At 44.1% G+C, this 230,686-nt stretch carries 236 protein-coding genes, 2 tRNA genes, 1 other RNA gene, 2 pseudogenes and 1 riboswitch (2 of these 242 cut by a window edge); of the genes and pseudogenes, 91 read left to right on the top strand and 150 right to left on the bottom strand.

What is annotated here, in order from left to right:
- The 3 genes in view from argH to FD974_RS02425 are tightly spaced (at most 5 nt apart) and all read left to right on the top strand, a layout consistent with a single transcriptional unit that may run on beyond the window.
- On the top strand, positions 1 to 1,257 hold the 3' portion of the coding sequence (gene argH, locus FD974_RS02435) for an argininosuccinate lyase (RefSeq protein ID WP_215365465.1). The gene continues 162 nt to the left of window position 1, outside the view; the window shows 1,257 of its 1,419 coding nt (coding positions 163-1,419); its start codon lies beyond the left edge, outside the window; the stop codon is at positions 1,255 to 1,257.
- 5 nt (positions 1,258 to 1,262) lie between these two features.
- Positions 1,263 to 1,814: a TRAP transporter small permease subunit gene (locus tag FD974_RS02430; protein WP_215365463.1), complete on the top strand. Its 552-nt coding sequence runs from the start codon at positions 1,263 to 1,265 to the stop codon at positions 1,812 to 1,814.
- Positions 1,811 to 3,343: a TRAP transporter large permease subunit gene (locus FD974_RS02425; protein ID WP_215365461.1), complete on the top strand. Its 1,533-nt coding sequence runs from the start codon at positions 1,811 to 1,813 to the stop codon at positions 3,341 to 3,343. The genes FD974_RS02430 and FD974_RS02425 overlap by 4 nt, the downstream gene beginning before the upstream one ends.
- 46 nt (positions 3,344 to 3,389) lie before the next feature.
- Here FD974_RS02425 and FD974_RS02420 read toward each other — a convergent pair whose 3' ends face one another.
- From FD974_RS02420 to FD974_RS02410, 3 genes are all read right to left on the bottom strand, one after another.
- Complete coding sequence (locus FD974_RS02420) at positions 3,390 to 5,654, bottom strand: arginine/lysine/ornithine decarboxylase (protein ID WP_215365459.1); 2,265 nt, start codon at positions 5,652 to 5,654, stop codon at positions 3,390 to 3,392.
- Positions 5,655 to 5,715: 61 nt separating this feature from the next.
- A complete protein-coding gene (gene dcd, locus FD974_RS02415) occupies positions 5,716 to 6,282 on the bottom strand; it encodes a dCTP deaminase (RefSeq protein ID WP_062309580.1) in 567 nt (188 codons plus the stop codon).
- Positions 6,283 to 6,323: 41 nt separating this feature from the next.
- Positions 6,324 to 7,172, bottom strand: a complete 849-nt coding sequence (locus FD974_RS02410; RefSeq protein WP_215365458.1) for a formate dehydrogenase accessory sulfurtransferase FdhD — start codon at positions 7,170 to 7,172, stop codon at positions 6,324 to 6,326.
- 136 nt (positions 7,173 to 7,308) lie between these two features.
- Here FD974_RS02410 and metG point away from each other — a divergent pair, with 136 nt between their 5' ends.
- The 4 genes from metG (at position 7,309) to panC (ending at position 11,022) form a co-directional block, all read left to right on the top strand.
- Complete coding sequence (gene metG, locus FD974_RS02405) at positions 7,309 to 8,979, top strand: methionine--tRNA ligase (protein WP_215365456.1); 1,671 nt, start codon at positions 7,309 to 7,311, stop codon at positions 8,977 to 8,979.
- Positions 8,980 to 9,129: 150 nt separating this feature from the next.
- A complete protein-coding gene (locus FD974_RS02400; protein ID WP_215365454.1) occupies positions 9,130 to 9,318 on the top strand; it encodes a DUF3460 family protein in 189 nt (62 codons plus the stop codon).
- Complete coding sequence (locus tag FD974_RS02395; RefSeq protein WP_215365452.1) at positions 9,311 to 10,174, top strand: ScpA family protein; 864 nt, start codon at positions 9,311 to 9,313, stop codon at positions 10,172 to 10,174. Before FD974_RS02400 ends, FD974_RS02395 begins: the two co-directional genes overlap by 8 nt.
- A complete protein-coding gene (gene panC / locus FD974_RS02390) occupies positions 10,171 to 11,022 on the top strand; it encodes a pantoate--beta-alanine ligase (RefSeq protein WP_215365450.1) in 852 nt (283 codons plus the stop codon). The genes FD974_RS02395 and panC overlap by 4 nt, the downstream gene beginning before the upstream one ends.
- A 21-nt stretch (positions 11,023 to 11,043) precedes the next feature.
- Here panC and FD974_RS02385 read toward each other — a convergent pair whose 3' ends face one another.
- The 6 genes from FD974_RS02385 to FD974_RS02360 form a co-directional block, all read right to left on the bottom strand.
- A complete protein-coding gene (locus FD974_RS02385) occupies positions 11,044 to 11,976 on the bottom strand; it encodes a methionyl-tRNA formyltransferase (protein ID WP_215365448.1) in 933 nt (310 codons plus the stop codon).
- Positions 11,976 to 13,223 (bottom strand): formyl-CoA transferase, encoded by a 1,248-nt coding sequence (gene frc / locus FD974_RS02380; protein ID WP_215365446.1) that lies wholly within the window; start codon positions 13,221 to 13,223, stop codon positions 11,976 to 11,978. Before frc (FD974_RS02380) ends, FD974_RS02385 begins: the two co-directional genes overlap by 1 nt.
- Before the next feature lie 137 nt (positions 13,224 to 13,360).
- A complete protein-coding gene (locus tag FD974_RS02375) occupies positions 13,361 to 13,789 on the bottom strand; it encodes a PAS domain-containing protein (protein WP_215365444.1) in 429 nt (142 codons plus the stop codon).
- Between the two features lie 97 nt (positions 13,790 to 13,886).
- Positions 13,887 to 15,137, bottom strand: a complete 1,251-nt coding sequence (gene frc, locus FD974_RS02370; protein ID WP_215365442.1) for a formyl-CoA transferase — start codon at positions 15,135 to 15,137, stop codon at positions 13,887 to 13,889.
- A 59-nt stretch (positions 15,138 to 15,196) separates the two neighbouring features.
- Entirely contained in the window at positions 15,197 to 16,906 is a 1,710-nt protein-coding gene (oxc, locus tag FD974_RS02365) for an oxalyl-CoA decarboxylase (RefSeq protein WP_215365440.1), read from the bottom strand.
- A gap of 208 nt (positions 16,907 to 17,114) precedes the next feature.
- The gene (locus tag FD974_RS02360) at positions 17,115 to 17,732 is read right to left on the bottom strand and encodes a Crp/Fnr family transcriptional regulator (RefSeq protein WP_215365438.1); all 618 of its coding nucleotides are present in this window, start codon (positions 17,730 to 17,732) and stop codon (positions 17,115 to 17,117) included.
- A gap of 70 nt (positions 17,733 to 17,802) precedes the next feature.
- Positions 17,803 to 18,018: riboswitch (cobalamin riboswitch) on the top strand.
- 145 nt (positions 18,019 to 18,163) lie between these two features.
- Between FD974_RS02360 and FD974_RS02355 the strand changes: the two genes are divergently transcribed.
- The 8 genes and pseudogenes from FD974_RS02355 (at position 18,164) to FD974_RS02320 (ending at position 24,481) form a co-directional block, all read left to right on the top strand.
- Positions 18,164 to 20,155 (top strand): TonB-dependent receptor, encoded by a 1,992-nt coding sequence (locus FD974_RS02355; protein ID WP_215365435.1) that lies wholly within the window; start codon positions 18,164 to 18,166, stop codon positions 20,153 to 20,155.
- Positions 20,156 to 20,174: 19 nt separating this feature from the next.
- Positions 20,175 to 21,068, top strand: coding sequence for an ABC transporter substrate-binding protein (locus FD974_RS02350; protein ID WP_215365432.1), 894 nt, complete (start codon positions 20,175 to 20,177; stop codon positions 21,066 to 21,068).
- Complete coding sequence (locus FD974_RS02345) at positions 21,068 to 22,045, top strand: iron ABC transporter permease (protein ID WP_215365430.1); 978 nt, start codon at positions 21,068 to 21,070, stop codon at positions 22,043 to 22,045. Before FD974_RS02350 ends, FD974_RS02345 begins: the two co-directional genes overlap by 1 nt.
- Positions 22,042 to 22,803, top strand: a complete 762-nt coding sequence (locus FD974_RS02340; RefSeq protein ID WP_215365428.1) for an ABC transporter ATP-binding protein — start codon at positions 22,042 to 22,044, stop codon at positions 22,801 to 22,803. Before FD974_RS02345 ends, FD974_RS02340 begins: the two co-directional genes overlap by 4 nt.
- A 51-nt stretch (positions 22,804 to 22,854) precedes the next feature.
- Positions 22,855 to 23,139 (top strand): hypothetical protein, encoded by a 285-nt coding sequence (locus FD974_RS02335; protein WP_215365427.1) that lies wholly within the window; start codon positions 22,855 to 22,857, stop codon positions 23,137 to 23,139.
- Positions 23,114 to 23,362 (top strand): annotated as a pseudogene (locus FD974_RS09800) (cell division protein ZapA); the annotation flags it as partial. The gene FD974_RS02335 and the pseudogene FD974_RS09800, both read left to right, overlap by 26 nt.
- An 81-nt stretch (positions 23,363 to 23,443) precedes the next feature.
- Positions 23,444 to 23,662, top strand: a non-coding RNA gene (gene ssrS, locus FD974_RS02325) — 6S RNA.
- Positions 23,663 to 24,481 carry a sulfite exporter TauE/SafE family protein gene (locus FD974_RS02320; protein ID WP_215365425.1) on the top strand — a complete coding sequence of 273 codons (819 nt, stop codon included), beginning with the start codon at positions 23,663 to 23,665 and terminating at the stop codon, positions 24,479 to 24,481. It begins immediately after the preceding RNA gene.
- Positions 24,482 to 24,499: 18 nt separating this feature from the next.
- Here FD974_RS02320 and FD974_RS02315 read toward each other — a convergent pair whose 3' ends face one another.
- The 7 genes from FD974_RS02315 to FD974_RS02285 form a co-directional block, all read right to left on the bottom strand.
- Positions 24,500 to 26,023, bottom strand: a complete 1,524-nt coding sequence (locus FD974_RS02315; RefSeq protein ID WP_215365423.1) for a malonyl-CoA synthase — start codon at positions 26,021 to 26,023, stop codon at positions 24,500 to 24,502.
- A gap of 40 nt (positions 26,024 to 26,063) precedes the next feature.
- Complete coding sequence (locus FD974_RS02310) at positions 26,064 to 27,026, bottom strand: Bug family tripartite tricarboxylate transporter substrate binding protein (protein WP_371817131.1); 963 nt, start codon at positions 27,024 to 27,026, stop codon at positions 26,064 to 26,066.
- 146 nt (positions 27,027 to 27,172) lie between these two features.
- The gene (locus tag FD974_RS02305; RefSeq protein WP_215365420.1) at positions 27,173 to 28,477 is read right to left on the bottom strand and encodes a malonyl-CoA decarboxylase; all 1,305 of its coding nucleotides are present in this window, start codon (positions 28,475 to 28,477) and stop codon (positions 27,173 to 27,175) included.
- 135 nt (positions 28,478 to 28,612) lie between these two features.
- Positions 28,613 to 29,521, bottom strand: coding sequence for a LysR substrate-binding domain-containing protein (locus tag FD974_RS02300; protein ID WP_215365418.1), 909 nt, complete (start codon positions 29,519 to 29,521; stop codon positions 28,613 to 28,615).
- A gap of 26 nt (positions 29,522 to 29,547) precedes the next feature.
- Positions 29,548 to 30,336, bottom strand: coding sequence for a prolipoprotein diacylglyceryl transferase (lgt, locus tag FD974_RS02295; RefSeq protein WP_215365416.1), 789 nt, complete (start codon positions 30,334 to 30,336; stop codon positions 29,548 to 29,550).
- A gap of 14 nt (positions 30,337 to 30,350) precedes the next feature.
- Positions 30,351 to 30,848 (bottom strand): DNA polymerase III subunit chi, encoded by a 498-nt coding sequence (locus tag FD974_RS02290; RefSeq protein WP_371817120.1) that lies wholly within the window; start codon positions 30,846 to 30,848, stop codon positions 30,351 to 30,353.
- The gene (locus FD974_RS02285; RefSeq protein WP_371817119.1) at positions 30,835 to 32,430 is read right to left on the bottom strand and encodes a leucyl aminopeptidase; all 1,596 of its coding nucleotides are present in this window, start codon (positions 32,428 to 32,430) and stop codon (positions 30,835 to 30,837) included. The genes FD974_RS02290 and FD974_RS02285 overlap by 14 nt, the downstream gene beginning before the upstream one ends.
- Before the next feature lie 125 nt (positions 32,431 to 32,555).
- Here FD974_RS02285 and lptF point away from each other — a divergent pair, with 125 nt between their 5' ends.
- The 4 genes from lptF (at position 32,556) to FD974_RS02265 (ending at position 37,581) form a co-directional block, all read left to right on the top strand.
- Positions 32,556 to 33,671 carry an LPS export ABC transporter permease LptF gene (lptF, locus tag FD974_RS02280; protein WP_215365414.1) on the top strand — a complete coding sequence of 372 codons (1,116 nt, stop codon included), beginning with the start codon at positions 32,556 to 32,558 and terminating at the stop codon, positions 33,669 to 33,671.
- On the top strand, positions 33,668 to 34,822 hold the full coding sequence (lptG, locus tag FD974_RS02275; RefSeq protein ID WP_215365412.1) for an LPS export ABC transporter permease LptG: 1,155 nt from the start codon (positions 33,668 to 33,670) through the stop codon (positions 34,820 to 34,822). Before lptF ends, lptG begins: the two co-directional genes overlap by 4 nt.
- Before the next feature lie 62 nt (positions 34,823 to 34,884).
- On the top strand, positions 34,885 to 35,826 hold the full coding sequence (locus FD974_RS02270) for a CysB family HTH-type transcriptional regulator (protein ID WP_215365410.1): 942 nt from the start codon (positions 34,885 to 34,887) through the stop codon (positions 35,824 to 35,826).
- 96 nt (positions 35,827 to 35,922) lie between these two features.
- Complete coding sequence (locus tag FD974_RS02265; protein ID WP_215365408.1) at positions 35,923 to 37,581, top strand: tetratricopeptide repeat protein; 1,659 nt, start codon at positions 35,923 to 35,925, stop codon at positions 37,579 to 37,581.
- A gap of 189 nt (positions 37,582 to 37,770) precedes the next feature.
- On the opposite strand, the gene FD974_RS02260 is transcribed toward FD974_RS02265, so the two are convergent.
- Positions 37,771 to 37,855 (bottom strand) — tRNA-Leu (locus FD974_RS02260).
- Between the two features lie 141 nt (positions 37,856 to 37,996).
- On the opposite strand from FD974_RS02260, the gene FD974_RS02255 reads away from it, so the two are divergent.
- The 8 genes and pseudogenes from FD974_RS02255 to rng all read left to right on the top strand — a co-directional run bounded on the left by FD974_RS02255 (position 37,997) and on the right by rng (position 44,717).
- Positions 37,997 to 38,716, top strand: a complete 720-nt coding sequence (locus FD974_RS02255) for a YebC/PmpR family DNA-binding transcriptional regulator (protein WP_215365406.1) — start codon at positions 37,997 to 37,999, stop codon at positions 38,714 to 38,716.
- Positions 38,717 to 38,765: 49 nt separating this feature from the next.
- Positions 38,766 to 40,043, top strand: a complete 1,278-nt coding sequence (purD, locus tag FD974_RS02250) for a phosphoribosylamine--glycine ligase (protein ID WP_215365404.1) — start codon at positions 38,766 to 38,768, stop codon at positions 40,041 to 40,043.
- A gap of 65 nt (positions 40,044 to 40,108) precedes the next feature.
- Positions 40,109 to 41,020 (top strand): oxygen-dependent coproporphyrinogen oxidase, encoded by a 912-nt coding sequence (gene hemF, locus FD974_RS02245; protein ID WP_215366583.1) that lies wholly within the window; start codon positions 40,109 to 40,111, stop codon positions 41,018 to 41,020.
- Between the two features lie 11 nt (positions 41,021 to 41,031).
- Entirely contained in the window at positions 41,032 to 41,724 is a 693-nt protein-coding gene (gene nadD, locus FD974_RS02240) for a nicotinate (nicotinamide) nucleotide adenylyltransferase (protein WP_251374644.1), read from the top strand.
- Positions 41,725 to 41,780: 56 nt separating this feature from the next.
- Positions 41,781 to 42,170: pseudogene (rsfS, locus tag FD974_RS02235) on the top strand (ribosome silencing factor); the annotation flags it as partial.
- A gap of 12 nt (positions 42,171 to 42,182) precedes the next feature.
- Positions 42,183 to 42,626, top strand: coding sequence for a 23S rRNA (pseudouridine(1915)-N(3))-methyltransferase RlmH (gene rlmH, locus FD974_RS02230; protein WP_215365398.1), 444 nt, complete (start codon positions 42,183 to 42,185; stop codon positions 42,624 to 42,626).
- Positions 42,627 to 42,633: 7 nt separating this feature from the next.
- On the top strand, positions 42,634 to 43,257 hold the full coding sequence (locus FD974_RS02225) for a nucleoside triphosphate pyrophosphatase (protein WP_215365396.1): 624 nt from the start codon (positions 42,634 to 42,636) through the stop codon (positions 43,255 to 43,257).
- Complete coding sequence (rng, locus tag FD974_RS02220; protein ID WP_215365394.1) at positions 43,254 to 44,717, top strand: ribonuclease G; 1,464 nt, start codon at positions 43,254 to 43,256, stop codon at positions 44,715 to 44,717. The genes FD974_RS02225 and rng overlap by 4 nt, the downstream gene beginning before the upstream one ends.
- A gap of 15 nt (positions 44,718 to 44,732) precedes the next feature.
- On the opposite strand, the gene msbA is transcribed toward rng, so the two are convergent.
- A complete protein-coding gene (gene msbA / locus FD974_RS02215; protein WP_215365392.1) occupies positions 44,733 to 46,496 on the bottom strand; it encodes a lipid A export permease/ATP-binding protein MsbA in 1,764 nt (587 codons plus the stop codon).
- Between the two features lie 10 nt (positions 46,497 to 46,506).
- On the opposite strand from msbA, the gene FD974_RS02210 reads away from it, so the two are divergent.
- From FD974_RS02210 to FD974_RS02200, 3 genes are read left to right on the top strand one after another with little or no spacing between them, the layout of a single operon-like run.
- Positions 46,507 to 47,289 (top strand): glycosyltransferase family 2 protein, encoded by a 783-nt coding sequence (locus tag FD974_RS02210; protein WP_215365390.1) that lies wholly within the window; start codon positions 46,507 to 46,509, stop codon positions 47,287 to 47,289.
- Positions 47,286 to 48,068 carry a glycosyltransferase family 2 protein gene (locus FD974_RS02205; protein WP_215365387.1) on the top strand — a complete coding sequence of 261 codons (783 nt, stop codon included), beginning with the start codon at positions 47,286 to 47,288 and terminating at the stop codon, positions 48,066 to 48,068. Before FD974_RS02210 ends, FD974_RS02205 begins: the two co-directional genes overlap by 4 nt.
- A 22-nt stretch (positions 48,069 to 48,090) precedes the next feature.
- The gene (locus tag FD974_RS02200; protein ID WP_215365384.1) at positions 48,091 to 49,248 is read left to right on the top strand and encodes a glycosyltransferase family 9 protein; all 1,158 of its coding nucleotides are present in this window, start codon (positions 48,091 to 48,093) and stop codon (positions 49,246 to 49,248) included.
- 10 nt (positions 49,249 to 49,258) lie between these two features.
- On the opposite strand, the gene dnaE is transcribed toward FD974_RS02200, so the two are convergent.
- Positions 49,259 to 52,876, bottom strand: a complete 3,618-nt coding sequence (dnaE, locus tag FD974_RS02195) for a DNA polymerase III subunit alpha (RefSeq protein ID WP_215365381.1) — start codon at positions 52,874 to 52,876, stop codon at positions 49,259 to 49,261.
- 15 nt (positions 52,877 to 52,891) lie between these two features.
- Here dnaE and gluQRS point away from each other — a divergent pair, with 15 nt between their 5' ends.
- Positions 52,892 to 53,845 carry a tRNA glutamyl-Q(34) synthetase GluQRS gene (gene gluQRS, locus FD974_RS02190; RefSeq protein ID WP_251374643.1) on the top strand — a complete coding sequence of 318 codons (954 nt, stop codon included), beginning with the start codon at positions 52,892 to 52,894 and terminating at the stop codon, positions 53,843 to 53,845.
- Here the strand turns inward: gluQRS and FD974_RS02185 are convergent.
- The 3 genes from FD974_RS02185 to FD974_RS02175 form a co-directional block, all read right to left on the bottom strand.
- Positions 53,832 to 55,226 (bottom strand): DEAD/DEAH box helicase, encoded by a 1,395-nt coding sequence (locus tag FD974_RS02185; RefSeq protein ID WP_215365379.1) that lies wholly within the window; start codon positions 55,224 to 55,226, stop codon positions 53,832 to 53,834. The genes gluQRS and FD974_RS02185 overlap by 14 nt on opposite strands.
- A gap of 6 nt (positions 55,227 to 55,232) precedes the next feature.
- Complete coding sequence (locus FD974_RS02180) at positions 55,233 to 55,637, bottom strand: heme-binding protein (RefSeq protein WP_215366577.1); 405 nt, start codon at positions 55,635 to 55,637, stop codon at positions 55,233 to 55,235.
- Positions 55,638 to 55,771: 134 nt separating this feature from the next.
- Positions 55,772 to 56,956 carry an alanine--glyoxylate aminotransferase family protein gene (locus FD974_RS02175; RefSeq protein WP_215365377.1) on the bottom strand — a complete coding sequence of 395 codons (1,185 nt, stop codon included), beginning with the start codon at positions 56,954 to 56,956 and terminating at the stop codon, positions 55,772 to 55,774.
- Positions 56,957 to 57,135: 179 nt separating this feature from the next.
- On the opposite strand from FD974_RS02175, the gene FD974_RS02170 reads away from it, so the two are divergent.
- Together FD974_RS02170 and FD974_RS02165 are read left to right on the top strand one after the other, a co-directional pair.
- Entirely contained in the window at positions 57,136 to 57,807 is a 672-nt protein-coding gene (locus tag FD974_RS02170) for a GntR family transcriptional regulator (protein WP_251374642.1), read from the top strand.
- Between the two features lie 9 nt (positions 57,808 to 57,816).
- Positions 57,817 to 60,894 (top strand): FAD-binding and (Fe-S)-binding domain-containing protein, encoded by a 3,078-nt coding sequence (locus tag FD974_RS02165; RefSeq protein ID WP_215365375.1) that lies wholly within the window; start codon positions 57,817 to 57,819, stop codon positions 60,892 to 60,894.
- A gap of 12 nt (positions 60,895 to 60,906) precedes the next feature.
- Here the strand turns inward: FD974_RS02165 and FD974_RS02160 are convergent, their stop codons facing one another.
- From FD974_RS02160 to queG, 3 genes are read right to left on the bottom strand one after another with little or no spacing between them, the layout of a single operon-like run.
- The gene (locus FD974_RS02160; protein WP_215365373.1) at positions 60,907 to 61,251 is read right to left on the bottom strand and encodes an AzlD domain-containing protein; all 345 of its coding nucleotides are present in this window, start codon (positions 61,249 to 61,251) and stop codon (positions 60,907 to 60,909) included.
- Positions 61,248 to 62,033 (bottom strand): AzlC family ABC transporter permease, encoded by a 786-nt coding sequence (locus FD974_RS02155; RefSeq protein WP_215365371.1) that lies wholly within the window; start codon positions 62,031 to 62,033, stop codon positions 61,248 to 61,250. The genes FD974_RS02160 and FD974_RS02155 overlap by 4 nt, the downstream gene beginning before the upstream one ends.
- A 48-nt stretch (positions 62,034 to 62,081) precedes the next feature.
- Positions 62,082 to 63,167, bottom strand: a complete 1,086-nt coding sequence (gene queG, locus FD974_RS02150; protein ID WP_215365369.1) for a tRNA epoxyqueuosine(34) reductase QueG — start codon at positions 63,165 to 63,167, stop codon at positions 62,082 to 62,084.
- 43 nt (positions 63,168 to 63,210) lie between these two features.
- Here queG and tsaE point away from each other — a divergent pair, with 43 nt between their 5' ends.
- From tsaE to FD974_RS02130, 4 genes are all read left to right on the top strand, one after another.
- Complete coding sequence (tsaE, locus tag FD974_RS02145) at positions 63,211 to 63,750, top strand: tRNA (adenosine(37)-N6)-threonylcarbamoyltransferase complex ATPase subunit type 1 TsaE (RefSeq protein WP_215365367.1); 540 nt, start codon at positions 63,211 to 63,213, stop codon at positions 63,748 to 63,750.
- Complete coding sequence (locus FD974_RS02140; RefSeq protein WP_215365365.1) at positions 63,743 to 65,068, top strand: N-acetylmuramoyl-L-alanine amidase; 1,326 nt, start codon at positions 63,743 to 63,745, stop codon at positions 65,066 to 65,068. Before tsaE ends, FD974_RS02140 begins: the two co-directional genes overlap by 8 nt.
- Positions 65,069 to 65,156: 88 nt before the next feature.
- A tRNA-Lys gene (locus tag FD974_RS02135) sits at positions 65,157 to 65,232 on the top strand.
- An 82-nt stretch (positions 65,233 to 65,314) separates the two neighbouring features.
- Positions 65,315 to 66,274, top strand: coding sequence for an alpha/beta hydrolase (locus tag FD974_RS02130; RefSeq protein WP_215365363.1), 960 nt, complete (start codon positions 65,315 to 65,317; stop codon positions 66,272 to 66,274).
- Positions 66,275 to 66,693: 419 nt separating this feature from the next.
- On the opposite strand, the gene FD974_RS02125 is transcribed toward FD974_RS02130, so the two are convergent.
- The gene (locus FD974_RS02125) at positions 66,694 to 66,936 is read right to left on the bottom strand and encodes a hypothetical protein (RefSeq protein WP_215365361.1); all 243 of its coding nucleotides are present in this window, start codon (positions 66,934 to 66,936) and stop codon (positions 66,694 to 66,696) included.
- Positions 66,937 to 67,102: 166 nt separating this feature from the next.
- Between FD974_RS02125 and FD974_RS02120 the strand changes: the two genes are divergently transcribed.
- The gene (locus FD974_RS02120) at positions 67,103 to 68,509 is read left to right on the top strand and encodes a DUF2252 domain-containing protein (RefSeq protein ID WP_215365359.1); all 1,407 of its coding nucleotides are present in this window, start codon (positions 67,103 to 67,105) and stop codon (positions 68,507 to 68,509) included.
- A gap of 83 nt (positions 68,510 to 68,592) precedes the next feature.
- On the opposite strand, the gene FD974_RS02115 is transcribed toward FD974_RS02120, so the two are convergent.
- Together FD974_RS02115 and FD974_RS02110 are read right to left on the bottom strand one after the other, a co-directional pair.
- A complete protein-coding gene (locus FD974_RS02115) occupies positions 68,593 to 69,924 on the bottom strand; it encodes a ClC family H(+)/Cl(-) exchange transporter (RefSeq protein WP_215365357.1) in 1,332 nt (443 codons plus the stop codon).
- An 81-nt stretch (positions 69,925 to 70,005) separates the two neighbouring features.
- Complete coding sequence (locus FD974_RS02110) at positions 70,006 to 70,905, bottom strand: alpha/beta fold hydrolase (protein ID WP_215365355.1); 900 nt, start codon at positions 70,903 to 70,905, stop codon at positions 70,006 to 70,008.
- A 145-nt stretch (positions 70,906 to 71,050) separates the two neighbouring features.
- On the opposite strand from FD974_RS02110, the gene FD974_RS02105 reads away from it, so the two are divergent.
- The 3 genes from FD974_RS02105 to FD974_RS02095 all read left to right on the top strand — a co-directional run bounded on the left by FD974_RS02105 (position 71,051) and on the right by FD974_RS02095 (position 73,446).
- The gene (locus FD974_RS02105) at positions 71,051 to 71,797 is read left to right on the top strand and encodes an SDR family oxidoreductase (protein WP_215365353.1); all 747 of its coding nucleotides are present in this window, start codon (positions 71,051 to 71,053) and stop codon (positions 71,795 to 71,797) included.
- Between the two features lie 62 nt (positions 71,798 to 71,859).
- Positions 71,860 to 72,507, top strand: a complete 648-nt coding sequence (locus FD974_RS02100) for a DsbA family oxidoreductase (RefSeq protein ID WP_215365351.1) — start codon at positions 71,860 to 71,862, stop codon at positions 72,505 to 72,507.
- A 12-nt stretch (positions 72,508 to 72,519) separates the two neighbouring features.
- Positions 72,520 to 73,446, top strand: a complete 927-nt coding sequence (locus tag FD974_RS02095; protein WP_215365349.1) for a LysR substrate-binding domain-containing protein — start codon at positions 72,520 to 72,522, stop codon at positions 73,444 to 73,446.
- A 15-nt stretch (positions 73,447 to 73,461) separates the two neighbouring features.
- Here FD974_RS02095 and FD974_RS02090 read toward each other — a convergent pair whose 3' ends face one another.
- Both FD974_RS02090 and FD974_RS02085 read right to left on the bottom strand, forming a co-directional pair.
- A complete protein-coding gene (locus FD974_RS02090; RefSeq protein ID WP_215365347.1) occupies positions 73,462 to 74,046 on the bottom strand; it encodes a DUF3501 family protein in 585 nt (194 codons plus the stop codon).
- Positions 74,047 to 74,073: 27 nt separating this feature from the next.
- Positions 74,074 to 75,411: a heterodisulfide reductase-related iron-sulfur binding cluster gene (locus FD974_RS02085; protein ID WP_215365345.1), complete on the bottom strand. Its 1,338-nt coding sequence runs from the start codon at positions 75,409 to 75,411 to the stop codon at positions 74,074 to 74,076.
- A 436-nt stretch (positions 75,412 to 75,847) separates the two neighbouring features.
- On the opposite strand from FD974_RS02085, the gene FD974_RS02080 reads away from it, so the two are divergent.
- A complete protein-coding gene (locus FD974_RS02080; RefSeq protein ID WP_114652135.1) occupies positions 75,848 to 76,285 on the top strand; it encodes a rubrerythrin family protein in 438 nt (145 codons plus the stop codon).
- Positions 76,286 to 76,412: 127 nt separating this feature from the next.
- Here FD974_RS02080 and FD974_RS02075 read toward each other — a convergent pair whose 3' ends face one another.
- Positions 76,413 to 76,961: an Rrf2 family transcriptional regulator gene (locus FD974_RS02075; RefSeq protein WP_215365343.1), complete on the bottom strand. Its 549-nt coding sequence runs from the start codon at positions 76,959 to 76,961 to the stop codon at positions 76,413 to 76,415.
- Positions 76,962 to 77,142: 181 nt separating this feature from the next.
- On the opposite strand from FD974_RS02075, the gene ahpC reads away from it, so the two are divergent.
- Positions 77,143 to 77,706 (top strand): alkyl hydroperoxide reductase subunit C, encoded by a 564-nt coding sequence (ahpC, locus tag FD974_RS02070; RefSeq protein ID WP_215365341.1) that lies wholly within the window; start codon positions 77,143 to 77,145, stop codon positions 77,704 to 77,706.
- A gap of 113 nt (positions 77,707 to 77,819) precedes the next feature.
- Entirely contained in the window at positions 77,820 to 79,364 is a 1,545-nt protein-coding gene (gene ahpF / locus FD974_RS02065; RefSeq protein WP_215365339.1) for an alkyl hydroperoxide reductase subunit F, read from the top strand.
- Positions 79,365 to 79,439: 75 nt separating this feature from the next.
- On the opposite strand, the gene FD974_RS02060 is transcribed toward ahpF, so the two are convergent.
- Positions 79,440 to 82,346, bottom strand: a complete 2,907-nt coding sequence (locus FD974_RS02060; protein WP_215365337.1) for an FAD-binding and (Fe-S)-binding domain-containing protein — start codon at positions 82,344 to 82,346, stop codon at positions 79,440 to 79,442.
- A 142-nt stretch (positions 82,347 to 82,488) separates the two neighbouring features.
- On the opposite strand from FD974_RS02060, the gene FD974_RS02055 reads away from it, so the two are divergent.
- The gene (locus FD974_RS02055) at positions 82,489 to 83,190 is read left to right on the top strand and encodes a haloacid dehalogenase type II (RefSeq protein ID WP_251374641.1); all 702 of its coding nucleotides are present in this window, start codon (positions 82,489 to 82,491) and stop codon (positions 83,188 to 83,190) included.
- Positions 83,191 to 83,201: 11 nt separating this feature from the next.
- Here the strand turns inward: FD974_RS02055 and FD974_RS02050 are convergent, their stop codons facing one another.
- The 7 genes from FD974_RS02050 to FD974_RS02020 form a co-directional block, all read right to left on the bottom strand.
- Positions 83,202 to 83,600 (bottom strand): VOC family protein, encoded by a 399-nt coding sequence (locus FD974_RS02050; protein WP_215365333.1) that lies wholly within the window; start codon positions 83,598 to 83,600, stop codon positions 83,202 to 83,204.
- A gap of 29 nt (positions 83,601 to 83,629) precedes the next feature.
- Positions 83,630 to 83,953 (bottom strand): P-II family nitrogen regulator, encoded by a 324-nt coding sequence (locus tag FD974_RS02045; RefSeq protein ID WP_215365331.1) that lies wholly within the window; start codon positions 83,951 to 83,953, stop codon positions 83,630 to 83,632.
- Complete coding sequence (locus tag FD974_RS02040) at positions 83,950 to 87,045, bottom strand: efflux RND transporter permease subunit (RefSeq protein ID WP_215365329.1); 3,096 nt, start codon at positions 87,043 to 87,045, stop codon at positions 83,950 to 83,952. Before FD974_RS02040 ends, FD974_RS02045 begins: the two co-directional genes overlap by 4 nt.
- A gap of 5 nt (positions 87,046 to 87,050) precedes the next feature.
- A complete protein-coding gene (locus FD974_RS02035; RefSeq protein WP_215365327.1) occupies positions 87,051 to 88,427 on the bottom strand; it encodes an efflux RND transporter periplasmic adaptor subunit in 1,377 nt (458 codons plus the stop codon).
- Positions 88,394 to 89,791, bottom strand: a complete 1,398-nt coding sequence (locus FD974_RS02030) for a TolC family protein (RefSeq protein WP_215365325.1) — start codon at positions 89,789 to 89,791, stop codon at positions 88,394 to 88,396. The genes FD974_RS02035 and FD974_RS02030 overlap by 34 nt, the downstream gene beginning before the upstream one ends.
- A 161-nt stretch (positions 89,792 to 89,952) precedes the next feature.
- Positions 89,953 to 90,285, bottom strand: a complete 333-nt coding sequence (locus FD974_RS02025) for a hypothetical protein (protein ID WP_215365324.1) — start codon at positions 90,283 to 90,285, stop codon at positions 89,953 to 89,955.
- A gap of 172 nt (positions 90,286 to 90,457) precedes the next feature.
- Entirely contained in the window at positions 90,458 to 91,153 is a 696-nt protein-coding gene (locus FD974_RS02020; RefSeq protein WP_215365322.1) for a TerC family protein, read from the bottom strand.
- Positions 91,154 to 91,291: 138 nt separating this feature from the next.
- Between FD974_RS02020 and FD974_RS02015 the strand changes: the two genes are divergently transcribed.
- The gene (locus FD974_RS02015; RefSeq protein WP_371817118.1) at positions 91,292 to 92,164 is read left to right on the top strand and encodes a LysR family transcriptional regulator; all 873 of its coding nucleotides are present in this window, start codon (positions 91,292 to 91,294) and stop codon (positions 92,162 to 92,164) included.
- On the opposite strand, the gene FD974_RS02010 is transcribed toward FD974_RS02015, so the two are convergent.
- The 5 genes from FD974_RS02010 to FD974_RS01990 all read right to left on the bottom strand — a co-directional run bounded on the left by FD974_RS02010 (position 92,161) and on the right by FD974_RS01990 (position 96,190).
- Positions 92,161 to 92,736, bottom strand: coding sequence for a phasin family protein (locus FD974_RS02010; protein WP_215365320.1), 576 nt, complete (start codon positions 92,734 to 92,736; stop codon positions 92,161 to 92,163). The two genes, FD974_RS02015 and FD974_RS02010, sit on opposite strands and share 4 nt — an antisense overlap.
- A gap of 127 nt (positions 92,737 to 92,863) precedes the next feature.
- Positions 92,864 to 93,682, bottom strand: a complete 819-nt coding sequence (locus FD974_RS02005; RefSeq protein WP_215365318.1) for a peptidylprolyl isomerase — start codon at positions 93,680 to 93,682, stop codon at positions 92,864 to 92,866.
- A 13-nt stretch (positions 93,683 to 93,695) separates the two neighbouring features.
- Positions 93,696 to 94,016, bottom strand: coding sequence for a hypothetical protein (locus FD974_RS02000; protein ID WP_251374640.1), 321 nt, complete (start codon positions 94,014 to 94,016; stop codon positions 93,696 to 93,698).
- Positions 94,017 to 94,026: 10 nt separating this feature from the next.
- Positions 94,027 to 94,800 carry a sulfite exporter TauE/SafE family protein gene (locus FD974_RS01995; RefSeq protein WP_215365316.1) on the bottom strand — a complete coding sequence of 258 codons (774 nt, stop codon included), beginning with the start codon at positions 94,798 to 94,800 and terminating at the stop codon, positions 94,027 to 94,029.
- Positions 94,801 to 94,810: 10 nt separating this feature from the next.
- Positions 94,811 to 96,190 carry an APC family permease gene (locus tag FD974_RS01990; RefSeq protein WP_251374639.1) on the bottom strand — a complete coding sequence of 460 codons (1,380 nt, stop codon included), beginning with the start codon at positions 96,188 to 96,190 and terminating at the stop codon, positions 94,811 to 94,813.
- 49 nt (positions 96,191 to 96,239) lie between these two features.
- Between FD974_RS01990 and FD974_RS01985 the strand changes: the two genes are divergently transcribed.
- The 3 genes from FD974_RS01985 to FD974_RS01975 are packed head-to-tail and all read left to right on the top strand — an operon-like array spanning position 96,240 to position 97,580.
- The gene (locus tag FD974_RS01985; RefSeq protein ID WP_215365314.1) at positions 96,240 to 96,755 is read left to right on the top strand and encodes a GNAT family N-acetyltransferase; all 516 of its coding nucleotides are present in this window, start codon (positions 96,240 to 96,242) and stop codon (positions 96,753 to 96,755) included.
- Between the two features lie 11 nt (positions 96,756 to 96,766).
- Positions 96,767 to 97,309 carry an isochorismatase family protein gene (locus FD974_RS01980; protein ID WP_215365312.1) on the top strand — a complete coding sequence of 181 codons (543 nt, stop codon included), beginning with the start codon at positions 96,767 to 96,769 and terminating at the stop codon, positions 97,307 to 97,309.
- 58 nt (positions 97,310 to 97,367) lie between these two features.
- The gene (locus tag FD974_RS01975; RefSeq protein WP_215365310.1) at positions 97,368 to 97,580 is read left to right on the top strand and encodes a hypothetical protein; all 213 of its coding nucleotides are present in this window, start codon (positions 97,368 to 97,370) and stop codon (positions 97,578 to 97,580) included.
- A 4-nt stretch (positions 97,581 to 97,584) separates the two neighbouring features.
- Here FD974_RS01975 and FD974_RS01970 read toward each other — a convergent pair whose 3' ends face one another.
- Both FD974_RS01970 and FD974_RS01965 read right to left on the bottom strand, forming a co-directional pair.
- On the bottom strand, positions 97,585 to 97,893 hold the full coding sequence (locus FD974_RS01970; protein WP_251374638.1) for a 4a-hydroxytetrahydrobiopterin dehydratase: 309 nt from the start codon (positions 97,891 to 97,893) through the stop codon (positions 97,585 to 97,587).
- Positions 97,886 to 98,620, bottom strand: coding sequence for a pseudouridine synthase (locus FD974_RS01965; protein WP_215365307.1), 735 nt, complete (start codon positions 98,618 to 98,620; stop codon positions 97,886 to 97,888). The genes FD974_RS01970 and FD974_RS01965 overlap by 8 nt, the downstream gene beginning before the upstream one ends.
- Before the next feature lie 130 nt (positions 98,621 to 98,750).
- On the opposite strand from FD974_RS01965, the gene FD974_RS01960 reads away from it, so the two are divergent.
- The gene (locus FD974_RS01960; protein WP_215365305.1) at positions 98,751 to 99,284 is read left to right on the top strand and encodes a DUF2889 domain-containing protein; all 534 of its coding nucleotides are present in this window, start codon (positions 98,751 to 98,753) and stop codon (positions 99,282 to 99,284) included.
- Between the two features lie 11 nt (positions 99,285 to 99,295).
- Here FD974_RS01960 and FD974_RS01955 read toward each other — a convergent pair whose 3' ends face one another.
- On the bottom strand, positions 99,296 to 100,069 hold the full coding sequence (locus tag FD974_RS01955; RefSeq protein WP_215366561.1) for an SDR family NAD(P)-dependent oxidoreductase: 774 nt from the start codon (positions 100,067 to 100,069) through the stop codon (positions 99,296 to 99,298).
- A 64-nt stretch (positions 100,070 to 100,133) separates the two neighbouring features.
- Between FD974_RS01955 and FD974_RS01950 the strand changes: the two genes are divergently transcribed.
- Complete coding sequence (locus tag FD974_RS01950) at positions 100,134 to 100,979, top strand: hypothetical protein (RefSeq protein ID WP_251374637.1); 846 nt, start codon at positions 100,134 to 100,136, stop codon at positions 100,977 to 100,979.
- Positions 100,980 to 100,990: 11 nt separating this feature from the next.
- On the opposite strand, the gene FD974_RS01945 is transcribed toward FD974_RS01950, so the two are convergent.
- From FD974_RS01945 to msrP, 4 genes are read right to left on the bottom strand one after another with little or no spacing between them, the layout of a single operon-like run.
- The gene (locus FD974_RS01945; protein ID WP_215365303.1) at positions 100,991 to 101,929 is read right to left on the bottom strand and encodes an MBL fold metallo-hydrolase; all 939 of its coding nucleotides are present in this window, start codon (positions 101,927 to 101,929) and stop codon (positions 100,991 to 100,993) included.
- A 1-nt stretch (position 101,930) separates the two neighbouring features.
- Positions 101,931 to 102,509: a lipocalin family protein gene (locus FD974_RS01940; protein ID WP_215365301.1), complete on the bottom strand. Its 579-nt coding sequence runs from the start codon at positions 102,507 to 102,509 to the stop codon at positions 101,931 to 101,933.
- Between the two features lie 15 nt (positions 102,510 to 102,524).
- A complete protein-coding gene (gene msrQ / locus FD974_RS01935) occupies positions 102,525 to 103,127 on the bottom strand; it encodes a protein-methionine-sulfoxide reductase heme-binding subunit MsrQ (RefSeq protein WP_215365299.1) in 603 nt (200 codons plus the stop codon).
- A gap of 9 nt (positions 103,128 to 103,136) precedes the next feature.
- Positions 103,137 to 104,105: a protein-methionine-sulfoxide reductase catalytic subunit MsrP gene (gene msrP, locus FD974_RS01930; protein WP_215365298.1), complete on the bottom strand. Its 969-nt coding sequence runs from the start codon at positions 104,103 to 104,105 to the stop codon at positions 103,137 to 103,139.
- 161 nt (positions 104,106 to 104,266) lie between these two features.
- Here msrP and FD974_RS01925 point away from each other — a divergent pair, with 161 nt between their 5' ends.
- The gene (locus FD974_RS01925; protein WP_215365296.1) at positions 104,267 to 104,914 is read left to right on the top strand and encodes an energy-coupling factor ABC transporter permease; all 648 of its coding nucleotides are present in this window, start codon (positions 104,267 to 104,269) and stop codon (positions 104,912 to 104,914) included.
- A gap of 115 nt (positions 104,915 to 105,029) precedes the next feature.
- Here FD974_RS01925 and FD974_RS01920 read toward each other — a convergent pair whose 3' ends face one another.
- Positions 105,030 to 107,267: an NADP-dependent isocitrate dehydrogenase gene (locus FD974_RS01920; protein ID WP_215365293.1), complete on the bottom strand. Its 2,238-nt coding sequence runs from the start codon at positions 107,265 to 107,267 to the stop codon at positions 105,030 to 105,032.
- Between the two features lie 248 nt (positions 107,268 to 107,515).
- Between FD974_RS01920 and FD974_RS01915 the strand changes: the two genes are divergently transcribed.
- A complete protein-coding gene (locus FD974_RS01915) occupies positions 107,516 to 108,706 on the top strand; it encodes an MFS transporter (protein WP_215365291.1) in 1,191 nt (396 codons plus the stop codon).
- A gap of 6 nt (positions 108,707 to 108,712) precedes the next feature.
- Here FD974_RS01915 and FD974_RS01910 read toward each other — a convergent pair whose 3' ends face one another.
- Positions 108,713 to 109,729 carry a DUF6352 family protein gene (locus FD974_RS01910; protein ID WP_215365290.1) on the bottom strand — a complete coding sequence of 339 codons (1,017 nt, stop codon included), beginning with the start codon at positions 109,727 to 109,729 and terminating at the stop codon, positions 108,713 to 108,715.
- A gap of 72 nt (positions 109,730 to 109,801) precedes the next feature.
- Here FD974_RS01910 and FD974_RS01905 point away from each other — a divergent pair, with 72 nt between their 5' ends.
- Positions 109,802 to 110,149 (top strand): FKBP-type peptidyl-prolyl cis-trans isomerase, encoded by a 348-nt coding sequence (locus FD974_RS01905; protein WP_215365288.1) that lies wholly within the window; start codon positions 109,802 to 109,804, stop codon positions 110,147 to 110,149.
- Positions 110,150 to 110,220: 71 nt separating this feature from the next.
- On the opposite strand, the gene FD974_RS01900 is transcribed toward FD974_RS01905, so the two are convergent.
- Complete coding sequence (locus FD974_RS01900) at positions 110,221 to 111,087, bottom strand: lytic transglycosylase domain-containing protein (RefSeq protein WP_251374636.1); 867 nt, start codon at positions 111,085 to 111,087, stop codon at positions 110,221 to 110,223.
- Between the two features lie 582 nt (positions 111,088 to 111,669).
- Here FD974_RS01900 and FD974_RS01895 point away from each other — a divergent pair.
- Positions 111,670 to 112,686, top strand: coding sequence for a DNA/RNA non-specific endonuclease (locus FD974_RS01895; RefSeq protein WP_215365284.1), 1,017 nt, complete (start codon positions 111,670 to 111,672; stop codon positions 112,684 to 112,686).
- A gap of 2 nt (positions 112,687 to 112,688) precedes the next feature.
- On the opposite strand, the gene FD974_RS01890 is transcribed toward FD974_RS01895, so the two are convergent.
- Positions 112,689 to 112,928 carry a DUF3820 family protein gene (locus FD974_RS01890; protein WP_215365283.1) on the bottom strand — a complete coding sequence of 80 codons (240 nt, stop codon included), beginning with the start codon at positions 112,926 to 112,928 and terminating at the stop codon, positions 112,689 to 112,691.
- A gap of 178 nt (positions 112,929 to 113,106) precedes the next feature.
- Between FD974_RS01890 and FD974_RS01885 the strand changes: the two genes are divergently transcribed.
- The 5 genes from FD974_RS01885 to FD974_RS01865 are packed head-to-tail and all read left to right on the top strand — an operon-like array spanning position 113,107 to position 116,054.
- Positions 113,107 to 114,021: a DUF6662 family protein gene (locus tag FD974_RS01885; RefSeq protein ID WP_215365281.1), complete on the top strand. Its 915-nt coding sequence runs from the start codon at positions 113,107 to 113,109 to the stop codon at positions 114,019 to 114,021.
- An 11-nt stretch (positions 114,022 to 114,032) separates the two neighbouring features.
- Entirely contained in the window at positions 114,033 to 114,212 is a 180-nt protein-coding gene (locus tag FD974_RS01880) for a hypothetical protein (RefSeq protein WP_215365279.1), read from the top strand.
- A gap of 29 nt (positions 114,213 to 114,241) precedes the next feature.
- The gene (locus FD974_RS01875; protein WP_215365278.1) at positions 114,242 to 114,796 is read left to right on the top strand and encodes an FMN-binding protein; all 555 of its coding nucleotides are present in this window, start codon (positions 114,242 to 114,244) and stop codon (positions 114,794 to 114,796) included.
- Positions 114,793 to 115,611, top strand: coding sequence for an FAD:protein FMN transferase (locus FD974_RS01870; RefSeq protein WP_215365276.1), 819 nt, complete (start codon positions 114,793 to 114,795; stop codon positions 115,609 to 115,611). The genes FD974_RS01875 and FD974_RS01870 overlap by 4 nt, the downstream gene beginning before the upstream one ends.
- On the top strand, positions 115,608 to 116,054 hold the full coding sequence (locus FD974_RS01865; RefSeq protein ID WP_215365274.1) for a hypothetical protein: 447 nt from the start codon (positions 115,608 to 115,610) through the stop codon (positions 116,052 to 116,054). The genes FD974_RS01870 and FD974_RS01865 overlap by 4 nt, the downstream gene beginning before the upstream one ends.
- A gap of 38 nt (positions 116,055 to 116,092) precedes the next feature.
- On the opposite strand, the gene FD974_RS01860 is transcribed toward FD974_RS01865, so the two are convergent.
- Together FD974_RS01860 and FD974_RS01855 are read right to left on the bottom strand one after the other, a co-directional pair.
- Complete coding sequence (locus FD974_RS01860; protein ID WP_251374635.1) at positions 116,093 to 116,410, bottom strand: metalloregulator ArsR/SmtB family transcription factor; 318 nt, start codon at positions 116,408 to 116,410, stop codon at positions 116,093 to 116,095.
- A gap of 14 nt (positions 116,411 to 116,424) precedes the next feature.
- Positions 116,425 to 117,297, bottom strand: a complete 873-nt coding sequence (locus tag FD974_RS01855) for an MBL fold metallo-hydrolase (protein WP_251374634.1) — start codon at positions 117,295 to 117,297, stop codon at positions 116,425 to 116,427.
- A 73-nt stretch (positions 117,298 to 117,370) separates the two neighbouring features.
- Between FD974_RS01855 and FD974_RS01850 the strand changes: the two genes are divergently transcribed.
- Complete coding sequence (locus tag FD974_RS01850; RefSeq protein WP_215365272.1) at positions 117,371 to 118,231, top strand: sulfite exporter TauE/SafE family protein; 861 nt, start codon at positions 117,371 to 117,373, stop codon at positions 118,229 to 118,231.
- Positions 118,232 to 118,296: 65 nt separating this feature from the next.
- Positions 118,297 to 118,797: a hypothetical protein gene (locus FD974_RS01845; protein WP_215365271.1), complete on the top strand. Its 501-nt coding sequence runs from the start codon at positions 118,297 to 118,299 to the stop codon at positions 118,795 to 118,797.
- Positions 118,798 to 118,870: 73 nt separating this feature from the next.
- Here the strand turns inward: FD974_RS01845 and FD974_RS01840 are convergent, their stop codons facing one another.
- The 9 genes from FD974_RS01840 to FD974_RS01800 form a co-directional block, all read right to left on the bottom strand.
- Positions 118,871 to 119,041: a hypothetical protein gene (locus tag FD974_RS01840; RefSeq protein WP_215365269.1), complete on the bottom strand. Its 171-nt coding sequence runs from the start codon at positions 119,039 to 119,041 to the stop codon at positions 118,871 to 118,873.
- Positions 119,042 to 119,056: 15 nt separating this feature from the next.
- Positions 119,057 to 120,403 carry an amidase gene (locus FD974_RS01835; protein WP_215365267.1) on the bottom strand — a complete coding sequence of 449 codons (1,347 nt, stop codon included), beginning with the start codon at positions 120,401 to 120,403 and terminating at the stop codon, positions 119,057 to 119,059.
- 6 nt (positions 120,404 to 120,409) lie between these two features.
- On the bottom strand, positions 120,410 to 121,822 hold the full coding sequence (locus FD974_RS01830; protein ID WP_251374633.1) for a TRAP transporter large permease subunit: 1,413 nt from the start codon (positions 121,820 to 121,822) through the stop codon (positions 120,410 to 120,412).
- Positions 121,822 to 122,400: a TRAP transporter small permease subunit gene (locus FD974_RS01825; RefSeq protein WP_215365265.1), complete on the bottom strand. Its 579-nt coding sequence runs from the start codon at positions 122,398 to 122,400 to the stop codon at positions 121,822 to 121,824. Before FD974_RS01825 ends, FD974_RS01830 begins: the two co-directional genes overlap by 1 nt.
- 133 nt (positions 122,401 to 122,533) lie before the next feature.
- Complete coding sequence (locus FD974_RS01820) at positions 122,534 to 123,703, bottom strand: TRAP transporter substrate-binding protein (RefSeq protein WP_215365263.1); 1,170 nt, start codon at positions 123,701 to 123,703, stop codon at positions 122,534 to 122,536.
- Between the two features lie 272 nt (positions 123,704 to 123,975).
- Positions 123,976 to 124,863 carry an AEC family transporter gene (locus tag FD974_RS01815; protein ID WP_215365262.1) on the bottom strand — a complete coding sequence of 296 codons (888 nt, stop codon included), beginning with the start codon at positions 124,861 to 124,863 and terminating at the stop codon, positions 123,976 to 123,978.
- A gap of 23 nt (positions 124,864 to 124,886) precedes the next feature.
- Positions 124,887 to 125,804 (bottom strand): ketopantoate reductase family protein, encoded by a 918-nt coding sequence (locus FD974_RS01810; RefSeq protein WP_215365260.1) that lies wholly within the window; start codon positions 125,802 to 125,804, stop codon positions 124,887 to 124,889.
- Positions 125,801 to 126,730 carry an EamA family transporter gene (locus FD974_RS01805; RefSeq protein ID WP_251374632.1) on the bottom strand — a complete coding sequence of 310 codons (930 nt, stop codon included), beginning with the start codon at positions 126,728 to 126,730 and terminating at the stop codon, positions 125,801 to 125,803. The genes FD974_RS01810 and FD974_RS01805 overlap by 4 nt, the downstream gene beginning before the upstream one ends.
- On the bottom strand, positions 126,723 to 128,366 hold the full coding sequence (locus FD974_RS01800; protein WP_215365258.1) for a GMC family oxidoreductase: 1,644 nt from the start codon (positions 128,364 to 128,366) through the stop codon (positions 126,723 to 126,725). Before FD974_RS01800 ends, FD974_RS01805 begins: the two co-directional genes overlap by 8 nt.
- Before the next feature lie 148 nt (positions 128,367 to 128,514).
- On the opposite strand from FD974_RS01800, the gene FD974_RS01795 reads away from it, so the two are divergent.
- Together FD974_RS01795 and yjgA are read left to right on the top strand one after the other, a co-directional pair.
- A complete protein-coding gene (locus tag FD974_RS01795; RefSeq protein WP_215365256.1) occupies positions 128,515 to 128,832 on the top strand; it encodes a helix-turn-helix domain-containing protein in 318 nt (105 codons plus the stop codon).
- 31 nt (positions 128,833 to 128,863) lie between these two features.
- Positions 128,864 to 129,391 carry a ribosome biogenesis factor YjgA gene (gene yjgA, locus FD974_RS01790; RefSeq protein WP_215365254.1) on the top strand — a complete coding sequence of 176 codons (528 nt, stop codon included), beginning with the start codon at positions 128,864 to 128,866 and terminating at the stop codon, positions 129,389 to 129,391.
- Positions 129,392 to 129,398: 7 nt separating this feature from the next.
- Here the strand turns inward: yjgA and FD974_RS01785 are convergent, their stop codons facing one another.
- The 4 genes from FD974_RS01785 to FD974_RS01770 are packed head-to-tail and all read right to left on the bottom strand — an operon-like array spanning position 129,399 to position 132,168.
- Positions 129,399 to 130,208, bottom strand: a complete 810-nt coding sequence (locus tag FD974_RS01785) for an NYN domain-containing protein (RefSeq protein ID WP_215365252.1) — start codon at positions 130,206 to 130,208, stop codon at positions 129,399 to 129,401.
- A 24-nt stretch (positions 130,209 to 130,232) separates the two neighbouring features.
- The gene (locus FD974_RS01780; RefSeq protein WP_251374631.1) at positions 130,233 to 131,318 is read right to left on the bottom strand and encodes an acyltransferase; all 1,086 of its coding nucleotides are present in this window, start codon (positions 131,316 to 131,318) and stop codon (positions 130,233 to 130,235) included.
- A 58-nt stretch (positions 131,319 to 131,376) separates the two neighbouring features.
- On the bottom strand, positions 131,377 to 131,556 hold the full coding sequence (locus tag FD974_RS01775) for a hypothetical protein (protein ID WP_215365250.1): 180 nt from the start codon (positions 131,554 to 131,556) through the stop codon (positions 131,377 to 131,379).
- A gap of 33 nt (positions 131,557 to 131,589) precedes the next feature.
- Positions 131,590 to 132,168 (bottom strand): HdeD family acid-resistance protein, encoded by a 579-nt coding sequence (locus FD974_RS01770; protein WP_215365248.1) that lies wholly within the window; start codon positions 132,166 to 132,168, stop codon positions 131,590 to 131,592.
- A gap of 98 nt (positions 132,169 to 132,266) precedes the next feature.
- On the opposite strand from FD974_RS01770, the gene FD974_RS01765 reads away from it, so the two are divergent.
- Together FD974_RS01765 and FD974_RS01760 are read left to right on the top strand one after the other, a co-directional pair.
- A complete protein-coding gene (locus tag FD974_RS01765; protein ID WP_215365246.1) occupies positions 132,267 to 132,500 on the top strand; it encodes a hypothetical protein in 234 nt (77 codons plus the stop codon).
- A gap of 97 nt (positions 132,501 to 132,597) precedes the next feature.
- Positions 132,598 to 133,626, top strand: coding sequence for a calcium:proton antiporter (locus FD974_RS01760; RefSeq protein ID WP_215365244.1), 1,029 nt, complete (start codon positions 132,598 to 132,600; stop codon positions 133,624 to 133,626).
- A 21-nt stretch (positions 133,627 to 133,647) separates the two neighbouring features.
- Here FD974_RS01760 and FD974_RS01755 read toward each other — a convergent pair whose 3' ends face one another.
- Complete coding sequence (locus tag FD974_RS01755) at positions 133,648 to 133,884, bottom strand: hypothetical protein (protein WP_215365242.1); 237 nt, start codon at positions 133,882 to 133,884, stop codon at positions 133,648 to 133,650.
- Between the two features lie 254 nt (positions 133,885 to 134,138).
- Here FD974_RS01755 and FD974_RS01750 point away from each other — a divergent pair, with 254 nt between their 5' ends.
- Positions 134,139 to 135,218, top strand: coding sequence for a glycosyltransferase (locus FD974_RS01750; protein ID WP_215365241.1), 1,080 nt, complete (start codon positions 134,139 to 134,141; stop codon positions 135,216 to 135,218).
- Positions 135,219 to 135,380: 162 nt separating this feature from the next.
- Here FD974_RS01750 and FD974_RS01745 read toward each other — a convergent pair whose 3' ends face one another.
- Complete coding sequence (locus tag FD974_RS01745) at positions 135,381 to 136,262, bottom strand: hypothetical protein (protein WP_215365239.1); 882 nt, start codon at positions 136,260 to 136,262, stop codon at positions 135,381 to 135,383.
- 3 nt (positions 136,263 to 136,265) lie between these two features.
- Positions 136,266 to 136,505, bottom strand: a complete 240-nt coding sequence (locus tag FD974_RS01740) for a helix-turn-helix transcriptional regulator (RefSeq protein WP_215365237.1) — start codon at positions 136,503 to 136,505, stop codon at positions 136,266 to 136,268.
- 81 nt (positions 136,506 to 136,586) lie between these two features.
- Between FD974_RS01740 and FD974_RS01735 the strand changes: the two genes are divergently transcribed.
- The gene (locus FD974_RS01735) at positions 136,587 to 137,627 is read left to right on the top strand and encodes a site-specific integrase (RefSeq protein ID WP_215365235.1); all 1,041 of its coding nucleotides are present in this window, start codon (positions 136,587 to 136,589) and stop codon (positions 137,625 to 137,627) included.
- Positions 137,628 to 137,649: 22 nt separating this feature from the next.
- Here FD974_RS01735 and FD974_RS01730 read toward each other — a convergent pair whose 3' ends face one another.
- From FD974_RS01730 to FD974_RS01535, 40 genes are all read right to left on the bottom strand, one after another.
- A complete protein-coding gene (locus FD974_RS01730; RefSeq protein ID WP_215365233.1) occupies positions 137,650 to 138,651 on the bottom strand; it encodes an NAD(P)-dependent oxidoreductase in 1,002 nt (333 codons plus the stop codon).
- 89 nt (positions 138,652 to 138,740) lie between these two features.
- On the bottom strand, positions 138,741 to 139,886 hold the full coding sequence (locus FD974_RS01725; protein ID WP_215365231.1) for a glycosyltransferase family 9 protein: 1,146 nt from the start codon (positions 139,884 to 139,886) through the stop codon (positions 138,741 to 138,743).
- Positions 139,858 to 140,802, bottom strand: coding sequence for a hypothetical protein (locus FD974_RS01720; RefSeq protein ID WP_215365229.1), 945 nt, complete (start codon positions 140,800 to 140,802; stop codon positions 139,858 to 139,860). The genes FD974_RS01725 and FD974_RS01720 overlap by 29 nt, the downstream gene beginning before the upstream one ends.
- 350 nt (positions 140,803 to 141,152) lie before the next feature.
- Positions 141,153 to 142,148, bottom strand: a complete 996-nt coding sequence (locus FD974_RS01715) for a hypothetical protein (RefSeq protein WP_215365227.1) — start codon at positions 142,146 to 142,148, stop codon at positions 141,153 to 141,155.
- 8 nt (positions 142,149 to 142,156) lie between these two features.
- Complete coding sequence (locus FD974_RS01710; protein ID WP_215365225.1) at positions 142,157 to 142,819, bottom strand: FkbM family methyltransferase; 663 nt, start codon at positions 142,817 to 142,819, stop codon at positions 142,157 to 142,159.
- 58 nt (positions 142,820 to 142,877) lie between these two features.
- Entirely contained in the window at positions 142,878 to 143,951 is a 1,074-nt protein-coding gene (locus tag FD974_RS01705) for a glycosyltransferase family 1 protein (protein WP_215365223.1), read from the bottom strand.
- A 23-nt stretch (positions 143,952 to 143,974) separates the two neighbouring features.
- Complete coding sequence (locus tag FD974_RS01700; protein WP_215365221.1) at positions 143,975 to 144,988, bottom strand: glycosyltransferase family 2 protein; 1,014 nt, start codon at positions 144,986 to 144,988, stop codon at positions 143,975 to 143,977.
- Complete coding sequence (locus tag FD974_RS01695) at positions 144,985 to 146,313, bottom strand: hypothetical protein (protein ID WP_215365220.1); 1,329 nt, start codon at positions 146,311 to 146,313, stop codon at positions 144,985 to 144,987. The genes FD974_RS01700 and FD974_RS01695 overlap by 4 nt, the downstream gene beginning before the upstream one ends.
- A gap of 93 nt (positions 146,314 to 146,406) precedes the next feature.
- Positions 146,407 to 147,333, bottom strand: a complete 927-nt coding sequence (locus FD974_RS01690) for a transketolase family protein (RefSeq protein WP_215365218.1) — start codon at positions 147,331 to 147,333, stop codon at positions 146,407 to 146,409.
- The gene (locus tag FD974_RS01685) at positions 147,281 to 148,096 is read right to left on the bottom strand and encodes a transketolase (protein ID WP_215365216.1); all 816 of its coding nucleotides are present in this window, start codon (positions 148,094 to 148,096) and stop codon (positions 147,281 to 147,283) included. The genes FD974_RS01690 and FD974_RS01685 overlap by 53 nt, the downstream gene beginning before the upstream one ends.
- A complete protein-coding gene (locus FD974_RS01680; RefSeq protein WP_215365214.1) occupies positions 148,093 to 149,013 on the bottom strand; it encodes an NAD(P)-dependent oxidoreductase in 921 nt (306 codons plus the stop codon). Before FD974_RS01680 ends, FD974_RS01685 begins: the two co-directional genes overlap by 4 nt.
- Before the next feature lie 3 nt (positions 149,014 to 149,016).
- Positions 149,017 to 150,249 (bottom strand): methyltransferase domain-containing protein, encoded by a 1,233-nt coding sequence (locus FD974_RS01675; RefSeq protein ID WP_215365212.1) that lies wholly within the window; start codon positions 150,247 to 150,249, stop codon positions 149,017 to 149,019.
- A complete protein-coding gene (gene rfbG, locus FD974_RS01670) occupies positions 150,246 to 151,325 on the bottom strand; it encodes a CDP-glucose 4,6-dehydratase (protein ID WP_215365210.1) in 1,080 nt (359 codons plus the stop codon). Before rfbG ends, FD974_RS01675 begins: the two co-directional genes overlap by 4 nt.
- Complete coding sequence (rfbF, locus tag FD974_RS01665) at positions 151,325 to 152,098, bottom strand: glucose-1-phosphate cytidylyltransferase (RefSeq protein ID WP_215365208.1); 774 nt, start codon at positions 152,096 to 152,098, stop codon at positions 151,325 to 151,327. The genes rfbG and rfbF overlap by 1 nt, the downstream gene beginning before the upstream one ends.
- A gap of 18 nt (positions 152,099 to 152,116) precedes the next feature.
- Positions 152,117 to 152,917, bottom strand: coding sequence for a TylF/MycF family methyltransferase (locus FD974_RS01660; RefSeq protein ID WP_215365206.1), 801 nt, complete (start codon positions 152,915 to 152,917; stop codon positions 152,117 to 152,119).
- Positions 152,914 to 153,684 (bottom strand): phytanoyl-CoA dioxygenase family protein, encoded by a 771-nt coding sequence (locus tag FD974_RS01655; RefSeq protein WP_215365204.1) that lies wholly within the window; start codon positions 153,682 to 153,684, stop codon positions 152,914 to 152,916. The genes FD974_RS01660 and FD974_RS01655 overlap by 4 nt, the downstream gene beginning before the upstream one ends.
- Before the next feature lie 6 nt (positions 153,685 to 153,690).
- Positions 153,691 to 154,455, bottom strand: coding sequence for a TylF/MycF/NovP-related O-methyltransferase (locus FD974_RS01650; protein ID WP_215365202.1), 765 nt, complete (start codon positions 154,453 to 154,455; stop codon positions 153,691 to 153,693).
- Between the two features lie 82 nt (positions 154,456 to 154,537).
- The gene (locus FD974_RS01645; RefSeq protein ID WP_215365200.1) at positions 154,538 to 155,701 is read right to left on the bottom strand and encodes a hypothetical protein; all 1,164 of its coding nucleotides are present in this window, start codon (positions 155,699 to 155,701) and stop codon (positions 154,538 to 154,540) included.
- Positions 155,702 to 155,780: 79 nt separating this feature from the next.
- On the bottom strand, positions 155,781 to 156,803 hold the full coding sequence (locus FD974_RS01640; protein ID WP_215365198.1) for a hypothetical protein: 1,023 nt from the start codon (positions 156,801 to 156,803) through the stop codon (positions 155,781 to 155,783).
- 419 nt (positions 156,804 to 157,222) lie between these two features.
- Entirely contained in the window at positions 157,223 to 158,647 is a 1,425-nt protein-coding gene (locus tag FD974_RS01635) for a glycosyltransferase (protein WP_215365197.1), read from the bottom strand.
- 7 nt (positions 158,648 to 158,654) lie between these two features.
- Positions 158,655 to 160,334: a hypothetical protein gene (locus FD974_RS01630; protein ID WP_215365195.1), complete on the bottom strand. Its 1,680-nt coding sequence runs from the start codon at positions 160,332 to 160,334 to the stop codon at positions 158,655 to 158,657.
- Positions 160,335 to 160,716: 382 nt separating this feature from the next.
- On the bottom strand, positions 160,717 to 161,187 hold the full coding sequence (locus FD974_RS01625) for a hypothetical protein (protein ID WP_215365193.1): 471 nt from the start codon (positions 161,185 to 161,187) through the stop codon (positions 160,717 to 160,719).
- Between the two features lie 23 nt (positions 161,188 to 161,210).
- The gene (locus FD974_RS01620; protein ID WP_215365191.1) at positions 161,211 to 161,381 is read right to left on the bottom strand and encodes a hypothetical protein; all 171 of its coding nucleotides are present in this window, start codon (positions 161,379 to 161,381) and stop codon (positions 161,211 to 161,213) included.
- Positions 161,382 to 161,794: 413 nt separating this feature from the next.
- On the bottom strand, positions 161,795 to 163,459 hold the full coding sequence (locus FD974_RS01615; RefSeq protein ID WP_215365189.1) for a hypothetical protein: 1,665 nt from the start codon (positions 163,457 to 163,459) through the stop codon (positions 161,795 to 161,797).
- A gap of 85 nt (positions 163,460 to 163,544) precedes the next feature.
- On the bottom strand, positions 163,545 to 164,117 hold the full coding sequence (locus tag FD974_RS01610; RefSeq protein ID WP_215365187.1) for a hypothetical protein: 573 nt from the start codon (positions 164,115 to 164,117) through the stop codon (positions 163,545 to 163,547).
- Between the two features lie 196 nt (positions 164,118 to 164,313).
- Positions 164,314 to 165,120 (bottom strand): DUF268 domain-containing protein, encoded by an 807-nt coding sequence (locus tag FD974_RS01605; protein ID WP_215365185.1) that lies wholly within the window; start codon positions 165,118 to 165,120, stop codon positions 164,314 to 164,316.
- Complete coding sequence (locus FD974_RS01600; protein ID WP_215365183.1) at positions 165,117 to 165,860, bottom strand: SDR family NAD(P)-dependent oxidoreductase; 744 nt, start codon at positions 165,858 to 165,860, stop codon at positions 165,117 to 165,119. Before FD974_RS01600 ends, FD974_RS01605 begins: the two co-directional genes overlap by 4 nt.
- The gene (locus tag FD974_RS01595; protein WP_251374630.1) at positions 165,860 to 167,155 is read right to left on the bottom strand and encodes an FAD-binding oxidoreductase; all 1,296 of its coding nucleotides are present in this window, start codon (positions 167,153 to 167,155) and stop codon (positions 165,860 to 165,862) included. Before FD974_RS01595 ends, FD974_RS01600 begins: the two co-directional genes overlap by 1 nt.
- A gap of 54 nt (positions 167,156 to 167,209) precedes the next feature.
- Positions 167,210 to 168,643: a UbiA family prenyltransferase gene (locus tag FD974_RS01590; RefSeq protein ID WP_215365181.1), complete on the bottom strand. Its 1,434-nt coding sequence runs from the start codon at positions 168,641 to 168,643 to the stop codon at positions 167,210 to 167,212.
- An 8-nt stretch (positions 168,644 to 168,651) separates the two neighbouring features.
- Positions 168,652 to 170,232, bottom strand: a complete 1,581-nt coding sequence (locus tag FD974_RS01585) for a hypothetical protein (RefSeq protein ID WP_215365179.1) — start codon at positions 170,230 to 170,232, stop codon at positions 168,652 to 168,654.
- 12 nt (positions 170,233 to 170,244) lie between these two features.
- On the bottom strand, positions 170,245 to 171,303 hold the full coding sequence (locus tag FD974_RS01580) for a glycosyltransferase family 2 protein (protein ID WP_251374674.1): 1,059 nt from the start codon (positions 171,301 to 171,303) through the stop codon (positions 170,245 to 170,247).
- Positions 171,304 to 171,308: 5 nt separating this feature from the next.
- Complete coding sequence (gene rffA, locus FD974_RS01575; RefSeq protein WP_215365174.1) at positions 171,309 to 172,457, bottom strand: dTDP-4-amino-4,6-dideoxygalactose transaminase; 1,149 nt, start codon at positions 172,455 to 172,457, stop codon at positions 171,309 to 171,311.
- Entirely contained in the window at positions 172,454 to 173,134 is a 681-nt protein-coding gene (locus FD974_RS01570; RefSeq protein WP_215365172.1) for a GNAT family N-acetyltransferase, read from the bottom strand. Before FD974_RS01570 ends, rffA begins: the two co-directional genes overlap by 4 nt.
- Entirely contained in the window at positions 173,131 to 174,192 is a 1,062-nt protein-coding gene (locus FD974_RS01565; protein WP_215365170.1) for a UDP-N-acetylglucosamine 2-epimerase, read from the bottom strand. Before FD974_RS01565 ends, FD974_RS01570 begins: the two co-directional genes overlap by 4 nt.
- Before the next feature lie 70 nt (positions 174,193 to 174,262).
- On the bottom strand, positions 174,263 to 175,537 hold the full coding sequence (locus tag FD974_RS01560; RefSeq protein WP_215365168.1) for an oligosaccharide flippase family protein: 1,275 nt from the start codon (positions 175,535 to 175,537) through the stop codon (positions 174,263 to 174,265).
- A 23-nt stretch (positions 175,538 to 175,560) separates the two neighbouring features.
- Positions 175,561 to 176,508 carry a glycosyltransferase family 2 protein gene (locus FD974_RS01555; protein ID WP_215365166.1) on the bottom strand — a complete coding sequence of 316 codons (948 nt, stop codon included), beginning with the start codon at positions 176,506 to 176,508 and terminating at the stop codon, positions 175,561 to 175,563.
- Positions 176,501 to 177,481 (bottom strand): GDP-L-fucose synthase, encoded by a 981-nt coding sequence (locus tag FD974_RS01550; protein WP_215365165.1) that lies wholly within the window; start codon positions 177,479 to 177,481, stop codon positions 176,501 to 176,503. Before FD974_RS01550 ends, FD974_RS01555 begins: the two co-directional genes overlap by 8 nt.
- A 29-nt stretch (positions 177,482 to 177,510) precedes the next feature.
- Entirely contained in the window at positions 177,511 to 178,644 is a 1,134-nt protein-coding gene (gmd, locus tag FD974_RS01545; protein ID WP_215366537.1) for a GDP-mannose 4,6-dehydratase, read from the bottom strand.
- An 18-nt stretch (positions 178,645 to 178,662) separates the two neighbouring features.
- Entirely contained in the window at positions 178,663 to 179,637 is a 975-nt protein-coding gene (locus FD974_RS01540) for a GDP-mannose 4,6-dehydratase (protein ID WP_215365163.1), read from the bottom strand.
- Positions 179,634 to 181,115, bottom strand: a complete 1,482-nt coding sequence (locus FD974_RS01535; RefSeq protein WP_215365161.1) for a mannose-1-phosphate guanylyltransferase/mannose-6-phosphate isomerase — start codon at positions 181,113 to 181,115, stop codon at positions 179,634 to 179,636. The genes FD974_RS01540 and FD974_RS01535 overlap by 4 nt, the downstream gene beginning before the upstream one ends.
- A 108-nt stretch (positions 181,116 to 181,223) precedes the next feature.
- Here FD974_RS01535 and FD974_RS01530 point away from each other — a divergent pair, with 108 nt between their 5' ends.
- On the top strand, positions 181,224 to 181,454 hold the full coding sequence (locus FD974_RS01530; RefSeq protein WP_215365159.1) for a hypothetical protein: 231 nt from the start codon (positions 181,224 to 181,226) through the stop codon (positions 181,452 to 181,454).
- Positions 181,455 to 181,509: 55 nt separating this feature from the next.
- Here the strand turns inward: FD974_RS01530 and FD974_RS01525 are convergent, their stop codons facing one another.
- The 8 genes from FD974_RS01525 to FD974_RS01490 form a co-directional block, all read right to left on the bottom strand.
- Entirely contained in the window at positions 181,510 to 182,049 is a 540-nt protein-coding gene (locus tag FD974_RS01525; RefSeq protein WP_215365157.1) for an HPP family protein, read from the bottom strand.
- Positions 182,050 to 182,147: 98 nt separating this feature from the next.
- Entirely contained in the window at positions 182,148 to 182,456 is a 309-nt protein-coding gene (locus FD974_RS01520) for a high-potential iron-sulfur protein (RefSeq protein ID WP_215365156.1), read from the bottom strand.
- 169 nt (positions 182,457 to 182,625) lie between these two features.
- Positions 182,626 to 182,856, bottom strand: coding sequence for a hypothetical protein (locus FD974_RS01515; RefSeq protein ID WP_215365154.1), 231 nt, complete (start codon positions 182,854 to 182,856; stop codon positions 182,626 to 182,628).
- Between the two features lie 16 nt (positions 182,857 to 182,872).
- A complete protein-coding gene (gene folE, locus FD974_RS01510; protein ID WP_215366535.1) occupies positions 182,873 to 183,631 on the bottom strand; it encodes a GTP cyclohydrolase I in 759 nt (252 codons plus the stop codon).
- A gap of 128 nt (positions 183,632 to 183,759) precedes the next feature.
- Positions 183,760 to 184,131 (bottom strand): MAPEG family protein, encoded by a 372-nt coding sequence (locus FD974_RS01505; RefSeq protein ID WP_215365153.1) that lies wholly within the window; start codon positions 184,129 to 184,131, stop codon positions 183,760 to 183,762.
- A complete protein-coding gene (gene plsY / locus FD974_RS01500; protein WP_215365150.1) occupies positions 184,128 to 184,763 on the bottom strand; it encodes a glycerol-3-phosphate 1-O-acyltransferase PlsY in 636 nt (211 codons plus the stop codon). Before plsY ends, FD974_RS01505 begins: the two co-directional genes overlap by 4 nt.
- Before the next feature lie 79 nt (positions 184,764 to 184,842).
- Entirely contained in the window at positions 184,843 to 185,781 is a 939-nt protein-coding gene (gene xerD, locus FD974_RS01495) for a site-specific tyrosine recombinase XerD (protein WP_215365149.1), read from the bottom strand.
- Positions 185,774 to 186,259: a YajQ family cyclic di-GMP-binding protein gene (locus FD974_RS01490; RefSeq protein ID WP_215365147.1), complete on the bottom strand. Its 486-nt coding sequence runs from the start codon at positions 186,257 to 186,259 to the stop codon at positions 185,774 to 185,776. Before FD974_RS01490 ends, xerD begins: the two co-directional genes overlap by 8 nt.
- Positions 186,260 to 186,375: 116 nt before the next feature.
- On the opposite strand from FD974_RS01490, the gene murB reads away from it, so the two are divergent.
- A complete protein-coding gene (murB, locus tag FD974_RS01485; RefSeq protein ID WP_215365145.1) occupies positions 186,376 to 187,416 on the top strand; it encodes a UDP-N-acetylmuramate dehydrogenase in 1,041 nt (346 codons plus the stop codon).
- Between the two features lie 5 nt (positions 187,417 to 187,421).
- Here murB and xseA read toward each other — a convergent pair whose 3' ends face one another.
- Entirely contained in the window at positions 187,422 to 188,627 is a 1,206-nt protein-coding gene (gene xseA, locus FD974_RS01480) for an exodeoxyribonuclease VII large subunit (RefSeq protein ID WP_215365143.1), read from the bottom strand.
- Positions 188,628 to 188,941: 314 nt separating this feature from the next.
- Here xseA and FD974_RS01475 point away from each other — a divergent pair, with 314 nt between their 5' ends.
- From FD974_RS01475 to adk, 6 genes are all read left to right on the top strand, one after another.
- Positions 188,942 to 189,592: a MotA/TolQ/ExbB proton channel family protein gene (locus tag FD974_RS01475; protein ID WP_215365141.1), complete on the top strand. Its 651-nt coding sequence runs from the start codon at positions 188,942 to 188,944 to the stop codon at positions 189,590 to 189,592.
- The gene (locus tag FD974_RS01470; protein ID WP_215365139.1) at positions 189,589 to 190,038 is read left to right on the top strand and encodes a biopolymer transporter ExbD; all 450 of its coding nucleotides are present in this window, start codon (positions 189,589 to 189,591) and stop codon (positions 190,036 to 190,038) included. Before FD974_RS01475 ends, FD974_RS01470 begins: the two co-directional genes overlap by 4 nt.
- 17 nt (positions 190,039 to 190,055) lie before the next feature.
- The gene (gene lpxK / locus FD974_RS01465) at positions 190,056 to 191,156 is read left to right on the top strand and encodes a tetraacyldisaccharide 4'-kinase (RefSeq protein ID WP_215365137.1); all 1,101 of its coding nucleotides are present in this window, start codon (positions 190,056 to 190,058) and stop codon (positions 191,154 to 191,156) included.
- Between the two features lie 17 nt (positions 191,157 to 191,173).
- The gene (locus tag FD974_RS01460; RefSeq protein WP_215365136.1) at positions 191,174 to 191,353 is read left to right on the top strand and encodes a Trm112 family protein; all 180 of its coding nucleotides are present in this window, start codon (positions 191,174 to 191,176) and stop codon (positions 191,351 to 191,353) included.
- Positions 191,340 to 192,122 carry a 3-deoxy-manno-octulosonate cytidylyltransferase gene (gene kdsB / locus FD974_RS01455; RefSeq protein WP_251374629.1) on the top strand — a complete coding sequence of 261 codons (783 nt, stop codon included), beginning with the start codon at positions 191,340 to 191,342 and terminating at the stop codon, positions 192,120 to 192,122. The genes FD974_RS01460 and kdsB overlap by 14 nt, the downstream gene beginning before the upstream one ends.
- Positions 192,123 to 192,226: 104 nt before the next feature.
- The gene (gene adk, locus FD974_RS01450; RefSeq protein ID WP_215365134.1) at positions 192,227 to 192,892 is read left to right on the top strand and encodes an adenylate kinase; all 666 of its coding nucleotides are present in this window, start codon (positions 192,227 to 192,229) and stop codon (positions 192,890 to 192,892) included.
- An 86-nt stretch (positions 192,893 to 192,978) separates the two neighbouring features.
- Here adk and nrdR read toward each other — a convergent pair whose 3' ends face one another.
- Both nrdR and glyA read right to left on the bottom strand, forming a co-directional pair.
- Positions 192,979 to 193,425: a transcriptional regulator NrdR gene (gene nrdR / locus FD974_RS01445; RefSeq protein WP_215365132.1), complete on the bottom strand. Its 447-nt coding sequence runs from the start codon at positions 193,423 to 193,425 to the stop codon at positions 192,979 to 192,981.
- An 11-nt stretch (positions 193,426 to 193,436) separates the two neighbouring features.
- Positions 193,437 to 194,681: a serine hydroxymethyltransferase gene (gene glyA / locus FD974_RS01440; RefSeq protein WP_215365129.1), complete on the bottom strand. Its 1,245-nt coding sequence runs from the start codon at positions 194,679 to 194,681 to the stop codon at positions 193,437 to 193,439.
- A gap of 66 nt (positions 194,682 to 194,747) precedes the next feature.
- On the opposite strand from glyA, the gene tolQ reads away from it, so the two are divergent.
- The 7 genes from tolQ to queC all read left to right on the top strand — a co-directional run bounded on the left by tolQ (position 194,748) and on the right by queC (position 200,095).
- Positions 194,748 to 195,404, top strand: a complete 657-nt coding sequence (gene tolQ, locus FD974_RS01435) for a protein TolQ (protein WP_215365127.1) — start codon at positions 194,748 to 194,750, stop codon at positions 195,402 to 195,404.
- A 2-nt stretch (positions 195,405 to 195,406) separates the two neighbouring features.
- Positions 195,407 to 195,826: a protein TolR gene (gene tolR, locus FD974_RS01430; protein WP_215365125.1), complete on the top strand. Its 420-nt coding sequence runs from the start codon at positions 195,407 to 195,409 to the stop codon at positions 195,824 to 195,826.
- Between the two features lie 19 nt (positions 195,827 to 195,845).
- The gene (locus tag FD974_RS01425) at positions 195,846 to 196,652 is read left to right on the top strand and encodes an energy transducer TonB (protein WP_215365123.1); all 807 of its coding nucleotides are present in this window, start codon (positions 195,846 to 195,848) and stop codon (positions 196,650 to 196,652) included.
- Between the two features lie 3 nt (positions 196,653 to 196,655).
- Positions 196,656 to 197,963: a Tol-Pal system beta propeller repeat protein TolB gene (gene tolB / locus FD974_RS01420; protein WP_215365121.1), complete on the top strand. Its 1,308-nt coding sequence runs from the start codon at positions 196,656 to 196,658 to the stop codon at positions 197,961 to 197,963.
- A gap of 133 nt (positions 197,964 to 198,096) precedes the next feature.
- On the top strand, positions 198,097 to 198,597 hold the full coding sequence (pal, locus tag FD974_RS01415) for a peptidoglycan-associated lipoprotein Pal (RefSeq protein WP_215365119.1): 501 nt from the start codon (positions 198,097 to 198,099) through the stop codon (positions 198,595 to 198,597).
- Between the two features lie 8 nt (positions 198,598 to 198,605).
- A complete protein-coding gene (gene ybgF, locus FD974_RS01410) occupies positions 198,606 to 199,337 on the top strand; it encodes a tol-pal system protein YbgF (protein WP_215365118.1) in 732 nt (243 codons plus the stop codon).
- 17 nt (positions 199,338 to 199,354) lie between these two features.
- Positions 199,355 to 200,095 carry a 7-cyano-7-deazaguanine synthase QueC gene (queC, locus tag FD974_RS01405; RefSeq protein ID WP_215365116.1) on the top strand — a complete coding sequence of 247 codons (741 nt, stop codon included), beginning with the start codon at positions 199,355 to 199,357 and terminating at the stop codon, positions 200,093 to 200,095.
- A gap of 6 nt (positions 200,096 to 200,101) precedes the next feature.
- Here queC and FD974_RS01400 read toward each other — a convergent pair whose 3' ends face one another.
- From FD974_RS01400 to FD974_RS01375, 6 genes are read right to left on the bottom strand one after another with little or no spacing between them, the layout of a single operon-like run.
- On the bottom strand, positions 200,102 to 200,719 hold the full coding sequence (locus tag FD974_RS01400) for a riboflavin synthase (RefSeq protein ID WP_215365114.1): 618 nt from the start codon (positions 200,717 to 200,719) through the stop codon (positions 200,102 to 200,104).
- Positions 200,720 to 200,767: 48 nt separating this feature from the next.
- On the bottom strand, positions 200,768 to 201,898 hold the full coding sequence (gene ribD / locus FD974_RS01395; protein ID WP_215365112.1) for a bifunctional diaminohydroxyphosphoribosylaminopyrimidine deaminase/5-amino-6-(5-phosphoribosylamino)uracil reductase RibD: 1,131 nt from the start codon (positions 201,896 to 201,898) through the stop codon (positions 200,768 to 200,770).
- A 58-nt stretch (positions 201,899 to 201,956) separates the two neighbouring features.
- A complete protein-coding gene (locus FD974_RS01390) occupies positions 201,957 to 202,523 on the bottom strand; it encodes a GspH/FimT family pseudopilin (protein WP_251374628.1) in 567 nt (188 codons plus the stop codon).
- The gene (locus tag FD974_RS01385; RefSeq protein ID WP_215365111.1) at positions 202,516 to 202,845 is read right to left on the bottom strand and encodes a hypothetical protein; all 330 of its coding nucleotides are present in this window, start codon (positions 202,843 to 202,845) and stop codon (positions 202,516 to 202,518) included. The genes FD974_RS01390 and FD974_RS01385 overlap by 8 nt, the downstream gene beginning before the upstream one ends.
- Complete coding sequence (locus FD974_RS01380; RefSeq protein ID WP_215365109.1) at positions 202,842 to 203,483, bottom strand: hypothetical protein; 642 nt, start codon at positions 203,481 to 203,483, stop codon at positions 202,842 to 202,844. Before FD974_RS01380 ends, FD974_RS01385 begins: the two co-directional genes overlap by 4 nt.
- The gene (locus FD974_RS01375) at positions 203,480 to 203,728 is read right to left on the bottom strand and encodes a hypothetical protein (RefSeq protein WP_215365107.1); all 249 of its coding nucleotides are present in this window, start codon (positions 203,726 to 203,728) and stop codon (positions 203,480 to 203,482) included. Before FD974_RS01375 ends, FD974_RS01380 begins: the two co-directional genes overlap by 4 nt.
- A gap of 132 nt (positions 203,729 to 203,860) precedes the next feature.
- On the opposite strand from FD974_RS01375, the gene ribBA reads away from it, so the two are divergent.
- The 4 genes from ribBA to FD974_RS01355 all read left to right on the top strand — a co-directional run bounded on the left by ribBA (position 203,861) and on the right by FD974_RS01355 (position 207,709).
- On the top strand, positions 203,861 to 205,000 hold the full coding sequence (gene ribBA, locus FD974_RS01370; RefSeq protein ID WP_215365105.1) for a bifunctional 3,4-dihydroxy-2-butanone-4-phosphate synthase/GTP cyclohydrolase II: 1,140 nt from the start codon (positions 203,861 to 203,863) through the stop codon (positions 204,998 to 205,000).
- A gap of 18 nt (positions 205,001 to 205,018) precedes the next feature.
- Positions 205,019 to 205,534 carry a 6,7-dimethyl-8-ribityllumazine synthase gene (gene ribH, locus FD974_RS01365; RefSeq protein ID WP_215365104.1) on the top strand — a complete coding sequence of 172 codons (516 nt, stop codon included), beginning with the start codon at positions 205,019 to 205,021 and terminating at the stop codon, positions 205,532 to 205,534.
- A 15-nt stretch (positions 205,535 to 205,549) separates the two neighbouring features.
- The gene (gene nusB / locus FD974_RS01360) at positions 205,550 to 206,056 is read left to right on the top strand and encodes a transcription antitermination factor NusB (RefSeq protein WP_215365102.1); all 507 of its coding nucleotides are present in this window, start codon (positions 205,550 to 205,552) and stop codon (positions 206,054 to 206,056) included.
- Positions 206,057 to 206,230: 174 nt separating this feature from the next.
- Entirely contained in the window at positions 206,231 to 207,709 is a 1,479-nt protein-coding gene (locus tag FD974_RS01355; RefSeq protein ID WP_215365101.1) for an NAD-dependent succinate-semialdehyde dehydrogenase, read from the top strand.
- Between the two features lie 82 nt (positions 207,710 to 207,791).
- On the opposite strand, the gene trmB is transcribed toward FD974_RS01355, so the two are convergent.
- From trmB to FD974_RS01335, 4 genes are read right to left on the bottom strand one after another with little or no spacing between them, the layout of a single operon-like run.
- Complete coding sequence (gene trmB, locus FD974_RS01350) at positions 207,792 to 208,589, bottom strand: tRNA (guanosine(46)-N7)-methyltransferase TrmB (protein WP_251374627.1); 798 nt, start codon at positions 208,587 to 208,589, stop codon at positions 207,792 to 207,794.
- Between the two features lies 1 nt (position 208,590).
- Positions 208,591 to 209,526: a UDP-glucuronic acid decarboxylase family protein gene (locus tag FD974_RS01345; protein WP_215365098.1), complete on the bottom strand. Its 936-nt coding sequence runs from the start codon at positions 209,524 to 209,526 to the stop codon at positions 208,591 to 208,593.
- 22 nt (positions 209,527 to 209,548) lie between these two features.
- Positions 209,549 to 210,010 carry a DUF2721 domain-containing protein gene (locus tag FD974_RS01340; RefSeq protein ID WP_251374626.1) on the bottom strand — a complete coding sequence of 154 codons (462 nt, stop codon included), beginning with the start codon at positions 210,008 to 210,010 and terminating at the stop codon, positions 209,549 to 209,551.
- Between the two features lie 16 nt (positions 210,011 to 210,026).
- The gene (locus tag FD974_RS01335) at positions 210,027 to 210,869 is read right to left on the bottom strand and encodes an undecaprenyl-diphosphate phosphatase (protein WP_215365096.1); all 843 of its coding nucleotides are present in this window, start codon (positions 210,867 to 210,869) and stop codon (positions 210,027 to 210,029) included.
- A gap of 119 nt (positions 210,870 to 210,988) precedes the next feature.
- Between FD974_RS01335 and FD974_RS01330 the strand changes: the two genes are divergently transcribed.
- A complete protein-coding gene (locus FD974_RS01330; RefSeq protein ID WP_215365095.1) occupies positions 210,989 to 212,602 on the top strand; it encodes a TolC family protein in 1,614 nt (537 codons plus the stop codon).
- Between the two features lie 21 nt (positions 212,603 to 212,623).
- Here the strand turns inward: FD974_RS01330 and waaC are convergent, their stop codons facing one another.
- Genes waaC through FD974_RS01295 form a run of 7 tightly spaced genes read right to left on the bottom strand, consistent with a single transcriptional unit; the run spans position 212,624 to position 219,282 of the window.
- On the bottom strand, positions 212,624 to 213,673 hold the full coding sequence (gene waaC, locus FD974_RS01325; RefSeq protein WP_215365093.1) for a lipopolysaccharide heptosyltransferase I: 1,050 nt from the start codon (positions 213,671 to 213,673) through the stop codon (positions 212,624 to 212,626).
- Between the two features lie 41 nt (positions 213,674 to 213,714).
- The gene (gene rfbC, locus FD974_RS01320) at positions 213,715 to 214,281 is read right to left on the bottom strand and encodes a dTDP-4-dehydrorhamnose 3,5-epimerase (RefSeq protein ID WP_215365091.1); all 567 of its coding nucleotides are present in this window, start codon (positions 214,279 to 214,281) and stop codon (positions 213,715 to 213,717) included.
- Positions 214,282 to 214,289: 8 nt separating this feature from the next.
- On the bottom strand, positions 214,290 to 215,225 hold the full coding sequence (gene rfbA / locus FD974_RS01315; RefSeq protein ID WP_215365089.1) for a glucose-1-phosphate thymidylyltransferase RfbA: 936 nt from the start codon (positions 215,223 to 215,225) through the stop codon (positions 214,290 to 214,292).
- A gap of 11 nt (positions 215,226 to 215,236) precedes the next feature.
- Complete coding sequence (gene rfbD / locus FD974_RS01310; protein WP_215365087.1) at positions 215,237 to 216,223, bottom strand: dTDP-4-dehydrorhamnose reductase; 987 nt, start codon at positions 216,221 to 216,223, stop codon at positions 215,237 to 215,239.
- 13 nt (positions 216,224 to 216,236) lie between these two features.
- A complete protein-coding gene (gene rfbB / locus FD974_RS01305) occupies positions 216,237 to 217,295 on the bottom strand; it encodes a dTDP-glucose 4,6-dehydratase (protein WP_215365086.1) in 1,059 nt (352 codons plus the stop codon).
- Positions 217,296 to 217,317: 22 nt separating this feature from the next.
- A complete protein-coding gene (locus FD974_RS01300; RefSeq protein ID WP_215365084.1) occupies positions 217,318 to 218,259 on the bottom strand; it encodes a glycosyltransferase family 2 protein in 942 nt (313 codons plus the stop codon).
- Between the two features lie 39 nt (positions 218,260 to 218,298).
- Entirely contained in the window at positions 218,299 to 219,282 is a 984-nt protein-coding gene (locus FD974_RS01295) for a glycosyltransferase family 10 domain-containing protein (protein WP_215365082.1), read from the bottom strand.
- A 169-nt stretch (positions 219,283 to 219,451) separates the two neighbouring features.
- Between FD974_RS01295 and FD974_RS01290 the strand changes: the two genes are divergently transcribed.
- Positions 219,452 to 220,333 (top strand): alpha-1,2-fucosyltransferase, encoded by an 882-nt coding sequence (locus tag FD974_RS01290; protein WP_215365080.1) that lies wholly within the window; start codon positions 219,452 to 219,454, stop codon positions 220,331 to 220,333.
- A gap of 15 nt (positions 220,334 to 220,348) precedes the next feature.
- Here the strand turns inward: FD974_RS01290 and FD974_RS01285 are convergent, their stop codons facing one another.
- The 8 genes from FD974_RS01285 to FD974_RS01250 form a co-directional block, all read right to left on the bottom strand.
- A complete protein-coding gene (locus FD974_RS01285; protein ID WP_215365078.1) occupies positions 220,349 to 221,263 on the bottom strand; it encodes a glycosyltransferase family 2 protein in 915 nt (304 codons plus the stop codon).
- Entirely contained in the window at positions 221,263 to 222,162 is a 900-nt protein-coding gene (locus tag FD974_RS01280; protein ID WP_215365076.1) for a DUF6492 family protein, read from the bottom strand. Before FD974_RS01280 ends, FD974_RS01285 begins: the two co-directional genes overlap by 1 nt.
- A 15-nt stretch (positions 222,163 to 222,177) precedes the next feature.
- Entirely contained in the window at positions 222,178 to 223,581 is a 1,404-nt protein-coding gene (locus FD974_RS01275; RefSeq protein WP_251374625.1) for a hypothetical protein, read from the bottom strand.
- Complete coding sequence (locus FD974_RS01270) at positions 223,565 to 224,545, bottom strand: aspartate carbamoyltransferase catalytic subunit (RefSeq protein WP_215365075.1); 981 nt, start codon at positions 224,543 to 224,545, stop codon at positions 223,565 to 223,567. Before FD974_RS01270 ends, FD974_RS01275 begins: the two co-directional genes overlap by 17 nt.
- Entirely contained in the window at positions 224,542 to 225,048 is a 507-nt protein-coding gene (gene pyrR / locus FD974_RS01265) for a bifunctional pyr operon transcriptional regulator/uracil phosphoribosyltransferase PyrR (RefSeq protein WP_215365073.1), read from the bottom strand. Before pyrR ends, FD974_RS01270 begins: the two co-directional genes overlap by 4 nt.
- A 1-nt stretch (position 225,049) precedes the next feature.
- On the bottom strand, positions 225,050 to 225,472 hold the full coding sequence (gene ruvX, locus FD974_RS01260) for a Holliday junction resolvase RuvX (RefSeq protein WP_215365071.1): 423 nt from the start codon (positions 225,470 to 225,472) through the stop codon (positions 225,050 to 225,052).
- On the bottom strand, positions 225,465 to 226,049 hold the full coding sequence (locus FD974_RS01255) for a YqgE/AlgH family protein (protein ID WP_215366521.1): 585 nt from the start codon (positions 226,047 to 226,049) through the stop codon (positions 225,465 to 225,467). The genes ruvX and FD974_RS01255 overlap by 8 nt, the downstream gene beginning before the upstream one ends.
- Before the next feature lie 137 nt (positions 226,050 to 226,186).
- Positions 226,187 to 226,861 (bottom strand): YdcF family protein, encoded by a 675-nt coding sequence (locus FD974_RS01250; RefSeq protein ID WP_251374624.1) that lies wholly within the window; start codon positions 226,859 to 226,861, stop codon positions 226,187 to 226,189.
- 203 nt (positions 226,862 to 227,064) lie between these two features.
- Between FD974_RS01250 and FD974_RS01245 the strand changes: the two genes are divergently transcribed.
- Both FD974_RS01245 and FD974_RS01240 read left to right on the top strand, forming a co-directional pair.
- Positions 227,065 to 228,555 carry a deoxyribodipyrimidine photo-lyase gene (locus FD974_RS01245; protein ID WP_215365070.1) on the top strand — a complete coding sequence of 497 codons (1,491 nt, stop codon included), beginning with the start codon at positions 227,065 to 227,067 and terminating at the stop codon, positions 228,553 to 228,555.
- Between the two features lie 37 nt (positions 228,556 to 228,592).
- Entirely contained in the window at positions 228,593 to 229,432 is an 840-nt protein-coding gene (locus FD974_RS01240) for a symmetrical bis(5'-nucleosyl)-tetraphosphatase (protein WP_215365068.1), read from the top strand.
- 34 nt (positions 229,433 to 229,466) lie between these two features.
- Here the strand turns inward: FD974_RS01240 and hemL are convergent, their stop codons facing one another.
- Positions 229,467 to 230,686, bottom strand: partial view of a glutamate-1-semialdehyde 2,1-aminomutase gene (gene hemL / locus FD974_RS01235; RefSeq protein WP_215365066.1) — the 3' portion only. Its footprint extends 73 nt past the window's final position; the window shows 1,220 of its 1,293 coding nt (coding positions 74-1,293); its start codon lies off the right edge, out of view; the stop codon is at positions 229,467 to 229,469.

Below are 230,686 nucleotides of genomic sequence, written 5' to 3'. Positions count from 1 at the left end.
CTGGCGAGTCAAAAAATTATTAGTGCTCAGGATTTAGCGGATATTCAAAGAGGAATGGCGCAAATTCAAAGTGAAATTGAGGCTGGTGAATTTAACTGGCAGCTCGCCCTTGAAGATGTACATCTCAATATTGAGGCTCGCCTCACTGAACTCGTAGGTGATGCTGGAAAACGCCTCCACACTGGTCGTTCACGGAATGACCAAGTGGCAACCGACTTGCGCCTCTGGTTGCGTGCTAACGTTGATCAAATTGCAGATACGCTAAAAACATTACGTGTGGCTTTATTAGATCTTGCTGAAAAACATTCAGCAACCATCATGCCAGGTCACACCCATTTGCAAGTGGCCCAGCCTATTACATTTGGTCATCACTTGATGGCCTATTACGAAATGTTTAGTCGCGATGCCAGTCGCCTAGCTGACCTTCGTGCGCGCTTTAATCGCCTTCCACTAGGCGCTGCTGCACTGGCAGGCACAACCTACCCTATTGATCGTGAACAAGTAGCTAAAATTTTAGGATTTGATGGGATCTGCAACAACTCCTTAGATGCCGTATCTGATCGTGACTTTGCTATTGAGTTTTGTGCCTTTGCTTCAATCTTGATGATGCATGTTTCACGCCTATCAGAAGAGCTGGTGTTATGGCTCAGCCCCCGTTTTGGCTTTATTGATTTACCAGATCGCTTCTGTACAGGCAGCTCGATCATGCCGCAAAAGAAAAATCCAGACGTACCAGAATTAGCTCGCGGTAAAACGGGTCGTGTATATGGTGATTTAATCGCCCTCTTAACTCTCATGAAGAGTCAGCCTTTGGCGTACAACAAAGATAATCAAGAGGATAAAGAGCCGCTATTTGACGCAGTAGACACCGTGCAAGATACCTTACGTATTTTTGCGGATATGGTTCCCCATATTGAAGTAAAGGCTGATGTGATGAAAGCGGCTGCTGAAGAAGGTTTTGCAACCGCCACCGACCTTGCTGACTACCTCGTTAAAAAGGGCCTAGCATTCCGTGATGCCCACGAAGCAGTCGCACATGCTGTTAAGGCCTGCGTAGGTCGCAACTGCATGCTTACTGACCTCAGTCTTTCTGAGCTACGCTTTGCTTGTGGATTGGACAATCGACCAGAGCTCATGGGTGATGATGTTTTTGCTCTGCTAACAGTTGATGGCTCAGTGAATTCACGACAACACGCTGGTGGAACTGCGCCCACACAAGTTCTAGCAGCAATTAAACGGGCTCGTGCAGACCTTTAAATCAAATGGGCTTTTGGGGAGCACTTTCCACTGGAATTGATCGACTAAACCAAGTGCTCGGCAAGATAGCTGGCTGGATGATTTTGCTATCGTGCATCGTTTCTGCTGTTAATGCTTTACTCCGCTATGGCTTGGATATCAGTAACAACTGGCCGCTAGAGTTGCAGTGGTATTTATTTGCTGCAGCAGTGATGCTTGCTGCCCCCTACACCCTCAAGCGCAATGAGCACGTCAGAGTAGATCTAATTTATTCCCAGCTATCAGACCGTGGCCGCATTTATATCGATCTTTTCGGTCTGATCCTATTTTTAATGCCTGCCTGCATATTATTTGCTTGGCTATCTTGGACTACTTTGTTTTATCCCTCATGGATCGTCTCAGAGCACTCCCTTAATGCAGGAGGTCTGCTTCGTTATCCCATTAAGTTTGTGGTGCCGTTTGGCTTTTTTATGTTGAGCCTACAAGGTATCTCTGAAATCATTAAGCGCATTGGCATACTCAAAGGTAAAGATACCCTTCCGCTTGCTGATCTCGATTACGAAAAGCCCATGCAATGATTCCGCTTGAATGGATGCCGCCCTTAATGTTTGGCGGGCTAATCATTTTTATGTTGATTGGTTTTCCAGTAGCCTTTTCCTTAATGGCTGCAGGGCTCTTTTTTGCCGGAATTGCTATTAGTGAAAACTTTTTTGGCATGCCCTTTTTACAAGCGATTCCACAACGGATTTTTGGCAGTGTTCTGGCTAATGACTTGCTGCTGGCCATTCCCTTCTTCACTTTTATGGGGTCGATCCTAGAGCGCTGCGGTCTCGCTGAAGAAATGCTCGATTCCATGGGACAGCTTTTTGGACGTATCCGTGGTGGACTTGGTTACTCAGTGATCATTGTCGGATTTATCTTGGGCGCCATTACCGGGACAGTAGCGGCTCAGGTGATCGCCATGGCTATGATTTCTTTACCGGTGATGATGCGCTATGGTTACAACATGCGTTACGCCACGGGCGTTCTGGCGGCTTCTGGCACCATCACGCAGCTTGTACCCCCATCTCTTGTTCTGATTGTTTTAGCCGATCAACTTAAAACCCAAAGTGGCAGCGCAGATGTCGGCAGCATGTATTTAGGCGCCTGGGGACCATCGCTCTTACAGATTGGCTTATTTGCCCTATACACATTCTTCTTGTCGCGCTTTAAACCAGATTACTTACCTCCCGTACCTGAGAGTGAACTAACCCTTAAAGGTTGGGAGCTTTGGAAAAAATGCTTGCTGGGTATTATTCCCTCAGCCGTCCTGATCTTCTTGGTGCTGGGCACCATCATGACGGGTATTGCCACCCCAACAGAATCAGGCGCCATGGGAGCAATGGGTGCCTTACTTTTAGCGTGGCTCAGACGAGCAAAGATTCCGAATCTCAAAGGGCTCATTCAAGAGGCCTATCAAAACACCGCTCGCATAACGGCAATGGTGGTCTTTATTCTGATTGGCTCTACTTGCTTTTCAGTAGTATTCCAAGGAGTGGATGGAGGCCATTGGGTTGAAGAATTATTCTCCAACCTACCCGGTGGCTGGGTTGGCTTTCTGATTGTTGTTAATCTCTTTGTCTTTTTCTTGGCATTCTTTTTAGACTTCTTTGAAATTGCTTTCATCATCGTCCCGCTTCTGGCACCAGTGGCTGTAAAACTATTGGCACCTGTATTACTCGCGTCCATGAATGGCAACCCACAGGCTGCTGCCAGCGCTGCACTGGTATGGTTTGGCGTCATGCTCTGCGTCAATATGCAAACCTCATTTATGCACCCTCCTTTCGGTTTTGCGCTTTTCTATTTACGAGGCGTAGCACCTAAAGAAGTTAAGAGTAGCGACATCTACTGGGGTGCATTACCCTGGGTTGGCCTGCAACTGATCATGGTGCTATTGGTTATTGCATTTCCCGCTCTAGTGACTAGCTTTCTAGATAAGCCGGCAGCGGTAGTACAAAGTCAGGATTACAACTTCACTACTAGTGAAGAAAGGGCGTTAGATCCATCCCAGAGCAAGGTGGATGAGGATGCGCCCGTCATCTTTCAATTAGACAAGCCACTTAAATAGCAACAAAAAAGCCACTCTAAAGTGGCTTTGTCGGTCAATCGCATTACTACTTAGTATCGTGTTCCTGCCTTACGCAATCTACGTAATATTGACTTCGACCATCAATCTCTGTCTTTACCAAACCGTGGATATCCGTTTCAAACCCAGGGAATCGCTCATTGAAATCGCGAGCAAAGTAAAGGTAGTCAATGATGCGTTTATTAAATCGTTCGCCAGGAATCAGGAGTGGAATACCTGGAGGATAAGGTGTCACTAACATCGCAGTAATTCGATTCTCGAGTTGATCCAACGGAACACGGTCAACTTCTTTATGCGCCATCTTTGCCCATGCTTCTGAAGGCATGATAGCTGGCACCATATCCGAGGTATACATCTCTGTAGTCATGCGGGCAACATCTCGGCTCTTATAAAACTCATGAATCTGTTGACAGATATCTTTCAAGCCAATGCGCTCGTAACGCGGGTGTTTTGCGACGAACTCTGGAAGCACCTTCCATAAAGGCGCATTCTTATCAAAGTGATCTTTGAACTGTTGCAACTCAGTCACCAAGGTATTCCAACGACCTTTGGTAATACCGATGGTGAACATAATAAAGAAAGAATAGAGTCCACATTTCTCAACAATGACTCCATGCTCAGCTAAGTATTTAGTAACAATACTTGCCGGGATTCCCATGGAGCCAAAATTACCATCAATATCAAGACCGGGGGTCACTACTGTGGCCTTGATGGGGTCGAGCATATTGAAATCTTTGGTGACATTGCCAAAATCATGCCAGCTAGCATTGGGCTCCAGAATCCAGTCAGACCGCTCACCAATACCCTCGTCAGCCAAATGATCTGGCCCCCAAACCTTGAACCACCAATCCCCATCAAACTTATCATCGACTTCACGCATTGCGCGACGGAAGTCCATCGCTTCAGCGATAGACTCTTCAACTAAAGTGGTGCCGCCAGGAGCCTCCATCATGGCCGCAGAGACATCACAAGAGGCAATAATCGCGTACTGAGGGCTAGTTGAGGTATGCATCAAATAGGCCTCATTAAAGCAATCACGATCGAGCTTCTGCTCTTCAGCATCTTGCACCAATACCTGCGAAGCTTGTGAAAGACCTGCTAATAACTTATGGGTTGACTGGGTAGCAAACATCAAACTCTTTTTGGTGCGCTTACGGTCAGTACCAATGGCATGCATATCTTTATAGAAAGGATGGAATGCTGCATGTGGCAACCAAGCTTCATCAAAATGCAAAGAATCAACCTTGCCATCAAGCATCTCTTTAATCATTTCAACGTTGTACACAATGCCATCATAGGTACTTTGTGTGAGGGTCATCACACGAGGAACAACGTTCTTATCTTTAATGAATGGATTGGCATCAATTTTCTTCTTAATGTTCTTCCACTCAAACTCTTCTTTGGGTATCGGCCCAATAATACCCAGGTGATTGCGAGTAGGCATCAAAAAGATGGGGATCGCCCCCATCATGGTGATCGAGTGAATTACTGACTTGTGGCAATTACGATCCACCAAGACTACGTCACCAGGAGCAACCGTTGAATGCCAAACAATCTTGTTGGAAGTGGAGGTGCCGTTGGTGACAAAAAACAAATGGTCTGCGTTAAAGATACGGGCTGCATTGTGCTCACTCTGCAAAACAGGTCCAGTGTGATCTAAGAGTTGCCCCAATTCTTCAACGGCATTACAAACGTCAGCACGGAGCATATTCTCACCAAAAAATTGGTGGAACATACGCCCTACTGGGCTCTTCAAAAATGCCACGCCACCAGAGTGTCCTGGGCAATGCCAAGAATAGGAACCCTCAGAGGCGTAATTGGTTAAAGCGCGGAAAAATGGTGGTGCCAGGGAATCTAGATAGACTTTAGCCTCCCGAATAATATGGCGTGCCACAAACTCTGGCGTATCTTCATTCATATGAATGAAGCCATGCAGTTCGCGCAAGATATCGTTGGGAATATGACGTGAGGTACGTGTCTCGCCATACAAGAAAATTGGAATATTCTCATTACGCTTGCGCACTTCCGTAATAAATGCACGCAAATTGTTTAACGCTGGTAAATCGTGATCTTCTGAGTCTGAGATAAATTCTTCATCATCGATCGATACGATGAAAGTTGAGGCTCGAGATGCTTGCTGCGCAAAAGATGTCAGATCGCCATAACTCGTCAAGCCAATTACCTCAATTCCCTCCGCCTCGATAGCTTCCGCTAAATCGCGGATACCAGATCCTGAAATATTTTCAGAGCGGAAGTCCTCATCAATAATGATGATTGGGAAACGAAATTTCATGAGTACCCTTTTAATTCGCTAAACAGGCGATTAATGAGATTAAGAAATAAATATGGATGCGTTAGGTCTTGGGGAGAGTAACGCCAACTTGGCCTTGGTACTTACCGCCACGATCTTTATAAGATGTACCACAGACTTCATCGCTTTCAAAGAACAAAACCTGTGCACATCCCTCGCCCGCATAAATCTTGGCAGGTAATGGCGTCGTGTTTGAAAACTCTAAAGTGACGTAGCCCTCCCACTCAGGCTCAAATGGCGTCACGTTCACAATAATTCCACAGCGCGCATATGTACTCTTACCGACGCAAACAGTTAACACGCTGCGTGGAATTTTGAAGTACTCGACAGTTCTAGCTAGAGCGAAAGAGTTTGGGGGAATAATGCAGACTGGGCCCTTAAAGTCGACAAAAGACTGCTCATCAAAATTCTTAGGATCAACAATGGTGCTATTGATGTTCGTGAAAATCTTAAACTCATCGGCACAACGAATGTCATAGCCATAGCTTGAGGTGCCATAACTCACAATTTTTTGTCCGGCAGCATCTTGGCGAACTTGACCAGCCTCAAATGGGGTGATCATGCCTTGCTCGCCCATACGGCGAATCCAGTGGTCTGATTTAATAGTCATGGGCGAATTGTAAAACCATCGCGGGCCCTATGCCCATGAATTTACGCTGTAGAGGCTGGACTGGTAAAAACGACCCGCTCTGGAGCGTTATAAATCTCAAAATGCTTCCCCGAACACCGAGATAACAGGGTGAGATTGGTTTTACGAGCCAACTCCAGCCCCATCAAGGTCACGCCGGAACGCGTTAAGAGAAAAGGGATCCCCATCTGAGCGCCCTTGATCACCATCTCAGAAGTCAGACGGCCGGTGGTAAAGAAAATCAGATCTTTTCCCTCTTTATCCGCCAACCACATCAGACCCGATATGGAGTCAACAGCATTATGGCGCCCAACATCCTCAATAAAATGCAGCAGTCGGATACCACTCTCGCCCTGGCGCTCAAATACAGCGCAGGCATGAACCGAACCCGACTTCTTATAAATCGTGTCATGGGTGCGAATATCGTCAATCAAGGCAACGATAGCTTCTTGAGATAGATTGGGTCCATCTGGCAGTCTAATCTCGGACATTTCCTCTATGAGGCCGCCAAACATGGTGCCTTGGCCACAGCCAGTAGTCACCACCCGCTTGCTTGTAAGTGCATCGATATCTACCGTACTGCGATGGGTTTTGACTGCCGCTGAATCCGTCTCCCAATCCACCTGAATACTGGCGATATCCTCTGGGGATTCCACAAGGCGCTGATTACGCAAATAACCTAATACCAGGGCCTCAGGGGCGCTCCCTAGGGTCATTAAGGTCACGACCTCGCGCTTATCCAAGTAAATTGTCAGGGGGCGCTCCCCAGGGATATGAGTCGTCTTCAGACGCCCTGCCTCATCCATGATTTGCACCTCATGGACTAGAGGCACAGAAGCATTGGACATCTCGATATTGTGGGAGGAAGCCATAAAACGTCTCTTAATTTATTTTCTTATCGGTATTTACTTTAACCGCAGACTAAAATTAATGCTCAAATCCATTTCAAGCCCCATAATCTTGAATTGCCCTTTTTGTTGAATTTGTTTCTTTTTAAGACCGTTTTTCATGAGCAATCCCCAGCGTCGCCTATTAGTTACCTCTGCCTTGCCATATGCCAATGGCCAGATTCATATTGGGCATTTGGTTGAATATGTTCAAACGGATATTTGGGTACGTTTCCAGAGAATGCGTGGTCATGAAGTGCACTATGTTGGAGCTGACGATACTCATGGCACACCCATCATGCTACGTGCTGAAAAAGAAGGTTTGACCCCCAAAGAGCTCATCGCCAAGGTTTGGAAAGAACATAAACGTGACTTTGATAATTTCCTCATCTCATTTGATAACTACTACACTACCGATAGCCCTGAAAATGAGCAGTTGTCTCAAAGCATTTATCTCAAACTACGAGACGCTGGTCTCATTGAAATGCGCTCCATCGAGCAAGCCTACGATCCCGTCAAAGAAATGTTTTTGCCAGATCGTTTTATTAAAGGCGAATGTCCTAAGTGCGGTGCCAAAGATCAGTATGGCGATTCCTGCGAAAAATGTGGAGCAACCTATTCTCCAACCGATTTAAAAAATCCGTTCTCTGTAGTCAGTGGCGCCACACCGATCAAAAAAGTTTCTGACCACTACTTCTTCAAACTCTCCGACCCTCGCTGCGAAACTTTTTTGCGTGAATGGACACAGGTAAACACTCCCCTACAACCGGAAGCTCGCAACAAAATGAAGGAATGGGTTGGACAGCCTGGCGATAGTAAGCTGGGGGACTGGGATATCTCTCGAGATGCGCCCTACTTTGGCTTTGAAATTCCGGATGCCCCCAGTAAGTATTTTTATGTATGGCTTGATGCTCCTATTGGCTATTACGCAAGCTTCTTAAATTACTGCCAAAGCAAGGGCCTCAATTTTGAAGAGTGGGTTAAGCCCGATACAAGCACTGAGCAATATCACTTTATTGGCAAAGATATCTTGTACTTCCACACCTTGTTTTGGCCCGCTACATTGCACTTTGCCGGCTATCGCACGCCAACCAATGTGTTTGCCCATGGCTTTCTTACCGTCGATGGCGAGAAGATGAGTAAGTCGCGTGGCACGCTCATCTCAGCCAATAGCGTTATTGAAACTGGCTTTAATCCAGAGTGGTTCCGTTATTACTTTGCAACCAAACTTAATGACAGCATGGAGGACTTGGATCTCAATCTCCAAGACTTTGTAGCCAGGGTCAATAGCGATCTTTTGGGTAAGTACGTCAATATTGCAAGCCGCAGTGCTGGCTTCTTGGTAAAGCGTTTTGGTGGCATTGTTTCTGATGAAGCCATGAGCAATCCCCTACTCACCGAAATTGCCTCTGCTAGTGAAAAAATTGCTCAGTTATATGAAGCCCGTGAATATGCAAAAGCCTTACGGACCATTATGGAGCTAGCTGATCAGGTCAATGCATTTGTCGACGAAAATAAACCCTGGGAAATCGCCAAAGATCCGGAACGAGAAGCCGAACTACAAAAGGTCTGTAGCGTGACTTTGGAGGCGTTCCGTTTGCTGACGCTTTACCTCAAGCCGGTATTGCCAACGGTGGCAGCAGGTGTCGAGGACTTCCTTTCCATCCCGCCAATGGGCTGGAATGACGTCAAAACGACCCTCTCAAGCGCGAACCCGATCAAGCCCTACAAACACCTCATGACGCGGGTAGAAGCCCCTCAAATCGAGGCCTTATTAGCAGCAAATCTGTAATTAAAGGCTGCCTGGCAAGCCTTTTTAGAGGAATAAGCCAAAATTCAGCGGGTTTGCAGGAAAAATCGTTAATAATGATGGGCTAGGGACGACTTTGTCTCTCATAAAATTTTGTAAGTTATTGAATTAATTAAGATTTTAGGAAATGTGATGGCAAGATATCAATCCGAATTCACTCAGTTCTTAAATGAGCTCAAGTCTGAGAAGCCGCATCTCGAGGCTGGCCAGCAAGCTGGTCGCGCCCTCTTGTGGGACAAAGAACCATTAACCTCGGAAGATCAGCGTCGCGCTAAGGCAGCAAAATTAAAGCAGCGCGCTTACGTTTATTCGAATGATTGATCCGAGTACACAGCCGATATCAGATTTACTCGATAGCACTCCGTCAGTAACGGACGGAATGTCTTCGGCTTTTGCAAAGCTGTATGGTGAGCCCTTATTTAAGCTCCCTACAGATCTGTATATTCCTCCTGATGCATTAGAGGTTTTTCTAGAAGCTTTTGAGGGTCCACTTGACCTCTTGCTCTATCTCATCCGCAAGCAAAACTTCAATGTACTTGATATCCCAATGGCGCAGGTCACTCAACAGTACCTGAGCTACATCGATCAAATTCGCCATCACAATCTGGAGCTCGCTGCCGAGTATTTACTCATGGCGGCCATGTTGATTGAAATTAAATCTCGCATGCTGCTGCCAATGAAAAAAGCAGATAGCGATGAGGAAGTAGAAGATCCTCGCGCTGAATTAGTACGCCGCCTGTTGGAATATGAGCGCATGAAGCTAGCGGCTCAGGAGCTTGATCAAATTCCACAACAAGGTCGTGATTTCCAAATTGCACACGGCTATGTGGATACGACAGTGGCAGTTACTTGGCCGGAAGTAAATCTAGACGATTTGCAAATGGCTTGGCGTGATGTTTTGCACCGTGCGAAACTCAATCAGCACCACACTATTACACGTGAAGAGCTATCAGTTCGTGACTTTATGACACGTATTTTGCGTCGCCTACAAAATACCCGCTTTGTAGAGTTTGGTGAATTATTTGAAGATGCCATCAAATCCGGAAAAGGCGTTCCCGTGGTGATTGTGAATTTCATTGCTATGCTCGAGCTTTCTCGTGAAGCATTAGTAGAGATTACCCAGGCTGAGCCCTATGCACCAATCTACGTTCGCCTCGCCTACACACCTGTTGCATGAAAATTATTAGCGATATACAAGAGTTGCGTGACCACCTCCGTGGGCAGAACCGCGCCTCTTTTGTCCCAACTATGGGCAACTTGCATGAAGGGCACCTATCCCTCATGCGCCTTGCAAGACAACATGGTGACCCAGTAGTTGCGAGCATTTTTGTGAACCGTTTGCAGTTTGGTCCTAACGAGGATTTTGATAGCTATCCTCGTACTATGCAAGCTGACATCGATAAGCTAGAAAAAGAAGGTGTCTACATCTTATTTGCGCCAACAGAGCGCGATTTATACCCACAACCTCAAGAGTATCGCGTGGATCCGCCGCAGCAATTGGGAGATATTTTAGAAGGTGAATTTCGTCCTGGATTCTTTAAAGGAGTCTGCACAGTTGTTCTCAAGCTTCTGTCTTGCGTACAGCCCAAGGTAGCTGTATTTGGTAAAAAAGATTACCAACAACTGATGATTATTCGTCAAATGGCCAAGCAGTTTGCACTCCCGGTCGATATTATTCCAGGGGAAACCATTCGAGCGAAAGATGGTCTGGCCCTCTCCTCGCGCAATGGCTACCTCTCGTCGAGTGAGCGCGCAGAGGCGCCACAACTGCAAAAGTTACTTCAGGAAGTACGCGAGCAAGTGCTCAATTTAAATACCCGTGATGTAGATGCACTGAACGCTATCGAAAAGAATGCAATTGCAAGACTGACTGAACGCGGTTGGCAACCTGATTACATTGCTATCCGTCAACAATCAGACTTGGCACCATCAAGCAACGCTAGTTTAAGAGCTGGGGAGCCGCTGGTGATTCTGACTGCAGCCAAGTTAGGTAAAACACGGTTGATTGATAACCTAGAGGTTTAAACATCCGATCTCTAAAAATACCTAGAGATTAAAGAATTGCCCAATTTCCAAATTAAGTTCTTTAGCCAATTCAGCGCCAGTCACTTTTCCAGCAGCACCCTTAGCCTTCAAAACTTCAATCTGACCGCCGTTACAAGCCACAAAGAATGAATCTAAAGTGATCTGCGTGATTTCACCCGGCTTGCCTTTGACTGAGGCAAAAGTTGGAGCTACATGTTTATGGGCATCATAAATCTGGACCTTTTGCTCACCAAATTTTGTCCATGCACCCGGCGCCGGGTTACAAGCCCGGATTAAGTTATAAATTTGAGTAATGTGTGTTGCCCAATGAATTTGTGCGGCATCAGCACCAAACCAACCTTCATAGTTTGCCTGAGACTCATCTTGAACAATCTCTTGATGCCGATTGGCAACCACCAAATCTGCAGCCTCCAGTAGCGCCTGAACACCCAGTGGGAATAAGTGATCAAAGTAGATCTTACCCAGAGTGTCATCAGGGCCAATAGCGACCTCTTTTTGCAATATGACTTCGCCCTCATCAAGTCCATCTGAGGGACGGAAAATCGTTAAACCCGTCTTTTCCTCGCCCAAAGCAATCGCCCAGTTGATGGCACTAGGGCCACGATATTTAGGCAGCAAGGAGGGGTGATACTGAATAGTGCCGTGCTTAGGGATCTTGCAGAGCTCTTGCGGCACAAACTGAAGGACATAGGCCATTACGCAAATATCAGCCTTACTGTCAATCATGGCTTGCGCAGCCTCAGCACTCTTTAAGGAAGCAAATTGCAAGGGGACTAGGCCCCTCGCAATCGCAGCTTCTTTAAGCACTTCAGGCTTGGAAGATTTTGGATTATCGGGCGGACAAAAAACAGCAACTACTTCATCACCACGATCTAAAAAAGCCTCTAATGCCGCTTTACCAAAATCTGCACTGCCAATTAGCGCAATCCGCATTAGATAACCTTATCGTGACGTAAGGAAATCAGTTCATCCGTGGAGTAGCCCAACTCATTCAGAATCTCATCGGTGTGCTCGCCTAATAAAGGTGAACGTGTTACTTCAGTTGGGCTATCAGACATCTTGATTGGATTACCAACAGTCAGATACTTGCCACGAATTGGATGATCAACCTCAACCACAGTTCCTGTAGCACGCAATGCTGGCTCTTCAGCAATTTCTTTCATTGAAAGAATAGGGCCGCATGGAATATCGTACTTATTCAAAATATCCATGACTTCAAACTTCGTTTTAGTCATAGTCCATTTTTCAATTTCACCAAAAATTTCCATCAAGTGTGGCAAGCGGGCCATTGGTGAAGCAAAACGTACATCAGTAATCCAGTCCTCGCGACCAATCACTTTACATACAGCCTCCCATACTGGACCTTGCACAATGACATACATGTATGCGTTAGGGTCTGTTTCCCAGCCTTTGCATTTCACAATCCAGCCAGGCTGACCACCGCCAGAAGCATTGCCAGCGCGGGGAACAGAGTCGCCAAACTCACCATTTGGAAACTGTGGATATTCTTGCATGAGGCCATTGCGCTCTAAGCGCTGTTGGTCACGCAACTTCACGCGGCAAAGATTCAAGACCGCATCTTGCATTGCCGCCAATACTTTCTGACCACGTCCAGAATGGGTACGTTGATAGAGTGCTGTCACGATACCCAACGCTAAATGAAGACCTGTTCCACTATCACCAATTTGTGCGCCAGTCACCATGGGAGGGCCGTCATCAAAACCAGTAGTAGATGCTGAGCCGCCGGCACATTGCGCAACGTTCTCATAAACCTTGCAGTCTTCGTAAGGTCCAGGACCAAAACCTTTGACCGATGCCATGATCATCATGGGATTGAGTTCTTGAATACGCTCCCAAGAAAATCCCATACGATCTAGCGCACCTGGTGCAAAGTTTTCTACCAAGACATCACACTCCTTAATTAGGCGCTCAAGAATTTCTTTGCCTTTAGGAGTTTTAGTGTTCACAGTAATGGAACGCTTGTTGTGATTGAGCATCGTGAAATACAAGCTATCAGCATCAGGGATGTCGCGTAACTGACCACGTGTTGCATCGCCCTCACCTGATTTTTCTACCTTGATAACATCTGCGCCAAACCAAGCGAGTAACTGAGTACAAGTAGGTCCAGATTGAACGTGTGTGAAGTCAAGAATTTTGACCCCTTCTAGTGCTTTTGCCATGATTAAAGTCCTAATAAGATTGAAATTTTGAATTAACGCGATTTTACCAGCGAGAAAATGCGGTAAAAGATGTGTTGTGGAATATGGCTTATTCCAGCCAAAATATGGGGTAAACCCTATATATTTTCTATATTGGGCTAAGAAGCGCCACTTTCAAGATCAGCAATACGTTTTTTTAGCATTCGTTCCTCAGCAAAACGTGAGGTCTCATCCCGAATAACTGCAGCAACTCCACAGGCTTTGTGGCTTTCATCAAACAACATGCCAACAGTAAAAGCGATGGATAAGATGCTTCCATCTTTATGTTTTGCTGGGACCTTGAGCAAAGATGTGCCATAACGAGTAATGCCGGATTCCATAGACTTGCTGTAACCCTCGTTATGCCTTTGACGTTGACGCTCAGGAACAATGAGATCTAAAGCGCTACCAAGCGCCTCCTCTTCAGAGTATCCAAAAATACGGCTTGCGGCTGCATTCCACAAGACAATTTTTTCTTGTGCGTCAGCAACAATAACGGCATCACCAATAGCGTCTAAGAGCTGCGTCAAATCTACAGAGGTTTTCATCATCCCAGTCTAACGTCTATCCCAGAATTTCAGGAATAAAAAAGGCGCCCACTAGGAGCGCCCTCAAAGTTAATACAGATTTTTATCGTTATTAAACTTAAACTGCTTTTGCTGCATGCAACTTAGCAATGTCATCAGCGTTGTAACCGAGGTCTGACAACACTTCATCAGTGTGCTCACCCAATACAGGCGAAGGCTTCACTTCGATTTCCAAATCTGAGAACTTGATTGGACTACCGATAGTTAAATATTTGCCACGTACCTTGTGGTCAACTTCAACGATAGAACCACTCTTACGCAAGTCTGGTGAAGCAGCCAACTCTTTCATCGAGAGAACTGGAGCGCATGGGATATCAAACTTGCGGAGGATATCAACAGCCTCATACTTAGTCTTATCTTTGAGCCAGTCTTCAATAGTTGCGAAGATGTCAAAAATCTTATCTTGACGAGCTTCGGCAGTCATATACGCTGGATCAGTTGCCCACTCTGGTTTACCTAGAGCCTTAGTAATTGGCTCCCAAGCATGGCCTTGAATAGTGAAGTAAATGTAGGCGTTTGGATCTGTTTCCCAACCCTTACACTTCAATACCCAACCTGGCTGACCGCCACCACCAGCGTTACCGCCACGTGGCACTACGTCAGTGAATGAACCATGTGGATACTGTGGATACTCTTCCAAATAGCCAACTTTGTCCAAACGCTGTTGATCACGTAACTTCACACGACATAAGTTCAATACAGCGTCTTGCATTGAGCAAGAAACTTTTTGACCCTTGCCAGTTTTTTGACGCTGCATCAATGCAGTCAAAATACCAATCGCCAAGTGCATACCAGTATTGGAATCACCTAAGGCTGCAGCAGAAACTGTAGGAGGGCCATCCCAGAAACCAGTAGTTGAAGCAGCACCACCAGCACACTGAGCGACGTTCTCATAGACCTTTAAGTCCTCATATGAGTGGCCATCACTAAAGCCTTTTACAGAAGCCAAGATCATTTTTGGATTAAGTTCTTGGATACGCTTCCAAGAGAAACCCATGCGATCCAATGCGCCAGGACCAAAGTTCTCAACCATGACGTCAGAAACTTTGATCATTTTTTCCAACACTTCTTTACCTTCTGGGGTCTTAGTATCCAGAGTTAAAGAGCGCTTGTTACCATTCAACATAGTGAAGTACAAAGCATCTGCACCAGGAACGTCGCGCAACTGGCTGCGAGTGACATCGCCAGAACCGGGACGCTCAACCTTAATCACATCAGCGCCATAAAAACCCAACAATTGAGTACATGCAGGACCTGCTTGTACGTGTGTGAAATCGATAATGCGGATGCCGTCTAATGGTTTAGTCATGTTTGTTTCTCCTTAAAGTATTACTTAGTTTTTACTAAATGTTTTTTATAAATTGCTAATTAATGCTTGCCTGCAGCAGTCGATGGGTTCAAGTTTGTTAAACGTCCACTTTCTGTTCCGGCTGTTTCATCGATTACCGCATTAATCAAGGCCGGCTTACCTTCAGCAATCGCCTTAGTTAATGCAGCTTCCAATTCTGCTGGGGTAGTGACGTAGTAACCAACACCACCAAATGCCTCAATCATCTTGTCGTAACGTGCGTCTTTCACAAATACCGTAGGCGCGACATCCGCACCACCAGTTGGATTTATGTCGGTACCGCGATACACGCCATTGTTGTTAAACACCACTGTAGTGATTGGCAAGTTGTAGCGGCAGATGGTTTCTAATTCCATACCGCTAAAGCCAAAGGCGCTATCGCCCTCAACGGCAACAGTTGGCAAGCCACTGGTAACAGCAGCGCCAATAGCGTAGCCCATACCAATACCCATGATGCCCCAGGTACCTGAGTCAAAACGCTTACGAGGCTTGTACATATCCACAATTGCGCGGCAGTAGTCAAGCGTATTTGCACCTTCGTTTACCAAGTTCACATCTGGATTCTTCTTGATCACATCACGGATAGCACGCAATGCGCCATGGAAGTTCATTGGTGAGGCTTCTTTTGCAAGAGTCTCAGCCATCTTCGCCATGTTCTTATCTTTTTTCTCGTTGATGGCATTAATCCAATCAGAGGCTGGCTTTGGAACTGAACCAATCCCCTTCAAGAGCTCACCAACTACTGAGCCGATATCACCAATCAATGGCGCATCGATTTGTACGTTGCTATCGACTTCGTTTGCTTGAATATCGATCTGAATAAATTTCTTAGGATCTTTGCCCCATGTCTTACCTTTGCCGTGAGCAAGCAACCAATTCAGGCGTGCACCAACCAACATCACAGCATCAGCCTCAGCCAATACAAATGAGCGCGCTGCAGAAGCAGACTGTGGATGGTTATCTGGCAACAAGCCTTTAGCCATCGACATTGGCAAGTAAGGGATGCCCGATTTTTCAATCAAGTCTCGAATTTCTTTATCAGCCTGTGCATAAGCTGCACCTTTGCCCAAGAGAATCAATGGACGCTTTGCACCCTTTAGTACATTTAACGCACGTTCAACTGCATCAGCAGCTGGAATTTGACGTGGAATAGGATCAATTACTTTGAAGATAGACTTCTTGGCTTCTTCAACAGGCATTGTTTGGGAAAGCAACTGCGCTGGCAAATCCAAGTACACGCCACCAGGCCGGCCAGATACCGCAGCACGAATTGCACGAGCAAAACCAATGCCAATATCCTCAATATGATTAATACGATAAGCCGCTTTGCAATATGGCTTAGCTGCATTGAGCTGATCCATCTCTTCGTAGTCACCTTGTTGCAAGTCAACGATTTCACGCTCACTTGAACCGGAGATCAAAATCATCGGGAAGCAATTCACTGTAGCGTTAGCCAGTGCAGTCAAACCATTCAAGAAACCAGGTGCTGAAACAGTCATACAGATACCAGGCTTTTGCGTCATGTAACCAGCAATTGCAGCAGCGTTACCTGCATGCTGCTCGTGGCGGAAACCAATAAAACGCATACCTTCTGCTTGAGCCAAACGGCACAAGTCGGTAATTGGAATTCCAACTAAACCAAAAATGGTGTCAAGGTCATTTGCTTTTAAAGCATCAATGACGAGATGAAAGCCATCAGTTACTTGTGTATTTTGATTGTCTGTTGTCATAGAAATTTTTTAGTTAATTACATTGCCTGAACGTAAATCATGTTCAATGCAACTTAGCTTTCGCTAACTGTCTCCAATTAAGTTATTAGTAATGCCACGGGTGACTCTTAAGACCCCGATGAGGCTGAGATGAATCTTAGGCTTGAGGGTGGGGATCATCATTGACTTCGGTCAATTTCCCCTGAAATCTAGAAACAACTTTTTTGCGCTAGACAAAAAGCTCTTTGTGCTTAGTTTTTAGGCGACTTAATGTCTCTGGGGATAAATTGAGGTATGCGGCGAGCTCTTTTTTAGGTAGAAGCTCAAATAAGTCCTCATATTTACGTAAAAAACGCTCTACTCGGCCAGGAGCATCGAGCATATGTAAGGTAATCGTATGGGCCATGATTTCACTCATCAGGCGCATTACCTCAAATTCAAAGCTTTCTTTTAATGGCTTATGGGCATCCAAGAATTCTGCCCATTTCTTTAGTGGCATGCGGGCTACACGAGCCTTGGTAACACAAGCAATACTGTAAGGAGCTGAGGTCTTAAGGCGCCATGCGGCGTAACTTGTCTCAATGTCTTTCTCAATCGCGAAACGCAAGATCATTTCTTTGGCATCTGCGCTAGAGACAATCCGCTTCAAAATGCCATCCAGAACAAAGTACTGCTCCATCTGATGATCACCTTGGTGCAATAAAATTTCTGATTTTTTAAGATCTGAGATCTCTAAATGGCGCTCTAACTCAGCCATTGCTGCCGGATCCAAGCTTTTAAGTACTGAGTTTTGACTCAGTTGAAGACGAATCAGGTTTTTTTCGGGGTGCTTGTCTAATGCAGTCATGAATCCTTAATCCTAGTGCCTATATTGTAGGCTTTTTTGGGATTTAAGCATTTCCAGAGGGTCTACTGAGATAGAATATGCCTGTCGTGGTGCTTTGTTGCAATGCAATAAAGTTAAACGGGAAACACTAAACGTGTGCTGCCCCCGCAACGGTAAGTAAATGCGCCCTAACTTTTAAGTCAGTGCGTCAGGAATTTGAATGAGCCACTGTGCGTGTCAATTGCATGGGAAGGCCAAATTCTGAGATTTACTAGCCCGGATACCGGCCAAGACAGGTGGAATTTTGCGGACGGGGACCTTCGCGCGCCGATGAAGCATCCCCTGCCTCCTGGCAAGGTGCCCAATTGACGCCTGAGCTCTCATGAAGTGAAGTTCTGTTCGACCCAGCTTACGGGGAAGTGAGCTAGGTGAATCGCAGGCAGAAAGTTCACATGAAACAGCAGTTCAGTAGTAAAGCACTCGCCACCCTATTTTGTGGCGCGGCAATCACATTTAGCGCAGCCGCTCAAAATTCTCCATCGACAGTCATCGTTTCGGGATCTCGCTTTGAGGAAAACCTCAATGAAGTTCCGGCAAACGTCAAAGTCATCACTCGCGATGAAATTGCAAACTCCACTTCAAATAATATTCCCGAAGTGTTATCTCAAATTGGAGGAGTAAATGTAAAAAGTACGAGCGGCAATCCCCTTAATTTAGATGCCTCAGTTGATATGGGCGGTTATGGAGCAACAGCAAATAGCAACACATTAATACTGGTTGATGGGCAAAGATTAAATCCCATTGATTCTGGGACCATCAATTGGGAATCCATTCCAATTGACTCCATTGAGAGAATAGAGCTGCTTCAAGGTGGCGCCAGTGTTCAGTATGGCAATGGCGCTGTTGGCGGTGTAATTAATATCATCACCAATGGAGGAGCAAAAAATCTTAATCAAGCTGCAATTACCTATGGAAGTTACAACACGGTCATTGGCAATGCAATATTGAGAAATACGGTTAATGACACAACTATTCAACTCACTGCAAACTCGTCTAATACAGATGGTTGGAGAGAAAATTCGGCAGCGAACGCATACTCGTTTGATGGCAAAGTAACCCAATCATTAGGTGGAATAGATAAGGTCTACGCCGATATATTCTTTAATCACTCAAATTCTCAAACTCCTGGAGCTGTGCTCGGTCAGGCAGGCCAGGGTGACTCCCAATCAGCCAGATCAACATTCATAGGGTCAACGATCACTACCGATAATTCTGGAGTCAGGGCTGGCTTTATTAAAGCAATTGATGATCGGCTAACGTTTGACATTGATGGTACATACTCAAATAAAAATACCAGCTCCAATATCCCCGCATATCCTTACTACGTTCTATACCCCAACTGGCAACTTGCAATTGCACCGAAGATCAAAGCTAATTTTGGCGAATGGGGATCAACAGTAATAGGCTATGACTTTAATCAAGCCTCCCAAAGCAGCTCTTCTGGGTTAACTTTTGGTAATACCAGTCTTCAACAAAACGTAAGTATCCTCAATCAATCCATGTATCTCGTATCACGAATTCCACTGAAGGCGATTAATGGATTGGAGGCAAGCGGGGGCTTCAGACATCAAGCACAGAATGCATCTGCAAATGATTTCTCTAGCGGATCAACCATTAGTGCAAATCAAAAGTACTCTGCTAACGCTGGAGATATAGCCTTTAATTACAACTATCAAGCGGGACAAAAAGTATTTATCAAATGGGATCAGTCTTATCGATTCCCTAATACTGACGAATTCTGGGGCTTTAATCCAGACACTTACACCCCAGTTTTCAATGGCATCTTAAAGCCGCAAATCTCACAAACGTATTCAGTCGGGGGAGATTGGAAACTTCGTCAAACCCATCTTTCAGCTCTCGTATTTCAATCAATTACACAAAATGAAATTCGTTATGACCCTTCCAGTGGAAGCAATATTAATACTGCTGGCAACATTAATCGCACAGGCTTTCTTTTTGACTCCTCAAGCAATATCACCAAAAACTTAACGCTTGCTGGTGGCGGAAAGATTCAAAGATCAACTTTCACTACTGGTGAAATTGCTGGTGTTGGAGTAGGTCTATCGCCAGATCTTCTGTTAAATGCTCGGGCGCAGTATATGTTTAATACAAGCTGGAGTGCAGGGGCTGTTGTGAATTATGTCAGCAACCAAAACTATGAATCGGATCCAGCAATTACCAATTCACTAGCTAAGATTCCATCCTATGTTGCTGCAGATATTTATATCAACTACAGAATTCATTCATGGGAAACCAAATTCATGATCAAAAACATTGGCGGAAATTCTTATGCCACCACTGGTGGTTACAACTCTTCACGTGGTTACTACTACTACCCCACTACACCAACAACCTATTTTGTCAATGCAAAATATAATTTCTAACTGAGAAAAAATTCAAGGCATGCAACCCACAACCCCATCCAAATACTTGCTTATTGGGATTGCATTATTTTTTATTGCATTCTCTTTAGCAGTATTTTCCAAGCCTGTTTCGGTAGCCGATGATCGAGGCGTTGTCCTTACTTTTGATGCCCCACCACAACGGATTATTAGCCTATTACCATCGCTGACAGAGTCTATTTGTGCATTGGGTAAGTGCGCCAATCTAGTGGGAATTGATCGTTTCTCAAATTGGCCCAAGTCTATTCAAGATTTGCCTAAGCTCGGTGGTATGGCCGATATTAATCTTGAGCGAATTGTCCAGCTTAAGCCCGATGTGGTGTTGCTAGAAAAAGCCTCTCCCGTAATCACCCGTTTAAATGACTTAGGAATCAAAACATTTGCATTAGATGTGAAGTCGATGGAGGATGAAGAGCGCGCCCTAAAAAAATTGGATCTCGTTTTAGGCACCTCAGAGAGTGCTCGCGTATGGAATCAGATTCAACAAGAAATAACACGTGCAAATAAACAGCTAAATTTAGATGGTAAAACGTTGCGGGTCTACTTTGAAGTTAATCCTGCACCTTTTGCCGCTGGGAGATCTTCTTTTATTGGCGAAATTTTGACCCGCCTTGGCCTGACTAATATCATCCCCGAATCCCTTGGACCCTTTCCTAAAATTAATCCTGAATTTGTTGTTCAGAGTAAACCAGACCTGATTCTCTTGAGCGAATCAACTGCTACTGATATTCAAAAGCGCCCTGGCTGGAATACCATCCCAGCAGTCTCAAAGAATCGTATCTGCACCTTTAACGCCCAGCAAAATGATGTCTTAGTGCGTCCCGGTCCTCGCATGGGAGAAGCGGCATTCATTATTTCTCAATGTATTCAAGAGAAGATGTCATCATCTCGATAATGCATAACCACCACTTCCTAGGTAAATTATTATTCCTATTGCTCATTAGCGTCATGTTGCTAGCCCTAGGAACGATGCTGGGTAGCACTGGGATAAGTTGGAGTTTTTCTCAAACTGAGGAAGCTGTCTTGTGGGATATTCGAATCCCAAGATCCTTGGGGGCCTATATTGCTGGCGCTTTATTAGGACTATCTGGCGGCATAGCCCAAAGCTTATTTCGCAATCCCCTAGCAGATCCCTATCTACTGGGTAGTGCATCTGGTGCATTACTGGGAGTCGCTAGCGTACTTTCATTTGCTTATCTAGGACATTCTTGGCTAGAGCTAATTGGCCTAAATGGGGGTGCCTTTATTGGCGCCCTGTTTGGTGTACTGGCCTCCCTCATGTTGGCTGGTGGGTATCACAGCTCACTGCGACTTTTATTATCTGGTGTAGTGATTAGTGTCATTCTTGGCGCTGCTAACTCACTCTTCACCTTCATTCGCCCAGACCTCTTTCAAAGTATTCAAGCATTCATGCTCGGCAATACAACACTGTTAAGTTGGTCAGCGGTTCAGGTGATGGGTATTGTTTTTATTATCTGCTTGCTACCTACACTGTTATTTAGCCCAGTATTAGATGCCCTATCGCTTGGCGAGAATACTGCCCGTACGCTAGGTCTGCCATTGGATCGGTTGCGCTTAATTTTGATTGGAATTCTTGCGCTAGCAACGGGTTGTGCTGTTGCCCAAACTGGATTAGTTGCCTTTGTAGGTTTGGCTGCACCGCACTTGGTAAGGCGACTCTCTGGAGGTCATCAACGTTTACAACTGTTATTTTCCAGCATCGGTGGCGGCATCTTGTTGCTTAGCTCCGATCTTCTAGCGCGGACTCTGTTTGCCCCCATTGAAATCCCCGTGGGAATTGTGACGGCGGTATTGGGCGGTATCTATCTTTTGATACTTCTAAAACGAACCTCCTTGGGGGCTCGATCATGAAAACCGAGCAACTCACTATTTACCGAGATACAGCTCTAGTTCTGAGCGATATCAATATCGATATTCCTGAGGGTAAATGGACGAGTATTATTGGGCCTAATGGTGCTGGTAAGTCCTCCTTACTTCAGGCGATGAGCGGCTTACTAAAATACGCAGGCTCGATATCAATCAATGGGTCGCTATTACGAGACCTACCTCGTAAAGAGCTCGCTAAGAAGATTGCTTGGCTGGCGCAAGATGTAGCAACGCCAGATGAATTAAATGGGGGCCTGAGTGTTTACGATACCGTCATGCTTGGCCGTCTACCACATCAAGATTGGCTTCATCTGCCGTCTTCTGCGGATCACATCATAGTAGAAGGTGTTCTAAAACAAACTGGGGTTTGGGAATTACGTTTGCGCCCTCTGCAGCATCTATCGGGTGGTGAGCGTCAACGGGTTTTACTAGCTAGACTTCTGGCTGTTGACTCTGAAATCCTCCTGATGGATGAACCATTGGCAAACTTAGACCCCCCTCACCAGGCTGAATTTCTGGACTGGCAAAAAATACTGCTCTCCCAAGGTAAAACTTTAGTTACCGTGCTTCATGAGATCCATTTTGCCCTTAGAGCCGACCACTTAGTTATGCTGAAAAAGGGGAAACTGCATTTTTCTGGACCCTCACAGGACCCTGAAACCCATCAGGCCTTAATCGAATTATTCGATGGACGAATTTATCTTGAAAAGCTCAGCAATGGCTGGATTGCCCTTCCTCGCTAAACTTTGCTCATGGAGTGCCCAAAAGGATTTTCCTGAGGCTACAATGCCTATATGAATGAGCACAATTCTCATACCTCAAACGAATTAGCGCAAACCGATTCTCTCGAGCTATCGATTCAAAGGCTGTCTGAAAAGATACGCTTGATTAGCGATGCAGTTAAATCACTCCATCAAGATCGTGCGCAATTAGAGTCCAAAATTGAAGATGCTCAAAAACGTATTCAGCACATATTAAGTCGACTACCCGAGCAAAGTGATGGTCGCCAAATGAACCTACTAGGTGAGCCTGTAGCACCCAACAACCCTGAGGATGACAATGAGCCAACAACGCATTGAAGTAAGCCTCGCTGGGCAAAAGATTACCCTGGCAACCAGTACAGAACATGAGCCGCTTCTGCGTGCTGCCTGCACTTTGGTTGACGAACAAATTCAGCTGGCAATCAATGGGGGTAATCGCAGCATTGAGCGCGCCAGTATGATGGCAGCAATCAAAATTGCTGGCGACCTCATTGCCTTACAAACCGCATCCCAACACACATCAGCACAAAGCAATTCTGCCAACATGGATTCCGAAGAGATGATCCGTCTCCAGCAGGAGATTCATGCTTTAGAGAATCAAGTAGATGCTTTGATGCAAACCCTTTCCCTGCCTGGTTCGCCAAGGCCAATAGTTCCTTGAACCGATGCGCAAGCATCCGGAACGATCTTTACCTTGTGGGCGTGAGCGTTTCGATCCCTCACAGTGGCAGCTTCGCGCTGTTCACTCCCTGAGACTCTTAATGCACCCGAAGCAGAGTAGCCGTTCCACCTTGAACCTTAGGGTTCAGGATGACGGCCTAGCGGCTAAGGCGGGGAATTCATGTCAATAATTGATATTTCAATGCTAATGCTGTGCGGTGGTATTGCAGGATTTTTAGCGGGCTTACTGGGCATTGGCGGCGGCATGATCTTAGTGCCCTTCATGATCATCGTCTTCAATCACCTTGGATTTAGTCAAGAGGTGATTGTGCACATGGCTATTGCCACCGGAATGGCTACGATCTTATTTACAACCACGTCAGCAATTTGGGCGCATCACAAACATGGTTCTATTGATTGGAGGCTTGTAGCCACCCTTAGCCCAGGACTAGTGGTTGGAAGCTTGATTGGTGGAAGCGAAATATTTGAAGCGATTAATACTTCATGGCTTTCCCTATTCTTTGCGATCTTTATCGTCTATACCTCCATACAAATGATTATTAATAAAAAGCCTACCGCTGGAAGAGAGCTTCCAGGAACCGTAGGTCTTTTTTCATTTGGAGCATTTACTGGTGTGATTGCCAGTTTGCTTGGTGCGGGCGGGGCATTTATTACAGTACCCTTCATGCTTTGGTGTAATGTAAAGCCACATACCGCTATGGCGAGCTCTTCTGGCCTAGGCTTTCCTATCGCGGCGGCTGCCACCATAGGCTACATGTACGGCAGTTGGGGAAATCCTAATCTTCCAGCTGGATCGCTTGGTTTTGTTTACCTACCAGCAGTGCTCTGCATTGTTGCAGTCAGCATCTTTACTGCACCATTGGGCGCCAAAATGGCCAGAAAGCTCAATATTGCACAACTCAAACGCATCTTCGGCGTAATGCTCTTCATGCTTGCAGCCTTCATGTTTAATGAAAGCCGCATCGCATTTGGGTACTAAGTATTTGGAATTAAATTCTTAATTGGTATATTGCTGACGCAAAATATTCTTTTGCACTTTACCCATCGCATTGCGTGGCAAATCACTCACAATCTCTAAGCGCTTTGGAATTTTAAAATTCGCAATTTGAGATTTCAAAGACGTGATCATTGCCTGAGAATCTAGCTTAGCACCAGGCTTAGGTACTACTACCGCCATTACCGCCTCACCAAAATCAGGGTGCGGAATACCAATCACAGCGCTCTCATCAACACCTTCCATATCGTCAATGAAGCTCTCAATCTCTTTTGGATAGACGTTGTATCCACCAGAAATAATTAAATCTTTGCTGCGACCAACGATGCATAAATAGTCATTAGGCGCTTTACCGCCATTGGCAGAGCCACCCCAGCGACCTACGTCGCCCGTTTTAAACCAGCCATCTTTTGTAAACTCTTCAGCAGTTTTTTCTGGCATGCGCCAGTAGCCCTTAAATATATTAGGGCCTTTGACTTGAATGCTACCGATTTCATTCACGCCACAAGGCTTGTTATTTTCATCAACGACGCGCACTTTTACGCCTGGCAATGGCAGACCAACGGATCCGCCTACACGATTGCCTTTGTATGGATTGGAGACGAGCATCACTGTCTCACTCATGCCATAACGCTCGAGAATCGGCTGACCAATAGTCTCTTTAAACGTATTAAAGGTTTCAGTTAGCAGGGGCGCAGAACCAGAAACAAATAAACGCATATTGCGTGCAACTTGCTTATTGAAATCCTTATCCGCTAGCAAGCGAACATAAAACGTTGGCACACCCATCATGACAGTTGACTTGGGCATATGAGCAATGAGCTGTGCCGTATCGAGACGAGGCAACCAAATCATCTTACTGCCATTGATGAGAGCGCCATGTGCGGCAACAAATAAACCATGCACATGGAAGATGGGTAAGGCATGCAACAAGACATCGCCTTTTTTCCATCCCCAGAATTTTTGCAGTACTTGGGCATTGCTTCCCAAGTTCTTATGGGTCAGCATCGCACCCTTACTTCTACCAGTAGTACCGGAGGTATACAAAATAGCAGCCAAGTCATCATCCTTAACAGCAACAGTCTTAAAGCGATCGCTTTGACCAGCGGCACGCTCAAGCAAAGTGCCAGTGCGGTTCTCATCAAGGGTAAAGACGTGTTTAGTACCCGCCTTAAACGCTACCTTAGACACCCAGGAAAAATTCTTGCTGCTACAAACTACAACTGCCGGCTCAGCATTTTCCAAGAAATACTGAACCTCAGCTGCCTGATAGGCCGTATTGAGCGGCAAATAAACATAGCCAGCCCTAACAGTAGCCAAATACAGAAATAATGCTTCGGGGGATTTTTCAACCTGAACTGCTATGCGGGAACCAGCTGGCAGTTTGAGGCTCTTCAGAAAATTCGCTATCTTGGCAGTTGCACACTCCAAATCACTCCAGGAGTAATACAGTCCATCATGTGTTTCTAGTGCGCAAGCTTGCTTGTCTTTTGGAAAACCTTTTTCCAAGAGCGAATATAAATTCATTAGAGCCTCAAAACCAATCAATCAAACAAACAATTACAAATTAATCCAACTGTGCGCCAGATTTCTTAACAACAGTAGACCAACGTGCAACGTCCGCACTGACCTGCTTACCAAAAGCTTCGCCGGTTAAGTTTGGAGTTTCTGAACCTTGCTTCTCCCAGATAGCCTTTAGCTTAGGAGTATTTAAGGCCTTTTGCACTTCAACAATCATTTTGTCAACGATTGGCTTTGGAGTGCCAGCAGGAGCAAACATCGAATACCAAGTTGAAACAACATAGTCAGGTAAACCTGCTTCTTGGAAGGTTGGTACATTCGGAATAGCTGTCGAACGCTTGTTTGAAGCAACAGCAATCGCCACCAACTTACCAGCATTAATTTGTGGAGCTGAAGTTGCAAGACCATCAAACTCTAAATCCACTTGACCCGCTAAAAGGTCATTCATAGCAGGGCCTGCACCACGATATGGGATGTGAGTAATAAAGGTACCAGTTTGGATTTTGTAGAGCTCACCAGCTAAATGGTGAACAGTTCCGCTACCCGCACTTGCAAAGTTGTACTTACCAGGGTTCTTCTTCATTAGCTCGAGGAACTCTTTGGCGTTACGTGCGCTAACACGTTGTGGATTGACCACCAATACTTGTGGCACGTTTGCCAACATTGCTACAGGAATGAAACTCTTCTCGATGTCGTAATCTAAGTTCTTATACATGGATGGCGCAATGGTGTGATGCGTTGCACCGATGAACCAGGTATAACCATCTGGAGCAGCCTTTGCAGCCATAGATGCACCAACAGTTCCGCCTGCACCACCACGGTTGTCGATCACAAATTGCTTACCGAGCTGCTCAGTCAATTGTGCAGCTAAAGGCCTTGCAAAAGCATCGGTACCACCACCAGCAGGGAACGGGTTTAAAAAGGTCACTGGCTTATTTGGCCACTCTTGTGCAGCCACAGCCAATGGAGCAGCACAAACAAGGAACAGAGCCTTTTTTAATGTGCTCATTGTGAAAACAGAAAACTTACTCTTTTGATTAAACATCTTTGTCTCCTTTAATCAGTCAACGTAATAATTAACTTCGTTTTTTATAAATGCTCAACTATTCTAAGGGTACTTCTGGTTTGCTGCAAAACTCCTACCAAGGGAAAACACTAAGGCGCCATCAATTTTCCAACTGCTCTGGAATACACGATTTCACCATTAGCAAAACGCTCATGATTATCTTCAACGCTACCTAGGTCATACAAATAATTCACCATTAAACCTGCTGACTGCCGTAAACCTTTGCGGGATAAATCCCCTGCCCAGTTCACAAGATGCAACTTGGCGCCATTTCCTAAGTGAAATTTAGCCACTGGGTTACCATCTCGACCAGTTGAAGCCAGCCCCAAATAGATACTTGCTAAGCAAAGTAATGCATTTTTTTCAGCGTCAGAGGCAATATCAGGATGCCATCCGCTTGCAATACGTTCAGCCCAAGATTGAGCCTGCAAGTTCAGCGTTACTAAAGCAGCGTCACGCGCCGCTTTGATATTAGACTTTAAGCGCTCCGCAGGAACACCCTCTCCTAAATGCGCACCTGAAGCCACCCAATCCATAAAGCCGGGTATTGGTGAAAGCGTAACGAAGGTTTTTATCCCAGGAAACTCAGCGTGCAATTGCTCTGCTACACGCTTAATTAAAAAGTTACCCATTGATACACCCCGTAAGCCAGGCTCACAGTTACTAATCGAGTAAAAAACAGCAACCTTGTATTGAGAAACCTGTTCAACAGTTTCTGCTTTTTTATCAACCAAAGGTGTAATCACCGTCGGAATTTCTGGCAACAGCGCTACCTCAACAAAGATAAGGGGCTCACTGGGCAACTGCGGGTGAAAAAAAGCAAAGCAGCGACGATCTGGCTGAAGACGACGCCGTAAGTCATCCCAGCCATCAATGGCATGCACTGCTTCGTGCTGGATCAACTTTTCCAATACTTCTGCAGGGGACTTCCAGTCCACGCGATGCATCTTTAAAAAGCCAGGATTAAACCAGGAAGAAAGTAAATGGCGCATATCAAAATCGACTGCAGCAAGCTCTGGCTTTTTATCTAGTAATTGCAATAAATCCCGACGCATCTGAACTACTGCAGCGGTGCCTTGGCTAGCGCGATTTAGGCGACGGAAAAATTCTTGGCGGGGCGATTCTGAGACTTTTTGTAACTTGATGTAATTACGAGCACTAGAATCCGCAACAAAATTTTGTGCCGCCTTCAAAACAGCATCAGCTTGCGGGTTGAGCTTTTCAAATAAGAAGGTGAAAAAAGAGACATGTTGATCTTTGGCTAATTTGCGGTAGTTGTTCACCACATCATCTGCCATGCTCAGCGCATTGGATTCGCCGCGCTCAGAAATCAAGCGTTTGATTGCATTATTGGCTTTAGATAAGTTGCGAGCCTTGGTGAGTTTTTCAAGCATGTCTTTTGCCTAGGAAGGGCTACTCATCATTAATGGGATAAATTCAATGTAAAGCTGCGATGACACTTAATCAATTAAGCAAAAGCAAGTATCATTAACTTTAAGTTAAATAATATAATACGACTTTAAAAGCAATTAGATATTATTGCAATGCAGCATGCGGGCTTCAGCCGCTAAGGCCAAAATATTCGGATTAAATTCATTAGCCTGAAGGTACATTAAAGCAATGTGCTGCGTGAGTCGATATTTAGACTTCAGAGGCGTGAAGACGATCGCATCACCCATTAGGGCCTTCACTCTGCCGGGCAAAAGTGCTTTTCCAAGATCACCTGAAACCATATTCATCAAACTAAAAATATCCCCAACCTTCATCACTACATTTGGGGTGATGCCGGCCAATTTAAAGGCATCATAAAAACCCGTAGTCGTTGCAAACCCATCTTGTAAGGTTAAAAATTTTTCATCTTGATACTCTGATAAATCAATTTCACCCTGCTGCGGTTTGTAATTTTTAGAAGATGCAAAGAATAATTGATCATCAAACAAAGGAACCACCTGAACGCTATCAGCCAATTTGTCAGTAGGGATTGCTAATACAACAGCGTCTACAGCACCTTCGAACAATTTTTTCATTAACTCTTGATTAGATCCCAGATGCAAATCGATATCCAAATTGGGTCTTCGAATCTTAGTCCCCATAATGATTCGGGGAATGATATTGGCAGTTAATGAATACATTGAGCCCAGCCTGATTTGACCACTCTCTATGCCGGCCTTGGCTTTGACTTTTTTGAACATGCGTTCCATGTCTTCTAATACATCAATGCTCATCTCGGCTAAATACAGCGCCGCAGGAAGCGGCTTTAATTGGCGCCCCTCTTTAACAAATAAGGGGCATCCAAGACCGCTCTGAAGAGAGTGCAATGCCTTATGAATGCTGACTGAGCTCAGCTGTAATTCTTCACCAGTCTTTGCCAGACTGCCAGTTCTCACAAATGAGCAGAGAATTTCTAACTTTCGTAGAGTAACTTCTTCATTCAACATGAGGCTAGCTCGAATATTTCAAGAAGTTAAGCAGACTTTGATTTAAAGCCTACTAGCAAATAAATGCCAAAAATAATCATTGGCACAGAAAGCCATTGACCCATCGAGAGACCTAATCCCAAGAGGCCTAAGAAGGCATCCGGCTCACGGGCAAACTCAGCCAGGAATCGGCAGACACCATAACCCAATAAGAACAGTCCAGAAACCTGACCAACCCTGTGGGGTTTACTAGAGTAGATCCACAGCACAATCCCAAGGCACAGCCCCTCACCAAACAACTGATACAACTGTGATGGATGTCGTGGGATGGAGTCAACCAATGGAAAAACCATGGCCCATGGTAAGTCTGTAGGTCTCCCCCATAACTCACCATTAATAAAATTGCCTAAGCGTCCAAATGCCAAGCCAAAAGGCACCAGAGGCGCAACTAAATCACTCACAACAAAAAACGATACTTTCCGACGATGCGCAAACCAAAGCAATGCGAGCAGGACGCCCAGAAGGCCACCATGGAAAGACATGCCACCTTCCCAGATTTTAAAAATACTTAAGGGATGAGAAAGGTAGTAGCCAGGCATATAAAACAAGGTATAGCCAATGCGACCACCCAATACAACACCCAACACTCCAGCAAACAATAAGTCCTCTAAATCTTTGTATGTCCACCCCAGAGATTGGTAGCGTGGCGCACGAATGCGCAGTCGCCCTAGCAATAAAAATTGAACAAAGGCTAAGAGATACATCAACCCATACCAATGAATGGCAAATGAGCCAATACGGAGAACTTCAGGATCAAACTGGGGATGAATAAACATAAAAGATGAAAGCCCTATCCAGCCTTAGATTGATCAAAGTTATGTAGTTCATGCCCCAAATCACGATAGGCTTTATATCGCTCACGACCTGCTAAACGCTCAGCTTCATTGATTGTCACAACCTCAACAATTCTCGGGAAACGGTTTGCTAGAGCCGCTACATCACTTGGCATACGCATGCCCAAGTGAATCAATACATCAGCATGGGGCAAGTTTGACAGAGCGGGTGCAAAAAAATCCTCGCTCAATAAAATTGGAGACTCTATTGCCGCCTCATCATCAATAAAAGCATGGGGCAAAAAATCGATGGCACTAAATGTCCAAAGCAGCTCATCTAACTTTTGAAGATCTGATCGCTCACCCACCATCACAATATGACGCACAGGCTGACCAGCAGGAGTAGCACTCCAAATCTTGCGTGTTAAACGGCAAGCATATTGCAGTTTGTCACTTACATTACTATGAAAATCAATGCGCGCCATGAGCTGTTCTTTACGCTTATTTTTGCTCAAGCAAGTAATTAACTAAAAGCGGTACTGGACGTCCTGTTGCTCCTTTTGCAGCCCCACTCTTCCATGCAGTACCGGCAATATCTAAATGCGCCCATTTGTATTTCTCAGTAAAGCGAGATAGGAAGCATGCGGCTGTGACGCTACCTGCAGGGCGACCGCCGATATTAGCAACATCCGCAAAATTAGATTTCAACTGCTCATGATATGCAGCGTCCAAAGGTAAGCGCCACACAGTATCAAGCGAAGCGTGACCGGCCTTAGTCAGGGCGCCGACCAAAGCTTCGTCATCAGAAAATAATCCACTATGCACATGCCCGAGAGCAATGACACAAGCCCCCGTTAAGGTGGCTACATCAATCACTGCCTTTGGCTTAAAGCGCTCAACGTACGTTAAAGCATCACAGAGAATTAAGCGGCCTTCCGCATCGGTATTGAGAATCTCGATGGTTTGACCTGACATACTTTTAACGATATCGCCAGGGCGGGTAGCGTTACCAGATGGCATATTTTCACAAGTGGGCACAACGCCGATCACATTCTTTTTCAACTTCATTAAAGCTGTTGCATACATCGTGCCAATGACCGATGCCGCACCACACATGTCGTACTTCATCTCATCCATAGCTTCACCCGGTTTGAGTGATATTCCGCCAGTATCAAAAGTAATTCCTTTACCAACTAAAACAATCGGGGCTTCACCGACCTTGCCACCTTGGTGACGCATCACAATAAATTGCGGTGGAGTGTTAGATCCTTGAGCAACCGATAGGAATGATCCCATGCCCAAGGCTTCAATTTGCTTACGCCCCATTACTTCTACTTTGAGAGCAGTTTTCTTAGATAAACCTTGTGCCGCCTTACCTAAATAAGTAGGCGTGCAAATGTTGGGCGGCAAATTACCGAGATCCTTAGCCAGATTCATACCCTCAACCATCGCAACGCCCTCTGCTACGGCAGCTTTTAACTCCTTAGCACAGGCATCATTTCCAGCAAATATGAGATGGTTAAATGCATCCGCCTTATCCTTCGCTTTAAATTTCATGGCGGGTTGTCGCACCCCAAATCGATATGCTTGATCGCCAGCGTATTGAATGGTTAAACGCACTTCTTCCGCAATAAATTCTGCGCGATGACCAAGAGCAAAACTTGGAATAAACCACACGGCATTTTGAATCGAGCCACCGCTTAAATGCTTGAGCGCTGAACGAGCAATCTTAGAAAAGGCATTTAAGCTTCTCGCCTCAGCGAAATTGACATCACCCAAGCATGCCAAAAGAACACGCTTTGTTTTTACCCCCGCAGCCGCCCAAGACTTTTCTGCACGTAAACTGCACACTGAAGCCTGCTGAGTATCGAGATCGCCCACCAAGTTTGCATGGGTTACTGAACCCCCAAGTATGCGATCCAACTCCGCCAATACACCACTCTTTGCCTTTGAGCCCCTTAAGGCGTCTACGTCAGCCTTGGTATAGGCCAAAACCAAGCAATCAGAGGGATAGGCTAACAAGGCTAAAAGACTCGCTTTTAGCTGCTTTGGGCTGTTGATATCAGCTTGGGAGAAAATCTTTGTACTAAATTGCATGGTCATCATCTCTTGCGGTGTTTATAGGGAAATTCAACGGGGTAAAACAGGTATTTATCCATTATCCTCCGAGATATGGGCTCACGCCTTGAGCGGGTCGCTCTGAGCACCTTTATTATCTACATATGATTTTTCACCAAGCCCTTCGCCGCGAACTCAGTTTTACCACTGGCGGGGTATTTTTGGTCCTAGTGACCATCATGATTACCACTCTAGTCATTCGAATCTTGGGGTTTGCAGCCAATGGGGCTGTCAACCCAGAAGACGCCTTGGTTTTAATTGCCCTAGCCACCCTCGGCTATATGGCGGTTTTGCTCACCGTATCCCTCTTCGTAGCAGTCTTAATTGTGCTCGTTCGCTGGTACAAAGACTCCGAGATGATTGTCTGGTTTGCTAGTGGATTGAGCATTGCTAGCTTAATCCGCCCTATTTTGCGTTTTGCTCTACCTCTAGTCATCATCATCGCCTTGTTAGCCTTATTTGTTTGGCCCTGGGCAAATCGTGAGTCCACTTTGATTAGTCAGCGCTTTCAACAGCGCAGTGATGTATCCATGGTTGCTGCCGGTCAATTTAAGGAGTCTGCCAAAGCGGAGAGAGTCTTCTTTATTGAAGAGCTGGATATTGATAAAGGAGAAGTCAAAAATATTTTTGCTGCCGAAAATAAAAATGGTCGCTTAAGCGTTGCAGTTGCGGCAACCGGGTTTATTGAGAATGCCCCCGGAGGAGAAAAGTCGATCGTCCTGAATAATGGTCGGCGTTACGAAGGTCTACCCACACAACCGGATTTCCGCATTCTGGAGTTTGGGGAATACACTACCAAAATTCAAAATAAGAGTGCACTCGATCCTGCGCCACGAGATCGAGAAAAGTCCGTTTCAGAGTTACTCAACGACCCCGACCCCAATACGATGAATCCCAATCGAGCAGAGTTGCTTTGGCGCATTGGCTTACCCTTCATGGCGCTAGGGCTTGTTTTAATTGCCATACCACTTGCTTATGTGAACCCTAGACTCGGAAACTACACCGCGATGTTCTATGCGGTTCTCATCTATTTAATTTATAGCAACTTACTAAATTTAACGCAAAACTTTGTAGCTCAAGGCAAGGTAAATGTTTTTATGGCTGCATGGCCGATACACCTTTTTGCTTTTGGCATGGCCTACATACTGATTCGCAATCGTATCAATCCCTCCTTGAAATGGTGGCGTCGTCAGTTGCCAGCCTTCTTAGGCAATAGATGAAATTCCTGTTTCCTTACATCTTCGAACGGTATTTGGCTAAGCAGATATATGCAGCATTTGGCTTTATCTTGTTTGCCTTAGTTGCGCTATTTTTATTCTTTGACATCCTAAGTGAGCTCGGTTCGGTTAAGGGCCAATACACACTTCCATTGGCATTGCTGCATGTTGTCCTGAAGGCGCCAAGTCGAATTTCTGAAATCATTCCTATTGCGGGATTGATAGGCAGTATTTATGTCTTTGCAATGCTTGCGAGCCAATCAGAATTCACCATCTTACGAATCGCCGGTCTTGATGTTAATCGTGGCTTAAAGACCCTCGCAAAAATCTCCCTCCCCCTCATCGTTCTGACGCTCATCATGAGTGAATGGCTTGGGCCTTATACAGAAAGCCTATCTGATCAGATTCGCATGAAAGCCTTGGGCTCGTCTTATAGCTCTCAATTTAAAACTGGCGTTTGGGTCAAGGATCGCTTGAGAAATGAGGACGGTGGCGGTCCAGTCAGACCAGGTGTGCGCTATGTGAACGTGGGCAAAATTGAGCAAGACAACGAAATTAAAAACATACGCATGTATGAGTTTGATGATGCCTATCGATTACTATCTATTCGCAGTGCAGCATCAGGACGCTTTGACGAACTCGGCACTTGGTTGCTCGATGATGTTACGGAAACTCGCTTTAAAGAGACAAAGCAATCAGATCCCTTAAACCCCGTATATTCTGCACAAACAAGCACTTATCCTATCGTGAGCCTCAATTCAGAGGTAACACCACAAATTCTCAGCGTATTACTTGTTAGCCCTGAAAAAATGTCTATTTTCAGCTTAGGGCGTTTCATATCCCATCTCAGAGATAACAAGCAAGATGCGCACCGACACTCCATCGCCTTTTGGAAGAAAGTCATTTATCCCTTTACGATTTTTGTCATGCTGACCCTAGCCCTGCCATTTGCTTATCTCAAGGTTCGCGCCGGTAGCGTGGGCATTAAAGTATTTGGCGGCATCATGCTCGGAATGAGCTTCCAGTTATTTAATTCGCTGTTCTCAAATGTGGGTTTATTGGGCTCATGGCCCGCCCTGCTGACAGCGATCACTCCGCCTCTGGTTTACTTTATTTTGGCGATTATTGGTTTACGCTGGGTCTCTAGAGCTTAATACTCAAAAATCATATAGAATTTCTTTCATATATCTTTGTTGATATAAAGATTGGAATTCATATGAATCTGCACCAATTTCGCTTTGTTCGCGAAGCTGTAAGACAAAACTTCAACCTCACTTCGGCTGCTAAGGCACTCTTTACCTCGCAGCCTGGTGTTTCTAAAGCAATCATCGAATTGGAAGACGAGCTAGGAGTGGAGATTTTCCGTCGTCACGGAAAAAGGATTCGCTCATTAACAGAGCCTGGCAAACGCATTTTGACCTCAATTGAACGCATCCTAGATGAAGCGGAAACCTTAAAACGGGTTGGTAAAGATTTTGCAAGCCAAGATCAAGGCAGTTTTGTTATCGCCACCACACATACCCAAGCGCGTTACGCATTACCTAAGGTACTCACTGAATTTACCAAACGCTTTCCCAAGGTACGTGTGAGCATTCAACAAGGAAACCCCGCTCAAATTGCCGAACTCTTAGCCCATGATCGTGCCGATATTGCCATTGCTACAGAAGGGATTGCCAATACTCCTGGGATTCTTGCGTTACCAGGATATCAATGGCAACACGTTGTCATGGTGCCATTAAGTCACCCCCTTCTCAATCAAGCCAACATCACTCTTGAGGAAATCGCCAAATACCCATTGATTACCTATGACCGAGCATTTGCTGGTCGGAGCAAGATTGATGCCGCATTTGCACAACGCAATCTGAGTCCCGATATTATTTTGGAAGCAATAGATGCCGACGTGATCAAAACCTATGTTGAAACAGGTATGGGAATAGGTATCGTCGCTGGATTGGCATATGACCTAGATCGTGACAGAAATCTTCGTGTAATTCCTGTTGGTCATTTATTTGGCAACAATGTCACCCACCTCGGAGTTAAACAAGGCGCCTACTTGCGCTCTTTTGTCTATACATTCATAGAATTATTTTCGCCAACACTAACGCGCAAGATTGTTGAACAAGCAATGAATAATGAATCAGAGATTTACGATATTTAAGAAAAAATTTTCTAAATAAATTTAAAACGATTGATCGCCCGATTGTTTAAGTTGCAATGGAGTTGACGAGTCAATGTCTAAAATAGGTTTTAATTTATGCAAAACGATAATCAGCTTGTTGAGCTAGGAAAATACTATTTAAGTATCAATCAAATAGATCTGGCCTGGAATATCCTGAAGGAGGTAGCTGCTTCATCGCCCAATAACTCGCTTGCATATGAATTACTGGCTCAAATTGCTTTTTTAAAAGGTGATGAGATGATGGCCTATAAACTTCTTTCGCAAGCGTGCAACACTGAAGGTTGTTCTTCAGAAGCCTTATATTGCCTCGGACAGAATTACCTTGCCTCAAAAAAATTTAGCGATGCTATAGAGATTTTTGAAAGGTCTATAGCGAAAAATGGAGAATATTTTGAGGTATTGCATGATCTTGGAACATGCTACGCCAATCAAGGTATTCTTATTAAGGCAATTGAGTTTTATAACAAAGCTTTAGAAATAAAAAATGATGTTCCGGAACTATTTTTCAATCTTGGAAGAATGGAGGATGAACTAAAAAATTATTCTGAGGCAATAAACCATTATGGTAAAGCTATTAGCCTTAAAGCAGACTATGCTGAAGCTTGGTCTCATAAAGGATTGGCCTTTCATGAGCTAGAAAGATATGAAGAAGCGTTAAGTGCATTTGACGCCGCATTAAATTTAACTCCAAACTACTCTGAAGCTCTCAACTTTAAAGCAGTGACACTTTCCGAAATGAGGCGCTACACAGAAGCCCTAACATGCCTTGACAAAGCTATTATTGCCAATCCAAGCTTTAGCGATGCTCTTTGGAATAAGGCAACGACGCAATTAGTTCTTGGAAATTTTGAAGAAGGCTGGAAGAACTACGAATTTAGATGGGCAAAGTCAAAGTCTCAGCCTTATAAATACCCCGAAATTCCCCAATTACCTACCAATGAAACTCAGAGAGGGAGAAGGATACTGGTATGGGCCGAGCAAGGCTACGGAGATACCCTGCAATTCTCAAGATATATTCACCTACTCTTAGAGCAAGGAGCTCAAGTAATATTTGAGGTACAAAAACCATTACTCAATTTACTCAGAAATAATATTCAATGCCAAGTGGTGGAAAAATATGATCCAACCATCGAGGTTGATTACCAGGTTCCCCTACTTACGCTTCCTCATATCTTTAAAACCACTCTAGACAGCATACCTCCAATTTACCCAAATATAAATCTTACAGGGGGGCACTTAGGAAGGTTGGGGAAATTTTTATTAAGTACTAACAACAAAATCAATATTGGAATTTCTTGCTCTGGAAATCCAGAGCACCTAAATGATCGCAATAGGTCGATGCCATTAATTAATTTTTTGCCGCTCCTGGATATTTCAAATTTGTATTTAATACAAAAGGGAGTTAGCAACGATGATCTCAAATGCCTGGATACCCATACTGAAATTAAGTACCTCGGAAATGAGCTAATTGATTTTGAAGATAGCGCAGCAATTATTAACTCAATGGATTTAATTATCAGTGTTGATACCTCCCTAGCTCATCTGGCTGGAATACTGAAGAAGAAATTATTTCTTTTACTCCCCTTTTCACCTGAGTGGAGATGGATGAGTGAGGGCTCCACTTCTCCATGGTACCCGTCTACAAAAATCTTTAGGCAAAATAAAAGGGGTGACTGGGGGACCGTTATCGATCAAATCATGGCTGAATTAATAACTCAGAACCAATGTGAATAAAGTCAATGAGTATCGACCGATGCTTATTCTTGTAGCCCGCTACTGGGGCGACTATATTTCACCAAAAAAAATGGTTTAGCAATCCAGCTGGGGCGCAATGCACTTGCCCGCATACTGAATTTCAATACAGAAGGCTCTCCAGCTTTTTAAGACATTAAAAGCACGAAATAAATATAAAAACTATATGATTGGTGCCCCGGGGCGGACTCGAACCGCCACGCCTTGCGGCACCGGATTTTGAGTCCGGCACGTCTACCAATTCCATCACCGGGGCAGGTGTTTGCAGAGGAAAAACTGCATTGAAGCGAACTAAGAGGTCAAAGTGTAACAAAAAAAGTGTAGGCAGAGCCATTCTTACCCTAAGAAGCCCTTAAAATAGCGGCTTCAAGCCAAATTATTTAAAGGACTCACCCGTATGGCCGGCCATTCGAAATGGGCCAATATTCAGCACCGCAAAGGACGTCAAGACGAAAAGCGCGGGAAGATTTGGACCAAACTGATCAAAGAAATTACTGTTGCCGCTAAATTAGGCGGTGGCGACATTGCTACCAATCCCCGCTTACGCTTGGCAATTGACAAAGCTAAAGACGCCAATATGCCTAATGACAACGTTCAGCGCGCTATTGCCCGTGGCACTGGTTCACTTGAGGGGGTTAACTACGAAGAGATTCGTTACGAAGGTTATGGCATCAATGGAGCGGCAATTATTGTGGATTGTTTAACTGATAACCGCACTCGTACCGTTGCAGAAGTTCGCCATGCATTTGCAAAAAATGGCGGAAATATGGGGGCTGAAGGTTCGGTTGCTTTCATGTTTAAGCACTGCGGTCAAATGCTGTTTGCTCCAGGGACCAATGAAGATCAACTTATGGAAGTAGCTCTGGATGCCGGAGCAGATGATGTGATTGCCCATGATGATGGATCGCTTGAGGTGCTTACTCCCGTTCCTGAATTTTCTAAAATTCAAGATTCAATAATGAAAGTAGGTCTTAAACCAGAATTGGCCACCGTGACCATGCGCCCTGAAAATGAGACCACCTTAGAAGGCGATCAGGCTGAAAGCATGCAAAAACTTTTAGACGCCCTTGAAAATCTAGATGATGTACAAGAAGTCTTCACGAATGCATCGCTGTAATGACTTTTATCTTGCTAATTTATTTACCTTCCCATTGAACTAACTTGCTATGAAAATTCTTTTAATTGGATCCGGTGGTCGTGAACATGCTCTTGCTTGGAAGCTAGCCCAATCCCCTCAAGTTCAAAAGGTTTATGTTGCGCCCGGCAATGGCGGGACTGCTACTGCAAAACAATATGGCGCCGGTATTGAAAACCTCCCCATCTCTGATCTCCAAGGCCTAGCGGACTTTGCTAAACGAGAAAAAATTCATTTAACAGTCGTAGGACCAGAAGCGCCGCTTGCCGCTGGCATTGTGGATGTATTTCGGGCTAATGGTTTACGCATTTTTGGCCCCACTCAACTTGCCGCGCAATTGGAATCCTCTAAAGATTTCTCCAAGGCCTTTATGAAGCGCCATGGCATCCCAACAGCGGATTACCAAACTTTCTCGAATGCATTAGAAGCACATGCTTATATCGACGCTAAGGGTGCGCCTATTGTGATTAAGGCGGATGGTCTGGCTGCCGGTAAAGGTGTAGTCGTAGCGATGAGTCTTGATGAGGCGCATACAGCGGTGGATATGATGCTTGCTGATAATAAATTTGGTAATGCTGGCGCCCGCGTAGTCATTGAAGAATTTCTCACTGGCGAAGAAGCGAGCTTTATTGTTCTCGTGGATGGCAAGAATGTCTTAGCATTAGCTACCAGCCAAGATCACAAGCGCTTACTCGATGAAGATCAAGGCCCCAATACTGGTGGTATGGGTGCTTATTCACCCGCGCCAGTGGTCACTCCAGAGATTCATGCGCGCGCCCTACGAGAAGTAATCATTCCAACAGTAAAGGGCATGGAATCTGATGGCATCCCCTACACGGGCTTTCTTTATGCGGGACTCATGATTAGCCCTGACGGAAAAATCAAGACGCTTGAATTTAACTGCCGTATGGGTGATCCAGAAACTCAACCCATCATGGCACGCTTAAAAAGTGATTTAGTCAGAGCACTTGATCATGCTGTGGATGGAAAGCTCAATGAAATGGAGTTGGAGTGGGATCGTCGTACTGCGCTAGGCGTGGTTCTTGCGGCCCACAATTATCCAGACACTCCCCGTAATGGAGATGTAATTACCGGGATCCCAGAAGATACCGAAGATCAACTAACCTTTCATGCTGGCACAAAATTGGTAGGTGATGAACTAGTCACCTCCGGTGGACGTGTGCTGTGCGTAGTTGGTTTAGCGGATACCGTTCGCGGCGCGCAACAAAAAGCCTATGAAGCCATTGCGAAAATTCAGTTTGATGGCATGCAATATCGCAAAGATATTGGTTATCGCGCAGTTAAATAAATTCCCATAAAGACTTTTCACTTTTGGCTAACAATTCCAATACCCCCTCTACACAACACACTCAAATAGATATTGAGGCCTTAAAGGAATATTTTCTAGGCTTGCAAAATCGCATTACGAGCGCCATGAGTGCGCTAGATGGCAAAGCATTCATAGTGGATGCATGGGAAAAGCCTGAAGATAGCAAACTCAAGGGGTATGGTCGCACTTGCATTTTGGATGGTGGCAATATTTTGGAAAAGGGTGGGGTTGGTTTCTCTCACGTACGTGGCGATCAAATGCCACCTTCAGCCTCACACCACCGCCCCGAAGTAGCTGGGCGCAGCTTTGAAGCCATGGGCGTATCCCTAGTCTTTCACCCCAATAACCCCAAAGTTCCCACTACGCACATGAACGTGCGCTGCTTTATTGCGCAGGCCCCCGATAAAGAGCCAGTCTGGTGGTTTGGGGGTGGTTTTGATCTCACACCCTATTACGGTGTAGACGAGGACTGCAAACACTTTCATCAAACCGCTAAAGATGCTTTAGATCCATTTGGCAAGGACTTATATCCGCAATTTAAAAAATGGTGTGACGAGTACTTTTATTTAAAACACCGAGAAGAACCTCGTGGTATCGGTGGCGTTTTCTTCGACGACTTCAATAGCCTTGGCTTTGAAGAAAGTTTTGCGATGACTCGTGCAGTTGGGGATGCATTTATTGCCGCCTATCTGCCAATCGTTGAGCGCCGTTATAAAGACCAATTCACTCCAGAGGAAAAAGCATTTCAAGAATATCGTCGCGGCCGTTATGTTGAATACAACCTCATCTTTGATCGTGGCACTATTTTTGGCCTGCACTCTGGTGGTCGCACTGAATCTATTTTGATGTCTATGCCTCCAGTAGTGCAATGGTGGTACAACTGGCAACCTCAGCCTGGTACACCGGAAGCTAAACTCTATGACTACTATCTCAAGCCAAGAGATTGGCTAGCTTAGCCCCACACGATTTGAATACCTCAACAAAAAAAATTGGCATCCTGGGTGGCACTTTTGACCCTCCTCACCTAGGCCATCTCAAATTAGCTACCCATTTTGCAAAGGTGTTGCAACTCGATACACTACTTTTGATTCCATCTGGCACACCTTGGCAAAAAGACTCTCTCATCACTTCAGCAGAAATGCGCCTTCGACTGACAGAAGCTGCTGGTATTGATTTAGCCAGGGCCTTTTTGTATTTAAATATCCCGACCCAAGTCGGCATAGATCGAATCGAGATCGATCGCCCAGGCCCAAGTTACGCGATTGATACTGCCAAGGCCCTCAGAGAGCGGTTTGGTCCGCAAGCAAACCTAATCTGGCTGATAGGGGCAGACTCCTTAATCAAGCTTCCTACGTGGAATTCTTGGGATCAGTTACTAAGTTATGTAAATTTTGCTGTGGCTAGTAGACCGCAATATGATCTATCAACAGAACTTCCTAAGGAAATCACTGAATTACTTAATAAATGCCAATGTGTTGAGGTTAGCGCCCTTGAAAATAGCCCTTTTGGCCATATATACCTAGATAAGAGTCTTTCAGTGGACCTTTCCTCAACCAACTTGCGCAATCAGCTTAGAGATCCAGATAGCCAAACGACTGCTTTTGATCAAATTCCCTCGCACGCTTTAGAAATCATTACAAATCTGGGCTTATACAAGTAATCAAGCTAAGATCAAGCCTAAATACAAAACATCTCAAAAAAAATAGCAAAGAAGATATGGACTTAAAAAAATTACAACGTGTTGTCATTGATGCCTTAGAAGATGTCAAGGCTCAGGATATTCGCGTATATGACACCACCAAACTGAGTGAACTATTTGATCGAGTAGTTATCGCCACCGGATCAAGCAATCGCCAAACTCGCTCACTTGCCATGTCTGTCAAAGAAGCGGTCAATGCCAAAGGCGGCGAAGTCATTTCTGTTGAAGGATTAGAAACCGGTGAATGGGTACTAGTTGATTGCGGCGATATTGTGGTGCACATTCTTCAACCTGCTCTGCGTGCTTACTATCAATTAGAAGGTATGTGGGGGGCTAAACCGGTCCGCGTTAAGCTGGCCGCTGATAAAGGCTTGGTCAAAGCTAGTGAGTCCGAGGACGACGAAGACTAATCTCTTGGCATGCGCTTAACTATTGTTTCTGTAGGGCATAAGATGCCCGATTGGGTTGCTACTGCAACCCATGATTATGTAAAACGTATGCCGGCAGATTGCAGCATCGACATTAAAGAAATCAAACCCGATTTAACGCCAGCGAAAGAGGCCATCAAAATTGCCGCTGCCATTCCCAAAGGATCCCGGGTGATTGCACTGGATGAACGCGGCAAAGATCAAACCACTCAAAATCTGGCTACGCAGTTGTCAAACTGGCGACAAGAAGGTTTTGACATCACCTTCTTAATTGGTGGCACCGATGGCCTTGATCCAAGCCTCAAAGAGAATGCTCAAGCGATGTGGCGTCTATCAAGCCTTACTCTACCGCATGCTATGGCAAGGGTCCTTTTGGTAGAGCAGCTCTATCGCGCCTGGACTATTTTGCAGGGTCATCCCTATCACCGCGAATAAATTTTTCATGTTTTCTTATATTTATCTCGCCTCGCAAAGTCCCCGCCGCCAAGAACTACTTAAGCAGATTGGTGTTTCTTTTGAAATGCTGGTAGCGCAAATTGGCGAAGATACCGAGACTATCGAGATACCACTTCTCAATGAAAAAGCCCGTGAATATGTAGAGCGAGTTACCTTAGTAAAAAGTGCTCTTGCATTCGAACGCTGGCGTAAGAGCAACAAAGCATGGGCACCCATACTCTGTGCAGACACTACGGTGAGCCTACCCCAGCATCCCAAGGGCGAAATCCTCGGCAAACCAGCTGATGCCGCAGATGCTACCCGCATCTTAGACATGCTCAGTGGCCAGACCCATGAAGTGTTAACCGCAGTAGCTTTGACCATTAATCCAGAAGAGAAACCCCTTTGCTTGGTGCAGGTATCTCAAGTGGAATTTTCGCGTCTTACTGGGGAGCAAATTGCAGGCTATATTGCTAGCGGCGAGCCATTTGGGAAGGCTGGTGCCTATGGTATTCAAGGCCGCGGGGGTGCATTCATTCCCTCCATCAAAGGCAGCTATAGCGGTATCATGGGACTACCTATTTTTGAAGTAAGCCAATTACTAGATTTCGCTAAAGTTGCCCGCACATGAATGAAGAAATTCTCATTAATATCACCCCACAAGAAACGCGGGTAGCACTCATTCAACAGGGTGCTGTTCAAGAGCTGCAAATTGAGCGTACTCGTCAACGCGGTATTGTTGGCAACATCTACTTAGCAAAAGTCGTACGCGTTCTTCCTGGAATGCAGTCTGCATTTATTGAAATTGGCCTTGAGCGCACCGCCTTTATGCATGTGGCAGACATTACCCAAAATAATCCGCAAGCCCAAATCGAAAAACTACTTTTTGAAGGGCAGAATGTTTTGGTGCAAGTGCTCAAGGACCCCCTAGGGACTAAAGGGGCTCGCCTCACAACCCAGCTCAGTATTGCTGGGCGCAATTTGGTTTACTTACCACCAGCAGGAACAGATGTTGCTGCTGAAAAGTATATTGGTGTGTCTCAAAGAATTGATCAACCTGAAGAGCGTGAAGCAATTAAGGCCCGCCTAGCTGGCCTTATGCCTGCCGATGAAAAAGGGGGCATCATCGTCCGCACAAGTGCCCAAGATGCTAGCGATACCGAGTTAGAGCACGATATGCATTACCTACGCACTACTTGGGAAAGAATTCGGGAGGCCGTGAATCACAAGCCGGCACCCAGTTTGCTCTATCAGGATCTGAGCTTAGCCGAGCGAGTATTGCGCGATGTTGCTGGTGAAGGAACCACCCAAATTCGAGTTGATTCAGCAGAAAATTTTGAGAAGCTCAAAAGCTTTGCCACACTCTATATGCCTAACCTCCTCGACAAGCTCACATTGCATCGTGGTGAACGGGCTCTCTTTGATTTATTCGATGTAGATTCTGAAATCAATAAAGCCTTGGGCAGAAGAGTAGATCTCAAATCGGGTGGCTATCTCATGATTGATCAAACCGAGTCCATGACAACCATTGATGTCAACACCGGCAGCTATGTAGGCGCCCGCAATTTAGATGACACCGTATTTAAGACGAACTTAGAGGCAGCGCAATCGATTGCACGTCAATTACGTCTGCGTAATTTAGGCGGTATCATCATCATCGATTTTATTGACATGTTGAGCAAAGATCATCAAGACTCAGTCTTGAATGAACTCAAGCGCAATTTAGAGCGCGATCATGCGCGCACCTCTATTAGTGAATTCTCATCCCTAGGGCTAGTAGAGATGACTCGCAAGCGTACGCGCGAATCCTTGGCGCACATTACCTGTGAGCCCTGCCCCACTTGCCAAGGCAAAGGGGAGGTTAAAACTGCCCAAACTATTTGCTATGAGATTTTGCGAGAAATTGTTCGAGAGCACCGCCAATTTAATCCCCGTGAATTTCGAATCGTTGCTGCACCCGATGTGATTGACCTATTTTTAGAAGAAGAGAATCAATTCTTGGCGCAACTGGGTGATTTCATCAATAAACCAATCAAACTGCAAGCAGAAAGTAGCTTTCGCCAAGAGCAATACGATATTGTTCTGAGTTAATGACTAGCGCAAGTGTTATGCGTTCGAAAATTGGATGCGATGTAGATTGGCATAGAGGCCATCTTTGACTATCAACTCTTCATGCGAACCATTTTCAATCACATGACCATGCTCTAGAACCACAATCCGATCAGCATGTTCAATGGTTGATAACCGGTGCGCAATCACCAAAGTAGTTCTACCAACCATTAAGCGCTCTAAAGCATCTTGGACCTGACGTTCAGATTCAGAATCCAACGCTGAAGTTGCCTCATCCAAAATCAGAATGGGTGCATCCTTATAAATTGCACGGGCAATCGCTAAGCGCTGCCGTTGACCGCCAGATAAACGATTGCCATTGTCTCCAATTTGAGTGTCAATTCCCTCGGGCAATTCTTTCATGAGAGCAGATAAGTTGGCAGCTTCAAGCGCCTCCATAACCCGGCCACGATCAATACCTTCTGGACCAACTGCACCATAGGCTACATTGGCTGCAATGCTGTCATTGAATAAAATGACATCCTGGCTCACAAAGGCAATTTGCTTGCGTAAGTCTGAAAGCACAATCTCTTCAAGAGGAATATCGTCAAGATAAATGTGCCCGCTTGTTGGTTGAAAAAATCGCGGGAGCAAATTAACCAGGGTTGATTTACCGCCACCAGATGGACCAACAAAGGCAACTACTTCACCCGGCCTAATACTCAGATTGATATTCGTGAGCGCATCTTTGCGTCCCACTTCTTGTTGATAAGAAAAGCCCACGTTTTCAAAACGTAAAGCGCCCCTCGCCTTTTCCAGAGGCTTCATATTCTCCTTGCGAGAATCATCCTCTTCAAAGGGTTGATCCATTAAACCAAAGATCATCTCGGCAGCAGTAAGCCCGCGCTGCAAGGGTTGATTAATATCAGCTAAATGCTTAATTGGAGAGATTACCAACATCATGGCGGTGATGAAGGCCGCAAATCCGCCTACTGTCGTTCCTTCGGTAGCCGATTGCATTAAGGCAATTACCAGTACAAGTGAGAGCGCCATTGAAGCAATCAACTGGGTGATAGGCTGATTCAACCCGCCAGCAACTGCTGACTTCATAGCAAACTGACGTAAGCGTTCCGCTTTATTCATAAAGCGCTGCATCTCGTATTCTTCTGCGCCATGCACTTTGACGATCTTATAACCAGCGGCAGACTCCTCAACAATATAGGCAAGCTCACTTGTCAGAGTCTGCTGCTCGCGGTTTAACGATCTCAAGCGTCGATTAATTTTGCTCATCACAAAAGCAATGATGGGAAAAATAATTAATACGACTAAAGTTAATTGCCAATTTAAGTAAATCAGATAACCTATCAGACCAATTACAGTGAGAGAGTCACGTACCAAGCTAATTAACATACCCCCCATGATGGAGAGCACATTGTTCACTTCGAAAACCACCGCATTAATCAAATTTGATGCTGAGTTTTTCTGAAAGAAAGTAGTGCTGGCATGCAGTAGCGTTTGAAACATTTGCTCACGCAACTTCAGCAACACCGAATTGATTACCCTTGTCAGCAAATAGTTAGACAAGAACTGAGCCAAACTCCGGACGAGCGCTAGCCCCACGAGAAAAACAGGCACCTGCCATAACTTATCGTTCATTTGCCCAGTAAACCCCCGATCCAACAGCGGCTTCATTAAGGCCGGGATGGAGGTTTCGGCTCCAGCCACCAAGGCCATGGCTAATAAAGACCCAATAATCATGCGAATATGGGGCTTGAGATACTGAATTAAGCGATTTAAGGCGGTACGGTCTTGAGCATTCATATAATGAATTATGCCCACCTTATCCGTCATACTCATCACCCGCAATGAAGAGGCCAATTTGGCCGACTGTTTGGCCTCCCTAGAAGGGATTGCCCAGCAGATTGTGGTGGTGGATACCCAAAGCACCGATCAGACCCTAGAAATCGCTAAAAATCATGGGGCACTCCTATCCCAGCCCCCGGATTGGCCTGGTTTTGGACCTCAAAAGAATCGCGCCCTAGAGCTAGCGACGGAAGAATGGGTACTCTCCCTGGATGCCGACGAAAGACTCACCCCGGCCCTCAGAAGTGAGATTTTGACGGCAATTCATCACCCCGCTCATGTGAACTGTTTTGCTATCCCTAGACTGTCTTGGTATTGCGGTCGTTTTATTCGCCACTCAGGCTGGAATCCTGACTACGTGGATCGACTTTTTAAGAGAGGTACAGCACGTTTCTCAGATGATCTCGTCCATGAGCGACTCATTCCCCAGGGCCCAGTGGCTAAGCTAGAAAACCCCATGCTGCATTACAGCTTTATGAATTATTCACAGGTCCTTCAAAAGATTGATCGCTACTCAACCGCCTCTGCAGAGCAAGCTTTTGCTAGAGGCAAAACCAGTAGCCCCGCAAAAGCTGTACTTCATGGCGCCTGGTCCTTCTTGCGCACTTATGTGCTTCGCGCTGGCTTCCTAGATGGAGCGCAAGGCTTTGCCTTAGCCATCTCAAATGGGCAAGGGACCTACTATCGATACATGAAGTTATGGCATCTTCACCAAGAAGCCCAAAATAAACACCACCCGTATTCCAAATGATTTCCATTCTTCTGGCTACCTATAACTGGCCACAAGCCCTCAAACTATCGCTTGAGTCGCTTGCCACTCAAACAGATCGCGATTTTGAAATCATCATTGCCGATGATGGCTCTAGCAGCGACACTCGAGATCTCATTGAAGAGATAAAACCTCGATTTCCAGTAAGCATCACCCATCTCTGGCAAGAGGATTTAGGCTTTCGTAAAACAGCCATCCTGAATCAGGCAATTACTGCCGCTCAGGGTGACTACCTGATTTTCCTAGATGGTGACTGCATTGTTCAGCCTGATTTTGTATCGCAGCATCGCACCCTCTCAGAACCTGGATACTTAGTCACGGGTAGTCGTGTTTTATTGAGCGATAGGCTAACTAAAGAGTTGCTCGCATGGCCCCAATGGAACTACTCCTATTTCTGGAAAAATCTTCTCAATTTCCGAGCCTCTGGCGGAATTAACAAGTACTGGCCACTCAAAATAAAATTGGGTAATGGTTTTTGGCGCAATTACAGAAAGTTTGTCTGGCGTCGTATTAAGGGTTGCAATATGGCCTGCTGGAAATCTGATGCTCAGGCTATTGGCGGCTTCGATGAGAGTATGACTGGATGGGGTCATGAAGATGCAGATTTTGTTTTTAGACTGCAGAACACCGGGCTTATTCGTAAATCTGGCTCTTGGTCAACTGAGGTTCTGCATCTACATCATCGCATTAATGATCAATCACATGCAGCAGAGAACGCACGTCATGTACGTGAAAAGATTCTTGCTAAAGCAGCTCAATAATCCGATTGCTCAATAAAAATCTATGACAATAGTTTCAAAATTGAAGCCACAAAAAGTTTTATTTATCGCTACCCGCCAGATTGGTGATGTTCTAGTAACTACACCCTTAATAGAAAAAGCGCGGGAGCTTTGGCCAGATGCCGAATTTCATTTTTTGGGCTATCGCGGCAAGCTGGGCATGCTCAAAGGCAATCCCAACATTAGCAAGGTGATTGAAACTTCTGATCGACCTAGTTTTGGTGAATACCTCTCTTTGATTGGGCGACTCTTTCAGCGCTATGATTTAGCCATAGTGACTCAGCCCAGTGATCGCGCTTATCTTTACGGCCTCATGGCAGCCCGCCGTAGAGTCGGTGTTTTAGGGGGTCACCCCCAAGGCCTCACGGAGCAAGATAAAACCAAGCGCAGTAAAAGTGAAAAGCAAAATGCTTGGAAAAAATTCATATCCCTGCATACAGTCGATGTAGATTACTTTGCTCAACATGTCATTGCTGAAAAACTGCGCCTACTTGAGGTGTTTTATCCAAATCCTCATGATGTATTTAATAAGCCAATTTCAGTAACCCCTCCTGCTGGAGAAGCATTATCGCCAGGAGTTGCAAACCAACTGCGCTCACCCTATGTTGTTGTTCACCCGGGCCCCTTAACAGCCTATAAGCGCTGGCCGCTTGCCTACTGGCAAACGCTCATTACCTGGATTGTGAAACAAGGTTGGCAAGTAGTCCTCAGCGCCTCACCTGCCAAGCAGGATTTACAACTCAATCATGATATTTTGTCTTTACTAGATCCACAGATTCGCCAACACGTCGTCAATACTCTGGGTGAGCTTTCCATTCCGCAAGCTGGAACACTGATTCGCGGGGCTCTTGCCTATGTTGGCGTAGATACGTCAATTACCCATTTAGCAGCAGCCTGTAACACTCCAACCATTACCCTTTTTGGACCGACCCCACCAACAAACTTTGGTCCATGGCCAAATGGCTTTATGGGTGAGCAGCCATATGCGTTAAGAGCTCGCTCACAAACCGTTGGCAATATCACTATCTTGCAAGGTCCTGGAGAGTGTGTGCCGTGTCGCAAAGCGGGTTGCGAGGATAAAGCTAGCAGCAATAGCGAATGTCTGGACCACCTTGAGCCATCCCAAGTGATAGAGGCACTGCAAAGTGCCACTCAACAATAGCAGTTGATTTTTAGTGGTACTGAACTTGCACTAAATTGCTTTGCTTGGCTGCCAAGATTTGATTGAGGCTATGCAAGCAAGCATCATCGGGATAAATGCGCAACTCTTCCGGAAATTGCATCAAACAAGCCCCACCACTGGTAGTGACGGCAGCAGTCAATATCAAACCCTTCATTCCCTCATTACCACTGGACATCGAAGCAATAGCAGGGCCGAGTTTTGGATCGCGTACTCGATTGCTCATCAGATAGGGTCCAAGCTGACTTCGCAGAGACTTTAGATCAATACCAGCCTCGATATTGAGATGTACATTGCGCGCAAAGCGCATACGTGCACCAGTGATATCCATTACCGCCTCAGAAACAATTCTCATACCGCCCGAAAACTTATCCGGCGTGACGTTCACCTTGGCAACCAACAATTCATCTTCTTTGAGCCAAGAGCGATTCGGTTCATAAACTTCACTGTACAGAGTTACTTCAATTGCAGCAGAACCATCATCAATCGTGGCAATCATCATGCGACCACGTTGGCCAGTCAACATTCGGGCAGAAGTAATAATGCCAGCAATCAATTGATCTTTGCCCTCAGTCACCTTAGCTAGCGGTTGACGAATAAAGTGTGATGTTTCTTCGCGGTACGCATCAAACATATGTCCAGTTAAGCAAAGACCTAAAGCAGTCTTTTCTTCTTGCAAGCGCTTTTTTTCAGACCAGACTGGCTCACGCACTAATTCAGGCAGATGGCGATCAGCTTCACCAGCCGCCTCAAACAAACTCACCTGGTTAATAGATGCCTCAGCCTGCTCAGCAGCTTCAATAGCGCGCGCCAAAGAGGCTAATAAAGTAGAGCGAATATCGTATAGATTTCCACCAGCAGGAACGCTGTCTTTATACAAACTATCAAAGGCACCCGCACGCATTAAAGCCTCGATTGCACGGCGGTTGACTTGTCTGCGATCAACCCGTGCACAAAAATCAAAAAGATCTTTAAATGGGCCACCGCTCTCACGCGCCTTCACAATTGCTTCGATTGCAGCCTCACCAGTTCCCCTTACTGCACCCAATCCATAGCGAATATGGCTAATAGGTGCATCAGGAGCAGCATCTGGTGCTCTCAGTGGTGTAAATACATACACGCCTGTATTAATGTCTGGTGAAAAGACTCTAATCTGGTTTACCAAACAATCGTCGTACAGGATCTTCACCTTATCGGTGTCATCCATCGCGAGTGATAAGTTGGCCGCCATAAATTCTGCTGGGTAGTACGCTTTTAACCAAGCTGTTTGATAAGCCAATAAAGCATATGCTGCAGCATGCGATTTATTAAAACCATAGCCCGCAAAACGTTCCATCAAATCGTAGATTTCGTTTGCTTTGCCTTCACTAATACCACCAGCTTTAGCACCATCACTAAAAATCTTGCGATGCTGTGCCATCTCTTCTGGCTTTTTCTTACCCATCGCCCGACGCAGCATATCGGCGCCACCCAATGAGTAGCCCCCAATCATCTGGGCCATCTGCATCACCTGCTCTTGATACACCATGATGCCGTAGGTTTCTTGCAAAACAGGCTCGATACGAGGGTCTGGATACTCAACTTTTTGACGCCCATGCTTACGCTCAATAAAGTCTGGAATGAGGTCCATTGGGCCTGGGCGGTAAAGCGCAACGAGCGCAATAATGTCTTCAAAGCGGTCTGGCTTGGCTTCGCGAAGCATGCCCTGCATGCCACGACTTTCTAGCTGGAAGACGGCTACAGTATTGGCATTTTTTAGAACCTCAAATGCCTTTTGATCATCGAGTGGAATCTCGCCTATATTCCAATCCCGACGATCAGCATGGAGTGTCTTAATCCATTTCTCAGCAGCCGCCAAAATCGTCAGCGTCGTCAAACCCAAGAAGTCAAACTTCACTAAGCCAATTGCTTCAACATCATCCTTATCGAATTGACTAATGACAGAGCTACTATCTTGATCTTTCGTTTCCTGCGTATAGAGAGGACAGAAATCCGTCAAACGTCCCGGCGCAATTAACACTCCTCCTGCATGCATACCCACATTTCGAGTCATTCCCTCTAACTGCTGCGCTAAGGACAAAAGCTGACGCACCTCATCTTCATTCTTCTCTCGTTCAGCTAATTGCTTCTCTTCCTTCTTCGCCATCTCAATGGTCATATATTGACCGGGCTTATTTGGAATGAGTTTTGCAATGCCATCAACAAAGTTATAACCCTGCTCGAGCACGCGTCCTACGTCACGAATCGCTGCTCGCGCTGCCATAGTTCCAAACGTCGCAATCTGGCTAACTGCATCTTTGCCGTATTTATCTTTGACGTACTGAATAACGCGATCGCGCCCATGCTGACAAAAGTCGATATCAAAGTCGGGCATCGATACCCGCTCTGGATTGAGAAAGCGCTCAAACAGTAAGTTGTAGCGCAGTGGATCGAGATCAGTAATACCGAGAGAATAGGCCACCAAAGAACCTGCGCCTGATCCACGGCCAGGCCCCACAGGTACGCCATTATTTTTCGCCCAGTTAATAAAGTCGGCAACGATCAAGAAGTAGCCTGGGAACCCCATCTGTGAAATCGTTTTCACCTCAAAGACCAAGCGCTCGTGATAGCGCGCCTCCTCTTTAGCGCGCACTTCTGCGTCTGGGAAATTGCGTTCCATATGGCGCTTAAGACCAATCTCAGATTGCGCTAATAAATACTCATCGAGGGTAATACCAGGTGGCGTCGGAAAATCAGGAAGGCGGGGCTGGCCAAGAGTGAGAGAAAGATTGCAACGCTTGGCAATCTCTACCGAATTTGCAAGCGCAATAGGCAAATCAGCAAAGCGCCTTTCCATCTCTGCTTGAGATAAAAAATATTGCTCTTCATTAAATTTCTTTTGGCGGCGTGGGTTACCCAACAACTCACCTTCAGCAATACAGACACGCGCCTCATGTGCCGTGAAATCACTCTTTTGCATAAACTGCACAGGGTGTGTGGCAACAACCGGCAAATCCAGATCGCTTGCAAGATGGCAGGCTAATTGCAGGTGCTGCTCATCTTGGGGATGACCACCACGCTGGACCTCAATATAAAAAGCATTTGGGAATAATGCTTCCCAACGTTTTGCCGCCTGTTTAGCCTGCTCTTCTTGTCCCGCCAAGAGGGCTACCCCAACATCTCCCCAGCGACCAGCAGACAATGCAATCAAACCATTGGATAGGGTTTTCTTTGCCGCTTTATCTTCCGCTTTGGCAGCTGGCTCACTAAACCATTGAGGATCGATTTCAGCGCGACCCCGCGACTGATTGTCTAAAGAAGCTCTGCTGAGCAACTGACATAAATTCAGGTAACCAGAGTGGTTTTGAACCAGTAATAGCAGGCGATATGGCTGATCTGGGTCCTGGGGGTTGCTAATCCATACATCCGCTCCAGCAATAGGCTTAATCCCGCCAGAACGTGCAGCAGTGTAAAAACGCACTAAACCAAATAAATTACTCAGATCGGTAAGGGCTAAAGCCCCCATTTCATCTTTTTGAGCAGCGGCGACCGCATCGTCAATGCGAACGACACCATCCGTGATTGAAAACTCGGAATGGATGCGAAGATGAACAAAACGGGGTGAAGCCATGAGATCATTTTAGCTGTGCCGAACCCCAAAAACTCTCCACCCCCACACAAGGGCTATCGCGGGCGATTTGCCCCCTCGCCCACTGGCCCCCTTCATGCTGGATCCTTGGTTGCAGCCCTTGGAAGCTGGCTGGATGCTCGGGCTAACCAAGGGAAATGGCTTCTTCGAATAGAAGATATCGACACTCCACGCTGTGTTGCTGGAGCTGACCAAGAAATCATGCACCAATTAATGGCCTATGGCCTTCGCTGGGATGAGGATGTTAGCTGGCAGTCGAAGCATCTAGATCACTACCAAAGCGCTTTGGAGCGCTTAAACGAGCTTCATTTGATCTACCCCTGCACCTGCTCTAGACAGACTATTTTGGAGGAATTAGAAGCCAGAGGCACTACTCCAGTGCGCAACCAAGAAATTGTCTATCCAGGGACTTGCAGGCCCCAAGAAATAGGCACCGTTCAAAAAGATATTGATTTAATTACTAACGCCGCCTGGAGGCTGGAATTGCCCCCTAAACTAATTATGGATTTTGATGATCTGATCATGGGACATCAAAGTCAGAACCTCAGCCATGAAGTGGGGGATTTTGTCTTACGTCGTCGGGACGGATTATTCACCTACCAACTAGCCGTAGTGATAGATGATGCGCAGCAAGGCATTACGCACGTAGTGCGCGGCCAAGATCTAGCAAGCAATACTGGAAGACAAATGCATTTGCAGAATATTTTAGGGTACAAGCATCCTCAATATCTGCATCTACCACTTGTGCTTGATGTTCATGGTGAAAAACTCAGTAAGCAAACTTTAGCAACTGCCATTCCCACAGAAGATCCAAGGGCGGTCTTAGCGCAATTGCGCAAAGCTGGGATCCACCTAGGTTTGAGAAACTTGCCCGATGGAGAGAATATTTCTGTTGCGCAGTGGCTTCTCGCAGCTACTCAGGCTTGGAAAAATTCGTCTATTTTTTCTTAAAGCCACCCAGCAAAGCGCCTACAGCCGGTCTTGCTGGAGTAATACCCGCCTTCTTCTCTTCAGGCTTTGCGGCACCAACATCGGCTGCAGTCTTTTGTGCCGAGCTAGCCTCATAAGGCTTGTAAAAAAATGGGTCTGAAGTTTGTCCTGGCTCAGTCTTCACAGATGGTAGTGGCGCCACCTCCAACTTGCGCTTCATTAATTTCTCAATGTCATCAAGCAAGCGCTTTTCACTATCATCAACCAAAGCGATAGCATCGCCTTTACTGCCAGCGCGCCCAGTTCGACCAATGCGGTGAATAAAGTCTTCCGCATTAAAAGGCAATTCGTGATTAATCACACATGGCATTGAAGGAATATCTAAACCACGGGCTGCAACATCGGTTGCCACCAATGCTTCAATTGCTCCAGACTTAAACGCATCCAAGGTAAGAGTGCGCTCACCCTGACTCTTATCTCCATGAATTGCGCCTGCCTTAATGCCATCGCGCTCTAAAGCCCGAGCCAAGCGTGCGCAGCCTAAACGACTATTAGTAAAAATGATGCATTGACGCGATAGGCCTTGCCGTGTTCGTGCCTCTAAAACTTTCACAATGGCACGCTGCTTATCAGCGCTCGAGACCATGTGCACTACCTGCTTGACAGTATCTGCAGCAGCATTTTGACGTGCCACTTCAACCGTCACTGGAGTCCGTAAATAGCTTTGCGCTAACTTTTTAATTTCAGGCGAAAAAGTTGCTGAGAACAATAGTGTTTGACGCTGAGCTGGAATCAAATCAATGATGCGCTGAAGATCGGGTAAGAAACCCATATCTAACATACGGTCCGCCTCATCTAATACTAAGATTTCCACCTGGGAAAGATTAGCAACTTTTGAACCAATGTGATCTAACAAACGGCCTGGGGTGGCAATCAAAATTTCCACGCCATTACGTAGCATTGCAACCTGTTCTTTCATGTCCACGCCACCATAAACTACGGCAGCGCGCAGATCAGTATGCTTGGAATAGGCAGCTGCATTCTCAGCTACTTGAACAGCCAACTCTCTGGTGGGCGTTAGTACCAGCGCACGAATCGGATGACGTGCAGGCGAGGCACTACTGCTAGCGTGACGCAGAATCTGCTGAATAATCGGCAGAACAAAAGCGGCAGTCTTGCCAGTACCAGTTTGGGCAGCGCCCATCAGATCGCGTCCCGCTAATACATGCGGAATAGATTGCGCTTGAATCGGAGTTGGGGTGTTGTAACCCTGTTCAGATACCGCTTTTTGAATCTTCGGATCTAAACCAAAATCAGCAAATGTAATGGCTGCTTGAGGGGCGCTACTATCAGTAGCAGTAGCGCCGGTCGGGGAATTTATTTCAGGAACAGTATTTGTCAAGGTAACTTACAGGATGGCCGCAATGCCAGCTTTTGCAGTCTGCGCATCCTCGGTCGATTTAACGCCGGAAACGCCGACTGCGCCGATGGTAAACCCATTTACCTCGATATTGACGCCACCTTCTAACATGCCCGAAATATGTGGAGCAGATAAAAAGGAGATGCGTCCATTATTAATAATTTCTTCGTAAACACGGCTCTCGCGCTTACCCATTGCTGCCGTACGCGCCTTCTCTTGCGCAATATAGGCAGATACTGGCGCACAACCATCGCGACGGATTAAACCCAAAACGTGGCCACCATCATCACAAACCGCAATCGTCACCGCAAAATTATTTTCTTGAGCGTGTTTATTTGCTGCATCCAAAATCTTTTGAACATCAGCCTGAGTTAAATAAGGTTTAGTAGCCAACATGGTTAATCTTTCTGTCTCGAATTGTTTTATTTGATGAAAGTACTATCAATACAAGTACTTGAATTATAAAGGGTGTAGGCAGACTTATCTTCATAAATCCGACTACACCCTGTCTCCACCCAACTTACTGATTATTTGAGGAATTCTTGGGCAGCTACCACCCCGCTAGCCTTCGGTTTATAGCCCATAGCGCCCAAACTCATCTCTACTCCAGAAAGCGCAGCCATCAAACTCAGCTCATTACAGTCACCTAAATGGCCGATACGGAAGGCTTTACCTTTAATTTTTCCTAGCCCAGTACCCAAGGAAAGATTGAATTTTTCCAGAGCATGCTTGCGCAACTTATCCGCATCCATACCTTCTGGCACAGCGATACAAGTGAGCACTGGGGAGTAACAATCCTTGTCTTGGCACTGAATCTCCAAGCCCCATGCATTGACCGCCTCACGGCAAGCACCTGCTAGACGCTGGTGACGAGCAAAAATATTGTCCAAGCCCTCAGCCATCATCATGTCCAAAGCCTCGTGTAAGCCGTACATTAAATTGGTGCTTGGCGTTGTTGGCCAGTAGCCTGATTTATTGGACTCTAGAATCTCATCCCATGCCCAATATGCTTTTGGCATTTTGTTTGCCTTGCTAGCCTCAATCGCCTTAGCTGATAGGGCATTAAAGCCAATACCAGGAGGCAACATCAAGCCTTTTTGCGAGCCAGAAATAGTGACGTCAGCACCCCACTTATCGTGCTCGTAATCGGCAGAGCCCAAGCCAGATACGCTATCAACCAATAGCAAAGCTGGATGTTTTAATGAATCAATGGCTTTGCGAACCGCTGCGATATTGGAAGTAACGCCAGTTGATGTTTCGTTATGTACCACGCAAACCGCTTTAATTTCGTGGCCAGTATCTTTGCGTAAACGCTCTTCAATAACTGATGCATCTACACCCCAGCGCCAGGTATCTTGACCAGGCTTACCCACTACTTCGACATCTAAACCCAAACGCTTACCTAAAGCACGCCACAAATTAGCAAACTGTCCAGTTTCATAGAACAGTACCTTGTCCCCGGGATTAAGAACGTTCACCAAAGCGCCTTCCCACGAACCCGTTCCAGATGCCGAATAAATAATCACAGGCTGTTCAGTCTTGAAAATCTTCTTAATGCCATCTAGCACCTGAAGGCCAAATTGACCAAACTCAGGACCGCGATGGTCAATTGTCTGATAACTAATGGCACGCAAAAGGCGTGAAGGTACTGGGCTAGGACCTGGAATATGCAGGAAATGACGTCCAGATAGGTGATTATCAAGTTTTAGCATGCTTAGTCTCGCTTGGTTTTTGTAGTTAATCTTGTGAGCCAGTGTAAGACACTTTTTTAAAATTTACAATTTTGTATGCAAAATAATTTTCCATAAAGTGAAAAATACCTAATTTAAAGGGTTATTTTTGATGATTGATCAGTTATAGTCATAATGTATACAAAATTTAGATCCCAGCCATGATGCTCACTACCCTACCAAATACGCAAAATTTGCACGAGGCTACCTTTCAAAAGCTGCGCGCTCTTCTAGTTGAAGGCGCCATCAAGCCGGGTAGCAAATTAAATGAACGCGAGCTTGCTGAGCAACTCAATGTCTCTAGGACACCAATTCGGGAAGCTATTCGGCGCTTAGCTGCAGACGGCTTGGTTGAACTCATCGCTAATCGGGGCGCCATTGCCGTCCAACTCACGCGTGAGGACATTATTCATACCTTCGATGTCATTGCCACCCTCGAAGGGTATTCAGGGGAATTGGCTGCAAAAAATATTAGCGCCCAAGCTTTAATAGAACTGGAAGCACTGCAATACGAAATGATGGCCTCTTATGCACGCAGAGACTTATCGAGCTATTACCGTTTAAATATTCAGATCCACAACGCAATAAACCATGCAGCCAATAATCCAGTTCTGCAGCAACTCTTTTCTCAAGTTAACGCACGCATTGAAGCGCTGCGCTTTCGCTCCAATCAAAATGGTGTGAAATGGGAAAAGGCTGTTGGTGAGCATCAAGAAATGCTTGATGCCCTTAAAGCGCATGACAGTGCTCGCATGCGCAAAGTCATGATGCAGCATGTGATGAATAAACGTGACGTTGTCATCCAATTAATTGATCAAGAAACATCCCAATAAATCACGCATATGAATAAGCCACTTGACTTACCCCTTCCCGAATCTGTTGCCAATAAAGCAGAGTTAGCCAAACGCTTAAGAAAAGAAACCTCAGGCGAAGTCATGACGGATATGGCTAGTCGCGGTCGCTATGCTACGGACGCTTCGATCTACCAAGCGATGCCCGTTGCGGTACTGGTACCAAAAACGGCGGAAGATATTGCCGCTGCAATTCAAATTGCGTCTGAGCTTAATGTGCCAGTGCTTCCTCGAGGTGGCGGTACCAGCCAATGCGGACAAACTACCGGCACCGCACTAGTCATCGACAACACAAAATACTTTCGCAAGTTACTGCATGCTGATCCAGAAAATGCAACAGCAATTGTTGAGCCTGGAATGGTTTTGGATCACCTCAACAGCGCCCTCAAACCTCATGGGCTTTGGTATCCAGTAGATGTGTCAACAGCAGCTCAAGCCACGATTGGTGGTATGGCCGGCAATAACTCTTGTGGCAGTCGCTCAATTGCCTATGGCAATATGGTTCATAACGTACTGGGAATTGATGCATGGCTAGCAAATGGTCAAGTAGCCAATTTTGGAAATTACGCACAAAGCTCAGGCGCAGCAAAACAGCTTGGTGATTTTGTAAAAAATCTGGCGAACACTCTTCAACCAGAGATCGAGGCAAACTTTCCGAAGGTATTGCGTCGCGTTGCAGGCTACAACTTAGATATCTTTCATCCACAAAGTGAACTCCCCTACACAACTGACGGTAGTGTCAATTTGGCGCACCTCCTGGTTGGCAGTGAAGGTACCTTGGCCTATTTCAAATCTTTAGAGCTCAAACTGGCGCCACTGCCAAAACATAAAGTCCTGGGCGTAGTGAACTTTGCCAGCTTCTTTAAGGCTATGGATAGTGCACAACACATCGTCAAGCTAGGGCCTACTGCCGTAGAGCTAGTAGACCGTACGATGATTGATTTGGCGCGCCACAACCCCAGCTTTAAAAAGACCATTGAAACTGCTTTGATTGACGCCAGCGCCCCCACTCCAGAAGCTATTTTGTTGGTGGAATTCTCTGGCGAAGCACATGCACCCCTATTAGAAAAGCTAACATCCTTACAAAGCCTGATGGGCGATCTTGACTTGCCTGGTTCAGTGGTGCCTATGCCTGATGCAAGCTTGCAAAAGAATTTATGGGAAGTGCGTAAGGCTGGGCTCAACATCATGATGAGCTTGAAGGGTGATGGAAAGCCGGTGAGCTTTATTGAAGATTGTGCTGTTCCCCTAGAAAGTCTTGCTGAATATACGCAAGCCCTCACAGATGTGTTTTCTAAATACGGCTCACGTGGCACCTGGTATGCCCATGCATCTGTTGGCACCTTACACGTACGCCCAATTTTGGATATGCGTCGTGATGGCGCTCAAAAGATGCGCGCTGTGGCGGAAGAAGCATCAGCTTTAGTACGTAAATACAAAGGTGCTTATAGTGGCGAACATGGTGATGGACTGTGCCGGGGTGAATGGATTTCCTGGCAATTTGGCCCCAAGATTACCGAAGCCCTTGGCGAAATTAAGAATGCCTTTGATCCCAATGGCCTATTTAATCCCGGCAAAATCATTGATCCACCCAAGATGGACGATGCAAGCAATTTCCGCTTTCCGCCTAGCTATAAAGTCATTCCATTACAACCTGCGCTAGATTGGTCAGCTTGGAATGTGCAGAACAATCCGGTCACTGAAGAGACGAGTGCGCCGGGCACTGGTGGCGATCCCGCAATGGGCTTAGCCAAAGCCGTGGAAATGTGCAACAACAATGGTCACTGTCGTAAATTTGATGCTGAAGTAATGTGTCCAAGTTACCGGGTCACACGAGATGAGAAGCACCTTACCCGTGGTCGCGCAAATACGCTACGTCTGGCACTATCCAATCAGCTCGACATCAAAGATGAAAGCTCTCCACTGGGAAGTGATGCCATCAAAGAAGTGATGGAGTTGTGCGTGAGTTGCAAAGCCTGTCGACGAGAATGCCCTACTGGCGTTGACATGGCGAAAATGAAAATTGAATTTCTATCTGCTTATAAAAAACGGGTTGGCCACTCACTACGGGATTTAGCCGTCGCCTACCTACCAAAATATGCCCCCATGATCAGCAGCATTCCAGGTCTACCAGCTTTACTAAACCTACGAAATCACATCAGCCTCATTGCGAAGTTGCAAGAAAAGTTCATGAGTATTTCTGCGCAAAGAAGTTTACCGGTCTGGAAGTCCAACAATTTTTGGTCGAATAAAAAACAAAATGCGTCCTATCAATTCACGGCAGCTGAGCTTGCTCATGTTGATCAGCACGGTAACAAAGGAGTAGTGCTCTTAGCGGATACCTTTAATGCCTATTTTGAAGATGAGAACTTAAGAGCTGCCTTGAATGTTTTAAAAGCAGCGGGCTATCGTGTACACATTCCGCAAAAGAACAAATCGACAAGCAATACTGTCAACACTTGTTCTAAAGAGTTTTGCTGTGGACGCACTTACTTGGCAGCTGGCATGGTTGATAAGGCCAAAGCCAGCCTTGACGAGTTAGTAAATCATCTTGCGCCTTATGCAGAAAAAGGGGTGCCCATCATTGGTCTTGAGCCCTCATGCTTATTTACACTCAAAGATGAAGCGCTCGTGATGGGATTTGGTGAGCGTGCTGTCACAGTCAGTAAGCATGCACAACTCTTGGAAGAATTTCTAGCCAGTGAAGCTAAAGCAGGAAAGCTGAAGCTCAATCTTAAGGCGGCAACACGCCCAGTGTTATTTCATGGACACTGCCATCAAAAATCGTTTGCTGCAGTCACACCTGCATTGGAACTACTCAAACTCATTCCCAATGCTGAGCCTAAATTAATTGAGTCTTCTTGCTGCGGAATGGCTGGAAGCTTTGGTTATGAAGCTGAGCATATTGAAGTGTCTAAGCAAATGGCTGAGGCGAGTCTATTACCTACCATTCGTAAATCACCTGATAGTTGGGTAGTAGCGGATGGCACTAGCTGTCGTCATCAAATTGCCGATGGGACACAAAGAGATGCGGTGCACATTGCCAAAATACTGGCAGCCCATCTTTAAGTATTTCAGTACTTAACGAATAACGCCGTAACCCACCATTAATAAGGTCCCAGTCAGTAAAGCTGGGACCAATCTTTTGGCAGGATTCGATACCATCACGCCAATCGCTAAAAGACAAATCAGAATGCGCGCCCATAAAGGAACAGTTGCCATTAAACCCAGTGGCATCACGATCAAGCGTATTGTGAGAGCAGCTACCATGGCGTAAGTCACGGCAGCTAACCAGCGAAAGATCTCACTGTCTTGATTAATACTCTGCGAAAGAAATACGCCAATCGCACGACAAAAATAAGTGCCTAGACAAGCGCCAATCAATGCGATCCAGAGGCCCCAGCCGGAAAGTGCCGTATTGATCATCCGACAAGCCCTGACTTTTTACGTAAGAGCTTGCGATCGATTAAGTAGGCAATAGTTCCAGCCACTAAACCAGAGCTTAATAAACTCGTATCGCGATCAAGCATGAAAAAGATTGGACCAAAGATACAACCCATCATCAGGGCAATTCGATTGATCCAAGGTTTCACTTCAGTAAAGGTTAGTAAAAAGAAGAGTGGATTAATAAAAATCAACCCTAAAGTCACTGCTGCTGGCACCATCCCTGCCAAGTAAAAACCCAAGATCGTTCCAGGAACGGAGATCAACCAACACAGCAATCCCAGACCAACAAAATAACTCAAGCGATGCCTAGTTTCAATTGCATGAAACTCTCGCATCGAAATTGCCCAAGCAGTCATGGCCAGTAAATGCACCGAAGCATAGAGACTACGATTGCGATCTCTTTGATGAAGTTGCGGAAAGAGTGTCACCGTCATGGTGATAAAGCGTGAAGCGGTTAAGGTCACCGCTAAGACAATGGCCAGTACAGAGGATCCGGTAATCGCCATCTCAAGTAAAACAACCTGTCCCGGTAAGGCGAACATGAAAAATGAAGTAGATGTGGTGAACCATACATCAAAGCCATTGGTTTTACCCATCGCCCCAAAACCCACCATGCCTGCAAAGAGTACCGCCGCAGGTGCACCAGCTGCATCCCGTATTCCAGACCAAAATGCATCACGCGGGTTTTTAAAGCGCTGTGGCGCAAGCTCTTCTTGCGAAATTTCGCCAGGATCTATGTAAGGCTGGTTGGAGGATGACATGGCTCGATTGTAAGGCTTATAGCCCCATATGCAGAAGGCGAAATTGCCTCAATGCTGACCCAAAGCCCACTGAATATGCTCTTCCACCAAGGGATCTGCATTATCAAGCGCTGCACTTAAGGCACTACGAATCGCATCCTGTTCCACTCCGCTAGCTAAGGCATTACCGAGGGCCACTGCCAGATTGCGCCGCCAACGACTATAGCCAATTCTTCTAATTGCGCTACCCTCATGACGCTTCTCAAAATCAGTCTCAGTCCAAGACCATAATTCCAAAAGACCGGCATTACCCAAGCCATGTCGCTGCGCAAAATCTGGCAATTCTGAGCGTTGTGCAAACTTATTCCATGGGCAAATTAATTGACAATCATCGCAACCATAAATCCGATTGCCCATCGCACTACGAAACTCCACTGGAATAGCGCCGGGATTTTCAATCGTGAGATACGAGATACATCGACGAGCATCTAATTGATAAGGGGCAGTGATTGCTTGTGTTGGGCAGACCTCAATACATGCCTGGCAAGTGCCGCAGTGTGATTCCTGTTCCCCATCAATCGGTAGAGGAATATCAACCAATATCTCACCTAAGAAAAATGTGGATCCTGATTCACGATTGAGTAACAGGGTATGCTTACCTCGCCAGCCCAAGCCTGCCTTTTTAGCCAGCTCTACTTCCATCAGGGGCGCTGAATCTGTAAAGACACGATAACCAAATTTACCGATCTTGTTCTCAATGCACTTTGCCAAATCCTGCAAGCGATTGCGCATGACTTTGTGATAATCCCGACCACGTGCGTAAATGGAAACGACCGCTTCAGTTACTTGTCCTAACCGTTCCCACTCTGTATCAAAGTTGATCTGGGGTGATAAATAATTCATGGTGACGCAAATCACTCGGACCGTTCCAGGTACTAGCAAGTTAGGATCGGAGCGTAATTGGGCGTGGCGCTCCATATATTCCATTTGGCCATGGCGTCCTTGCGCCAACCATTCTTTTAAGTGCTCAGTTGCCTCTCCTAGCTCGGTATCTGTAACCCGCAAGCTATCAAAGCCCAATTGCTTGGACTGCTCATCCAGCCATTGGCGAAGATCGGCTAGATTAAATTGGCTGGTAGATAGGTCAGATTGCATCAGGAATACAGAATGTATCTCAATAATTGAATAAACTAGGCAAATGGCTCAAGATTCATATACACAACATTGTAGGCAGGAAGCGGATACTGCGGCTTTTGCTAAAAAACTGGCCATTAGTTTGCAAGAATTCTTTCTCCTTCATCCGCAGGGGCATCTCAATATCTCACTAGAAGGCGATCTGGGTGCCGGTAAAACTACTTTTGCCCGTTATCTTATTCAAGGCCTAGGCTTTAGTGGAAGAGTTAAAAGCCCAACCTACACCTTATGTGAACCCTACCCACTAATTATTGGTAATGGGAAAAGCGGTCGACAAGCTCACATCACAGCCAATCACTTTGATCTCTATCGGATGCGAGATCCGCTTGAGTGGCAAGAAGCAGGGTTTGCCGAGCATTTTGATGAAGCAGGCTTTTGCTTGGTCGAGTGGCCAAATAAAGCAGAGGGAACACTTCCCGCATTTGACATCACCATGCAACTCACTAGCGGTTCAGATGAACATGCTCGAGAAATCACAATACATGCTATTTCTCAGGAAAGCATCAATATCCTAAAGTCATTATTCTCCAAGGCAGATGAGTAAGAGTCCAGTTAACCCCGCAAGAAGAAAACATCTTCAGGCATCTGCGAAGATGATGGGCTTTGTCTTACTATTTACCGAGATCGAAATTGCTTGGGGTGCCAAGATACTAGGGGTGCGTATTTGGCCTGCAGAAGATTACACACGCATCACAATTGAGTCCGATAAGGCACTACCGATTACCCAACAACTCCTCACCAACCCAGATCGCTTAGTAGTAGACGTGCAGGGCATGGAATTTAATTCCACCTTAAAAGACTTGGTAGCCAAGGTAAAGCCAAATGATCCATACGTCTCGCAAATCCGGGTAGGTCAATTTCAACCGGGCATGGTTCGTTTGGTATTTGATCTTAAAGAGCCCATCAAGCCTCAGCTCTTTACCCTAGACCCAGTTGCTGAATACCAATACCGCATGGTGCTAGACCTGTACCCCACTACCCCTCCAGACCCCTTACTGGAGTTAATCAAAAGTAGTGCGCGCAAAGAGAGCGCTATAGAAAAGGGTAATGAAGAAATCGACCTGATTGCGCAATTTGCTAGCAAAAAAGAACCGCCGAAAGCGCCCGTTGCCCAAGCTATTCCAGAGGCTAAGGAGCCTCCTGCAAAATATAAACGCCTAATAACCATTGCCATCGACCCCGGTCATGGCGGCGAAGACCCAGGCGCAATCGGTGCAATGGGCTCTAAGGAAAAGCATGTGGTGCTCTCGATTGCAAAACGCCTGCGTGACAAAATTGAAGAAGATCCTTACATGCGCCCCTTCTTAACGCGAGACGGAGATTATTTTGTGCCGCTTCATACGCGCGTTCAAAAAGCGCGTCGAGTAGAAGCAGATTTATTCATCTCCATTCATGCGGATGCCTTTATTGAACCAAGAGCTAAAGGTGCCTCCGTATTTGCACTTTCACAATTAGGTGCTAGTAGCACCACAGCCCGCTGGATGGCCAATAAAGAAAATGCTTCCGACTTAATTGGTGGAATTAACATCAAGACCCAAGACAGGCAAGTTGCCAATCTATTGCTCGACATGTCAACGACTGCTCAAATCAAAGATTCATTACAGGTAGGCAACTCCATTCTGAAGCAAATTGGTGGCTTTGCTGTCCTACATAAGCCCAGGGTCGAGCAAGCTAGCTTTGCCGTTCTTAAGGCACCCGATATTCCCTCAATCTTGGTTGAGACAGCCTTTATCAGTAACCCCCAAGAGGAAGCCCGCCTAAATGACGAGGCTTACCAAGATCGGATTGCGGAGGCTATTTTGAAGGGAATTCGGGACTATTTCGCCAAAAATCCCCCAGTAGCAAGACGTAGAAATACATAAGCTGCTTGTAGCTACAAGGCATAGCGGGCTAGGCCGCAGAAAGCTGAGGAAGCCGAACAAACTTCTTGCTATAATTTCTTTCTTTACTGGGTCGGTAGCTCAGTCGGTAGAGCAGCGGACTTTTAATCCGTTGGTCGCGAGTTCGAATCTCGCCCGACCCACCAGTAATACAAAAGCCACCTTCGGGTGGCTTTTTCTTTTGGGGCTTATGCTATATAAAATGAGCAAATCACCATGGAGGCACTCATGTCAACAAGCGACGTTTCACGTAGAAAATTTTTAATGACTGGCTCTGCATTTGCAACTATGCCTACTTTTGGATTAATGGCGCAAGAAGAAAAGGTCGTTTTTAGGGGTTGGACTGTTAGTCAACTAAATGACCAATTAAATCAAGGACCCTATTTACCGCCGCCGCCAGAAGTTAAGAAAATTGCCGACTCCTACACAACTAATAGCGAAAAAGTGAGAGCTCAGTACCCACCAAAAACTTTTTCATACGGATCTTCTGATGCCGAAAAATTAGATGTTTTTGCACCTGCGTATGCATCTGGTTTGCCGATAATGATTTTCTTTCATGGTGGCTCATGGGACTTTGATAACAAGAATAATTACTCGTCACAAGCTGTCCCTTTCTTGCTAAATAACGCCATCTATATCTCCATTGGATTTGATAATATCCCACCGAACACCATGACTGGATTAGTGGCTCAATGCCGCAAAGCTGTTTCTTGGGTATATAAAAACGCTAAGCAAATTGGTGGTGACCCCAACAAGCTATATGTGTCAGGTCACTCCTCCGGTGGTCACCTAGCAAATATGATGCTTGTTACCGAATGGGAAAAGCAGGGCTTACCAACGAAACTCTTTAAAGGTGGCTCCATTCTCAGCGGCTGGACAGACCTTTATCCAGTTTCACTATCAATGAGGCAGCAGTTCTTAAAGCTAACGCCACAAGAAATTAAAGAGTACAGCCCGATTAACTACCCTCAGAATGTGAAATGCCCAATCATCATTACTTGCGGTGGAGGCGAGAGTCCATATATGCAAATGCAGTCAGGTGATTGGGCAACAAAATTACAAGCCTATGATCGTCTTGCAGGCGCATATAAAATGCAAGGCTATATTCATTTCACAACGCCATTCCTGTTCAACGACACGAACAACCAAGTGATTAAAGCGACACTGGCATTAATGAACTTGATTTAAATAAAAAACTGCGCAAGGCTAGGTTAGAAAGTTTGATATCCAGCCTACAGATTTGTACTTTGCACCATCAAGCAAACACATACTCAATCGCACAGTTATTTTTTGACCGTTTAGATCATTTATTTATACAGGGTTTTGAAGAGGCGCAACTTCATTTAATCCGTTGGTCGCGAGTTCGAATCTCGCCCGGCCCACTGGTAATAAAAGAAACCTTCACTAGCAACTGTGGAGTTTTTGTCTTCCTGGTGCAAGAAAATTTTGTAACTCTTTTAACAACAGGAAATCCATGGATTCGCAATAGGCAAAGATGCTAGGCGCCAGAGGACAGACGGCTCTATAAGTGTCTTTTTAAAGAATCGCTGTCGGGTTAGTAGACAAAACTAAAACTGGAAAGTACTTAGAACTCTAATCCATCATCATTAGAACTTTTGTTTAATTTGATAGCCCTTTGCCTTCATGCACCCCAAAAATACATCAGACTCGGATGGGGCGCCGCCACTATTGCCGTAGTACGTATTGGATTCTTTTATGCAGGCTGCACGGTCTTGGTTGTAGCGCTCAGCTGATTGGCCTTTGGTGGGAATTAATTCTGTCTGTTGAGCGCAAGCTGTTAATACAAGGCCTGTTGCCAGAGTTACCAATGTGGAGTTAATAATTTTCATGATCTGGTCCTATGCGTTGGTGATTCAGTAATGCTATCGTAGCATCAGCCAGTTCTTTTCTAAAACAGATTATCACTGGCTCGAATCTCGCCCGACCCACCGGCATTTCTTGGCCTCGCTTCTTGCGGGGCTTTTTTATTTCGAATGTATATGAGATCATGGAGCCATGTCTAGCAAACTGTATGAGTCATTTCTCAAAAAGAATCCAAGCCCTCAAGAGCGACTCAATCTAGGGAAATCGATTCGCAAAGCGGTTGATAGATCCTCAATTGGACAATTTACGGTAGAAAATAAGCGTCAAGGCCCAATTGATATTTTGCTTTCCCAAGCAAAAACTCGAATTCCTGAATACATTCCGATTCGCCATGCTCGAATGGCTGCCAGTCCATTTGCTTTTTTTAGGGGTGGTGCTGCAATCATGGCCCACGACCTCGCTAAGATTCCAAGCCCCTCTATTCAAGTGCAATTATGCGGAGATATGCACGTTAGTAACTTTGGCTTCTTTTCTACCACTGAGCACCAGCTCGTCTTTGGAATTAATGATTTTGATGAAACCCTTCCTGGAAATTTTGACTGGGATTTAAAGCGCCTAACTGCTAGTGCCATGATTGCGGCGCAATTACTAGGTCAAGATCAGCTATATGGAGAGAAGATCGTACGCAATATCTGTCAGGCATATCGAAATAACATGCGTCAATACTCGACCATGCCTTATATCGATCTTAAGCACACCTATATTGACGAAAAATCGCTTACCAACATTGCAACAAAACACGCAAATGCAATAAGTCAGAAATACTTAAAGGGCTTAGTGGATAAAGCTCGAAAAAATAACGGTCATGGCATGCTTGGGAAATTAACTGAAGTAACTGAAGCAGGAATTCGCCTCATTAATAATCCTCCACTGATAGAGCATCTCCAATTCTCACCAAATGGTACAAGAATTACTGAACTCAATGATGAGGGGATGAATTCTTATATTCACTCATTAGCACCAGATCGTAAGCACCTATTATCACGCTACAAATGGATTGATTGGGCAAGAAAGGTCGTTGGGGTTGGCAGTGTTGGCAACGGTTGCTGGGTGATGTATCTTCAGGGACTAGATGAAGACGACCCTCTCTTTCTTCAGACGAAACAGGCGAAAAAATCTATCCTAGCTTCTTATTTTCCAGATACCCAATTTAAATCAGAGGGAGAGCGCGTCGTTCATGGGCAGTGTCTCATTCAAGGCGCTCCAGACCTATTTCTGGGTTATGGAAAAACAGTAGAAACGGATTTTTACGTACGGCAATTACGCGACATGAAGGGCGGAATTTCAGTAGGCGGCGACGGAATTAATGCCGAAATATTCCCAGATTTTGCAAAACTCTTTGGGTGGGCACTAGCCAATGCTCATGCCCGCTCAGGAGATCCTGCGGTTATAGCTGGCTACTGTGGAAAAAATGAGCTTCTTGATGATGCTCTCGTCAAGTTCTCGATTGCCTACAGCAAGCAAAATGAAGCCGACTATGCCACATTTCTAAAAGCAATCAAGTCGGGAAAAGTCTCTTGTGCGACTGAGAAATTTTAAGATTAAGTGACTGTAGAGATTGAAAATACGATTCTATTACCAATAAGCTGTAAAACATATTGCATGGAAATCCTTAATTAGTACTACCGCGAGAACATCCTCTCTCTTAAAGAGTCGTAGATAGGCGGAGAGCCCATATAAGAAGTGATTAATGTTGCGCAGACGCAAGCTACCAAGAGGCCAGGGGTTAATATCACTCCACCACTCATCTCAATAATGAGCAGTACACCGGTAAAGGGTGCACGTACTACTGCCGTAAAAAAAGCAGCCATTCCAACTAAGGCAAATGACACTGTATCGACTTGAAATGCAAGAGCTGGAATAAAGTTAATGAGCTGAGCAAATAACGCTCCAGAAATTGCGCCGACCAATAACAAAGGAGCAAACAGGCCACCAGGCAAACTAGGGGAATAGGAGATGGACCCTAACAGCCATCGCACTATTAACAAAGTGATCAGCGCTTGAGCGCCAAAATTATTAGACAGCACTTGCTGGACCTGCAATTCACCGCCGCCAACCCAAGATGGCTGCCAGTAAGCAATCAATCCAACTCCCGCCCCAACAAAAGCTGCTTTGAGTGCGACAGGGATATTGGGCATGGTAGTAGAAAATAGATTGAGCCCAAATAAGATATTGCGATTGTATAAAGCACCCATCAAACCAACAATTAAGCCCAAAATTGCATAGAGAATTAAGTTGCCCAACTCTGGCGCAACCAAGGTGGGAATACTAAAAGAAATGGCATTTCCAAATAATGCTCGAAATACAGTAATGCTCGTAGCAACCGCAATCAATGTAATGAGGACACTGCGAGTGGTTATCTTACGAGTCACCTCTTCCAAAACAAATGCAATACCAGCCATGGGCGCATTAAATGCTACCGATAATCCCGCCCCTGCTACCGCTGTGTAGAGCAAGAATCCATCTTCCTTACTCAATCTAAAAATGCGGCCGCATTGGCTGCCTATGACAGCGGCCATCTGAATAGTTGGCCCTTCTCGCCCTAGAGCCATCCCCGGAACCATTGCAAGCAATCCACCAAAAAATTTAATTGGTAAAACACGTAATGGCGCAGGATCAGCTTCTTTACGCATAACCGCTTCTACGTGCTGAACTCCACTACCCGCTGCACTGGGGGCAAAATAAACCAGCCATCGGGCTAAGCCGATACAAATACCAGCAATTAAAGCAGCACCGATCCATCCAGGAACACCATAAAAACCATCAGCCTTCCAGTGCTCCAAGAGTGCAGAAAAGCGCTCGCTTCCGTGAACCAGCATCCAATGAAATGTGCCCCCAATAAATCCCACGCCAATGCCAGCAACGGCGGCAACAGCTACTAAGCGCCAGATATTAAGACCTAAAATCTCCGAAGACTCAGAGTGAGTTGTATGGGTGCTAGTGGAATCGCTCATGACAAGGACAACTTTAACATTGTCTATGCAATAGATTGCCCCAGGAGGAAGTCATGGGATTTACCATCCATTGAGAAGCCATTACTGAGATTTTTTTAGAAATGATGTGTACAGATCAGCAATTTTCACCGGCTGCTCTAGCATGACTAAATGACCAACATTTGCCAAGCGATGAGATTGAGAATGGGGAAATTTCTTTTTTAAGATTGGCAATCCCGAAATATTAAAAATTTCATCATGCTCTCCCCACAGAATGAAGGTTGGCAGAGATTGATTGGGAAATCGTTTTAACGTATCGCCATAAAAATTCACAATATCCCAAACCTGTTGATAGTGTCGATTATTGTTGCGGTACTCTTGAAGCAACTGCGTTTTAATATCATCACTAATCACTGGTGGTTTTGCAAATAGTAGATCCATCTCTAAATCCAATTGCGCTTGATCAACCGGAATAAATGGATTAACCCCCTGATAGATTGAATCTCTTACTTGATTACTCCAGGGAATAATTCCTAGCGGGGCACCAATAAATGCCAAGGATTTAATCTCCTGAGCATATTGATTGGCGTATAAACCAGCAATGGCGCCACCCATTGAATTACCTGCAATATGAAATGAATTACCACTAACCGATCTCATAAAGCGCTGGAGAGTTTTTACCTGGGACTCTAGCTGGTAAATAGTGATGGGATAAGCGCTACTTTGCCCATAGCCCGGTAGATCAGGGGCGATAACATGAAATCCTTGTTTGGCCAAAGCACAGGCCATATCTGTCCACTGCTCTTTTTGCCCAAAGAGGCCGTGCAATAACAAGACTGAAGGACCCTGACCACCCTGTAGATAGCTAATCGAACCAGCATCAATGGCAATTGATTTGGTTGTCAGAGGGCAAAAAGTATTAGTGGATTGTCCTTGCGCGACGTTCAGGAACAAGACACTCGCTAAAGCAATAATCCATTTATTGAATACATTCATACTCATACTTTAATCCAATTACCTTTATCAGCAACTTTAATGATGTGAGGTGATCCATCTTTTTTAAGGCTGTTTATAGCTTTATATGTCACAAAAAATCATCGCTCTCACTCTCATTGTCTGAGCATTACAAAGCTAGTAATATGGAGGCATGTCTAAAGTCATGATTGTTACCGGGGCTAGTCGCGGTATTGGAGCTGCGACTGCAAAGCTTGCTGCTCGTAAAGGCTTTGCAGTTTGCGTTAACTACAACTCTCATGCCCAAGAAGCCCAAGCTGTTGTTGATGAAATTCAGAGTAATGGCGGCACAGCAATCGCCGTCAAGGCAGATGTAACTATTGCCGATCAAGTGAATCATCTTTTTACGGAAACCATGAAGTCTTTTGGCGGGCTACATGCCCTAGTCAATAATGCTGGAATTCTTGAAACTCAAATGCGCCTTGAAGACATGTCAAGTGAACGTATCCAGCGCATATTTAATGCGAATGTCTTTTCAACTATTTTATGCATTCAAGCAGCAATCAAGCTCATGTCCACTAGACATCAAGGGTCTGGCGGATCGATTGTGAATGTCTCCTCTGTAGCATCTCGCCTTGGATCCCCCGGGGAATATGTCGACTATGCAGCCTCTAAGGGTGCAATTGATACGCTAACAATTGGCCTAGCAAAAGAATTAGCAGTTGACGGCATTCGAGTCAATGCAGTTCGTCCTGGATATATTGATACGGACATCCATGCGAGTGGTGGTGAGCCCAATCGCATTGAACGCGTCAAACAATTTGTACCCATGAAAAGAGGTGGGACTGCAACTGAAGTGGCCTCTGCAATTGTTTGGCTTGCTTCTGGAGAATCCTCCTATACAAGCGCCTCATTTATTGAAGTAGCTGGTGGAAATTAGGCAAAAATTCTGAGCAGTGAAGTGGCAAGCATTTATACCAATGCTTCTGTAGAATCGTTTGTATGAAACCCACTATCAAAATAGACTTTGTGTCTGACGTTGCTTGTCCATGGTGTGCCGTAGGTCTAGGCAATCTCAATAAAGCCATCGCAGCATTTGGTGATAAAGCGCAATTTGAGGTACGCTTTCGTCCTTTTGAGTTAAATCCGAATATGCCCAAAGGTGGCCAAGATGCTATCGAGCATCTCACTGAAAAGTATGGCCTTACCGAAGAGCAAGTAAAGGCGAATCAAGCCCAAATCAGGGAGCGCGCACTTGAGGCTGGGTTTCAGTTTCACCCAGATGGGCGAAAGCGGGTCTACAACACCTTTGACGCCCATCGCCTTCTACATTGGGCAGGTACTGATTTTGGCCCAGAGAAGCAAGCTCGCTTAAAAACTGAGCTACTCAAAACCTATTTCTGCTTGGCAGTCAATTTAGATGATCAACAAAACCTTCTGAATGCAGTGACTTCTGCTGGCCTTGATTCAGATAAAGCCAAACAGGTGCTCGAGAGTGGGCTGTTCGCAAATGAAGTGCGTGAAGAAGAGGCTCAATATACTGGCGCTGGAATTCATTCGGTACCATCCGTTATTCTGAATGATCAATACTTAGTCCAGGGAGCTCAAGCTCCAGACTCATTTATCAATGCATTTGAACAATTAATTTAGGTCGAAATAATAATGACTCTGACTGAACTACGTTACATCGTTGCTGTAGCCCGCGAGCGTCATTTTGGTAGGGCAGCTGATGCCTGTTTTGTTTCGCAACCCACCCTATCGGTGGCCATCCGCAAATTGGAAGAAGAGCTCAACACGCAAATTTTTGAGCGGACCAATACCGAAGTAGCAATGACTAGTTTGGGCGCCCTCATCGTAGATCAAGCCCAAAGAGTTCTTGAGGAGGCTAATGCCTTAAAGCATCTTGCCAAGCATGGTCAAGATCCCCTCTCCGGCCCATTACGCTTAGGTGCAATTTATACCATCGCACCCTATTTATTACCCAGCCTAGTCAGAATTGCTAGAGAGCGACTACCAAACGCCCCACTATTCTTGGAGGAGAATTTTACTGTTCGACTGCTTGAAGTCTTGCGACAAGGTGCCTTAGACTGCATCGTCATTGCAGAACCCTTTGCAAGCGCTGGTCTAAACCAAATTGATTTATACGATGAACCTTTTTTAGTAGCAGTTCCGAAAGGCCACCCCTGGGAAGATCGTAAATCCATTCCTCACCGTGAACTCAAAGAACAAAATACCTTACTTCTAGGAACTGGCCATTGCTTTAGAGATCATGTGCTTGGCGTCTGCCCAGAACTAAACCGCTTAGGCTCAGGCTCAACGATTGGTGAGCAGCGTAGTTTTGAAGGGTCCTCTTTGGAGACCATTCGCCAAATGGTAGTGAGCGGAATTGGTATCTCAGTGTTGCCAAGGACCTCAGCACCCGATCTTACAAACCAAGATCAATTGATAAGCTATATTCCTTTTGAAGATCCGGTTCCAACCAGACGAGTATGTCTCGTCTGGCGGAAAAACTTTCCTCGCGCCGCTGCAATGAATGCATTGGCAGAAGTTATTCGCGAATGCGCCCTACCTGGAGTTAAGTATATTTAAAGTATTGCTACTTTTTTAACTTAAATCAGAAACCAAAGAAGCAAGGGTTTCAGGTGGCAGGGTTTGAACATGCATCGGATAGCCCTTATGATCACAACCCACCATCATTTGAGCGCCAGCCTTTAAGGCTTTTTTCATATCATCTGTTAGATCAAAGCGCATGAAATGCACTGCAGAAGTTTTGTCAGCAGTCGAGCGCTCTAAATCTTCATCAGCAATAGCATAAACCCGTGGCTGACCCTCTACTTCAATAAACATTTGATGCTCAATACCGACTAATTTAGCGAGCGCAACTTTACGATCAGCCTCGTTAGGATATTCAATCATCATCGTTGCTTTAAAGTCAGAACCAGTTGGAACCAAAGGGTTGTAAGCATTTAATTCATCTTGGATACCATCTTCTTCAAAGGTTTTCTCAACACGTAACATTTCTTGAATCTGATAGCGCATCAAAAATTCATTTTCAAAGATCATGGTTAAGTGATCCCCAAGGTGTACTGTACGCAGACGACGTTCTTGAATTGCCTTCTCGCGAAATGCAGGACGCTCCTTGTGATAAGCCTCAAGACTTAAAAGGCTATCGCGTGTAATGATTCCCATGCTGGAATTTCCTTATATTTAGATGAATTAAAGACCGTAGGCCTTAGCAAGCAAAGTTAATGGATGAGCCATTTCTGATTTAGGCAAGCCCAATTCTTCCATACCCTGTTCGATATGGTGACCCGCGAGTTGGCAATCAGAACTAATGTAGTTTGGCTCTTCTTCAGCCATTCTTCTGAAAACAGGCTTACCAATCTTCATAGCCATATCGTGGAACTCTTTCTTCACACCCCAAGTGCCTGAGTGTCCAGAGCAACGCTCAACCACATTGACTTCAGTACCCGGAATGAGTTTCAGAGTTTCAGCAGTTTTTTGTCCGACGTTTTGTACGCGTGAGTGACAAGCCATGTGATAGCTAACATGACCCAACTCTTTGCTGAAGTCTTTCTTCAAGAGACCATCGGAATTGCGAGCCATAAAGTACTCAAACGGATCCCACATGGCATCTTTCACCAATTGCGTATCAGCACAATCAGGGAACATGAGCGGCAATTCCTGCTTAAACATCAAAGTGCAAGAAGGAATTGGAGTCAAGATGGCATAACCTTCACGCGCCAACTTCGCCAATTTTGGAATATTTTTTTCCTTGTTTTCAGCAACAGACTCCAAGTCACCGAGCTCAAGCTTAGGCATTCCACAGCAAGCTTCCTTATCCACTAATTCATAAGGAATTGCATTGTGCTTCAGAATCTTGATGAGATCTTGACCAATGCCAGGCTCGTTGTAGTTAATGTAGCAAGTCGCATAAATAGCTACCTTGCCAGGTGTTTTTGCCCCATCGATCACTGGCAGGTCTTCAGATTTTTTAGCCAATTGTGGGAATGTCTTAGGAGCATACTCTGGAATCCAGGCTTTCTTATCAACGCCCAAAGCGCCCTCCATCATGAGACGCGCTAAGCCGGTGCTATTAACCGCGTTCACAGTTTGTGTAACGATTGGAATACCTGCGAAATGGCCAAGCTTATCCGTAGAGGAAAGTAATTTATCGCGGAAAGTAGCTTTGTCATCTTTAAAGTTGACAGCCTTAGCTCGCAACATTAAGTGTGGGAAGTCGATGTTCCAAGGATGTGGCGGAACATATGGGCACTTAGTCATGTAGCACACATCACACAAGTAGCACTGATCAACTACCTTTTGATAGTCAGCCTTGTCCACCTGCTCCATTTCCAAATCTTCTGTTGCATCAACCAAATCAAACAAAGTTGGAAATGATCCACAAAGACTGACACAACGACGGCATCCGTGACAAAGGTCAAAAACACGCTCCATCTCAGCCTCTAAATCAGCCTTGTCATAGAACTTAGGGTTCTTCCAATCTAAGGGGTGTCTGGTTGGGGCCTCTAAACTACCTTCGCGAGTTGTCATTTATTTCCTCTACTAATTGAATGGGTGCAGCATGCACTTCTAACGTGGTAATAGTTTAGGTCTGTCTGGATCGATAGTGAAATTGTATTAATTAACAATCTTCATAGAAAATACCTAATTACGATGGCCTCCGATTCAAAATTGACAATAAAACCCCTTAAAAAACGATAGTAATCACTAACTTTTATGTCAGTTTTAGAGCAATTTGGACTTCCAGCCCTGCTAATTAGTGGCTATTTGAGCGCTATCACGCCGATATTCTCTTATATTTTATTTATTGAAAAGTTGATATCAGTTGCTTTTAACTATCACGTCCATACAAAAATATGATTATTCAAACTCCTAGATTTGTTCATAATCATCTTCAGGTGAACATTTAAAAGCACGTATTTTTGCTTTTCACCCAATTTCAACTAACCGTTTTTAGGAGTCAATCATGGCTAAATCCGTAAAAGGTACAAAGACTGAAGAGTCTTTGAAAGAAGCATTTGCTGGTGAATCACAAGCAAACCGTCGTTATTTGTATTTCGCGAACCAAGCTGATATCGCTGGTGCGAATGATGTTGCAGCAGTATTCCGCTCAACAGCTGAAGGCGAAACTGGTCATGCCCATGGTCACATGGAGTACTTGATTGAAGGCGGCGCTGGCGAGCCAGGTACTGGTATGCCTGCTAAGACAGTTGCTGAAGCATTGCAAGCAGCTATCGCTGGTGAAACTCATGAGTACACAGACATGTACCCAGGTATGGCTAAAACAGCACGCGATGAAGGCTTTGATGAAATCGCTGACTGGTTTGAAACATTGGCCAAGGCTGAGCGTAGCCACGCCAATAAGTTCACTAAGACTTTAGAAGCACACTTAGCAAACGCGTAATTTGCAAAGTAAGTGAACTACCTCCAATCGATCTACTCTTAGAGTAAATTGATTGGTAAGAAAAAAGCCTCTGAGTTCAACTTCAGGGGCTTTTATTTTGGGCCTATCAAATTTAAAAACCCGTGATTTAAGTTTTCTTTAAACGCAAGTATTTTCCGAATGAGAAAATCGAATTAGGACCCATCTGAGGTTTGATTTTTTTAGGCTGCGGCTTCTTGCTAACTTTCTCAGAGAGCTTCGTACTCGCCTTCTGCCTAGCCTGAGGCTTCATACATGGCAAGCCTTTGGTGCTAGGTTCAATTTTGATTATGGACTCCTGCAGCATCTTGTCAAGCGTAATCTCAGACATCTTCTCAAACATAAAAACTTGCAAGTCAGACCAAAGCTCTGCACCCAATTCTTTACCTAGCGTTTGCTCACCATCGATGATGCGAACGATATCCTTAAGAGAGACATTCTCAGGATTGACCACTAGCGAGTAGCCACCACCAGGCCCGCGATGACTTTGAATCATGCCAGCAGCTTTGAGTGCCGCAAAAATCAATTCAAGATAGGAGAGTGATAGACCTTGCCTCTGACTAATGAGTGGCATTGAAATCGCATAACCTTGCTTGGTATGCGCTGCAATATCCAAAAGGACATTGAATGCAATTTTGCTTTTACTAGAAATTCTCATAGCCTCAGCATACCCCATTCACCCAGAAATGCAATATATGACAACGTTCTGAACACTTTAATATATTGATCTATTTTATCGATTATTAGTATCAATATTATTTGTTATACAAATATATCAATTCCTTGCAGAATGACTCCTGTCTTGCAGCAAACCATTTTTTATTACAGGAGAAAAAACTATGTCGTTAATCAACACAGCAGTACAACCATTCAAAACTCAAGCTTTCCACAATGGCAAGTTCATCACGATTTCTGATGAAAACCTCAAAGGTAAGTGGTCAGTTTTGATTTTCATGCCAGCAGCATTTACCTTCAATTGCCCTACAGAGATTGAAGATGCAGCTGACAACTATGCTGAGTTTCAAAAGATGGGTGCCGAAGTGTATATCGTCACTACTGACACTCACTTTTCACACAAGGTATGGCACGAGACATCACCAGCAGTGGGTAAAGCGCAATTCCCATTGGTTGGGGATCCAACACACACTTTGACTCGCAACTTTGGCGTACATCTGGATGAAGAAGGCTTGGCATTGCGTGGCACATTCATCATCAATCCAGAGGGTGTCATTAAGACAGTGGAAATTCATTCGAATGAAATTGCACGTGATATCGCTGAAACCCTGCGCAAACTCAAAGCTGCTCAATATACCGCTGCTCACCCAGGCGAGGTATGCCCAGCAAAGTGGAAAGAAGGCGCAGCAACCTTGACTCCATCTCTAGATCTCGTCGGAAAGATCTGAGGATTCTGTCAGGCATTTAACCAAGCAGACTCTCTTGCGAGAGTCTATTGGAGAAAAGACATCAAGGTCTTTTCTCCAATAGATCACCGAAATTCATTCATTAGGAAAAGACCATGTTAGATAACAATATTAAATTGCAATTAAAAGCGTATTTCGAAAGAATCGTTAACCCAATTGAGCTCATCGCGACTCTTGATGACAGTCCCAAGTCGGCAGAGATGTTAGAGCTCTTAAACGAAGTGGCGGAGCAATCAGATAAAGTGACTGTGAGCACCACGGGAAATAGCATAAATATTCCCAGCTTTACCGTTGGCAAACGCGGTGAAGCGCCACGCATTCGTTTCTCTGGTCTCCCCATGGGTCACGAAATGACTTCATTCATCTTGGCTATTTTGCAGGCTAGCGGCTATCCACCAAAAGCGGAAGAAGCTATCTTGGAAAGTATTCGAGGTCTTACAAAGCCTATGCGCTTTCAGACCTTCATCTCTTTATCATGTCACAACTGCCCAGATGTAGTGCAGGCCTTGAATTTAATGGCGGCACTCAATCCCAATATTGAACATGAAATGATTGATGGCGCCCTCTATCAAAACTTGGTAGATCAATATCAAGTTATGGCTGTTCCAACAGTCATCATGAATGGTGAGGTATTTGGCCAAGGCCGCATGACGGTGGAAGAGATTGTGGCCAAGTTAGATACCAGCTCTTCTGCGCGTGATGCAGAAAAGTTTAATGCTAAGGAAACTTTTGACTCCCTCATCATTGGCGGCGGTCCCGCTGGTGCATCAGCAGCAATTTATTCCGCTCGTAAGGGCATTAAAACAGGCATTGTTGCTCAGCGCTTTGGTGGCCAGGTAGCGGATACCGTTGGTATTGAAAATTTCATTTCAGTAAAAGAAACTGAAGGACCCAAACTCGTTATGGCACTTGAGCAACACGTCAAAGAGTATGAGGTCGATGTCATGAATTTGCAAACAGCAACTCAACTTGAAAAAGTCGGGGATGAGTTGCAAGTGACGCTTGAGAACGGTGCAGTTTTAAAGAGTAAAACAGTTATTTTGAGTACCGGCGCACGTTGGCGTGAAATGAATGTTCCTGGAGAGCAAGAGTATCGCGGTAAAGGAGTTGCTTACTGTCCACACTGTGATGGCCCTCTATACAAAGGTAAAGATGTAGCTGTCATTGGTGGGGGTAATTCAGGGGTAGAAGCTGCAATTGATTTAGCGGGCATCGTCAAGCACGTGACATTAGTGGAGTTTGATACTAAATTGCGCGCTGATGCAGTGCTACAGAAAAAACTCCATAGCCTGCCAAACGTCACCGTGATTACCAATGCATTAAGTAAAGAGGTATTGGGAGCCAATGGCAAGGTAACTACCCTACGATATGAAGATCGTGCAAGCCAAGAAATGCATGACATCGCGCTTGAGGGTATCTTTGTACAAATTGGTCTATTGCCCAATACGGATTGGCTTAAAGGCACCATTGATTTATCTCCTCGTGGTGAGATTGTGATTGATGCCAAAGGCGAAACCTCAATGCCAGGGGTATTTGCAGCGGGCGACTGTACTACTGTCCCTTATAAGCAAATCATCATTGCCATGGGCGAAGGTGCGAAGGCTTCCCTCTCATCGTTTGATTACCTTATTCGCGCTTAGTAGTCGATGGATAGATAACTCAGCACCAGCACTTGATTGCGTAATATCTCCCGATTACTATCGGGAGATATTACATTAGACCTTGGATTGAGATTGATGCGCCATCTGTAAAAGCTCAGCCAAATGCTTCACTTTTCGGCCTGTTTCTTGTTCAATTTGTTCGCGACAACTAAATCCATTAGTCAGAATGATGGTGTCTTGATTGGCAGAACGAATTGCGGGTAAAAGCACTAATTCACCAACGGCTTTGGATAGCTCCACATGCTCTGGATTAAAGCCAAAAGAGCCTGCCATACCGCAACAACCGCTATCAATAAAATTGGCTTTAGCACCTAAAGCACTTAAAAGCGCGACATCGCCCTTAGTACCAAATAGGGACTTCTGGTGGCAATGGGAATGAACCAAAATATCGCAATCTAATGGCGGAGGAACATAGCCCTGTTCATGCAAGAAATCCCCCAGCAAATAGGTATTTGATGCCAAGCGCTTGGCCCTCGGGTCATCCGGGAAGAACTTCAGCAACTCATCTTTAAAGACCGACATACAACCAGGCTCTAGACCAACTACGGCAATTGGCGCATTCTCATCAGCTTGAATCTCACTACCAATGGCATCCAATATAGTAGCTAGCTTTTGCTTGGCTAAATCAAGATAGCCAAAATCATAGAGTGGTCGACCACAACATAAAGGGGTTTTTGGTAGTGTTGCTTCAAAACCAGCATGCCCCAAGACCTCCACAGCTGCATTAGCAACTTCTGGATGAAAGTGCTCACAGAAAGTATCAACCCAGAGAATGACTTTTTTCTGGCCTACCGAATTACTACCCGCCTTATTAAATTGCTTTCTGAAAGATTGAGATGCGAACTTCGGTAGACTGCGCTCTTGCGCTACGCCACCAATCCATTTAGCAACACTGGAGAGAATTGGCGTTTGCATCACACCGTTAATCAACCAGGAAAACTGGCTAGCCCATGGTGCCCAGTCACCAATACGCCCCATCGTTAAGGCTTGACGTGGTCTCGTATTTTTTTCATGATAGTGAGAAAGGAATTCGGCCTTATAAGAAGCCATGTCAACGTGGGCTGGGCAATCAGACTTACATCCTTTACAAGACAAGCAGGTATCCAGCGCCTCTTTGAGCTCCCGACTCTCCCAACCATCAGTAATGACTTCGCCCTGCAACATTTCCCAAAATAGTCTTGAGCGGCCTCGGGTGGAAAAGCGCTCTTCCTTTGTTGCTCGATAACTTGGGCACATCGTACCCACCTTCTCACTGCGGCATTTACCCATTCCAACACAGCGCTCAACCGCTCTTTGGAATCCATTTCCTTCTTGACTTAAAAAATTCAGACGGGTTTTGATATTGACTACTTTGTACTCTGGACCCATACGCAGATTTTCATCAACACGGTAGGGGTGAACTACTTTTCCAGGGTTGAGTCGATTCTGCGGATCCCAAATACGCTTGAACTCATGCATAGCCTCCATCAGCTCTTCACCAAACATGATCGGCAAAAACTCAGCTCTGGCTTGACCATCACCATGCTCACCGGTTAATGAACCGCCAAACGCAACAACGAGAGTGGCTGCATCCCGAATAAAGGATCTAAATTGTGTAACACCTTCTGCCGTGCGCAAATTAAACGTAATGCGTGCATGAATACAGCCATCACCAAAGTGGCCATATAAAGAGGTTTCATATCCATATGAATCTACCAGCTTTTGAAAAGCCCGTAGATACTCACCCAAACGCGTTGGATCTACTGCTGCATCCTCCCAACCAACAACAGGGTCTGGCGAGTTGGGATCGATTGAAAGATGGGTAGCAGAAGCACCATTCTCCCGAATCGACCAAATGCGTTTTTGCAATAGCGGATCTGGCACCAACCAAGAAGATGGCCTTGGGCCTTTTGTCCTGTTTTTAAAGTACTCCTGTGCGCGCTCAGCTTGAGCAATCGCGCCCTCCAGAGTGTCATCGCCAAACTCGACTACCACCCAAGCATTACCAGCCGGTAACAAATCAATCTCAGCCTTCGCTAAATTGCGCTGCTGCAAGCCACGAATAATTTTGTAATCCAAGCCTTCAATCGCAATCGGATTAAAGCTTTGGTATTCGGGTACAGCATCGCCAGCCAGATAAATATCGTCAAAGCCCAATACAAGCACAACGCGTTTGGCTGGGCTCTTTACTAACCTCACTTTTGCAGCAAGCGTTAATGCGCAAGTACCTTCAGTGCCAACGAGAGCTCGTGCTACGTTAAAACCATTTTCAGGAAGGAGTTGATCAAGGTTATAGCCAGATACCCGACGCTTGATATTTGGGAAACGCGCCCGAATTAAATCGGCATAGCGATTTCGTAAATTGAGAAGATCACTATAGATCTGAGCCTTTCGACCACCAGCCGCAATAATTTCTTCCAGCTCTTGATCTGATGTTGGGCCAACCCAAAAACGCTCTCCGTCATAGGTCAAGATTTCAAGTGCTTCGGTATTTTCAAGCGTCTTGCCCGCCATTACTGAATGAGCACCGCAAGAGTTATTGGCAACCATGCCACCTAGCGTGCAGCGACTATGGGTCGATGGATCGGGGGCAAAAGTTAAGCCATACACTTCAGCCGCATCTCTCAAGGAATCACAAATCACCCCTGGTTCCACCACTGCAGAACCAGCAGTAGGATCTAAAGACAGAATATGGTTGCAATACTTGGAGATATCAAATACGACCGCATTATTGACCGTCTGCCCATTCATTGAGGTACCAGCACCACGCATCAATACAGGCGCATGGTTGCGATGGCAGATCTCAATACCTTTAATAAATTCTTCAGTATTTCTTGGTGTTACTACCCCGATCGGAATCTGGCGATAATTGGACGCCTCAGAGGCATACACTGCCTGATGAGCGGTATCAAAATGTACCGAACTCCCTAAAGCAGCTGTTAACTCAACATTGAGCTGCTCCCACTGAGAAATACCACCCATGATTGTGTCCTTATTCGATCTAGCGCCCTTTTTGGGTCTCTCAGCATTCTAGCAATTCTTAGCAATATATGACTTGTATGACTTAAGGGGGGAAACCGAATAATGTCTGGCAAGATTTTTCAAGCTAATGAATAATCTACACATGAATACAAAACCAAAAGTTCTCGCATTTGATGTGTTTGGAACAGTCGTTGATTGGCATGGATCAATCGCTCATGAAATCAGGCGATTAAACCTACCTGCTGACCCAGAGGCTTTTGCGACTGCCTGGAGAAAGGGTTATCGACCCGCCATGGCGAGAGTTCGCTCTGGAGAGCTGCCTTGGACGAAAATTGATGATTTGCATCGCATGATTCTGAATGATGTGCTCAAGCAATTTGAGATCACCACCCTAGCCGAGCCTGAAATCCGTCACCTCAATTTGATTTGGCATCGCCTAACTCCTTGGCCAGAAGTCGTTGAAGGGCTAAAGAAGCTGAAATCACAATTCACCTTAGTAACTCTGTCCAATGGAAATCTAGGTTTACTGGCCAATATGGCCAAGAATGCTGGTCTACCTTGGGACCTCATTCTTTCTGCGGAAGTGTTTCGACACTACAAGCCCGACCCAGAGACTTATCTAGGGGTAGCGCAGACCTTCGATATTCCGCCTGAAGAGGTAATGCTAGTTGCCTCGCACAAAGATGATCTCGCCAGCGCCCATGCTTGTGGGCTACAAACTGCTTTTATTGAAAGGCCTTTGGAATTCGGCAAAGATCATATTCGAGATGACCTCCATCTAGAAAGTTTCACCAACTACCACGCAAAAGATTTTCTAGACCTTGCGCAGCAATTGGGCTGTTAACTTAATTCTACTTAGACGTATTCAGCTACTTCTACTAAATTCTGGTCTGGGTCACGCAAATACACGGAACGAATCGGTCCTAGCGCACCCCGTCTCGGTACAGGGCCCACATCAATCGGCACACCCTGTTTTGAAAGATGGGCAATGAAGTCATCTAAGGGAATCGCCGATATTAAGCAAAAGTCCCCAGAACCAATAGTCGGCACTCTTGCCTTGGTAGGCGTTTGGGTATTTTTATCTTGAAGATTGATCTTGAGTTGACCAAATCGCAATGAATAACGAGGCTGACCCTCTGGCCCTGTAAAAAACTCTCGCTCAAAACCTAAGGCTTTTTCATACCACTGGGTTGTGAGCTCAATATCGGTCACGGTTAAAACAATATGGTCAATGCGATCAATAATATTTTTCAAGCTTGTCTCCAGCGATCTCAAAAAGAAAGTTAAGGGGTGGTTTTGGCGATAAAGAATGCTTTAGGAACCTGCGTACACCAGACTACCCCATCACCAATTTGACCCGTCTGACACACTGTGACAATTCGATCCATAAATAACTCAGCAACTTCATCATTACAGACAATTTCAATTTTTACTTTAGCTGAGTAGTCAGTCAACTCTTCCTTGATATTTGACTTGCCCGTTCGATTAGGGGCGCTACAACCCTCGACCTTGGTGACTGTCATGCCTGGAAAGCCCGGAGTTTCTATGAGGGCTGTTCTGAGTGCCGCTAATTTATTGGGGCGAATAACCGCCTTTACTTCCATCATGCTTCCACCTCTTTATCTTCAAACCATCTATATAAGACGGGGAGTACTAGTAAGGTTAATGCGGTTGAGGTAATTAGGCCAGCAATTACTACCGCAGCGAGTGGCCGAGTGACTTCCGATCCTGGCCCCCCTGAAAATAACATCGGCACAAGAGCCAACATCGCCACAGACGCAGTCATCATGACCGGTCTAAAACGATGGCCACAACCATGTAATAGGGCATCCTCCATGCTGTAGCCATTTTCACGCAGCTGCTTGATAAAGGAAATCAAGACCACTCCATTCAAAACAGCAATACCCCATAGATTAATAAACCCTACTGCTGCAGGCACTGATAAGTACTCTCCGGTTAAGAACAATCCGACTACACCACCTATCGATGCAAAAGGGAGCACCAGAATGATGAGTGCTGCCAATCGTATCGATTTAAACAACATAAAGAGTAAGAAGAAAATCGCCAAAATGGTCAAAGGGATAATGATCATCAAACGGGCCATCGCACGTTCCATGTTTTCAAACTGGCCACCCCACTCTAAGGTATACCCTTCCGGCAACTCAACCTGCTTGGCAATGAGATCTTGAGCTTCTTTAACAAATCCCCCCAAATCTCGTCCGTCAACGTTTACACCGACCACTAAACGACGCTTACCTGCCTCGCGAGATATTTGTGCTGGACCATCTACTAAAGAAATTTCCGCTAAGTCACGCATCAGTACTTGGGCGCCATCTGGTGAATGCAAGATAATATTTTCAATGGCATCGACTTTGTCACGATAAGGGCCTGGGTAGCGCAACATCAGCGGAAAACGTCTCTCGCCTTCATAGACAATGCTAGCCTGCTTACCACCAATGGCCGTTTCAATGACCTCATTGACATCCGATACATTGATCCCGTAACGCGCAATCGCATCTCGATCAATTTTGATGTTGAGATAATTTTGTCCTGACACTTGCTCAATTCGCAAGTCATTACTTCCCTTCATCTTGGTTAGTATTTGACTGATTTCTGCGCCAAGCTTTTGCAAGGTCGATAAGTCGTCACCAAAAATCTTAATGGCTACCTGGGATCTAACTCCTGAAACCATTTCATCAACGCGAGCTGCAATCGGCTGTGAAATTGCCAATTCAATACCAGGCAAGGTTTTTAATTTATCGCGAATTTGCTGTGCAATCTCTTCTTGACTTAGCTTACGTTCACCCAAAGGCTTTAGGGTGACTATTGGATCCGATTCATTAGGTTGACCTGGATCTGCTGGTGACTCTCCTCGACCTAGTCGCGATACCGCCATCTTGACATCAGGGATGGTCATGATTCTTTTGATTGCCTCAAACTCTAATTTGATCGACTCATCCAAAGATATATTGGGGGCACGCACAATCACTGGGGTAATCGCACCCTCTTGCATCACCGGAATAAACGCCTTACCCAAGAGAACAAAGCCAACCAAACTGGCAGCCAAAGCCATCAATGATCTTTTGACGACGAGTTTTGGATTGGCCAAGCTCCAATGTAGCCAACGATCATAGGGTGCACGCATACGGGCTACAAGTTTGGTATCGTCCTCGCTACCACCCTTAAGGATGTAAGAACACAATGCAGGCGATAAGGTAAATGAGAGGATGAGAGAAATAGCTAATGCAATAGCAATGGTGATTGCCATTGGGGCAAACATTTTGCCCTCCATTCCCTCTAAAGAGAGCAGTGGCATAAACACCAAAATAATAATGCCCACACCAAAAAGAACAGGGGTGCCTACCTCAGAAGCGGCTTCCAAAATGATCCGGTTCTTTGATTCACCAGCTTTCAGTCGCTCACCCAGCTTGGCAAAGGTATTCTCAACAACCACCACCGATCCATCGACCATAATGCCGATCGCAATCGCAAGACCGCCCAATGACATTAAGTTTGCCGATATTCCATAACGGTTCATCACCAGGAACGTTAATAAGGGCGTCAAGATCAATGTCGCCACCACAATCAAAGAAGATCGAACATCACCCAGGAATAAGAAGAGCAAAATGATCACCAGGATCACACCTTCGATCAAAACCTTAGCCACATTAAACATGGCAGCATTCACTAAATCAGTACGATCATAGAAAGGCACGATCTGCAAACCATCAGGCAATAACTTACCTTCATTAATCTCTGCTACTTTTAATTTAATGCGATTAACGACTTCTCGGGCATTGCCACCGCGGATCATCTGCATGATGCCTGCCACGCTCTCGGTGTAACCATTTTTAATGGCAGCACCCTGACGAATTTCGCTGCCAATAGTCACTTCAGCAACGTTCTTCACATATACCGGAATACCTTTAACCTCTTTGAGAATAATTTTGTCAATGTCCTCTGGCTTAGTAATTAAGCCAATGCCACGAATCAAATAACGCTCGGCATAGGTTGGTAGCTGTCCACCACCCGAGTTCGCATTATTTCTAGCTAGGGCCTCATAAACTTCGCGCAGACTCACTTGGTAGTGACGTAAGCGCTCGGGATTTACCAATACCTGATACTCGCGAGCGTATCCGCCCTGAGTATTAATTTCAGCCACCCCTGGAACTGAGCGCAACATCGGGCGCACAATCCAGTCTTGAATAGTGCGGCGCTCTTCAAGCTCATCAACGGTGAGCTGCCTATTGCCATCGGAAGGATGATCTAAAGTGTATTGATAGATTTCACCTAAACCAGTGGAAGGCGGCGCTAAAACAGGGGTAATACCGATCGGCATTCTAGAAGCAACCTCAATCAAGCGCTCCGTCACCAATTGTCTTGCAAAGTAGAGATCGGTTTTATCGGTAAATACCAAGGTAATGACAGAGATACCGTTGCGATTCAGAGAGCGCATCTCAGTAAGACCAGGCAAACCGGTCATCGCCAACTCAATGGGAACAGTGACAAAGCGCTCCACTTCTTCTGGAGATCGGCCAGGCGCCTCAGATGCAATCTGCACTTGCACATTGGTGACGTCAGGAAATGCATCAACTGATAAACGCTTGGTAGCCAGCAAACCGGCCACCATTAATACCAGCGCAATGATGACGACTAAGAGTCGCTGCTGTAGGGAGAGACGGACTATTTTCTCAATCATGCAGCTTAACCACCGCTCAACTGTCTCTTACGTTCCGCATTCAAATGGAAGGCGCCATCGACTGCGATGTTTTGACCCTCCTTTAAACCGGATATGACTGGACGATATCCTTTTCCTTCTGGGCCAAGCTTAACTGCCATCATGCGATAGGTTTCATCATCTTCTTTAACAAAAACATAGTCATGATTGTCTTCGCGAATAACAGCGCTTGAGGGCACCAGTAATTTTTCTGTTGGCTGACTCTCGATCATCATCGTGGCCAACATTCCAGGCTTAATCAATCCATCTTTATTGGGGACTTCCATGCGCACCACTACCGTACGCGTTTGAGGGTTCACAATCGAATCAACATGAGCAACTACACCTTCGATCTGCGCATTACGTAAAGCAGGAATAATTAGGTTTACCTTCTGGCCTTTATGAATCAAGTAGGAGTTACTCTCCGGAATCTCAGACACAGCCCATAAGGTATTTAAGTCAGCCACTGTAAACAGCGCATCAGCCGGCTGCACCACCTGACCTTTATTAATCTTTCTCTCCACAATTTCGCCGGGAATCGTCGCAATCACATTATTAATAGACTCAATGACGCCAGATTTAGCTAGGCGATCAATACTAGGTTGATCCATACCCTGAACTCGAAGCTGATCATTAGCTGCCCGATACTCTGCTTTAGCACTGCTTGCCTCAGCCTCGCGCTTCTGAAGCTCTGCCAACGCGATCACATCTTCTTTATAAAGAATTCTGGCGCGATTGGCGGCTTGATCTGCCAATTGACTGGCACTCTTAGCCTTGAGATAGGCCAACTGAGACTGGGTCAGCTCTGTAGAAGTAATCTTTGCCAGAATATCGCCCTGCTTCACCATTTGACCAGGAATTGCCAAAATTTCTGAGACGCGCCCCGTTACATTGGCGCCAATACGTGAGAGAAACTGCTCATTAAAATCCACGCGGCCAGAGGCACGCAATTCCTCCACAAATGAACCGATATCAACCTCTCCATCCTTAACCATGCCTCGCAAGTCATCATTCACAATCACGATATTAGGATCCTGCACAGACTTAATCACTGGACTTCTATCAAAGACGTTGAAGTAATTCAGAATAATGAGGAATAAACAAAACCAAGGAAGATAGAACAATCCTTTTTGCGCCCATTTCGGACTCTTGTCATACTCTGTTGCAACTTTGGGCAAGTGGGCAGTAAACCACTGATGCGTGAAGTTGTATAAATCATCTTGCGCTTTGATGACCAGATCTACTCCCTGTTTAGCATAGACCTTTGCTAATACTAAATATTGGGAGTACCAACCCTGACACTTCTCGACGAAGACCTTCAACTCATCCTTCATTGCTTTCCACTCTCTATTTGTGCGATCCATTCTGGGGTCGCTCTTAAACGCTGAATCTCCGTGACAACTGAAGCCAAGTCAAAACGGGCTTTAATCAAATCATTACGAGCCAAGCGAAATGTTCTTTGCGCATCTAAATACTCGAGCATGCCTCGCTCACCATAGCGATAAGACACTTCTGCGATACGACGCGCACTGCCCGCTAACTGCACCACTTCTTGATCCAAAATTTTTACCTGATAACTACTCATTTGATACAACTTGTAAGCAGTCTCTAATTGCTGTTCCAAACTTTGACTTTGGGCATTGAGTTGATTTTTCGCTCTAGATGCATTGGCTTCTGCCTCAGCAATTTGACCGCCCTTAAAATCCCAAATTGGAATACTCACCACTAAACCATAGAGGCGATCTGTAAAGTTAGGGTCGTTATATTGCTGCGCCTTAAATGAGAGTTTAGGCAAACGGGAGTTTTGCTCAAAACTGAGTCGTGACTCTGTTGCCTCTACTTCTGCCTTCGCTTTTTGTAATTCAGGACTTTGTGCCTGTAGCTCACTAAGCAGTACGGGTAAAGGCGGTAGAGTCTCTAGTTTTGGAATCTGAGAGACTACTTCATATTCTGCGGGTAATTTATGCCCTACCGCTTGTCTTAATTGACTCTTAGCTTGCTCAACACGAAGCTTGCTTGATTCGGTATTAATTTGAGCATTGAGAAATTCCGTTTGAGCGCGAATGAGTTCAAAGCGAGCCGTTTCTCCGACGTCATAACGCACCTGCATGCGATCACGAATCTGCTTCGTTAAATCAAGATCTTCTTGGGCCGCTTTGAGTTCAGCCTCACGACGCATCAACTCGTAAAAACGTTGTTGAACTTTTGAAATCATTTCGATTTCAAATGCCACTCGTCCCGCTTCCGCTGCCCTCACGTTTGCTTCTGCGGCATTCACTCTTGGAAAGCGGGTGTACGGCATATCTAAAGGCTGAGTAACTGACCAGGACGATACATTGCCTGTGGTCAAAGGACCCGTAGCAGATTTTTGCTGGCCTGTATTGACTTCAAACTCCGGATTGGGAATAGCTCGCGCTGTTGACAGCTGGCCCTTAACCGCTTTTGATTGATCTCTTGCGGCTAATACCTGCGGGTTGGATTCAAGAGCCATCGTAATGAGCTCATTGATGGTGAGCTGTTTTGGCGCTTGTGCAAATACATTAACTGAAAGCGCAAGGCCCAGCAAAACTGCAGCAAAGTTACGGATGAATCCCATAGAGATCGAGTGATTCGGCGTAAAAGGAGGATTATCCTGCTTTTTACTGTCTAAAGTGCGATTCACCCACCAAAGTAGTGCGCAAATTGTAGTTGCCCCGCCTAAAAGCGAAGCCTGATGCGAGTATTTCAAAATTTCTCTTTACCTATGATTACATGGGCCTACCTGGCCAGCCCATTCCAATACCACCCAAAACTCGCATTTTTGTCAAAAAGTTACCTGCCACTAATGTGCCATGCACCCTTTTGATTAGATCACACCCTTTTTAGCTTGATCCCCATAAATTCCAAACTTCAAACATAGATGTTCTTGGAGATCCGCCCATACTTTTGGCTCTTATGAAAAGCCTTCTGAACATGCTTATATATTTTTTTAAGGCCCATGTCCAAGGCTATGCGCTTATCTCTTGCCGTAAAACTGACCTCAATTTGCCGATTATCAAAAGTATGCAACTCAATGCTGCAATTTTGATTGCAGGCGGTTTTTGATTCACGCACTGCAGAATATTTCACCTTGATTTTCCGAACCATCCAAAATAGACGCTTCAAGGAAAACTTCACGCGATTCTCTGTGAATGTCTTGAGATCAGGCTCAATATTCTCTTTTGCCTCCAAAATCACATCCATTCCTGCCTCCTGAGATAAATCTGCATGAATGGATCATAGAGCCCAATTAATTCTTAATAAAGCAGAATTTATTTGATATTAATTCAGTTTAAAACTGAATAATAGAGGGATAAAAAATTGCCCTCGGACAGAGGGCAAATAAGAGCACTAAGGGTGAACTAGGTAAAACACATCAAGGTCTTTGCATCATCGTGGTTTTGCCCACATTCTTGCTGCTGAAATAACCACCTGCAAGAACGCCGATGACAATGAATGCCTGAATGACATATTCCAAGCTGGAAGCTTGTGTTGCCAGCCACTCTTGTGAAATAGGCTCCGTAGTAATCATTTTTCCTGCCGTCCAGGCCAATACAGCTGCCCCCAAATAAATAATGGAAGGGAAACGTTCTACCAATTTCAAAATCTGGGTGGATCCCCATATCACCACGGGAATACTAATCAGTAGGCCTAAGACAACAAGAACATAGCTGCCGTGCGAAGCCCCTGCAACCGCCAATACGTTATCAAGTCCCATCACAGCGTCAGCAATAATGATGGTCTTCATTGCCCCCCAAAACGTCGTGGAAGCTGGGCCATGCTCACCATCTTCTTGAGCAGGCTTTAGAAGTCGATAAGCAATCCAGATCAGCAATAATCCACCGACCAACATCAAGCCAGGAATCTTCAGCAGGTACACCACCACTAGGGTCATGGCACTTCTAACTGCAATGGCGCCCACTGCCCCCCATAAAATCGCTTTTTTCTGTAGATGAGATGGCAAGTTTCTCGCTGCCATGGCAATCACAATGGCGTTATCGCCTGCCAAAACCAAGTCAATCACAATGATTGCCAGTAATGCCGAAAAAAACTCCGGGCTAAATAATTCCAATTTTGTCTCCTCACTGAAGGGTGAATGTATTGATCAGCCGAGTACTACGGCTTTTGATGGGGTTAATGTAGGTTGAATTGCCCTTAAGTAAAAGCAGAGATATATTGAGATTAATTTCGTAAAAAACAGATAATTAATATGCTCTATAACTATCGTCATCTCTACTATTTTTGGGTAGTTGCCAAAGAGGGCAGCATGTCCAAGGCTGCAGAACGCCTCAATATGGCTATTCAGACCATTAGCGCCCAAGTCCATGAATTGGAAAAATCTTTAGGCTACCTATTATTCAAACCGGCAGGTAGAGGCATTGCCCTCACAGAATCTGGCTTTAAGGCACTTGAAATTGCCGACCAAATTTTTTCCCTTGGTGAAAAGTTGCCTGAACTCCTCAGGGATGCCGCAAACTCCCCTAAAAGCAAAATCACGATCGGTATATCAGATGGCTTATCCAAGTTAGTCACTCGTAGACTTCTAGATCCAATTTTCCAAAAACAAGATATTCAGCTAGTTGCCCATGAAGGTGAATTTGAAGATCTGCTGGCTGAATTGGCATTACATCGCTTAGATATCGTTCTCGCTGATCGTCCTGCGCCTAATAATAAAAATCTCAATGTGTATAGCGAAGAATTGATTCGCTCATCCATTGCTTGGTATATCCCACATCAACTCATCAAGCAAATAAAGCATGGATTTCCGGAATGCTTAAACCACATTCCAGTGCTGCTACCAACCTCCCACTCTACAGTGCGACTGTCGATTGATCAGTGGTTTATGAAAAACCGTGTGTCACCTAATATCATCGGTGAATTCGAAGATAGTGCACTATTAAAAACCTTTGCCGTCAGTGGCCTGGGGGTATTCCCAGCAGGAAAAATCATTCAGAAAGAACTCGAAGACACCTACGCCATGAAGGTTCTGGGGGACTGCGTTGATATCTTCGAGTATTTTTACGCCATCCGCTCCGAGAAAAAGATTCAGAATCCTCTCGTAGAAGCCATTATCCGAGGCTAACTCTTTTTTCCTCTGCCCGATTGAGGCTTCGCACTTGATCCTTGCTGTACACCCGTGAACTGATTCATCTTTTCTACACTCTTTTCAAAGTTAGTAAATGAATCGGCCATAGCAGCGCGGATTAATTCAAAGTTTTGCAAAGCATTGCTAAATGAAGTTTTAAATACTGAGGTGTAAGGTTCAGAGCCAGCAGGTGCATTTTGGGTAGCCTCATTCACAAAGTGAATCAAATCTTGTTGAGATTCCTGAATCATGGACTGAGCAATCTGTGCCAATTCTTGATTACCGCTATTAATTGCCTGAAACAATTTAGCTTGATACTGAATCACTTCTTTTGCAGCATCTTGCAATACTTCAGCATGCACATAATCAAAGGCTGACTGGGGATTTTGGGCTTTCATGAGCTCAGCTACTTTGTTTTGAATCCGCGCAGCTAGCTCTTGGGCTGCTTGTTGATTTAGCTGCGCTATGGCCTGAGCGCTCCCTAAAGTTGCATCGCCAACTGCCTTGGCGACTTTCATACCCTTAGCTTGATTTGCCACCGAATTTAGATCAAACGGATTTTTACTCATGCTGGTCCCCTCAGTTGTACGATGATTGAATCAATCTACTCTTGAATAACTCATCTGCAGATAGAGAAATACCATTAGATAAAAAAGGGCGCCATATAGGCGCCCTTATAGGAAAGCATAGTGTGCACTACTGAACAACGATTGCAGCGCCTTGGCGTAGTTGTGACAGGTACTCAAATTGCTTTTTCTGCACCAAACCATTACGAATACCAGCCTTAGCCTGTTCAAATGAAGGTGGTTTGCTAGACTTTTTATCATCAAGCTTAATTAAGTACCATCCTTGTGGCATCTGAATCGGGGCTGGTGAAACCTGGCCTTTGGAGAGGGTTACCAAGACGGCGGCGATCTGTGGCAAGGTTTGTCCAGCTTGGACCCAACCAACTAACCCACCTTGAGTTTTATTGGGCGCCAGTGAAACGCTCTTGGCCACCTTATCAAAAGACTCGCCCTTTTTAATTCTGGCTAGAGCAGCTTGAGCATCTGCTTCAGTAGCAACAGCAATGTCACTTACCTTGTATTCGACAATCATGCCTTGCGCACCCAAAGAAGCAATCTCACGGTTGTACTCCGCTTGCACGTCAGCATCGCTCACTGGATTATTGGCAATAAAGGTGGATAACTCTAAATCCGCCAGGTAGTTTTGACGAATCAGGGCTAGCTGGCGATTGGCCTTTTCAGAATCGGCTAGGCCATTTTTATCAGCCTGCTGAGATAAGAGCGAGATTTCAATTAACTTTCCTAAAACTGCTTTACGTAACTCAGGTGAATCCTTTTGTCCTTGGGCTAAAGCACTCCGAATCCCTTGCTCAACCGTATCATTTGAAATAATGACGCCATTGACTGAGGCAGCTGCATTGGGAGGCAGCGTTCCTTGTGAGAAGGCAGGAGCAATGAGGGTTGACGATAGTGCAAGGCATGAGCACCAGCGAATGATGGAATATTTCATAAACAGGTCTTTTCTAAAAGGTCAAAGTGGTTGGAATGGGTTCAAATGGGGCGGCAGATTCGGCGCCTTGCGCTTCTGCTTGCTCCTCACCTTCTGGATTTTTAATGTAGCCCGACTCTAATGTTGACTGAGGTCTTGTAGGAATAAGACGGGGGTCAACAGGTCCAAAGGGACTCTCCGCAGGCGACAAGGGTTGATTATTAAATTCCTGTAATTGGGCTGGTGTGTATGGTGAATAAGTCTGTCCATGGACTGTTAAACCAAACAGGCCGGCACCTAGAAAAAGGATAGCGCTTACTGCGTATCTATTAGATCGGATGGTTATTGCTTTCATTGAATTGACATTATGCAAGCAAACCATCTGCTATCAGCTTAATACTCGCAACCAAGAGGAAAAATTGCACCAAAATGTAATACCACTTTGCTGAAATTCTCTTGGCAAGGTAAAAACCCAGATAGACCCCTACGGGCACTAAAGGCAGCAATAGCAATGAAGTCGCTAACTGACTCCAGTTCAGCAAATCCAAATACGCATAAGGAATAATCTTGCCAAAGTTAATTGCTGTAAAAAATATCCCCAGAGTTGAGGTGTACACCATAGGCGCCACTTTTTCCCTCAACATATAAAGCGTAATGGGAGGTCCACCGATATGGGCCACAAATGAAGTAAAACCAGATAAGCAAGCCATCATTCTGCCCAACCAAGGAAATGGCTTAGCCCCATCCAAATTGAGATGAGATAACACAAACCCCTGAATCAAAAAAAGCAGAGTAAAAATCCCAATCGAAAGTGATAATGTTTTCGCAGTAATTACCGAGAAGAAAAAGTATCCCAACAACATACCGAAAAAAGCAGGTGGCAATATTAATTTAACAATTCGCCAATCTGCATTCTGAATAAACCTACGCAAACCCACTAAGTCGATTGCAATCAACAATGGCAACATAATGGCTAGTGCCTCATGAATACTGGATTGACTTGCCATCAGCGGCAAAGATAAGACTCCCAAGCCAGCGCCAAAACCACTTTTAGAAATCCCAACTGTCACAACGCTAATTGTCGCCAGAACAAAGAAGGCCGCCGAATGCTCATTAAAAGCTTGCAGCAAATAGATCATGAATGCTTGCTCATGAAACGGGTTGCCTCATTAACCAACGATTTAAAAAGAGCGGCATGAAGCCAATAAGCAAACCACCTACTCCTAGTAAATTGGTCAATAGGTCAAAGGTTGGCACACTATAAATGGCGATAAAAACCATAAACAATGCAGATAGTAAAGGCCAGAGCACATATCCAAAGGCATTACCAAAGCCTGCATGCAGCTTGTGTCGATAGTGCCAAGCACAAGCAAATCCGGCCAAACTCATATAAAAACAAATCTGAAACCCAATTGCCAAAATAGAACTTGAAAGAATCGACTTCACTGAAGGCATATAAGATGAAGTAAAGAGTAAAAGCATACCTAAGACCCAAATGACAATCGTAGCAACCCAAGGTGTTTGCCAAACAGGATGTATCTTGGAATAGGCTGGATGCAACATGCCATCGCGCGACATTGAAAACAGGCTGCGGCTAAATTGCAAAATCTGTGTTTCGATAGTTCCCACAGTACTTAAGATCGTACAAAAAACAGCCAAGTAATTCCAGGGTTCAGGGAAAATTTTGCTTGCCACGGCGAATAGAACATTGGTGTCTGCACTAGAGATCTCCGCATCCGTTAAGACCATGAGAATAATGACCATCATGATCGTAAAAAATAACATCATATTGATCACTGACCAAAAGGCTCCCGTACTAGCAGCACCAGATGCTTGTGAGGCATTTGACTTACTCTCCTCACTCAAATTCATCGTCACATCCCATCCCCAGAAAAAGAAAATGGCAGTCAGCGCACCGGTAGCAAAAAGCTGAGGAGAAAATGAAAAGGGTGAAAACCAAATAATAGAGGGCAAATGCGCTGGGGCATCCCAATAGTGGATCAAGCCCCCAACAATCAAAGCAATCAGAATTGCAGTCTCAAAGATAGTGAAAGTAATTTGTACATAACTCGAATGTTTGATACCCCGAGTCACAATGAGAGTAATCAGAGATAACCAGATTGCTGCCACCCCTGCGATTGCCTCAGTATTTTCTACATACTGAGGTGCTATTAACAATAAAGTTGAGCTTGCTGCAGGAATCGTGGCAGAAACCATAAAAAAGACTGAGGCGATTAATAAGCCCCAGCCGGCAAAAAATCCCCAGCTCGCCCCAAAGACATGACCAACCCAAGCGTATGCTGCCCCAGCATTAGGGGTGATTTTGCTCAGATGAATAAACGCCAAAGTGATGCCAAACATAATCAAGCCGCAGTAAAGCACGCTACCGACCGATAAAACACCAACAGTAGAGACAATTGTGGCAGTAGTTACTGCCACACTAAAAGCGGGTGCAGTACCAGCAATACCCATGATGATGGACTCAAACCCTCCTAGGGTATTTTTAGCTAGTCCATGATGCTCAGTCATATGAATAATGGCTTTATAGATATAGGGAATGGGGGTATGCTAAACCATCATGCAGCATACAGACACCTATTTAATGGGGAATAGTCAATCTTATGTGATTCGCCCTATCCACATTTCGGATCGAGAGCGCATCATTGCCCTATTTGATCATCTCTCACCAGAAAGTCGCTACCTACGCTTTGCCCATGCCATCTCTAAACTTCCAGATGCCTTTTTAGAGGATATTTTGCATCTGGATTACGCAAAAGAAATGGCTTTGGTGGCAGTTTTGCAAGCAGTCACAGCACAAGATGACATTATTGGCATCGCACGCTACGTCACACCACCCGACACCTTGATCTGTGAGTTCTCAATCAGTGTGGCAGATCAATATGCCTCACATGGTATTGGAACGCAACTCATGCTTGACCTCATCGCCCGCGCAAAAGACAATGGTCTTCAGAAGATGATTGGATATGTTCTTGGCACGAATCCTAAAATGCTAGGGCTAGTCAGTGAGCTCGGGTTTGAGATTGCTGATATAGATGACGATCCTGATTTTAAGATGGTAAGCCTTACTCTATAGATGAAAATGCAATGCCTAAACCGCTACAGATAAATCCCAAAAACTCCACCTTGATTATGATTGATTTTCAAGGTCGCCTCATGCCAGCTATTGAGCATGGGGAAAGCGTTCTAAAGCGTAGCTTATTGTTGGCACAAGTTGCAAAGCTATTAGAGGTCCCAATCATAGGAACAGAACAAAGCCCTCAAAGTCTTGGTAATAATCTGGAAAGTATTCAAAAATTCTGTACCGTAACCATTAGCAAAGAACACTTCAACGCTTGTTCTGATGGACTGGTTGAGGTTTTGCCGACCGGCAGAAACCAATTGGTCTTAGTGGGCTGTGAAACCCATGTATGCCTCATGCAAACTGCATTAGGTTTGCTCGATCGAGAGTTTGATGTTGCCATTGTGGTTGATGGCGTTGGTTCAAGGCGAGCACTGGATAAAGAGCTTGCACTACAACGTTTACAGTCTTCTGGAGCAAGACTCATTAGCTCAGAAATGCTAGCCTTTGAATGGTTAGCATCAACCCATAATCCCCACTTCAAAGAAATTCTTCAGCTAGTGAAATAAAACTACTGTCCGAAGGTCGGTTTCTTTGCTATTCTGCAGCATCACCCAAAGGATAATCATGACCAACGATACGCAAACCCAAAACGACGAAGATTTTGACTACGGGTGCGAATGCGCCATGACACTTCTCAATGAGCCTACAGAGGATTGTCTCAATGATTTAATAGATGAACTTGATGAAGATGGCATGATTGCCACCGAAGTTGTCTACGGACTCCTGGCCACCATTCTCATGAGCATCACCTCTGAAGATGGCGATGAAGACCATTAATCCCTTATTCGCTTTGTAAGATTGAATTAGCGAACTGATCCATGGCATGCGCCATGGTGATATCGAGCTCAGTAAGTCCATCGGCAGAATGGGTGCTCAAAGAAACGCTTACACGATTCCAAGAATTAGACCAATCAGGATGATGGTCAATTTCTTCTGCAAATCTTGCACACAGGGTCATAAACGCAAAAGCCTTTTCAAAGTTAGAAAAGATAAATTGCCGCTGTAGGCTTTTGGAGTCTGCCGAGACCTTCCATTGCGGAAGCTCTTGCTGAAAATCAAAGCCTTGGTCAATGGGTTTTGGTTTAGACAAGGGGAGCATCCACACTTTTAGAGAGTAACTGTAAATCCTGAGGGTAGAGCCAGCACCACTCACCCTCTTTTAGACTCTCGGGCATTGCGTATTGACCGATTTTAGTACGATGCAACTTCGCTACGTGATTACCTACAGCAGCCATCATTCTTTTCACTTGATGATAGCGCCCCTCCACAATAGTCATTGCTAAAACATGCTCACCCAATTGCTCACAAGCACTCGCATAGCAAGGCTTGGGATCGTCATCTAGCACAACACCACTCAACAGATGGTCTATTTGTTTTTGGGTAATTGGCTCAGGGGTCGTGATCTCATACACCTTGCCAATATTTTTCTTTGGTGTAGTCATGCGATGAATAAACTGCCCATCATCTGAAATTAAGATTAAGCCAGTAGTATCAAAATCTAATCGCCCTACGCACTGCAGGCCCCGCTCTACAAAGGGTTTAGGCAGAAGGCTATACACGCTAGGGTGGTGAGTGGTCTTATGTGAGCACTCATAATTAGGCGGCTTATTAAAAGCGATATAGGCTTTTTCATGAAACTCCCAATCCTGCCCCTCCACGTTTAGCATCAAGCCTTCTGTAGATAAGCGCGCCTCGGGATCTTCGGCTAATACACCATTTACTTTGACGAGATCTGCATAGACCAGGTCGCTACAATAACGCCGCGTACCAAAGCCCTGGCTAAATAATATTTTTTCGAGTGAAAGTGGTTTTGCCATATCTGATTCCGAGCATACTACAAAGCCAATCTATTTTGCGACCCTGCAATGAAGTGATTGTTATGATGAGAGTCCCAATCATTTTCTCTATTGATTTTTTCACTTTCATAAAGCACTCCATTTCTTGCATATGCTTTCTAAACCATCCCCCAGAATTCCCCTTCATACCCGTGAAATTGTTTTTCAAGGCTATGCTCGAGAAGATGGTCTTTGGGATATTGAAGCCCACCTAAGAGACTTCAAATCGCACCCCTTCACCACTGGTGGAAAAACCTGGGAGCCAGGTGAGGCATTTCATGACATGTGGGTACGCATCACCCTAAATACTGAACTGACAATTCAGGCGCTAGAGGTATCCATGGATAGCCACCCCCATCCAGAATGTCCTGAAGTGATTCCGCCCATGGATGCCTTAATCGGAGCACGCATAGGTAAGGGATGGCGCAAAGTGATCAATGAGCATCTGGGTGGCATTAAGGGATGCACCCATTTACGCGAGCTACTGGCCAACATTGCTACTGCGGCATTTCAGTCGATACCGGGAGCCCTTTTTGACCCGGATGATGATAAGCCGCCGCTCTATCTCGGAACCTGCAAGTCTTGGGATTTTGATGGCCCTGTAGTCATGCGCCAGTATCCCAAGTTCTACCGCTGGAAAGGATAAAGTGGGGAAACTTAAGTCAACTCACCGCGATGTACGCTAAATGCATTAAAAGCTTGCTGTACCGGCATCAATTCCACTAAGTTGATATTTACATGGCTTGGCAAAGTGGCTGACCAATAAATTGTTTCTGCCACATCATCAGCGCTTAAGGCTTTTACCCCACTGTAGACTTTATCGACTTTCGCGTCATCTCCTTTAAAGCGGACATTGGAAAATTCAGTACCAGAGCACATGCCCGGCTCAACACAAGTGACGCGCACGGGTGTGCCAATTAAATCAGCCCTCATATTGAGACTAAATTGCTGAACAAACGCCTTAGTTGCACCATACACATTACCTCCAGGGTATGGGTAGTTGGCAGCTACTGAGCCGATATTAATCACGTGCCCACATTGGCGCTCAACCATTCCTGGCAGAATAGCTCGGGTCATATGTACTAGACCCTTGATATTGGTTTCGATCATTCGATCCCAATCCGATAAGAATGCTTGATGCGCAGGCTCCAAACCCAAGGCTAAGCCCGCATTATTCACTAGCACTGTCACGTTTGAAAATTCTGCAGGCAGTGATGAGACCAACTGATCAACCTGATCGCTATCGCATACATCTAGCGATAAGGTGAGTAATTTTTTTGCTTGATCAGCAGGTAAAGATGCTTTCAGAGCCTCCAGTCTTTCGACACGTCTTCCTAAGGCAATAACCTTATGCCCATGGGCTAAAAAACGTCTAGCAGTAGCCTCTCCAAAACCCGCTGTTGCACCAGTAACCAGTACCGTATGTTCCATATTCTCTCTACTCTCTATATCGATTTTCAAACGTGATAGCTCAGTCATTTATATTAACGCTTATATGAAATTGCTGCGGCTCAACCCTCTAACCATTAGTCGCTGGATAGCTATCCCCTTATTGCTGATGGCAGCAGGCTGGGCCATGGCAGATGAAAGTAAGTTTTCTGGAAACTTTTTAAATCTTCAATACACGCCCGACCAGCAATCAAGTCAACGGGTGCTCGAGTTTTGGGCCTATCACGATACGCTGGCAGAAGATACCAATAGCGATACTCTGAAGCTACGCTACTACCAACCCCTACAGTTTGATCAATGGCGCGCGACCATGAGACTAGATACCTCCTATGTCTCTAATTATGGCCCCACACTCCCCCAGCACTCAACCGGGGCATATAGTGCTGGCAATACCTTACTTACAGTTTGGGGAAATCACCCCAACATCATGAAGTATTGGGGAGGGACATTAGGAGCGCGGGTGGTGTTTCCTTTTGGCAATAATGGGCAGTGGGCAGTCGGACCTCAAATCGGAACGGTCTATATTCCGGCAGAAGGCAGCAAATCACGCATATCCGATTTTTCACCATTAGCTCGCTACATGTATGGCTTTGATACTAAAAATAACTCTTTTGATATCAACCCCAATCAGCCTGCTTTAGTCCGCAACCTAAATCTCTTTCCAACGCTGGGCATTAATCTAGCGCCTAATACTCAGATTCGTTTCTGGGATGAAAACGGCATCATCTTAAATACCGGCGGTGGTGGTGGCTGGTTTGTACCACTCGATGCTATGGTGACGCATCGACTCAATAAACATTTCTTATTCGCAGTAGGCGCTAGCAAACAAGTGGTTCAAAGCTATCAAGTGTATGACTGGTCAGTGTATGGCAAGGTCTCATTTAACTTCTAAGCATTTGGTGGTTAATCTAGATTCACTAAGTAGTCATTTTCCACTTTGGCAGCATTAGCTTGCACGAGCGCTTGGAGTAGCCACTGCTCAAAATCGGCAGTACTCAGCTGAAGTTGTTTGCGCACATTCTCCAATATGGGTGTTTCTTCTATCCACTGACTGACCATCTCTAACTTCATCTTGCGCTGTTCAAGCAATTTAAATTTCAGCAAAACCTTAGCGCCATGTCGTGCATTGCGATTGGGGTCACCCGAAAGATAATCTAAACGGGCTTTGGCATGAGCAATAGCGCCATTCACATCAGTAAAAGGTTTGCCATGGCCAGGAATTACCAGTGCAGGATGTAAAGCATCAATCATTTCAATAGTGCTGCGCAATTCAGCAAAGCCACTCTCACCCCAAAGCTCTGGAAAAATAACACCAAAGCCATCCTCCCAAAGAGCATCCCCTGAAATCAGAATGCGGTGTTCGTCCTGATAAAACATGACAGAGTGATGATCATGACCGGGGGCAGCCAATACTTCCCACTGATAAGAGCCTAGCAACAATTTTTGGCCAGGATGTAAAACACTATGATGAATAAAACGAGGGCACTCTTGCCCCAGAGCGTGATAACTCAGTAGATCCTGATCCCAAGACGCAACGGCAAGATCATCGGCAATGGGTATGAGCACCTCACAGTCAAATGCTTGAAAAAGGGCGGCATTTCCGCCGCAGTGATCTGAATGTAAATGGGTATTGGCAATCTTATTCAGCGTAGATAAACCGTGGCTCTTTAGCGCGTGAGTCACTAAGCCGACAGTCTGCTCTTGATGCGTGCAATAGCCAGTATCTACCAACGACACATCTTGATCCCCATAAAGCAATATATTATTCGCTGATAACCACCCTCTCTCGAATATATCGATTCCAGGAGGAAGCAAAAAATCACCGATGCGCTTTGGGGTCATGCTACATTTTTTGTTGAGTAAGCTCTAATTTACGAATATCAAACTGCTGATCTTGTAAACGCTTTAATAGTGCGTCGTACACTGCTGCATCGAGTTGCGGAGATCTAGATAGAACCCAAAGATACTCGCGCCTTGGATCACTCACCACAGCGACTTGATATTGAGAGTCCAAATCGATCACCCAGTAGTCACCCCACACCAAGGGCAGAAATGATAGCCAGTCAGGCGCAAAACGCACCTCTAACTTCGGAGAATCTGACGCGCCCATTTGTCGTGCAGTTCCCTCAGCCTCACTTACCTCTCCACTAGCTGTTTTGCAGCTATTTAATACCTTCAATTTGCCATCATCTTTCAAGGAATAAACGGCCTTGGTATTGCTGACACATTTTTTCTGGAACCAATTGGGAAACTTGGCGATTTCATACCAAGTGCCGAGGTAGCGAGGAACATCAAGAGATGGAATCGTTTTAACGGGGATAGCCGCTGACTCCTGAGCACTTACCTGAGTGCTCACAAAGGCAATGGTAGTTGCACTTAAAAGAGATAAGAAAAAAAATCGGCTTGCAAAGTATCTAGGCATGAATGAATAGAAAAATTATGGAGTGAGTTTCAGAGAGAGGCGCTTGCGCACGTAAGGGATCCTACAAGATAACAGCATTATCACGATGAGTGCATAAATACTCACGGCGTCCAAATCGTTCTTCCCCGCCTTATGCCACCAATAATGCAAAATCACAGTGATAGCAATGAGATACACCATACGATGCAATTGAGCCCACCGACGTCCCAACTTTCTTTGCATCCAATGATTGGAGCTTAGAGCCAAAGGAATCAGCATGACAAAACTCAAAAATCCCATGGTAATAAATGGTCGTTTAATCACATCTTTACCCATTTCTAGTAAATTCCAGTCGAGATCAAGCCATAACCAGATACTGAAATGCAGACAGGCATAAAAGAAGCTAAACAAGCCCAACATTCTGCGGTACCGAATCCAAATCACCTGATTGGTCAATAAACGCAGCGGGGTCATTGCTAATGTCAAACAAAGAAAAACCAGCGCCCAGGTGCCAGTCGAGCGCGTAATCAATTCAATGGGGTTGGCCCCCAAGTCGTTAGTGAAACCGAGCCAAACTAAACGACCTAGAGGTAAAAGTGCTGCTAAAAAGATAAGAGGCTTGACTAGCGAGATCAGCATGTACCCAGATCAGTAGAATTTCTTTAAATCCATGCCGGTGTACATGCTGGCCACTTGATCTGCATAACCATTAAACATCTGGGTTTTAACCTTCGGAGCAAATATACCTGCACCTTTGGCATCACCAATCACACGTTCAGTAGCCTGGCTCCAGCGAGGGTGATCCACCAGTGGATTGACGTTAGAGTAAAAGCCGTATTCTCTGGCATCAAATTGACTCCAACTGGTCTTGGGCATCTCTTCTGTTAGCCGGATTTTGACAATTGACTTCGCACTCTTAAAGCCATACTTCCAAGGTACCACGATACGAACTGGAGCACCGTTTTGTTTGGGCAATGCCTCGCCATAGAGACCAAAAGTTAGGAGCGTCAATGGATTCATGGCTTCGTCTAAGCGCAGCCCCTCGCGATACGGCCATTCAATAATCTGACTTCTCAGTCCTGGCATTTGTTTGCGATCAGCCAATGAAATGAATTCCACATACTTTGCTGAACTTAAGGGCTGAACGTGATTGAGTAGCTTTGATAAAGAATAACCATCCCATGGGATAACCATCGACCAGCCCTCAACACACCGCATGCGATAGATGCGCTCTTCCATAGGCGCAAGTTTGAGTAAGGCATCCATATCCAGGGTAACTGGCTTTTTCACCAAACCTTCAATCGTCACAGTCCATGGTGTCGTTTGTAGAGTCTTGGCATAGGCAGCCGGATCTGATTTATCAGTTCCAAACTCATAAAAGTTGTTGTAGGTAGTGACGTACTTATAGCTCGTTGGCTCATCCTTCACGGAAAAATTAGGATTGAGAGTGGCTGCTAGCTTTTGTGGATTAGAGGCTAATGCATCCCTGGAGAACCAAGGAGCAAGAGCCAAGCCAAAAGCACCTGCAGCAGCAGATTTAATAAGCTCACGGCGATTTTCAAAAACCGCCTTAGGGGTAATTTCACTAGAAAGCAATTTTGGATCTTGGGAGCGCATAAAAACCTCGTTTATTTGGATTAGAAGCCAATAAAATTCTTTCTTATTCTCCTACTCTTATAGAATTATTGCTGGAACGCTATTAATTCAATAGGGTTAAAGCTGATTCCAGAGACCCTTTTGGGGGAGTTAAATAGGTTTTTATCCTTTATGGAGCCAATATGGCTTGGATTCTGACTGCATGCGCTATCTTTTTGCTGGGCGTCTATCAAAGTCGCCATGGCGTGCTTTTGCAGCCCCGTCTGCGAAACATCTTTGCAGTTTCAATCTTATTACTCGCTATTGCATGGAATATTCGCGCTGAACTTCCCAATAGCAATCTCAATAACTTTATTGATATCTCTTTACATTTCTTTGGAGCCTCTTTATTAGTAGCGTTATTCGGATTTTGGAGTGCGATCACGCTGCTGTTTATGGTGGCGCTCACCGGTATATTTACCTTCAGCACCGACCTAGTAGAAACGACTCGGCATTATATTTTGGTGAGCGTGATCCCGGCATTTTTTGCGATGTGTGTCATCAAGCTGATTCATCGATATTTGCCACGACATTTATTTATTCTTATTCTTGGTGATGGTTACATAGCCGCCTTCGTCAGCACGTTTGCAACGGGCATTTTGATTTATATCTTGCAACAAGCTTTTGATGTGAAATCCTTTAGTACTACAGATCCATTGGGTTGGTTTATGGGTCTTCTCATTTCTTCTTTTATGGAAGGCTCCCTATCAGGAATGCTACTGGCCATCATGGTGGTCTATAGACCTCAGTGGGTCAGTACCTATCAAGAAGATCAGTACATGAATGCTTAGATCCTCATACGATCTCTCACGACTCACTAGATGAGAAAAGAAAAAGGCAAACTAGATGTTTGCCTTTTTCAATACCGCACAGAGTAACTACACTCCGTTAAAACCTTAAGCTAGATTACGCCACTTGCGCATCCTTCAAGATGTTATTGAGCGTAGTACTTGGGCACATCACTGCCTTGAACTTAGCTTGATCGGGCATAAAGTAGCCACCAATATCTGCTGGCTTACCTTGTACCGCTTTGAGCTCGCCAATAATCTTCTGCTCATTCTCAGTCAAGGCTTTTGCAATCGGAGCAAAGTGCGCTTGCAATTCTTTATCTTCAGTCTGCTCAGCTAAAGCTTGAGCCCAGTACATTGCTAAATAGAACTGACTACCACGGTTATCCAACTCGCCAGTACGTGGGGATGGTGACTTATTGTTATCTAACAGTTTGCCAGTGGCTTCATCTAGCGTACGCGCCAATATCTTTACCTTCGGGTTACCGGTTTTATCGCCAATATCCTCAAGAGAAACCGCCAAGGCTAAGAACTCACCCAAAGAATCCCAACGTAAATGATTCTCCTCAACCAATTGTTGAACATGCTTAGGCGCAGAACCGCCTGCACCAGTTTCAAAAAGGCCGCCACCTGCCATCAAAGGCACAATAGACAACATCTTGGCACTAGTACCGAGCTCCATAATCGGGAACAAGTCAGTAAGGTAGTCACGCAAAATATTACCTGTCACAGAAATCGTATCCTTACCGCGAATGATGCGCTCTAAGGTGTAACGCATCGCGCGAGTCTGAGACATGATCTGTATGTCTACACCTGTTAAATCGTAATCCTTGAGGTAAGTCTGCACCTTCTTGATTAACTCGGCCTCATGTGGGCGATACTCATCTAACCAAAATACTGCTGGGGTATTCGACAAACGTGCACGATTGACTGCCAGCTTGACCCAGTCACGAATCGGGGCATCTTTCACCTGACACATACGCCAGATATCACCCTCCTCCACATTCTGCTCCAGCAATACCGTGCCGTCATCGGCAACAATACGAGCTACGCCCGCTTCAGGAATTTCAAAAGTCTTATCGTGTGAGCCATATTCTTCTGCCTGCTGCGCCATCAAGCCGACGTTTGGCACAGTGCCCATGGTGGTAGGGTCAAAATTACCATGCGTTTTACAGAAGTTAATCATTTCTTGATAGATACGCGCAAAAGTACTTTCTGGAATCACCGCCTTCGTGTCATGCAAACGACCATCCGCGCCCCACATCTTGCCGCCAACACGAATCATTGCTGGCATCGACGCATCCACGATCACATCGCTTGGTGAATGGAGATTGGTAATGCCTTTGGCAGAGTCCACCATCGCCAATGCAGGACGGTGCTCATGGCATGCATGTAAGTCTTGAATAATTTCTTCACGCTTGGATTCTGGCAACGTTTTGATCTTTTCATACAAACTACTCATTCCGTTGTTTGGATTAACACCTAACTCTTCAAACAACTTGCCATGCTTCTCAAAAGCATCTTTGTAGAAAATCTTGACTGCGTGGCCGAACACGATAGGGTGAGACACCTTCATCATGGTTGCCTTCACATGTAAGGACAACATCATGCCAGTCTTATAAGCGTCTTCGATTTCTTTTTCATAGAACTCGCAGAGAGCTTTTTTGCTCATGTACATGCTGTCAATAATTTCGCCAGCAAGCAAGGAGACCTTTGGCTTAAGAACAATGGTTTTGCCACTCTTTGTGACCAAGTCCATCTTCACGTCACATGCCTTAGTCATAGTCATTGACTTCTCACCTGCATAGAAGTCGCCACCATGCATATGCGATACGTGCGTCCGGGAGGCCTGGCTCCACACGCCCATGGAGTGAGGGTTCTTGCGGGCATAGCGCTTTACCGCATTGGGTGCGCGGCGATCGGAGTTACCTTCACGTAATACTGGGTTTACTGCACTACCCAAGCATTTAGAGTAGCGCGAGCGAATGGCTTTCTCAGCATCATTCTGAGGGTCTTCTGGGAAATCCGGAATCTTGTAACCCTTAGATTGCAATTCTTTAATAGCGGCAAGTAGCTGAGGAACGGAAGCGCTGATATTAGGCAACTTGATGATGTTGGTATCTGGCAATAAAGTCATGCGACCAAGCTCTGCCAAATTATCAGGAACCTTCTGCTCAGCAGTAAGGCAATCAGAGAACTCGGCCAAGATACGTGCCGCAACAGAAATGTCACTTTCTACAACCTGCACTCCAGCCGGTGCTGTAAAAGTGCGAATAATTGGCAGAAATGCGCAAGTCGCCAAAAGTGGCGCTTCGTCTGTTAGCGTGTAAATGATCTTTGATTTCTCTGAAGCCATCGATGTTTCCTCAATATTGGTAAATTTTAGGTATCGGCCTATGCCAAGACTCTCCCGCATCCGCACGTCACACTCAAAGCGCTTTTGGCTGCATCTCCTGTATTGATACGCGCCGGACCAAGACCACCATTTTAAATCATCGACCCCCATAATTTAGGCATATTTGGGCACCAAAGTAGTGGCAAAAACCTGTTTCGGGGGTTTTGATAAGCCAATCCCTGATCTAAATACCCCGTAAACTGCTGGTCATGACAAACAAGCACCCCCTGCTCAACCGCAATCTCGTACTCCTGATCCTGTGCCAGGGCTTGTTTTTAACCAATAATGTGACTTTTATAGCCATTAATGGGTTAGTTGGCCTCAGCTTGAGCCCGCAAGCCTGGATGGCGACATTACCCGTAATGGGCTATGTGCTTGGTGGCGCATTCTCTACCTCCATTGTGGCCAAAACTCAAAATGCGTGGGGTCGCAAGATCTCTTTTCAGCTGGGCCTTCTTGTTGCAGTCCTATCTGCGCTCCTCTGTGCATACGCCGCTATCTCCAAAAACTTTTGGCTTTTAGTTTTAGGAACCTTAATTGCAGGCTATTACAGTGCCAATGGACAGTTGTATCGTTTTGCCGCGGCAGAGCTGACCATCGCAAGTCAACGCGATAAGGCGGTCTCTTGGGTTCTCGCAGGCGGAATTTTGGGCGCTGTGATTGGTCCCAATCTAGCATCATGGACCCAAAATGTTTTTGATACCGCATTCTTAGGCGCTTATCTCGCTCTAGCAATTGCTGGATTCATCGGCATCATCGTCATGCAGTTCATCCACTTCCCCGAGGAGTTTCAATCGCAGCATTCGCTCTCGGCTGGCAGAGACCTCATGACTATTTTGCGACAGCCCGTCTTTATGGTCGCCATCATTGGCGCTTCCTTAGGATACGGAGTGATGAACCTCTTGATGGCTGCCACACCCTTAGCCATGCAAATCTGTGGGCTGCCATTTTCTGATACTGCGCTTGTGCTTGAGTGGCATGTGATTGGTATGTTTGCCCCCGGATTTTTTACCGGCTCTTTGATTCAACGATTTGGCACCCTCAAAATTATGGGGGTGGGCGTTGTTCTGAATTTAGTATGCATTGCGATTGCCTTAACTGGGGTCGACCTGCATCAATTTCTGATTGCATTATTTCTGTTGGGGGTAGGTTGGAATTTCCTATTTACGGGATCTACTTCACTTGCAATGACCGCGTATCGACCGGAAGAACGCGATAAAGCACAAGCGGCTATCAACTTCTTTGTCTTTGGCACGATGGCCTTCACCTCGTTTGGCTCTGGAGCCCTCATTACTTCTCAGGGCTGGACCTTCTTGAATATCGGCTCACTCTTTCCAGTACTCATTACTGGCGCAGCCTTAATCTGGTTAAGCGCTCAGAAAAAATCTACGAAAGCCTAAATCATCCTAGGACGCTTTTGCTAGCGGTAGGTTGAATAACAAGTTTTGAGGTTTTAGTTTGAGCTGCTTGTCATCATTCATCGCAATCGCCATATATACGGGCTTACCGACTAATGCATGAGCCACTGCTGCCTCGTCAATGAAATCCAAACGAAATAAGCAAATCACCTTTTGCAACTCTTCGGGATCTACCAACTCCTTGTTATAGAGTTTATTGAGGATCTCTGTAGCGCTGGCATCTAGACCCACATGCCATGACCATTTGGGATCTGTAATTTGCTGCATCGGAGTAATGCGCACCTGCACTCCCAAAAAATGCTCAATCCATTTTTCCAGAACACGGCAAAAATGGGTAATAGGTGGCTGACCAAAATTGAGCTGAACTGCAAAGTCATGGTCTTCACTTTTTTCCCAATAGAGATCAGCGTTTTCTTCATGCAGCACATCTAAGTCGATAGAGCGCATCGATAATGACTTACCTTTGAGAAGATCCATGATGTTGCCAGTCTCACCTGCTTGCGCATTGCGCGTGACAACCTCATCGTCCGCGCCCATCACTACACCATCTTCTAATACTGTAATTTTTTGGGTCCGAAAAAAGATCTCCCCCATTCGCGCATCTAGAGGATGACAGTCTTCGCCCAAAATATGTCGAATGAAAATCTGCGCCAATCCTGCAATAAATAAAGGGGGGACATCAACACCCTCACCCCTAAACAAACTCATATAAAAATTTTCTAGGGATGGGGCGGCGAGCAGCTTCTCGCGATAGCGCAACCAAACCCGATAGTTCTCTTGTATATCCTCATCAGCCATAGCCGAAATATCCCCCTCTGAGACCAGCAGGCGGGGATTTCCTAATAAACGTTGATGGAGAGCGCGCTCTGCCCCACAAGATTCGGGGACTAGATTTAATTCTGGTCGATACAGATAGGTTCTTAAAAAATCATCTGTCACCAACAGTTGATGATCCGGCCCAATGGCAAGGGTATTGTAGGTAGATTGCAGCCAGAAGTTTGTCATGTCGTTTACTTAAACAAAAAGATTTAGCTCAGAATATACTAGCCGTTCAATTTGAGCAGAAGAGGAAGAAATATGAGCGAATTACAGAAAATAGACACTGTTGTTGGTGAGGGTAAAGAAGCTGTTGCCGGCAATCATGTTGATGTTCATTACACAGGCTGGCTGTTTGATGAGAGTGCACCTGATCACAAGGGTCAGAAGTTTGATAGCTCCTTAGATCGTGGGCAGCTCTTTAGCTTTCCCTTAGGCGCTGGTCACGTTATTAAAGGCTGGGACTTGGGCGTTGCTGGCATGAAGATTGGTGGCAAACGTACCCTGATTATTCCTGCAGAGATGGGTTATGGCGCTCGTGGTGCTGGTGGTGTAATTCCTCCCAATGCTACGCTAGTCTTTGATGTTGAATTGCACGGCGTCAATTAAGAAGCTCTCTAGAAGTACTAAGGCCACTCATTGAGTGGCCTTTATTTTTCATACTCACATACGACTTCAAATTATGAGTGTAAATTTTTTCCGTTGAGGGTCAATTGATTGGCAGGTGCTGATAGGCAAAGAGTGATTAATTGATTTCTTTCTGCCATGACTTTGTCAGCATATCCGCCATCATGATCTAAATTGGCTGCGCCTACGTAATACTTCAAACCATTACGCAATGAACCGCCTGTGGCAATCAGATGCTTCAAAATATAAGCCCCAACTCGAATGTTGACTTCAGGCTTTACCGCATCCGTAGGCCCACCGTATAAAGCATATTTATCACTATGAATTGCAGTCATGACTTGCATCAAGCCTTCAGCACCAGCATGACTCTTGCTATGGGGATTGAAGTTAGATTCCACTGATATCACTGCCAGCAATAAAACGGGATCTATGTTCACTTCTTTAGCAATCAACACCGTATTGGAAACATACTCCTCGATTTTTCTGCGATCGAGCTTGTATTTCTTTTCAAAAAAATCAGCCACAGCACGTTGATTTTCCACGGAAGCCATCAATCTGGAATCCAACGCTAGTGGATCGATCTTGGAGGCCGGAATTTGGTCAGCAAGGTGCGAAATTGGCCTTACCTGAGAATGGGCAACTGCAGGCACGAGCAATGCCACTGTTTGTTTTTTAGCGGTAGCGAAGCCTTGCTGGAGAATATGAGCGGGTTCTGAGGGCTGATCCAGACTATCAAAGCCGTTTTTCCAAACCAACTGCCGCGCTTCATCTGGAAAGAGCACTCTAGCCAAGTCAAAGGCACCAGCCTGAGTACCGTTGCCAGATAACCAAAGCCCTACAATCATAAAAACAGAGATGATCAGCAAACCATGCATTACACGATTGACTGGAGCCCAAGCTTGCATCAATAAGGCCTTCATACTCAGCCTTGAGGACTGAGCATCATGCAATTGCAAGGCATTAAGGGAGAAACATTTAATCATTCATTTTGTTGCGCAACCTCATAAACACCGTATGACATTCATGTTGCAACGCAATAATTTAAAAACATGGCTCATCCTAAGAAGGTTCTTATATCAAGTCAAGAATATATAAGTCAATTTTCATAACTTTTAGATCTTACTTTGCGAATGACATGCAAGGAAATCAGGAAAAATGATATTTTTCTGATTAAATTCAATAACTTATATAAGTTAGTAGGTGCTTATTTCATATCATAAAAAAGGGTGGAAAATTTCATCTTTTTGCACTTTTTTGCACCCCATCCCAGCCAACTGCCCCGTATATCTAGTGTGCTGATCTCCCTTGATTCCTACGGGTAGTGTCTAGATCTTTGGAGTAGAACTTTTCAGGAGAAGCCTCTTTTCTTCTGACTGATCGCGATTACATGAATTGAAAACGACATCGAAACCTCGGTAAGTACTAGCTCTGGAGCTAACTTTAGGGGAAAACCCATCGAAGAGTTGGACGCCCAAAGTAAAGCTCCCCTACACTGATGGGCAATGAAATTACTCACTCACATTGCCGTTCTGATTTTGCTGGGGATGCCCCTCAGTGCCTCCGCCCTCTTTGATCAATGCAAGGCGCTATTCCCAAATCAGCTCACTCCCTCCACGAGTCAGCCTGGTAGAGATCTCTGTTTTGATGACTTCGCCATTTATTACTCACCACTGGATAAGAAGCCCATCTATACAGTGGAGCGCTTAAATGGGGAGGCTCTTCAAGGACCCAGGCCCCGTCGTAGCAATCAGTTCTATGAAGAGGCACGCTTACCCAGCCAAGAACGCTCTTTGCTGAGCGACTATCGAGATAGCGGTTTTGACCGGGGGCATAACGTTCCAGCGGGCGATATGACCACTGAAAGAGGGATGGCTCAATCCTTTTCTATGGCCAACATGATGCCGCAAGCTAGGCTTAATAATCAGGGAATTTGGGCAAAACGGGTTGAAGAGGCAACCCGCTTATATGCCAAGCGGTCAACTGGAGATATTTATGTCTTTACCGGATCTGCTGGAAGCTTGGGAAGCATTGGCAAAAGCAAGGTGACTATTCCAGCCCATCTCTATAAATTAATCTACGACCCGAGCAAACAATCTGCCTGGGCATACTGGGTTGACAATACCAACGAGGCGCAAGTCAGCCCTTTAATCTCCTACGCAGAACTTAAAAGCAGAACGGGGATTGATTTTCACCTAGCCGTTCAAGATGAAACAGCAAGGCCTTCGCAAGAAGCCTCACCCCCATCGACAGGAAAGCCCAAGGTCGGAAGCTGGTACCCCATCTTCTTTGATCAATTCTCTCCAGAAAAGATTGCAGCTCTCAATACCAACATCGCTGCCGGCAGGGTAGCTAGCGTTGAAGTTCAATATGACCACAACTTGGAGTTGGCCAAACAAATTGAACGTGCAATTACTTCAACTAAAAATATTCCAGTCGTCCTGACGCAAAATAGCCCACCACCGTCTAATGAGGTGAGCTATGAACGCAATCGAGTTATCGCCATCGTGCGTTCAAAATAATCTTAGTCCGCAATACGCATCTTCTGTAGTTGCGCCTTTGCAATAGGCTCAAGCAAGCCCCTCAGGCCATTGTGATCTAAGGTGTGCATCAACTCTAGTAATTGCCCAATCTCGCCCTTGGGAAAACCTTCGCGCGCAAACCAAGCCAAATAGTTTCCGGGCAGATCTGCTAGTGCGCGCCCCGCATGCTTGCCGAAAGGCATTTTCATTGTCACCAGCTTTTCAAGATCTTGTGGGCTCATGAAGATCGATCTTACAAGCTTTGGTATTGCTCGGGGATCTGCAAGCCTGTCCCGTTCAATTCATTAAGTCTATTGTGGTCATTTATTTAATGAGAATGATTCTCATCTGTAATGTATTATTAGGAATCATTCTCATTTAGAAATTTCCTTATTTACCCCTCATTACCCATAGGACATCATGAAATTGACTATCAAACGACTTGTTGCCTTTTGCATCATCTTGGCCGCTACCTTGCACTTCTCATTTGCTAATGCTGGGGAAGGAGTCTTTGGCTGGATCTATACCTTAGATTTGCAGCCCAAAGGCAAGCTGGAATTTGAGCAGCGCTTACAACTTAATCAAATACAAGCTGCCGGAACTTATGAGGCCTGGACCGCAAGAACGGAGTTGGAATATGGCCTTACTAATGATTTACAAATTGCGGGTTACATCAACTCCTACTATACGAACGCCAATCAAAATTACACCAATCCCGAAGCCTGCGGAGATGCTCCAAGTTGCACTGGCGGCTATGGGGTGCCCTCTAGTCATGATCCTGCCAATCGCTATCGCAAGAGCGGAATCGAAGGGGGCTCTCTGGAAGCAATTTATCGCATTACCAATCCCGTGACATCACCAGTTGGTGTAGGTTTTTATCTCGAGCCCACATGGGGAAGAAACAAAGATGAAATTGAAGCTCGCCTTTTACTGCAATCAAACTTTATTGATGACCGCTTGGTATTAGCCAGTAATGTGGTGGTTGCTAATGAGCGCCTCAAGTTTATTGAGAATGGCAATGTCCCAGAATCGATGTTAGATATTTTGGTGGGAGCCAGCTATCGTTTTGCCCCCAAATGGTCTGCTGGGGTAGAGGCCCGTTTCCATAATGATTACTCTGAACTCAATTTGCGTAATCAAGTCCAGCGCGCCACTTTTGTAGGTCCTAACGTGCATTACGCCGCGAAAGATTGGTGGGTCACTGGCGCCTGGCGCTATCAACTCAAGGGCGGCAATTGTATGGGTGGTGGTGAGGCTGAGTGCTCCAATGCCCGCGTTTGGGACAGTCACTCTGTCAATGAATTCATTGTCAAAGTCGGCTTCCCGTTGAACTAAGGATCACCAATATGCAAACCCAAAATTTACTCATAGCAGCATTGCTTTATCTCATCGAGTATCAAGCCACGCAGTGTGTTACAGCAAAAAAAAGGGCTTTAATGGCTTTCGAGGCGCTAGCCAACGCACAGGATTGCAGTGATGAGATCGATGCACTATGTTCTCGCGCCAGCACACTTCTCCACACTTAAATTGCATTTTTCTTTTTAAAGAACTCACTATGTATTGGAAAGCCAATCCCCTTCTCATCGCCGGCTTAGCAGCAGCTTGCATCCCCATGGTTGCACAAGCCAAAATCTATGTTTCAGTTCATGAGGCACAAGCCCTCCTCTTTCCGAATAAAACGCTGAGCAAAAACCCCATCCTCATTACCGAGGATCTTCAAGAAAAGCTACGTACTGCTTCTAGTATTCGGCACCCCTTTCAGGGAGATCGCATTTGGAAGACTGTAGAAGGTGGCTGGTTCATTGTGGATGAAGTCGTGGGTAAACATGAAATGATTACCTATGCTGTAGCACTCAGTCCTTCAGGAAGCATCACGGGTATTGAAGTAATGGAATATCTTGAATCCTATGGCTACGAAGTAGCAGAAGCCCAGTGGCGTCAACAATTTACTGGCAAAAGTGCTGCGAACCCGATTAAGCTCAATAAAGATATTCAAAATATCGGTGGCGCTACTCTTTCTTGCAAGCATCTGACTGATGGCGTTAAACGCGTAGCCGTGTTTTACGAGCTCGCCCTCAAGCCCTCATCTTCAGCAGCCAAAGTCAAATGAAGCGCTGCAAACCTTTATTGGGAACCTACGTTGAAATTGCTTGCGATGATGGCAATGAAAATGATTTAGCAGTAGATGCCGCATTTAATGCAATAGAGACAGTGCAGTCATTAATGGGTTTTCATAATCCACAGAGTGAGCTTTCTCGCATCAATCGCAATGCGCCCAGAGAGTTCATCGCAATTCATCCATGGACTGCTAAGGTTCTTACTGTCGCGCAAGAGATTCACCAACGTTCAGGTGGCTTATTTAATTGCGGCATTGGACAACATCTGATTGAAAAAGGTTTACTTCCCCAATCCAGATGGATGAAACAGCAGCAATTTGGGGGTATCGAGAATATTCAATTTGTAGGGCCGTGCGTCGTCCAATCTTCCGCACCCATTTGCTTAGACCTTGGTGGCATTGCCAAAGGTTTTGCTGTTGATGTCGCAGTACAAGCCTTGCAGGAAGCGGGTGTGCAATCAGGATACGTTAATGCTGGGGGTGATCTGCGCGTATTTGGCGCAAGAGCTCAATCTATTCATATTCGCAACCCTAGAAATCCCAGTGAATGTATTTCTCTTGGTCAGCTACAAGATGGTGCCATCGCCACTAGCGCACTCTACTTTTTAGAGCGAGATTGCATCCCTAAGAGCTTTATGATTAACCCCCTCACCTCCCAAAGTATGGATTTCTCAGGATCGTATTCGGTGATTGCTCAAGAGTGTATCTACGCAGATGCATTAACTAAAGTCATCAGTCTTTCAGGCGATGTTTTGCATCCTTGTTTAGAGCAATTTTCAGCGCAGGCGATCTGGATGACAGCGTCATGAGAGCATCTAATCGCCTAGGCAAAATGCCATCATGGCAAAGAACCTTTGTATTGCTAACAATATTCAGTTGCTCTCTTACCGGAATTGCCTATTTACTAGGTCATGAGTTTGGTATTTATAAAGCGCTATTAGGTCAGCACTCTGTTTTAGCCTGGCATGGCATCTTTGCTGTATTGGCAACGATGGCTCTAGGTTCTGTTTTACCTGTCCACATCAAAGCAGGTTTTCATTCAAAACGTAAAAGAATGAATGGCTTTAGCCAGCTAGGATTGCTTTTCATGCTGTGTGGCAGTGGTTTACTACTCTACTATGGCCCTGAGAGCTTGCGAGATGCCACCATCCTTACTCACTGGGTAACGGGCAATATATTCTTTGGGATGTTTTTAATGCACACTGTCATGATTCCAAAATGGCGCGCATCTGCTAAAGAAAAAGAGCATTGAGTTCTCACCCAATGCTCTTTAGTGGATGACTTATAGGTCTACTTCTTACAATAGTGCTTGTAAAGTAAAGACATGACCGATACGGTAACCTGACTTGCTAAAGAGTAATAAATTTGCTTACCTTCTCTGCGGGTCTTCACCAGTTTTTCTTTACGCAATACCGTTAACTGCTGTGACAAGGTCGGCTGGTGTAAATCGAGTGCCTGCTCAAGCTCACTGACACACTTTTCGCTTTGTCCTATTTCGCATAACAACATCATGCGATCTCGATTGGATAAAACCTTCATGAGCTTGCATGCATCATCTGCTGAAGACTGCATCTTCTTGAGCTCTGCTTTAGAAATCGTCATGTTCATAAGTGGGTTATTTCTTATAGGGCATTTAAGGGAATCTTTAAGTAGGAAACGCCATTAGCGTCTGGCTCAGGAAAATGCCCCGCTCTGATATTTACCTGAATGGAGGGCAATATAAGTGTCGGCATTTCCAAGGTTTTATCACGAGCGGTGCGCATTTGCACAAACTGCTCTTCTGTAATGCCGTCATGAACATGAATATTGTGCTTTTTCTCATCGCCAACCGTACTCATGCACTGCGCTTGACGAGTAGCTGGAGGATAGTCATGACACATATATAGCTTGGTTTCTGATGGATAGGCCAAGATCTTTTGCACTGATTGATAAAGCATATTGGCATTTCCACCCGGAAAATCACAACGTGCTGAACCCACATCCGGCATAAACAAGGTATCCCCTACAAAAATGGCATCCCCTATCACATAGGCCATGCAGGCTGGAGTGTGGCCAGGAACATACAAAGCTTTTAATGAGAGATTGCCAAAAGCGAGTGACTCACCATCTTTGAGCAAATGATCAAATTGAGCGCCATGGGTATCAAATTGCTCATCGAGGCCAAATACCCCTTTAAAGACGGTTTGCACATTGGTAATGTGATCCCCAATCACAATCTTGCCACCCAACTGGCTTTGTAAATAAGGGGCTGCCGTTAAATGATCTGCATGGGCATGAGTCTCCAAGATCCAAGTGGTCTGCAGTTGCTTAGATTGAACAAAAGCAATAACTTCATCTGCTGACTTGGTCTTTGTTCTGCCAGATTTGGGATCGTAATTGAGTACTGAATCGATGATGACACAAGGGCTGCCCACATCTTCATAGACGACATAGGTATAAGTCCATGTTTCTGGGTCAAAAAAGTGATGTATGACAGCTTGGGAGTTTGAGCTCACAATGAGATCCTTAATGTAAAAACGCGATTTAATATATATATTTATATACTATATTAATCTAAAATCAGAAACAATGGATTACGCAAATATACTCGCCCCAGCGCTTGGCGTTTTGGTAGGGCTCTTAATGGGTCTTACTGGAGCAGGTGGCGGCATTTTATCGGTCCCTTTGCTGGTCTTTTTCTTACACCTCACGGTAGCGGAAGCAGCTCCCATTGCCCTCTGCGCAGTGGCACTGGCCTCATCCATTGGGGCAATATTAGGATTGCGGAACAAGACGCTGCGCTATAAGGCAGCTGGCTTTATGGCCATTTTTGGTCTTATTCTCTCGCCACTTGGGCTTTGGCTAGCTCCTCAGATTCCCAATGCGCCGCTACAGATTCTCTTTAGCTTAATCTTGCTTTATGTGGCGATACGCTTACTCATGCAGGCTCGTCGAGATATTCAAGGAATAGAAGAAGTATCTCGCAAACCTCCTCCATGCCTAGTTCATCCAGTCGTCGGTAAGCTAGTCTGGACGCTACCTTGCGCCAGATCACTCATGTTTGCAGGCGGACTTGCAGGACTATTTTCTGGGTTACTAGGGGTTGGTGGCGGTTTTATTATTGTTCCTGCCTTAAAACGCTATACCGATCTACCTGTCAAATCGATTGTGGCGACCTCCTTGGGAGTTCTTGCCATCATTACTGGTGGTGGCGCTGTTTTCTCGGCCATCCAAGGAACGCTCAATATTCCTGTCGCCGCCCCCTTCTCCATTGCCGCCCTTGCTGGCTTACTCTTGGGGCAACTTATCGGCAAGAAACTGAGTGGGCCTAATATTCAGCTGATATTTGCGATCTTTACCCTATTGATTGCCTTTAGCCTGCTAGGTAAAGGAAGTTTTAATCTCTATGAACAATATCCTGGGCTACAGGCATTATTTGCCATCTCATGAGAATGCGAAAGCCTATGGGGTCGCTGCTCATCATTGCTATCTTTATATTATTGGGAGTGTTCTTCATGACCTTTTCCAAACCGAGCGCCCTACTCTCAAGTTCCGTGAAATCAATATCGGGGACAGTGAGTAATCTGCAAAGTGGATTGTTAGAGTACGTGAATCCCGAGAAACCAACTCACGATCACTCCTCGGTCTACTACCAGCGTTTTTATATTTCCAGTTTTCACTTAGGTGATCAAGCTATTGAGGCAAAGTTCTCTTCGCCAATGAAGATTGGCGATGGCGATAGCGTGACAGTTTCAGGGTATCAGACAAAGACGGCATTTCAAGTACTGGCGTACCGTAACCAAACCCAACAAGTCGTCGGGGCAGAGAGCTGGGTTATGTTGGCGCTAGGTGCGCTATTCTTTTTAGCGGTGGCAATAGGGCTACTGAACTCAGAATTGGTCAGCGAAGGCGCCTTAATACCAAAACTATTTTTATCGGGATTTGTACTTGTTGCCATCTACATGGCTTATCGCGCACTCCTCATTCGGGAGGCTATTGGGCTACTTCAGCCCTAGATCAGGAATCACATCACTTGCTTGTACTGTCGACTTATCAGCCTACAGCACAAGCAATCGCATTTAAAACGGATTAGCGCTGATCTTTGTTGTCTTTATAAGAAAGATAAAAGTCATATACAGCCAGGCCAATACCAAAGGTGAGCAAAAGCAATAAATCGAACTGCTTCAGCTTGAGAATGTAGGCTAAAAAGAAAAATAGCAATAAACCTAATGCTAATAAAGGTGGGAATAATTTTTTCATATTCAATAGTTCCAGTTATTGATTGAAGTGATTTAAAAACCAACGCGCCGTCCTTAAGAGACGAGCATCGTCGAATTGTTTACCAGTCAACTGAACTCCCAAAGGAAGCCCTGTGCCTGATTGCAAAATGGGTAAGCTAATCGTTGGCATACCAGTAACAGCCCAAAGAGAGTTTGCCAAACTACTAGGTCTTGCTGCTTCAGATTTCAATGGTGCAAAGCCTAAGCTTGAAGGCGTCAAGATACAGTCAAAGCGGTCAAAGAACTCATCAAAACTGCTTGATACCATTTCAATCGCATTGAGTGCTCGGAGGTATTCTTGCGCAGTGATCTTCGAGCCTGCTTTGATCATGTCCGCAATTCTCTTGGGAGGCTTTTTGGAGATTTGACGCTCTTGTGTTTCTACGGCCTGTGTGAACTCGGCCTGCACAATGAGCTCATGCCATTCTTTTGACTGAACGGTAGATTCCGGTAAGTCAATAATGGTGATTTGATCGGCAAGCTCTTCTAGCAAAGCTTCAATTGCTTCTTTTGCCTCTGGGTCCATATCAACCCAATCCGGCGTTTTCAAGAAAACAAAGTTGGGTTTAAAAGGAATCTCTTCTTTGCAAATTGCCAAGAGTGGTCTTGGGAGTACACCTTTAGTATCTGGATCTTGCTCATCAGAACCCAAGACAATCTCAGCTAGCAATGCGGCATCTTCTACAGTCTTACTAAAGATGCCAACTTGTTCGAGTGTTTTTGAAGCCCGAAAGATGCCTGATTGTGAGATTAAGCGACTGCTAGGCTTAAAGCCCACTACGCCACAATAAGATGCAGACTCGGCAATCGATCCCAGCGATTGGGTTCCGACTGCAACTGGCACGATACCGCAAGCCACTAAAGCAGCGGCAGCTCCGGCAGCTAAGCCAACTTGTCGCTCAAGGTCTAATGGGTTAGAAACTTCTGGCGATTGGCCAAGATTAAATTCAGCAATCTTGGATTTGCAAAAAGTAATTGCGCCATCATCTCGCAAACGCTTAACAAGGGATGCATCCCAACGCGGATGACGCCCCTCTAATAAGGGAGATCCGATAGTGGAAAACATATCAATGGAATCAATGTTGTCACTCAGTGCAACCGGAACGCCTTCAAGCCTAGCTGAGTGATTTAAGCCACGTGCATGCCCATCATCTACTAAAGCTGCTTGCCGCAAAATGGCTTTGGGATGAAAAAAAGCGAGCGCAGTCATTTTTTCATCGACCCCTGTTGCCTGCTGGCAAAACAAATCGGTGAGCTCAACGCAGCTAGATGACCCAGTCGAGATCAACTCTCGAATTTTGGGTACATCTAACTGATTTAAGGTAATGACTGCGTCACTCATCTTTACTTACTTACTCATTAAGAATTCAGGGTTCACTGCGCTAGGATCATTTGGATCGTAAGGGGCGGAAACCTCTTCATTGTTGTAGAGCATATCGGGCAACCAAGTTACCAATACTGGCTGTGCATATACCAGCACTAAGGTAACGAGCACCATGCCTAAGAACGGAAAGCATCCCTTGAAAATCGTCCACAAAGCCAATTCTGGCGGCGCCACCCCTTTGAGGTAGTAGGCCGACATGGCCATGGGCGGCGTCAAGAAAGAGGTTTGCAAGTTCACGGCAATCAAGATACCAAACAACAATGGATCAACATTAAAGTGAGCTAAGAGTGGCAAGAAGATCGGCACGAAAATAATGATGATCTCGCTCCACTCTAGTGGCCAGCCCAGGATGAAGATGATTAACTGAGCGATGATCAAGAACTGAACGGTGTTCAAGTCCATTGACATCATGAAATCTTTAATCAGGTGCTCGCCACCCAAATAAGAAAACACGGATGAGAATGTCCATGAACCGACGAACAAGTAACATACCATCGCTGAAGTCTTCGCAGTCAAGTACACAGACTCACGCAGACGGTGCCAAGTAAATGCCTTGTAGGCAACTGCCAACATCGTTCCACCTAGCGCGCCCATTGCCGCTGCTTCACTTGGAGTTGCCAAGCCAAACAAAATAGAGCCGAGAACCGCCAAGATCAACAAGGCTAATGGGAAGAATGCCGTTACTAGTAATTTAAAGCCATCCCAAAAACCAACGTTATCTACATCTTTTGGCTTAGGTGCTAATGATGGGTTAATCACCACACGCACAATCACGTACACCAAATACAAGCCTGCCAATAAGAAGCCAGGCACCATGGCGGCAGCGTAGAGCTTGACCACGGATACGCCAGCAGTAGCGGCATACACAATCAACATAATGGATGGTGGAATCAAAATACCCAAAGTACCGCCGGCGGTGATAACGCCGGCTGCCAACTTTTGGTCGTAACCTGCTTTGAGCATCGATGGCAAAGCCAACAGGCCCATTAAAGTCACCACTGCGCCCACAATACCGGTAGCAGTCGCAAACAATGCACAGGTAATCAAAGCAGCAACTGCCATGGATCCAGGCACATGTCTTAAAGCAGTTTGCAAACTCAAAAAGAGTCGATCCAAAATATTGGCGCGCTCAATGATGTAACCCATAAACAAGAACAGGGGTATCGATATCAAGACATCGTTGTTCATCACACTAAATGTGTTTTGCACAAATAGGTAGAAGATGCGGTTATCTAAAAAAGAGAGGACTGGATCGTAATAGGCGTAAAAACCAAAACCGATACCCATAGCCATCAGGGTGAAGGCGATTGGGAATCCCAGAAAAATAAAGACAATAAATAAGCCCAACATAAAGAGGGCGATGACTGGATCACTCATTATGTGCTTTCCACTTTAGTTGAATGGGTTTCAATAAGAACTTCTTCGAGTTCTTTGACGTCCTGATCTCTAAAAGGCCAGCTGCCTGTTTTGATGCAAATGAGGCAACGACACACTTCAGCGGTTCCAGCCATAAACAAGCCTAAACCTGCAAAGAAGATCACCATTTTGAGAGGCCAAACGGGCACCCCAACCGGACTATTCACACTGACCTCGCGAATCATCATGGCATCAAAACCATAGCGACCGCCAATAATAATCAAGGCCAAAATACCAGGGAAGTAGAAGAGAAAGTACAAGACAAGATCAACCTTGGCCTGGGTGGTTTCTTTCCAGGTGCGATACAAAAAATCGCCTCGGACCATGGCGGCCTTAGATAGTGTGTATGGTCCTGCCATCATGAACAATGCGCCATAAAACATATAGCTCATATCAAATGCCCAATCCGTTGGATTATTGAGCACATAGCGCATAAACACTTCGTAACAAGTTCCCAGGGTCAATAGAACTACCGTCCATCCAAAGGCATGGCCTATGGATTTCGAGAGGCCATCAACCCACTTGATATAACCCAGCATTGCTTTCTCCTCAGTACGCTTTTAGCGCTTTTAGTACTAATGTCTCTAATACTGATAAATATTAGAGACATTGTTTAATACTGCAAAAAAGGCCGCTAATAAAGCGGCCTTTCTTTATTACTAGATCAGTATTTTATACTGGAAGCTTAGTTTTGAACACATACTCATATGCTGCTTTGTAGTCTGCGTCATTCAAGAAGCCATAGTAAGCAACGCGCTTAGCCCAGGCCAATTGAGAATCAGCACACTTCTTGAAGAATGGGTCTTCTGCATTTAATTTAGCAGTCAAATCAGCCCAAGCTTTAAGTTGTGCATCCATAATGGATTTTGGTGTACGTGTAACTTTCACCTTGTCCTTAGTGATCAGCTCTTGCAAGTCCTTAGAGTAGTAATCCTGAGCCATCCAAGTATTTGAAGATGAAGCTGCTTCAGCTGCATACTTGAGGATTGCCTTGTTTTCAGGAGACAAAGAATCGTACTTAGTCTTATTGAAAATGATTTCAAAGAATTCCATCGCTTGGTGGAATGAGCCCATGACATAGTTCTTGGCCACGTCTTGAGCACCGAAACGACGGTCAGAAGTTGGGTTGTTGAACTCAAATGCATCAATCACACCACGCTCCATCGCTGGAACGATCTCGCCACCTGGCAACTGAGTTACTTTCATACCCATGCTTTGCATCAAGTCAGCTGCAAGGCCCACGGTACGATACTTGTAACCAACGAGCTCTTGAGCATTCTTTGGTGGAGTCTTTTTAAACCAGCCTAATGGCTGAGTTGGCATTGGGAACGCAAAGAAACCTTTGATGTTCAGGTTCAACTTTTGGAGCAACTCTTGATAGAGCTGATCGCCACCGCCACGCTGAATCCAGCCGAGTGTCTGCTCAGCATTAGCACCAGTAATTGGGCCAGAGCCAAACAATGAGGCTACTTTAGACTTACCGTACCAGTAAACCGCAACTTGGTGGCCACCGTCTAGAACACCCTTACTAACCGCGTCGGTTACTTCAAATGGTTTAACCACTGAACCACCAACGAGGTAATCAATCTTGAGCTTACCGCCAGACATTTCGTTTACTTTTTTGACGTAGTCTTCAGCCATTTCATTGAAGACGTCTTTTGCACCCCAAGCACCTTGCATTTTCAATACAACAGGAGCTTGAGCTACGGAAATCATTGGGAAGCCAGCCAGTGGAACAGCTACAGCAGCGGCGCCCGCTTTGCTGAAAAACTTTCTACGGGATTGACTTGTGTTTTCTTCTTGAACAACTACAGGGGCTGCATCTTTGGCAGTGATAGACATCGAATATCTCCAATTCTTCTCTTATTAATCGGTAGTGCTACACGGAAGATCGTATTCCTCCCTACAAGCTTCTCAATTGGGGTTTACGCTAGTTCTGAGCTGAATATCTCCGATCCCAAAGGCCAAGACTAAGCCAAGGCTTTATTTACAAGGGTCTCCCCACCACCGCCAACCCAATAGCCGGCAGATAAAGAAACTTTCTTTATATCCACTTTAACAAACAGGTTTTATCCCAAGGGAGTAACTTCAATGCGATTGGGCCAGGCGTCAATCTAGGGTGTACCGGTGTAAATAGCCAGCCAAATGACCAAGGGTAAATAGATCACCGATAGCAGATGCCCCACCATAACGATGGAGGCTACCTTATGAGGTTCTTGATTATGGCGATCAGCCAAGATGTAATTAAATACCGCAGGGGGCAGACCAGCAAATATGATCAGTGCTCCCTTCTGAATGGGCTCCAGAGGGAAAGCCCACATCACCATGTAGGCAACTATTAAGCGCAACACAATAGAAAGCACGGTAGCAATGACCCCCGCTTTGACATGCTCGATTTTCCCTTCGGCTAGGCGAGTGCCCAGAGAGATCAACATCAGGGGAATCAAAATAGTGCTGACCATGGTGACCGAGGTATCTAGCCAGTCAGGCAAGGTCATCTGATAGTGACCAAACCACAGACCTAGACCCATCGACCATACCAAGGGGCTGGCGTAAATGCTTTTGGCATCCATCTTGCCTGTCATCACTGCCGAGCCCAGCGAGAAAATCAAAATATTGGAGAGCACCATGAGTAGTACTGATGGCGCCAATCCATCTTGCCCAAACGCCAAGACCGTGAGCGGAATACCAATCGGACCGACATTGGTAAACATGATGGACGGCAGTAAAGCTTTAGCTCCCGTGCCGGAATATTTGGCCAGCGGCAAAGCCAATAGACCAGAAAAAACGACGATCAATACTGCCGCCAACACCAAATAGCCCGCGCTTGTGAAATCCAGTGGCTTAGCCGATAAAGAGATAAAAATAAAACAGGGTAATGCCAAATCAATAATGGTGTGATTGGCACCACTCATATTGGGTTTTTTATACCTTGCGTATACAAAACCTGCGAACACGATCGCGAAGATTGGCAGGGTAATACCCAGAATACGCAAGATCATCAGCAAATACTCTTACGCATTCATTAAGCAGCTTGGCGGCGCTGGATCACTTCAATATGGGTGTAGGCCATTTTGATCAAATCGCAGTCTAATTGCTTGGCCTGTGCCTTATTGATCATCTCGAGCAAGATATGTCCATGCTCCGTTTTATTGCCAGCGTTTAAATCTCGCAACATCGATGCCGTCATAGGCGATCCGCTTGCCGTGAGCATCTCAATTGATTTGCTTTGCACGCCAGCAGCGATCGCAAATCCATGCGCATCTGCAATCGCACAACACTGTGCATACATGGTTTTAGTCAGTGCATCGCCATAAGGGGTAGCAACAATCTCACCAATAGAGCCATTACATAAAGTGGTCATCCCCGCTAAGGTACTCAAGAAAGTCCACTTATCCCACAGGGCTTGCTCAATATTTTCGCTATAGACGGCATTAAAGTCCGTCTTCTGACACAACTCATAAAAAGCTTTTGCCACAGCCTCTTGACTGGGTGTGCGCGCACCGACGGTCAGAACATGCAAATCCGTTAATTGCTTTACTGCGCCTGTTTCAGTAATCGTGGCAGCAATATGCGCAATACCGCCCAACACGCGCTCGCGACCAAAACGTAGATCTAATTGCTCTATATGCGCTAAGCCGTTGAGGAAAGGCAAGATGAGACCTTGGCTGGAGGCCCCAGCAATCGACTGCAAAGAGTCCTCTAAATCAAAGGCTTTGGATGCCAAGATAATGAGGTCATAGATCGGCTTGAGCTCTTTTGCAGTAACAGTTTTAGGATGCACCGTATAACTGCCTTTTGGTGTCTCCACTACAAGTCCATGCTGCTCAATATGCGCTTGGCGTTTCTCGCGTAATAAGTAAGTGACATCCGCACCAGCCAACATCAACTTTGATCCGTAATATCCACCTATGCCACCGGCGCCCACAATTAATATCTTCATAATTTCCTCAAGGAATGTTTTGTGAACGATAAACCATAAATGGTGCCCAGATAGCCCATCATGACTAAGCCGGCTGCTAAGAACTTCCACCCAGGTAGTGATTCACCCAAGAAAATCGCCGTTGCTCCCATGCCAAAGATGGGAACGAGTAAAGGAGCTGGTGCTACTAGAGCTGCCGGATGCTTAGATAAAAGCCAGGCCCAAGCGGCGTAACCAAATAAGGTATTGGCCCAAGATTGCCAGAAGACTCCTGCCCAAGCTCCTAAGGGCGCTAACTCTATCGCTAAAACTAAGTTGGAATATCCCCCCTCAAAATACAGCGACAGCAATAACAGAGGTGGAATAGAAAATGCGCTAGCCCACACAACATAGGCAAACATATTGATCGCACCTGCTTGTCGGCTGACAGTATTGCCTGCTCCCCAAGCACAACCAGCACAGATGACTAAACCAATTCCGAGCAAACTGGTTTGACTATCAATGTGACTCGCAATCACCAAGAGGCCGATCATCGCAATCCCAATGGAGATGGCCTGATGCCAGTAAAGCCGCTCTTTAGCAAAGATCATCGCAAAGCCAATCGTGAAAAACACTTGGGTTTGCACTACCAGAGAAGCCAAGCCCGGAGTGATGTGGCCATTGATGGCATAAAACAAAATGCCAAATTGCCCCACCCCAATAAAGAGTCCATACATTGCTAAGTTGAGCCAAGAAACTTTAGGGCGCTTCACAAAAAAGATGGCAGGCAATAAGGCAAAGACATAACGCAGCGTTGCAAACAAAAATGGTGGAAATGCATCTAGTGATTTTTTGATCACAACAAAATTGGTTCCCCAAATTGCCACAATGGCTAGTGCCAACAGAAGATGACTAAGGGGTAGGCAGTTAGGAAGCCGATTTGGCAGTCGATTAGCTGAGTCACTCACCGCAGAGCAATTCTGCTGCGCGCTGCGCAATCATCATGGTTGGCGCTGCAGTATTTCCAGAGGTAATCGTCGGCATTGCGGAAGCATCTACTACTCGCAGGTTGTGAACTCCCCTCACCCGCAATTGAGAATCGAGTACTGCCATAGGATCATCGTCACGCCCCATCTTGCAAGTGCCCACCGGATGAAAAATCGTCGTACCAATATCACCTGCAGCTTTAATGAGCTCCTCATCCGATTGATAATCTTTGCCCGGCTTGTACTCCTCAGGCATATAGGGTCTTAACGCAGGACTTTCGACAATCTTGCGAGTAAGGCGCAATGCCTCAATCGCCACTTGGCGATCAGCATCTGTAGATAGGTAGTTGGGAGCAATCACTGGTGGTGCTTGTGGGTCCTTTGAATCAATATGCACGCTACCACGCGACGTAGGGCGCAAATTACAGACACTGGCCGTAATGGCATCAAAGGTATGTAGATCCTCGCCAAACTTCTCTAAAGATAAGGGTTGCACGTGATACTCCACATTCGGTGAAGTGTGCTCTGGAGAGCTGTAGGCAAAAGCACCTAATTGCGAAGGAGCCATAGACATCGGGCCGCTACGCTTGAAGACGTACTCCATGCCGATTAATAACTTACCAAGCAAAGAGTTTGCTTTGGTATTGAGAGTCTGAATACCGCTAACTTTATAGATCATGCGTAACTGCAAATGGTCTTGCAGATTTTCACCAACGCCTGGCAAATCAGCAATCACCTCAATACCTAAGCGATTGAGGTGATCAGCTGCACCAATACCTGAGCGCTCTAAAATTTGCACACTTCCAATAGCGCCCGCACTCAGAATCACTTCACCTTGCTTGGCAGCATCGGCAGATTGGCAATGCGCCTCAAGAGTTTGACCGTCTTTGAGGTATTGCACCCCAAAGCAATTTTTGCTCACCGGATCAATCAAGAGCTTATTGACTACAGCCTGGGTAATGACTGTGAGATTAGGTCGCCTAACTGCATCGCGTAAGAATGCTTTAGCAGTATTTAAGCGCCAACCTTTGCGTTGACTGACATCAAAATACCCCACTCCAAAGTTATCACCTTGATTGAAATCCTCTGACTCCGGAATGCCTGCTTCAATAGCAGCTTGCTTAAAGTTATCCATAATGGGCCAGCGTAAACGTTGCCGTGATACCGTCCACTCGCCGCCCTTGCCATGCCATTGATTAGCGTTGCCATGGTAATCCTCAAAGGACTTATAGCGACGCAAGGCATTTTCCCAAGACCATGCCTCGTCACCGGTCTCTCGGACCCAATTGGCATAGTCACCCTCTTGGCCGCGCATATAAATCATGCCGTTAATCGAGGAGCAGCCGCCCAGAACTTTACCGCGGGGGTAAATCAATGAGCGGCCGTTTAAGCCTTTTTCTGCAGCAGTCTTAAAACGCCAATCGGCCCTGGGGTTATCAATGCAATATAAGTAACCCACTGGAATATGAATCCAAATGTAGTTGTCATGAGAGCCCGCTTCAATCAACAGTACCTGCTTGGCGGGATTCTCAGTCAAGCGCTTAGCCAGCATGCAGCCTGCACTACCTGCGCCGATGATGATGAAGTCGTATGGATTAAGCAAAGAGGCTTGTTTCATAGCGCTACTGTTAAGAATGCAATCGAATACCCATTATTCACCATGCTAAGCAATCAGGTATTGCCTATTACTTTTGTTGATTCGCCAAGCAAGTCGGGTTGAACTAATATCTTATCAATATAAGCGCTGCTAGCTAAAGAGGGAAATTATGAGCATTGTCCTAACAGCCGAAGATCTATTTGATCAAGTTAAGAAAATGCCCATCAATGAGCGCATCAAATTTTTCTCTTTAGTTGCAATCAATGCTTTCCAAGAGGCCGACTATACGCATGAGCAAGTATTTGGCCACCTCAGAAATGCAAGCTTTTCAGCACAAGAGGCTGCAGAATTTTTAGAGATTTCACTTCCTACGCTACGTAGGCATGTTCAGGCTGGCAGGTTAAAGCCGGCTTCAATCGTAGGTAGGAGTCAGCTATTCTCTAGCGCAGATCTGAAGCTACTAAAACAAAAAATAAACAAAGAATAGCTAAAGACCAATACCCGTCTAAAATAAACCTATGCACGTTAATGAAAAGAACCGGACCCCCAAGAAAGATGATCTTGATGATGGTCCTAGCAAGTCAGAGCTCAAGCGCCAAATGACAGAGCGCCAGAAATTGGCGGAAGTTCTGGCTGCACTCAGTAGCGACGCATTAAAGACTATTCCGCTAGATGAGGCTATTAAAGCTGCGATTGCTGAAACTAACAAAATCAAAAGTTTTGAAGCCATACGTCGCCATAAACAATATCTTGGCAAACTCATGCGCTTTTTGGATGAAGAAGAGTTGGATGCGATTCAGAAGCGCTTGGATGCCATTCAGGGTGTTAGTAAAGCGGAGACCGCCAAGCTCCACCATTTAGAGTCTTATCGTGATCGACTGATCGCCGATGATGCCGCTTTCACCAAAATGATTGAGCAATATCCCGATATGGATATTCAGAATATGCGCACCCTCATTCGCAACGCGCGCAAGGAAAAAGAAAGTAATAAGCCACCTAAGGCTTATCGAGAAATCTTCCGCGTCCTCAAGGATATGGGGATATAAACCCCCCCTACCAAGAGTCAGGCTTTTGGATTTTTGAATTCGGAATCTTAAATGGCAGCTGCGCATTAGCAACATGCGAAACTCCGAGAATCTTTCTCCAGTCGGAGTGTTTTGCTAGATCGCCCGAAATATGTCGATGATTTTTACTTTGAATTGGCGCAACTAAGCCAATTCGCAATTGGGCATGGTGCCTCTTTACCGCCGCTAACGCACCCTCAAGATCAGAATCATTGCTACAAACTACGGCCTGCTCATATGCGCCTGTCCAAGCTCCACTAATGAGATCTGATGCCAAATTAACATCGGTCTTTTTTTCATTAAAGTCATAAACCTGAACTATTTTTAATTCGGGAGCTTCATTAATCGGCCTCACCAATCTTTGGAAGGGTGTTGTCGCTAAAATTTTTCCTTGGATTATTTCCAAGGAATTAGGATACATTTTTGTTAGGGCTTGAAGATATAGCCGTTGTCGTTGGGTTGACATCGGGTCATCCGACATCCTTCCGAGCACAGGCGCCGTGTAATAGCGTACTTGAGTTAATTCTGCATTTTTATCTAAGATGTACTCAGCAAATAACTTAACAATATCCAGCCACTTCAATTTTGAATTTCTGAGCAAGCCGTAATAGAGGTTGTAACCATCAATATAAATAGTAGTTTTGATAATTTTCCCATTCCAGAAAAGACAAAACCACCCGAAGGTGGTCTGTCGCCCAAAAAGCAATCGGATATACCGAACGGTTATTGGGTGAGTCGTGTGCAAATTATACAGCTTTTTGAGGGTGGTAAATTCACCTAACCAGTAAATGGTTTTCAACCCTATAAGATAAAAAATAATCTTCTAAATCTTTAATTTGGTCGATGGAATCTCAACCAAGCGATAGAGGTAATTCGATGCAATTACACTCGCAATCACTACGAGAACCATCATGCCAATTGCCATCGTGCCGTTGGTATGAGCATACAAACCTGAAGCAATGTATATCGTGTTTGCTAGCAAGATAAATGCAAAGTGAATCAAGAAGGCGCAATACGATCTGGGGCTGGCCCAAGCAATCGCTTGTAAGGCTCTTTGTTTTAGGTCGGCGTTATTGGGATTAACAGCGGGATAGCTTGCATTACCCCAGATAAATAAAGCTAGTGCTACACACCATGCCAAAACATTGCGAGCCCATAATTCTTGAAAGGAAGAAATTGCGATCACTGCACCAAGAGCAAATAATAAGAATTTTGCCAATCCTCTGATCTTTGGGTCTGAGTAGTTTTTCGCCAGAAAGGCAAGCATTCCCAGGCTATAGGAGCCTAAAAAGTAAATGAAGTAAGCCTCATATTGGCTCGAGCGATTGAAATACAGTAGCGAGCCAACAGACACAATACTCAGTAGCCAAACTAAAGCTTGATACGAGCTAAAGGACATCAGCAGGATAGCCAATACAGAATAGAGTTGCCAGTCTATCGCTACATACCAAACACCCGCAGAAATAGAATCCAAACCTAAAATACCTTGCAAGAAAAAGAGGTGTGCCACAAATTGCGCCAAGGTTTCTGTTTGCCCTACAAATTCATCGTCAATCCAAAAGCGGGCAAGCCAGGCACAAGCAATGGTGAACACTAGCGCTACCGTATAGGGGGCAAATAAACGTAAATAGCGATTAATAATGATGCGCAAGGCCAGGTTGGCACTAAATTTTTGTTTAGCAAAACGGGTTAGCGATTGGGTGGCCAGATAGCCTGCCATTACCAAGAAGATTTGTACTGCAAACCGGCCATACTCAAATAAATACTCCATAAGCATTGGTAAGGCTAATTTTGCATCTATAGCTATCTGCCCATAACTGGATAGGTGATGCAGAATAATCAGCAAAGCTGCACTCACTTTTAGCAAATCAATCAGAAAAAGTGTCTTATCTTTTTTCAATGCAGTCACTTGCTCGCTTTGACTTAATCCATTGACGAGTAAATGTTGAATGATCTGAGTACAGGATTTATTTTGACTTAGCCTTGCCCATCAAAGAGGCCAGCATCGGATTGCTGCTAGCGAGCTCTTTTTTGGTTTTCGCAATACGCTCTGCAGCACCCGGCTTTGGCGTCTTAGCGGCATTTTTCATACGCTGGGCAGTAGTTAAGGCCAGGTTCTTATAGAGGTCTGTTTTTTTCATTGTCATGATCAATAAATGTTTAAAACATTTCCCCCGATATTATTTAGTCAAAGAACGCGCTGCCAATCCTAGAAACAGCAATGACCAGCCTTGCAATAAAAGCTCAATGGCAATTAATAATCCAGGCAGCCACAAGCTACTCTCTGGATAGCCACTCATAATGAGTACGCCCATCAAAATAGAGATGGCTGAAGACAATACCAACCAAATCCACTCATTAAAGTGACGATGCTGAAATGCTGAAATCAAACGCAGCACACCGGTAACAAAGAAAATAGCCGCTAACCAAAGCGTAATGGCTTCGAGCGCAGGAATCGGAAATGCCCAGGTATATAAACCAGCGGCAATATACAAAACTGCCAACACTACCTGAATTGACACACTCTTCCAGCCAATAGATTTAATGGCATGAGCAAACTGCAATACACCACCCAAAATCAAGAATGCGCCCAGCACATTAATCGTCACAAAAGAAAACAAGGTTTGCCCCGCAATACCAATCATGCCCAGAACAATAAATAAAACACCCATGCCAATGAGAGTACCTGGCACTTTGGCAGCAGCCCCTAAAACAGCGGCGCGGATTTCTTTTACTTGGGTAAGGGACAACTCGGTCATATGGACAGCTTTCAAAAAATAAAAAAGGTAAATACAAATTAGGCTACCCATCTATTATCTCAGGGTTTGACACCAAAACATCCTTTTAGAGCATCTGGATGTTCAAATCAGCCATATTGAGTGAAAACATCATGACCATTATTTTCGGAATCCTAGCAATCTTGCTACCAGTACTAGTTGGCTCTATGGTGTGGAAGCATTTTGATCGCTACTTCGGTCGTAATGATCAGGTCTATATCAACAGCCTAGAGTATTTCCTCAAGAAACTGGGAGCAACCCTATTAAGCGCTTTTGCCCTTCTGTGGATTGGAATGAGTTTGGTATTTAGTTAAACTCAGTAGCAATATGGGCTTACGAGTGAGTGATTAACTATTGACCTCCTGAAAACGTATTTTTGATAACAGGCATATAAAGTAAGCGCCCTAATAAATGGATATCCTGACCCCACTCCTGAATCAAACTTGGTTCATTGCCTTAATGAGTATTACCCTGATTGGGGCAGTCCTCTCAGCAGTTCACCATGCAGAAGTCATTGCTCACAAAACTGGTGAGCCCTACGGAACTTTAGTACTTGCCATTAGTGTGACCATCATTGAAGTCTCTCTCATTATTGCAATGATGTTTGCCGGCCATGAGGGTTCAGAGTTTATTGCGCGTGATGCAGTATTTGCTACCGTCATGATTGTGATGAACGGTGTCATTGGCTTATGCATCTTCATGGGTGGCTTTAAGCATCATGAGATGTCCTTTCGTAATGAAGGTACTAATTCTGCTTTAGCAGTGCTGACTGCTTTAGCCACTTTCATTCTGGTCATGCCGATGGTGACCGTGAGCACCCCTGGGCCAGACTTTACCAAAGGGCAACTCGCATTTGCAGGGGTAGCTTCTTTTGCTTTATATGGAGCCTTTATATTCTTTCAGACGGTCAGCCATCGCGATTATTACCTTCCTAAAGCAGAAGATCAAAAGACCAATAGTGAGACTCATGCAGAAAAGCCCAGCAATCTCAAGACGGGAACCAGCCTGATTTTATTGCTCATTTCCCTTGCAGCAGTTGTTGGCCTTGCTGAAGCCCTCAACCCCGCAATTGAGGCAGGAGTCAAAGCTGCAGGCGCCCCCAAAACGGTAGTTGGTATTGCCATTGCGATGTTGGTGCTTCTACCAGAGGGCTTTGCAGCCGTCAGGGCTGCTAGAGCCAATCGCTTACAAAGCAGTTTGAACTTGGCGCTGGGCTCCGCCTTAGCCAGTATTGGATTGACCATTCCGACGGTGGCGGCCGTTGCCATCTTCTTTAATTTGCCACTAAGTTTGGGTATCAGCAGCCTGAATATGACGCTGATGTACCTATCATTCTTTATTGGTGCATTAACGCTGGCGATTGGTAGAACTACCCTCCTGCAAGGGGTTGTCCATTTGATTATCTTTTTTGAGTTCTTATTCTTAAGTCTAGTACCCTAAACTAGAGAACGATTCATCAATTTAGCGTGGGCAAGCTTTAGCAAACAGGCCAAGCAATTTGTGCAAGATAGGCTCCCATGAAAATGGGTCAGGCTGAGGTGAGCTCTGTAAAGGCTGTGGTGATGACAGCGCACTAGAAACGGCATTGACTACGGCATTATCTTGAGAAGGTTGGCATAGCGCACTAAATGCAATACTCACCACTACAAAAGCGATTAAGAAAATGCCGATAATTAAAATAATCCGATTTCGCATCATTAGGAAAGATTAACAAAGTTTTCAAATATCATAGTGATTTTATTGAACCGAAATCTTCATGATTATCACGGCCTAGTGAAAATAGAGGGGGTTAATACTTGATGCAGCAACAAATCAATTCACCCATCAAGATCTGTGAAAATAGAAAAGTAGAAAAAAGTTAATACCACTTAATACAGAGCTTAGATCAAATAAATCTCCTTGACCCCTCTAATTATTAACCAGATTTCACTTAAAGAATTTATAATTAAACGATGATTGGTCTATTAGCTTCTTTTTTCTTATCTTTTATTGCAACCCTGCTGATTATTCGTTTTCAGAGCCTACATAGCCACCTGTCAGCCGATTCAGACTTATCAGGACCACAAAAATTCCATCAGGTTTCCGTGCCCCGTATTGGTGGTGTAAGTATTGCCATTGGAATCTTTGCATCTACCCTCTCACGATTGCAATCTGATGATGGCCTTACTACCGAAGCCTTGCTCATGATATGCGCAGTACCCGCCTTTGCTATTGGCTTAACCGAAGATCTGACGAAAATAGTAAGCGCCAGGACCAGACTCGCCTTCACTGCAATTGCAGCATTGCTTGCGTGCATCTATCTTGGCGCACAAATTAATAGGCTGGACATTCCTGGAGTTGACTACCTACTGAGCATCTCCTTAATTGCCATTATTTTTACCGTGTTTGCTATTACTGGCCTAGCTAACGCATATAACATTATTGATGGCTTTAATGGCCTTGCCAGCATGGTTGGTGCAATCACCTTAATGGGTCTTGCTTATGTCAGCTTCGCCGTAGGCGATTCAATCATGATGTATTTGAGTTTGGTGATGGCGGCATCCATCCTAGGATTTTTTCTCTGGAATTATCCTAGAGGTCTCATTTTTTTAGGTGATGGTGGCGCCTACCTGATCGGCTTTTGGATTGCTGTTGTGACTGTGATGTTAGTAGCCAGACATGAAAGCATCTCGCCCTGGTTTGCGCTGCTGATCAATGCCTATCCGATTGTCGAAACACTTTTCACCATTTATAGAAGAAAGTTTCGCCAAGGCAAAAGCCCGGGACATCCCGATGGCATTCATCTGCACACACTAATTTATAGGCGAATTCTCAACCCTATTTGTCATGCCCACAAGGATGATCTATTTACCGCCAATGCCAAGACCTCACCCTACTTGTGGGCCCTCACCCTATTTGCCATTGCCCCCGCTCTACTCTGGTGGGACTCGAATGTCATTCAAATTACATTCCTACTGATCTTTATGGTTAGCTACGTCTGGCTTTACAAGAGGATCGTGACCTTCAGGACCCCGGGCTGGATGCGCCCCTAATGATCTAGGTTAAGGCAAATTGGACATTTAACACCAATAAAGAAGCGTGTGATACATGGCATTAGCGGGCGTATTTCCACCCTACCTCATCAATTAGCTGAATCTACAAAACGGACTCATTCTCATTTACGAATACGTCTCATTCGTAAATAGATAAGCACCCTACCCTGCAGTGAGCTGCTTGGCATCCCCATCAGGCAATTGCTCGGTTCGATTCTGAATCCGCCACTCGTGATGCTTGCGGTACTCGTTAACCGTTCGAATCATGGCCCGGTTGAGGTCATCACTGGCACGCTGCACTCCACCCAACTGCATCATCTTGAGGAGACGCTCTTGTCGAATCTGAATAACGCCCTCCTCGATCTGCTCGCGGAATTTAACGCACTGCAAGCCGCCCTGATAGTACGGCAACATTCTCTTGACAGAGTTCGGGACAAGATATTTGCTGGATAGATCATCAAACAAAATAACCGTTGTCACAATCTCCTCAAGGCTGGGCTCAACATCGGCTTGGGATGTGTGCCGGTAGTAATCCGCCAAGACTGAATCGTAGGCAAAAGGGAAATCCTTCTTAATCAGTCCTAACTGTTCAGCGTTCATATTTAAATTGCGATGCGGCTTTAGTAGCCCAATAAGCCTAGCGAGACTTTCGGCCCCCTTCCCACTTAGCACCCCATTGTCGACCCAGAACCGGTGGGTCATATCTGTAAACAGAGTGTTAATGGAAAGAAACTCTTCCACAGTAATTTGTGCTGCCAACTGGCGCGCGCAGAAGTCATGCTCTAACCTTTCGAGTCGGAGCTTCTTCCAGGTGATGACAGCCATCTCGCGGACCAACATCATCTCCACCGCGTCCTTGGGATAGAAGTCCTTCTGAAATTGCTCAACCAACTGGTCGAACTCCTGCTGACTCTCGTTGGGCAACACAATCTGTTTTGAATAAGTACCCGTCTTTAAGGAATTGCGAGAAGCAATCTTTTTGCCTTCATCTGTTTTTGGACCGCCCAATGGCTTGGCTTTTGTAATGGATGAGGATTTGGTCATTACTTAGCCTTTAATAAATAACCGAACGCCTGGACCATCGTCGGGACTGCCAATGAATGCGATACCTGCTTTTTCAAATGCTTTTTGGACAGCCTCAAATGTCTTGATATTTCCACCTGGAATACCAGTGGCGGACTCTAGGCGCATTAGCGCAGAAATTCCCACACCAGAACGATCAGAAAGTGTCTGGCGAGACCAGTCAAGCAACGCTCTTGCAGCACGAATTTGAGCGCTTGTAATCAAATTAATTATATCCTATAATGAATTAAATTGTTTCTTTATTAAACTAATTTTTTATTAAATTGAACAAAAGAGGTTCAAAATATGCTTAATAATCAAGATTCTGCACAATTAGGCCCCAAAAGTCCAGTCAAAAGAAAGCTTAAGCTCGTTGACCTTACCAGACATAGCCAACAACAAGCTACTTCTTCCTCAGACATTAATCGAGCAATCAAACTACTACAAGAAACCATTATCAAAATTGAAGGCGCGTATGCGCCCTCTACCATTCGAGCTTATCGTGCAGACTTTAATGATTTCATCCAATATTGCGTAGACAGAAATGCAAATGCCCTACCATCCCATCCAAACTCAATTGTTCAGTACATATCCAATTTAACAGCTAGCGGCAGATCTTCTGCAAGTATCAGGCGAGCCTTGTGTGGGTTATCTGCGATTCATAAACTCAATCGATTCGATGATCCAACTAAGGATCCAGATGTCGCCCTTGAAATGAGAAGGATGCATCGTAAGCTAGGACGCTCCTCAAATCAAGCTAGTGGCATTAATACAGATGTCCTAGAAAAATTTCTGATAGCTACCGATGACTCCATTAGGGGGATTCGAGATCGTGCATTATTACTGGTGGCCTATGACACATTATGCAGACGTAGTGAATTGGTATCACTTCGGGTCAAGGATATAAAAATCAACGTTAAGAATGGCAATGAGACCTCATCCATTCTTTTAAGAAAAAGTAAAACGGATCAAGACTCCAAAGGGAAATGGTTGCATCTTGGTCAAAGAGCCCACCTAGCATTGATGGATTGGATAAAAGAGCTTCCCAAAGCCCAGGAATACCTCATGGTCGGCATTGATCGTGGTGGTAGCATTTGTGGTAGCGGTCTAAATTCTGGTCAGATCAATCGCATCTACAAGAAGATCGCCAGAAATGCCGGACTAGATGAATCCTCCGTTAAGGGGATCAGCGGTCACTCTATGCGAGTGGGCGCGGCTCAAGATTTATTAAATTCCGGCGCAAGCATGCCGATTATTATGCAGCGTGGAAGATGGTCAAAAACCGATACAGTTATGAGATATTTAGAGCTTGGAAATTGCCAAGCTGATTCTCTCGTCAACAATTAAACGGGAAGAACTAGCGCAATCACTATTCAGAATAAAAAACCTGCTCAATTTTGTGGTCTTCAATAAACTCAAAACGGACTGTCTTTTCAATCGCATCCATTAAAGTCACGGGAGGAATAAAGCCAGTCGACTCAACAGCTGACTCATATACCGAATTAGCGCAAAACTTTTTAACTCTGATTGTGCTTATAGGAAATTTTTTACCAATAATCTTTGCAACTAGATCAAAACAAGATCCAATTAAAAGACCAACAGAAAATGGCAGCCTAAATTTAATATCGGAAGACATACCTAATAATTTATTAACATGCTTAACTAGAGCATTCATTGTGAAATCAGGCTTATCAATATAGTTATAGATATGTACACCAGGCTTGAAATCTAATGAGTATTCTAAAAATGCCGCAACATTCTCAACATAGGCCATTGATTTTCGGTTCAGACCATCACCAATCATTATAAATTTACCCGAGGCAATTTGCCTTAGCAAATTAAAAACATTGCCACGATTTCTTTCACCAAATACTACTGTCGGGCGAATAATTACCAGGGTCCGCTTATGAGGATCTTCGGCTTGCCATTTTTTGTATACTTGCTCAGCCTCCCACTTAGTGCGGCCATAGGCGTTAAAGGGTGCAATCGCTCCTGATTCATCTGTTCCCAGGAGAGCAAAGCCATACACCGCCACTGAACTGGTAAATATTATTTTATTAACGCCTTTGGACCGAGCTAAATCACAGACATTCATTGCCCCCTGAACATTTGTCTGGTCATATAAAACTTTTGGAGAAACATCATCGCGATGTTCAGCTGCTAAATTCACTATTACTGAGTTAGGGAATACTTCAGCATGAACCTGCAATGCATTCCGAACATCAGCAATAAATGTCTTACCAGGGTACTTAATACTTCGCGATTTATCAATAATCAAAAAATGATGGCATTTAGAATCCAACCGATCTGCAAGACGAGTTCCAATGAAGCCACTCCCACCAAATAAAAAAATACCTCCAACTTTATTCATAATATGCCTCAGTCAATGAAGAATATTTCATAGAATGAAAAAAAGAAAATTGATTTAAGAAATAGGAAATTACTACAAGAGAAATAATCTTATATTTCATATTTAATTGCATCCTGGAAAACAGCAAGAACCTGGGATACCGTAATTTGATTTATGCATGCAACGTCGTTTCGCGCGCATACGGTTGCAACCTGCCCCAAATGCCCACGCAAACAAGGGCGACATTCCAACGATGAAATTTCAATATGTCTTGACCTTGGGTTGATTGAACCCCATTTAGAATAAAGACTGGGACCAAAAATCCCCAAGGTACGCGCACCCTGAGAGTCGGCCAAATGAAAAAGTCCGCCATCATTCCCCACAAACATACTAGTGTGATGCCGAAGAATCCATGCCCATTCAGTTAAAGACCATTTACCAATCCAATCAATAGATTTTTTGGAACTAGACAAGATGGTCTTCAAATCAATTTCATCCGCGCCACCAGCAAATACAACAGTGAATTTCTCAGATAGAAAATTAGATAATTCAATATAGTTACTTGCACTCCATCTTCTGATTTTTGCATTACTTCCTGAGCCTGGATAGAGAACAATTAGGGGCTTAGTTTGCAAATCAAGATTAAGTATCGCGTTTTTTAAGAAATCAGTTGGTTGATAGTTATCTGTCAACTCAAGACAATCTGCATGAAAACTAACATCAGAATTATTTCTTGGGACTGGAATCTCATCGAATAGCAACTTGAATTGTAATATCTCATTAAGAAGAGGGTCATAAGAAATACTATGAGAAAAATTTGACCCTTTAATTGGCGTTGAAAATCCAACGCTGCGCCTTGAAAATAAAGCAATCAACTCAGATAGCGCGTAGTATTGATCACAGTCGATCACCAAATCATATTTTTTTATTTTAAAAATCAGAGATGGCAAAAAAATTAGTGCGCGAAAAATATTCAAAGGAAAGATAATAATTTCATGAATAAATTTAATTTCACTGAAAGTTTTTGGGGATGATCGTCCTGTGGTTAACCAATCAATTTTGCAGTCAGGAAAAGATTTTGAAAAGTACCTCAAAGAAGGGATCAAACATAATGAATCCCCAAAGGCAGATAACTTTATAATCAAAATTTGGTCAGGAAGAATTACATCATCCGATTTTTTTGTCTTAAAAACTTGTATTTTATTAATTACACTTCTTAAGAAATTGTCAAACAATTTTAATTTTTTTATATTCATCTAAATTTTTTAATGACATTAAAAGGCCTAATAACACCCAAAAGATTCCGTAGGTATAACTCATTCCGGATACCACATCAAGTAGCAACAAGGTGATGTTAGCAAGAAGTATTGAAAGATAAAAGATATACAACTTTCGAGATTTTAATTTAATTTTTATTATTATTTTATAAGAAGAATATAGCGTAAAAAATATAAATGCAAAGTAAAAAGTGGCGCCAAATAACCCAAAGTTTGAGTACATTTTTACAAAAAGATCATGTACAGTAAGCATCCCAGGGCCAACACCCAAAAATGGACTTTCGAGAAAATTTTCAACGCCTATCAAAACAGTATTTAATCTATCCCCACCACTACCGATAGTAAATTTTTCAAAAACTAACTCATTCAAAACAATGTAGAATGGCTCGCTATAAAGCAGCATAAAGGCAAAGGCAAGCACAAAAATACTAAGGACTTTAGCAATAAATGATGGTCTAGCTGTAAATAAAAAAATTAAATACAACATAAAAAGACCGAAGAATCCTAGTGTAGATGTCGATAAAATAGTAACTACTACCAAAAAAATTAGATAGAAATAAGTTGCTGCCCTACTAGTAAGATGGAATCGAAAATTCCAAAAAATATATAGAATTACGATCATGGGTATAGTGCTACGCACTAAATATGAGGGTTCTGTTGCAACAGAGCTAACTCTAGGAATGGTCCCATCCAAAAGTGTGCTCACATACCCCAATGCTGCAACCCCAATGCTATTGTTAAATAAAAACGCTGGATATTCCAAATCAAGAATATGCAATAAGAAGTGTAATATTCCCCAAAGTGCAGCAAAGGCTCCACCTAACAAAAAATAACGAAGCGAATCAATAAGTTTTTTCTCGCTATTAACGCAAGATGCAATGCAAATCATAGTCATAAAGCCCAATGTTAGATGCATTAATTGCGCAATGGATGTAAAACTTGATCCAGAGTTTATTGTTGAAATTATTTCAAAAAATATGAATAGAAAAAATGTGGCTCCCTGAAAGGTGTAGTTACAATAAAATCTTATTAGAAAATTGGGCTTAAAAATTATTCTATTAAAGATTAGCAGGATTGCAAAAAAATGATATGGCTGCAAACCGAACTGTATCAACTTAAAGTTGATTGCCGCTGTAGCAGAAAATATAGAAAAAAATACAACCAAGTTACATAAATGTAATGGTCTAAAGAACAGAAAAGGGGCAGACAATAGGCATAAATATCCTACGAGTGTTATACCCATATTCAATGCAAAGACCGATAAACTTCGGAATGCTTTTTTGCTATGCTGAACCAGCTCCTCTGAGCAAGGTATTTCTCAAAAACGCCATTGCTTATCCAAAAATTTTTGGATAACAATAATTTTTGAATAATATCTACCGCCTCACACTGATTTGAATATAAATGTACAGTTTCCTTCAACTCATCAGTAACAAAACCTCCATCTGTAGTGACCACTTGAAGGGAGTGATTAAGGGATGCTAGAAATGTACCCCTTCTCTCTGAAATACCATCTGGATAAGGCAAGAGCATTAAAGTGCTTGCTTGTAATAACTGAGATACTTTTTCTTCTGATGACTCCGTATAAAAACTAATAAATTGATATTGTTTTCTAATACCATCCAACCACATCTCATGTCCAGCAACTACATTTCCTATGACTGCAAAATTCAAATTATTTGTATTTAAATTTTTAACTATATTAATAAAATCTTCGAGACCCTTATTGGGCATTAAAAGCCCAAAATAAGTTACATCAAATAGTTTGCGATTATCACATCTAGGGTAAGTATTAGAAATTCCAGTACCTATTGGAATAATTACACTTTTTTTATTTAATACTTTTGGCATTTGATTTTTTTCATATATACTTGTATAAACAATATGATCTGATAAAAATGCCAAAAATAAAATAATATATTTTCTAAGCTTGTGTGCTTGAGAATATTCATGAATTGTTAAAATTATTTTTTTGTAAAAAAATAATTTGTTAAATACCAAAGATATTATAGGTGTAAAAGATTTTCTCCATGCAAGCATTGGATATTGAACATGAATCATAGTAATGTTAATATTTTTTAGTACTTTTAAAAAATCTCCTAGATTATTAACGAATATTATCTCCATATTATTTTCAAGCGAAAAATAATTTTTATACAGTTTCAAGGTATAGTCTTCAACGCCACATCGCCCCTCACCGAGCACCGAACATATAAGAGCGATTTTTGAATTGCTATTCATGCAGGAGTTTATATAGGTAAGAAAAAGAAATTATTAATATATGATGAGTTATTAACATTATTTAAAAATGGTGTTTGATTATTTTCAACAGAAAAATTTTTTATTGATATTAGTTTTAAATTATTAAGCCAATATCCAGAATATCCAATCGATGATAAAAAATTAAAAACCTCAATAATATTTCTCGTCTGATGCCTTTGCTCGATTTCTACTAGCAATAAAGGTTTATTCCTTTTTAAAGTTTCAATTGCGCCCTCAAGGACCTCATACTCATGCCCTTCAACATCAATCTTTATAAAATCAACATTTGAAAAATCATAATAATCTAATCTATTAATAGGAATGATATTTTCTATAGAGTTTTCTATGGGTCTTAATGAAGCAAATGCATCTATTGGCATTTTATTCGGATCAAGTGGAGTATATATTTTAGTCATACCAACTGTATTAGATAAGCCATAATTAAACAACTTAATATTTTTAATTTCTGCATCTTTAATTATATCTATACACCACTTTTGAGGCTCAAAGACAATCACCTCATTGAAAATTTTCGAAAGATGAAAAGCATAAACTCCGCGATTAGCACCAACATCAATCGCAACACGTGCATCTTTTATAAGATTTGAAATATGTTTCAACTCTTTATCTAATCTATTTGTATATTTCAAATACCAATAATATAGAGGTAATATATATTTTCTTGGTATATATTTGAAAATTATTTTTCTATTTAAAATCATTATTAAAAACTTTTATATATTCATTTAGATGGAGTTTTGCACAATTTTTCCAGGAGTACTTCTTAACTCTCTCATACCCCTCTTCAATCAATTTTTTACGGAGCTTATCATCGCCACTAACTATGTTGATTGATTCAGATATCTCATCTTCGTGCAATGGATTAAAGAAATATGCAGCCTTGCCCAATATCTCTGGCAAGGACCCAGAATTAGATGAGGTGACAGGTATACCGTATCTCATTGCCTCCAGTGGTGGAAATCCAAAGCCTTCAGTTAAAGAAGGGAATATAAACATATGAGCATTTCTATATAATTGATCTAACACTTGATCTGATACAAATCCCAATATAAATACACGCTTTCTTTTCATATTTAGTTGACTAGCTAAATTTTTTACATTATCTATATCAGATCCTTCTCCACCAGTAATTACTAAATTTAATTCAGAGGTTTTAGAAAATGCGCCTATTAATCGTGGTAGGTTCTTACTGGGAAAAGCGCCGCCAACAAATAAAACGTATTTACCAAAATTATTTTCATACACATCATTATTTATAGGCAAGCTTCTGCAGCCATGGTAAATTACTGAAATATTATCTTCTTTAGCATGAAAATATTTGACTATATCCTTCTTTGAAAATTCAGATATCGTAATTACTCTGTTTGCAATCTTTGATGAGTTTATATACTGAATTAAACCATATTTACTCCATAATTTATTATATGTTTCAGGCTCTCTCATAAAATTTGCATCATGAATTGTTACTACAGTTTTGCAAAATCGAAAAAAAGGTACTATATTTGCCGGAAAATGAACTAAATCAATTTTTTGACTATAAACTTTTAATGGGATTTTAATATTTAACCAATAGACCTGTATTAGTACATTTAATATTTGTGTAATTATATTTTTGTGTTTAATGGATTTTGGTCCTCTTAGATATATTAATTCTATATTTTGTGGTAGATCTTTTTTGAGTGCTTTTATAAGCTCAAGAACATAAATTGATGTTCCAGTTTTAGTCTTATCTGTAATAGATATATCAATTGCAATTTTCATAATATTTATTAAAATAAATAATTCTATACCTTTTTAATACACCTTAGAATCATGTATTTTTCTAAATTAAAATATAATATGCTAACTATTAAGATTAGGATTCGTAAATATTTTGCAACAATTTCTGGTAAAACTATTAATGGATAAATAAAAATCCAGTATATGTGTCGATGTCCAAAATTATCACCCACACAATTAATCGAATTTATGTTGTAGCCAATATATTTCTTAGTTCTCGCAAAAATAATTGCAGAGGGAAGTACTTTTATAATGATTTCGTTTTCAATAAATCTTTTGCTTATCGGATCGAATTTTACAAGTTCAATATAAATTTTATAAAATCTATCTGCGAAAACTTTGAAATAATCGTAATTACCTGAGTTTCCTTCCTGCTGCGCTATCATATATCTTGTGAAATACAAATTATTTAGACCTAATTGAGAAGACTTTATTATTGGATAAAGGTGGTTAAAGTATGATCCTATATTTTCCATTAAATCTTTTTCATTAATTGCTTCGCTATTAACTATGCAGGCTGAACAAAATCCTGCGTTTATTCCAATTAATCGCAATAGGGCTGAGCTATCGCGTATCTCATGGTATTGTTTTTTAGCAAAATACTGAATGATTGGCTTTTTTTTAGTATAACTATTTTTAAATCCGTAGAAATTTAAAAATATCAAACCGTAATTTTCGTCTCTCGAAAGCTTATCTATTATTAACTGTATAGACCCATCTAAAAAGACATCATCATCACCGAATACTAAAGTATATTTAGCGCTAGACTTGAGATAGGCTTGAGCAACATTTAAATCAGGGCCAATATTCTCAGGGTTTTTATAGTAATTAAAGATATTTCTATACTTATTCACAAACTCCATTACAACTTCTTGTGTATTGTCTGTTGAATTATTGTCAAATACATTAACCACGATTGAGCATGTTGAGTTCAATTGTTTTTCTATTGAAGAAAGCGCTCTTTTTAAATAATGGGCTCGATTAAAAGTTGGTATTCCAATACATAATATTTTTTTCATTTTTTAAAATTTTTCAGAAGTAGGGCTGTCCACGGAAAACTTATCCCAATAATAATTCCAGTATATGCAGCGATTGTTATTCCAACACTATACTGAGAGGCATAGAAAATTGCCCCAAGTATCATCAACCCACTAACCAGCGAAAGAGTCAACATAGGCTCCTGTTTATGAGCTCTCATAAAATTTGCAGCTGTAAAAATATAGTTATTAACTGCTGCTACGAGCGCCATACATACAAGCATAGAGAAACGTGGAAGTCGATCAACTATAGATGCAGAAAAATAGTTCAAAGCCAGCAAGGTAATTAAAAAAGCACCTAAAATTAGTATTATAAATATCTCTGAACTTTTCAAAACCCTATCAAATAAATTTATAAGTTCTACTCTCTTATTATGAGCAATCAACTTAATCATCTGTGGCATTGCTGCTGTTGACCAACTCATTCCTACTAGAGATATTGCATTAAAAATTGAAAATGCAAGTCCCACTCGCCCGGCCTCAACTGCACCTTGGTGCATAAAGATGATTGGTGTTATTGCCTGAAAGGCTAGATACCCCCCCATCCAGCTAAGAGCAATTTTCCATTGCATCGGCAGAATTTCATGACGCCAACTGATAATGATAGGCTCTCCGAGATCCCTATTATCAAAATTTTGTCTCAGATTTATGCCACGCTTATAGATAAAGCACCCACCCAAGAAGGCACTAATTGTGGGCACAACAACTACCACTCCTAGACCAAAATTTATAGTTAAAAGTATCCACATTATTGGATACCCAATCATAGTTTGAATTAAGCGCAGCTGTGCTACTTCACCTACATACCCAACTGCCTCTAAAATTGCCAAATATGGGCTGATATACAAATTTGCAGCACCCATAAATACCAAAAAAACCCAAATATTTAACCATTCAACAGTAAATAACCCAGATTCTCTTTGAAAGAAAAAAACCCCAAAAGAACCTATAAAAATGAAAAATAGTAATGATGCTGTCAAATACCACTTATGAACTAGTATAAGCAAAGCTTGAACGCGTTTAATGGTTCTTCTATCACCCGATAAAAAACCATCACCATCTTTTTTTAAAAATGCAACTTCATGCGCAAAAAATTGCCCTATGACAGTACTGAAGCCCATTTCAAAAAAAGCCTGTAATGCCAATAGACTCAGAAAAGTAAAGTAATATCCTTGCTCTACTCCGGTAAACCAGATTGGAATTAATATCACTGTAATTGCTCCAGCAATAATATTCCAACCACGCTGAATGATTAATTTAAATATATGAATGTCAAGATAGAAATATCGTCGCATAGGTAATTGCATGGCTTTAATTAAATTAGGCCTATTATTGCTAAAGTAATTGAAAGATTTATTACCACTCTTTGTGCTTATCTATGAGATTCAATGAGAAGAGAATTAAAGACAAAGCCCCCCAAAGCGATGCAGGGTTAATTGAGACCCAACTCTTCCACATATCTTGTGACTTAACGCTACTGGTCGAACAATTCCAGCTAACTTTTGGTTCAAAGCAGAAGCCTCTAAAAACCACGACCCAAATCCCCCATCAATCAAATGATCTTCGATTGTTATAACCTCTTTATGCTTAATCAATAAGTCATATTGTGCTGGCTTATCAAACATAGACCACAAAGGCATTGAATAGATGGAATGATTTTTATACCTGTGGCTACCAGCCCACTCCATGGATATTTGCAATGCCGTGCCTGTACTTAAAAGCGCGCAATTGCTACTACCTGATCGTAATTGCACCCAGCCGCCTGGATTAATTATCGGTGGGGCAATGTGGTAACTAACCTCCCCCGATTTCCCCAACCTTAAATATGATGGGCCAGGGTTTTTAATCAAGTAGCGCAAACAGGACCGTACCTCCATAGGATCACCAGGCGCCGCAATGAGCATATTTGGCATTGCCCGAATCAGCGCATAGTCTTGAATCGCATGATGTGAGTAACCTAAGTTTCCATACCCCAATCCACCACCCACTGCCACAACAGTTACGGGAAGCTTATGATAAGCAACATCATTTCTAATTTGTTCCGCACATCTAAATGTTGGGAAATTAGCAATTGAGTAAACAAAAACGTGATAGCCTTCAGACGCCATACCTGCAGCCAAGCCCATCATATTTTGCTCCGCAACACCCGCATTTATAAATCGTTCTGGAAATCTTTCGGCAAATGACTCCACAACAGAATACCCAAGGTCACCCACTACTAGGGCAATTTTATTATTTATCTCGGCTTGTACCAACAGCTCATCTATGAAGGCATTACGCATAATGAGCCTCAATTTCAGCCAGTGCATCTGCAAGCTGTTGATCATTTGGACTCTTGTAATGCCACTCTACTTTATTCTCCATAAAGCCAACTCCTTTACCCTTGGTTGTATGGGCAATCAGAACGGATGGTTTGCCAGTCCTCCAGGGGGTGGCATTCAATGCAGCTTCAATTTGTGACAAGTCATGACCATTAACCTCTCTGACCAAAAATCCAAAAGACTCTAGTTTTCCAACCAATGGTTCGAGGCCAAGCGTATTGGCTACCGTAGCAAGACTCTGTAGCTTGTTGTAATCAATAATTACAATTAAATTATCTAATTGATGATGGGCTGCAAACATAAAAGCCTCCCAGTTACTGCCCTCATCCAATTCACCATCACTCAATAATGCAATAGTGCGCCATGATTTACAGTTCTTTTTTGCCGCTAACGCCTTCCCAACTGCAAATGGCAAACCATGACCCAAAGATCCTGTAGAAAATTCAACGCCACTAACTTTATGGTTGATATGCGTCATTAGAATTGAGTTATCTTTGCCATAATTTTCCAATTCAACAATAGAAAAGAAGTCTCTGAGCGCCAAAGTTGCATAAACAGCAGCAGCAGCATGCCCTTTGCTTAATATAAAACGATCCCGACATTCCCACTTTGGATTGCTTGGCTTAATTCGCATGAATGAACCATATAGGACAGCCAAAATATCGGCGATTGAAAAGCAAGATCCTATATGGGATGCTTTAGCGCGATGCACCATTTTCAATACATGTATACGTATATTCCTAGCCATTTGATTAACATCATTACTCATGAAGCCCCCTTCTTGTGCCATGCGACTGTTTCTTCAATAGCTTGATCTAACTCAAATTTCGGTAGCCAGCCAGTAGCATTATTCAACCTTGAAATATCTGCCTGAAGATGCATAACCTGATCTGGCCGATATTGCACTTCGCCAAATCCAAGCGGTAATTTAGGGTCTATCAAGTCCCTAATTTTTTCTATGATAGTTTTTAACATGTAAGCCTTTCCAGACCCCAAATTAAATACGCCTTCTGCATCCGCAGCATCCAAGACCGATCGTATTGCTGACGCTACATCCTCCACATAAATATAATCCCACATCTGCTCAGCCGCCGTTAACTTTGACTTTTCTTTTTCTATCAAGCATTTAGTTAAATATGGAATAAGCCATTCTGGGTTATCTGTTGGCCCAAATGAAGAAAAAAGTCTAAGCCATGCATGGCGAATTCCATATTCCGCACACAATCTTTCGCTAAGTAGTTGCGCGGCCAATTTTGAGACGCCGTACAAAGTTGTTGGTTTAGTTTGGCAAGATTCATCAATTTTATGTTGGCAAGGTCCATATTCAGCTTGAGAGCCTAGGCCTATAAAAGTGTTCACGCTTAACCTATTTGCCAACTCTACCAGCTCCATGGTTGAGATCACATTACGCCATTGAGAGGGGCTGTTGCGATCACCTCCTAAAACTCCATTCCATGCCAAGTGCACGAAGGCATTAGGCCTAAAATCAAATAACTCAGCCTCAATTATTTCCAACCGATCTAACTCGCCAACAATAACTTGTACTTTTGGCAGCAGATCTTGAATACGCCACGCGTCCCTTGGTTTGCGTAATAGAACGGAAACCTCATACTCACTAGAAGAAAGTAAATTTCTTAAAAAAAATGAGCCAACAAAACCTGATGCACCAGTTAGAAAAACTCTCATCTATTAATTTTTCGCTTCTAGAAAAAAATCAGCCAGTGAAATAATTTTTTCAGGCATATATCCATTTTTAATTAGCTGCTCTTTTATCTCGGTGAAATATCCGAAAGAGAAAACTAAACAATAGGCAGATGCAAATGAAGGCCATTGATCAGGCCCTACAACCGGTATACGTGTTTTTGGAGCAACAAATTTTCCACTTTGATAATTGGAATCAAGTAGAGCTCTAAAACGGCGCGGATTTTCCATTGCGGCCAAGGTCATCACACCTCTACCTCCCGCTCCAAATCCAACAATATCCTCATTGGCAGGAATTGAATTAACCCATTTATTAAGGCGATTAATCATCTCAATAATTCGATCATTTAATGTATCAAGCTGAACATTATGAAAATATTGAGCCGTATAACGCTGAATATTTTTTGAGATCTTTTTAGCAACCAGAATTAGTGAATTACCCCTGACCTCTTCAGAAGGTATAGGGTCAATAGTCAGCACCTCAAACCCCTGGCACTCTACAAATCTTCTAGCATCAGCTGGCGTCATATAAATTGTATGTTCGTGCTCAAATAAGCAATACTCAGTTCGCTCAATGATTTTTTCTAAGTTGTGAACTTCGAAGGCAATGATTCCGCCATCATTTAACATTCCATGCGTTGTCTCAAGATACTCAACCGGATTTCGTACATGATCTAAAGTATAGGAAGAAAGGCAGATATCAAATCGCTCTTCTATCTCTTCTTTGATATGCCTTCCAAATAAATCAACCTGGGTAGGAACCCCAGAATCAATTGCAATCTTGGCCAGGTAATCGCTAGGCTCAATACCCAAAACTCGGGACACCCCTAAATTTAAAAATTGCTGTAATTGAACGCCGTCTCCAGATCCAACTTCAATGACCGATTCTGGATCACATTTATTAATTTCCTTAAAACACTCAATCAAAATCTGAGCATACTTATGCATGAAGTTTTTTGCAAAAGTCGAATGACCGGTGCTGTATTGATAATCTTGGTAGTAGCCTTCGTGATCAAAATCCGTGGGATTTTGCACTAGACCGCAATTCTGACATTCAAAAATATCGACATCATTCAAATATTCCGGTCGATCAAGCTTGTCAGTCAAAATAAAGTCATCTGTCAAAGGCATCTTTTTTAAAGATACAACTGAGTTCGATAGTGATTGAGCGCAATACCTACATCTAAATTTTGCCTGCATCATAATTTCTAATTTTTTCACTTACTGGCTTGGTATTCATTGATCTGCGCAAGACTAACTTCTTGCATATTTTCTTTTGCTTGAAAGGCTTTTTGCCACTCAACAATTTTCCTTGTGCCCGTCTCTAGATTCCATTTGGGAATCCACCCTAGATGCGTACGCGCTTTGGAGCAATCTAACTTCAAGAGGTTAGCTTCATATGGCTGCTCTGAGCCCTCTTTTTCCCAGCGAGCCGTTTCGCCCCAATCAGAAATTAGAAGATCAACCACTTCTTTCACTACGCGATTATCTTCATCCCGTGGTCCAAAATTCCAGCCCGATGCAAAGTCCGAGCCTTGCTCATAAAGCGCTTGGGCCAAAATCAAATAACCCGAAAGGGGTTCCAAAACATGCTGCCAAGGACGGGTTGCCAAAGGATTTCGAATCATCAAAGGCTTGTTTGCCTCAAACGCTTTAATGGCATCGGGAATTAAACGATCTTCAGACCAATCCCCACCACCGATCACGTTACCCGCTCTAGCAGAGGCAACCCTATTGGTTGAATTGGGACTTGAAAAATAAGACTGGCGATAGGCTGAGGTTACTAACTCTGCACAGCCTTTGCTATTGCTATAAGGATCAAACCCGCCCATGGGCTCATTCTCGCGGTAACCCCAAACCCACTCTTTATTTTCATAGCACTTGTCTGTAGTTACTATCACCGTAGACCGCACCGACTCAATACTTCGTGTACTCTCTAAAACATGTACAGTGCCCATGACATTTGTGGCATAGGTCTCGACTGGATTGGTGTAGGAATAGCGTACCAAAGGCTGAGCTGCCATATGAATCACTACGTCAGGCGCCGCCTCTGACATAGCTTTTTTCAAAACAGTTAATTCACGAATATCTGCGATATTCGATTTCTCAATCAGAGAATCAATCGCCAATACATCAAATAAGTTGGGTGTTGTATTAGGCGCCAATGCATAACCCGTAGCCTTTGCACCCATGGAGGCAAGCCAGAGTGATAGCCAACTACCTTTAAATCCAGTATGACCCGTTAAAAAGACTTTCTTGCCCTTCCAAAAAATGGGATCGACATGCGCTGCTTTCATTACCACGTCTTCCAAGGGGCATTACCAGAAGACCAAAGCTCTTCAAGGTAATTTTTATCACGCAGCGTATCCATTGGTTGCCAAAATCCATGATGCTGATACGCCATCATTTCTGACTGCTGAGCCAAAGTCTCTAAAGGCTCGTGCTCCCAGATAGCGGAGTCGTCCTTAATGAGGTTAATCACCTCAGGAGATAACACAAAGAAACCCCCATTGATCATTCCACCATCGCCCTTAGGCTTCTCTTTAAAAGAGGTAATTTGATAATCAGTATGAATATCAATTGCCCCAAATCGACCAGGCGGATATACAGCTGTTAAGGTCGCTTTTTTACCGTGACTCTTATGAAAATTAATGAGCTCAGTGATATTGACATCGCTCACGCCATCACCATAGGTAAAGCAAAAAGCCTCTTCATCTTTAACATACTTGGCAACACGCTTTAGGCGCCCACCCGTCATCGTATCCATACCTGTATCGATCAAAGTAATCTTCCATGGCTCCGCATAACGATGATGCACTTCCATCTTGTTATGTGCCATATCAAAGGTCACGTCAGACATATGCAAAAAGTAATTCGCAAAATATTCTTTGATAACATAACCTTTGTAGCCACAGCAAATGACAAAATCATTTACACCATGAGCAGAGTAGAGCTTAAGAATGTGCCATAGAATCGGCATATCGCCAATCTCAATCATTGGCTTAGGCTTGTTTTCAGTTTCCTCTGAAATTCGTGTACCCAAACCACCTGCAAGAATGACTGCTTTCATAATTCACCATTCATACTTTTACTCTCCAAAGACAGTCCAGGCACAATAGCTTTGATGTGGAAATCTTCTTAAGGTGAGGTTATTTAAACCCAAAATTTCTTGAACAGCCGTAGTTTCACCAGGGAAGTGGGCACAATTAAGCTCATCAAAAACCAGCAACGAACCTTTGGTTAGACGCGGTATGATTTTTTCTAATACATCCCTGGTTGGTTGATAAATATCCATATCAAAAATAGCCATTGCAACAATTGCATGGGGATTATTGTCAATCCAGCAATTGATCGTTTTTGATGCGTCACCCTTGATAAGCTCAAATTTTTTAATGTGGTTAATTGGAGAAAACTGTTCATGTATCCCCAATATCTCATCTAGGAGATCCTCATAACCATCGAACGATTTGTAGTCCCCCTCCTTAGCAAACATGCCATCTTTAGGATCTACCTCTGGAAAACCTTCAAATGTATCAAACCCAAAAATTTTTCTTGATACGTTATAGGGCTCATACATACCCCGAAAATTTTCCAATAAGGCCATAGTAGCGCCCCACTGAACACCAAACTCACAAATTACCCCTGGAACTTGAATAATTTTTTGATACAACTCGTGGTAATAAATAACCCTACTGATGGCCATTCGTTTTAAGGAAACTAAGCTGTGAACCCCCCAATTTCCGCCATATTTTGGTAAAAGCTCTTTTTGAATTGCTAACAATCTTGAATCTAATTTGTTTTCAAAATTAGATCGGCTGGTCATTTCGCCATTAAATAATTTATGCGTTTTTAATTCAATGGATTGAGCTTCGAGTTCTTCTGGATTCATTTATTTTTAATGATTAGGTTTTCATTGGAAGACTGGTAGGCGTCTGCAATTGCATCAAAGAAATTGCCGTCATACCAGCGTGATTGAATGGCGAGCCGAGTTGCTTTCGAAGAGTTTACGCCCGATTTATGTAAAAGCTTAGAGTGAAAAACTACTCCTTGCCTTAATTTTAGCGGCACCCTGATCTCAGGCAAAATACGAATAATTTCCTCTATATCCTTTATTTTAAAATAATCTGCAGAATTTCCAGAGGTAAGCGCATTCATATTGGTATATACATTTCTAGGATGCAGATGAGAAGCGGGAATAATATGAAGACACCCATTCTCGTTATCAACATCCTGCAATGGAATCCAATAGATTAATGAATTTACAGAGCTTCCGTTATAAGACCAATCATCATGCCAGGGATAAAGAAACTTACTTTCCCCTGGATGATCGGCTCTTATATTCATCTGGGAAGGAGCCGACAACACAAAATCAGTATCAAGCAAAAATTTTGCGATTGATTCCAGTCTTTCCGAGTAAAAAAATCTATTGGCAACTGGTAATTTAATCAGTGCATCAAAGACTTTTGAGGCAAGAGGCCTATCATTGTTAGCAAGAAATAGAAATGGATTATCTCCATAATCTGTATTTGCTACAAGATTTTTAGCTAAGGTATCAATACCTTCTTTAATCTCATGAATTTCCTTGTTGGAGATAATATCCTCAAGAAGCAAATATCCATCTCTCTTAAATTGAGCAAGACAATCCTGATTCATCATTCTTTCCTAGAATCTAATAAATCCACCAGGAGATGTGGTCCACGAAAATTTTTCAATTCTTTTGCCTTGACCGAAATACTCCTCTACAGCCTTAGTTTCACCAGCCCAGGCCGTGATTGCAAATTCATCAAAAACAATAAGGCCTCCCGGAAGCATTAATGGCACTAAATTTTTTAATCCGATGAGAGTAGGCTCATACAAATCACAGTCAAAATGTAGAAGAGAAATTCTTAGTCCAGGATTCTCAGCTACATAACGAGGAACAGTTTCTAAAATGTCGCCCTTCACCAACTCCATCCTTTTGGCTTGTGGCACAAAGGATTCTTGCGAAAAAAGATCCATCATTGAAAGTAATTCGCCCTCAAATCCAACTCCAGCACCCCAACCCCCAGCTACCTTCCCATGTTCAGGGTTGATTGCCCCATCCTCCTCAGTGAAATTCTGTAGCCCCTCAAATGAATCAAACCCAATAACTTTTCTTGATCTATCGCCATGATTGAAGATTTCCAAGAAATGAGCAAATGCAAATAAACTCGCACCCTTAAATACACCAAGCTCCACTATGGAGCCAGGTATATTTTGTATCATTTTATATAGCTCATAATGAGCCAAAAACCTAGTAATATGAATTCTCCTAGTAAAAACAGGAAAATTAACCAATACATCCTCGAATGCAAGGGATTTTGAACTTAGAATTTCGGCCCTTTTTTCTAAAATTCCAACGTCTCTTGTTGTACTTACTCCAATTGACTCATTGCCTATTTCCTTCATGCATTTATCCTTAATTCAAGAGATTTAGATGGTCTTACACCCGCTAATGCCCGATCCCAAGCTCTTGACTGCGCTCTACTCATTACTGGACGCCACTGATTTTTGCGCTACCTTTAATACTCGCCCAGAGTCTTTGGCTCAACAGCACCAATAGCATTAAGAAAAATGCGGCGGCCATTCCACCGGCCGTAGATTTCAGCATGCCTTTTTTCTTGGCAGAGGGTGCGGTGTTCATTTCAAAGCCATTGGTAAAGCGCACATCATTGGCCAGTAGGCTTAATCTTAGGCCATCAACAAATACCAGAGCCCTAGGATCAGCTGAATTTAATGTTGCGCGTAATTTGGCTTCTTGCCCCAATAATTGTTCGGTGAGAGTTATACCGTTATAGTTTGTCATTATGAGGGGTGATGCCATCTTTACCCAAGTGCTCAGCACTATCATTTGAGCCTGCTGCTCCTTCAATCGCTCAAGCGTTTCTTTGCTGTTATTGATATCCGTATTTGCAGCAATGATTTGAGTACTAATGGGCAAATACTTGGCCCCCGAGTCTTTGGGGTCGACTACCTGGCTAATCATTTTTTGCTCGCTTGGGAACCGCTTGGCTAGAATCTCTAAGCTTTTTAGTCGTTCCTGCTGATACCCCAATTCGATTTGGGTCGCGTTAACTTTCTTTTCAATCTCTGCGCCTATGCTGATAAGCTGCGATTCTTGCGCACTTAATAATGACTTGACTGCAAGGTAAGATGCTCCTTGAAGTGCGAAATCTTTTGCCCAAATTACATTTTGGATTGCCTTCTCTTTTGATGGGCCCGCTGCCGATAGCGTAAGACTAGAAATATTCGCGCCAGATGACTCTAGGCCTGCGATTGAGGCCAGCTCCTTCAAATCGGACCTAGTCATTGCGTAACTTGGGACAGCATTTTTTTGCCACCAACTTGAATCGCTCAAAGTTCGGTAAAGAGACTCCTGGCCTTCTGGAACCTTGTTTTCATCAACCATTTGTCCCGCTAAATTTGGCAAAGTCTTTTGAAGAGTTCGCCAAGAAACCAGGTCGGTGCCTTTGTTATTCAGCAATACAAGTTCAGCGTTGTAGCTACCTAAGAAATTCCAATTGGCATAACCAAGAGTTGCGCCAACAAGAACAGCTACAGCGAGTTTTTTCCAAGACTCTTGTACAAAATTGACAATATCCAAGAGGGAGACTTCCCCTTGCTCAGTTTGGATATTTTGATCTTGTGACACCATAATGTGCTTGCCTTTGTCAGCAAAATAATTTCTTAGTTAATTCAAAGGATTATAAGGGATTATGAGCCACTTTGACTCTTCAATGAGCCCTAAATACTTTTTGATTTTCCAGACTTTTACCGACAGAGGGAAACAGGCAGGCCCCAAGGAGGGCAATACAGAAATACAAGATCTCAATAGAGTGCTGAGAGCTAAGCTCCCCTACCGTATAAAGTGCGATTATTGCAAGTGAAAAAATGGTCGGAAAATATTTAAAAGGGCCATTTGCAGTAGCAGATAAAACTAGAATAACGAGCAAGGCGCCTAGGGTAAAAATTAAAGCAGGAATACCAAATGCCAGGGTCAATTCTACCCAAGCACTATGGGAAGAGAGGATATAGTTTCCGCTATTGGGGAACTTGGCGTTTAACAATACGCCAAAGGGTTTACTGAGAATGCCGACACCTAAGGGATTTTCTGGAATAAAGATAGTTACTCCCGCTGTCGCCCAGGAGAACCGCTCATAGGTGTTGCCTGCAACCACCTTACCTAGTGATGAGGGGGGATAACCAAATACTCGTGGATTTTGCCAGTTGGGGTATTTTTCAATTTGCACGGCAACTTTAGTATCGTCAATCATAGATGACCAACCTGGGTTTAATTGAAATTGCTGCCACCCAAACCATCCAATAAAACCCATCAAACTAAGTGCAAATAATCCATTTTTTAATGCTATCTTGAGATGAGATATATTAAGTAATGAAGAGAATATTTTCGTTAAAAAAAACATTGAAGCTAAACTGAAAATCAGCACCCCAAGACCGATACCATTGCGTGTATCAAATATATAGACATAGGAGTACAGGATCAAACAGGATCCAAGCAGCCAAAATAAAAACATGATTATTTTTGCCTTGAGATTTAAGCTTGGTATGCAATCCAGGAGGGTTCCTAAAAGACCAGCAAGTAGGAGCGTTCCAACCAATACACCGCTAATTTTTCCAGGGTAGATAAATTGTTCGTAATTATGATATTTAAGGCTGCCTGCCGAGATCGCCAGTGGAATGTATTGATATAAAAGATATGCAAAGCTTATGAAGATGCCAAGCCATAAGAAGTTCACTGCATTAGGCCTTCTTAATATTGCAAGTCCAGTCCCAAAGCCAACGATAGAGGCTAAAAAGCTTCTCAACCAAGTACTCTTGAGTTCATGAAGCTGAATGTCTGGAAATCTTGATAGAAAGAGGTAATGGAAGATGATCCAGATAAACAACAAGCCTATCAGGGTAATGGGAATGAAATTTTTCAGAGGGATTTTTTGCTGATTGAGATTGAAATACTGGTAACAATAAAAAAGTGATATAGGGGTGCCAACCCCCAAGAGGATATTTCTTAAAGCAATGGTGCCTTTAACAGCCCAAATTCCTAGAAGAATACTGCTAACGAGAATCAGAGTTAAGCCCGCAATGCCCTGTAGCTTAAATCGCTGTCGACTATTAGTGGCTGGGGTTATCATAAGAGAGGGCAGTATGAATGGGTTTATTACTCGGATTTATTTGTGTATGCAGTTGTCTTTTGAAGTAACCACTCAATATCCACGCGCTTTTTAGCAATAAACAATATTTCAAATGCAAAAAGTGAAACCCAGGATCTAGCCAAAAAATATGAAGCCTTATCTAACAACCTAAGAACTAGTGACTGTCCGACCCTATCAATAATCGGGGGACCAAAGCCATGAACCATCTCAACCTCAAATCCACCTTGCAGTAACAATCGCCGAAATGATCCCTTAGTAAAAAGCCTATGGTGAGCTCTATCCAACACACCCTTGCGACCATAATTAAAAAAACCAAAAAACAGCATTAATCTCACTGGAAAATAAGCAACATTTGCACAGCTGACGTATAGCAATCCGTTAGCTTTTAGATGTTTACCAATATTAAGCAAAGCCAATTCGGGAGAGCTCTGATTTTGTAGGGTGTCTAAAGCTACTACTACGTCATATTCATTGGCCACACTATTAGGTGATTGATTAAACCCTAGTTCATGATTCATTGCATCAAATTCAAGAATCTTTAATGCGGTAGGTAAATTGAGGTTCTCAATAAATCCATTGATTGTAGTAACTGCACATTTCTTTGATTGCTTAGATTCCTGACCATACTTAGACAGATCAAAACGCGGGTCAAAAAATAGCTCTGCTTGCATTGCGCGATATTGCAAAACATTCTTCATGCACTGAACTGCATATCGCATACCATTCACATGACATATTTCATCCCCATAAAAAGTAGGGATTGGAACCTCTTTGATCACACCTCCAGCACCTAAGGTCTGGATAATAATTTCTGCATCAAAGTCAAAATCATTGCTATTACAAGAAAATGGAACACGCTTAAGAAGACTGGTTCGATACGAGCGATAACCACTATGCCACTCAGATAATGAGCCCTTCATAAAATAATTCTGAAGGCCACTAAGAACTCTATTTCCAATAAATTTGTACAGGGGCATACCGCCCTTCAGTGCACCACCTGCATTAATAAACCGACTACCGAATACTGCATCCGCACCATTTACGTACTCACTCAATAAATGGGGAAGTGCCTCTGGGGCATACTGTCCATCTCCATGGAGAAGCACAACAATGTCGAAGTTTTGCTTAATTGCATAGTTATATCCAATTTTTTGATTGCCACCATAGCCCTGATTAAATGGCGTCTTAAAGACTCTTAATGGCGCAAAGTTTGTGGGCCAATTAATTTGAGAGGCGATTAAGGCGGTATCATCTTTAGAGCTGTCATCAATCAAATATATCTCTACCAGCTCCTCGGAAACCCACGAAGGAATGCGATTTAAGACGCTTGCAATATGCTTGGAGGCATTGTATGCCACGATAAATACCGCAACACGATTTGCCTCCAATACCTCGCGAGCGGCCCTATCAATGTGTGAATGCGTGTTCATGGCCCTATTATCGCAAATCAATGATTGAAATACCGTCAGATTCATACATTGCTTTGCCGCTTAGTCGCATGTTCTCTAAATTCTCCTGGAAATCAAAAGATAAGGTAGCCTCACTACGTATCCAAGGATGGGTTTCTGGGCTTAGGCGCTCCCCATATTGCGTTTTTCCAAAATTTGCCTGTGATTGATAGTCCCAAACAATATAGCTAACACCATGAGAAAGCAAATAACTCCTGAGGGCCTCTGGGCCCTTACCAATTGGCATTCCTGGGGGCGGACTAGCTGCACCAGGATAATCGGCCACAAGCACATTAGGGCTAATTTTTAATAAAAATGGATAGGCGACTCGGAGCAAAACATTGCCATCTTGGGGTATTGCCTTAGAAGCTGCGCGATACCTATCTTGATCCACCATAGAAATGGGATTCTGGTTATACCAAGCACGCTTGATTTCGGCCACAAGTGAAGATGAGTGCATCACCTGATCCTGTGCGCCGCGAACTAAGAAAAATATACAAATCCCATAAATGACAATTGCCATTGCTTTCTTCTGAATAAGAAAAGAAGATGCGATTATCGAAATGATAAGGGACGCCAAGCCCACGAAATAAACATATCGATAGGCCCCATACCCACCAATAGCATAGCCAACAATTAAACAATTTAGGATTGAGGAAAACAAAGGTAATGCGGCGAAGATAATTAAACGAGACTGGTATCTACTGCGATATAACTGAAGCAATAAGAACAGCAGTAATAGGATTGAAATACTAAATACTGACTTTCCTAGCGGCGAAAATACCGCAGCAATATTCGAATAAATGGTTCTTCTAGAGAAAAAATTCTCAGTTGCCCCATGAAAGTACCCATACTGTGCAGCATGAAAACCCTTACCTAGAAGCGGGTAGAAAAAGGACCCTGAAGATTGGAATAAATCAATCATCCAGGGCAATAGCATTAGAGTACTGCCCAATAAAAAACTTGAGAAAAATAATGCAAACTGTTTCCATGAGGCTATTAAGGTACATTTGAGATAAACAAGAATTAATAGAGCGCTTATTGCTGCATATGGCGTGAGAGTACTTTTTAAAGTAAGCAGGGATGCAAGCATCGCCCCAAGGACTAAGCCACCTTTAACACCGAGAGATGAATTGGGATTTTGCGCATCGATTAGACCTAATAGCCAAGCCCAAATTGCAAAAACTATTGCCATTGGCATCACATTCGAGGTGATATTGGCAGCAGGAATCGAAAATAAAACCAAGCCTATCACTAGACAAGACTTGACTAAAAATTCAGTTTTAAATGATGCTCGAATTCGAATAAATGTAATTGAATATACAAAAACTAGCATTCCCAAAGCCCAGTCGATGGCATGTAGAAAATACCATTTCATCTGCACCAAACCAACCGCCAACAGAAAAGAATTTCCAGCCAATCCAGAAATCAAACGTCTTTCAGAAAATGGATCTATTCCTAGGGTGCCAAGCTGAAGTAATTTACTCGGGAAGAAAAGATACGCATGATAATCATCATGAATATTGAAATTGAGATTGCCAACAGAACTCAGGTATGACCATATGACTGACAAAATTGCCAAAAGTAGAACAATAGGAAATAAAAGTCCCTGTTCTTTTAGACGCTCATAAAGCGCTTCAGAAATTACTGGAACGTTTCTAATTCCCAAAAAAGAAAAAGCTAAGGCCCCCGACAAAACAATTAGATTAATTAGGGCCGCGGAAAGTAAGCCGGCTAAATTAAGGTAACCACCGCACAGAAGAATCCCCACTAAACCCAAAACTGGGTAAAGAGCGTAGCTGTAGTTATTCGCATTAAAAAGTTTAGATATCAGGCGCCCAAAAATGAAGAGTGTCTCAAAGATTAAAAGCCCCCACACTAAGGCAGCTAGATAGGGTTGACTCCATAATCCAAGAAAATCAGCACTAAGAAAAAAAAATAGGGTAAGGGGTAGCGGAATCGCAATTAGGATTGCAATCCGAATCAACCGTATCTTAATAAATTTATTAATGGCTTATATCCATAGAACTAAACGAGCTTAATTTACTTAATCAACTCTTATCCGGCATTTCAAGAATTTTTTCGCGCATCTGATAAAACTTCACTTTATAGCTTGGATTGCTATTGCGAGACTCTATGATTCCAATGGCAGTATCGATAAACATTTTTGCCTTACCTTTATTTGCTGCACCGACCTCTTCATTCGCCAAGAGGTAGAGAGTCTCTGGATTAGATATGAGGCTAACTAACATAAGCTTGGTAGAGGTTTTATTGAGAGAAGTATCAATTCCTTTTGTTGCATCTTTTATTGAGGATGCTAGCGGCATAACAATGACAAAATAGATTGCTAGAAAAATGACAGCCGCTTTAGTTAAAAAACTTTTAATGTCCATTGACTTACTCCCAATTGACTTCTGTTGTGAAGGCTGTTTATCAGAATTAAAACTAGCCCTCAGCGCGCTAAGAAAGCGATAAGCAAAGAGCTTTTTATATGGTATTCGATTTAATGTCACATTATTCATAAAAATTATCAGCTCATTATAGATTAGCCCCAGCGAGCCAATAAAGCAGAGCCGAGAAATAATACCCCAGCCAATAATGCCGCATCAATCATGACAAGAAAGAATCTCAGTCTATAAATATGTCCAAATTGACGATATCGATTTACCAAACACAAACCAATTCCTAATGGCAATGTCACAACAATATTTGCCAAGAGTGCCAAAGCTATCAAAATAACTGAACTGCCACGCCTTCTTGAGAATTGGGCAAGCCCTATAAGAAGAATTGCACATAAACTAGAAAATTTAAAAAAAGAGGTGCCGGTTGCAAATGAAATTGACGACGCAATAACGACTAAAAAAATGAGAGAGTTTTGCAATCTCCTTGGTTTCAGTAAAAGAAATTTAGTCAGATAGCAGAGTAATAGTACCAATAGAGAAAATCTTAGTCCATTGACAATTGGAGCCTCGCCCCCCCCAGAAATTAAAAGCTTTTAATACCAGTGGATAAAAATAGAAATTACCTGATGAGAGATTTAAATACAACACATTCCACTGAATAATTGGCGCAAAGCAAAAAATGGCCGTTAAACTTGCAGCAATCAAAAATGCAATGATTGATGGGTAATTATTTTTGCTCATTAAATAAACGATATATCAACCACATTAAAAATCCGTAAAGGAATGCGCCCACCAATGCTATATAAACAAGATACTTAGCCTGATACGACAGAGCGACAACTTTGGGTGGGGCTCTAAAAACCGAAGAATAATCATCTTCATAAATTTTATGAAATCCATCACTCTCAAGCTTCTTTTGGCCTAAGAATTTTTCAGACTTCCTTAATACAATCGCATTCACATTCTTCAAATTACTATAATCTTCAGAATTCAGGGCTTGCGCATACTTTGACTGGGCATCCGCTCTGGCAGCATTGTAAGAAATCACATTTTGGTGCATATGAAAAAGAGGGTCTAAAAACCCAACCCTACCGGATGGATGATCAAAATTTCCATTACCGGGAATTACCATTAAAAAATCATCAGGCTTGATAAAGCCGAGCAATTTTTTCTCATAATTTAAGTCCAGCACAAAGGTTGATGAAGGTGCAAATTGACTATTTTTCCCAAAAATTACACTTCCACTCAATATGGGAGAAATATTAATTGTCGCAACCAATAACAAGGCTAGCAAGATTAAATTGCGCCCAACCCTCCTATACCAAGACCATGAATCAACTAAACATATAAGAAGAATAATTTGAATGAGCGGGCCAAATTTATTATCTGGGGTTCTAATGGACTGAAAGCCGGGAATATTATCAACTAGCCAAACAAAAATGCCTCCTAAAGGAGGCTGTGATCCAACTGCAAAAAAAATAAAGCAGGCAAGAAGGACCAGTATGCGATAACTTTTTGTCTTAATTAAATAAAAAACTGATGTGCCGTTTACTAAAAAAAGTGCAATCTGATAGCTCGGCAATTGATAATAAGAAGTAAAACCGCCAATTAGCCTATCACTCCAGCCGGTATAAATTCCCCAATTTGAATAGCCAATAAATTGATAGAAATATCCACCTGCAATATTCTCATAACCCCTATTTAGCACGAAGTTACCTACTTCATCAATTCCTGTATCAAGACTAATATTTTGAAATCTTGTAATAAGTAAAAACAATCCCGCAGAAATAGCTATGCCAACTAATACAAAAATATTATGTTTACTAACAACACTTTTTATTTTTTCTGAATAAATTATTGCAAGATAAAGACCAACGGGGATAACTAAGGAGCCTATTATGATTGCAGTTTGCAGCATCAGGGCAGATAAATACACCCCCCTCTGTGAAAATATTGAATTTGAATTTTTTTTATACCAATAAAAATGGAAGGCAAACAAATAAAGGCAGCCTTGAAACATTAAGTTGTAAAAGATGCCGGAATTCATGAGCATCTGACCCAATAAATTAAATTGGAGTAAAAAAATGACTAAAAATATAAAAAGGTAATCAGTCCATTTTGTTGATAAGCTTTTTTTCCAACAGAGAAGTGCTTTAGTAATTAAATAGGTAAAGACGAAGAGCGGCGCTATTTTGACAACAAAAGATTGTACGAAAGCCCATTGACTCCCAACAATATTCGAGATTAATACGTTTGGAAGAAGCCCTATTAGAGCAAGAGAAGAGAGTCTACCTGTACTCTCGAAGATATAGAGTGTGCGCCAGCTGTAGAAATCAAAAGGATAATCGTGATCAAGAAAAAAGGAGTTTGCCCAATCTGTTGGGCCCGGCATAAAAACTAGCAAAAAAATGGTGAGGGTAACTAGCCCCGGAAAGCATCTTCGAAGTAGTTTATTTTCGTTTTGTGTAAACAAGATGCTAATGTATAACCAAGTATTTTTTAATAAAAGAGTAAATCTGCATCCTGAATGATAAAGGCACCTTCATCATCAGATTGAAGTAGTTGTCTCTTAATATAGAAAGAACCTCTTGTGAAAAAGACTTAAATTTTCTGGAGCTTCCAATAACTGGGATCTGATTCTCAATCGCCCATTTATATCCCGATCTTATCCACAAACTTTTTTCAACCATGTTTACATTACTTAAGATTGAAGTTTTTACGGCATAGAATCCGCCATCTTTTCGTGATCTATTGCTACCATTAACCTCAAAATCCCAGGGGGACTCCCCTTTTTTTAGAAGACCCAATAGATATCTTCTATTCCAAATTCCGCATAGGGTCACCCTGTATGGAGTTTCGGGCCTAATATCAGCAAGATATCTTCCTGCCGAGTTTTCACCTTTAATGGCATTAGTGCACTTAACGTGATTAACCTTCACCCCAGAATCAATAAGTTTGGAAACCTCATCAAGCACTGATTCATTAACTGGAGCATTTAAATAAAGATCCTCAAGAGTAATTAGCAGATATTCAGAATCAATTTGATTCAAAATTTTTCTAAAACTGGACTCCCACCCCAAATCTTCCCCCGAATGAAGGACCGAAATTTCTCGCCCATAAACATTTTTTGGATACAACTCATTGCAACCAAAAAATACTTTTCCTTTTATCGAATAGAATTTTTGAAACTGATAAAAAAAACCATCCCATAGATCGCTATACCGATCACAAGAGAGAATTAGGGTATCAATTTGCACTTTTTATAAAGTGGAATAAACCACATCCATAGTAAAGAGTTGATGACTCCTCTAGCGATGCATTTTGATTTAATTTTTCCTCATCATCAATGTAGGAAAACTCAAGCAAAGAACATTTATCAAAATAGTTGGAAAAATTCTTTGCATCAAATACCCTTTGCGCATTAAATTCTAGCCTTTCGATGCCAACAGGTACTGATATATATATATTCGCTCCTGGCGCAGTAACCCTTTGAATTTCATTGATAGCTTTAATGTGCGCAATTGGGTCAACTGGGTCGCCATAGCGTCCTAGACCAAAATGCTCTAGTGCATGTAATGATGAAATAGATTTCAAAGAGTCAGTTTGAATATTTTTCATATCGGTGCAATCAGTCTGAATAAAGTTCAGACCATTCAACCGAATATCCAAAGGCCTAATATCAAGCATCGTCACCTTAGTAAAAGATAAACAATGTGCAATAAAACCGTCTAAGCGACTACCAATATCAAAATGGACGTCTGCCTTCGATTCATTAACCTTCCTGGCAGCCCATAGATCCTGCAAGAAATAATGTGTTGGCATAACGCCAGCCTCATCATTTGCATCAGTAAAAATTGGGTAGGATGAAAAAAGAGATAGCTTAAATGCATCTGCCTGAGCTAGGGACGCGTACTTTTTCCAATCTTGACAATACTTAAATCCACCCTTAAGAATATTCCCATTGAAAATATTTTTAAGTTGCAGAAGAAAGGGTAGAAAAGCTAAAGCCCATACACCACACCTTTTGGATACTATATATGCTCTGCTTTTCATATGTTTAATCGATTGAATATTGACTCTGGTATAACGCGCAAGATTGCCATAATAATCTTCCATTTTACTGGACAGTAAATGATCTTTTTTCTCGAGCCAATACCATCAATAATAATAGCAGCAACATCATCTACATTTGATAAGGCGATGTTACCACCCACCAAATGTGAAGTCATTGCTGTTTTCGTAGGCCCAGGTTTTATAAGGCTCACGAAAATATTTTTTCTAAAGAGACGATGTCTTAAACCCTCACAATATCTCTCAAGAGCACCTTTAGCGCACCCATAGATATAGTTTGACTTCCTTCCTCTATCACCAGCAACCGAGCCAATAATTCCAAGAGACCCGTGTCCCTGTTTTAACATTAAGCCCACCACAGATTCAGAAAATAAAATAGGCGATAGCAGATTTACCGCTATTGAGTCTCTCGCCACTTCTAAGTCAATCTCACATTGCTTTTGATCAGGAAGCACACCCTGTGCTATCAGCGCAATATTTACCGGATTTCTCGCGAAAATCTCGGTAATAAATAAATAGATAGCTTTTGGATCTAAGAAATCTAAGCTAGATACAGAAAATTGTGAATTTGGGTATTGTATTGTTAAGTCGTTTGCTACAAGTCTGCCCAACTCTTCATTTCGCACTGCGAGAATAAAATGATAATTATCACGACTCGCCCAAATCTTGCAGCATGCTTTAGCAATTCCTGAAGTGCCACCCACTATAAGTATTGATTTCATTACAACCCCAAACGAACAGACTGCAATGAGGAGAATTTATTGATTGCGTGATATTTTTCACGCACCGATTGAAATACAGGCCACTCTGGATAGGAATCCTTAAACATCTTCTCACTCATTCGCGAATCTTTAGTCAAATAAACTCTCCCACCATACGCACCCACCAATATATCAAGCCGCTCTAGGAATTGATACAAGCCTGGGTCGATTTTGAAATCCAAAGCTAGTGTATAGCCTTGCAGGGGGAAAGATAGGTAATTCGAATTTTTTGGTCCAAATTTTTTTAAGACCGCAAGAAAAGATCCGCGACCACTTTCGGAAATTTCCCGAAGAATGTCGCGCAATCCCTCCATTCCAACCTCTTCAGGCAAGACAAATTGGTATTGTAAAAACCCTTCTTTTCCATACATTACATTCCACCCCTTGATTGCATCAAGAGGATAGAAAAATTTACGTAAAGGGACTAAAATTTCGCACTTACTCAACTTCTGCTTAAGATAGTAGCAAGAGTTAAATGCCCTAAGTACCGATCCATTGAGCAGCCCTTTTGGTGCCCAATGCGGAAATTCATACTGAGTAAATTGGTTTTCATCTAAGCCCCCTGCCTCTGAGTGCTCGCCCACCATCAATATTGATCTCCCCAAATGACTTCCTTTGGCAAAGCAGTCAACCCATGCAACCACATATTTTGCGTTTGCATACAGCTCAAAAGCATGCATCGTTTGAGATAGATTGGTGGTGGCAATTTTTCTTTCAAGAATAAAGTTAGACTGAATTGGAATTAGCTGAATTTTTGCCTTAAGGATTACTCCCGTTAAACCCATACCCCCACACGTTGCCTTAAATAATTCAGGATAACTGCTTGGACCAACAGTTATAACCTCCCCATTACCCAATAATAGGTCAAACTCAATAATAAAATTGGAAAAGGTTCCATCGATATGGTGATTTTTTCCATGTACATCGGAGGCAATCGCACCGCCAACTGTAATAAATTGAGTGCCTGGAGTTACAGGTAAAAACCAACCTTTCGAAATAAATATATTGTTTAATTCAAAAAGTGAAACACCTGATTCACACTCTAAAATACCAGTCTCATCATCAAAATGAATAAGTAAATTATTATTTTCTAGGCATATTACATTCTGAGCTAGGCTGCTATCTCCATAACTCCTTCCTAGTCCTCTTGGTATGGCCGATGAAAGCTTCTCTAAATTTATGGGGCCAAGGGAATTTGGGGGCGAGCTTATGGATGCATCTACCCATATATTTCGGCCCCAACCTGAAATCAGCACAGTATTCCTTTTGTTAAATTTGAATGCATAAAAATTTTGATTGATTTGTACCCATTAATAAATTTTTGCCATTACAAAGCATAAAGCTATTATGGCGGTCAATAACCAGCTGACATGGTCTTTTGCGGCAAAGTAGACAGGGTCGTGATGCAACTCACCTCTTTGAGCCAGAAACCAAACCCTTGTAATCCAATACAGCATTACAGGACAAACAAACCAAATATATTGTGGTGATTGATAGAGATTTGAGATGTTGAGATCTTTTATATACAAAGCTAAAACAGCAATTGCAATGTAACCGCTTGCAATACCAGCCGATTCAATAAAAGCTGCATCATTCTTCTTATAAGCCCGGCCTGGAAGAACAGCCTCAAAGTTGTTGAACTCTAGAAGTTCTGAGAATCTTTTCAACATACCCAAACTGATAAAAAAGAAAAGGGAAAAAGTAATCAACCAAAAAGATAGTGAAATATTTACAGCATAACCGCCGGCCTGAATTCTTAAGATGTATAAAAACGCCAAAGTAAATACATCAATATTTGGGAAGCCTTTGAGTACCTTAGTGTAAAGAATTGTGAGGATAAAATAGAGAATTACAGAACATGCAAATTGGTATGGCAAATAGGTGAAGCTAACCCAAAGTGAGGATCCCAATAAAATGGGTATGACTATCCACCCAAAAGGGAGGCTAATGGCACCCGAGGCAAAAGATCTTTTTTTCTTATGCTTATTTTCCCTATCAGAATCTACGTCTGACAAATCATTAATTAAATAACCAGCAGAAGCAATTGCGCAGAATAATAAAAATGCAATGAATGTAGAGCAAAGGTTATAGAAAGATAATTGATGGGCCATGACAACTGGCACAAATACGAGAATATTTTTAAGCCATTGATGGGGCCTTAATGCACGAATAAAACTTTTAAATTCAGAACCTCTGGCTTTAAACTGTCCAGCAAAATTTTGTTGCCCCTTAAGTGCGGTAATTATTTTCTGAGATTTACCAACATAATATGATTTCACGGCATCCTGCCATACGTATAAATCAGCCCCTGAATTTCCTATGTACTCATATTGACCGTATACCTGATTTAGTAATTGAGCCTTAGCTTTACCCTTCAAATTCACTAAATCATTAGAGGCATGCACCGCATCAAAGATTCCAACGTGATCTGAAATTCTTCTAGCCAATTCTTGATTACTAGCCGTAGCCAAGACCAGCGTTCTACCCTCTTCCTTTTTCTCCTTAAGCCATGCAATAAGTTCCTCGTTATAGGGGAGTAGGGTTACATCAATTGATAAATTTTTACTAAGAAATTCTTTAAATTTAGCCTTGCCTTGAAGTAATTGCCAAATAGCTGAAACTAAAATTAAGGGATGAAAAAAAATGGCTCGGTTTAATTGCTCATGCAGACAGTCTCCATAAATAAGAGTACCGTCTAGATCAACAACAATCGGTTCAGAGTTTTTTAGGGATTGATTTTTCACGGCTTCAATTATTTTGATAAACAACCATAAGTTGCTCGAATCTTTTCTTCATCCACAAGATACATAGGGAGAGGCGATCCCTTAAGGGGCGATGACATTATTGATGTTAAATCAAGCCCAAAGAAACGCTCTGAGGCGCCAAATCCGTTATAAACCTTAATGTTCTTGTCCAGTAAATAGCATGGTAAATTTTTTGGCATATATGCGTATATCTCATTATTGACTAATCCATCAAGATTAATCACCCTTTGGCCGCCAAAAAAACTGACAACTCCGTTTCCACTATAACCAACAATCTGCTTTTCTTGGTTCACGATCAAATAGTTGCCCAGATTCTTAAGCTCTATCTGATCTGGAAATGCCTCTGTATTCAAGAATGATGTAATTAAATTCATGCTTATAGAGAGCAGAAAGACAAAAGTAGCAACTGGTCGCATGAAAGACCAAGAACCCTGACCAAATATAAAAGTAATAAGCTGCAACAATAAAAATACTAAGGGGATAATAATTTGGGCCGTATACCAGGGCTGAACCTCAACCGTATTTAGCCCATAGAAAAGCAAATAGAAAACCAATATAAATAGTGACGATACAATTAAAACAATATTGTGATTATTAAAATTCATCGATTTAATGGTCAGCCGCACTTTATAGAGCCCTAGCAGAACCAAAAAAAATGAAACAAAAAATGCAAATAGTAACTGTGCAGTATGTTCATGCACATACACAACTACAGAATGTGGCATGTCTGGAATAAAAAATAATGCCCGTGCAAATTGAAAAACGATAGATAGCGGAGTGAGAAATCCTTCCTTTGCCCACATATGCTTCACTAAAGCACTGCCCTGAGAGAATTGACCGGTTACAAGGTAAAAGTAGCTAAAGGTTATTATTAACCCGATTGTGGCGCCTAGTAATGTAGCTAGACTAGCCTTCATCAGATAAGATGTTTTTTTATCTTTATTAAAGTAATAAAAAACTGCAGAAACTATAAAAACAATAAGAGGAATTGCACCAAAATCTGTTCTTGAGAGAGATGCAAACACACCCAACCCTAAAAAAATCAGCAAAGGTGTGCCGACCCTAAGTAAACAATAGAAATAAATAACATTACACAGAAGAATTAATGGCCACTCCAGCCCAGACATAGAATTTATCTGAAAACTAAATGCACTTACTACTAACCCATACACAAAAAACTTTGCAATCTGGTTGGCAGGGAAAATTCTATACATTAGGACAAAAGATAGAATCGAAATCAATACTGAGAGGCTTATAAAAATTCTCATTTCCTGAATTTGCGATCCACCAATAGCCGTCAGGGGCATTAACAGCCAAGCCCACAGCGGATGATATCCCGAGGTCAGTGTTTGACCATAATCCGCAGATGACATTCCAAGTTGCCATAAATTTTTGGCAATTAACCAATAATAAAAGCCATCATCAGCAATAGTAGCCGCCAAAAAGTCAGCTGTTGAAAAATATAGTGCATAGATGACTTTGGAGAGGTATGCCAGGCATACAACAATAAAGATTAATCCCCCTAATCTTTTGTCAGCCATATCAAAGCATTTTTGAAATTTAGTCACTTTAAAATCTGCTTAATTTAATGGGATGCTTTTCTTTTCATCATAACTTTTCAGGCTTGGACTATATCCAAATAACTTCAATATAGAAAAGATGACAATTGCACTGGCGCAATACATACATAAGAAAACATGGGCAAGATAGCCAATCTTTTTTCTAGTAACGCAAAGATAAATACTATCAAGTAATGCCGGCAGCACCAAGAGCGCATAAGGAATAAACAGAATTGGCTTGATTTGATTCCACTGAGAACTGTATTGCACTCGACCAGAGAATCCTGAGACACCCATACGATCTTTAAAAAAGATATTATTTTTAATGCGCCACTTTATCTTTCGCAAATAATTTGCGAGACGATCAACGGAATAATGCTCCAACTCATCACCCTTTGATAGCGTCAGACTTGCCTTTTGTTTTGCTAGTAAATAGAAAAAATGTGGGATGAGTTCTGGACCAGATAACTCATTCTTAAACTGATCTTCGAAATAGGCCCTATCAATCATTCCACCGCCAGCACATAACTCGATGAGTGGCAAATCTGACACGCCCGCTAAGTTAAAAATAATAATGTCTTGTGACTCCTTGATAACCGCATATCTCTCTCTGAGAGTTGGAATAAAGAATCTTGCATCTTTTGATAGCCGGTAAATAAAAAAAGAGAAGGGGTCACCGAATTCATTAATGTAGTCATTAATCACGGGATGGCCTTTTGGATTCACATACCCCGAAACAACTATGGCCTTAATATCTTGGGAATCCTCCATAGCTTTTACTCTCTTGCTAAAGCTACAAGGATTCATCAGCACTTCATCATGATCAAGGTAGACTAAATACTGCCCCTGAGCATTTAGAAAACCAAGATACTTGGCGTAGATAGGTTCAGTGCGAGGGTTTTCTATCCATCGACAAGAATATTTTTCTCCAATTTCTCTTGTGTGATCACTAGAGCCTCCGTCAACCAAAATAACTTCTATTTCACTGCATGGAAAATTTTGATCTGCTATTGCTGTGAGAACCTTATCAAGATATTTTCCTGAATTAAAGGTTGCAATGACTACGCTAAGACGAATCACTTTTTTCAAGCCTTCTTTACAAAGAACTGCTTGATTGACGTGATAATTTTCTGAATCTGCTCTTGACTCAAATCACAGTAAAGCGGTAGCCGAATAAGTCTATCGGCAATATTTTCTGTAACACTGAGTTTTTCGCTCGCCTTTGAAAATCTCTTGCCGGCCTCAGACGTATGAAGCGGAACATAGTGAAAGACCGCCATTATTCCCCGCTCTCTTAAATACTCAATGAGTGCAGTTCTCACACCAAGATCCTTAACTAATAGGTAATACATGTGAGCATTGTGCTCGCAGCCCTCTGGCACCGTCGGCCGAATGATGTGATGACTTTCTTCTAGTTCTTGCAATGCTTCGTGATAATGCCCCCAAATCATCAGTCGTTTATCAGTAATCTGCTCAGCTTGATCAAGCTGAGCTAATAGGAAGGCAGCGCTGATTTCGCCAGGTAAATAGGAGGATCCGACATCTACCCAACTATATTTATCTACATCGCCCCTAAAAAATTTACTTCTATTGGTTCCCTTTTCGCGAATAATTTCCGCTCTCTCAAGGAAACGATCGTCATTTATGGTCAACGCTCCACCTTCACCACAAATGATATTTTTTGTTTCATGAAAGCTGTAGGCGCCCAAATGACCTAATGCACCCAGACTACGGCCCTTATAAGTAGACATAACACCTTGCGCTGCATCTTCCAGAACTAATAAATGATGGTCTTTTGCAATTTGATTAATAACATCCATCTCACAAGCAATGCCCGCATAATGAACGGGTACTATTGCCTTAGTTTTTGAGCTAATGGCCTTTTGAATTAAGGTTTCATCAATGTTGAGTGTATCTGGACGCACATCCACAAATACTGGGATGGCGCCCCTTAAGACAAAGGCATTTGCAGTAGAAACAAAGGTGTAGGAAGGCATAATGACTTCATCGCCAGGCTCTAAATCTGCCAAGATTGCCATCATTTCTAAAGCTGCCGTGCAGGAATGTGTTAACAACGCCCCAGGCAGATCAAATTGTCTTTTCATCCACTGGTGGCATTCTTTGGTAAAAAAACCATCCCCAGCCAAGCGCCCTAATTGATGCGCTTTTTCAATATTAATTATCTCACCACCAGTTAAATGCGGGAAATTGAAGGGAATGTGTGCATTACTCATCTTTGACCTCCAACTTCATTATGGAAGTGATAAATATCTTGAGCCGACTTCAGCGTAAAGCCTAGTCTTGCATATAAATTCACTACCGCTAGGTTTGCAGCCGAAATTGAGCTTTCAATAGTAGGGCATCCTTTTGCAAATAATTCCTCACAAACCGGGGTCCATAAATACTTAGCCAAGCCTTGCCCACGCAACTCGGAATGCACGGCATGCAAAATCAGCTTTGAATCTTCGATTGCTATAAAAGCAGCTAGCCTACCTTGATACTCAATGCCAAGCACTTTGTCTGCCACGTATAAATCAGTCAACCAATTTTGATAACGGTTTTCAGCTAAATGATGTGGAATTGAGTTATCTCTGTGATAACGGCCATGAACAAATGCATTGCTTGCGATGGCCGATACATCTGATAGATTAATACTCTTGGCAATAGACACTTCAGAATTAGGATAAGCTAAAAAATCCTCTTGATGACATCTTGGCACAATCAATGTGTCGACATATCTAAAGCCAAATTTTTGAATCTGTGTTGCAGGCGTTAATGGATCAATCCTGAGGGTGAAGTGCCCAGGCGTATTTCTAAACTCCTCAAGACGATGTAGCTCTAAATTAGAAACTTCATAACAATCCCTTTCCAAAGCCTTTTTATCCCAAGGAACCGGGGTCAGTAATGTCATGCTGTACCTCGCTTAGCATAGGCATCTTGCAATCCCCCAACCACAATTGAAGATGGCGTTTTGCTGAAAATGGTTTTTGAGCGAGCGTAGCTTTCAGGAGAGGCTAAAAATTGATGGATTTTCTCGGGTATAAATTTAGAAAGTAGACATGATTCATTCAACCCCTCTACTCGCTCCGATTCCTCTCTAAGGATTAGGCATGGCTTTCCGAGATAAGCGCATTCCTCCTGATTGCTCCCCCCGTCAGAAATTACATACCTACTCTTATTAATGAGTTGAATAAACCGACGAAAAGTTACCCTAGGTAATGTAATTACTCCAGCCTTAGCTAGCCTTTGATGGGCTGCCGAATCCATTTTTAACTTCAATTCAGTTGGTGGATGCATTACCAAATAAACAGGTTGTTCTTGGGCTGCCAAGCAGAGCGTCTCTAAAATACACTCCCATCGATCCGTACTGCTTAAATTTTCATTTCGATGAATGTTGGCAACTACAAATGGGGAATCCGGCAAAGGCTCACCCCAGTTTGAGTCCCTCAATACCTCCAAAGCGTCGTACAAGGTATTTCCATGAGTAGGGATGACGTCGCCCTTTACAGACTGAGAAACTAAATTAAGTCTTGCCACCTCATCTTGGGGAAAATGTAAACTGGCCAGCCTTGAAACCAAACGACGATTAATCTCCTCGGGAAATGGTCTAAAGATATATTTTGAACGCAAGCCAGCTTCGATATGAGCAATGATGCCGCCATTACGCTTTGCCCAAATGCTACCTAGAAGGGTAGATAAGGTATCCCCATGCACTATCCAAATGTCCCCAGCCTGTGGAGATACGCCAAATGCATTTATGCATTGCTTACGCATCGTGCTTGGGGCAGTTACAACGGCTCTGAAAAACCAAGCTAACGCCTGCGAAGCCGTTTGTAGATCTCGCGTTGTCGCCTGTAGACTAACGGCCAAATTATTATCTAAGTCAAAATCTTGCCACTGTCTCCAGAAATTCACTGGGCTTTGACCGGTAAATAAAAATCTCCAAGTTAAATGGGTAGACTGATCCACCTCCCGCAAAAGCGGAAATAACTTAATCAACTCCCCAGCGGTTCCAGCACAGAACCAAATAATTTTCTTATTAGTTGCTATTTTTATCTCGCAAAGTAATTGACATAAAGAAAAAGCCGAGGATCGCCAAGACGCTACCAAAGCCGCCAATGATGAAGATAACACTTCGAAGATCACTATGAAAGTAATGCAAGGCCAATAACTCTAATGGGGCTAAAGCAAAAAAGAGCCATGCAAATAGCACCTTGCCTTTAGCAATTAAGTAATGTTCTGCAAGTATCACCAAAGCCAGCGGGACCATAGCCAACCCATATAAAGGCAATAACTCAGTTGCATCGGAGTATCGATTGCCGTATAGCGCCGACAGTAGGGGCTTTCCTGCAATCATAAAAATAGCAACGACGAATAAAGATAAAATCACAGTGACAGCGATGCCCTGAAATAACATTTTTTTGCTATTAATAGCTTTGGCATGATTTTCGGCAACCATCGGGAACATGGCAAGTACCAAGCCCCCAGGAAGATATAGAACCCCTTTACCTAATACAGATATCGCCGCATATTGACCCGCAATATCGCCAGGGAAATACCAATTTACTAAAACGGTATCCAACTGAGTCAACGCTGCAATAGCAATTCCTGATAGGTAAACAGCCATGAAAGATCGGAAATTAATCCTGGGCAGAACATCTTTTGTCAAATTCTGTCGATCAGAGAGATTTCTTACAAGAATCCAAAAACCAAAAAATACTGTAATGATCATGCTAATAAGCATTCCAGCAATTGCGCCAACAACCCCAAATCCAAAATATATCAACCCAATACTTAGGATGATTTTCAAAATAATTGATCCAATAGAAAAATTTCCCATTGAATAGAATTTTTGCAGCCCTTGAAAAACTGCATAGTTAACACTATAGAACATCGCCATAACAACATAAATGAAAATCAGCCATATCAAAGCAGCAGATTGGGAATGCAACATCTCTTTTAGATATGGCATAAAAAGGGCAGTAACCCCTAAAAGGCCAATACTACCGAGGACAATATAGATATGAATTCGCCAGAAATAAGCGCTTGGCAGACCATCGGTATATTCAGCCTTAAAAGCTGAAACCCTCCGTGTAATTAACATTCCTAGCGCCCCAAACAAAGAGCTTGAAAAAACAGCCAAACCGACAGCCGCAGTAAAGAGTGCGAATTCAGTAGGGGTTAGTAGCCTGCCAAGAAGAATTTGATAGCAGTAGCCCAATCCCGCAGATAAAACACCAGAGGCAGTTAAAAGTGCTCCAGAACTAATGAGGCGATTATTAGATAGGAATTTCAGACTATTCTTTCGCTGCAAAGTCTAATAGGTAGCAAACGGAATTAGAGACTTTCAAAATTGATCTTTTCTCTTATGAGATACAGGGGTCTATTAATGACCTCTGTATGAATGGTGCCGATATAAAGAGCTACCAAACCGACAGCCATCAACACAATACCAATTAGGAATGTATTTACAACAACTACGATCGCTAAAGGCGTATAAAGTGTCTTGCTAGTCAAAAGATTATTCCCCACCATCCAAAGGAGGAGCAAACCACTACCACTAGTAATAAGTACTCCAAGATAACCAGTCAAACGAAGAGGCCATAAGGAAAAAGAGGTAATACTGTTTATGGCGAGGGACCATAATTTTACGTATGAATATCCAGCTTCGCCATGCTCTCGAGCGTCAGCCTTAAACTCAAGCATGACTCTGCGAAATCCCATCCAATCCATGATGCCCCGAAATAAGCGTTCGCGCTCAGTCGCTCTTTCAAACGCAAGGACAACCTTCTGGTCATAAAGTCGAAAGTCTGTAGCCTTAGGGATCATTTCAAAACTAGAAACCTTATTGATCAGCCAATAAAAAATAGAGGAACCCCAGCGACGAAGTAGTGGCTCACGGTCAGTGCTTGTACGGACGGTCACTACCACCTCAGCGCCCTCCTCCCAAGCATAGACAAGCCTGGGAATCAACTCAGGGGGATGCTGCAAATCTGCATCAATACAAATCACGGCATCACAACTGGTAGCCTCATGAACTCCAGCAGTTAAAGCAATTTCTTTACCAAAATTTCTCGACAGGTCTAACACTTTTATCTTAGGATCTTTTACAGCCAAGGCAACCAATACTTCATATGAGTTATCTGGACTACCATCATTAATAAAAATATATTCCCAGCTGTATTTTGTAAATCTAGAAGTCACCAATTCAAGACGCTGATATAACGATTGAAGCGACTTCGCCTCTCGATAGACCGGGATAACAATCGCAATCTTTTTAGCCACGCTTATTTCCCTGTAAAAATTCTTGATAAGCGATGGCTAGCCCCTGCTCCAAACTCACCTTCGGCTTCCACCCCATACGATTAAGTCTGGATGAATCCATCAGCTTTTTTGGCGTGCCATCAGGTTTTGAAGGGTCGAATGCAATATGCCCTTGATACCCTATTGCCTTAGCAACAGTCTTGGCAAGGTCAGCAATAGTGATATCGCTACCATAACCAACATTAATATGGTTTTGCATAGGCACGACCTGCTCATCGTAACTTGCCTTCTCCAATTTCATTACAAAAGTACAGGCAGCGGCCATATCATCAACATATAAAAACTCACGCATGGGAGTTCCAGTGCCCCAAATAAGCACTTCAGGAGCGTTGGCAACCTTAGCTTCATGAAATCGCCGTATTAGCGCAGGGATGACATGACTATTTTCAGGGTGGTAATTATCGCCAGGACCATATAAATTAGTAGGCATAACTGATCGGTAATCTACCCCGTGAGATTGCCCATATTGGCGGTTATAACTCTCGCACATTTTGATGCCCGCAATCTTCGCAACTGCATATGGCTCATTCGTCGCCTCTAACTTACCCGTCAGCAATGCATCTTCTGACATAGGTTGGGGCACCATCTTTGGATAAATACAACTAGACCCCAAAAAGAGGAGCTTTTTAACTCCCGACAAAAATGCTTGATGGATGACATTGTTTTGCACCATCAAGTTGTCATAGATAAACTCAGCTGGAAAAGTATTATTCGCATAAATTCCACCCACTCTCGCTGCAGCCAAATAGACTTGATCAGGCTTTTCTTGCTCAAAAAACACTTTTACCGATGCCTGATCGGTTAAGTCCATTTCAGCATGCGTTCGAGTAACAATATTCTGGTAACCGAGAGCCTGGAGATTGCGCACAATGGCTGAACCCACCATACCACGATGGCCAGCTACATAAATCTTTTGACTTAAATCTGAAGGCATATGCAATATATCTGCTAAGGACCTGTTAATTAATTTTCTTTACCAACCGCTACTGAATAACCATGCTTGCTTAGGAGGGCGTGTTGCTTTGCTTTCTCAAGATCATTAGCCACCATCTCAACGATCATTTGATCAAGGGTAATTTCTGGAACCCAGCCTAGTTTTTCTTTGGCTTTAGTAGGATCTCCCAAGAGCGTTTCTACCTCAGTGGGACGATAGTAGCGTGGATCAATCTGCACAATCACATCCCCAATTTTGAGGGCCGGAGCTTTGTCACCCTCAATGCTTGCCACAAGCGCTTTTTCTTTCTCGGCACTACCTTCAAACTTGAGGGTAATACCAAGCTGCTTGGCGCTACGAATAATAAATTCACGTACAGTGAACTGCACACCCGTTGCAATGACAAAGTCTTCAGGCTGGTCTTGTTGCAACATCAACCACTGCATACGCACATAATCTTTAGCATGGCCCCAATCACGCAAAGCATCAATGTTGCCCATAAACAAACACTTCTCAAGCCCCTGGGCAATATTGGCCAATCCACGGGTAACCTTACGGGTTACAAAAGTTTCACCGCGTCGCTTAGACTCATGATTAAACAAAATACCATTGCAAGCGTAAATACCATAAGCTTCACGATAATTAACTGTAATCCAATACGCATACATCTTCGCTACCGCGTAAGGACTTCTCGGATAAAACGGGGTAGTTTCTTTCTGAGGTATTTCCTGTACAAGACCATACAGCTCAGAAGTTGACGCTTGATAAAAACGGGTTTTCTTTTCTAAACCCAAAATGCGAATGGCCTCCAACATGCGAAGTGGCCCAATAGCATCAACGTCAGCCGTGTACTCTGGAGACTCAAAAGATACAGCCACATGAGACTGCGCGCCTAAGTTATAGATCTCATCGGGCTGGCATTCCTGAATAATGCGTACTAAATTGCTGGTATCGGTTAGATCACCATAATGGAGTACCAGGTCAGGGTGATTGATATGTGGATCTTGGTAAATATGATCAATACGCTCGGTATTAAACGAGGAGGCGCGTCGCTTAATACCATGAACGATATACCCTTTTTCCAATAAAAATTCGGCAAGATATGAACCATCTTGACCGGTAATGCCAGTAATCAGGGCGACTTTTTGTTTTGTATTTTTCATAGTATTCATGATGCTTAATTAACTTAATTGATACATTTTTTCAACCACTTTAGCGCCACAGGTTGTAGCCTTCCATCCAAGCTCTCTCAAAGCACTACTTGGATCGGCATTTCCAATTGCTAAATCTGTAGGTCTAAATAAGCTAGGATCTTGCACTACATGATCCCTCCAGTTGAGCTTTACTTGCTCAAAAGCAGTTTTAACAAAATCTTCTAAGGTCATCGTGGTGCCTGTCGCAATCACAAAATCTTGGGGCGCTTCTTGTTGCAGCATGAGCCACATAGCCTCTACATATTCCGGGGCCCAACCCCAATCCCGAGCAATATCTAAACGTCCAAGCTCAAGTTTTTCATCGCTGCCTTGGGCAATGCGCTTTACTGCTCGGATAATTTTCTGCGTCACAAAGCGCTCTGGACGCAACGGAGACTCATGATTAAATAAAATCCCTGTGCAGGCAAAAAGACCGTAAGCATCACGGTAATTATTTACGAGCCAGTACGCTGATGCTTTAGCCACCGCATAGGGGCTCATTGGATAAAAAGGAGTTTTTTCATCGGCTGGCTCTCCCTTGGTATCACCAAAGCACTCGCCAGATCCTGCATGATAGATCTTGATGCGCTTATCCATCATCCGGCAACCCTCTAAAATATTGAGGGTTCCCAAAGCGATACTCTGAATTGTTTCTGCAGGCTGCTCAAAAGACAAGCCAACGGAGGATTGTCCAGCTAAATAATAAATTTCATCAGGACTACTTTTTCTTAAAGCCACCAAGACACTACGAAAATCCTCTGGGACCATCGAAATGCAAGTAACGCGATCTTTAATCCCTAATTTTTGAAGATTAGAAAATGAAGATCCTTGGGCGTCACGTGAGGTACCAAAAACTGTATAACCTTTAGCCAATAAAAATTGGGCTAAATAAGAGCCATCCTGACCACTGACTCCACAAATAAGTGCGGTACGCTTCTGGATATTTTTTTGAGAAGAACTCATAAAGTACGCCCATAGTTATCTTCGAAACGCACAATATCGTCTTCACCCAAATAACTTCCTGATTGGACCTCAATAATCTCCAAGGCAGTGCCACCAGGATTAGCCAAGCGATGCTTTTGGCCTTGCGGTATGAAAGTACTTTGATTTTCAGTTAGCGTGATCACTTGATCACCATTGGTAATCTCAGCAGTACCCTTCACCACAATCCAGTGTTCGGCACGGTGGTCATGCATTTGTAATGAGAGGCTGGCACCTGGTTTGACCTGGATACGCTTGACTTTAAAGCGCTCACCTTCATCCACACTATCGTACCAACCCCATGGACGAGAAACTTTGCGATGCAAGCTTTTCTCCTCGCGCTTTTCTTGCTCAAGCTGAGTAACGATATTTTTAACATCTTGGCTATTTTTTCGATCAGCCACCAACACAGCATCCGCTGTTTCGATAATGATGAGATTTTCTACACCTACTGCAGCGACTAATCGGCTGCTGGCATGCACTAGTGAGTTTTTAGAATTCGCAATCAAGGTATCGCCGCTAGTGACATTTCCCTGGGCATCTTGCTTGCCTACTTGCCAAACAGCATCCCATGCGCCCAAATCATTCCAGCCGGCATCAAGCTCAACCATCTTGATTGCAAATTGCGAGCCTGGACATTTCTCAATGACCGCATAGTCAATAGACTCACTGGGTATAGCGCTAAATAAATCTTTTGCTGGGCGCTCAAATACCGCATCACCAGAAGCATCTGTTGTTTTTGCCTGCCATGCCGCTTGGGTTGCCGACAAAATATCTGGGCGATATTCCTTAAGTGCGGAGAGCCAGACGCTAGCCTTGAGAACAAACATACCGCCATTCCAAAAGTAACCCCCCTCTATCAGATACTGCTTAGCAGTGGGTTCATTTGGCTTTTCAACAAACCGCTCAACCGTATAGGGAGCACCTGCAGCACCGTCATTAACCTTGATATAACCATAACCGGTTTCTGGCGCAGTAGGCGTAATCCCTAAAATGGCAATTGCACCCTCTTTCGCCATGTCAATGCTGCTAGCCAAGGCCTTGGTAAATACAGCTGGATTAGTTACTGTTTGATCTGCGGGTGTGACCACCAAAATAGGATCGTCACCTTGTTCTATAGCTGACAAAGCAGCCAGCGTTAATGCTGGCGCAGTATTCCTGCCGATAGGCTCAAGCAGTAAAGTGGCGGAAACATCTTTCATTTCGCGCAATTGATCAAGCGCTAAAAAACGATGTTCTTCATTGGTGACGATAAGTGCTTTACCCAAAGAAACATTCTGGCCAGCCACCGAATGGATACGCGCCACCGCCTGCTGAAAGAGACTTTGATTTGAACCATCGCCAGAAAGCACTAAAAACTGCTTTGGAAAGCCAGACCGGGATAAAGGCCATAAGCGAGTTCCAGAGCCACCACACAAAATGACGGGAATCACTGAAGTTACTGAGTTGGCTTTTGCCATAGGGTCTGCAAAACCTTTATGCTTTTTGTAAAGATGCCCCAATTTTATAGGGGTTTGGTGATAGACCCTAATTTATCGAAATACGCAAAATCCTACAAATTTATTAAAATGTTGGAAGCGCAAGATAGCGCACACTTTGATTGGGGTGAATCACCCTTATTTTTTGTCAATAACAGCTATTTGGAGTCCACAATGTCTACAGGCAATATTCCCAAAATCAATCTCCGCAACTCGCTCACTGAATGCGGGCAATCCATTCGTAAAGAAAACGCAGGTAAATATCAAAATTACGCCATCATGGACTGCAAGGCCTCGATTGCAGCAGGCAAAATCAAATAAGGTTGTGAGGGGGATCAATCCCCCTCAGGCTTATACCCATATCTCTTTTTAGGCACTAAGAGGGTCGATTAGGGTACTTTTTACCCGTTAAATTGCTATAAATCGCCCCAACCATTACCAGCAAAATAGAGTCCACCATTACTGGGAAAAACGCATAGCGGTAATGCAACATCCCACCCAATACCGCGATGAGCGCTACTGCGGCAGCAGGTGGATGCAAGCAACGCAAGATAAACATCCCCAAAATAGATAGGCTGGCTGCTAAGGGCAAAGCAATCAATGGCTCACCCACCAAATGCACAACAGAAATCCCCACCAAAGCAGATAGCGTATTACCGGCGATCACTGCCCAAGGTTGAGCCATTGGACTTTGGGGAAGAGCAAATACTAGTAAGGCACTAGCACCTAAAGAGGCCATGAGCCATTCATCTAAGCCACTGAGATCTCGTAAATACTTAGCAACTAAAAGAACAAGGCCCAAGCCAATCAATGCCCCAAACACTGAACGAATACGCTCTACCCAAGATACTGGCGGCTGATCACCCCCCAAATAGAAGGAATAGCGTTTGAGGTAATACCGCAGGGTATGTTTCATGAGGTAATGCAATGTTTCAAGATGAATATGGGCTTATATTAAAGCGAGTGACAAAAAAGGCTGCCGGAGCAGCCTTTTTAAGATTGAAGCTAAGTAACTTAAGCTTTTTTAGCGTAAGCAGAGCACCAGCCTGGGCCAGCAACTTGCTTAGCACCAAACAAAGAGCAACCACCAGCAGCTGAACCAGGTTTACCTTGGTACAAAGCGCAGTTATCGCACTTTTGACCAGCGGCATATTTTGGATATTTGGCTTTATCTACTTTAGAAGCATCAGCCTTGTAACCCAAAGCAGCAGCTTGTGGATCAGTTTCAGAAACCATTGCTTGCGCTTGAACTTTACCGTTCAACGCTAGGGTGCAAGCACCAGCAGCAGACAAAATCATAAATTGGCGACGACCGTTTTTCATATGAACTCCAGATGGTAGGGGTAGAACAAAATTGATATCTGAGTGGATCATAGAACAGATCACATTACTCGAGTATTGATCTTTTAAGTAACTGATTTATATAGATATTTACTTGAGAATTGTTCTCAAAGAATAAATCAATCTTTAAGGTTGTGGTTTTTGACTAGGATTAGCGCCAACCCTTGAGCTTCATGCAATTGATACGTTGGCGCACATGAACTCCTGAGCCAGTTTCAGGATAGGCCTGAGCACACTCAATCGCATCCCGCTCAAAAGTAGCTTTGTTATTTTTAGCAGGGTCAATATTGTTGTCTGGGTAGGTAGAGCATGCTGTAAAAACGCCCAACATTAAAGCGCTATTGACGAGAAACATCATCCGCCCTCTGAGTGTGATACGCAAGATCGCCACCCAGGTTCTAGCGCTTATCTAATAGCGATAAAAACTCTCTACGTAAATTAGAGTCTTTTAAGAAAGCGCCACGCATAACGCTATTGACCATTTTTGAATCCCGATCTTTGACTCCCCGCCACTGCATACAAAAGTGATCCGCATCCATCACAATGGCCACACCAATTGGCTTAATTTTTTTCTCCAGCATGTCAGCCAACTCAACTACCGCCTCTTCCTGAATTTGGGGGCGACACATGACCCACTCCGTTAAGCGCGAATACTTTGATAGGCCAATTAATGCCGATTCTTTGCTAGGAAGGACACCAATCCAAATACGACCCATGATGGGGCATAAATGATGTGAGCAAGCACTACGAACGGTAATCGGCCCAATGATCATGAGTTCATTAAGGCGACTGACATTCGGAAATTTAGTGAGGGTGGGTTGCTCAACATAGCGGCCGTTAAATACTTCTTTCACAAACATCTTGGCAACGCGTTGGCTGGTATTTTTAGTGTTGTGATCACTCTGCGTATCGATTACTAAACTTTCCAACACGGCTTGCATTTTTTCTGCCACCTCATCTACCAAGCCCTCTAATTCACCAGGCTCAATAAAAGCAGAAATATTGTCATTGGCATGAAAGCGTGCCTTCTGAGCCTCAATGCGTCGACGAATGACTACTGACAAAGGGGTGCCCGCGTCATCTTTGTTCACGCTCGTCTTTTTAACTGCTGGTTTATTGCTTACTGCCTTAGCGAGCTCCTGTGCGCCTTTTGTCATTGCAGTCTTCTTTACTGCAGTTTTTTTGGTTAGTGTCTTTTGAGTTGCCATGAATCATTGTCTCGTTTTTTAATAAATCGTTTTATTGCTATTGTTAATAAATATAGAAGCTTCTGAAAATGCTTAATCTAGATTTGAAAAAAGATAGTTACTACGCACGCTAAGCCGGCCAACCAAACAATTGATCTCGTCGTTGGCCAATCAGCTACATAGCAAACCAAGTAGGCGATTCTCATCAAAACAAATCCCATTGCCAAAAGATCAACTCTTTCTTGTGGGGCATTTGCTATGGATGCAATGATCACAGCAGCAAAGAAAAAGGGTAGCGATTCAAATAGATTGGCTTGCGCGGCATTGGCACGCGCCCGAAAGCCCGTCTGCCCGGCTAACCATTGGCGTGGCATCCCGTTGTCATAACCCTTAAAACCTTTTTTAGCGATGCCAGTGGCAATGTAGGGAAATAGTCCCATAAAAAGCACACACCAATAAGCAATGGTCATGATTGCCCTTTTTTCTTAGAGCCAATACGACTCTCTGTACCGTTCATCAAATTACGAATATTGCTGCGATGACGCCAGATCAATAAACAGCAGACCACCAGCAGGGCAATTCCCATGGGCTGAAAACCAAACAAAAATACAAAATAGATTGGTCCAAATATAGCAGCGGCTAATGCAGCCAAAGAAGAGTAGCGCATAAATGTCGCCACAATAATCCATGTACTTAAGGTGGCCAATCCTAATATCCAATTAATTCCAAACAAAATGCCACAAGCTGTTGCTACACCTTTACCACCCTTAAACTCATGAAATACCGGAAAAAGATGGCCTAAGAAAACTGCTAGCACTACACCGCACAATAACCAAGAATTGAGTGTGGATGTTAAGGATTCATCGCCAAGCAAAACACGAGCCAGCATAACTGCGAAATACCCTTTAAGCGCATCACCAATCAAAGTCAAGACCGCTGCTAGCTTGTTACCCGTCCTCAGAACATTGGTTGCACCTGGATTGCCTGAACCATAAGAATGGGGGTCAGGTAAGCGCATGCACTTACTCACCACCACTGCAAAGGAAATCGAGCCAATCAAGTAGGCAAACGGGATTAGCAACAGATCTAAAGTGAAATTCATACTGATATCTTAAACACATATAGGCGAGAATATTTTTTGCGTGCCCAAAGGCGCTTTAGACCCACTGGAATGAATCTATTCAGGCGCCCCTAGGATGGTGTTGCTGATGAATCGACTTGAGCCTCTCCCTAGCCACATGGGTATAGATTTGGGTAGTAGAAATGTCGGCATGACCCAAAAGTAATTGAACCACTCTCAAATCAGCGCCGTGATTGAGTAAATGAGTAGCAAAAGCATGGCGTAGTGTGTGTGGAGATAAGGCAACAGGGATATTGGCAAGTGTGGCGTAACGCTTAATCAGTGCCCAAAATGCCTGTCGTGTCAATCCAGTGCCTGTATGGCGCCCCACAAACAATGCCTCTGAAGTCTTGCCTTCAAGCAAGGGGGTTCTAGCATCAGCCAAATAGCGACGTAACCACTGCCCCGCCTCCCCACCAAAGGGCACCAAGCGCTCTTTACCACCTTTGCCGTTCACAACCCTGATAACACCCTCATTCAAACCTAAGGCAACTGTCTTCAAAGAAACGATTTCGGAGACACGTAAACCACTGGCGTACATTAATTCAAGCATCGTGCGATCACGCAAGCCAAGCGCAGTGTCAACGTCTGGTGCATTGAGGAGAGCTGCTACTTGGTCCTCGCTTAAGGTCTTCGGAAAACGCAATGCTTGCTTAGCCGCACGTAAACCAATACAAGGGTCACTGTTGACTAAATTCATGCGCAAGGCATGGCGATAAAAACGCTTAAATACAGTGAGCCTACGATTGGCTGTAGTGGCTTTATCAGCACGACGATACGCAATGTAAGCAGTGAGATCTTTTTCAGTGACGCCGTAAAGATCTGTGCCAGAGTCCTTATATAGCCATTGCGCTAACAGCAACAAATCTCGCCGATAAGCAGACAAGCTGTTTTGGGCTAACCCATCTTCCAACCAACAGGCATCACAAAAACGTTCGATCGCCTCTTGGCTTGTTGATGGGATAGAAGTGCTAGCTCTAGAGCTAGCAAGCTTAGTCACGGAAGTTATTAAAGCCTAATGGTGCCTCCGTTACCTCTTTCTTGAGCAATGCCATAGTGTCCTGAAGATCATCACGCTTAGCACCTGTGACGCGTACTGCATCCCCCTGAATACTGGCTTGTACTTTCAGCTTGCTGTCTTTAATGATGCGCACAACTTTTTTAGATAAATCAGAGGTAATCCCTTTTTGAATCTTCATGGTTTGCTTGCGCTTATCGCCGCCGATAGTCTCAGTTTTATCGTCTTTGAGATATCGAACATCGACGTTGCGCTTAGCCATTTTGCTAATCAGAACATCACGCACTTGACCTAATTTGAAATCATCATCCCCAAATAAAATGAGAGACTCGTCCTTTTGCTCAACACGACTATCTGAACCCTTGAAATCAAATCGATTCGTGATTTCTTTATTCGATTGCTCGATAGCGTTCTTCAACTCAATCATGTCGGGTTCACACACTACGTCAAATGAGGGCATCTCAAACTCCTTAAATAATCTCAATGATGAAATTGGTAATTGCCTACTGGCGATATTACTTCTCGACTTTTTCAATAAATTTCCGCGAGAAAGTCGAACACGAATAAGATTGTGGCATGAACTCCGCAAAAAATGCGCCCAACCCTGCAAAATTGACCCCTAATATGGGGCTCAAGCATCGCAATACCTTTGGCCTGGACGCCGTTGCAGAGCTTGCTTATGAAATTACTTCAGCAGAGCAGTTACCAGACCTACTTAAGGGCCTGGCAGATCAAAATCAAGCATGGCGTCCTCTTGGTGGTGGTAGCAATGTCATCCTGCCAAATCAATTGCCTGGTGCAACGCTGCTCATCAATATCCCAGGTCAAGAAATTGCTCAATCTGATGAACAAAATACTTGGGTATCCGTTGGCGCCGGTGTGAATTGGCATGAGTTTGTCGCTTGGACGCTAGAACAAAATCTACCAGGATTGGAAAATCTAGCATTAATACCGGGAACTGTTGGAGCAGCACCCATTCAAAACATTGGTGCCTATGGCGTTGAAATCGGCCAGTATATTGATCACATCGAAGCGTTTGATGCTGTAAGCCATGACTTTGTCACCCTCTCGCAAGCAGCATGTCAGTTTGCTTATCGCGATAGCTACTTCAAGCGCCATCCCAAAAGATACATAGTGACAAAGGTTGTTTTCAAAATCCCGAAGCCCTGGAAACCCCGATTGCAATACGCTGACCTAGCAAATCAATTTAATGATCCTGATCAGCCGCCAAGTGCGAAAGATATTTTTACTGCTGTATGCCAGATACGCTCTCAGAAATTACCAGACCCCAAGGTGATTGGTAATGCGGGAAGTTTTTTTCAAAACCCCATTGTTTCCAATGAGCAATACGAGACATTGTTCAAACAATTTCCACGCCTAGTCTCTTACCCTGATGCCCCTGGGATGCGCAAGCTTGCAGCTGGCTGGTTGATCGATCAATGTGGGTTCAAAGGACAGCGCATGGGCTCTGTTGGTGTTTATGAAAAGCAAGCGCTTGTACTCGTCAATCATGGCGGCGCCAACTCTGAAGACATTCTCAATCTTGCAAAAATAATTCAAGAGAAAGTTCAGAAAAATTTTCAAGTTCAACTCGATATCGAACCTAATATTTTCTAGCTCTACTACCGTATTTTTGCAAATTGCACTTCCACTTCACCCGCCGCCAAGCGGACTTCAAATCCATCTTGGGTATTGAGCTCCTTGGGATTACGTATTGCATGCATAGCATTCTCAGCTTTACTCAAGATCACTGCATAACCACGTTCTAGCGTTCTCTGAGGATTGAGCATTTCTAATTGTGATTGATAGTGGGATTGATCTCGTTTCCAGTTATCTAAGCTTACCAACCAAGCTTGATTAAGACGTTGCTGCCACCCAGTGATCTGTTCACGCATACGATCAGGGTTAGGCAAGGCATGATGAAGACGCAAAGCCAATTGATCTAAAGTTTGTGCTTCACGCTCTACCCGTTGACTGACTCTTTGCATTAATGCTTGCATGATGGCATCTAGCTCTTGCAGCATTTGATCACGTCTTGGTGCTGCTAGCTCAGCAGCTCCTGTTGGTGTCGGCGCCCTTAAGTCGGCTACAAAGTCAGCAATCGTGACATCGGTTTCGTGCCCAACACCACTCACAATCGGAATAGGTGAAGCTGCAATCGCATATGCCAATTTCTCATCATTAAACGCCCAGAGATCTTCAATACTGCCACCACCGCGGACCAACAAAATCACGTCAACTGCATTTTCTTGTTCAGCATTTTTGAGTGCGGCAATGATTCCAGCAGGCGCATCTGGGCCTTGCACCAAGGTTGGGTAAATCACAATCGATATATGTGGCGCCCTTCTGGCTAAAGTGCTTAAGACATCCTTTAGGGCAGCTGCCTGTAGAGAAGTAATAATGCCAATCGCTCTTGGGTGACTAGGAATTGGCCGTTTGTTCTCAGCATCAAACAAACCTCCTTTAGCGAGCTTGGCTTTGAGCTTAAGGAAGGCTTCATACAGGCCGCCCATTCCAGCGCGACGCATACTTTGCACAGTGAGCTGAATGTCTCCACGGGGAACATAGAAGCCCACATTGGCGGCCACCTCAACCAAATCACCTGATTGGGGCATAAAGCCCACTTGACCATTGCGACCACGAAACATCACACAGCGGATCTGCCCCTCTTCATCTTTCAAAGAAAAGTACCAGTGCCCGCTGTCATATGCCTTGAAATTCGAAATCTCCCCGCTAACCCATACAGCATCAAAGCGCTCTTCTAAAGAGCCTGCAATGGCGCGGTTGAGATCGCCAACACTAAGGATTTCTCTTGATATTTCCGACATTTTTTCTCTTTTTCTACGCAGTAATGAGGCTTGGCGAGCAATACATATCCACAGAAACCTGTTTCACCTGGGGATAATAGTTAAAAGTAAGTAATTACTGACCCAAAACGTCTCATAAATCCAACATTTACATTATAAGTTATTGATTTATATAAATAATTTTTGCCTCAATTTTGAGAGTTGCAACCCCCTACAAGCCTTCAACGACGATCAATCAAGGACTTACAGACTATTTTCTCCAAAGTTTTGCACAGAGTTATCCACAGGATCGCTTTGTTAAAACCCATTTTTAATTCAGCTAAAGTACTGAGCATATGTACACAATCTTACTGTCTGCAGGCTGGCCCATTTGGCCTCTTCTTATTATCTCGATTATCGGGCTAGCAATCATCCTAGAGCGGGCATGGTATTTACGCCAAATTCATATCTTTCCCAAGGGCAGCCTGGAATCCCTATTTGGATTGGCCAATGCTATTTCTGAGCAAAAAAAGGTTTCTGAGAGTGAAATTACCGCAGTTAGCCAACTCTCCCCTGTGGGATCACTCTTTGCCTGCGTATTGCGCGAGAAAGTCAACGCTAGTTCATCAGACTCCGCTTTGGAGGAGCTTCAAGCCCTTGCTCAAAACACTTGGCTCAAGTTAGATCGTTATTTGGGTGCTCTGGCGACAATCGCAACGGTTGCCCCCTTATTAGGACTCTTTGGCACTGTGGTCGGCATGATTGAAATTTTTGGCAGTCAAGGGGCCGTTCAGGGTGTTGCGGGTAGCCCCCAGCAGCTCGCTCACGGTATTTCAGTGGCCTTGTACAACACGGCATTTGGCTTATTAATTGCCATCCCCGCATTAGCCGCTTGGCGTGGTTTACGCGCAATGGCCAATCAACGTCAACAAGAATGTGAAGAGTTCACCCGCCAGATATTTAAAAAACTCTACCCAAATTCATCTCAAGGTGCGGGCAGCCAATGAGCTGGCTTAGCAATTCACCCCCCTATCGCGGAAGATTTTCTCTTGGTGTGAAATCCTCCCCAGTAGAGCCTGAGATCAATCTCATTCCTTTTATTGATGTACTGTTGGTCGTATTGATTTTCTTGATGATCTCAACGACTTTTACGCGTTTTCAGGAGCTCGCTATCACGCTACCTACTGCTAGTGGAGCAGCGAATCAAGTAGAGATAAAACAAATTCATATTGCAGTGAGTCGCGATGGGCGTTTTGCCATCAATGGCAAAGTAACGGATCGCAAGCAACTGAGCAATCAATTGAACTCCATTCACACCAATAAAGAGAATGATATCCAAGTGAGCATTGATGCTGATGCAAGAGCACCACACCAAGCGGTGATGAGCGCCTTAGAAGCGGCTCGTGATGCTAATTTATCGAATATTGTTTTTAGCAGTCAGAGTAAGAAATAACTACCCTGTCATTTGGCATGTCCTCTAAAAAACAATCCTCACAATTCTTAAAATTTAATACTGCTCCCCAGTTTTGGGAAAGGCGTGGGCTTACTAGCCTAGTACTTTGGCCCCTGTCATGGCTTTATGGTCTGATCAACCGCGCGCTTGATTTACTCAATGAAATAGGAGTCAGGAGTCGCAAACCCCAAGCAGTACCGATCATTATTGTGGGCAATATTCGCGTTGGCGGAACCGGTAAAACACCCATTGTGATTGCCTTAGCAGAGCGTTTGGCTCGCCTGGGTTGGAAGCCTGGAATTATCAGTAGAGGTTATGGCGCCTCTACTTCCACAACTCCAATCGAAGTACACAGCGACTCGAATCCCCTCAAGGTTGGAGATGAGCCTGTTCTGATTGCCAAGCGCACGCAAGATCAATTTCCAATTTGGGTTCACCCCCAACGCATGAAAAGCATTCGCTCTCTTTTAAAGAAATCCCCCGACGTCAACGTCATCATCAGTGATGATGGCCTTCAACATCGAGCCTTAGCTCGTTGGCCTGCTAGAGAGGGAGGTCGCGATATTGAATTGGTAGTGCGAGATCAACGTGGAGAAGGTAATAGGTTCTTGTTACCCGCAGGCCCTTTACGTGAAACTGCCTCACGCGATCGCGATGCGACCCTAATGACTGGAACAGAAACGCCGTCTACTCATGCGGATCAGTATTTTTTAGGTAGACGCGCATTTCACTTGCAAAGCGCACTAGGGACACCCTACCAACTCATAAACCCCAGCAACACGCAGCCCCTAGACGCGCTTGCTGCAAGCTATTCAGCTGAAAAAGTGACTGCCATAGCAGCCATTGGCAATCCACAGCGCTTTTTTAATGATTTACAGAAACATGGTGTCAGAGGCGAATTCATTGGCTTACCGGATCACAGCGCCTTTACCAAAGAGTTTTTAGAGTCTATCGATGCTCAATGCATTCTCATTACTGAAAAGGATGCCGTAAAATGTTCTTCAGTAAATGATGCGCGCATTTGGGTAGTGCCAATGACTTTAGAACTTCCAAATGCTTTAGCGGATTGGCTAGAGTCAATCCTACAAAGACCCGACCCTAATCAATATACTTTATAAAATTATTCAAAGCCAATATGGACAAGCGATTACTCGAGATTTTGGTTTGCCCTTTATGCAAAAGTCCTTTGCATCTAGATAACGAAAAGCATGAGCTAATTTGTAAAGCAGATCGTTTAGCTTATCCCATCCGCAATGATATTCCTGTCATGTTGGTAGATGAGGCGCGCAGCTTAAGCGCTGATGAATGTCAATAATTTATCCCCATCTATGAGCGCCAAGCCTCCAGAGTTTTTAGTTGTTATTCCAGCAAGACTAGGTTCAACTCGCCTGCCTCGTAAACCACTCGCTGATATTGGCGGTAAACCGATGGTGATTCGAGTGGCCGAGCGTGCCCAAGAATCATTGGCACAAAGCGTTGTGGTTGCCACTGACTCACAAGAGATTCAAGCAGTATGTGATGAATATCGTATTGAATGTCTCTTAACTAGCTCAGATCACCCAACGGGAACTGATCGCATTGCAGAAGTAGCGCAATTACTGAAATTACCTGCCAATACTTTGGTGGTGAACGTTCAAGGTGATGAACCCCTCATTCCCCCTGAACTCATTAATCAGGTTGCACAAACTTTAGCTAACAATACTGCTTGTGCCATCTCTACCGTAGCCGTTCCAATCATCGACCCCTCTGAAATCAATAACCCCAACGTGGTGAAAGTGGTTTTGAATAGAGCCGGTGAAGCTTTGTATTTTTCAAGGGCTGCCATTCCGTTTGTACGTGATCCAGACGCAGCCCAGCAAGTGATGCACTTACGTCATCTTGGCATTTATGCCTATAGGGCTGATTTTCTGCAGGCCTACAGCCGTCTTGAGCCAGCTCCGCCGGAGCAAGCTGAGGCCTTAGAGCAACTGCGCGCCCTGTGGAATGGCTTCCGAATTGCTGTTCATACTGCTTTAGAAGCCCCACCGGCTGGGGTTGACACACCTGAAGACCTAGAGCGGGTCCGCCGCATCTTGGGCAACTAGACCAAAATCTGGTTATCTCAGGGTTCTCGGGGATAATCCTAGGAATTAGTTACAAAGGATCCCGAAAAAATACGGGACAATGAGGGTCTTCTAAGGGGAAAACAATGCGGTTGATTCTGCTCGGTGCACCAGGTGCTGGAAAAGGCACACAAGCTCAGTTTATTTGCGAAAAATTTGCAATTCCACAAATCTCTACTGGAGATATGTTGCGCGCTGCCGTCAAAGCGGGCACTGAATTGGGTGTTGCCGCCAAAAAAATTATGGATGCGGGTGGCCTCGTTTCTGATGACATCATCATCGGCCTAGTCAAAGATCGTCTAACCCAGCCTGATTGCAGCAAAGGGTATTTGTTTGATGGCTTTCCTAGAACCATTCCACAGGCACAAGCAATGAAAGATGCTGGTGTACCGATCGACTACGTTCTCGAAATTGATGTGCCATTTGATGCCATTATTGATCGCATGAGTGGGCGCCGTGTACATCCTGCCTCAGGTCGCACTTATCACATCAAATTTAATCCGCCCAAGGTGGCAGGCAAAGATGATGTCACTGGTGAAGATTTAATTCAGCGCGATGACGATAAAGAAGAAACTGTCCGTAAACGCTTACAGGTTTATAACGATCAGACGCGTCCTTTGGTGGAGTACTACTCTAGCTGGGCCATGCAGGGCAATCCCGCTGACAAAGTAAAGGCGCCTGCCTATCGCAAAGTCAGTGGCACAGGAAGCGTTGAAGACATTACCGCCTCAATCTTTGCAGAGCTCAAGTAATTCATTTTCTGCAATACAAAAAGGACTGCATTGCAGTCCTTTTTTATTTCCTTAATCCATCTCATTCCTTGAGCATTTGAGCTCGCTTATTTCAATTCCTTGAGCGCACTCTCAAACGACTCAATATCAGCAAAGCTTCTATAGACAGAAGCAAAGCGAATATAAGCCACTTTATCTAAACGCTTAAGCTCACGCATCACCAGCTCACCAACACGTTCACTTGGGATTTCTTTTTCGCCAAGACTAAGCAGCTTCTCCTCAATCCGCGCAATCGCCTCATCGACAGAGTCTGATGAGACGGGGCGCTTACGCAAAGCCAGCTTGATTGAACTTGCCAGCTTGTCATGACTGTAGTCAACGCGACTACCATTCTTTTTTACTATTGCCGGAAGGACTAGCTCGACACGTTCATAGGTAGTAAAGCGCTTATCGCACTTAGCACAGCGGCGGCGGCGGCGAATCGTATCGCCCTCATCAGATACCCGGGTATCGAGTACCTGGGTATCGTCGTTATGACAAAAGGGACAGCGCAATGAATACTCTCTTAGCCGTAAACCGGGAAACGCTTGGTCAACTCAGCCACTTGCGCACGAACCTTAGCGATATTGTCAGCATCATTTGGATTATCTAAAACATCCGCAATGAAATTACCAACCTGACGTGCTTCAGCCTCTTTAAAGCCGCGGGTTGTCATCGCCGGAGATCCCAAACGAATACCACTCGTCACCATTGGTTTTTCTGGGTCATTCGGAATGCCATTCTTGTTACAAGTAATGTGCGCTTCACCTAGAACACGCTCAGCCTCTTTGCCTGTCATTTTCTTAGCACGCAAATCTACCAACATTACGTGTGAATCTGTACCACCGGAAACAATGCGCAAGCCTCTAGAGATAAGTGTCTCAGCCAATGCCCTGGCATTCGCCACTACTTGCTTTTGATAATCAACAAAGCCAGGCTCTTGTGCCTCTTTGAATGCAGCAGCCTTACCAGCAATCACATGCATCAAAGGGCCGCCTTGCAAGCCAGGGAATACCGCAGAGTTAATGGCTTTCTCATGCTCGGCTTTCATCAAGATGATGCCGCCACGTGGACCACGTAAGCTCTTATGGGTAGTGGAAGTAACAATGTCAGCATGTGGAACTGGGTTTGGATATACGCCAGCAGCAATCAAACCAGCATAGTGAGCCATGTCCACCATAAAAATCGCGCCCACCTCTTTAGCCAATTTACCGATGCGCTCAAAATCAATTTTTCTGGAATAAGCGGATGCACCAGCAATAATCAATTTTGGCTTGTGCTCACGAGCTAAACGCTCCATCTGCTCATAATCAATCTCTTCGTTTTTGTCTAAACCATAAGCAATCGGGTTAAACCACTTACCACTCATATTCAAAGCCATGCCATGAGTTAAGTGACCGCCTTCAGCCAAGCTCATTCCCATAAAAGTATCCCCAGGCTTTAAGAAAGCCAAGAACACTGCTTGGTTGGCAGATGCGCCGCAATGGGGCTGCACATTAGCTGCCTCAGCACCAAAAAGGGCTTTAACGCGATCAATTGCCAATTGCTCAGCCACATCGACAAACTCACAACCGCCGTAATAGCGCTTACCCGGATAGCCTTCAGCGTACTTATTGGTCAACTGAGAGCCCTGGGCCTGCATCACTGCTGGCGATGTGTAATTCTCAGAAGCAATCAGCTCAATATGGTCTTCTTGACGCTTATTTTCATTCTGAATCGCTGCCCACAAGTCTGGGTCGGTTTTAGCTAAGGTGTTTTGGCGGTCAAACATGGTAATAATCCTGATGAAGTTGGATTGCTTAAGTAAAATCTCAACCTACATCATACAAAATCCACCATGACCACCACACAAGACCTCTCATTCCTCTCGCTAGTCCTCAATGCCAGCCTATTAGTCCAGTTAGTAATGTTGTTATTACTGGCGATGTCGGTTGCCTCTTGGACCATCATTTTCAAGAAAACCGCCATTTTGCGAGGCGTTAGGCGCGATACAGAGCGTTTTGAGCGTGATTTTTGGTCAGGCGGTGACCTCGGCACTCTCTTGGAGGCCGCTCAGCGCAATACCCGTAGTGATGCGGTTTTGGAGCATATTTTTGAAGCTGGCATGCAAGAATTCCTAAAAGTGCGTGAAATCGATGCTGCCCGCAGAGCCATGAAAGCAACCTATCAACGGGAAATGGACATGTTGGAGGCAAATTTACCCTTCTTAGCATCAGTGGGGTCGGTCTCCCCCTACATTGGCCTCTTTGGCACCGTTTGGGGAATCATGCATGCCTTCCGGGGTTTGGCTAATGTTCAAAATGCGACCTTGGCTGCGGTAGCCCCAGGTATTGCTGAAGCTCTAGTCGCCACTGCAATCGGCCTGTTTGCTGCGATCCCAGCAGTAGTAGCCTATAACCGCGCCGCAACCGATGTTGACCGCTTAGCTATTCGTTTTGAAACCTTTATTGAAGAGTTCACCAATATCTTGCAACGTCAGACTGCGGGTAAATAAGCATGGCAGGCTCACTCAGACGATCCTCTAAGCGTCGGGCAATGTCCGACATTAATGTGGTGCCCTACATCGATGTGATGCTGGTATTGCTTGTCATTTTTATGGTCACTGCGCCCATGGTCAATCCTGGTGTTGTCAATCTTCCGACCGTTGGTGGCGCAAAGGTGCAATCCTTACCACCCGTGTTTTTAACGATTGATGCCAATGAGAATGTCATCGTTCGTAAAGATGGAGATCCCGTGCAGACCCTCAATAAATTTGAGCTAGGTGCATTTGCCAGATCTCAAGCAGAGAAGTCAGCAGATCAACCCGTTGTGCTTGCTGCTGATAAATCCATTAAATATGAAGTCGTGATGGATGTCATGTCGAAATTAAAAGAAAACGGCGTCAAGCGTGTTGGTCTTGCCGTAAAGAGTCAATAAGTCTCTTTGTCTTTTATTCATGAATAGCGCGCAAATTTTTCATTCTGATTTTTCTAGGGCTCGTCCAACAAAAAGCGAGAGTACCAAGCGCGCCTTTAGTCTCTCTCTGGCTGCACACCTAGGCTTACTTGCTTTTTTAGTCATTGGTATTAGTTGGAATAACTCAACCCCTTCTGGTGTTGAGGTGGAACTCTGGGATGCTAGCCAGCAAGTTCAAACCCCAGTAGTGCCGGAAGTGAAGACTGAGATGAAAGAAGAAGCGGCAGACATTGCTGTTAAGAAAAAACCTGTTGAAAAAGAGCCTCCCAAAAAAGAAGTAAAAGAAACTCCAAAGCCAGTCCCGCCTCCCAAACCAACTCCGCCTAAGGAGAAGGAAAAAGACAAACCTAAAAAAGTGGAAGCACCCAAAGCAGTTAGCCCTGCAGAAGCTAAGGCCAATGCCGCTGCTGAGAAAGTACGTGCTGATCAATTGGCCCGCTTGCGCGCTGCTGCTGGAGCTGAAGGTGGTAGCGGTGGCACGAGTGGTAGCGGCGTGGGAGGCGGTGGCAATGCGCCCCCAGGATGGACTGACAAAGTCATTAAAAAAGTGAAGCCGCTGATTGTATTTAACGCAGAATCGATTAGCGGCAATCCAGCCACTGTCATTAAAGTCAACTTAGCTCCAGATGGCGCTATTTTGAGCACCAGCATTTTGACTTCGAGTGGAAATGCGGGCTGGGACCGTGCTGTTCTATTGGCATTGACGCGCGCAGAAAGCCTGCCAAAAGACGACAATGGCAAAATCCCTCAAAGAGAAGTTAAGCTGACCTTTAAACCCAAGGACTAAAGCATGTTGCAAGTAATAAAAAAATATTTCTCCTATGTCATAGCAGTATTGGTAATAGCGCTATCCATGATTGGGTTAAGTTCTCCGGCGCTGGCGCAAATGAATATTGAAATTACTGGTGTTGGGCAATCGCTCTACCCAATTGCCGTCATGCGCTTTAAGGATGAAAGCAAGCTGCCAGTGAGCGTTACTGAAATTGTTCGCCAAGATTTAGCTCGCAGCGGTTACTTTAAAAATACCGAGAATGGCAATGCCACAGAAAGTGATGAGGGCACGCCGAACTATCAATCTTGGGCTGCACGTGGTGCCGATGCTTTGGTTGTTGGTACCGTTGTCCAAACCGGCCCAAATCAATTTCAAATTCGTTACAAATTATTTGATGTGCGCAAATCCGAAAGCTTGGGCGGTTTAGATATCAACACTAGCACCGATAACTTACGCGCTGCCGGACATAAGATTGCCGATGACATCATCTTTAAGTTGCTGGGTGAGCGTGGCATATTTTCTACTCGCCTGTCCTACGTTATCAAAGAGGGTAAACGTTATCGCCTAGTGATCTCGGATGCTGATGGGCAAAATATTCGTAATGCTATGAATAGTGGCGAGCCGATTATTTCTCCATCATGGTCTCCAGATGGCAAAAAAGTAGCCTACGTCTCTTTTGAAGATCGCAAACCCGTGATCTATGTTCACGAGTTAGCCACTGGAAGGCGCGTTTCCCTGTCCAATCAAAAGGGAAACAACAGTGCGCCAGCATGGTCTCCTGACGGTAAGAAATTAGCGGTATCCCTCTCAAAAGATGGCAACACCCAGATCTACGGCATTAATGCCGACGGCAGCGGCTTACATCGCCTCACGCGCGGCCGCACGATCGATACTGAGCCGCAATATTCTGCAGATGGTCGCTATATCTACTTCACCAGCGATCGCGGCGGGAATCCCCAAATCTATCGTATGAGCGCGGAAGGCGAACAAGTTGAAGGTGCAAAACGCATTACCTTTAAACAAGGCTTTGTGACCTCTCCACGAATTTCTCCAGATGGCAAATATCTTGCTTACATTGCCAATATTGGAGGCGCTTTCCGTCTTTACATCCTCAATCTAGCAACAGGGGATGCCCAAGCGCTGACCGATGGTACTAGCGACGAGTCGCCTTCCTTTGCAGCGAATGGTCGCTATGTCCTGTATTCCACAAAGGTAAAAGGCAAACGCGTCTTGGCTGCGGTGTCAGTTGATGGCAATTCCAAGCAGGTACTCAGCATTCCAGGATCTGATGTACGTCAGCCATCTTGGGGTCCATTTATGGACTAAGTAATCGTCAAAATTCAGACTTTCAGTACAAATTGTTTTCAGTCCAATAGCCAATATGGCGCTCTTAGGAGCATAATATCGGCTATTAGCCACTTAGATTGATGACTTCATTTGTAGGAAAAAGGGAAAGAACATGACGATTTCTATTGCACGCCGTGCCACGACATTTGCACTAGTAGGTGTAACTGCTCTATTTTTAGCGGCTTGCTCAGGCGTTAAATTAGATGATGTTGACAGTGCGAATGGAGGAGGCAGTGGTAATTTTGGCTCACAGCCTTGGAATGATCCAAGCAGCCCACTCTTTCAGCGTAGCGTCTATTTTGATTTCAATGAATACACCGTTCAGACTAAATATCAAAAACAATTGTCTGCACACGCAAGTTTCTTGAAATCTAACCCAAAGCAAAAGATCATCATTCAAGGCAATACCGATGATCGCGGTACCGCTGAATACAACTTAGCATTGGGTCAACGCCGTTCAGATGCCGTACGTAAATCACTCAATTTGATGGGTGTCTCTGATGATCAAATGGAAGCAGTCAGCTTTGGCAAAGAAAAGCCTAAGGCTGAAGGTGATACAGAAGCAGCTTGGGCAGAAAATCGCCGCGCTGACATTGTTTACATTACCAACTAATGCACGCTATGCGAAAGCAACCTTGCAGCATCAAACAAACGCTCTCACGAGCGTTTTGTTTAAGTGCCTCCATCATTTTTCTCGGAACATCCACTAGCGCTTGGGCACTCTTTGCTGATGACGATGCTCGTAAGGCCATTTTAGATTTACGCAAGAGCCTAGCAACAACCCAGCTTGAACTACAGAGCCAAATCGAAAAACTCAAAGCAGATAATGCGGAGCTGCGCGGGAAAATTGAAAACCTTGAAAAACAAGGTGAAGAGATCAATGCTAGCCAAAAGACCTACTATGAAGACTTGGATAACCGTCTAGGTAATTTTGAACCTCGCACTATTACTATTGAGGGTGTAACGGGCACGGTTCAGCCTGGCGAGAAAAAAGCCTACGATGACGCTTTGAAGTCTTTTCAGGCAGGCAATCTGAAAAAGGCTGAAGGGGAGTTCTCCGCTTTTGCTAATCGCTATCCGAAGAGCCCCTATTTGCCTTTAGCGCTTTTCTGGAACGGTAATAGCAAATACGCGAATAAAGATTACACCGGTGCGATTGCTCAACTACAAAACCTCATTAAGCGTTTTCCGAATCATCCACGTATTCCAGTGGCGATGCTCACTCTAGGTAACGCGCAATTAGAGAGCGGTAATAAAGCGGCAGCTAAAAAAACCTTTACTGAAATCATTAGTAAATATCCAGATACAGAAGCAGCTAAAGACGCACAGCAACTTAACGCTGCCATTAAATAAAAAGTAGTTCATCACCCATGTCTTCTTTATCTGCAGCGTTTGCAAAACTTGCCCCGCGCACACCCAATGCGCCGGCAGTGATTTTGTTTTCTGGTGGACTAGACTCCAGCACGATTCTGGCTCTTGCCAAGGACTTGGGTTACGCGCCCTACGTGCTCTCCGTAAGCTATGGGCAACGCCACTCCTCAGAGCTGGCTGCTGCCAAGCATATTGCCAAGAGAATGGGGGTGGTTCAACATGAAATTGTTAACCTAGACTTAACTCGCTTTGGTGGGTCTGCCTTGACTGACTCAGCCATTGATGTGCCAACCATCCCGAGTAAAGACCAAGAAATTCCGGTCACCTATGTGCCAGCACGCAATACGATTTTGCTTTCGCTTGCATTGGGTTGGGCTGAGTCATTAGGCGGATTAGACATTTTTTATGGTGCCAATGCGGTCGATTACTCTGGCTACCCAGACTGTCGCCCAGAGTACGTTGCCTCATTTGAGACTATGGCCAATCTCGCTACCAAGGCCGGCGTAGAAGCCATTAATCATGACAATCGCTTTAGAGTGCATGCGCCCATCATTCACATGAGCAAAGCGCAAATTATCCAATTGGGTAGCACCTTAGGTGTCGATTACTCACAAACCGTCTCCTGCTATCAAGCAAACGATTTAGGAGAAGCTTGTGGAGAATGTGAGTCTTGTCGATTGCGTCAAGCAGGCTTCAAGCAGGCCGGTCAGATTGACCCTACGCGCTACCAGAAAAAATAATTCGATTTATCGAGCTTGGGTTTCAAGCATCCGCGCCACATAGCGCGCAATTAAGTCAACCTCTAGATTTACCGCATCACCCTGCTTGAGTTTGCCAAGTGTAGTGTTCTCCAGAGTATGGGGAATGATGTTGATATCCACGATGCAACTCTCTGGAGTATCTTGAGTCTGATTGACTGTCAGTGATACACCGTTGACTACGATTGAACCTTTGTAAGCTAAGTAGGGCGCCAAGTCTTTTGGGGCTGCAATCTGCAACAACCAAGAGCCATCAGCATCATTGCTAACAGCAGCAAATTTCACAACCTTACCCATCCCATCCACATGACCGCTCACCAGATGGCCGCCCAGGCGATCATTTAAGCGCAATGCTTTTTCCAAATTTACGGGGCCAACTTTATCTAAGCCAACAGTCTTATTTAAAGACTCGCGCGAGATATCCAAAGCAAAAGTAGTGTCAGTTAAGTCTGTAGCTGTCATGCAAGCACCTTGTATAGCAATGCTATCCCCCAAGGCCACATCATCTAGATAATTAGATGGCACCTCTATCAGTAAATGCAAGCCATCGCCCTTCGCTTGTACGCTCTTAATGTGACCAACTGCAGTAATGATTCCAGTAAACATAATGAGATGCCGGTATAAATTGAAATTAAATGATTAGAAAGGGGTTGCTCAAGCCTTCATGGCTTCTTTTTTACTCAAACGCAAACGTAAATCAGGTCCAAATAGACTGTGATCAAACAGATGCCAATCTTGACGAAGGTCTAGTGCGGTCAATGGAGAGATGTTGGCCATGCCTATTCCTTCACCAATTAAGAAGGGAGCGTAATAGAGCAATAGCTCGTCAACACAATGCTCTCTCAATAAAGAGCCATTGAGCTTAAAGCCAGCCTCGACATGGATTTCATTCATGTGACGCTCTTTTGCTAAATACGAAAAGAGTTTTGGCAAATCTACTTTGCCATGAGCATTGGCCATCGCAATCACTTCAACCCCTCGCCCTTCCAATGCTTTTGCTTTTTCTCGCGCCTGCACAGATTCCAATGATGCACAAACTAGAATGGCACCCGACCGATCCAAATGACTCAATATCTTGGCGTTGAGCGGTGTCTCTAATTGAGAGTCGACAATAATCCTCCAAGGCTGGCGTTCAGTGTGCACCTCTCTCACATTCAAGGTGGGATCATCCTCTTTAACCGTGCCCACCCCCGTCAGAATAGCGCAGGCTTGTGCCCGCCAATGATGTCCATCAGCACGTGCCAATGGACCGGTAATCCATTGGCTTTGGCCATTTGGTAAAGCTGTCTTGCCGTCTAAGCTGGCAGCAATCTTCATCCGCACCCACGGCAAACCTCGAGTCATCCGAGAAATAAATCCCTGATTAAGCGCTATGGCTTCCATCTCCAACAAACCACAGCGCACTTCAATTCCTGCGGACTTCAGTCGTTCTAAACCTTGGCCACCTACCAAAGGATTGGGGTCGACCATAGACACAATTACTACAGCTGGATTTGCTGAAATTAGTGCATCCACACAAGGGGGTGTTTTACCCATGTGACTGCAGGGCTCTAAAGTGACATAGATCGTCGACCCAGCAGGATCTATTCCCCGAGCTTTCACATCAGCCAAAGCCTGAATTTCTGCATGAGGACCGCCCACTTTTTGGGTGAAACCACGCCCAATGACCTGACCCTCTTTCACAATGACACAGCCAACCCGCGGATTAGGATTGGATAAATAAAGCGCATTTTGAGCTTGGGCCAAGGCCTCGCTCATAAACTGGTGGTCAACTGCCGTATACATGGGTCTATTAAAACCGATTGTGGGCTCAAGCAGCAAATTTACCTATAAATGGCCGGGACTATGAACAAGACTTTGTATCTTTCCTGGGATCGCAAATACGCCAACGCCCTCCACTGCCTAAAATCAACTGCCGCTCTAATTGCGGATGACGCTCATGACCCAGTATCAAACGATTTGCCACAAAGCCTCCATGAGCAGTTTTGGCGGCCCCAGCAGCATTAAAGGCAATGCCCCTTTTTCCCAACTGGGGGTCAATAAATTGCCTACCCCCACCCTTAAAATAAACTGGCGCAATATCACCTTGTGACAGCCAAGGGCGATCTGCGCAATCCGCAAGAGGCTTGCCTTTTGGACATTGGATGGAGACAAGCCAACCCTCATCCCAAAGACTTCCTTGCAAAGGAGCAATGTGAACGGTGGCCCCTAAAGCCAAGGCTTGCCCACGAGCAAATTGCGCGTGGGCAATAAACCGCCTTGCAACAGAATCAAGCTGTCTTACTGCTACTTGCTCATGCAGCATTGGCATCGCACCAGCGGCCAAGATGGCAGTGATAAGCACAACTGCCATCAGCTCCAATACACTTGCGCCAAATTCTCGATGAGATAAAGACGATGTATTACTCAAACTGCTGTCGCCAATTTAATCTATTTACTGCACCCGTTTTTTCATCATGACGCACCAAAATTTCTAGTCGTGGACTTTGTTTGGTAGAAATGAGCCATAGATTTTTTCCTGCTGATTGCAAGTGACAAGGAGAATTGGCATGATTGGCTATGTTTATGAAATCACGCTCACATTGATCTAAGTTTTTTTCAGCAGCGATAAATTGTTTGCCTGCAGCTACCACGGTATTACTACTGATGATCTCAAGCGTAGTCATACGCTCTAAGTTGGCTATCAGGGAAGAAATTAAAACTAATAGCGATAAAACCCAAGCAATAATCACAGTAGATTTCGTGTGGCAAAGGTACGCTCAAAAGCTCGATAAATCAGGGCTCCATCGGTCATCTCCAAGGTTATTTTCAATGCTCGACTGACTTGATTTTGTCCGCCCTTCTCAGGAAATTCCTCAATTGCAAGATGATGAATGCCATTCATCAGCGTAGTGTTTTGCAAGCGACCTTGGCGATCAAGCGATTGGCAAATTAGCGAGCCGCCATTAGCACGAATACCTTTGGGAGATGATGCTTGTCGATTTACTGAAAATCCTTGAAATGCCAAACCTTTTTTAGTGCGATCTGCTGTCAGAGCATTGCCAATGCAATCAATATCCAAACCTTTTGATAACTGATACTTCACCATCAATGAATCGGATCCTCTATACCCAACACCTTTTTGAATCTGCATAAACTCATCACTCGAAGAGTGTTGTTTATTGCCCTGCAAAAAAGAATTTGGATGCATATACCCAGCCATGCGAATAGAGCGACCCATGAGCTCTAATGCACGATCTGCATCCTGAGAAAGTGCTTGGGTTTTTTCATAGGCGATTTGTTTAGAAATCAACTCGCCACTATTCTGAATGAGTGGGGCTATTAGGGCGAAGGATAGTCCGATTCCGACGAGACATTCGAGCAGACTCATTGATCCCTTTTTTGGGATTGTTCAATTTCATGTTGATCTAACTCTTGATGAATATGCACTCGCTTTTGTTGTTCTTGCCCCATCCGCAATATCAAGACTTGATAGGTATTGACTGACCCAATCCAGACAGTCAAAACCAAACTCATCGCAAGCAAGACTTCAAGCAAAATAAATCCGCCCGCTTGCCCCTCAGTTTGGGTCTTGGACTGAGCAGATTGGGCATTTTTGAGAAGTTGTTGGGGCATACCGCATTTTCAAAGGATGTCCTTTTGGAAAATAGGCACTCCATTGACTGCTTTTGTCAGAAATAGCGGATCTTGACCCCAAGCTTAGGGGATTAGCCCTAAAACCCCCTCCTGCGCTTAAAATAGAGGGCTATGCAAAATACCCTCGCCCCTACGGAAGAAATCGTTGCCGAGCTCAAAGCTGGCAAGATGGTAATTCTGGTCGATGAAGAAGATCGTGAGAACGAAGGTGATTTGGTGCTGGCCGCCGATCACGTGAATGCAGAAGCAATCAATTTCATGGCAAAACATGGTCGTGGCCTCATTTGCCTGACATTGACACGCGAACGCTGCCAGCAGCTCAATCTTCCTTTGATGGTTCGTGACAACGGAACCTCTATGGGGACGAACTTCACTGTTTCCATTGAAGCAGCTAGCGGCGTCACCACTGGTATCTCGGCAGCAGATCGTGCGCATACGATTCAAGCAGCAGTTGCCAAATATGCCAAACCTAATGATCTCGTTCAGCCTGGTCACATTTTTCCATTGATGGCACAACCAGGTGGTGTGTTAATTCGCTCAGGTCATACTGAAGCAGGATGTGATTTAGCGGCCATGGCTGGTTGCTCACCTACTGCCGTGATTTGCGAAATCATGAAAGACGATGGCAGCATGGCACGTCTTCCTGACTTGTTAGAGTTCGCCAAAGAGCATCAATTAAAGATTGGTAGCATTGCCGACCTCATCAAATACCGTAGCCAACATGAAAGCATCGTAGTGCGTGAAGGTGAACGTGAGTTCAATACCCCTTGGGGAAAGTTCCAAGGCATCATTTATCGCGATACCCCAAGCTCCTGCATTCACCTGGCTTTAATTCATGGAAAACCGACTGAAACTTCAGAGACACTAGTGCGAGTGCATGAGCCAGTCACTGTTTTGGATTTCTTAGATGCCCAAGTTAGCACCCACTCTTGGCCACTTGCGCAGGCATTACAAACGCTTGCTAATTCATCCTCAGCAGGGGTTGCCGTACTCTTAAACGCCGCAGGTATTGCAGCGCCAAACGATAGCGATTGGTTAGCTCAGTTCCATAAGCTCAATGGCTCTCAGTCCACAGAAACCGCCAAACCACTTGCTCGTAAGACGGATTTCCGCAGTTACGGCATTGGTGCGCAAATTCTCAAAGATATTGGCGTTGGCAAAATGCGTTTACTGGCAAACCCAAGCCCAGTTCCTAGCCTTTCAGGATATAAACTTGAAGTCACTGGCTACACCCCCTTTGAACCTCAATAATTGGTACTGGCAGATCATATGAACACATCACACACCGAACCAGCTGTTGGCGTACTAGCAGCCGATCTCAATGGTCAAGACTTACGTATTGGGATTGTGCAAGCTCGCTTTAATGAAGAGCATTGTGTTGCACTCACTACTGCTTGCATTGAAGAGTTAATCAAACTTGGCGTGTCCCAATCTGATATCAAACTTGTCACCGTACCAGGTGCATTGGAGATTCCATTTGCTCTTCAAAAGCTTTCAGAAACTGGTGAGTTTGATGGCTTGGTTGCTCTAGGCGCCATCATCCGTGGTGAGACTTATCACTTTGAACTCGTTTCGAATGAATCTGGAGCTGGAATCACCCGTGTTTGCCTTGAGTCTGGGCTACCAATTGCTAATGGCGTGCTCACCTGTGAGACGGATGAGCAGGCACAAGTACGCGTTCAAGTTAAAGGTGCCGATTGCGCTAAAGCTGTTGTTGAAATGGCTAACTTAGCATTAGCTCTCACACCAGACATTGATTTTGAAATCAATCCCCCGCAAGCGTAATTCTGCAGAATAAACATGACTAAAAATATCGCTCCGCCATCTGCAACTGCAAATAACCCTAGCAATGCCGCCCCCAAACGCTCGCTGACGCCACGTCGTCGTGCCCGCGAATACGCTCTTCAAGGCGTGTATCAAAGCCTGGTGATGCGTCGTGCAGGCAGCCTGCCCAATGCAGCTGCTATTTCTAAACAGCTGGGTGAAGATCCTGGCTTTCGACGCTGCCAGCTTGAACTCTTTCAAGGCATTTTTGCTGGCGTTCTAGACCATACCGATGCATTAGAGGGGTTGATTACTCCAGCACTTGACCGTCCCATCAATGAGCTCTCCCCAGTCGAACATGCGGCCCTATTAATTGGCACCTATGAGCTAGCAATGGATTTAGCAGTACCGTACAAAGTAGCTATTAATGAAGCAGTTGAGCTTGCCAAGACTTTTGGCGGTACTGATGGGCACAAATATGTCAACGGTGTCTTAGACCTCTTGGCCCAGAAGTTAAGAAGCACAGAAATTCAGGCAAGTTAATACCCTGTAAATCAAAGTCTTATAAGTTCAAACCCCTGCCCTTCAAAGCCAGGGGTTTTTTATTTCTCCTTCGAGAATATCCTCCGCAACCCCAATGGGTATTGGGGGATAAAATCGAGCAAATAGTACGTTTGGCATCTAACTGCTACGGCGGCAAATAATAGGAGACCCTTCATGCAAAAAGTAGACATTCGAAAACTACTAAAAGATCCAAGCCTTTTTAAAGAGGAGGCCTTTATTAATGGGCAATGGATCAAAGCAGATAGCAGCAATATGTTTGACGTTACCAACCCTGCGACTGGCGACCTGATTGGACAGGTTGCCAATCTAGGGCCGAAGGATGCTGAGCTTGCCATTCTTGCTGCTGAAAAAGCATTCCAGGACTGGAAGATGAAGACAGGTAAAGAACGTGCCAATATCATGCGCAAGTGGTTTGATCTCATCATTGCCAATACACAAGATCTGGCGACCCTGATGACTTTAGAGCAAGGCAAGCCCTTAGTTGAATCAACTGGTGAAGTGGCCTACGGTGCATCATTTATCGAATGGTTTGCAGAAGAAGCAAAACGGGTGGCAGGCTCAATACCAAGCACCACTTGGAGCGATAAACGCCTCATCATCATGAAGCAACCAATCGGTGTTTGTGTCGCGATTACGCCCTGGAACTTTCCGATTGCCATGATTACCCGCAAGATTGCGCCAGCGATGGCGGCCGGCTGCACCATTGTGATTAAACCGGCTGAGCTAACTCCGCTATCTGCACTTGCCTTGGCTGAACTGGCTCAACGCGCCGGCGTTCCAGCTGGAGTGATTAATATTTTGACGGCAGATGCCGAGCAATCTATTGCTATTGGCAAAACGCTTTGTGCCTCTCCGATTGTTCGCCATTTATCCTTTACCGGATCGACTGAAGTCGGTCGCATTCTCATGGCTCAGTGCGCCCCTACCGTCAAAAAACTCGCTCTTGAGTTAGGTGGTCATGCCCCCTTTATTGTTTTTGAAGATGCTGATATTGATGCGGCAGTAAGTGGCGCTATCTCATCAAAGTATCGCAATTCTGGTCAAACCTGCGTATGCGCCAATCGCTTCTATGTTCACAAAAAGGTTCAAGCAGAATTCGTTCAAAAGTTTGCCAAAGCGATTACTGTCATTAAACCTGGGAATGGAATGGATGCCGGAGTTACTCAAGGACCGCTCATAGAGCCTGCAGCACTTGAGAAAGTGGAGAGGCATGTTGCTGACGCCCTAAGTAAAGGCGCCAAGCTAGTGGCTGGTGGAAAACGCTCCTCCTTAGGTGGCACCTTCTACGAGCCCACCATTTTGGCTGACGTCACTAGCGACATGCTCATCACCTATGAAGAAACTTTTGGGCCAGTTGCACCGATTATTCCGTTTGAGACCGATGAAGAAGCAATTCAGTTAGCTAACAATAGCCAATATGGTCTAGCCTCCTATTTTTACAGTAGAGATATTGGTCGCATTTGGAAAGCAGCTGAAGCCCTTGAATATGGCATCGTTGGCGTAAATTCGGGAATCATTTCCAATGAAGTGGGGCCATTTGGTGGCGTCAAGCAATCTGGTCTGGGGCGTGAGGGTAGCGTCTATGGAATGGATGAATACCTCGAATTAAAATATGTGTGCTTGGGCCTGTAAGCCAAAATAGCATTCAGACAATCAGGCTACTTTTCCCCAAAGTGGCCTGATGTATTTTTACCTCTTATATATTGCGTCGGATTTATTTTTTCTTATAAACCAAATCCCAAACGCCGTGACCTAATTTTAGGCCCCGATTCTCAAACTTGGTAATCGGTCGGTAATCTGGTCTTTGTACATAGCCTGCTTGCTTTGACTGTAATTGCTTTAAGGTGGGCTTAAATTCTTTATTGGAATCTCCCTCCTTTAGAGCGTCATCAGGTGAAAATGTCTCAATCTGAATTTGCTCGACAGAAGTGTTCATGAATGCTGGCTCGCTATTTAAAACCAATAGCATTTGCTCAGCATAGTTATGCCAGTCGGTAGCCAGATGTAAATAAGCTCCAGGCTTTAAACGTGAGACTAATAACTTCACAAAGTCCGCTTGAATCAGTCGACGCTTGTGGTGTCGCTTTTTATGCCAGGGATCGGCAAAATAAATATGAATGCCGTCTAAAGAATTTGGGGCAATCATTTTTTCTAACACTTCAACGGCATCGTGTCGAATCAAGCGTAAATTCGTTAGATTATTTTCACCAATCAGCTTGAGCAGTGCACCAACACCAGGAGGATGCACCTCAATAGCTAAAAAATCATCGTCAGATCTCAAGGCGGCAATCTTGGCAGTAGTCTCACCCATGCCAAAGCCGATTTCCAGGATCTTAGGATTGGTAGTTCCTCCGAAAGTCTCTTTTAGGCATAACACCTTATCTTGAAATTGGACTAAAAACTGTGGGCCCAGTTCATCAATCGCCCGCTGTTGACCCGCAGTGGTTCGACCAGCCCTTAAAACAAAAGAGCGAATACGATCAAAATGCTTCTCGGATTTTTCCAAAGACAAGTTAAGCAACCACTTTCTTAAAATAAGCAATCGTCTCTTTTAAGCCATCCTCTAGATTGACCTTAGGCTCCCAGCCAAGCTTTGCTTTAGCTAATTCGATATTGGGTTGACGCTGCTTAGGATCATCTGATGGCAAAGGTTGATGGATGATCTTTGATTTACTACCGGAGAGCCTTAAAACTGCCTCAGCCAACTGCAGCATAGTGAACTCGCCTGGATTGCCGATATTGACTGGCCCTGTAAAACCCTCTTCAGAGTTCATCATGCGCACCATGACATCAATCAGATCGTCCACATAGCAAAAGCTTCTGGTTTGCTGGCCATCACCATAAATGGTGATGTCTTTACCTTGTAAGGCTTGCACAATAAAGTTACTCACCACGCGCCCGTCGTTGGGGTGCATGCGGGGACCATAGGTATTAAAGATGCGCACTACCTTGATATCTAAATTGTGTTGGCGGTTGTAGTCAAAAAAGAGGGTTTCAGCGCAGCGCTTGCCTTCGTCATAGCAAGAACGAATGCCAATGGGATTGACCTTACCCCAATACTCCTCTGGCTGGGGATGCACCTCGGGGTCGCCATACACCTCACTGGTCGAAGCCTGCAAAATTCGAGCTCTAGTACGTTTAGCAAGACCCAGCATATTGATAGCCCCATGTACGCTGGTCTTGGTCGTCTGTACTGGATCGTATTGGTAGTGCACTGGTGAGGCTGGACAAGCTAAGTTGTAGATTTGATTGGTTTCTACGTAGAGTGGGAATGTCACATCGTGACGCATGAGCTCTAAACGGGGGTTGGATAATAAATGGGCCACATTCTCTTTGGAGCCAGTGAAGTAGTTATCCACTACCAAGACATCATTGCCTTCTTTGAGGAGCTTTTCGGTCAGGTGAGAACCTAAAAAGCCAGCGCCGCCAGTGATGAGGATTTTATTCATGAGAGATCTTTATCAAAATAGATTATTTAGGAAAGGGTGTATTCCAACCAGCGGAACGATAAGCAAAGACCACTTCACCCAAGACAATCGAAAGTGAAGTCATAAAGGAAATTAAACCCAATACAAAGGTCCAAATGACATAGGTAGCTTGCAGAGAGCGAACCGCGCCCGCTTGAAAGAAAAATAGCTCAAGTACCGTTAAAGAAATGAATACGCCACTTAAGACATCAAAGAAAATTGCCGCAGTACAGAGACGTCCGCGAATTTTTGCTTCATTGGCCTCTTGTTTCATATGGCTTAGAACAGCTTGATCTTGAATAAGGCCTTCTTGAATTTTCTGCTGGATGGCCCGCATGCGATCAACTGAACGTGCTAAACGCGCTGAAATAGCATTAATTAATGTTGCCACCGCAGTTAATAAAAAAACGGGGGCTAAGGCCAGCTGAATATTATTAGTAATTGCGTCTATTGATGCATCCATCATGATTTCTGTAATCCTTTTAAGACCAAGCCACTAAGCCACTATATGCACTAAACAAGACCAATACTCCAAAGACAATACGATACCAAGCAAATGGAATGAAGTTATGCCCAGCCACATAATGAATAAGCCAACGCACACAAATAAATGCGGAGATAAATGCGGAGATAAACCCAACCACAATCGCCCAAGTGAAATCACCAGAAAGGGCTACCGGATTTTTCCACAGCTTCAGTAACTCATAGGCAGTGGCGCCACCAATGACCGGAATTGCTAGGAAGAAAGAAAATTCGGTCGCAACGGCGCGGGGCAAACCAAATAACATGCCGCCAATAATCGTCGCTCCAGAACGTGACGTCCCTGGGATTAGAGCAGCGCATTGTGCCAGCCCGACCTTTAATGCATCCATTGGCATAAGGTCATCCACTGTTTTAATATGGCTTTTCGCAATACTTATTTTTTGCTGTCGACGTTCTGCCCAAAAAATAATGAGTCCACCGACGATAAAGGCACTTGCTACTGGTATTGGAGAAAACAAAAGGGCCTTAATATGCTTGCCAAAAATAAATGCCAGCCCCATTGCCGGAATCGACGCAATAATTAGATTGATGACAAATCTACGGGAGGTGGGGCTAGTCTTGATGGTAGAGGCTACCTTCCACAGCTTTTCCCGAAACTCCCAGCAAACCGCCAAAATAGCGCCGAACTGAATAATCACCTCAAATGCCTTACCTCGCTCATCATTAAAGTCGAGTAAGTCACCCACCAAGATAAGATGCCCCGTACTGGAGATCGGCAAAAACTCCGTTAAGCCCTCCACTACCCCCAGTAATACTGCCTTGCCTAGCAAAATAAGATCCATAACCCTAATTTTATAGATAGATGAAGCCTTGCTGACGATTTGGCAAAATAAGGGTCAATAAAGGCACTTTGTACAAATAAGCCTTAAACTTCATGGCACAGAAAATCTATCTAAATGAGATGACAAAACCCGGTTTTAAAGCCCTCAAAATCAGTACCCTAAGCTTGATCCTGAGCCAGGTATTCGGTTTTGGCGCACTGTCATCCAATACTCTGGCGCAAAGTGCAAATGGGGCTAAACCCTCTTTACCAAGTCCCATTGGCGCGCAATCTTTGACTGGCCTAGAAATGCCGCCACAGATGGTATTGGCGCCCAAACCAGCTATCCCCACTAATCTAGCTCCGTCGAATGTTGCTGGAAGCAATGTAGCGAATGCTGAGGGGGCAACCGATCTCATTCGCCTCTACCAAGAGGCCGCTTTTAGCGACCCCGTTTTAAATGCAGCTCGCTTTAACTATCAAGCGAGCAAAGAGTTGTACTGGCAAGGTCTTTCCCTCTTGCTGCCTCAAGCCAATGCAGTACCTGGCGCAACCCGCTACTACCAACATGCCGGTGGAAATGCGCCTCCCGGTGTCAATACGGCATCCAGGGTTTACGACCAGAAAAACTACACAGTCACTTTGACGCAGCCGGTATTTAATATTGCGGCCTTCGAGGCATTTAAACAAGGTGATCTGAATACCAAAATAGCGGATATGCAATTTTATTCAGCGCAGCAAGATTTAATTATCCGTGTTTCACAGGCCTACTTTGATGCACTGACCAGCCAAGATAATGTTGAGCTATATCGTAATAAAAAAAGTTTGATTACCCAACAACTGGAAATTGCCCAAGCGAAATTTGATGCGGGTCTTGCAACAGTCGTGGATATCAATACCGCCCAAGCTGCTCTTGATTTGGCAAACTCTCAGGAAATTGCAGCCCAAGCAGACTTGATTGTTAAACGCGGTGTGTTGGAGCAATTGGTTGGACGCCCCGTTGGTCCATTAAAGCCCTTAACTAAGGAAGCTAAAATCGATGGCGTTTTAAAGGACCCGCGCTCTAAAAATAAAGACAGTAATGGCGTTCCGATTGCTGAGAGTGTCAACCCAATACTGCCCAAAGGACAAACTTTAGAGGATTGGATTCATCAAGCAGAAACAGCAAACTTCAATGTACTAGCGGGTCAACTATCAGTAAATCTGGCAGAGAGTACCTTTAAGGCTTCGCAAGCACTGAACTACCCTTCAGTCAACTTTGTAGGCACAGCAGGCTACAACACCTCCAATGGAACTGCCAATAGTTTGACGCCAGCGCAAACGAATATCTATAACAACACGATTGCCTTACAAATGAGCATTCCTCTGGTTTCTGGTGGATATAACAGCTCCTTGATTCGACAAAATGCAGCCCTGTTAGATGCAGCCAAAGCAAACTATGACAACTACCGCCGGACTGCTGCACAAAATACGCGTGCTGCTTTTACCGGTTTTTATGGCGGCTTAGCCAGCGTCAAAGCATTTGAAGCAGCTGAGCGCTCCTCTACCTCTGCACTGGACTCTAGCAAGCTAGGCTTTCAAGTAGGGACCTTAATCAATATTGATGTATTAATTGCATTAGACACCGTGATCACCACACGCTCACAACTACAGCAAGCCCGCTACAACACGATTCTCAATGCCATTAAATTAAAAGCCCATGCAGCAGCGCTCTCAGATGAAGATCTGATTGCTATTAACACCCTGTTACGCTGAGAGCTAAAAATTAGTCAATATTTAAGCTTGCTTTAAAAGCTTTAAGGATGCATCAAGAACCTCTTGAATGCTTGGTGGATTTTGAATGTCGCCTACGTTACAGATTTGATTAGACCAGTAACCTTCGGTTTTCCAACGGGGTGAATCGCAATAAATTTCAACAGTTGGCTTACCAAGAACTGCAGCAAGATGGGTCAAGCCAGTGTCGACCCCCACTGTTAAGGCAGCACCAGCAATGACTGAGAATGCCTCTTGAATAGAAAATGCCGAGGGGACAAAAGCATTAGGAATCTCTTTAGCAATTGATTGACTCACTAACTTCTCTGCAGGACTGCCCCAAGGAAGAATCACTTGATACCCACGAGCTGCCAATTCTTTACCTAAGGCTACCCAATTGGCTTCCGACCAACGCTTTGCTGCTCTCGCAGTAGAGTGAAAACACAAGACATAGGGCTGTTGTAATCCAACGACTGCAGTCTTAGGTATGCCCTGCGTAAATGCTAGGGGATAAAACTGGGGAGAATCACTGCGCTCCAATAAAGGCCAATCTGCAGCAGAGCACATAACCCACCGTGACCGATCTACTGCGTGACATTGTTTTGGAACTTGAACAGACTGGTTATAAAACCACCTTGCCAATGGCTCATACCCAGAAAACTCGGTTGCATTAGCAAGGCCTGCAACTACAGCATTAAAACTTTTCTTAGCCAGGAAGCATACGATGGCAGATTTTAAAAGGCCCTGGGTCTCAATAAGCACATCATATGTAGTAGCCTGAAGTAACTTACGAAAAGCAAAAAATTCTCGCCAGGTAGATAATTTAAGAAGATTTTTTTTCCAGCGGCGCAGACCAAAAGGAATAATCCGATCAATCCCTTTAAAACCGTCTCTAGATAACAGTGGTGTGAGTAGGTGTACATATCCCTCTTCAACCACCCAATCAATTTGTGCATCTGGCAAACGGGCTCGTAGATCCCAAACGATTGGCAGGTTATGTAAAACATCCCCGAGCGAGGAGAGCTTGACCAGTAAGATCTTGGGATTTTTAGAATTAGCAGATACTTTGCTCATGTGAGCATTATCTTATCTTTTAAATAATGGTCCTGAAATACTTAGAACTTAGGCGCTTTATCCCAGCTAAGACCTGCCGTGTCTTTTGCATTCATATTTGGCTGAACGCCTGTTGGCAAGGGCCACTCAATCCCAACAATTGGATCATTCCAGGCCAGGCAAGCTTCACTTTGCGGGTGATAGTAATCCGTGGTTTTATAAAGAAATTCAGCCGTCTCAGATAAAACCAAGAACCCATGCGCCAAGCCTGGCGGTATCCATAATTGCTTGTGATTTTGCGCGCTTAACTCGACACCAACCCATTTGCCATATGTGGATGAGTCTTTACGAATATCTACCACTACATCAAACACGCTACCAGCTACGACGCGCACCAACTTACCTTGCGTCTGCTCTAGTTGATAGTGCAAACCACGCAATGTCCATCGACGAGAAAAAGAATGGTTATCTTGCACAAAGCTCACATCCAATCCAGTAGACGCTGCAAAATCTTGCTCATTAAATGACTCGGTAAACCAACCACGATCATCGCCAAAAACTTTCGGCTCAATGATCAACACATCAGCAATTACTGTTGGCGTAAGCAGTAGCTTTGGCGGGTTACTCATATTCCTGCTCATCCAACAACTTTCTTGTGCGACAAAGAAACAGCTTGCGCAGAAGAATTGAGCTCTTTGAGAATCTTACTCAAATACTGGCCATAACTATTTTTACTCAGTTGTGTCGCCACCCTCAGAACATCTTCAGCAGTAATCCAGCCTTGACGATACGCAATCTCTTCAGGGCAAGCGACCATCAGGCCTTGGCGCTTTTGCAGGGTTGCAATAAAACCAGCAGCATCGAGCAATGAGTCGTGTGTACCAGTATCTAACCAAGCAAAGCCGCGCCCCATAATCTCTACGCTGAGTTCATTTTTTTCCAAGTAAACGCGGTTGACATCGGTAATCTCCAACTCGCCACGAGCACTTGGTTTAATAGATTCAGCAATGTCACATACTTGGTTGTCATAGAAATATAAGCCAGTTACTGCATAACTACTGCGAGGTGCCAACGGCTTCTCTTCAATAGACACTGCCTTATAGTCTTTATCAAACTCCACCACGCCATAACGCTCCGGATCATTGACGTGATAGGCAAATACCGAAGCCCCAACAGTGCGATGATTTGCGCTATTGAGTTGATCAACTAATTCATGTCCATAAAAAATATTGTCGCCCAGTACTAAAGCGCTCGGATCATTACCTACGAAGTTTTTACCCAAAGTAAATGCCTGCGCCAAGCCATCAGGCGAAGGTTGAACACAGTACTCAATATTCAGACCCCACTGCGAACCATCACTCAGTAATTCTGAAAAGCGAGGTGTATCGTGTGGGGTGGAAATGAGCAGGATGTCTCGAATGCCAGCCAACATCAGAGTACTTAATGGGTAGTACACCATTGGCTTGTCATATACCGGCATCAATTGCTTAGAAACAGCTTGAGTCACTGGGTATAAACGCGTACCAGATCCACCAGCCAAAATAATGCCTTTACGATTGGTTTGATTTGCCACTCTGACTCTCTCTAAATAAGTCTGCTGTGAACGAGATTTCGAACATAGGCTCGAACACCCTCATCCCACGATTGATTTAATAGCTGCAATTTTGACACATCACCAAGCGTCTCCAATACCTTGTGCAACTTATCAGTGGACATTCGAGAATTCATTGGCCTAGGAGCTGGTAGTGGATACTCAATTGCGGGTATTGGAAAAATAGTTTTTGGGCTTAATTTCAGGGCTAGGCCAGCATCAAGAGCTGTCTGAACAGCTAAAGTTGCTAACTCATACCAATTGGTCTGACCAGTGGGCACTGCATGATATATGCCAGATGGAAACCTTCTTAAACTACCCTGCTGATTAATGACTAAACCCAAGCTGATCTCTGCTAGCCATAGAGCGCTAGTGGGAACGCCATACTGATCCTCAATTACTCTCAACTCTTCTCGGTCTTTGGCTAAACGCAAGATAGTACGAATGAAGTTGCCCCCATCACCATATACCCAACTTGTTCTGAAAATAGCATATTGACCTGCAATACCCATCGATTGATCACTCGAGCCAGCAAAGACTTTGACAATGGCCTCTTCACCTGCAGCCTTACTTTTGCCATAAGTCCCCAAGGGATTACGAAGATCATCCTCTAAATAGAAGTCATACTTTTCTCCATCAAATACATAATCGGTTGAATAGTGCAGAAAAGTGGCTCCGTGTTGTACAGCATACTCAGCCATGATTTCTGGAGCGCGCGCATTGACAGCAAAAGCTAAATCAACTTCTGTCTCTGCTTTATCAACCGCAGTATATGCAGAGGCATTAATAATGAGATTGGGCTGGGATTCATTTAACAAACTGGTAACTGCTTGTTCATTCGCAAGATCGCATTGGGCGCGTCCAACATAGCGCACTGAGGGCTGGCTATTGCTATCTTGAGGAAGCAATAAATACTCATCCAATGTTTGCTGGAAAGCTTTACCTAACTGACCATCTTTACCAAATACTAAAACTTTCATAGGGTCTAGCGATCTAGTTGTACTGCTTAGATAGCCAGTCACGATAGGACCCGCTGACGACACCCTCAATCCACACTGGGTTGTCTAAGTACCATTGCACTGTTTTACGAATTCCCGTATCAAAAGTCTCTGCTGGACGCCAACCAAGCTCACGCTCTACTTTGCTGGCATCAATTGCATAGCGGCGATCATGTCCAGGACGGTCTTTAACAAAAGTAATTTGCTCGGCATAGGACTTTCCATCAGGACGTGGTTTTAACTGATCCAAGATAATGCAAATCGTTTTGACCACATCGATATTGGCCTTTTCATTCCAACCGCCGATGTTGTACGTCTCACCTAATTTACCTTTAGCTAACACCTCGCGAATAGCCGAGCAATGGTCTCCCACATAGAGCCAATCGCGGATCTGCTGTCCATCACCATAAATTGGCAAAGGCTTGCCATTGAGCGCATTGAGAATAACCAGGGGAATTAACTTTTCTGGAAAATGATAGGGGCCGTAGTTATTCGAACAATTGGTAGTGACTACTGGAAAACCATAGGTATGAAACCATGCCCGCACTAAATGGTCAGATGCCGCCTTTGAAGCAGAGTACGGACTATTAGGCTCATAGGGATTCGTTTCTGTAAAGGCTGGATCAGTTAAAGACAGCGAACCATACACCTCGTCAGTGGAGACATGATGAAAACGAAATTGCTCTTTTTCCATACCCTGCAGTCCACTCCAATATTCGCGCGCACACTCCAATAAATTAAAGGTGCCTACGATATTCGTCTGAACAAATTCAGCGGGTCCATGAATCGATCGGTCCACATGACTCTCAGCAGCAAAGTTCACAATAGCCCATGGGCGATGCTCTGCAAGCAATTTTGAGACTAGCGCTTTATCACCAATATCACCCCGAACAAAAACATGCCTAGAATCTTTTTGCAGAGATTGAAGATTTGTGAGATTACCTGCATAGGTTAATTTATCTAAATTCACTACTCCTTCAGCATCAGAGGATATGAGCCAATCTAAAACAAAATTAGCTCCAATAAAACCAGCACCACCAGTTACTAAAATCATGGGATATCTCTTTGGTTTTGCCTTATGGCGTATACAAAATATCTAAGTACTTGTTAAAACGTTTTTTGCCAAATAAAAGCTTTCCGAAATACTTAATCACCTTGAGCATACCTCTGGGCCTAGCAATGTGAGGGCCCTCAAGAATACTTCCATTAGATTTATCGCAGTTAATTAAGGCTGGATTAATAAAGATGCGATACCCCTTTTGGCGCAGCTCCCTATGAAAAGGAATGTGGTCAGCTACATCAATGCCTCCAGCCTGATCATCGGTTCCAGCATATCGACCAGCCAAGAAAGCCTCTCTGGTGTAAATGCCTAAACCGCCAAATGCAGAATCTACCTCAATGAGGTCTGCTCGAGGATCGATCTCAGCCTGCTTACAGCCCACTGCAATATTTTGCGCAGACTTGTCGCCCAAGATATTTTCTAATTTTCGCTTCTGCTCCCAGCAATCCATTGGATTCCAATAAGGATGGCTGAGCGCCCATACATCATAATATTCACCCAGTTGATTAGCGGTAATGACATCCCAAGGCTCATCAACCTCCCAACATTGCGCAATTTTTTCTTGGGTAACTAGTCCATTCATTCCATCCATATCGGCCATGGCAATGAAATCAACATCAGAATATTTTGAGTCCTGGGCCACTGCATCAATCACCAAATTGCGGCAATAAGCGATTCGGTCTGTTCTTTTAGATAGTGTTTTACTTAGCTGCCCAATGCTCACAAAAGAAAAGTTTGGGATTGCCTTGGAGAACTGCTCAAGCCTTTCCACCGTATCATCTGTTGAGTCGCTCTCGACAACAAAACAAAATACCTTCTTAAATTGATTCAGACTCGAGAGCAAATGCTCAAAATCATCACCAATCTGCGTCGATGCGTTGCGCACCGGCCCTGCCAACAAAATTGTGGACTCGGATATCGGCCTTCTAGGTTTTTTTAATACATTTATTAAGGACATGGAGGCATCTTACACGGAAGTTAGGTCTGAATAAGTCACTTATGGAGACCGAAAGTCTTGGACTATTTTTTGAACAATAGCATTAGCAAAACTCTGTGAGCTAAAAGGTGTAAATCCTGACCCCACCAGAAAATTCCGAGCGGAAGCCTGATATTCAGAAAACTCCTCGGGCGTCATTGACCGTATGTATTGGTATAACTCTTCGTAAGAACCAAATTTGCGAAAATCAATAAAACAGGTTGAAGGTATAGATTGAGAAACTTGAGCATCGCCCAAATAAATCGGAATACAGCCAGCAAATAGGCAATCGAAAATTTTCTCCGTGATATATCCAGGGATATCGCGTGCATTCTCATAACAAATACAAAACTTGGTTTGACTCAGTACTTCGTACTTTGTCTTTACAGGCCCTTGATAACTCGGGAAGATTGGTCTACCAGTTAGCCAAGGAATGATTTTTTCGACTCGATAACAAAGCTTGCCTGGGCGACTCAGTCTTTTCTGTGGAACCTTCCATCCGTTGCCATAAAGCTTAAAGTCATACAACGCATGCGTCTCAAACCACCGAATAGCTCTCACTCGCTCCGAATAAAGCTCTCGTCCATCAACCAAATTGGCGTGTCGATTACTACCGATAAGGCATAAAAAATCTTTCCGATCATTGAATTTGGGACTCTGAAAATCACGTGCACACTGCGTTGGAATGGGATTAGGGTGATGAATTCCAGCAAAACGATTACTGGGAATGATATTCCCTTTGCCATCCTTAAAACCATCTTTCAATAAGTCTCGATCCCAGGTAAAGATGAAATCAAACTGATTCAAATAACGATAGTCAGCATTTCTTGGGACAGTCAAAGGGGTTTCATACAAAATCAAATAATTCAGTTTTGCGAAAGACGGCACAAAATCGATAGACTCCACATATAAAGAGAAATCGGGGGCAATGTGATGGCGCTCGTTAATATCAGCGGTGTGCAGGGTAATTTGATTTTGCTCAGCTACATGCTTCAGCAGACGCATAGGCTCCAAGCAGTTATCGCGGTTTCGAGCGCTATGGGGATTGAAAATATCATCCCCGCCGTTCTCCCACCCATAAATACTGCCAATTAGCATAAATTACCTATCAATTTGATGGACAGAAGCGCAAATAAGGAAAAAAGATCTCATCTAATGCTTTAATTATAGGGATATGAACATCACAAGCCAAATCCAAGGCGGTCTCGGAAATCAGCTTTTCCAGTACGCCACTGGAAAAGCCCTCAGTAACCGACTGGGATACCCACTACAGCTAGATATCAATTGGTTTAGCCAAGGCTGGGAAGATGTCACCCCAAGACAATTTCTATTGCCAGAGTTAAAACTCAATTTTGGAATCGCTCACGTAGAGTCACCTATCGCCGCACCCAAAAGATGGCGCCGAATTGCGCAAACTATATTGCCAATTAGCCCCTACGTGCTGAGTGATCGCCCTTATCGCTTTAATCAAAATCTAAATCACTTTAAGCCCTATCCAAATCAAGATGTATATCTGATGGGTTACTGGCAATCCTTTCGCTATTTTGATTCAATTCGAAGCCAATTAATTTCAGAAATAATACCGACACAGGCTCTATCTAATCACTACCAATCTTACTTAGAAAAAATTCAAGGCACTTCTTCTGCCCTAGTTCATATTCGAAGAGGCGACTACATTCATCTGCCCGTAGCAGCAAAAGTGCATGGATTCTTAGGTTTAGAGTATTACCAAAAAGGCATGGATCAGCTCTTAGCAAAAGATCCTGCTACCCAATTCTTTATTTTTTCAGATGACCTCAATTGGGCTAAAGCCAACCTCCCATATCAAGAGAGGTTGCACTTCATTGAGAACGCGAATGAACATAATGCCCCTGTGCAGGAGCTATTTTTAATGTCGCAATGTAAAAGACATCTCATTGCAAATAGCTCTTTAAGTTGGTGGGGTGCCTGGCTCAACTCCAATCCCAATCCATTTGTAATTGCGCCGCAGAACTGGACGAATGACACTCATAAAAGTTGGGATGATTTGCTGCCACCAGAATGGCATAGAATCTAAAGACTAGCGCGCGAATTACCCAAAAATTGAAGCAATAGCAGCCATCATTAAGCGCTCTAAACGGGTCAGGGGCGTAAAAATACCATTACCCCGAAACTGATACCGAGAATATATTTGATAATTGGCTGCCACTGAAATGCCAGGAATCTTTTGATTCAATTCCATTAAAAATTGACCGCCAATTTTTAACCTTTCCAACCAATGCAATCTTCTAGGAATCAAGCAACGATCAATTCCTAAAGTATTGAGATACATGGCTCTTCGCTCATCAAAAATAGTATTTACTTTGGAGTTTTGAACCTGGCTAATTTGATGTGCATGTACGCGGTAAGTGATTAAATTTTGAGGTACATTTCCAAACTTACATCCATCTAGTGCCAAATTAACCCACATCACATAATCTTCCGCACCATCATTACCAGGTAAATAGGGAGTCTTTTTGAAAACCTCAGCTCGACCCATCACAGATGGATTGCAGAGGGGGCTACATACAGAAATCATGGCGCGAATATCCGCGTCCGAATGACGTTGTTTGGAGCGCTTAATTTTGCCAGTGGCTTGATGAAGCACCCAATGATCTGTGCCACACAGATCTAGGCAATGAGATTGCAAATATTGAAGCTGAAGCTCTAATCTCTTGGGTTCAGCAATATCATCCGAATCCAAAAAGGCAATGTATTCACCTTGCGCCATCTCCACCAAGGCATTTCTAGCGCTGACCAAACCTTTATTTTTGGGAAGAAATACTTTTTTCATACGAGTATCAACATAAGAGTCAATAATCTCGGCAGTGCCATCGCTAGAGCCGTCATCAAGAACAATGAACTCAAAATTAACAAAAGTCTGATTTAAGATGCTTTCAATAGCGGCGGCAATGTATGCCTCAACATTGAAAGCGGGCATCAGAACGCTAACTACTGGTTTTGTCATTAGATAAAGCTTTGTAAATAGCGACCAAATCGCTTGAGGCGCTTTAGTAGCTGTGACGCAAGAGGCTTTTGGGATTGTCCAAGCGTTAGCTCTGACTCCCAGGCCGACTGGTAAATGATCCCGAGATAATTTTGCACAAGCTTGGCCCGCGTTTCACCTAAACGCTTCATTAGAAAATATTGCCAGTCATAGTGATAGGTTCGGAATAGTGGCTCAATCGCAATTAGGGGAATAGCGCGGTATTTAAGTAATGCTTCACCATAAATTAAGGTCTCAGGCAGATCCGGGCTAATCAATTCCCATAAGCAAATGCCTTTTGCTTGCAAGTATTGCTCGTCCAGAGATTTCCATACCTTTGCAGACCAAATGAATGGGGCTGGCGCGCAATAAAAGTTAGGGCCCTTTCGATCAAACACCGCTTTGACACGCTCCGCCTCCATGCGAAGATCTCTCTCCACCTTCTCTTGGCCACGGTTAGTTGCAATTTGGAAGAGTTCCTTGTTTTGATGAAGTACTGTGTAAGGCACGCCATCACTTGTCAGAAAATCTGCTTTATAAAAATTGCGGATGAAGACGCAATCAGAATCAAGGCACAAATAGTTTTCTGCAAATCCGAGCCGCCAAAATTCAGACTTAATAATTTGCTGCGAAAGACCGCCAGGCATTACTTGGTATTTTGCAAAATCCGCCTTAGGATTTGCAACAACAATTTCCTCGTCTGCCACCCAGACGTAACCCCTCTTACCAAGAACGTTTTCTAGCAATTCTTTCTCTGATTTTGGGGTGGAGATGTAAAAATCTAGGCAATCAATATTGAATTGATTTACAGACTCTAGCAGGCGCTTTAGGCGCAGAAAATCTCTAGAATACGATTTGCAATAGAGAACGAAGTCTTTCAAACGAGCTTCCTATAATTATTTTGCGCGACTTTGTACTTGGGTCAATATGGTATTCACCGCTTGATCCACACCAATTGGCTTCCAAATTGGCTCAATCAACTGCTTTGACTGCCAGTCTAACCAAATTCTCTCAAGCGCCATAGAAACTCCGGCTGAATCACCCTCAGCACTTAAGTAAGCACCTCTATCTAGTAGCATTTGATCTAACTGAGGATTGCGATGTGTAATGCCCCAGATTGGGCGGCCAGTCCAGAGGTAATCGTAGAACTTTGATGGAATGTACTCAGCACACCACTCATCATTGCCATGTAACAAAATTAGCGCATCAGCTGCCTGCATCTTTTCAGCCACTTGTTGACGGCCCGATTTTCCGGAAACTGGATCCCTCTCTAAGCGACCATGAGCCAGCAAAATATCTTCAAAACCCAATTGCTTTATTGAATCGACAGATAAAGAATCTAAAGGCGCACCGTAAGCGTGTATTCGAATTTGATCTCGAGCCTCTGGATATTTTTTTAGCAAAGGCACTAAGGCCTTAAGAATGGTAGAAAGCGAGCGGTCGTTTGCCAAGGAACCAAAATGGCAAAGGTTTAATTGCTCAGTGTATTGATGAGTCTGGTTGCTCTCTAGACCCCCTGGAGGCTCAGCCCCAGGCGTTACAACAAACCCATGAGCATTATTAGGGGTATTCAGATTCACATTACGAACCTTTGCGTAATGCAAAGCACCGTCAGTAAACCACCAGACCTTGTCGGAAAATCGCGTTAGTTGATTTTCTAAGTAGTGACGAAAACGGGCATCACGATTTTTAGGCTTCTCAAAACCTTGATCCTCTGGACTTTTTCGAATCACCAAAGGATCATGCACTTCAGAGATCAACTCAATACCAGTAGCCTTCTTTAACCAAACACCGGCAAGGTGAGCGGACCACGCACTACCAACTGAGAGCACCACATCTACCTTGCCAGCACGAATTAATCTATAACCATGCAAGAAAGCGGGAAGTGACCAGGACCATTGACTTGAGTAGCCAAGCAAAAGCTTCTCAATTGCAATAAAGGGGGCCAACAATAAAGAAACTGTTCTGGTCGTCAGTTTGTAAATTAAACCTCGCCCATACTTATTAGCCACCCAGTGTCGAAAATCAAACCGAAATCCTGATGGACCCCAAGCAATAAATTGATAATGCGGAAAACGGGAATCTTTCAAACCAGTAATTGCGCTAAACACAATCGGCTCAACTCCAGCCTCTAATAAGTAAGGAATCTTATCTGTAATCGTCAGACTTGCTGCACGGCCATCCATATTAAAGGCGTGGGTCAGAATTAACCAACGTTTTTTAACGGTGACAGAAGGTAAGGTAATGGAACTTTGAATATTCACCAATTCATCCAGCTTGATATCAATTACCCGCAACAATAGACATGACCGCCATACGCACTGCAATACCAAAAGTCACCTGATTCAGAATGACAGACTGAGGACCATCAGCCACTACTGAATCAATTTCTACGCCTCTATTCATAGGGCCTGGATGCATCACAATGGCATCGGACTTTGCCAAGGCTAAACGCGCGGGCGTTAAGCCATACTGCTTAAAAAAGGCGTCGCCTTCTGGCACCTGCCCTATTTCCATGCGCTCTTTCTGGATCCGTAGAGTCATTACTACATCAACACCTTTGAGACCTTCTTCCATGCTGTGGAAAACCTTTACACCCTGCATGTCTAGGTCATTTGGCAAAAGGCTTTCTGGGCCAATCGCTCTTATATCTGTGCAACCCAAAGTTCTTAAGGCGCAAATATTCGATTTAGCAACACGACTATGGACAATGTCACCGATGATCGCCACCTTGAGTCCGCTAAAGTCTTTTTTAAAGTGGCGCATCGTATACATATCGAGCAAGCCCTGGGTGGGATGCTGATGACTACCATCACCAGCATTAACCACATGCACATGCGGTGGGACATGCTGCGCAATTTCAATGGGTGCTCGAGAGACGCTATGGCGCACTACAAAAATATCAGCCTGCATAGCTACTAAGTTATCAATCGTATCTAATAAGCTCTCACCCTTTGCGGTTGAGGAAGTTGAAATATCTAAATTGATAACATCTGCGGACAAACGCTTGGCTGCAATTTCAAAAGTGGTACGTGTACGGGTCGAGTTTTCAAAAAAGAGATTGAAAACACTTTTACCCCGCAGGAGCGGCACTTTTTTTACCTCTCTAGCAGGATCAGTAATGCTCACAAATTGCTGAGCAGTATCGAGAATGTGAAGAATGTGCTCTTTTGGCAAACCCTCTAAAGTCAATAAGTGGGTTAACTCACCAGCGGCATTAAATTGATTTACCGGAGTAATCACTGAATTATTAATGCCACTCATTCTGCACGCCCCTCTAACTGGAAGCTGAACTTGCCAGCACCATCTTTTTCTAGAACTAAAATTTGATTATCAGGAATAGTCACTCGCTCTCCCACAAAGTCAGCCGCTATGGGCAATTCTCGATTATCACGATCAGCTAAGACCATTAACTCCACCTTTGCCGGCCTACCAAAATCAAATAACTCATTGAGTGCCGCACGAACTGTACGACCAGTCAGCAAAACATCGTCGATCAAAATGATGCTTGTGCCATTGACTTCAAAAGGAAGATGGGTAGGCATGGTACTGGCAGTACGAAGCGCTGTCATACCTTTCTCAGCATAATCATCGCGATGAAAGGCCACATTAATGGCGCCATAGTGAGATAAATTGAGATCCTTTGCCAAGCGTTCTGCGATCCAAGCACCACCCATTGCAAGACCAGCCAGCTCAAATGAGTCACCGGCCTTTTTTCGCTGACTCAAAGTCTCTAGTAATTTCAGATAGGACTGCTCTGCATTCATCTCAACTTATCCAATTCTTTTCAAGAAAATACTGCTCCAAAATCAGGGCTGCCGATTCGGCATCCAAATTGTCCCGCATCTTGGAATCAGACTCTAAAATTGCCGAGCTATAGCGCTCGTCCACCCAATCGACTGGTAATCCAAAGCGACCGTGTAGCTGATTTCCAAAGCGGCGCGCTTTGGCGCTCATTTCATGTTCAGTACCGTCGGGGTGACATGGTAAGCCCACCACCAGCTGATTTGGTTGCCACTCCTTCAGTAATAGTTCAATTGCTCGAAAGCGCATATCCTCAGATGATTCCTCAATGATCTTTAATGCCTGTCCGGATTTGCTCAAGGTATTGCCAATCGCTACGCCAATCCGACGTGTGCCATAGTCAAAAGCCATCACCGTCAGGTCTTGACGCTTCCCTTCCTCAGGCATGTCCAGCCTCGCTAGACAAATGGCTGGGATCAAAGCCCAAATGACTCATCGTACGTTCATAGCGTTGACTTACAGGGGTATCGAAAATAATCTCCGTCATTTGCTGACGAGACAAAGGAACGTTCATCCAACCATTGAGGCTGATTTCCTCCTCAAGTTGGCCAGCACTCCAACCTGCATAACCCAAAGTCATTAAAAATTTTCTTGGCCCATTCCCTATGGCAACTGCCTCCAAGACATCCTTAGAGGTTGTCATGGTCAAGCCACCAGGAACTGCCAAAGAAGATCTATAGAGACTGCCAGTATTAGGTTCATGCAATACAAATCCTCGCTCTACCTGCACCGGGCCACCGAAATACACTGGTTGAGTTGATAAAGGTGTACTTTCTAGTTTGATTTCGATCTTGTCAAAAAGCGAAGCTAAATCCACCTCAGTGGGGCGATTGACTACCAGACCCATTGCACCACGATCAGTATGCTCAAACAGATAAATGACAGTACCCGCAAAATTGGGATCAGCCATTCCTGGCATGGCAATCAAGAATTGATTGGCAAGATGGTCAGCTGAAAAAGAAATCACAGATCCCAAGTTTGACGCCTGGGGATTCTGGGTGAGATTGACATCTTGTCCCACGGGGGCTTTTTTAGCCGTGCTCATTGGGCTTATTTTACCGAATTTGGCACCTCATGAGCTTAAAAGTGAATTCTTGCGCTCTAGATTTTTCCAGTCATCCAGTAAGCTACAAGCCCAATGACTTCATGCAGTAAATTGTTCCAATTTTTCGCACCATCCTCCAAGTCAAATCCAGTCCAGTGCAGCTTATGCGCAGTTTGATAATCCACCGGTACAGGAATTACTTCTATCCCCTGTTTTTGAAAGATCCGCAAAGATCGATACATATGACTTGCTGAGGTAATAAGAAGCCAAGGCTTAGGAGTTAGTACCCCCCCATTGATGCCTTTAGCCTCGAGCTCCAGAATCATCGGCTTCATATAGAGAACATTCTCGTAGGTATTGCGAGATTGATTCTCATATTGGGCATTCTGGTCCGGGAGCCCCTGCTCAGCAATTAACTGCTTAAAAGCATCGGCCTCAGATACCCCTTTTGGCGACAGTCGACCAGAAAAGCCACTGAAAATATAGGGTAGATCTGGATAACGACGAATCAGCTCAAAGGCTTTGGTCACCCGCTCTGCAGCAGATCCAATAGAGATCTCGCCCCGATCTACCGCAATTTCACCACCCTCGATAGCGCCGCCCAAAATAATGATTCCACCAAGATCATTTTGAGAAATCTGCGCTACATTGATTTTTGGCACTGCTTCTTCCAGGGCCCTGAGAAACAGTTCAGAACTTGGGAGCCAGCCAACAAGTAACAAATCAGCCATTGCCAGCACCAAAAAACGCTTACATAAATGTGGTTTTCTAAGACTCAAAAATAAGAGGCTGAGGGCGACAAAGACAATGACCCAATTTAAGGGCTCAATGCAAAACTGCACGATTTTGGAAATGATAAAAAATAGGGTGTCCATATAGGCAATATTACCTGCAAGCCGGGCGCAATTAGTCAATAAGCCCTAATATAGGGGCTATGCAAAAAGCTCTCGTTTGGCTCCGTCGCGACCTGCGTCTCTATGACAATGCAGCGCTTCATCACGCCCTGAAAAATAATGCTCAAGTTTGGCTAGCGTTTATCTTCGATACCGATATTCTGGATCCGCTCAAGTCTGAAGATCTAGATGCAAGCGGTCTCAAACATGATCGCCGCGTAGATTTTATTTGGCAAGGTCTAAAGCAAATCGATGAGCAATTACGAAATCAAGGTGGAGGACTGATTGTTCAGTTTGGCAAGCCTACTTCGTGCATTCCAAAGATTGCGGAGACTTTGGGCGTCAATACCGTATATACCAATCATGACTATGAGCCTTGTGCAATTGAGCGAGATTTATCGGTAAGTACTTCACTCAATAAACTGGGTATTGGTTTTGAAACGTTTAAAGATCAAGTCATCTTTGAGAAGAAAGAAATTCTGACGAACTCTAATACGGTATTTTCAGTTTTCACTCCCTACAAAAATAACTGGCTCAAAACGCTTCAAGAAAAAGATATTGCCGCTTATGACTGCACTCCCAAAAAGGGACAGTGGGGCCCAATACCTAAAGCGCTACAAGGCAATCTCCCAAGCCTGCAATCTATGGGTTTCACACCCACTGGGATTGAAACCTACCTACCGCCAGGATCTGAAGGTGGTCAAAGTTTCCTAGAGGACTTTCTGCTCCGCATTGACCAGTACCAGATTGGTCGAGATTTCCCCGCTATTAAAGGGGTAAGCTACCTTTCTACCCATTTGCGCTTTGGCATGCTATCCATCAGGGGCTTGGTTCGAGAAGCCCATCGACGCATGCTTGCGGGCAGCATGGGTGCCACCATTTGGTTGAGCGAATTAATTTGGCGAGATTTTTATTTCATGATTCTGGCGAACCACCCTCGCCTTGCTAGCGGAGCTGCCTTTAAGCCAGACTATGAACAGATTCAATGGGAAAGTGGCGCCCATGCTGACAAACTATTCAAAGCCTGGTGCGAAGGCAAAACAGGCTATCCACTCGTGGATGCGGCCATGCATCAGCTCAATCAAACTGGCTACATGCACAACCGCTTACGCATGGTCGTGGCAAGCTTCTTAAGTAAAGATCTGGGAATCGATTGGCACTGGGGCGAAGCCTATTTCGCCAAACACCTAAACGACTTTGAACTCTCATCCAATAATGGTGGCTGGCAGTGGGCCTCTTCATCCGGGTGTGATGCGCAGCCCTACTTTAGAATCTTTAATCCCATTACACAATCTGAAAAATTTGACCCCGAAGGTAAGTTTATCCGCCGCTATTTACCGCAACTAGATAAGTTATCCAAAAAATCCATTCATGCGCCTTGGGAGGCAGGTCACTTGGAGCTTGAAGCTGCCGGCATCATATTGGGTCGCGACTATCCATTCCCGATCGTCAACCATGATGAGGCACGCAAGAAGACTTTGGTGCGCTACAGCGTAGTAAAAAAAGTAAATCCTGAAGAAGCTGGGGCCTAAATAGATGTTTTTAGTCTATTCCGATTTAAGATAAGACATGAGCAAGATCTACGCGGTTGGCGATGTTCAAGGATGCGCCCCATCCTTGAAGGCGCTCGTCAAGAAACTCCCTGCAAAATCAAAGATCATTTTCTTAGGAGATCTTGTCAATCGTGGCCCTGACTCCCTAGGTGCATTGCGCTACCTTAAAAGGCTTCAAGAAAGCCAACGTATTGAATGCATTTTAGGTAATCATGACCTGCATTTACTGGCTGTCGATGCTGGTTTACGCAAAACCAAAGGTTTGGATACCGTTCAGCCTATTCTCGATGCCCCTGATCGCGCAGAACTAATTTCTTGGTTGCGTCACCGGCCCATGGCGCTGAGCAATGGCAAAGTATTAACGGTTCATGCAGGGGTGCTTCCGCAGTGGGACCTACAGCAAACAATTGAGTGTGCACAAGAGGTGGAAAAAGCGCTGCGTAAAAAATCTTATAAAGATTTTTTAGCAAATATGTATGGCAACTCTCCAAATAAATGGAGTAACTCCCTTAAGGGATATGAACGCCTGCGCGTCATCACCAACGCGCTGACCCGCATTCGCTTCTGTACCCCCAGTGGAGCCATGGAGTTTGAGAGTAAAGAAGGTTTTGAGAATGGGCCTAAAGGCTATCTACCGTGGTTTAAAGCTCCCAAGAGAAAAACAGTTGACACGCTCATGTACTTTGGACACTGGTCTACTTTAGGCTTACTACGCAGTAAAAATGTGATTGGATTAGATACGGGATGCGTGTGGGGCGGAAAACTCACCGCTATGGAAATCCCAGAATCTGGCAAGGATAGTCAAAAATTAGAGCTTATTCAGGTTGCTGGCTACGACCATCCACTCCGAATGTAATCCTGCATCTCGATCTTTAAATCAACCAGACTATTTAGAGCTTTTTAAAGGCGGATCTTGCAGCAGCAATAATCTCATCCACTACAGCATTGTCATGTGCAATAGAAGTAAATCCAGCCTCATACGCAGATGGTGCAAGATACACACCTTGATCTAACATCAAGTGAAAAAATTTCTTGAATGCCTCAATATTACTTTTGGTTACTGCCTCATATGAGGTGGGGACCTGGTCAGCAAAATAGAATCCGAACATACCGCCAACGCTATCTACTGCAAAAGGAACTTTTGCTTCATCTGCAGCCAGCTTTAGTCCCATCATCAGTTTTTCTGTCTGCCCTGTAAGGCACTCATAAAATCCAGCGCGAGAAACAATCTCCAGTGTTTTAAGTCCTGCTGCTACTGCAACTGGATTGCCTGATAAGGTGCCAGCTTGATAGACATTACCAAGTGGTGCCAGCTTGGACATAATTTCTTTTTTGCCACCGAAAGCTGCCATCGGCATCCCGCCGCCCATGACCTTACCCAAGCAAGTTAAATCCGGAGTAATGCCTTGCAAGGATTGAGCGCCACCTAATGCAACTCTAAAACCAGTCATCACTTCATCGTAAATCAGCACGCTGCCATACTGAGCAGTCAAAGTACGCATCGCAGATAAAAATGCTACAGATGGTTGAATCAAATTCATATTGCCGGCTATTGGCTCTAAAATCACTGCAGCAATCTGATCACCCTGCTTTTTAAATACTTCCTCTAGTGCTGCAACATCGTTGTACGGCAGCACTAGAGTGTGCTTCACCAAATCCTGTGGCACACCACCAGATGAGGGCGCATTTTGAGTGGAGTCAGCAAATGTCAGCAACCCAGATCCAGCCTTTACCAACAAACTGTCTGCGTGACCGTGGTAACAACCTTCAAATTTAATAATCAAATCTCGCCCGGTATAACCTCGTGCAAGACGCAGAGCGCTCATAGTGGCCTCAGTACCACTAGAAACCATGCGTACCTGCTCAACACTCGGCATGAGCTGGCAAATACGTTCAGCTAACTCAATTTCACCCTCAGTGGGAGCGCCGTAACTAAAACTGGTTTCTGCAGCCTTCTGCACCGCCTCAACCACTTCAGGGTTGGCATGCCCAGCAATCATGGGGCCCCATGACATGATCAAATCGATGTAACGCCGTCCATCGGCGTCCCAAAAATAAGGTCCCCTTGCCTTCGTTACAAAACGTGGCGTACCACCCACCTGACGAAAAG

Source organism: Polynucleobacter sp. es-EL-1 (genome assembly GCF_018687975.1).
Lineage (GTDB): Bacteria > Pseudomonadota > Gammaproteobacteria > Burkholderiales > Burkholderiaceae > Polynucleobacter.
This window is presented reverse-complemented; position numbering and strand designations above follow the sequence as displayed.

Bases quoted from the DNA above. Each gene is read 5' to 3' on its own strand.
- FD974_RS02430 (WP_215365463.1), top strand. From the start codon at position 1,263: ATGGGCTTTTGGGGAGCACTTTCCACTGGAATTGATCGACTAAACCAA.
- FD974_RS02425 (WP_215365461.1), top strand. From the start codon at position 1,811: ATGATTCCGCTTGAATGGATGCCGCCCTTAATGTTTGGCGGGCTAATC.
- FD974_RS02420 (WP_215365459.1), bottom strand. From the start codon at position 5,654: ATGAAATTTCGTTTCCCAATCATCATTATTGATGAGGACTTCCGCTCT.
- dcd (WP_062309580.1), bottom strand. From the start codon at position 6,282: ATGACTATTAAATCAGACCACTGGATTCGCCGTATGGGCGAGCAAGGC.
- FD974_RS02410 (WP_215365458.1), bottom strand. From the start codon at position 7,172: ATGGCTTCCTCCCACAATATCGAGATGTCCAATGCTTCTGTGCCTCTA.
- metG (WP_215365456.1), top strand. From the start codon at position 7,309: ATGAGCAATCCCCAGCGTCGCCTATTAGTTACCTCTGCCTTGCCATAT.
- FD974_RS02400 (WP_215365454.1), top strand. From the start codon at position 9,130: ATGGCAAGATATCAATCCGAATTCACTCAGTTCTTAAATGAGCTCAAG.
- FD974_RS02395 (WP_215365452.1), top strand. From the start codon at position 9,311: ATGATTGATCCGAGTACACAGCCGATATCAGATTTACTCGATAGCACT.
- panC (WP_215365450.1), top strand. From the start codon at position 10,171: ATGAAAATTATTAGCGATATACAAGAGTTGCGTGACCACCTCCGTGGG.
- FD974_RS02385 (WP_215365448.1), bottom strand. From the start codon at position 11,976: ATGCGGATTGCGCTAATTGGCAGTGCAGATTTTGGTAAAGCGGCATTA.
- frc (WP_215365446.1), bottom strand. From the start codon at position 13,223: ATGGCAAAAGCACTAGAAGGGGTCAAAATTCTTGACTTCACACACGTT.
- FD974_RS02375 (WP_215365444.1), bottom strand. From the start codon at position 13,789: ATGAAAACCTCTGTAGATTTGACGCAGCTCTTAGACGCTATTGGTGAT.
- frc (WP_215365442.1), bottom strand. From the start codon at position 15,137: ATGACTAAACCATTAGACGGCATCCGCATTATCGATTTCACACACGTA.
- oxc (WP_215365440.1), bottom strand. From the start codon at position 16,906: ATGACAACAGACAATCAAAATACACAAGTAACTGATGGCTTTCATCTC.
- FD974_RS02360 (WP_215365438.1), bottom strand. From the start codon at position 17,732: ATGACTGCATTAGACAAGCACCCCGAAAAAAACCTGATTCGTCTTCAA.
- FD974_RS02355 (WP_215365435.1), top strand. From the start codon at position 18,164: ATGAAACAGCAGTTCAGTAGTAAAGCACTCGCCACCCTATTTTGTGGC.
- FD974_RS02350 (WP_215365432.1), top strand. From the start codon at position 20,175: ATGCAACCCACAACCCCATCCAAATACTTGCTTATTGGGATTGCATTA.
- FD974_RS02345 (WP_215365430.1), top strand. From the start codon at position 21,068: ATGCATAACCACCACTTCCTAGGTAAATTATTATTCCTATTGCTCATT.
- FD974_RS02340 (WP_215365428.1), top strand. From the start codon at position 22,042: ATGAAAACCGAGCAACTCACTATTTACCGAGATACAGCTCTAGTTCTG.
- FD974_RS02335 (WP_215365427.1), top strand. From the start codon at position 22,855: ATGAATGAGCACAATTCTCATACCTCAAACGAATTAGCGCAAACCGAT.
- FD974_RS02320 (WP_215365425.1), top strand. From the start codon at position 23,663: ATGTCAATAATTGATATTTCAATGCTAATGCTGTGCGGTGGTATTGCA.
- FD974_RS02315 (WP_215365423.1), bottom strand. From the start codon at position 26,023: ATGAATTTATATTCGCTCTTGGAAAAAGGTTTTCCAAAAGACAAGCAA.
- FD974_RS02310 (WP_371817131.1), bottom strand. From the start codon at position 27,026: ATGAGCACATTAAAAAAGGCTCTGTTCCTTGTTTGTGCTGCTCCATTG.
- FD974_RS02305 (WP_215365420.1), bottom strand. From the start codon at position 28,477: ATGCTTGAAAAACTCACCAAGGCTCGCAACTTATCTAAAGCCAATAAT.
- FD974_RS02300 (WP_215365418.1), bottom strand. From the start codon at position 29,521: ATGTTGAATGAAGAAGTTACTCTACGAAAGTTAGAAATTCTCTGCTCA.
- lgt (WP_215365416.1), bottom strand. From the start codon at position 30,336: ATGTTTATTCATCCCCAGTTTGATCCTGAAGTTCTCCGTATTGGCTCA.
- FD974_RS02285 (WP_371817119.1), bottom strand. From the start codon at position 32,430: ATGCAATTTAGTACAAAGATTTTCTCCCAAGCTGATATCAACAGCCCA.
- lptF (WP_215365414.1), top strand. From the start codon at position 32,556: ATGATTTTTCACCAAGCCCTTCGCCGCGAACTCAGTTTTACCACTGGC.
- lptG (WP_215365412.1), top strand. From the start codon at position 33,668: ATGAAATTCCTGTTTCCTTACATCTTCGAACGGTATTTGGCTAAGCAG.
- FD974_RS02270 (WP_215365410.1), top strand. From the start codon at position 34,885: ATGAATCTGCACCAATTTCGCTTTGTTCGCGAAGCTGTAAGACAAAAC.
- FD974_RS02265 (WP_215365408.1), top strand. From the start codon at position 35,923: ATGCAAAACGATAATCAGCTTGTTGAGCTAGGAAAATACTATTTAAGT.
- FD974_RS02255 (WP_215365406.1), top strand. From the start codon at position 37,997: ATGGCCGGCCATTCGAAATGGGCCAATATTCAGCACCGCAAAGGACGT.
- purD (WP_215365404.1), top strand. From the start codon at position 38,766: ATGAAAATTCTTTTAATTGGATCCGGTGGTCGTGAACATGCTCTTGCT.
- rlmH (WP_215365398.1), top strand. From the start codon at position 42,183: ATGCGCTTAACTATTGTTTCTGTAGGGCATAAGATGCCCGATTGGGTT.
- FD974_RS02225 (WP_215365396.1), top strand. From the start codon at position 42,634: ATGTTTTCTTATATTTATCTCGCCTCGCAAAGTCCCCGCCGCCAAGAA.
- rng (WP_215365394.1), top strand. From the start codon at position 43,254: ATGAATGAAGAAATTCTCATTAATATCACCCCACAAGAAACGCGGGTA.
- msbA (WP_215365392.1), bottom strand. From the start codon at position 46,496: ATGAATGCTCAAGACCGTACCGCCTTAAATCGCTTAATTCAGTATCTC.
- FD974_RS02210 (WP_215365390.1), top strand. From the start codon at position 46,507: ATGCCCACCTTATCCGTCATACTCATCACCCGCAATGAAGAGGCCAAT.
- FD974_RS02205 (WP_215365387.1), top strand. From the start codon at position 47,286: ATGATTTCCATTCTTCTGGCTACCTATAACTGGCCACAAGCCCTCAAA.
- FD974_RS02200 (WP_215365384.1), top strand. From the start codon at position 48,091: ATGACAATAGTTTCAAAATTGAAGCCACAAAAAGTTTTATTTATCGCT.
- dnaE (WP_215365381.1), bottom strand. From the start codon at position 52,876: ATGGCTTCACCCCGTTTTGTTCATCTTCGCATCCATTCCGAGTTTTCA.
- FD974_RS02175 (WP_215365377.1), bottom strand. From the start codon at position 56,956: ATGCTAAAACTTGATAATCACCTATCTGGACGTCATTTCCTGCATATT.
- FD974_RS02170 (WP_251374642.1), top strand. From the start codon at position 57,136: ATGATGCTCACTACCCTACCAAATACGCAAAATTTGCACGAGGCTACC.
- FD974_RS02165 (WP_215365375.1), top strand. From the start codon at position 57,817: ATGAATAAGCCACTTGACTTACCCCTTCCCGAATCTGTTGCCAATAAA.
- FD974_RS02160 (WP_215365373.1), bottom strand. From the start codon at position 61,251: ATGATCAATACGGCACTTTCCGGCTGGGGCCTCTGGATCGCATTGATT.
- FD974_RS02155 (WP_215365371.1), bottom strand. From the start codon at position 62,033: ATGTCATCCTCCAACCAGCCTTACATAGATCCTGGCGAAATTTCGCAA.
- queG (WP_215365369.1), bottom strand. From the start codon at position 63,167: ATGCAATCTGACCTATCTACCAGCCAATTTAATCTAGCCGATCTTCGC.
- tsaE (WP_215365367.1), top strand. From the start codon at position 63,211: ATGGCTCAAGATTCATATACACAACATTGTAGGCAGGAAGCGGATACT.
- FD974_RS02140 (WP_215365365.1), top strand. From the start codon at position 63,743: ATGAGTAAGAGTCCAGTTAACCCCGCAAGAAGAAAACATCTTCAGGCA.
- FD974_RS02130 (WP_215365363.1), top strand. From the start codon at position 65,315: ATGTCAACAAGCGACGTTTCACGTAGAAAATTTTTAATGACTGGCTCT.
- FD974_RS02125 (WP_215365361.1), bottom strand. From the start codon at position 66,936: ATGAAAATTATTAACTCCACATTGGTAACTCTGGCAACAGGCCTTGTA.
- FD974_RS02120 (WP_215365359.1), top strand. From the start codon at position 67,103: ATGTCTAGCAAACTGTATGAGTCATTTCTCAAAAAGAATCCAAGCCCT.
- FD974_RS02115 (WP_215365357.1), bottom strand. From the start codon at position 69,924: ATGAGCGATTCCACTAGCACCCATACAACTCACTCTGAGTCTTCGGAG.
- FD974_RS02110 (WP_215365355.1), bottom strand. From the start codon at position 70,905: ATGAGTATGAATGTATTCAATAAATGGATTATTGCTTTAGCGAGTGTC.
- FD974_RS02105 (WP_215365353.1), top strand. From the start codon at position 71,051: ATGTCTAAAGTCATGATTGTTACCGGGGCTAGTCGCGGTATTGGAGCT.
- FD974_RS02100 (WP_215365351.1), top strand. From the start codon at position 71,860: ATGAAACCCACTATCAAAATAGACTTTGTGTCTGACGTTGCTTGTCCA.
- FD974_RS02095 (WP_215365349.1), top strand. From the start codon at position 72,520: ATGACTCTGACTGAACTACGTTACATCGTTGCTGTAGCCCGCGAGCGT.
- FD974_RS02090 (WP_215365347.1), bottom strand. From the start codon at position 74,046: ATGGGAATCATTACACGCGATAGCCTTTTAAGTCTTGAGGCTTATCAC.
- FD974_RS02085 (WP_215365345.1), bottom strand. From the start codon at position 75,411: ATGACAACTCGCGAAGGTAGTTTAGAGGCCCCAACCAGACACCCCTTA.
- FD974_RS02080 (WP_114652135.1), top strand. From the start codon at position 75,848: ATGGCTAAATCCGTAAAAGGTACAAAGACTGAAGAGTCTTTGAAAGAA.
- FD974_RS02075 (WP_215365343.1), bottom strand. From the start codon at position 76,961: ATGAGAATTTCTAGTAAAAGCAAAATTGCATTCAATGTCCTTTTGGAT.
- ahpC (WP_215365341.1), top strand. From the start codon at position 77,143: ATGTCGTTAATCAACACAGCAGTACAACCATTCAAAACTCAAGCTTTC.
- ahpF (WP_215365339.1), top strand. From the start codon at position 77,820: ATGTTAGATAACAATATTAAATTGCAATTAAAAGCGTATTTCGAAAGA.
- FD974_RS02060 (WP_215365337.1), bottom strand. From the start codon at position 82,346: ATGGGTGGTATTTCTCAGTGGGAGCAGCTCAATGTTGAGTTAACAGCT.
- FD974_RS02055 (WP_251374641.1), top strand. From the start codon at position 82,489: ATGAATACAAAACCAAAAGTTCTCGCATTTGATGTGTTTGGAACAGTC.
- FD974_RS02045 (WP_215365331.1), bottom strand. From the start codon at position 83,953: ATGATGGAAGTAAAGGCGGTTATTCGCCCCAATAAATTAGCGGCACTC.
- FD974_RS02040 (WP_215365329.1), bottom strand. From the start codon at position 87,045: ATGATTGAGAAAATAGTCCGTCTCTCCCTACAGCAGCGACTCTTAGTC.
- FD974_RS02035 (WP_215365327.1), bottom strand. From the start codon at position 88,427: ATGGATCGCACAAATAGAGAGTGGAAAGCAATGAAGGATGAGTTGAAG.
- FD974_RS02025 (WP_215365324.1), bottom strand. From the start codon at position 90,285: ATGGATGTGATTTTGGAGGCAAAAGAGAATATTGAGCCTGATCTCAAG.
- FD974_RS02015 (WP_371817118.1), top strand. From the start codon at position 91,292: ATGCTCTATAACTATCGTCATCTCTACTATTTTTGGGTAGTTGCCAAA.
- FD974_RS02010 (WP_215365320.1), bottom strand. From the start codon at position 92,736: ATGAGTAAAAATCCGTTTGATCTAAATTCGGTGGCAAATCAAGCTAAG.
- FD974_RS02005 (WP_215365318.1), bottom strand. From the start codon at position 93,682: ATGAAATATTCCATCATTCGCTGGTGCTCATGCCTTGCACTATCGTCA.
- FD974_RS02000 (WP_251374640.1), bottom strand. From the start codon at position 94,016: ATGAAAGCAATAACCATCCGATCTAATAGATACGCAGTAAGCGCTATC.
- FD974_RS01995 (WP_215365316.1), bottom strand. From the start codon at position 94,800: ATGATCTATTTGCTGCAAGCTTTTAATGAGCATTCGGCGGCCTTCTTT.
- FD974_RS01990 (WP_251374639.1), bottom strand. From the start codon at position 96,190: ATGACTGAGCATCATGGACTAGCTAAAAATACCCTAGGAGGGTTTGAG.
- FD974_RS01985 (WP_215365314.1), top strand. From the start codon at position 96,240: ATGCAGCATACAGACACCTATTTAATGGGGAATAGTCAATCTTATGTG.
- FD974_RS01980 (WP_215365312.1), top strand. From the start codon at position 96,767: ATGCCTAAACCGCTACAGATAAATCCCAAAAACTCCACCTTGATTATG.
- FD974_RS01975 (WP_215365310.1), top strand. From the start codon at position 97,368: ATGACCAACGATACGCAAACCCAAAACGACGAAGATTTTGACTACGGG.
- FD974_RS01965 (WP_215365307.1), bottom strand. From the start codon at position 98,620: ATGGCAAAACCACTTTCACTCGAAAAAATATTATTTAGCCAGGGCTTT.
- FD974_RS01960 (WP_215365305.1), top strand. From the start codon at position 98,751: ATGCTTTCTAAACCATCCCCCAGAATTCCCCTTCATACCCGTGAAATT.
- FD974_RS01955 (WP_215366561.1), bottom strand. From the start codon at position 100,069: ATGGAACATACGGTACTGGTTACTGGTGCAACAGCGGGTTTTGGAGAG.
- FD974_RS01950 (WP_251374637.1), top strand. From the start codon at position 100,134: ATGAAATTGCTGCGGCTCAACCCTCTAACCATTAGTCGCTGGATAGCT.
- FD974_RS01945 (WP_215365303.1), bottom strand. From the start codon at position 101,929: ATGACCCCAAAGCGCATCGGTGATTTTTTGCTTCCTCCTGGAATCGAT.
- FD974_RS01940 (WP_215365301.1), bottom strand. From the start codon at position 102,509: ATGCCTAGATACTTTGCAAGCCGATTTTTTTTCTTATCTCTTTTAAGT.
- msrQ (WP_215365299.1), bottom strand. From the start codon at position 103,127: ATGCTGATCTCGCTAGTCAAGCCTCTTATCTTTTTAGCAGCACTTTTA.
- msrP (WP_215365298.1), bottom strand. From the start codon at position 104,105: ATGCGCTCCCAAGATCCAAAATTGCTTTCTAGTGAAATTACCCCTAAG.
- FD974_RS01925 (WP_215365296.1), top strand. From the start codon at position 104,267: ATGGCTTGGATTCTGACTGCATGCGCTATCTTTTTGCTGGGCGTCTAT.
- FD974_RS01920 (WP_215365293.1), bottom strand. From the start codon at position 107,267: ATGGCTTCAGAGAAATCAAAGATCATTTACACGCTAACAGACGAAGCG.
- FD974_RS01915 (WP_215365291.1), top strand. From the start codon at position 107,516: ATGACAAACAAGCACCCCCTGCTCAACCGCAATCTCGTACTCCTGATC.
- FD974_RS01910 (WP_215365290.1), bottom strand. From the start codon at position 109,729: ATGACAAACTTCTGGCTGCAATCTACCTACAATACCCTTGCCATTGGG.
- FD974_RS01905 (WP_215365288.1), top strand. From the start codon at position 109,802: ATGAGCGAATTACAGAAAATAGACACTGTTGTTGGTGAGGGTAAAGAA.
- FD974_RS01900 (WP_251374636.1), bottom strand. From the start codon at position 111,087: ATGAAGGCCTTATTGATGCAAGCTTGGGCTCCAGTCAATCGTGTAATG.
- FD974_RS01895 (WP_215365284.1), top strand. From the start codon at position 111,670: ATGAAATTACTCACTCACATTGCCGTTCTGATTTTGCTGGGGATGCCC.
- FD974_RS01890 (WP_215365283.1), bottom strand. From the start codon at position 112,928: ATGAGCCCACAAGATCTTGAAAAGCTGGTGACAATGAAAATGCCTTTC.
- FD974_RS01885 (WP_215365281.1), top strand. From the start codon at position 113,107: ATGAAATTGACTATCAAACGACTTGTTGCCTTTTGCATCATCTTGGCC.
- FD974_RS01880 (WP_215365279.1), top strand. From the start codon at position 114,033: ATGCAAACCCAAAATTTACTCATAGCAGCATTGCTTTATCTCATCGAG.
- FD974_RS01875 (WP_215365278.1), top strand. From the start codon at position 114,242: ATGTATTGGAAAGCCAATCCCCTTCTCATCGCCGGCTTAGCAGCAGCT.
- FD974_RS01870 (WP_215365276.1), top strand. From the start codon at position 114,793: ATGAAGCGCTGCAAACCTTTATTGGGAACCTACGTTGAAATTGCTTGC.
- FD974_RS01865 (WP_215365274.1), top strand. From the start codon at position 115,608: ATGAGAGCATCTAATCGCCTAGGCAAAATGCCATCATGGCAAAGAACC.
- FD974_RS01860 (WP_251374635.1), bottom strand. From the start codon at position 116,410: ATGAACATGACGATTTCTAAAGCAGAGCTCAAGAAGATGCAGTCTTCA.
- FD974_RS01850 (WP_215365272.1), top strand. From the start codon at position 117,371: ATGGATTACGCAAATATACTCGCCCCAGCGCTTGGCGTTTTGGTAGGG.
- FD974_RS01845 (WP_215365271.1), top strand. From the start codon at position 118,297: ATGACCTTTTCCAAACCGAGCGCCCTACTCTCAAGTTCCGTGAAATCA.
- FD974_RS01840 (WP_215365269.1), bottom strand. From the start codon at position 119,041: ATGAAAAAATTATTCCCACCTTTATTAGCATTAGGTTTATTGCTATTT.
- FD974_RS01835 (WP_215365267.1), bottom strand. From the start codon at position 120,403: ATGAGTGACGCAGTCATTACCTTAAATCAGTTAGATGTACCCAAAATT.
- FD974_RS01830 (WP_251374633.1), bottom strand. From the start codon at position 121,822: ATGAGTGATCCAGTCATCGCCCTCTTTATGTTGGGCTTATTTATTGTC.
- FD974_RS01825 (WP_215365265.1), bottom strand. From the start codon at position 122,400: ATGCTGGGTTATATCAAGTGGGTTGATGGCCTCTCGAAATCCATAGGC.
- FD974_RS01820 (WP_215365263.1), bottom strand. From the start codon at position 123,703: ATGTCTATCACTGCCAAAGATGCAGCCCCTGTAGTTGTTCAAGAAGAA.
- FD974_RS01815 (WP_215365262.1), bottom strand. From the start codon at position 124,863: ATGATCTTGCGTATTCTGGGTATTACCCTGCCAATCTTCGCGATCGTG.
- FD974_RS01810 (WP_215365260.1), bottom strand. From the start codon at position 125,804: ATGAAGATATTAATTGTGGGCGCCGGTGGCATAGGTGGATATTACGGA.
- FD974_RS01800 (WP_215365258.1), bottom strand. From the start codon at position 128,366: ATGAAACAAGCCTCTTTGCTTAATCCATACGACTTCATCATCATCGGC.
- FD974_RS01795 (WP_215365256.1), top strand. From the start codon at position 128,515: ATGAGCATTGTCCTAACAGCCGAAGATCTATTTGATCAAGTTAAGAAA.
- yjgA (WP_215365254.1), top strand. From the start codon at position 128,864: ATGCACGTTAATGAAAAGAACCGGACCCCCAAGAAAGATGATCTTGAT.
- FD974_RS01775 (WP_215365250.1), bottom strand. From the start codon at position 131,556: ATGACAATGAAAAAAACAGACCTCTATAAGAACCTGGCCTTAACTACT.
- FD974_RS01770 (WP_215365248.1), bottom strand. From the start codon at position 132,168: ATGACCGAGTTGTCCCTTACCCAAGTAAAAGAAATCCGCGCCGCTGTT.
- FD974_RS01765 (WP_215365246.1), top strand. From the start codon at position 132,267: ATGTTCAAATCAGCCATATTGAGTGAAAACATCATGACCATTATTTTC.
- FD974_RS01760 (WP_215365244.1), top strand. From the start codon at position 132,598: ATGGATATCCTGACCCCACTCCTGAATCAAACTTGGTTCATTGCCTTA.
- FD974_RS01755 (WP_215365242.1), bottom strand. From the start codon at position 133,884: ATGATGCGAAATCGGATTATTTTAATTATCGGCATTTTCTTAATCGCT.
- FD974_RS01750 (WP_215365241.1), top strand. From the start codon at position 134,139: ATGATTGGTCTATTAGCTTCTTTTTTCTTATCTTTTATTGCAACCCTG.
- FD974_RS01745 (WP_215365239.1), bottom strand. From the start codon at position 136,262: ATGACCAAATCCTCATCCATTACAAAAGCCAAGCCATTGGGCGGTCCA.
- FD974_RS01735 (WP_215365235.1), top strand. From the start codon at position 136,587: ATGCTTAATAATCAAGATTCTGCACAATTAGGCCCCAAAAGTCCAGTC.
- FD974_RS01730 (WP_215365233.1), bottom strand. From the start codon at position 138,651: ATGAATAAAGTTGGAGGTATTTTTTTATTTGGTGGGAGTGGCTTCATT.
- FD974_RS01725 (WP_215365231.1), bottom strand. From the start codon at position 139,886: ATGAATATAAAAAAATTAAAATTGTTTGACAATTTCTTAAGAAGTGTA.
- FD974_RS01720 (WP_215365229.1), bottom strand. From the start codon at position 140,802: ATGACTATGATTTGCATTGCATCTTGCGTTAATAGCGAGAAAAAACTT.
- FD974_RS01715 (WP_215365227.1), bottom strand. From the start codon at position 142,148: ATGAATAGCAATTCAAAAATCGCTCTTATATGTTCGGTGCTCGGTGAG.
- FD974_RS01705 (WP_215365223.1), bottom strand. From the start codon at position 143,951: ATGAAAATTGCAATTGATATATCTATTACAGATAAGACTAAAACTGGA.
- FD974_RS01700 (WP_215365221.1), bottom strand. From the start codon at position 144,988: ATGAAAAAAATATTATGTATTGGAATACCAACTTTTAATCGAGCCCAT.
- FD974_RS01695 (WP_215365220.1), bottom strand. From the start codon at position 146,313: ATGCAATTACCTATGCGACGATATTTCTATCTTGACATTCATATATTT.
- FD974_RS01690 (WP_215365218.1), bottom strand. From the start codon at position 147,333: ATGATCAACAGCTTGCAGATGCACTGGCTGAAATTGAGGCTCATTATG.
- FD974_RS01685 (WP_215365216.1), bottom strand. From the start codon at position 148,096: ATGAGTAATGATGTTAATCAAATGGCTAGGAATATACGTATACATGTA.
- FD974_RS01680 (WP_215365214.1), bottom strand. From the start codon at position 149,013: ATGAGAGTTTTTCTAACTGGTGCATCAGGTTTTGTTGGCTCATTTTTT.
- rfbG (WP_215365210.1), bottom strand. From the start codon at position 151,325: ATGAAAGCAGCGCATGTCGATCCCATTTTTTGGAAGGGCAAGAAAGTC.
- rfbF (WP_215365208.1), bottom strand. From the start codon at position 152,098: ATGAAAGCAGTCATTCTTGCAGGTGGTTTGGGTACACGAATTTCAGAG.
- FD974_RS01660 (WP_215365206.1), bottom strand. From the start codon at position 152,917: ATGAATCCAGAAGAACTCGAAGCTCAATCCATTGAATTAAAAACGCAT.
- FD974_RS01655 (WP_215365204.1), bottom strand. From the start codon at position 153,684: ATGATGAATCAGGATTGTCTTGCTCAATTTAAGAGAGATGGATATTTG.
- FD974_RS01650 (WP_215365202.1), bottom strand. From the start codon at position 154,455: ATGAAGGAAATAGGCAATGAGTCAATTGGAGTAAGTACAACAAGAGAC.
- FD974_RS01645 (WP_215365200.1), bottom strand. From the start codon at position 155,701: ATGGTGTCACAAGATCAAAATATCCAAACTGAGCAAGGGGAAGTCTCC.
- FD974_RS01635 (WP_215365197.1), bottom strand. From the start codon at position 158,647: ATGAACACGCATTCACACATTGATAGGGCCGCTCGCGAGGTATTGGAG.
- FD974_RS01625 (WP_215365193.1), bottom strand. From the start codon at position 161,187: ATGAATAATGTGACATTAAATCGAATACCATATAAAAAGCTCTTTGCT.
- FD974_RS01615 (WP_215365189.1), bottom strand. From the start codon at position 163,459: ATGCCGGGCCCAACAGATTGGGCAAACTCCTTTTTTCTTGATCACGAT.
- FD974_RS01605 (WP_215365185.1), bottom strand. From the start codon at position 165,120: ATGAAAAGCAGAGCATATATAGTATCCAAAAGGTGTGGTGTATGGGCT.
- FD974_RS01600 (WP_215365183.1), bottom strand. From the start codon at position 165,860: ATGAAATCAATACTTATAGTGGGTGGCACTTCAGGAATTGCTAAAGCA.
- rffA (WP_215365174.1), bottom strand. From the start codon at position 172,457: ATGAGTAATGCACACATTCCCTTCAATTTCCCGCATTTAACTGGTGGT.
- FD974_RS01570 (WP_215365172.1), bottom strand. From the start codon at position 173,134: ATGACATTACTGACCCCGGTTCCTTGGGATAAAAAGGCTTTGGAAAGG.
- FD974_RS01550 (WP_215365165.1), bottom strand. From the start codon at position 177,481: ATGCCTTCAGATTTAAGTCAAAAGATTTATGTAGCTGGCCATCGTGGT.
- gmd (WP_215366537.1), bottom strand. From the start codon at position 178,644: ATGAAAAATACAAAACAAAAAGTCGCCCTGATTACTGGCATTACCGGT.
- FD974_RS01540 (WP_215365163.1), bottom strand. From the start codon at position 179,637: ATGAGTTCTTCTCAAAAAAATATCCAGAAGCGTACCGCACTTATTTGT.
- FD974_RS01535 (WP_215365161.1), bottom strand. From the start codon at position 181,115: ATGGCAAAAGCCAACTCAGTAACTTCAGTGATTCCCGTCATTTTGTGT.
- FD974_RS01530 (WP_215365159.1), top strand. From the start codon at position 181,224: ATGTTGGAAGCGCAAGATAGCGCACACTTTGATTGGGGTGAATCACCC.
- FD974_RS01525 (WP_215365157.1), bottom strand. From the start codon at position 182,049: ATGAAACATACCCTGCGGTATTACCTCAAACGCTATTCCTTCTATTTG.
- FD974_RS01520 (WP_215365156.1), bottom strand. From the start codon at position 182,456: ATGAAAAACGGTCGTCGCCAATTTATGATTTTGTCTGCTGCTGGTGCT.
- folE (WP_215366535.1), bottom strand. From the start codon at position 183,631: ATGACAAAAGGCGCACAGGAGCTCGCTAAGGCAGTAAGCAATAAACCA.
- FD974_RS01505 (WP_215365153.1), bottom strand. From the start codon at position 184,131: ATGACCATTGCTTATTGGTGTGTGCTTTTTATGGGACTATTTCCCTAC.
- plsY (WP_215365150.1), bottom strand. From the start codon at position 184,763: ATGAATTTCACTTTAGATCTGTTGCTAATCCCGTTTGCCTACTTGATT.
- FD974_RS01490 (WP_215365147.1), bottom strand. From the start codon at position 186,259: ATGCCCTCATTTGACGTAGTGTGTGAACCCGACATGATTGAGTTGAAG.
- murB (WP_215365145.1), top strand. From the start codon at position 186,376: ATGAACTCCGCAAAAAATGCGCCCAACCCTGCAAAATTGACCCCTAAT.
- xseA (WP_215365143.1), bottom strand. From the start codon at position 188,627: ATGTCGGAAATATCAAGAGAAATCCTTAGTGTTGGCGATCTCAACCGC.
- FD974_RS01475 (WP_215365141.1), top strand. From the start codon at position 188,942: ATGTACACAATCTTACTGTCTGCAGGCTGGCCCATTTGGCCTCTTCTT.
- FD974_RS01470 (WP_215365139.1), top strand. From the start codon at position 189,589: ATGAGCTGGCTTAGCAATTCACCCCCCTATCGCGGAAGATTTTCTCTT.
- lpxK (WP_215365137.1), top strand. From the start codon at position 190,056: ATGTCCTCTAAAAAACAATCCTCACAATTCTTAAAATTTAATACTGCT.
- FD974_RS01460 (WP_215365136.1), top strand. From the start codon at position 191,174: ATGGACAAGCGATTACTCGAGATTTTGGTTTGCCCTTTATGCAAAAGT.
- kdsB (WP_251374629.1), top strand. From the start codon at position 191,340: ATGAATGTCAATAATTTATCCCCATCTATGAGCGCCAAGCCTCCAGAG.
- adk (WP_215365134.1), top strand. From the start codon at position 192,227: ATGCGGTTGATTCTGCTCGGTGCACCAGGTGCTGGAAAAGGCACACAA.
- glyA (WP_215365129.1), bottom strand. From the start codon at position 194,681: ATGTTTGACCGCCAAAACACCTTAGCTAAAACCGACCCAGACTTGTGG.
- tolQ (WP_215365127.1), top strand. From the start codon at position 194,748: ATGACCACCACACAAGACCTCTCATTCCTCTCGCTAGTCCTCAATGCC.
- tolR (WP_215365125.1), top strand. From the start codon at position 195,407: ATGGCAGGCTCACTCAGACGATCCTCTAAGCGTCGGGCAATGTCCGAC.
- FD974_RS01425 (WP_215365123.1), top strand. From the start codon at position 195,846: ATGAATAGCGCGCAAATTTTTCATTCTGATTTTTCTAGGGCTCGTCCA.
- tolB (WP_215365121.1), top strand. From the start codon at position 196,656: ATGTTGCAAGTAATAAAAAAATATTTCTCCTATGTCATAGCAGTATTG.
- pal (WP_215365119.1), top strand. From the start codon at position 198,097: ATGACGATTTCTATTGCACGCCGTGCCACGACATTTGCACTAGTAGGT.
- ybgF (WP_215365118.1), top strand. From the start codon at position 198,606: ATGCGAAAGCAACCTTGCAGCATCAAACAAACGCTCTCACGAGCGTTT.
- queC (WP_215365116.1), top strand. From the start codon at position 199,355: ATGTCTTCTTTATCTGCAGCGTTTGCAAAACTTGCCCCGCGCACACCC.
- FD974_RS01400 (WP_215365114.1), bottom strand. From the start codon at position 200,719: ATGTTTACTGGAATCATTACTGCAGTTGGTCACATTAAGAGCGTACAA.
- ribD (WP_215365112.1), bottom strand. From the start codon at position 201,898: ATGTATACGGCAGTTGACCACCAGTTTATGAGCGAGGCCTTGGCCCAA.
- FD974_RS01380 (WP_215365109.1), bottom strand. From the start codon at position 203,483: ATGAGTCTGCTCGAATGTCTCGTCGGAATCGGACTATCCTTCGCCCTA.
- FD974_RS01375 (WP_215365107.1), bottom strand. From the start codon at position 203,728: ATGCCCCAACAACTTCTCAAAAATGCCCAATCTGCTCAGTCCAAGACC.
- ribBA (WP_215365105.1), top strand. From the start codon at position 203,861: ATGCAAAATACCCTCGCCCCTACGGAAGAAATCGTTGCCGAGCTCAAA.
- ribH (WP_215365104.1), top strand. From the start codon at position 205,019: ATGAACACATCACACACCGAACCAGCTGTTGGCGTACTAGCAGCCGAT.
- nusB (WP_215365102.1), top strand. From the start codon at position 205,550: ATGACTAAAAATATCGCTCCGCCATCTGCAACTGCAAATAACCCTAGC.
- FD974_RS01355 (WP_215365101.1), top strand. From the start codon at position 206,231: ATGCAAAAAGTAGACATTCGAAAACTACTAAAAGATCCAAGCCTTTTT.
- FD974_RS01345 (WP_215365098.1), bottom strand. From the start codon at position 209,526: ATGAATAAAATCCTCATCACTGGCGGCGCTGGCTTTTTAGGTTCTCAC.
- FD974_RS01340 (WP_251374626.1), bottom strand. From the start codon at position 210,010: ATGATGGATGCATCAATAGACGCAATTACTAATAATATTCAGCTGGCC.
- FD974_RS01335 (WP_215365096.1), bottom strand. From the start codon at position 210,869: ATGGATCTTATTTTGCTAGGCAAGGCAGTATTACTGGGGGTAGTGGAG.
- FD974_RS01330 (WP_215365095.1), top strand. From the start codon at position 210,989: ATGACAAAACCCGGTTTTAAAGCCCTCAAAATCAGTACCCTAAGCTTG.
- waaC (WP_215365093.1), bottom strand. From the start codon at position 213,673: ATGAGCAAAGTATCTGCTAATTCTAAAAATCCCAAGATCTTACTGGTC.
- rfbC (WP_215365091.1), bottom strand. From the start codon at position 214,281: ATGAGTAACCCGCCAAAGCTACTGCTTACGCCAACAGTAATTGCTGAT.
- rfbD (WP_215365087.1), bottom strand. From the start codon at position 216,223: ATGAAAGTTTTAGTATTTGGTAAAGATGGTCAGTTAGGTAAAGCTTTC.
- rfbB (WP_215365086.1), bottom strand. From the start codon at position 217,295: ATGATTTTAGTAACTGGTGGTGCTGGTTTTATTGGAGCTAATTTTGTT.
- FD974_RS01300 (WP_215365084.1), bottom strand. From the start codon at position 218,259: ATGTCCTTAATAAATGTATTAAAAAAACCTAGAAGGCCGATATCCGAG.
- FD974_RS01295 (WP_215365082.1), bottom strand. From the start codon at position 219,282: ATGCGTCTGCTGAAGCATGTAGCTGAGCAAAATCAAATTACCCTGCAC.
- FD974_RS01290 (WP_215365080.1), top strand. From the start codon at position 219,452: ATGAACATCACAAGCCAAATCCAAGGCGGTCTCGGAAATCAGCTTTTC.
- FD974_RS01285 (WP_215365078.1), bottom strand. From the start codon at position 221,263: ATGACAAAACCAGTAGTTAGCGTTCTGATGCCCGCTTTCAATGTTGAG.
- FD974_RS01270 (WP_215365075.1), bottom strand. From the start codon at position 224,545: ATGAGTGGCATTAATAATTCAGTGATTACTCCGGTAAATCAATTTAAT.
- pyrR (WP_215365073.1), bottom strand. From the start codon at position 225,048: ATGAATGCAGAGCAGTCCTATCTGAAATTACTAGAGACTTTGAGTCAG.
- ruvX (WP_215365071.1), bottom strand. From the start codon at position 225,472: ATGCCTGAGGAAGGGAAGCGTCAAGACCTGACGGTGATGGCTTTTGAC.
- FD974_RS01250 (WP_251374624.1), bottom strand. From the start codon at position 226,861: ATGGCTGATTTGTTACTTGTTGGCTGGCTCCCAAGTTCTGAACTGTTT.
- FD974_RS01245 (WP_215365070.1), top strand. From the start codon at position 227,065: ATGCAAAAAGCTCTCGTTTGGCTCCGTCGCGACCTGCGTCTCTATGAC.
- FD974_RS01240 (WP_215365068.1), top strand. From the start codon at position 228,593: ATGAGCAAGATCTACGCGGTTGGCGATGTTCAAGGATGCGCCCCATCC.